This window comes from Bradyrhizobium sp. SZCCHNGR1005 (assembly GCF_032489995.1).
Taxonomy (GTDB): Bacteria; Pseudomonadota; Alphaproteobacteria; order Rhizobiales; family Xanthobacteraceae; genus Bradyrhizobium.
Genome location: NZ_JAUEZC010000003.1, coordinates 230,687 through 449,617 on the forward strand (window position 1 = coordinate 230,687; position 218,931 = coordinate 449,617).

Annotated in this window: 251 protein-coding genes and 3 pseudogenes (2 of these 254 only partly in view); 81 read left to right on the top strand and 173 right to left on the bottom strand. The window is 61.5% G+C overall.

What is annotated here, in order from left to right; all coding sequences use genetic code 11:
• Positions 1-1,507: the start of an acyl-[ACP]--phospholipid O-acyltransferase gene (locus QXZ85_RS13275; protein ID WP_316174292.1), read on the bottom strand. It extends 1,913 nt beyond the left edge of the window; the window shows 1,507 of its 3,420 coding nt (coding positions 1-1,507); its start codon is at positions 1,505-1,507; its stop codon lies beyond the left edge, outside the window.
• 232 nt (positions 1,508-1,739) lie between these two features.
• Here QXZ85_RS13275 and QXZ85_RS13280 point away from each other — a divergent pair, with 232 nt between their 5' ends.
• On the top strand, positions 1,740-2,042 hold the full coding sequence (locus tag QXZ85_RS13280; RefSeq protein WP_315704496.1) for a hypothetical protein: 303 nt from the start codon (positions 1,740-1,742) through the stop codon (positions 2,040-2,042).
• A gap of 167 nt (positions 2,043-2,209) precedes the next feature.
• Here QXZ85_RS13280 and QXZ85_RS13285 read toward each other — a convergent pair whose 3' ends face one another.
• The gene (locus tag QXZ85_RS13285) at positions 2,210-4,297 is read right to left on the bottom strand and encodes a molybdopterin oxidoreductase family protein (protein ID WP_315729620.1); all 2,088 of its coding nucleotides are present in this window, start codon (positions 4,295-4,297) and stop codon (positions 2,210-2,212) included.
• Positions 4,298-4,822: 525 nt separating this feature from the next.
• Here QXZ85_RS13285 and QXZ85_RS13290 point away from each other — a divergent pair.
• The 8 genes from QXZ85_RS13290 to QXZ85_RS13325 all read left to right on the top strand — a co-directional run bounded on the left by QXZ85_RS13290 (position 4,823) and on the right by QXZ85_RS13325 (position 13,477).
• A complete protein-coding gene (locus tag QXZ85_RS13290) occupies positions 4,823-5,509 on the top strand; it encodes a GntR family transcriptional regulator (RefSeq protein ID WP_315704950.1) in 687 nt (228 codons plus the stop codon).
• A gap of 68 nt (positions 5,510-5,577) precedes the next feature.
• Positions 5,578-6,576, top strand: a complete 999-nt coding sequence (dctP, locus tag QXZ85_RS13295; RefSeq protein ID WP_315727712.1) for a TRAP transporter substrate-binding protein DctP — start codon at positions 5,578-5,580, stop codon at positions 6,574-6,576.
• A 48-nt stretch (positions 6,577-6,624) separates the two neighbouring features.
• Entirely contained in the window at positions 6,625-7,137 is a 513-nt protein-coding gene (locus QXZ85_RS13300) for a TRAP transporter small permease (protein ID WP_315729621.1), read from the top strand.
• An 18-nt stretch (positions 7,138-7,155) separates the two neighbouring features.
• Positions 7,156-8,445 carry a TRAP transporter large permease gene (locus QXZ85_RS13305; protein WP_315704500.1) on the top strand — a complete coding sequence of 430 codons (1,290 nt, stop codon included), beginning with the start codon at positions 7,156-7,158 and terminating at the stop codon, positions 8,443-8,445.
• A 402-nt stretch (positions 8,446-8,847) separates the two neighbouring features.
• Complete coding sequence (locus QXZ85_RS13310; RefSeq protein ID WP_315704501.1) at positions 8,848-10,107, top strand: ABC transporter substrate-binding protein; 1,260 nt, start codon at positions 8,848-8,850, stop codon at positions 10,105-10,107.
• A gap of 84 nt (positions 10,108-10,191) precedes the next feature.
• Positions 10,192-11,067, top strand: coding sequence for a branched-chain amino acid ABC transporter permease (locus QXZ85_RS13315; RefSeq protein WP_315768552.1), 876 nt, complete (start codon positions 10,192-10,194; stop codon positions 11,065-11,067).
• Positions 11,068-11,069: 2 nt separating this feature from the next.
• Complete coding sequence (locus tag QXZ85_RS13320; RefSeq protein ID WP_315704503.1) at positions 11,070-11,996, top strand: branched-chain amino acid ABC transporter permease; 927 nt, start codon at positions 11,070-11,072, stop codon at positions 11,994-11,996.
• Positions 11,993-13,477, top strand: a complete 1,485-nt coding sequence (locus QXZ85_RS13325; RefSeq protein ID WP_315729622.1) for an ATP-binding cassette domain-containing protein — start codon at positions 11,993-11,995, stop codon at positions 13,475-13,477. The genes QXZ85_RS13320 and QXZ85_RS13325 overlap by 4 nt, the downstream gene beginning before the upstream one ends.
• Positions 13,478-13,487: 10 nt before the next feature.
• Here QXZ85_RS13325 and QXZ85_RS13330 read toward each other — a convergent pair whose 3' ends face one another.
• The 3 genes from QXZ85_RS13330 to QXZ85_RS13340 all read right to left on the bottom strand — a co-directional run bounded on the left by QXZ85_RS13330 (position 13,488) and on the right by QXZ85_RS13340 (position 15,532).
• On the bottom strand, positions 13,488-14,219 hold the full coding sequence (locus QXZ85_RS13330) for a Crp/Fnr family transcriptional regulator (RefSeq protein WP_315729690.1): 732 nt from the start codon (positions 14,217-14,219) through the stop codon (positions 13,488-13,490).
• 372 nt (positions 14,220-14,591) lie between these two features.
• The gene (locus tag QXZ85_RS13335; protein ID WP_315704505.1) at positions 14,592-14,723 is read right to left on the bottom strand and encodes a hypothetical protein; all 132 of its coding nucleotides are present in this window, start codon (positions 14,721-14,723) and stop codon (positions 14,592-14,594) included.
• 95 nt (positions 14,724-14,818) lie between these two features.
• Entirely contained in the window at positions 14,819-15,532 is a 714-nt protein-coding gene (locus QXZ85_RS13340) for a helix-turn-helix domain-containing protein (protein WP_315704506.1), read from the bottom strand.
• 139 nt (positions 15,533-15,671) lie between these two features.
• Between QXZ85_RS13340 and QXZ85_RS13345 the strand changes: the two genes are divergently transcribed.
• Entirely contained in the window at positions 15,672-15,989 is a 318-nt protein-coding gene (locus tag QXZ85_RS13345; RefSeq protein WP_315729623.1) for a cytochrome c, read from the top strand.
• A gap of 83 nt (positions 15,990-16,072) precedes the next feature.
• On the opposite strand, the gene QXZ85_RS13350 is transcribed toward QXZ85_RS13345, so the two are convergent.
• Genes QXZ85_RS13350 through QXZ85_RS13360 form a run of 3 tightly spaced genes read right to left on the bottom strand, consistent with a single transcriptional unit; the run spans position 16,073 to position 19,098 of the window.
• Complete coding sequence (locus tag QXZ85_RS13350; RefSeq protein WP_315704508.1) at positions 16,073-17,176, bottom strand: ABC-type transport auxiliary lipoprotein family protein; 1,104 nt, start codon at positions 17,174-17,176, stop codon at positions 16,073-16,075.
• A gap of 3 nt (positions 17,177-17,179) precedes the next feature.
• Entirely contained in the window at positions 17,180-17,959 is a 780-nt protein-coding gene (locus QXZ85_RS13355) for an ABC transporter ATP-binding protein (RefSeq protein WP_315704509.1), read from the bottom strand.
• A gap of 2 nt (positions 17,960-17,961) precedes the next feature.
• Positions 17,962-19,098 (bottom strand): ABC transporter permease, encoded by a 1,137-nt coding sequence (locus QXZ85_RS13360; RefSeq protein WP_315704510.1) that lies wholly within the window; start codon positions 19,096-19,098, stop codon positions 17,962-17,964.
• Between the two features lie 173 nt (positions 19,099-19,271).
• Here QXZ85_RS13360 and QXZ85_RS13365 point away from each other — a divergent pair, with 173 nt between their 5' ends.
• Entirely contained in the window at positions 19,272-19,547 is a 276-nt protein-coding gene (locus QXZ85_RS13365; protein WP_315704511.1) for a hypothetical protein, read from the top strand.
• A complete protein-coding gene (locus QXZ85_RS13370) occupies positions 19,548-20,021 on the top strand; it encodes a phage holin family protein (RefSeq protein WP_315704512.1) in 474 nt (157 codons plus the stop codon).
• A 36-nt stretch (positions 20,022-20,057) separates the two neighbouring features.
• Here QXZ85_RS13370 and QXZ85_RS13375 read toward each other — a convergent pair whose 3' ends face one another.
• A complete protein-coding gene (locus QXZ85_RS13375) occupies positions 20,058-22,751 on the bottom strand; it encodes a bifunctional acetate--CoA ligase family protein/GNAT family N-acetyltransferase (RefSeq protein ID WP_316174296.1) in 2,694 nt (897 codons plus the stop codon).
• Positions 22,752-23,018: 267 nt separating this feature from the next.
• On the opposite strand from QXZ85_RS13375, the gene QXZ85_RS13380 reads away from it, so the two are divergent.
• Both QXZ85_RS13380 and QXZ85_RS13385 read left to right on the top strand, forming a co-directional pair.
• Complete coding sequence (locus QXZ85_RS13380; protein ID WP_315704514.1) at positions 23,019-24,008, top strand: zinc-dependent alcohol dehydrogenase family protein; 990 nt, start codon at positions 23,019-23,021, stop codon at positions 24,006-24,008.
• A 4-nt stretch (positions 24,009-24,012) separates the two neighbouring features.
• Positions 24,013-25,545: an AAA family ATPase gene (locus QXZ85_RS13385; protein WP_316168578.1), complete on the top strand. Its 1,533-nt coding sequence runs from the start codon at positions 24,013-24,015 to the stop codon at positions 25,543-25,545.
• Between the two features lie 27 nt (positions 25,546-25,572).
• Here the strand turns inward: QXZ85_RS13385 and QXZ85_RS13390 are convergent, their stop codons facing one another.
• Both QXZ85_RS13390 and QXZ85_RS13395 read right to left on the bottom strand, forming a co-directional pair.
• The gene (locus tag QXZ85_RS13390; RefSeq protein WP_315727974.1) at positions 25,573-27,333 is read right to left on the bottom strand and encodes a PHA/PHB synthase family protein; all 1,761 of its coding nucleotides are present in this window, start codon (positions 27,331-27,333) and stop codon (positions 25,573-25,575) included.
• Positions 27,334-27,468: 135 nt separating this feature from the next.
• Positions 27,469-27,846, bottom strand: coding sequence for a hypothetical protein (locus QXZ85_RS13395; protein WP_315704515.1), 378 nt, complete (start codon positions 27,844-27,846; stop codon positions 27,469-27,471).
• A gap of 164 nt (positions 27,847-28,010) precedes the next feature.
• Between QXZ85_RS13395 and QXZ85_RS13400 the strand changes: the two genes are divergently transcribed.
• Positions 28,011-28,739: a CBS domain-containing protein gene (locus QXZ85_RS13400; RefSeq protein WP_315704516.1), complete on the top strand. Its 729-nt coding sequence runs from the start codon at positions 28,011-28,013 to the stop codon at positions 28,737-28,739.
• 38 nt (positions 28,740-28,777) lie between these two features.
• Here the strand turns inward: QXZ85_RS13400 and QXZ85_RS13405 are convergent, their stop codons facing one another.
• The 14 genes from QXZ85_RS13405 to QXZ85_RS13470 form a co-directional block, all read right to left on the bottom strand.
• Positions 28,778-29,620, bottom strand: a complete 843-nt coding sequence (locus QXZ85_RS13405; RefSeq protein WP_315704517.1) for a phosphodiesterase — start codon at positions 29,618-29,620, stop codon at positions 28,778-28,780.
• A gap of 4 nt (positions 29,621-29,624) precedes the next feature.
• Positions 29,625-30,689, bottom strand: coding sequence for an ABC transporter ATP-binding protein (locus QXZ85_RS13410; protein ID WP_315704518.1), 1,065 nt, complete (start codon positions 30,687-30,689; stop codon positions 29,625-29,627).
• Positions 30,686-31,471, bottom strand: a complete 786-nt coding sequence (locus QXZ85_RS13415) for an ABC transporter permease (RefSeq protein WP_315704954.1) — start codon at positions 31,469-31,471, stop codon at positions 30,686-30,688. The genes QXZ85_RS13410 and QXZ85_RS13415 overlap by 4 nt, the downstream gene beginning before the upstream one ends.
• A 4-nt stretch (positions 31,472-31,475) precedes the next feature.
• Positions 31,476-32,291, bottom strand: coding sequence for an ABC transporter permease (locus tag QXZ85_RS13420; protein WP_315704519.1), 816 nt, complete (start codon positions 32,289-32,291; stop codon positions 31,476-31,478).
• 52 nt (positions 32,292-32,343) lie between these two features.
• Complete coding sequence (locus QXZ85_RS13425; protein ID WP_315704520.1) at positions 32,344-33,351, bottom strand: ABC transporter substrate-binding protein; 1,008 nt, start codon at positions 33,349-33,351, stop codon at positions 32,344-32,346.
• Between the two features lie 173 nt (positions 33,352-33,524).
• On the bottom strand, positions 33,525-34,091 hold the full coding sequence (locus QXZ85_RS13430) for a flavin reductase family protein (RefSeq protein WP_315741919.1): 567 nt from the start codon (positions 34,089-34,091) through the stop codon (positions 33,525-33,527).
• Between the two features lie 9 nt (positions 34,092-34,100).
• Positions 34,101-35,321, bottom strand: a complete 1,221-nt coding sequence (locus tag QXZ85_RS13435) for an acyl-CoA dehydrogenase family protein (RefSeq protein WP_315704522.1) — start codon at positions 35,319-35,321, stop codon at positions 34,101-34,103.
• A gap of 138 nt (positions 35,322-35,459) precedes the next feature.
• Positions 35,460-36,731, bottom strand: coding sequence for a CoA transferase (locus tag QXZ85_RS13440; RefSeq protein WP_315729626.1), 1,272 nt, complete (start codon positions 36,729-36,731; stop codon positions 35,460-35,462).
• Between the two features lie 181 nt (positions 36,732-36,912).
• Positions 36,913-37,362 (bottom strand): GNAT family N-acetyltransferase, encoded by a 450-nt coding sequence (locus QXZ85_RS13445; protein ID WP_315751223.1) that lies wholly within the window; start codon positions 37,360-37,362, stop codon positions 36,913-36,915.
• A gap of 31 nt (positions 37,363-37,393) precedes the next feature.
• A complete protein-coding gene (locus QXZ85_RS13450) occupies positions 37,394-37,693 on the bottom strand; it encodes a hypothetical protein (protein ID WP_315704525.1) in 300 nt (99 codons plus the stop codon).
• Entirely contained in the window at positions 37,690-38,073 is a 384-nt protein-coding gene (locus QXZ85_RS13455; protein WP_315751224.1) for a hypothetical protein, read from the bottom strand. Before QXZ85_RS13455 ends, QXZ85_RS13450 begins: the two co-directional genes overlap by 4 nt.
• A gap of 1 nt (position 38,074) precedes the next feature.
• Positions 38,075-38,317 carry a hypothetical protein gene (locus QXZ85_RS13460; protein ID WP_315704955.1) on the bottom strand — a complete coding sequence of 81 codons (243 nt, stop codon included), beginning with the start codon at positions 38,315-38,317 and terminating at the stop codon, positions 38,075-38,077.
• A gap of 3 nt (positions 38,318-38,320) precedes the next feature.
• Positions 38,321-38,485 (bottom strand): hypothetical protein, encoded by a 165-nt coding sequence (locus QXZ85_RS13465; RefSeq protein ID WP_315704527.1) that lies wholly within the window; start codon positions 38,483-38,485, stop codon positions 38,321-38,323.
• Positions 38,482-39,186 (bottom strand): hypothetical protein, encoded by a 705-nt coding sequence (locus QXZ85_RS13470; protein WP_315751227.1) that lies wholly within the window; start codon positions 39,184-39,186, stop codon positions 38,482-38,484. The genes QXZ85_RS13465 and QXZ85_RS13470 overlap by 4 nt, the downstream gene beginning before the upstream one ends.
• A gap of 302 nt (positions 39,187-39,488) precedes the next feature.
• On the opposite strand from QXZ85_RS13470, the gene QXZ85_RS13475 reads away from it, so the two are divergent.
• On the top strand, positions 39,489-40,454 hold the full coding sequence (locus QXZ85_RS13475) for an aldo/keto reductase (protein WP_315751229.1): 966 nt from the start codon (positions 39,489-39,491) through the stop codon (positions 40,452-40,454).
• Here QXZ85_RS13475 and QXZ85_RS13480 read toward each other — a convergent pair.
• The 28 genes from QXZ85_RS13480 to QXZ85_RS13615 all read right to left on the bottom strand — a co-directional run bounded on the left by QXZ85_RS13480 (position 40,451) and on the right by QXZ85_RS13615 (position 63,414).
• The gene (locus QXZ85_RS13480) at positions 40,451-41,470 is read right to left on the bottom strand and encodes a phage tail protein (protein WP_316174299.1); all 1,020 of its coding nucleotides are present in this window, start codon (positions 41,468-41,470) and stop codon (positions 40,451-40,453) included. The genes QXZ85_RS13475 and QXZ85_RS13480 overlap by 4 nt on opposite strands.
• Positions 41,471-41,599: 129 nt before the next feature.
• Positions 41,600-41,803 carry a hypothetical protein gene (locus QXZ85_RS13485; protein ID WP_315751233.1) on the bottom strand — a complete coding sequence of 68 codons (204 nt, stop codon included), beginning with the start codon at positions 41,801-41,803 and terminating at the stop codon, positions 41,600-41,602.
• Positions 41,772-42,254, bottom strand: coding sequence for a hypothetical protein (locus tag QXZ85_RS13490; protein WP_315704531.1), 483 nt, complete (start codon positions 42,252-42,254; stop codon positions 41,772-41,774). Before QXZ85_RS13490 ends, QXZ85_RS13485 begins: the two co-directional genes overlap by 32 nt.
• 8 nt (positions 42,255-42,262) lie before the next feature.
• Positions 42,263-42,529 carry a hypothetical protein gene (locus QXZ85_RS13495; protein ID WP_315751235.1) on the bottom strand — a complete coding sequence of 89 codons (267 nt, stop codon included), beginning with the start codon at positions 42,527-42,529 and terminating at the stop codon, positions 42,263-42,265.
• Between the two features lie 25 nt (positions 42,530-42,554).
• A complete protein-coding gene (locus QXZ85_RS13500; protein ID WP_316174302.1) occupies positions 42,555-43,160 on the bottom strand; it encodes a hypothetical protein in 606 nt (201 codons plus the stop codon).
• A 364-nt stretch (positions 43,161-43,524) separates the two neighbouring features.
• The gene (locus tag QXZ85_RS13505) at positions 43,525-43,983 is read right to left on the bottom strand and encodes a hypothetical protein (protein ID WP_315704534.1); all 459 of its coding nucleotides are present in this window, start codon (positions 43,981-43,983) and stop codon (positions 43,525-43,527) included.
• Between the two features lie 126 nt (positions 43,984-44,109).
• On the bottom strand, positions 44,110-45,321 hold the full coding sequence (locus tag QXZ85_RS13510; protein ID WP_316174304.1) for a hypothetical protein: 1,212 nt from the start codon (positions 45,319-45,321) through the stop codon (positions 44,110-44,112).
• 69 nt (positions 45,322-45,390) lie between these two features.
• On the bottom strand, positions 45,391-46,248 hold the full coding sequence (locus QXZ85_RS13515) for a tail fiber domain-containing protein (RefSeq protein WP_315806708.1): 858 nt from the start codon (positions 46,246-46,248) through the stop codon (positions 45,391-45,393).
• A gap of 723 nt (positions 46,249-46,971) precedes the next feature.
• Complete coding sequence (locus QXZ85_RS13520; protein ID WP_316174306.1) at positions 46,972-47,793, bottom strand: hypothetical protein; 822 nt, start codon at positions 47,791-47,793, stop codon at positions 46,972-46,974.
• Positions 47,794-48,016: 223 nt separating this feature from the next.
• Entirely contained in the window at positions 48,017-48,472 is a 456-nt protein-coding gene (locus tag QXZ85_RS13525; RefSeq protein ID WP_315806710.1) for a hypothetical protein, read from the bottom strand.
• 1,004 nt (positions 48,473-49,476) lie between these two features.
• Positions 49,477-49,791: a hypothetical protein gene (locus QXZ85_RS13530; protein ID WP_315806711.1), complete on the bottom strand. Its 315-nt coding sequence runs from the start codon at positions 49,789-49,791 to the stop codon at positions 49,477-49,479.
• On the bottom strand, positions 49,788-51,260 hold the full coding sequence (locus tag QXZ85_RS13535) for a hypothetical protein (protein ID WP_315806712.1): 1,473 nt from the start codon (positions 51,258-51,260) through the stop codon (positions 49,788-49,790). Before QXZ85_RS13535 ends, QXZ85_RS13530 begins: the two co-directional genes overlap by 4 nt.
• Before the next feature lie 105 nt (positions 51,261-51,365).
• Positions 51,366-51,971 carry a hypothetical protein gene (locus tag QXZ85_RS13540; RefSeq protein WP_315704543.1) on the bottom strand — a complete coding sequence of 202 codons (606 nt, stop codon included), beginning with the start codon at positions 51,969-51,971 and terminating at the stop codon, positions 51,366-51,368.
• Positions 51,971-53,005 carry a hypothetical protein gene (locus QXZ85_RS13545; RefSeq protein WP_315704544.1) on the bottom strand — a complete coding sequence of 345 codons (1,035 nt, stop codon included), beginning with the start codon at positions 53,003-53,005 and terminating at the stop codon, positions 51,971-51,973. The genes QXZ85_RS13540 and QXZ85_RS13545 overlap by 1 nt, the downstream gene beginning before the upstream one ends.
• Position 53,006: 1 nt before the next feature.
• The gene (locus QXZ85_RS13550; RefSeq protein ID WP_315704545.1) at positions 53,007-53,438 is read right to left on the bottom strand and encodes a hypothetical protein; all 432 of its coding nucleotides are present in this window, start codon (positions 53,436-53,438) and stop codon (positions 53,007-53,009) included.
• Positions 53,439-53,464: 26 nt separating this feature from the next.
• Positions 53,465-54,118, bottom strand: a complete 654-nt coding sequence (locus tag QXZ85_RS13555) for a hypothetical protein (protein WP_315704546.1) — start codon at positions 54,116-54,118, stop codon at positions 53,465-53,467.
• Positions 54,115-54,447 carry a hypothetical protein gene (locus QXZ85_RS13560; protein ID WP_315704547.1) on the bottom strand — a complete coding sequence of 111 codons (333 nt, stop codon included), beginning with the start codon at positions 54,445-54,447 and terminating at the stop codon, positions 54,115-54,117. The genes QXZ85_RS13555 and QXZ85_RS13560 overlap by 4 nt, the downstream gene beginning before the upstream one ends.
• The gene (locus QXZ85_RS13565) at positions 54,447-54,758 is read right to left on the bottom strand and encodes a hypothetical protein (RefSeq protein WP_315704548.1); all 312 of its coding nucleotides are present in this window, start codon (positions 54,756-54,758) and stop codon (positions 54,447-54,449) included. Before QXZ85_RS13565 ends, QXZ85_RS13560 begins: the two co-directional genes overlap by 1 nt.
• A gap of 1 nt (position 54,759) precedes the next feature.
• The gene (locus QXZ85_RS13570) at positions 54,760-55,122 is read right to left on the bottom strand and encodes a hypothetical protein (RefSeq protein ID WP_315704549.1); all 363 of its coding nucleotides are present in this window, start codon (positions 55,120-55,122) and stop codon (positions 54,760-54,762) included.
• Between the two features lie 70 nt (positions 55,123-55,192).
• The gene (locus QXZ85_RS13575; RefSeq protein ID WP_315704550.1) at positions 55,193-56,149 is read right to left on the bottom strand and encodes a DUF5309 domain-containing protein; all 957 of its coding nucleotides are present in this window, start codon (positions 56,147-56,149) and stop codon (positions 55,193-55,195) included.
• A gap of 840 nt (positions 56,150-56,989) precedes the next feature.
• Entirely contained in the window at positions 56,990-57,412 is a 423-nt protein-coding gene (locus tag QXZ85_RS13580; protein WP_315768575.1) for a hypothetical protein, read from the bottom strand.
• A 428-nt stretch (positions 57,413-57,840) separates the two neighbouring features.
• The gene (locus tag QXZ85_RS13585; protein ID WP_315704552.1) at positions 57,841-58,410 is read right to left on the bottom strand and encodes a hypothetical protein; all 570 of its coding nucleotides are present in this window, start codon (positions 58,408-58,410) and stop codon (positions 57,841-57,843) included.
• Between the two features lie 233 nt (positions 58,411-58,643).
• A complete protein-coding gene (locus tag QXZ85_RS13590) occupies positions 58,644-58,943 on the bottom strand; it encodes a hypothetical protein (RefSeq protein WP_315750865.1) in 300 nt (99 codons plus the stop codon).
• Positions 58,933-60,597 carry a hypothetical protein gene (locus QXZ85_RS13595; RefSeq protein WP_315750863.1) on the bottom strand — a complete coding sequence of 555 codons (1,665 nt, stop codon included), beginning with the start codon at positions 60,595-60,597 and terminating at the stop codon, positions 58,933-58,935. The genes QXZ85_RS13590 and QXZ85_RS13595 overlap by 11 nt, the downstream gene beginning before the upstream one ends.
• 48 nt (positions 60,598-60,645) lie before the next feature.
• A complete protein-coding gene (locus QXZ85_RS13600) occupies positions 60,646-61,677 on the bottom strand; it encodes a hypothetical protein (RefSeq protein ID WP_315768577.1) in 1,032 nt (343 codons plus the stop codon).
• On the bottom strand, positions 61,674-62,219 hold the full coding sequence (locus QXZ85_RS13605; protein ID WP_315727698.1) for a hypothetical protein: 546 nt from the start codon (positions 62,217-62,219) through the stop codon (positions 61,674-61,676). The genes QXZ85_RS13600 and QXZ85_RS13605 overlap by 4 nt, the downstream gene beginning before the upstream one ends.
• Positions 62,220-62,283: 64 nt before the next feature.
• The gene (locus QXZ85_RS13610; protein WP_315704557.1) at positions 62,284-62,607 is read right to left on the bottom strand and encodes a hypothetical protein; all 324 of its coding nucleotides are present in this window, start codon (positions 62,605-62,607) and stop codon (positions 62,284-62,286) included.
• Positions 62,608-62,820: 213 nt separating this feature from the next.
• Positions 62,821-63,414, bottom strand: a complete 594-nt coding sequence (locus QXZ85_RS13615; RefSeq protein WP_315704558.1) for a hypothetical protein — start codon at positions 63,412-63,414, stop codon at positions 62,821-62,823.
• A gap of 317 nt (positions 63,415-63,731) precedes the next feature.
• On the opposite strand from QXZ85_RS13615, the gene QXZ85_RS13620 reads away from it, so the two are divergent.
• Positions 63,732-64,037, top strand: coding sequence for a hypothetical protein (locus QXZ85_RS13620; RefSeq protein ID WP_315704559.1), 306 nt, complete (start codon positions 63,732-63,734; stop codon positions 64,035-64,037).
• Positions 64,038-64,800: 763 nt separating this feature from the next.
• Here the strand turns inward: QXZ85_RS13620 and QXZ85_RS13625 are convergent.
• The 5 genes from QXZ85_RS13625 to QXZ85_RS13645 form a co-directional block, all read right to left on the bottom strand.
• Positions 64,801-65,376, bottom strand: a complete 576-nt coding sequence (locus QXZ85_RS13625; RefSeq protein WP_315768579.1) for a hypothetical protein — start codon at positions 65,374-65,376, stop codon at positions 64,801-64,803.
• Positions 65,377-65,690: 314 nt separating this feature from the next.
• On the bottom strand, positions 65,691-66,266 hold the full coding sequence (locus tag QXZ85_RS13630; protein WP_315768581.1) for a hypothetical protein: 576 nt from the start codon (positions 66,264-66,266) through the stop codon (positions 65,691-65,693).
• Positions 66,267-66,310: 44 nt separating this feature from the next.
• Positions 66,311-66,769, bottom strand: a complete 459-nt coding sequence (locus QXZ85_RS13635) for a hypothetical protein (protein ID WP_315704562.1) — start codon at positions 66,767-66,769, stop codon at positions 66,311-66,313.
• A 98-nt stretch (positions 66,770-66,867) separates the two neighbouring features.
• Complete coding sequence (locus QXZ85_RS13640; RefSeq protein ID WP_315704563.1) at positions 66,868-67,302, bottom strand: hypothetical protein; 435 nt, start codon at positions 67,300-67,302, stop codon at positions 66,868-66,870.
• Between the two features lie 278 nt (positions 67,303-67,580).
• Positions 67,581-68,591: a M23 family metallopeptidase gene (locus tag QXZ85_RS13645; protein WP_315768583.1), complete on the bottom strand. Its 1,011-nt coding sequence runs from the start codon at positions 68,589-68,591 to the stop codon at positions 67,581-67,583.
• Between the two features lie 63 nt (positions 68,592-68,654).
• Here QXZ85_RS13645 and QXZ85_RS13650 point away from each other — a divergent pair, with 63 nt between their 5' ends.
• Positions 68,655-69,209, top strand: a complete 555-nt coding sequence (locus QXZ85_RS13650) for a hypothetical protein (protein WP_315704564.1) — start codon at positions 68,655-68,657, stop codon at positions 69,207-69,209.
• Here QXZ85_RS13650 and QXZ85_RS13655 read toward each other — a convergent pair.
• From QXZ85_RS13655 to QXZ85_RS13675, 5 genes are all read right to left on the bottom strand, one after another.
• Positions 69,146-69,886, bottom strand: a complete 741-nt coding sequence (locus QXZ85_RS13655; RefSeq protein ID WP_315768585.1) for a hypothetical protein — start codon at positions 69,884-69,886, stop codon at positions 69,146-69,148. The genes QXZ85_RS13650 and QXZ85_RS13655 overlap by 64 nt on opposite strands.
• 66 nt (positions 69,887-69,952) lie before the next feature.
• A complete protein-coding gene (locus tag QXZ85_RS13660) occupies positions 69,953-71,239 on the bottom strand; it encodes a PBSX family phage terminase large subunit (protein WP_315768588.1) in 1,287 nt (428 codons plus the stop codon).
• 107 nt (positions 71,240-71,346) lie between these two features.
• Positions 71,347-72,396: a hypothetical protein gene (locus tag QXZ85_RS13665; protein WP_315768590.1), complete on the bottom strand. Its 1,050-nt coding sequence runs from the start codon at positions 72,394-72,396 to the stop codon at positions 71,347-71,349.
• A gap of 137 nt (positions 72,397-72,533) precedes the next feature.
• The gene (locus QXZ85_RS13670) at positions 72,534-72,881 is read right to left on the bottom strand and encodes a hypothetical protein (RefSeq protein WP_315704568.1); all 348 of its coding nucleotides are present in this window, start codon (positions 72,879-72,881) and stop codon (positions 72,534-72,536) included.
• Positions 72,882-73,363: 482 nt separating this feature from the next.
• Complete coding sequence (locus QXZ85_RS13675) at positions 73,364-73,636, bottom strand: hypothetical protein (protein ID WP_315704569.1); 273 nt, start codon at positions 73,634-73,636, stop codon at positions 73,364-73,366.
• A gap of 737 nt (positions 73,637-74,373) precedes the next feature.
• Between QXZ85_RS13675 and QXZ85_RS13680 the strand changes: the two genes are divergently transcribed.
• Positions 74,374-74,559: a hypothetical protein gene (locus QXZ85_RS13680; RefSeq protein ID WP_315704570.1), complete on the top strand. Its 186-nt coding sequence runs from the start codon at positions 74,374-74,376 to the stop codon at positions 74,557-74,559.
• 99 nt (positions 74,560-74,658) lie between these two features.
• Here the strand turns inward: QXZ85_RS13680 and QXZ85_RS13685 are convergent, their stop codons facing one another.
• Positions 74,659-78,456 (bottom strand): ATP-binding protein, encoded by a 3,798-nt coding sequence (locus QXZ85_RS13685; protein WP_315729628.1) that lies wholly within the window; start codon positions 78,454-78,456, stop codon positions 74,659-74,661.
• A 233-nt stretch (positions 78,457-78,689) separates the two neighbouring features.
• Here QXZ85_RS13685 and QXZ85_RS13690 point away from each other — a divergent pair, with 233 nt between their 5' ends.
• Together QXZ85_RS13690 and QXZ85_RS13695 are read left to right on the top strand one after the other, a co-directional pair.
• Positions 78,690-79,994 carry a divalent metal cation transporter gene (locus QXZ85_RS13690; RefSeq protein WP_315727695.1) on the top strand — a complete coding sequence of 435 codons (1,305 nt, stop codon included), beginning with the start codon at positions 78,690-78,692 and terminating at the stop codon, positions 79,992-79,994.
• Between the two features lie 199 nt (positions 79,995-80,193).
• Positions 80,194-81,843 (top strand): NAD-dependent malic enzyme, encoded by a 1,650-nt coding sequence (locus tag QXZ85_RS13695; RefSeq protein ID WP_409998222.1) that lies wholly within the window; start codon positions 80,194-80,196, stop codon positions 81,841-81,843.
• Between the two features lie 59 nt (positions 81,844-81,902).
• Here QXZ85_RS13695 and QXZ85_RS13700 read toward each other — a convergent pair whose 3' ends face one another.
• The 3 genes from QXZ85_RS13700 to QXZ85_RS13710 all read right to left on the bottom strand — a co-directional run bounded on the left by QXZ85_RS13700 (position 81,903) and on the right by QXZ85_RS13710 (position 86,636).
• Entirely contained in the window at positions 81,903-83,732 is a 1,830-nt protein-coding gene (locus QXZ85_RS13700; protein WP_315729629.1) for a potassium transporter Kup, read from the bottom strand.
• A 173-nt stretch (positions 83,733-83,905) separates the two neighbouring features.
• Entirely contained in the window at positions 83,906-85,099 is a 1,194-nt protein-coding gene (locus tag QXZ85_RS13705; RefSeq protein WP_315729630.1) for a DUF1501 domain-containing protein, read from the bottom strand.
• Positions 85,100-85,121: 22 nt separating this feature from the next.
• Positions 85,122-86,636, bottom strand: coding sequence for a DUF1800 domain-containing protein (locus QXZ85_RS13710; RefSeq protein WP_315704575.1), 1,515 nt, complete (start codon positions 86,634-86,636; stop codon positions 85,122-85,124).
• 268 nt (positions 86,637-86,904) lie between these two features.
• On the opposite strand from QXZ85_RS13710, the gene QXZ85_RS13715 reads away from it, so the two are divergent.
• Positions 86,905-87,723, top strand: coding sequence for a transporter (locus QXZ85_RS13715; protein ID WP_315704576.1), 819 nt, complete (start codon positions 86,905-86,907; stop codon positions 87,721-87,723).
• Between the two features lie 18 nt (positions 87,724-87,741).
• Here QXZ85_RS13715 and rocF read toward each other — a convergent pair whose 3' ends face one another.
• The gene (rocF, locus tag QXZ85_RS13720; protein WP_315704577.1) at positions 87,742-88,719 is read right to left on the bottom strand and encodes an arginase; all 978 of its coding nucleotides are present in this window, start codon (positions 88,717-88,719) and stop codon (positions 87,742-87,744) included.
• A gap of 232 nt (positions 88,720-88,951) precedes the next feature.
• Here rocF and QXZ85_RS13725 point away from each other — a divergent pair, with 232 nt between their 5' ends.
• Positions 88,952-89,212, top strand: a complete 261-nt coding sequence (locus QXZ85_RS13725) for a hypothetical protein (RefSeq protein ID WP_315704578.1) — start codon at positions 88,952-88,954, stop codon at positions 89,210-89,212.
• 15 nt (positions 89,213-89,227) lie between these two features.
• On the opposite strand, the gene QXZ85_RS13730 is transcribed toward QXZ85_RS13725, so the two are convergent.
• On the bottom strand, positions 89,228-90,379 hold the full coding sequence (locus tag QXZ85_RS13730) for an OpgC domain-containing protein (protein ID WP_315704579.1): 1,152 nt from the start codon (positions 90,377-90,379) through the stop codon (positions 89,228-89,230).
• A 228-nt stretch (positions 90,380-90,607) separates the two neighbouring features.
• On the opposite strand from QXZ85_RS13730, the gene QXZ85_RS13735 reads away from it, so the two are divergent.
• Both QXZ85_RS13735 and QXZ85_RS13740 read left to right on the top strand, forming a co-directional pair.
• Complete coding sequence (locus QXZ85_RS13735) at positions 90,608-90,856, top strand: hypothetical protein (RefSeq protein ID WP_315704580.1); 249 nt, start codon at positions 90,608-90,610, stop codon at positions 90,854-90,856.
• 503 nt (positions 90,857-91,359) lie between these two features.
• Complete coding sequence (locus QXZ85_RS13740; RefSeq protein ID WP_315704958.1) at positions 91,360-91,680, top strand: cytochrome c; 321 nt, start codon at positions 91,360-91,362, stop codon at positions 91,678-91,680.
• Positions 91,681-91,762: 82 nt separating this feature from the next.
• Here the strand turns inward: QXZ85_RS13740 and QXZ85_RS13745 are convergent, their stop codons facing one another.
• Together QXZ85_RS13745 and QXZ85_RS13750 are read right to left on the bottom strand one after the other, a co-directional pair.
• The gene (locus QXZ85_RS13745) at positions 91,763-92,116 is read right to left on the bottom strand and encodes a phasin (RefSeq protein WP_315729631.1); all 354 of its coding nucleotides are present in this window, start codon (positions 92,114-92,116) and stop codon (positions 91,763-91,765) included.
• A gap of 101 nt (positions 92,117-92,217) precedes the next feature.
• Complete coding sequence (locus QXZ85_RS13750; protein WP_315704582.1) at positions 92,218-93,231, bottom strand: GlxA family transcriptional regulator; 1,014 nt, start codon at positions 93,229-93,231, stop codon at positions 92,218-92,220.
• Positions 93,232-93,296: 65 nt separating this feature from the next.
• Between QXZ85_RS13750 and QXZ85_RS13755 the strand changes: the two genes are divergently transcribed.
• The 4 genes from QXZ85_RS13755 to QXZ85_RS13770 all read left to right on the top strand — a co-directional run bounded on the left by QXZ85_RS13755 (position 93,297) and on the right by QXZ85_RS13770 (position 96,390).
• Positions 93,297-94,007 (top strand): hypothetical protein, encoded by a 711-nt coding sequence (locus tag QXZ85_RS13755; protein WP_315704583.1) that lies wholly within the window; start codon positions 93,297-93,299, stop codon positions 94,005-94,007.
• Positions 94,007-95,299 carry an MFS transporter gene (locus QXZ85_RS13760; RefSeq protein ID WP_315704584.1) on the top strand — a complete coding sequence of 431 codons (1,293 nt, stop codon included), beginning with the start codon at positions 94,007-94,009 and terminating at the stop codon, positions 95,297-95,299. Before QXZ85_RS13755 ends, QXZ85_RS13760 begins: the two co-directional genes overlap by 1 nt.
• A 111-nt stretch (positions 95,300-95,410) precedes the next feature.
• Positions 95,411-96,073: a YqcI/YcgG family protein gene (locus QXZ85_RS13765; RefSeq protein WP_315704585.1), complete on the top strand. Its 663-nt coding sequence runs from the start codon at positions 95,411-95,413 to the stop codon at positions 96,071-96,073.
• Positions 96,070-96,390, top strand: coding sequence for a cupin domain-containing protein (locus QXZ85_RS13770; protein WP_315704586.1), 321 nt, complete (start codon positions 96,070-96,072; stop codon positions 96,388-96,390). Before QXZ85_RS13765 ends, QXZ85_RS13770 begins: the two co-directional genes overlap by 4 nt.
• Positions 96,391-96,401: 11 nt before the next feature.
• On the opposite strand, the gene QXZ85_RS13775 is transcribed toward QXZ85_RS13770, so the two are convergent.
• Positions 96,402-96,584 carry a hypothetical protein gene (locus tag QXZ85_RS13775; protein WP_315704587.1) on the bottom strand — a complete coding sequence of 61 codons (183 nt, stop codon included), beginning with the start codon at positions 96,582-96,584 and terminating at the stop codon, positions 96,402-96,404.
• A 25-nt stretch (positions 96,585-96,609) separates the two neighbouring features.
• Here QXZ85_RS13775 and QXZ85_RS13780 point away from each other — a divergent pair, with 25 nt between their 5' ends.
• Complete coding sequence (locus QXZ85_RS13780; RefSeq protein WP_315704588.1) at positions 96,610-96,795, top strand: hypothetical protein; 186 nt, start codon at positions 96,610-96,612, stop codon at positions 96,793-96,795.
• 223 nt (positions 96,796-97,018) lie between these two features.
• Entirely contained in the window at positions 97,019-97,252 is a 234-nt protein-coding gene (locus QXZ85_RS33755; protein ID WP_409977583.1) for a DUF6894 family protein, read from the top strand.
• Between the two features lie 63 nt (positions 97,253-97,315).
• Here QXZ85_RS33755 and QXZ85_RS13790 read toward each other — a convergent pair whose 3' ends face one another.
• Positions 97,316-97,993 (bottom strand): isoprenylcysteine carboxylmethyltransferase family protein, encoded by a 678-nt coding sequence (locus tag QXZ85_RS13790; protein WP_315729633.1) that lies wholly within the window; start codon positions 97,991-97,993, stop codon positions 97,316-97,318.
• 57 nt (positions 97,994-98,050) lie between these two features.
• Positions 98,051-99,103: a hypothetical protein gene (locus QXZ85_RS13795; RefSeq protein ID WP_315704593.1), complete on the bottom strand. Its 1,053-nt coding sequence runs from the start codon at positions 99,101-99,103 to the stop codon at positions 98,051-98,053.
• A gap of 235 nt (positions 99,104-99,338) precedes the next feature.
• On the opposite strand from QXZ85_RS13795, the gene bamA reads away from it, so the two are divergent.
• Positions 99,339-101,666, top strand: coding sequence for an outer membrane protein assembly factor BamA (gene bamA / locus QXZ85_RS13800; RefSeq protein WP_409998223.1), 2,328 nt, complete (start codon positions 99,339-99,341; stop codon positions 101,664-101,666).
• Between the two features lie 67 nt (positions 101,667-101,733).
• Here the strand turns inward: bamA and QXZ85_RS13805 are convergent, their stop codons facing one another.
• From QXZ85_RS13805 to QXZ85_RS13815, 3 genes are all read right to left on the bottom strand, one after another.
• Positions 101,734-102,129 carry a hypothetical protein gene (locus QXZ85_RS13805; RefSeq protein ID WP_315704595.1) on the bottom strand — a complete coding sequence of 132 codons (396 nt, stop codon included), beginning with the start codon at positions 102,127-102,129 and terminating at the stop codon, positions 101,734-101,736.
• Between the two features lie 351 nt (positions 102,130-102,480).
• Positions 102,481-103,080 carry a DUF6456 domain-containing protein gene (locus QXZ85_RS13810; RefSeq protein WP_315704596.1) on the bottom strand — a complete coding sequence of 200 codons (600 nt, stop codon included), beginning with the start codon at positions 103,078-103,080 and terminating at the stop codon, positions 102,481-102,483.
• A 56-nt stretch (positions 103,081-103,136) separates the two neighbouring features.
• Positions 103,137-103,658: a GcrA family cell cycle regulator gene (locus QXZ85_RS13815; protein WP_315704597.1), complete on the bottom strand. Its 522-nt coding sequence runs from the start codon at positions 103,656-103,658 to the stop codon at positions 103,137-103,139.
• A 151-nt stretch (positions 103,659-103,809) separates the two neighbouring features.
• On the opposite strand from QXZ85_RS13815, the gene QXZ85_RS13820 reads away from it, so the two are divergent.
• Together QXZ85_RS13820 and QXZ85_RS13825 are read left to right on the top strand one after the other, a co-directional pair.
• Positions 103,810-104,442, top strand: a complete 633-nt coding sequence (locus QXZ85_RS13820) for an XRE family transcriptional regulator (protein WP_315704598.1) — start codon at positions 103,810-103,812, stop codon at positions 104,440-104,442.
• A 161-nt stretch (positions 104,443-104,603) separates the two neighbouring features.
• Positions 104,604-104,879, top strand: coding sequence for a hypothetical protein (locus QXZ85_RS13825; protein WP_315704599.1), 276 nt, complete (start codon positions 104,604-104,606; stop codon positions 104,877-104,879).
• Between the two features lie 72 nt (positions 104,880-104,951).
• On the opposite strand, the gene QXZ85_RS13830 is transcribed toward QXZ85_RS13825, so the two are convergent.
• Positions 104,952-105,926 carry a quinone oxidoreductase gene (locus QXZ85_RS13830; protein WP_315768350.1) on the bottom strand — a complete coding sequence of 325 codons (975 nt, stop codon included), beginning with the start codon at positions 105,924-105,926 and terminating at the stop codon, positions 104,952-104,954.
• Between the two features lie 221 nt (positions 105,927-106,147).
• On the opposite strand from QXZ85_RS13830, the gene QXZ85_RS13835 reads away from it, so the two are divergent.
• The gene (locus tag QXZ85_RS13835; protein WP_315768352.1) at positions 106,148-106,366 is read left to right on the top strand and encodes a hypothetical protein; all 219 of its coding nucleotides are present in this window, start codon (positions 106,148-106,150) and stop codon (positions 106,364-106,366) included.
• A gap of 87 nt (positions 106,367-106,453) precedes the next feature.
• Here the strand turns inward: QXZ85_RS13835 and QXZ85_RS13840 are convergent, their stop codons facing one another.
• From QXZ85_RS13840 to QXZ85_RS13855, 4 genes are all read right to left on the bottom strand, one after another.
• The gene (locus QXZ85_RS13840) at positions 106,454-106,753 is read right to left on the bottom strand and encodes an NAD(P)H-dependent oxidoreductase (protein ID WP_315768354.1); all 300 of its coding nucleotides are present in this window, start codon (positions 106,751-106,753) and stop codon (positions 106,454-106,456) included.
• Between the two features lie 612 nt (positions 106,754-107,365).
• Positions 107,366-107,554, bottom strand: a complete 189-nt coding sequence (locus QXZ85_RS13845; protein WP_315768356.1) for a hypothetical protein — start codon at positions 107,552-107,554, stop codon at positions 107,366-107,368.
• A gap of 141 nt (positions 107,555-107,695) precedes the next feature.
• Positions 107,696-108,904 (bottom strand): BtaA family protein, encoded by a 1,209-nt coding sequence (locus QXZ85_RS13850; RefSeq protein WP_315729639.1) that lies wholly within the window; start codon positions 108,902-108,904, stop codon positions 107,696-107,698.
• Positions 108,905-109,018: 114 nt separating this feature from the next.
• Complete coding sequence (locus QXZ85_RS13855; protein ID WP_315704959.1) at positions 109,019-109,927, bottom strand: YbhN family protein; 909 nt, start codon at positions 109,925-109,927, stop codon at positions 109,019-109,021.
• Positions 109,928-110,338: 411 nt separating this feature from the next.
• On the opposite strand from QXZ85_RS13855, the gene QXZ85_RS13860 reads away from it, so the two are divergent.
• Positions 110,339-110,560 (top strand): hypothetical protein, encoded by a 222-nt coding sequence (locus QXZ85_RS13860; RefSeq protein WP_315704605.1) that lies wholly within the window; start codon positions 110,339-110,341, stop codon positions 110,558-110,560.
• A gap of 25 nt (positions 110,561-110,585) precedes the next feature.
• Here the strand turns inward: QXZ85_RS13860 and QXZ85_RS13865 are convergent, their stop codons facing one another.
• From QXZ85_RS13865 to phnG, 9 genes are read right to left on the bottom strand one after another with little or no spacing between them, the layout of a single operon-like run.
• The gene (locus QXZ85_RS13865) at positions 110,586-111,197 is read right to left on the bottom strand and encodes a pyridoxamine 5'-phosphate oxidase family protein (protein WP_315704606.1); all 612 of its coding nucleotides are present in this window, start codon (positions 111,195-111,197) and stop codon (positions 110,586-110,588) included.
• 11 nt (positions 111,198-111,208) lie between these two features.
• Positions 111,209-111,757, bottom strand: coding sequence for a phosphonate metabolism protein/1,5-bisphosphokinase (PRPP-forming) PhnN (gene phnN, locus QXZ85_RS13870; RefSeq protein ID WP_409997623.1), 549 nt, complete (start codon positions 111,755-111,757; stop codon positions 111,209-111,211).
• A gap of 56 nt (positions 111,758-111,813) precedes the next feature.
• Positions 111,814-112,971, bottom strand: coding sequence for an alpha-D-ribose 1-methylphosphonate 5-triphosphate diphosphatase (locus QXZ85_RS13875; RefSeq protein WP_315768358.1), 1,158 nt, complete (start codon positions 112,969-112,971; stop codon positions 111,814-111,816).
• 16 nt (positions 112,972-112,987) lie between these two features.
• Positions 112,988-113,686 (bottom strand): phosphonate C-P lyase system protein PhnL, encoded by a 699-nt coding sequence (phnL, locus tag QXZ85_RS13880; protein WP_315727688.1) that lies wholly within the window; start codon positions 113,684-113,686, stop codon positions 112,988-112,990.
• A 10-nt stretch (positions 113,687-113,696) separates the two neighbouring features.
• Positions 113,697-114,491, bottom strand: a complete 795-nt coding sequence (gene phnK, locus QXZ85_RS13885) for a phosphonate C-P lyase system protein PhnK (RefSeq protein ID WP_315704610.1) — start codon at positions 114,489-114,491, stop codon at positions 113,697-113,699.
• Positions 114,484-115,368, bottom strand: a complete 885-nt coding sequence (locus QXZ85_RS13890; RefSeq protein ID WP_315704611.1) for an alpha-D-ribose 1-methylphosphonate 5-phosphate C-P-lyase PhnJ — start codon at positions 115,366-115,368, stop codon at positions 114,484-114,486. The genes phnK and QXZ85_RS13890 overlap by 8 nt, the downstream gene beginning before the upstream one ends.
• A complete protein-coding gene (locus tag QXZ85_RS13895; RefSeq protein ID WP_315704612.1) occupies positions 115,365-116,468 on the bottom strand; it encodes a carbon-phosphorus lyase complex subunit PhnI in 1,104 nt (367 codons plus the stop codon). Before QXZ85_RS13895 ends, QXZ85_RS13890 begins: the two co-directional genes overlap by 4 nt.
• Positions 116,469-116,471: 3 nt before the next feature.
• Entirely contained in the window at positions 116,472-117,080 is a 609-nt protein-coding gene (gene phnH / locus QXZ85_RS13900; RefSeq protein WP_315704960.1) for a phosphonate C-P lyase system protein PhnH, read from the bottom strand.
• Between the two features lie 3 nt (positions 117,081-117,083).
• Positions 117,084-117,536: a phosphonate C-P lyase system protein PhnG gene (gene phnG / locus QXZ85_RS13905; protein WP_315704613.1), complete on the bottom strand. Its 453-nt coding sequence runs from the start codon at positions 117,534-117,536 to the stop codon at positions 117,084-117,086.
• A gap of 133 nt (positions 117,537-117,669) precedes the next feature.
• On the opposite strand from phnG, the gene phnF reads away from it, so the two are divergent.
• Positions 117,670-118,395, top strand: coding sequence for a phosphonate metabolism transcriptional regulator PhnF (gene phnF / locus QXZ85_RS13910; RefSeq protein WP_316174323.1), 726 nt, complete (start codon positions 117,670-117,672; stop codon positions 118,393-118,395).
• A gap of 4 nt (positions 118,396-118,399) precedes the next feature.
• Here phnF and phnE (QXZ85_RS13915) read toward each other — a convergent pair whose 3' ends face one another.
• The 4 genes from phnE (QXZ85_RS13915) to phnC all read right to left on the bottom strand — a co-directional run bounded on the left by phnE (QXZ85_RS13915) (position 118,400) and on the right by phnC (position 122,032).
• Entirely contained in the window at positions 118,400-119,248 is an 849-nt protein-coding gene (gene phnE / locus QXZ85_RS13915) for a phosphonate ABC transporter, permease protein PhnE (RefSeq protein WP_315704615.1), read from the bottom strand.
• Positions 119,245-120,129 (bottom strand): phosphonate ABC transporter, permease protein PhnE, encoded by an 885-nt coding sequence (gene phnE / locus QXZ85_RS13920; RefSeq protein WP_315704616.1) that lies wholly within the window; start codon positions 120,127-120,129, stop codon positions 119,245-119,247. Before phnE (QXZ85_RS13920) ends, phnE (QXZ85_RS13915) begins: the two co-directional genes overlap by 4 nt.
• Before the next feature lie 77 nt (positions 120,130-120,206).
• Positions 120,207-121,139 (bottom strand): phosphonate ABC transporter substrate-binding protein, encoded by a 933-nt coding sequence (gene phnD, locus QXZ85_RS13925; RefSeq protein WP_315704617.1) that lies wholly within the window; start codon positions 121,137-121,139, stop codon positions 120,207-120,209.
• Positions 121,140-121,222: 83 nt separating this feature from the next.
• Positions 121,223-122,032, bottom strand: coding sequence for a phosphonate ABC transporter ATP-binding protein (phnC, locus tag QXZ85_RS13930; RefSeq protein WP_315727683.1), 810 nt, complete (start codon positions 122,030-122,032; stop codon positions 121,223-121,225).
• Positions 122,033-122,215: 183 nt separating this feature from the next.
• Here phnC and QXZ85_RS13935 point away from each other — a divergent pair, with 183 nt between their 5' ends.
• Genes QXZ85_RS13935 through QXZ85_RS13945 form a run of 3 tightly spaced genes read left to right on the top strand, consistent with a single transcriptional unit; the run spans position 122,216 to position 124,782 of the window.
• Positions 122,216-122,881, top strand: a complete 666-nt coding sequence (locus QXZ85_RS13935; RefSeq protein WP_315704618.1) for a chloramphenicol acetyltransferase — start codon at positions 122,216-122,218, stop codon at positions 122,879-122,881.
• Entirely contained in the window at positions 122,874-124,058 is a 1,185-nt protein-coding gene (locus QXZ85_RS13940; protein ID WP_315729642.1) for an alpha-D-ribose 1-methylphosphonate 5-triphosphate diphosphatase, read from the top strand. Before QXZ85_RS13935 ends, QXZ85_RS13940 begins: the two co-directional genes overlap by 8 nt.
• 10 nt (positions 124,059-124,068) lie before the next feature.
• Positions 124,069-124,782, top strand: coding sequence for a DUF1045 domain-containing protein (locus tag QXZ85_RS13945; protein ID WP_315729643.1), 714 nt, complete (start codon positions 124,069-124,071; stop codon positions 124,780-124,782).
• A gap of 5 nt (positions 124,783-124,787) precedes the next feature.
• On the opposite strand, the pseudogene QXZ85_RS13950 reads toward QXZ85_RS13945, so the two are convergent.
• Positions 124,788-125,901 (bottom strand): annotated as a pseudogene (locus QXZ85_RS13950) (mechanosensitive ion channel family protein).
• A gap of 281 nt (positions 125,902-126,182) precedes the next feature.
• Between QXZ85_RS13950 and QXZ85_RS13955 the strand changes: the two are divergent.
• Both QXZ85_RS13955 and QXZ85_RS13960 read left to right on the top strand, forming a co-directional pair.
• Positions 126,183-126,737: a peroxiredoxin gene (locus tag QXZ85_RS13955; protein ID WP_315704622.1), complete on the top strand. Its 555-nt coding sequence runs from the start codon at positions 126,183-126,185 to the stop codon at positions 126,735-126,737.
• 2 nt (positions 126,738-126,739) lie between these two features.
• Positions 126,740-127,285 (top strand): carboxymuconolactone decarboxylase family protein, encoded by a 546-nt coding sequence (locus QXZ85_RS13960; RefSeq protein ID WP_315704623.1) that lies wholly within the window; start codon positions 126,740-126,742, stop codon positions 127,283-127,285.
• Positions 127,286-127,392: 107 nt separating this feature from the next.
• On the opposite strand, the gene modD is transcribed toward QXZ85_RS13960, so the two are convergent.
• Positions 127,393-128,286 (bottom strand): ModD protein, encoded by an 894-nt coding sequence (modD, locus tag QXZ85_RS13965; RefSeq protein ID WP_315704624.1) that lies wholly within the window; start codon positions 128,284-128,286, stop codon positions 127,393-127,395.
• 244 nt (positions 128,287-128,530) lie between these two features.
• Here modD and QXZ85_RS13970 point away from each other — a divergent pair, with 244 nt between their 5' ends.
• On the top strand, positions 128,531-129,073 hold the full coding sequence (locus QXZ85_RS13970) for a DUF2478 domain-containing protein (RefSeq protein ID WP_315704625.1): 543 nt from the start codon (positions 128,531-128,533) through the stop codon (positions 129,071-129,073).
• Here QXZ85_RS13970 and QXZ85_RS13975 read toward each other — a convergent pair.
• The 11 genes from QXZ85_RS13975 to nifH (QXZ85_RS14025) form a co-directional block, all read right to left on the bottom strand.
• Positions 129,064-129,303 carry a transporter gene (locus QXZ85_RS13975; protein ID WP_315729644.1) on the bottom strand — a complete coding sequence of 80 codons (240 nt, stop codon included), beginning with the start codon at positions 129,301-129,303 and terminating at the stop codon, positions 129,064-129,066. The two genes, QXZ85_RS13970 and QXZ85_RS13975, sit on opposite strands and share 10 nt — an antisense overlap.
• A gap of 147 nt (positions 129,304-129,450) precedes the next feature.
• Positions 129,451-129,747: a ferredoxin family protein gene (locus QXZ85_RS13980; protein WP_315704627.1), complete on the bottom strand. Its 297-nt coding sequence runs from the start codon at positions 129,745-129,747 to the stop codon at positions 129,451-129,453.
• 37 nt (positions 129,748-129,784) lie between these two features.
• Complete coding sequence (locus QXZ85_RS13985) at positions 129,785-131,092, bottom strand: FAD-dependent oxidoreductase (RefSeq protein ID WP_315704628.1); 1,308 nt, start codon at positions 131,090-131,092, stop codon at positions 129,785-129,787.
• A 13-nt stretch (positions 131,093-131,105) separates the two neighbouring features.
• The gene (locus QXZ85_RS13990) at positions 131,106-132,209 is read right to left on the bottom strand and encodes an electron transfer flavoprotein subunit alpha/FixB family protein (RefSeq protein WP_315729646.1); all 1,104 of its coding nucleotides are present in this window, start codon (positions 132,207-132,209) and stop codon (positions 131,106-131,108) included.
• A 21-nt stretch (positions 132,210-132,230) separates the two neighbouring features.
• A complete protein-coding gene (locus QXZ85_RS13995) occupies positions 132,231-133,076 on the bottom strand; it encodes an electron transfer flavoprotein subunit beta/FixA family protein (protein ID WP_315704630.1) in 846 nt (281 codons plus the stop codon).
• Positions 133,077-133,326: 250 nt separating this feature from the next.
• Positions 133,327-133,662, bottom strand: coding sequence for a nitrogenase stabilizing/protective protein NifW (nifW, locus tag QXZ85_RS14000; RefSeq protein WP_315704631.1), 336 nt, complete (start codon positions 133,660-133,662; stop codon positions 133,327-133,329).
• A complete protein-coding gene (cysE, locus tag QXZ85_RS14005; RefSeq protein ID WP_315704632.1) occupies positions 133,659-134,450 on the bottom strand; it encodes a serine O-acetyltransferase in 792 nt (263 codons plus the stop codon). Before cysE ends, nifW begins: the two co-directional genes overlap by 4 nt.
• 2 nt (positions 134,451-134,452) lie before the next feature.
• Positions 134,453-135,661, bottom strand: a complete 1,209-nt coding sequence (gene nifV, locus QXZ85_RS14010) for a homocitrate synthase (protein ID WP_315704633.1) — start codon at positions 135,659-135,661, stop codon at positions 134,453-134,455.
• 250 nt (positions 135,662-135,911) lie between these two features.
• Complete coding sequence (gene irrA / locus QXZ85_RS14015) at positions 135,912-136,406, bottom strand: iron response transcriptional regulator IrrA (RefSeq protein WP_315704634.1); 495 nt, start codon at positions 136,404-136,406, stop codon at positions 135,912-135,914.
• An 11-nt stretch (positions 136,407-136,417) separates the two neighbouring features.
• Positions 136,418-137,158, bottom strand: coding sequence for a nitrogen fixation protein NifQ (locus tag QXZ85_RS14020; protein WP_409977574.1), 741 nt, complete (start codon positions 137,156-137,158; stop codon positions 136,418-136,420).
• A 94-nt stretch (positions 137,159-137,252) separates the two neighbouring features.
• Positions 137,253-138,149 carry a nitrogenase iron protein gene (gene nifH, locus QXZ85_RS14025; RefSeq protein WP_315704635.1) on the bottom strand — a complete coding sequence of 299 codons (897 nt, stop codon included), beginning with the start codon at positions 138,147-138,149 and terminating at the stop codon, positions 137,253-137,255.
• Positions 138,150-138,556: 407 nt separating this feature from the next.
• Here nifH (QXZ85_RS14025) and QXZ85_RS14030 point away from each other — a divergent pair, with 407 nt between their 5' ends.
• Together QXZ85_RS14030 and QXZ85_RS14035 are read left to right on the top strand one after the other, a co-directional pair.
• On the top strand, positions 138,557-138,988 hold the full coding sequence (locus QXZ85_RS14030) for a response regulator (RefSeq protein ID WP_315768360.1): 432 nt from the start codon (positions 138,557-138,559) through the stop codon (positions 138,986-138,988).
• 1 nt (position 138,989) lies between these two features.
• Entirely contained in the window at positions 138,990-139,409 is a 420-nt protein-coding gene (locus QXZ85_RS14035; protein ID WP_315704637.1) for an ArsC/Spx/MgsR family protein, read from the top strand.
• Positions 139,410-139,426: 17 nt separating this feature from the next.
• Here the strand turns inward: QXZ85_RS14035 and QXZ85_RS14040 are convergent, their stop codons facing one another.
• Genes QXZ85_RS14040 through QXZ85_RS14050 form a run of 3 tightly spaced genes read right to left on the bottom strand, consistent with a single transcriptional unit; the run spans position 139,427 to position 140,395 of the window.
• Positions 139,427-139,786, bottom strand: coding sequence for a (2Fe-2S) ferredoxin domain-containing protein (locus QXZ85_RS14040; protein WP_315704638.1), 360 nt, complete (start codon positions 139,784-139,786; stop codon positions 139,427-139,429).
• Entirely contained in the window at positions 139,783-140,112 is a 330-nt protein-coding gene (gene grxD, locus QXZ85_RS14045; protein ID WP_315704639.1) for a Grx4 family monothiol glutaredoxin, read from the bottom strand. The genes QXZ85_RS14040 and grxD overlap by 4 nt, the downstream gene beginning before the upstream one ends.
• Positions 140,113-140,161: 49 nt before the next feature.
• The gene (locus tag QXZ85_RS14050; protein WP_315704640.1) at positions 140,162-140,395 is read right to left on the bottom strand and encodes a BolA family transcriptional regulator; all 234 of its coding nucleotides are present in this window, start codon (positions 140,393-140,395) and stop codon (positions 140,162-140,164) included.
• A 269-nt stretch (positions 140,396-140,664) separates the two neighbouring features.
• On the opposite strand from QXZ85_RS14050, the gene QXZ85_RS14055 reads away from it, so the two are divergent.
• The 4 genes from QXZ85_RS14055 (at position 140,665) to QXZ85_RS14070 (ending at position 142,705) form a co-directional block, all read left to right on the top strand.
• Positions 140,665-141,144 (top strand): hypothetical protein, encoded by a 480-nt coding sequence (locus QXZ85_RS14055; RefSeq protein ID WP_315704641.1) that lies wholly within the window; start codon positions 140,665-140,667, stop codon positions 141,142-141,144.
• A 117-nt stretch (positions 141,145-141,261) separates the two neighbouring features.
• Positions 141,262-141,627 (top strand): iron-sulfur cluster assembly protein, encoded by a 366-nt coding sequence (locus QXZ85_RS14060; RefSeq protein WP_315704642.1) that lies wholly within the window; start codon positions 141,262-141,264, stop codon positions 141,625-141,627.
• A 46-nt stretch (positions 141,628-141,673) separates the two neighbouring features.
• Positions 141,674-142,432: a dienelactone hydrolase family protein gene (locus QXZ85_RS14065; RefSeq protein WP_315768362.1), complete on the top strand. Its 759-nt coding sequence runs from the start codon at positions 141,674-141,676 to the stop codon at positions 142,430-142,432.
• A gap of 12 nt (positions 142,433-142,444) precedes the next feature.
• Complete coding sequence (locus QXZ85_RS14070) at positions 142,445-142,705, top strand: hypothetical protein (RefSeq protein ID WP_315741933.1); 261 nt, start codon at positions 142,445-142,447, stop codon at positions 142,703-142,705.
• A 154-nt stretch (positions 142,706-142,859) separates the two neighbouring features.
• Here QXZ85_RS14070 and QXZ85_RS14075 read toward each other — a convergent pair whose 3' ends face one another.
• The 20 genes from QXZ85_RS14075 to QXZ85_RS14170 form a co-directional block, all read right to left on the bottom strand.
• Positions 142,860-143,288 (bottom strand): group II truncated hemoglobin, encoded by a 429-nt coding sequence (locus QXZ85_RS14075; RefSeq protein WP_315704645.1) that lies wholly within the window; start codon positions 143,286-143,288, stop codon positions 142,860-142,862.
• Positions 143,289-143,308: 20 nt separating this feature from the next.
• Positions 143,309-143,476 (bottom strand): hypothetical protein, encoded by a 168-nt coding sequence (locus QXZ85_RS14080; RefSeq protein ID WP_315704646.1) that lies wholly within the window; start codon positions 143,474-143,476, stop codon positions 143,309-143,311.
• A gap of 20 nt (positions 143,477-143,496) precedes the next feature.
• Positions 143,497-143,814 carry a DUF6156 family protein gene (locus QXZ85_RS14085; protein ID WP_315741934.1) on the bottom strand — a complete coding sequence of 106 codons (318 nt, stop codon included), beginning with the start codon at positions 143,812-143,814 and terminating at the stop codon, positions 143,497-143,499.
• Positions 143,815-143,853: 39 nt separating this feature from the next.
• Complete coding sequence (locus tag QXZ85_RS14090) at positions 143,854-144,072, bottom strand: hypothetical protein (protein ID WP_315704648.1); 219 nt, start codon at positions 144,070-144,072, stop codon at positions 143,854-143,856.
• Between the two features lie 17 nt (positions 144,073-144,089).
• The gene (locus QXZ85_RS14095) at positions 144,090-144,398 is read right to left on the bottom strand and encodes a 2Fe-2S iron-sulfur cluster-binding protein (RefSeq protein ID WP_315704649.1); all 309 of its coding nucleotides are present in this window, start codon (positions 144,396-144,398) and stop codon (positions 144,090-144,092) included.
• 29 nt (positions 144,399-144,427) lie between these two features.
• Positions 144,428-145,642 carry a DegT/DnrJ/EryC1/StrS family aminotransferase gene (locus QXZ85_RS14100; RefSeq protein ID WP_315704650.1) on the bottom strand — a complete coding sequence of 405 codons (1,215 nt, stop codon included), beginning with the start codon at positions 145,640-145,642 and terminating at the stop codon, positions 144,428-144,430.
• On the bottom strand, positions 145,639-145,908 hold the full coding sequence (locus QXZ85_RS14105) for a hypothetical protein (RefSeq protein WP_315704651.1): 270 nt from the start codon (positions 145,906-145,908) through the stop codon (positions 145,639-145,641). Before QXZ85_RS14105 ends, QXZ85_RS14100 begins: the two co-directional genes overlap by 4 nt.
• A 16-nt stretch (positions 145,909-145,924) precedes the next feature.
• Positions 145,925-146,281 (bottom strand): DUF3024 domain-containing protein, encoded by a 357-nt coding sequence (locus QXZ85_RS14110; protein WP_315704652.1) that lies wholly within the window; start codon positions 146,279-146,281, stop codon positions 145,925-145,927.
• A gap of 15 nt (positions 146,282-146,296) precedes the next feature.
• Positions 146,297-146,536 (bottom strand): nitrogen fixation protein NifZ, encoded by a 240-nt coding sequence (locus QXZ85_RS14115; protein ID WP_315704653.1) that lies wholly within the window; start codon positions 146,534-146,536, stop codon positions 146,297-146,299.
• The gene (locus QXZ85_RS14120) at positions 146,533-146,856 is read right to left on the bottom strand and encodes a nitrogen fixation protein NifZ (RefSeq protein WP_315704654.1); all 324 of its coding nucleotides are present in this window, start codon (positions 146,854-146,856) and stop codon (positions 146,533-146,535) included. The genes QXZ85_RS14115 and QXZ85_RS14120 overlap by 4 nt, the downstream gene beginning before the upstream one ends.
• Complete coding sequence (locus tag QXZ85_RS14125; protein ID WP_315741936.1) at positions 146,853-147,626, bottom strand: 4Fe4S-binding leucine-rich repeat protein; 774 nt, start codon at positions 147,624-147,626, stop codon at positions 146,853-146,855. Before QXZ85_RS14125 ends, QXZ85_RS14120 begins: the two co-directional genes overlap by 4 nt.
• Positions 147,619-148,152 (bottom strand): hypothetical protein, encoded by a 534-nt coding sequence (locus QXZ85_RS14130; RefSeq protein WP_315704656.1) that lies wholly within the window; start codon positions 148,150-148,152, stop codon positions 147,619-147,621. The genes QXZ85_RS14125 and QXZ85_RS14130 overlap by 8 nt, the downstream gene beginning before the upstream one ends.
• Before the next feature lie 15 nt (positions 148,153-148,167).
• Positions 148,168-148,494, bottom strand: a complete 327-nt coding sequence (locus QXZ85_RS14135; protein ID WP_315704657.1) for an iron-sulfur cluster assembly accessory protein — start codon at positions 148,492-148,494, stop codon at positions 148,168-148,170.
• A 14-nt stretch (positions 148,495-148,508) separates the two neighbouring features.
• Positions 148,509-148,733, bottom strand: a complete 225-nt coding sequence (locus QXZ85_RS14140; RefSeq protein WP_315741937.1) for a 4Fe-4S binding protein — start codon at positions 148,731-148,733, stop codon at positions 148,509-148,511.
• Between the two features lie 55 nt (positions 148,734-148,788).
• Complete coding sequence (gene nifB / locus QXZ85_RS14145) at positions 148,789-150,351, bottom strand: nitrogenase cofactor biosynthesis protein NifB (RefSeq protein WP_315704659.1); 1,563 nt, start codon at positions 150,349-150,351, stop codon at positions 148,789-148,791.
• Between the two features lie 261 nt (positions 150,352-150,612).
• Positions 150,613-151,479, bottom strand: a complete 867-nt coding sequence (locus QXZ85_RS14150) for an SIR2 family protein (RefSeq protein ID WP_315741938.1) — start codon at positions 151,477-151,479, stop codon at positions 150,613-150,615.
• Complete coding sequence (gene nifT / locus QXZ85_RS14155; RefSeq protein WP_315704661.1) at positions 151,479-151,700, bottom strand: putative nitrogen fixation protein NifT; 222 nt, start codon at positions 151,698-151,700, stop codon at positions 151,479-151,481. Before nifT ends, QXZ85_RS14150 begins: the two co-directional genes overlap by 1 nt.
• Entirely contained in the window at positions 151,697-152,911 is a 1,215-nt protein-coding gene (gene nifS, locus QXZ85_RS14160; RefSeq protein WP_316168531.1) for a cysteine desulfurase NifS, read from the bottom strand. The genes nifT and nifS overlap by 4 nt, the downstream gene beginning before the upstream one ends.
• A gap of 9 nt (positions 152,912-152,920) precedes the next feature.
• Entirely contained in the window at positions 152,921-153,211 is a 291-nt protein-coding gene (locus QXZ85_RS14165; RefSeq protein WP_315704663.1) for a NifU family protein, read from the bottom strand.
• A 44-nt stretch (positions 153,212-153,255) separates the two neighbouring features.
• Entirely contained in the window at positions 153,256-153,576 is a 321-nt protein-coding gene (locus QXZ85_RS14170; protein ID WP_315704962.1) for an iron-sulfur cluster assembly accessory protein, read from the bottom strand.
• Positions 153,577-153,904: 328 nt separating this feature from the next.
• On the opposite strand from QXZ85_RS14170, the gene QXZ85_RS14175 reads away from it, so the two are divergent.
• Complete coding sequence (locus QXZ85_RS14175) at positions 153,905-154,513, top strand: hypothetical protein (protein ID WP_316174328.1); 609 nt, start codon at positions 153,905-153,907, stop codon at positions 154,511-154,513.
• A gap of 15 nt (positions 154,514-154,528) precedes the next feature.
• Here the strand turns inward: QXZ85_RS14175 and QXZ85_RS14180 are convergent, their stop codons facing one another.
• Positions 154,529-154,942: a Rieske (2Fe-2S) protein gene (locus QXZ85_RS14180; protein WP_315704665.1), complete on the bottom strand. Its 414-nt coding sequence runs from the start codon at positions 154,940-154,942 to the stop codon at positions 154,529-154,531.
• A gap of 199 nt (positions 154,943-155,141) precedes the next feature.
• On the opposite strand from QXZ85_RS14180, the gene QXZ85_RS14185 reads away from it, so the two are divergent.
• From QXZ85_RS14185 to QXZ85_RS14195, 3 genes are all read left to right on the top strand, one after another.
• Complete coding sequence (locus tag QXZ85_RS14185; protein WP_315704666.1) at positions 155,142-155,600, top strand: hypothetical protein; 459 nt, start codon at positions 155,142-155,144, stop codon at positions 155,598-155,600.
• A 63-nt stretch (positions 155,601-155,663) separates the two neighbouring features.
• A complete protein-coding gene (locus tag QXZ85_RS14190; protein WP_315768369.1) occupies positions 155,664-156,518 on the top strand; it encodes a sulfurtransferase in 855 nt (284 codons plus the stop codon).
• A gap of 26 nt (positions 156,519-156,544) precedes the next feature.
• Positions 156,545-156,862, top strand: a complete 318-nt coding sequence (locus QXZ85_RS14195) for a hypothetical protein (RefSeq protein WP_315704668.1) — start codon at positions 156,545-156,547, stop codon at positions 156,860-156,862.
• A 159-nt stretch (positions 156,863-157,021) separates the two neighbouring features.
• Here QXZ85_RS14195 and hspQ read toward each other — a convergent pair whose 3' ends face one another.
• The 10 genes from hspQ to nifH (QXZ85_RS14245) all read right to left on the bottom strand — a co-directional run bounded on the left by hspQ (position 157,022) and on the right by nifH (QXZ85_RS14245) (position 166,136).
• The gene (gene hspQ / locus QXZ85_RS14200; protein ID WP_315704669.1) at positions 157,022-157,348 is read right to left on the bottom strand and encodes a heat shock protein HspQ; all 327 of its coding nucleotides are present in this window, start codon (positions 157,346-157,348) and stop codon (positions 157,022-157,024) included.
• Positions 157,349-157,364: 16 nt separating this feature from the next.
• The gene (gene fdxB, locus QXZ85_RS14205) at positions 157,365-157,652 is read right to left on the bottom strand and encodes a ferredoxin III, nif-specific (RefSeq protein WP_315704670.1); all 288 of its coding nucleotides are present in this window, start codon (positions 157,650-157,652) and stop codon (positions 157,365-157,367) included.
• Between the two features lie 34 nt (positions 157,653-157,686).
• Positions 157,687-157,887 (bottom strand): CCE_0567 family metalloprotein, encoded by a 201-nt coding sequence (locus QXZ85_RS14210; protein ID WP_315704671.1) that lies wholly within the window; start codon positions 157,885-157,887, stop codon positions 157,687-157,689.
• 18 nt (positions 157,888-157,905) lie between these two features.
• Positions 157,906-158,376 carry a NifX-associated nitrogen fixation protein gene (locus tag QXZ85_RS14215; RefSeq protein WP_315704672.1) on the bottom strand — a complete coding sequence of 157 codons (471 nt, stop codon included), beginning with the start codon at positions 158,374-158,376 and terminating at the stop codon, positions 157,906-157,908.
• A 9-nt stretch (positions 158,377-158,385) separates the two neighbouring features.
• The gene (gene nifX, locus QXZ85_RS14220) at positions 158,386-158,781 is read right to left on the bottom strand and encodes a nitrogen fixation protein NifX (RefSeq protein WP_315704673.1); all 396 of its coding nucleotides are present in this window, start codon (positions 158,779-158,781) and stop codon (positions 158,386-158,388) included.
• 29 nt (positions 158,782-158,810) lie between these two features.
• The gene (gene nifN, locus QXZ85_RS14225) at positions 158,811-160,208 is read right to left on the bottom strand and encodes a nitrogenase iron-molybdenum cofactor biosynthesis protein NifN (protein ID WP_315704674.1); all 1,398 of its coding nucleotides are present in this window, start codon (positions 160,206-160,208) and stop codon (positions 158,811-158,813) included.
• A gap of 10 nt (positions 160,209-160,218) precedes the next feature.
• A complete protein-coding gene (gene nifE, locus QXZ85_RS14230; RefSeq protein ID WP_315704675.1) occupies positions 160,219-161,892 on the bottom strand; it encodes a nitrogenase iron-molybdenum cofactor biosynthesis protein NifE in 1,674 nt (557 codons plus the stop codon).
• 126 nt (positions 161,893-162,018) lie between these two features.
• On the bottom strand, positions 162,019-163,578 hold the full coding sequence (gene nifK / locus QXZ85_RS14235) for a nitrogenase molybdenum-iron protein subunit beta (protein WP_315704676.1): 1,560 nt from the start codon (positions 163,576-163,578) through the stop codon (positions 162,019-162,021).
• Between the two features lie 83 nt (positions 163,579-163,661).
• A complete protein-coding gene (gene nifD / locus QXZ85_RS14240; protein ID WP_315704963.1) occupies positions 163,662-165,164 on the bottom strand; it encodes a nitrogenase molybdenum-iron protein alpha chain in 1,503 nt (500 codons plus the stop codon).
• A gap of 75 nt (positions 165,165-165,239) precedes the next feature.
• On the bottom strand, positions 165,240-166,136 hold the full coding sequence (nifH, locus tag QXZ85_RS14245) for a nitrogenase iron protein (RefSeq protein ID WP_315704635.1): 897 nt from the start codon (positions 166,134-166,136) through the stop codon (positions 165,240-165,242).
• A 437-nt stretch (positions 166,137-166,573) separates the two neighbouring features.
• Here nifH (QXZ85_RS14245) and QXZ85_RS14250 point away from each other — a divergent pair, with 437 nt between their 5' ends.
• Positions 166,574-167,032, top strand: coding sequence for a SufE family protein (locus QXZ85_RS14250; RefSeq protein WP_315727680.1), 459 nt, complete (start codon positions 166,574-166,576; stop codon positions 167,030-167,032).
• A 169-nt stretch (positions 167,033-167,201) separates the two neighbouring features.
• Here the strand turns inward: QXZ85_RS14250 and QXZ85_RS14255 are convergent, their stop codons facing one another.
• The 7 genes from QXZ85_RS14255 to QXZ85_RS14285 form a co-directional block, all read right to left on the bottom strand.
• Complete coding sequence (locus QXZ85_RS14255) at positions 167,202-168,443, bottom strand: cysteine desulfurase (protein WP_315727679.1); 1,242 nt, start codon at positions 168,441-168,443, stop codon at positions 167,202-167,204.
• Between the two features lie 3 nt (positions 168,444-168,446).
• Positions 168,447-169,772, bottom strand: a complete 1,326-nt coding sequence (gene sufD, locus QXZ85_RS14260) for a Fe-S cluster assembly protein SufD (RefSeq protein WP_315704679.1) — start codon at positions 169,770-169,772, stop codon at positions 168,447-168,449.
• Positions 169,773-169,777: 5 nt separating this feature from the next.
• Positions 169,778-170,539 (bottom strand): Fe-S cluster assembly ATPase SufC, encoded by a 762-nt coding sequence (sufC, locus tag QXZ85_RS14265; RefSeq protein WP_315704680.1) that lies wholly within the window; start codon positions 170,537-170,539, stop codon positions 169,778-169,780.
• 36 nt (positions 170,540-170,575) lie between these two features.
• Positions 170,576-172,087, bottom strand: a complete 1,512-nt coding sequence (gene sufB / locus QXZ85_RS14270) for a Fe-S cluster assembly protein SufB (protein WP_315704681.1) — start codon at positions 172,085-172,087, stop codon at positions 170,576-170,578.
• Between the two features lie 39 nt (positions 172,088-172,126).
• On the bottom strand, positions 172,127-172,321 hold the full coding sequence (locus tag QXZ85_RS14275) for a 4Fe-4S dicluster domain-containing protein (RefSeq protein WP_008961670.1): 195 nt from the start codon (positions 172,319-172,321) through the stop codon (positions 172,127-172,129).
• A 314-nt stretch (positions 172,322-172,635) separates the two neighbouring features.
• Entirely contained in the window at positions 172,636-174,375 is a 1,740-nt protein-coding gene (nifA, locus tag QXZ85_RS14280) for a nif-specific transcriptional activator NifA (protein ID WP_315704682.1), read from the bottom strand.
• A gap of 298 nt (positions 174,376-174,673) precedes the next feature.
• Complete coding sequence (locus QXZ85_RS14285) at positions 174,674-175,519, bottom strand: SDR family oxidoreductase (protein WP_315806731.1); 846 nt, start codon at positions 175,517-175,519, stop codon at positions 174,674-174,676.
• A 500-nt stretch (positions 175,520-176,019) separates the two neighbouring features.
• Here QXZ85_RS14285 and QXZ85_RS14290 point away from each other — a divergent pair, with 500 nt between their 5' ends.
• On the top strand, positions 176,020-176,874 hold the full coding sequence (locus QXZ85_RS14290) for a xanthine dehydrogenase (RefSeq protein WP_315704683.1): 855 nt from the start codon (positions 176,020-176,022) through the stop codon (positions 176,872-176,874).
• 588 nt (positions 176,875-177,462) lie between these two features.
• Here the strand turns inward: QXZ85_RS14290 and QXZ85_RS14300 are convergent.
• Positions 177,463-177,846 carry a carboxymuconolactone decarboxylase family protein gene (locus QXZ85_RS14300; RefSeq protein WP_315704685.1) on the bottom strand — a complete coding sequence of 128 codons (384 nt, stop codon included), beginning with the start codon at positions 177,844-177,846 and terminating at the stop codon, positions 177,463-177,465.
• A 179-nt stretch (positions 177,847-178,025) separates the two neighbouring features.
• Here QXZ85_RS14300 and QXZ85_RS14305 point away from each other — a divergent pair, with 179 nt between their 5' ends.
• Positions 178,026-178,949, top strand: coding sequence for an NAD(P)-dependent oxidoreductase (locus tag QXZ85_RS14305; RefSeq protein WP_315704686.1), 924 nt, complete (start codon positions 178,026-178,028; stop codon positions 178,947-178,949).
• Here the strand turns inward: QXZ85_RS14305 and QXZ85_RS33760 are convergent.
• Positions 178,942-179,037: pseudogene (locus QXZ85_RS33760) on the bottom strand (NAD(P)-dependent oxidoreductase); the annotation flags it as partial. The gene QXZ85_RS14305 and the pseudogene QXZ85_RS33760 overlap by 8 nt on opposite strands.
• 9 nt (positions 179,038-179,046) lie before the next feature.
• A complete protein-coding gene (locus QXZ85_RS14310) occupies positions 179,047-179,223 on the bottom strand; it encodes a DUF2934 domain-containing protein (protein ID WP_315704687.1) in 177 nt (58 codons plus the stop codon).
• A 70-nt stretch (positions 179,224-179,293) separates the two neighbouring features.
• Here QXZ85_RS14310 and QXZ85_RS14315 point away from each other — a divergent pair, with 70 nt between their 5' ends.
• Positions 179,294-179,446, top strand: coding sequence for a hypothetical protein (locus tag QXZ85_RS14315; protein ID WP_315704688.1), 153 nt, complete (start codon positions 179,294-179,296; stop codon positions 179,444-179,446).
• Here QXZ85_RS14315 and QXZ85_RS14320 read toward each other — a convergent pair.
• Both QXZ85_RS14320 and QXZ85_RS14325 read right to left on the bottom strand, forming a co-directional pair.
• Positions 179,424-179,780 carry a hypothetical protein gene (locus QXZ85_RS14320; protein WP_315704689.1) on the bottom strand — a complete coding sequence of 119 codons (357 nt, stop codon included), beginning with the start codon at positions 179,778-179,780 and terminating at the stop codon, positions 179,424-179,426. The two genes, QXZ85_RS14315 and QXZ85_RS14320, sit on opposite strands and share 23 nt — an antisense overlap.
• A 180-nt stretch (positions 179,781-179,960) precedes the next feature.
• Positions 179,961-181,319 carry a histidine kinase gene (locus QXZ85_RS14325; RefSeq protein WP_315704690.1) on the bottom strand — a complete coding sequence of 453 codons (1,359 nt, stop codon included), beginning with the start codon at positions 181,317-181,319 and terminating at the stop codon, positions 179,961-179,963.
• A gap of 146 nt (positions 181,320-181,465) precedes the next feature.
• Here QXZ85_RS14325 and QXZ85_RS14330 point away from each other — a divergent pair, with 146 nt between their 5' ends.
• Positions 181,466-182,086, top strand: a complete 621-nt coding sequence (locus tag QXZ85_RS14330) for a response regulator transcription factor (protein ID WP_315704691.1) — start codon at positions 181,466-181,468, stop codon at positions 182,084-182,086.
• 34 nt (positions 182,087-182,120) lie between these two features.
• On the top strand, positions 182,121-182,966 hold the full coding sequence (fghA, locus tag QXZ85_RS14335; protein WP_315704692.1) for an S-formylglutathione hydrolase: 846 nt from the start codon (positions 182,121-182,123) through the stop codon (positions 182,964-182,966).
• Positions 182,967-183,665: 699 nt separating this feature from the next.
• Here fghA and QXZ85_RS14340 read toward each other — a convergent pair.
• Entirely contained in the window at positions 183,666-184,154 is a 489-nt protein-coding gene (locus tag QXZ85_RS14340) for a DUF3280 domain-containing protein (protein WP_409977582.1), read from the bottom strand.
• A 146-nt stretch (positions 184,155-184,300) separates the two neighbouring features.
• Between QXZ85_RS14340 and QXZ85_RS14345 the strand changes: the two genes are divergently transcribed.
• The 5 genes from QXZ85_RS14345 (at position 184,301) to QXZ85_RS14365 (ending at position 188,766) form a co-directional block, all read left to right on the top strand.
• Entirely contained in the window at positions 184,301-185,497 is a 1,197-nt protein-coding gene (locus QXZ85_RS14345) for an ABC transporter substrate-binding protein (protein WP_315806413.1), read from the top strand.
• A 74-nt stretch (positions 185,498-185,571) separates the two neighbouring features.
• Positions 185,572-186,501 (top strand): YVTN family beta-propeller repeat protein, encoded by a 930-nt coding sequence (locus QXZ85_RS14350; protein ID WP_315741945.1) that lies wholly within the window; start codon positions 185,572-185,574, stop codon positions 186,499-186,501.
• Between the two features lie 29 nt (positions 186,502-186,530).
• The gene (locus tag QXZ85_RS14355) at positions 186,531-187,316 is read left to right on the top strand and encodes an ABC transporter ATP-binding protein (RefSeq protein WP_315765380.1); all 786 of its coding nucleotides are present in this window, start codon (positions 186,531-186,533) and stop codon (positions 187,314-187,316) included.
• Positions 187,313-188,158, top strand: coding sequence for an ABC transporter permease (locus QXZ85_RS14360; RefSeq protein ID WP_315704695.1), 846 nt, complete (start codon positions 187,313-187,315; stop codon positions 188,156-188,158). The genes QXZ85_RS14355 and QXZ85_RS14360 overlap by 4 nt, the downstream gene beginning before the upstream one ends.
• The gene (locus QXZ85_RS14365) at positions 188,155-188,766 is read left to right on the top strand and encodes a hypothetical protein (RefSeq protein WP_315741946.1); all 612 of its coding nucleotides are present in this window, start codon (positions 188,155-188,157) and stop codon (positions 188,764-188,766) included. The genes QXZ85_RS14360 and QXZ85_RS14365 overlap by 4 nt, the downstream gene beginning before the upstream one ends.
• Positions 188,767-188,878: 112 nt before the next feature.
• On the opposite strand, the gene QXZ85_RS14370 is transcribed toward QXZ85_RS14365, so the two are convergent.
• Together QXZ85_RS14370 and QXZ85_RS14375 are read right to left on the bottom strand one after the other, a co-directional pair.
• The gene (locus QXZ85_RS14370; RefSeq protein WP_315741947.1) at positions 188,879-189,436 is read right to left on the bottom strand and encodes a PQQ-dependent catabolism-associated CXXCW motif protein; all 558 of its coding nucleotides are present in this window, start codon (positions 189,434-189,436) and stop codon (positions 188,879-188,881) included.
• Positions 189,433-190,281: a substrate-binding domain-containing protein gene (locus QXZ85_RS14375; RefSeq protein WP_409977581.1), complete on the bottom strand. Its 849-nt coding sequence runs from the start codon at positions 190,279-190,281 to the stop codon at positions 189,433-189,435. Before QXZ85_RS14375 ends, QXZ85_RS14370 begins: the two co-directional genes overlap by 4 nt.
• Before the next feature lie 194 nt (positions 190,282-190,475).
• Between QXZ85_RS14375 and QXZ85_RS14380 the strand changes: the two genes are divergently transcribed.
• Entirely contained in the window at positions 190,476-191,399 is a 924-nt protein-coding gene (locus QXZ85_RS14380; RefSeq protein WP_315806412.1) for a quinoprotein relay system zinc metallohydrolase 2, read from the top strand.
• 55 nt (positions 191,400-191,454) lie between these two features.
• On the top strand, positions 191,455-192,282 hold the full coding sequence (locus QXZ85_RS14385; protein WP_315806411.1) for a quinoprotein dehydrogenase-associated SoxYZ-like carrier: 828 nt from the start codon (positions 191,455-191,457) through the stop codon (positions 192,280-192,282).
• Between the two features lie 20 nt (positions 192,283-192,302).
• Here QXZ85_RS14385 and QXZ85_RS14390 read toward each other — a convergent pair whose 3' ends face one another.
• Positions 192,303-192,662: a hypothetical protein gene (locus tag QXZ85_RS14390; protein ID WP_409977572.1), complete on the bottom strand. Its 360-nt coding sequence runs from the start codon at positions 192,660-192,662 to the stop codon at positions 192,303-192,305.
• An 86-nt stretch (positions 192,663-192,748) separates the two neighbouring features.
• Here QXZ85_RS14390 and QXZ85_RS14395 point away from each other — a divergent pair, with 86 nt between their 5' ends.
• The 4 genes from QXZ85_RS14395 to QXZ85_RS14410 are packed head-to-tail and all read left to right on the top strand — an operon-like array spanning position 192,749 to position 195,566.
• On the top strand, positions 192,749-193,729 hold the full coding sequence (locus QXZ85_RS14395) for an ABC transporter substrate-binding protein (RefSeq protein ID WP_316174334.1): 981 nt from the start codon (positions 192,749-192,751) through the stop codon (positions 193,727-193,729).
• A 1-nt stretch (position 193,730) separates the two neighbouring features.
• A complete protein-coding gene (locus QXZ85_RS14400) occupies positions 193,731-194,468 on the top strand; it encodes an ABC transporter permease (protein WP_315704702.1) in 738 nt (245 codons plus the stop codon).
• Positions 194,458-195,168: an ABC transporter ATP-binding protein gene (locus QXZ85_RS14405; protein ID WP_315704703.1), complete on the top strand. Its 711-nt coding sequence runs from the start codon at positions 194,458-194,460 to the stop codon at positions 195,166-195,168. The genes QXZ85_RS14400 and QXZ85_RS14405 overlap by 11 nt, the downstream gene beginning before the upstream one ends.
• A gap of 50 nt (positions 195,169-195,218) precedes the next feature.
• Positions 195,219-195,566, top strand: coding sequence for a hypothetical protein (locus tag QXZ85_RS14410; protein WP_315704704.1), 348 nt, complete (start codon positions 195,219-195,221; stop codon positions 195,564-195,566).
• Between the two features lie 13 nt (positions 195,567-195,579).
• On the opposite strand, the gene QXZ85_RS14415 is transcribed toward QXZ85_RS14410, so the two are convergent.
• Complete coding sequence (locus QXZ85_RS14415; protein WP_315704705.1) at positions 195,580-195,816, bottom strand: hypothetical protein; 237 nt, start codon at positions 195,814-195,816, stop codon at positions 195,580-195,582.
• 366 nt (positions 195,817-196,182) lie between these two features.
• Between QXZ85_RS14415 and QXZ85_RS14420 the strand changes: the two genes are divergently transcribed.
• The gene (locus QXZ85_RS14420; RefSeq protein WP_315704706.1) at positions 196,183-196,491 is read left to right on the top strand and encodes an EthD family reductase; all 309 of its coding nucleotides are present in this window, start codon (positions 196,183-196,185) and stop codon (positions 196,489-196,491) included.
• Positions 196,492-196,613: 122 nt separating this feature from the next.
• Here QXZ85_RS14420 and pqqA read toward each other — a convergent pair whose 3' ends face one another.
• Both pqqA and QXZ85_RS14430 read right to left on the bottom strand, forming a co-directional pair.
• Entirely contained in the window at positions 196,614-196,694 is an 81-nt protein-coding gene (gene pqqA, locus QXZ85_RS14425; RefSeq protein WP_083841505.1) for a pyrroloquinoline quinone precursor peptide PqqA, read from the bottom strand.
• Between the two features lie 118 nt (positions 196,695-196,812).
• Positions 196,813-196,935, bottom strand: a pseudogene (locus QXZ85_RS14430) (calcium-binding protein); the annotation flags it as partial.
• A gap of 556 nt (positions 196,936-197,491) precedes the next feature.
• On the opposite strand from QXZ85_RS14430, the gene QXZ85_RS14435 reads away from it, so the two are divergent.
• From QXZ85_RS14435 to QXZ85_RS14445, 3 genes are read left to right on the top strand one after another with little or no spacing between them, the layout of a single operon-like run.
• On the top strand, positions 197,492-199,156 hold the full coding sequence (locus QXZ85_RS14435) for a methanol/ethanol family PQQ-dependent dehydrogenase (protein WP_315806407.1): 1,665 nt from the start codon (positions 197,492-197,494) through the stop codon (positions 199,154-199,156).
• Positions 199,157-199,163: 7 nt separating this feature from the next.
• Entirely contained in the window at positions 199,164-199,526 is a 363-nt protein-coding gene (locus QXZ85_RS14440) for a cytochrome c (RefSeq protein WP_316174336.1), read from the top strand.
• Positions 199,523-200,461, top strand: a complete 939-nt coding sequence (locus QXZ85_RS14445; RefSeq protein ID WP_316174338.1) for a transporter substrate-binding domain-containing protein — start codon at positions 199,523-199,525, stop codon at positions 200,459-200,461. The genes QXZ85_RS14440 and QXZ85_RS14445 overlap by 4 nt, the downstream gene beginning before the upstream one ends.
• Before the next feature lie 72 nt (positions 200,462-200,533).
• Here the strand turns inward: QXZ85_RS14445 and QXZ85_RS14450 are convergent, their stop codons facing one another.
• Positions 200,534-201,493: a helix-turn-helix domain-containing protein gene (locus tag QXZ85_RS14450; protein WP_315704968.1), complete on the bottom strand. Its 960-nt coding sequence runs from the start codon at positions 201,491-201,493 to the stop codon at positions 200,534-200,536.
• Positions 201,494-201,936: 443 nt separating this feature from the next.
• On the opposite strand from QXZ85_RS14450, the gene xoxF5 reads away from it, so the two are divergent.
• From xoxF5 to gfa, 4 genes are all read left to right on the top strand, one after another.
• Positions 201,937-203,739: a lanthanide-dependent methanol dehydrogenase XoxF5 gene (gene xoxF5, locus QXZ85_RS14455; RefSeq protein ID WP_315704710.1), complete on the top strand. Its 1,803-nt coding sequence runs from the start codon at positions 201,937-201,939 to the stop codon at positions 203,737-203,739.
• A gap of 132 nt (positions 203,740-203,871) precedes the next feature.
• The gene (locus QXZ85_RS14460) at positions 203,872-204,372 is read left to right on the top strand and encodes a c-type cytochrome, methanol metabolism-related (protein ID WP_315704969.1); all 501 of its coding nucleotides are present in this window, start codon (positions 203,872-203,874) and stop codon (positions 204,370-204,372) included.
• 54 nt (positions 204,373-204,426) lie between these two features.
• On the top strand, positions 204,427-205,536 hold the full coding sequence (locus QXZ85_RS14465; protein WP_315704711.1) for an S-(hydroxymethyl)glutathione dehydrogenase/class III alcohol dehydrogenase: 1,110 nt from the start codon (positions 204,427-204,429) through the stop codon (positions 205,534-205,536).
• Between the two features lie 33 nt (positions 205,537-205,569).
• Complete coding sequence (gene gfa / locus QXZ85_RS14470; protein WP_315704712.1) at positions 205,570-206,133, top strand: S-(hydroxymethyl)glutathione synthase; 564 nt, start codon at positions 205,570-205,572, stop codon at positions 206,131-206,133.
• Positions 206,134-206,276: 143 nt separating this feature from the next.
• Here the strand turns inward: gfa and QXZ85_RS14475 are convergent, their stop codons facing one another.
• Positions 206,277-207,068: a fumarylacetoacetate hydrolase family protein gene (locus QXZ85_RS14475; protein WP_315704713.1), complete on the bottom strand. Its 792-nt coding sequence runs from the start codon at positions 207,066-207,068 to the stop codon at positions 206,277-206,279.
• A gap of 30 nt (positions 207,069-207,098) precedes the next feature.
• A complete protein-coding gene (locus QXZ85_RS14480) occupies positions 207,099-209,261 on the bottom strand; it encodes a carboxypeptidase regulatory-like domain-containing protein (protein WP_315704714.1) in 2,163 nt (720 codons plus the stop codon).
• A gap of 1,289 nt (positions 209,262-210,550) precedes the next feature.
• On the opposite strand from QXZ85_RS14480, the gene QXZ85_RS14485 reads away from it, so the two are divergent.
• Complete coding sequence (locus tag QXZ85_RS14485) at positions 210,551-210,883, top strand: hypothetical protein (protein WP_315704715.1); 333 nt, start codon at positions 210,551-210,553, stop codon at positions 210,881-210,883.
• Between the two features lie 32 nt (positions 210,884-210,915).
• Complete coding sequence (locus QXZ85_RS14490; RefSeq protein ID WP_315704716.1) at positions 210,916-211,191, top strand: hypothetical protein; 276 nt, start codon at positions 210,916-210,918, stop codon at positions 211,189-211,191.
• 579 nt (positions 211,192-211,770) lie between these two features.
• Here the strand turns inward: QXZ85_RS14490 and QXZ85_RS14495 are convergent.
• From QXZ85_RS14495 to QXZ85_RS14535, 9 genes are read right to left on the bottom strand one after another with little or no spacing between them, the layout of a single operon-like run.
• Positions 211,771-211,959: a hypothetical protein gene (locus QXZ85_RS14495; RefSeq protein WP_315704717.1), complete on the bottom strand. Its 189-nt coding sequence runs from the start codon at positions 211,957-211,959 to the stop codon at positions 211,771-211,773.
• 27 nt (positions 211,960-211,986) lie between these two features.
• Positions 211,987-212,394 carry a DUF4440 domain-containing protein gene (locus QXZ85_RS14500; protein ID WP_316174340.1) on the bottom strand — a complete coding sequence of 136 codons (408 nt, stop codon included), beginning with the start codon at positions 212,392-212,394 and terminating at the stop codon, positions 211,987-211,989.
• A gap of 39 nt (positions 212,395-212,433) precedes the next feature.
• Entirely contained in the window at positions 212,434-213,000 is a 567-nt protein-coding gene (locus QXZ85_RS14505; protein ID WP_315704719.1) for a nuclear transport factor 2 family protein, read from the bottom strand.
• Position 213,001: 1 nt separating this feature from the next.
• On the bottom strand, positions 213,002-213,538 hold the full coding sequence (locus QXZ85_RS14510) for a flavin reductase (RefSeq protein WP_315704720.1): 537 nt from the start codon (positions 213,536-213,538) through the stop codon (positions 213,002-213,004).
• Between the two features lie 7 nt (positions 213,539-213,545).
• The gene (locus QXZ85_RS14515) at positions 213,546-214,505 is read right to left on the bottom strand and encodes a PDR/VanB family oxidoreductase (RefSeq protein ID WP_315765488.1); all 960 of its coding nucleotides are present in this window, start codon (positions 214,503-214,505) and stop codon (positions 213,546-213,548) included.
• 18 nt (positions 214,506-214,523) lie between these two features.
• On the bottom strand, positions 214,524-215,282 hold the full coding sequence (locus QXZ85_RS14520) for an SDR family NAD(P)-dependent oxidoreductase (protein ID WP_315704722.1): 759 nt from the start codon (positions 215,280-215,282) through the stop codon (positions 214,524-214,526).
• On the bottom strand, positions 215,279-215,761 hold the full coding sequence (locus QXZ85_RS14525) for an aromatic-ring-hydroxylating dioxygenase subunit beta (protein ID WP_315741962.1): 483 nt from the start codon (positions 215,759-215,761) through the stop codon (positions 215,279-215,281). The genes QXZ85_RS14520 and QXZ85_RS14525 overlap by 4 nt, the downstream gene beginning before the upstream one ends.
• Positions 215,762-215,776: 15 nt before the next feature.
• A complete protein-coding gene (locus QXZ85_RS14530) occupies positions 215,777-217,042 on the bottom strand; it encodes an aromatic ring-hydroxylating dioxygenase subunit alpha (RefSeq protein ID WP_315768393.1) in 1,266 nt (421 codons plus the stop codon).
• A gap of 51 nt (positions 217,043-217,093) precedes the next feature.
• On the bottom strand, positions 217,094-218,257 hold the full coding sequence (locus tag QXZ85_RS14535; protein ID WP_316174344.1) for an acyl-CoA dehydrogenase family protein: 1,164 nt from the start codon (positions 218,255-218,257) through the stop codon (positions 217,094-217,096).
• A gap of 324 nt (positions 218,258-218,581) precedes the next feature.
• On the opposite strand from QXZ85_RS14535, the gene QXZ85_RS14540 reads away from it, so the two are divergent.
• A protein-coding gene (locus tag QXZ85_RS14540; RefSeq protein ID WP_315704726.1) for a MarR family winged helix-turn-helix transcriptional regulator crosses the window boundary here: on the top strand, positions 218,582-218,931 show its 5' portion. The gene runs 115 nt beyond the window's last position; only the first 350 of its 465 coding nucleotides appear in the window; its start codon is at positions 218,582-218,584; the stop codon falls past the right edge of the window.

Below are 218,931 nucleotides of genomic sequence, written 5' to 3' on the forward strand. Positions count from 1 at the left end.
TGGTCGGATCGATGGTGATGTGACGGACCATCTTCAGGAAGATCTTCGCCCACCATGCCTGCGCAATGCCCGTGTCCACCGCGAAGGTGGCGTCGATTGGCAGGATGGCGTGCAAGAGCGGCCCGTCGATCAGGCTGACATGATTGGGCGCGATCAGCATGCGCGTTCCCGCGGCCGGCAGGTTTTCCAGGCCTCTCACCTCCGTGCGAAACAGCGTCCGGAACAGCAGCGCGCCGAAATCGCGCACGCCTTCCTTGCCCCATTTATTCAGCACGAACCAGACCGAGCCGAAACTGGCCAGTGCCAATCCGAAAAAGATCCAGGCAATCGAGAGGCCCGCTGCCTGCAGACCCGCGACGAACAGCGAGCCGACCACCATGAACGCCGCCTGCAGGATATTGCCCGCAGCGATCACCCGCGCGCGTTCGGAGGGTGCCGACCAGGCCTGCACGGCCGCGAACGCCGGCACCACGAACAGGCCGCCACCGAAGGCGAACAGCGCGAAGTCGATCACCATGCGCAGGCCGGCCCAGGAGCCGATGAAGGCGAGCGGCGTGATGTCCTTCGCGGTTTCGGTCGTGCCGATGGCCCAGGACAGGTCGAGCCCGAGCGCGCCCATGATGATGGCGCCGATCGGCACCAGCGCCAGGTTCGGCCTGACATGGCTGAGCTGGGCGGCAAACAGCGAGCCGATCGCAATGCCGATCGCGAAGATCGCAAGGCAGAGCGTGACGACGCCCTCCGTGCCGCCGACGACACCCTTGATCAGCGCTGGCAACAGCGACAGCACGACCGCGCCGGCAAGCCAAAACCAGGACACGATCACCATGCCGTCCCACAGCCGCGGCTCGGCATAGAGCGACTTCAGGAGGTGCGAGGTCGACGTCCACGGATTGGCGGTGACCCGCAACTCGGGCGCGGACGGCGCGGTGTGCGGGATCTGCGCGGCAGAGGCCCACGAGATCAGCGCGAGGCCGATGACCGCGAGCGACACCCAGCCCATATGCGAAGATCCGGAGACCAGCTGGCCGCCGGCGATGGTGCCGATCAGGATCGCGAGGAAGGTTGCACCCTCGACCAGCGCGTTGCCGGTCGCCAGTTCGCCGACAGTGAGCTGATCCGGCAACATCGCGTATTTCACTGGCCCGAACAGGGCGGCGATGATGCCGAACATCCCGAGCGCGACGAACAGAAGCGGGACCGAGTGCATGAAGAAGCCGAGCGCCGCGAAGCCGGCAGCAAAGATCTCGGCGAACTTCAAACGGCGGGCCACGACGCCCTTGACGTATTTGTCCGCAAGCTCGCCGCCGAGACCGGACAGGATGAAGAAGGGGAAGATGAAGACCGCACCCGCGACCGTGACCAGCGCATCGCCATGCGCGGCGACCGCGCCATAGAGCAGCATGATGACGAGCGCATTCTTGAGGACGTTATCGTTGAGCGCCGAGCAGAACTGCGCCCAGAACAACGGGGCAAAGCGACGCGACGACATCAGCTGCTTGATCATTGTCATTTCCTGGTGTGCTGCGGGCGACGCCGCGAAACGGGATGCTGTGAACGTTGATGATCAAAGGAACGACTTTCCGGGCTTACAATGCCCGGGCTCGATGACGGACGCGCAAGCAAGCCGGGCTCGACGATGCCACGAAGCGGTGTGCGAAAGCCTTCGCCGCGGCCCGCGAACTGCTCAGCGGGCGCGGGATGTTGGGACATGGTAACCGGTTGTTTGCGCATGAGAGATGGATTTGAAGTTGTCAGGTCAGTTGGCTCAGATAGTGAAAGCAGCCCGACCGAGCGCGGCGGCGGGATCGGTGCCCGTCCCGAGCCGCGGCTCGATACAGCCCTGCGCCAGCCTGCCGGTCGGCGCGCCGCGCGGCCATGAGACCGGCGACATCGCAGGCCTCGGCGACCCGCTCGATCGGAGCCGTCACAATGTGAGACACGATCCGGCTGAAACCGTTCACCAGAGCGAGGGTATCGGCTGCAAAAAGATGCGGGATGCGGACGACACGGGTTTGCATCGTGGGAATCTCCAGATTTGAGCGCTGCTCAAATCTATTTACCGCTAAATTGAGCAACGCTCAAGAGATTTGTTTCTGCAATAGAAGATCGCCTAGCATGAGCGCGGCTCAGCGCGCAGGCGCCGGACGAAGTCGAGCCAAGCCGTTGAATAGAAACTATTTTTTTGAACTAGAAGTGACGAGCCTTGCTAAATCACCGCCTTGCGCAGCCAGACCTTGTTGTCGTGGAACGCCGCACCGCCGATCGGGGCGACCGTATCGGCTCCCGTAAGGCTATTGATGCCGCGGCCGCCGATATGAGCGCGATTGGGGTGAATCGATTCTGCGATCAGCACGCCGCGTCGTACGCCCTCAAACAGGCGCGCTGTCAGCGTGGTCTCACCCCGGGCGTTGCCAAGCGTCACCGCCTCGCCGTCGGCGATGTCGAGCGCGGCCGCGTCCAGCGGATGGATCATCACCGAGGGCGCCCCTTCCCTCGCCTGCGAGGACGGCGTTTCGTTGAAGGTGGTGTTGAGGAAGGAGCGCGACGGGCTGGTCGCTAGCCTAAACGGATGGTCCGCATCGGTCTCCTCGGTCACCGCCCACTGGTCCGGCAACGACGGCATCCGTCCCGGGTTGCCCATGATCCGGCCGAAGGGCGGGCGCGTCCAATCCGCCCTGAAATGGAACTTGCCGTCCTTGTGCGCGAAGCCGTCGAGATAATGCGAGGTGCGAAAATCCGGCTGCAGATCGCGCCAGATGTCGGCTTCGAGCCCGGCGATATCGCCGTGTCCGCTCTTCTTCAGAGTCACGTCGATCAATTCGCGCGGCGTCATCTCAAAACCAGGATGAACGGCCCTGAGCCGCCGCGCCAGCCCCTGTAAGACTTCGTGGTTCGAGCGGCACTCGCCGGGCGGCTCGATCAGCTTCGGACCGACCGAAATGTGCTGATGGCCGCCGCCGTAATAAAGATCGTCGTGCTCCATGAACATCGTCGCCGGCAGCACGATGTCGGCCATCTGCGCGGTCTCGGTCATGAACTGCTCGTGGACCGCAACGAACAAGTCTTCGCGTGCAAAACCCTGCCGCACCAGGTTCTGCTCGGGCGCGACGGTCACCGGATTGGTGTTCTGGATCAGCATCGCCCTGACCGGCGAACCGCCGCACAGCGCCTGGCTGTCGCCGGTCAGAATGCGCCCGACCAGCGACTGATCCAGAATGCGCGTTCCGTGATCGATCGCATCATGGCCTTCGATGATGGATTCGTCGAATCGCCAAAGCGCGGCGTTGTTGAAGAAGGCGCCGCCGCCCTCATATTGCCACGCACCGGTCACCGCGGGGATGCACGACGCCGCATGCATCTGCGTGGCTCCATTGCGGCTGCGGGTGAAGCCATAGCCCAGCCGGAAGAAGGTGCGCTTGGTCTCGCCGACCGCGCGTGCAAACGCCTCGATCTCCGCCACCGGCACACCGCAAATGGAAGAGGCCCATTCCGGCGTGCGCGTCTTCAAATGCGCTTCGAGTTCTGCCGGACAGTCGGTGTAACGGTCCATATAAGCGCGATCGGCATAACCGTCGCGAAATAGTACGTGCATGACGCCGCAGGCAAAGGCGCCATCGGTGCCCGGACGCAGAATGATCTTGATGTCAGCCTGCTTCATCGTGTCGTTGTCGTAGATGTCGACGGCCGCAATCTTCGCACCGCGCTCCTTTCGGGCGCGAGAGGCATGGGTCATGACGTTGACCTGCGTGTTCACGGGATTGGTGCCCCAGATCACGATCAGATCGGAGACACCCATCTCCCGCGGATCGACGCCGGCGATCTTGCCGGTGCCGACGGCAAAGCCGACGCGTGCGACATTGGCGCAGATCGTCGAGTAGAAGCGCGAATACTTCTTCACATGGGTCAGACGGTTGATGCCGAGCCGCATGACCAGGCCCATCGTGCCGGCGTAGTAGTACGGCCATACGGATTCCGCGCCGAAACCGCGCTCAGCTCCGATAAAGCGTGCTGCAATCTCGTCCAACGCCTCGTCCCAGGAGATGCGCGCGAACTGGCCGGAGCCCTTCGGACCAGTGCGCCGCAGCGGATGCATCAGCCGCTCGGGATGGTGGATGCGCTCGGCATATCGCGCAACCTTGGCGCAGACGACACCGGCCGTATAGGTCTGCCGCTTCGAACCGCGCACCCGACCGATCGTGTTCCGATCGAGCACCTCGACGTCGAGTGCACAGGCCGACGGACAATCATGCGGACAGGTCGAATGACGGATCTGAATGCGAGGCTGCTGGTTCATGCCGTGATTGTTAACACCGAATTTCGTCTCGACCGAGTGCATTCGCGAGGCACTCGCATGAACAAAACGCAGGCGTCGTCGCGCCTACGACTCGGAACCTCGAACGAGGACATGTAGCGCGGGAGCGTACATCGATCATTGCGTCGCAGCGTCCAAGTCGGCGAACTGGTCGAGCGCTCTCCGGCCACCTCAACGCCCAACGCGCTGCCGATCACACATTTCGTGGTGCCAGAGGCAAGCTGCACAAGCCTCGGTCGACGCGCAGAGCGGACATCGAGCATGGCCTCCCGTCGAGCAAGGCTTCCCGAGACTGGAGCCGACGGTGCACATAGCGCCAAGCACGACTCGATTCTCCCAGAAATCGAACAGCCCGCAGCCGTCGGCTCCCATTCCCTCCAGCCCGCAAGGGTGGTGATTTTCGTTGCCAAGCGAAATTCATATACTAATATATCAATTGAGGAAACGCACATGATCGCCCGAGCGCCAAGGAAATTGGCCCCTGCCCCACGACCGATATCCGCCCGCGTGCGCCGCAACGAGCGGCCGCGGGGAACGAGGGCATCGTCCCAGATCTACTCCGATCTGAGGGCAGAATTGGTTTCGCTTGCCCGCCGCCCGGGCGAGATCATCTCGGAATCCCAGATCGCGACGGCCTATGGCGTCAGCCGAACCCCCGTTCGCGAGGCGATCCTGAAGCTTGCGGACGAGGGACTCGTCGAAATCTTCCCACAATCCGGCATTTTTGTCTCACGCATTCCGATCGCGGCGCTGCCGGAGGCCATCATCATTCGGAAAGCGCTGGAGGAAACCACTGCGCGGATGGCTGCCGAACGCGTGACCTCGAGTCAGTTGTTGAACCTGCATGCGATCCTCGAGCGACAGCGCGAGGCCGACACAGCGAGAGATCGCGAAGCATTCCACCAGGCAGATGAACTCTTTCATGCGGCCATTGCAGAGATCGCCGGCTACCCCGGAATCTGGACCCTGATCCAGCAGGTCAAAGTCCATGTCGATCGCTATCGCAGGCTTACGCTGCCTCAGGCAGGCCGCATGACCGAGGTGATTGCGGAACATGAGCCGATCCTGACCGCAATAGAAGCTCGCCACCCGAACGCCGCTCAGCTTGCGATGGCGCGCCATCTGGATCGTCTGCTCGGAGATATTTCCGCCATCCAGACGGTCAATCCGGAGTTTTTCGACCGATCGACGTAAGTCTCACGTGCCGAGAACCGCGAATCCAATGATTGCGGCTCAAACACCATAGTCCTGGGAGGGACGCCATGAAACGACGCGACTTCATCAAGCTGAGCGTTGGACTGACCACTGCAGCCACGCTCCCCCCACTTTCATCCGCGCTGGCGCAGTCCAAGGCGATTCTCAAGACCTCCGACGTGCAGCCTCCCGGCTATCCCACCGTCGCCGCAACAGAAAATCTCGGAAAGAAGCTGGCAGCCGCGACCAACGGCCGTCTGTCGATCCAAATGTATCCGTCCGCTCAACTCGGCGGCGAGAAGGAGACCATCGAGCAAACCCAGATCGGCGCGATCCAGATGTTACGCGTCAGTGCGGGCGCGCTCGGCCCCATCGTCGACGAGATCAACGTCGTCAACATGCCCTTCCTGTTCAAGAGCATCGAACATTCCGAGAAGATGATGGACGGCCCGGTCGGACAGGATCTTCTCGACCGGATCAGCGCCAATCCGAGCGCAAATCTCGTGGCGCTGTGCTGGATGAATTCGGGCGCGCGGAGCATCTACAACACCAAGCGGCCGATCAAATCGATCGAGGATATCAAAGGACTGAAGATCCGCGTGATCGGCAATCCGATCTTCATCGACATGATGAATGCCCTCGGCGGCAATGGCATAGCCATGGGATACGATCAGGTCTTCAGCGCATTGCAGACCGGCGTCATCGATGGCGCCGAGAACAACCCGCCCAGCTATGTCTTCTCCAACCACTATACGGCGGCGAAGTATTACTCGCTCACCGAGCATCTCGTCATTCCAGAAGTGCTCGTCTTCTCCAAGAGAGCGTGGACCTCGCTCTCCCCCGACGATCAGACCCTGATCAAAAAATTCGCCCGCGAGGCCCAGATGGAAGAGCGCGAATTATGGAAGGCCTATGAGCGTCAGGCCATGGAGAAGGCCAAGGCCGCCGGCTGCGAGATCAACGAGATCCCGGACAAGGCGCCGTTTCAGGCCGCGGTGAAGCCGGTGTGGGACAAATATGGTCCCAAATATCAGGAGATGATCAAGCGCATCCAGGCGATCGCGTAAGGCAACGCGGGCATTGTTTGCCAAAAAGACAAACAAGGAGAACGAGCTATGGCCGCTCTATATCGGCGGGCAATGGATGCACTTTATCTCGCCTGCGTGATCGTCGGTGCCACGGCATTGGTGCTGATCTCGGCTGTCATCCCGTATGCGGTTTTCACCCGCTACGTTCTGAACAGCGCCGCGTCATGGCCGGAGCCTTTGGCCGTGTTGCTGACGATCCTGTTGACTTTCATCGGCGCGGCGGCGGGCTACAGGCTCAATCTGCATATGAGCCTGTCCTACTTTGCCGATCAGCTGCCGACGCCTTGGCGTCGGGGTCTCGACGTCATCGTGCAACTACTGATGGCCCTCATTGCGATCTTCATGATCGTCTGGGGCGAGCGGCTCGTCGAGGTCACCTGGCAGAACACCATCGCCGACTTCCCGTTCCTCTCGGTCGGCGTGACCTATCTGCCTATCCCGATCGGAGGGCTCTGCCTGCTCTTCTTCATCATCGAGCGGATATTCATCGGCATTCCGCCCGATCCGATCCCCCATAGCGATCGCGCGTCCTTCGATTAGGTCCGCAGAGAGAGATCCATGGATATTTTCATCCTGCTCGCGACGATGCTGGTCTGCTTCTTGATCGGAATGCCCATTGCGTATTCGCTCGCGCTTGCGGCCATCGTCGGCGCGCTCTGGATCGGCATTCCGCTCGAAGCGGTGATGCTGAAGGTCTCCGATGGCGTCAGCAAGGTCGCCATGCTGACAATTCCGTTCTTCGTGCTGGCAGGCGCCATCATGGCGGAAGGCGGCATGGCACGGCGGCTGGTCGCGTTCGCCGACGTGCTGGTCGGATTAACGCGACTTCGCGGCGGATTGTCGATCGTGAACGTGCTTGCGACCACATTCCTGAGCGGCATTTCCGGATCTGCGGTGGCAGATACGTCTGCGATCGGCTCGGTGATGATTCCTCAGATGGAGCGCTCCGGCTATCCGCGGGTGTTTGCCACCAATCTCACCATCAGTTCGTCCGTGCAGGCGCTGCTTGTGCCGCCAAGCCACAACGCCGTGCTCTATTCACTCGCAACCGGCGGCACGATCTCGATTAGCGCGCTGTTCGTGGCAGGCGTCTTTCCGGGGCTGCTGCTCGGCTTCTCGCTGATCCTGCTCTGCCTCGTGATCGCCTACCGCGAGCGTCATCCGACCGGGCATGTGGTGGCCACAAAGGATGCGATCAGGATCACGATCGACGCCGCCTGGGGGTTGATCACTCTGGTCATCATTCTTGGCGGCATCCTCGGGGGCGTCTTCACCGCGATCGAGGCCGGCGCGGTTGCCTGTCTCTGGGCTTTCTTTGTCACGATGTTCATCTATCGCGATTACCGCTGGCGCGATCTACCGGTTCTGCTCCACCGGACCCTACGCACCATCGCGATGGTCATGACCCTGATCGCCTGTGCCTCCGCCGTCGGCTACATCATGGCGCTCACCCAGATGCCGGCGAAGATGACGCAGTTCTTCCTGTCGATTTCGAGCAACAAATATGTGATCCTGTTCCTGATCAACATTCTCCTGCTGCTGCTCGGCACTTTGGTCGACATGGCGCCATCGATCTTGATCGCCACGCCGATTCTGCTTCCGGTGATGCAAAATTTCGGCGTCGATCCGGTTCATTTCGGAATGATCATGCTGCTGAACCTCGGGATTGGCCTGTGTCACCCGCCTGTCGGAGCCATCCTGTTCGTCGGCTGTGCCGTCGGCAAGGTGAGCATCGAGCAGGTCATGCGCCGGATCTGGCCATTTTACGCCGTGATGTTCCTGGTGCTGATGGCGGTGACCTACATCCCTCAGATATCGCTGTGGCTGCCGCGGCAGGTGCTGCACTGACACTGTGGCTCAAGATATCGCGACCATGTTGCGGGCGCCTTGCTGGCAGCATCGTCTCGGCCTTAGTGTCGCTCCCGATACTGCCTGAAACAAAACGCTGACGGCCGGCGCCGAACGCACGCGAGGGGCAGTGGTGCCGATAGAGCTTAGGGCGGTTCGATGGCCCGCAGACCGATCGACACGTCGGGCCGTTGCAGAACGATGTGCGAACCGGCCCGCCCGCCATCCATCCGAAGATCCGACACGTTGATCAGCAGCAGGGCCTCGCGGCCATAGATTATCGGGGGTTAAGTTCTGCTCACGGCCGAGGTCGGTTGCGCTGCGGCAATTTCCGTGACGCTTGCTGATCTCGCAAGCGGCGCTACAATGAAGAAAAACAAGTGAAATTCCAGGGAGAGAAATATGACGAAGGTTTCCCGCATTGCATTATCGTGGTCGGGGTGCGGCTTGCTCGCGCTGAGTGCAGCTGGTTTTCTGGGCGCGGCCTTGAGCCCTGCCAGGGCAGCCGATGCGCTTAAAATCGGCGTGATCGCAGAAGCGCAGGCCATCGCCGGCGCGTCCATCCCGCAGGCGGCGCAGATGGCGGCCGATGAGATCAACGCCAAGGGCGGTGTCGATGGGCGGAAGATCGAGATCGTCACTTATGACAATCACTCCTCCTCCGCCGATTCGGTTCGCGCGTTCCAGCGCGCGGTCAACGAAGACAAGGTCAATATCGTCATCGCAAGCTATATCAGCGAGGTGGTGCTGGCGCTTGAGCCCTGGGCGTCCCGGCTGAAAACGCCGTTCATTACGCCGGGCGCGGCATCGAACGAGATCAGCAAGAGCGTGCATGCGGACTACGAGAAAAACAAATATACCTTTCATGGGTACCTGACGTCTGCGGCACTCGCGCAGTCCGTTTGCGACGCGGCCAAGGAACTCCTGGTCGACGGCAAGCACATGACGTCGGCCGTCATCATGAGCGAGGACGCCGCCTGGACCAAGCCGCTCGACGTTGGCTACGAGGAATGTCTACCGAAGATCGGGCTGAAGGTCCTCGACCACATCCGCTTCTCGCCTGACACCACCGACTTCACGCCGATCTTCAATAAGATCGAAGCGGCCAAGCCGGACGTGATCATCACCGGCATCTCTCACGTCGGCGTCCAACCCACCGTGCAGTGGAAGAATCAGCAGGTGCCGATCCCGATGTTCGGAATCAGCTCGCAGGCGACCAACTCTACCTTCGGCAAGGACACCAATGATGCCGCCAACGGCGTGCTCTATCAGGGTGTTTCCGGCACCGGCGTGGCCGTCACCCCGAAGTCCGTTCCCTTCTCGGAGGGCTTCAAGGCCAAATACGGCAACTACCCTTCTTACGCCGGTTACACGGCCTATGACGAGGTCTACTACATTGCCGACGCGGTCAAGCGGGCGGGCTCGACTGATGCCGACAAAATGGTCGAAGCGCTGGAGAAGACCGACTGGGAGGGGACGATCGGCCGCGTGCAATTCTACGGCAAGGATGATCCGTTCACGCATTCGATCAAATACGGCAAAGGCTTGATCACCGGGCTGATGCTGCAGTGGCAGGACGGACAGCAGGTTGCGGTCTGGCCCAAGGAGATCGCGAAGTCACCCATGAAGTTCCCGAGCTTCATCAAGGTCACCTCGAACTGATATCCAGCGCTATCCCGCTCCGATCGGGGCGGGACATTTTTGCCTCTCCTCTTGAAGACAGCTCTGCTGTCTCAGCCCAGGTCCATGCGTGCACTCCAGATCCTGATCGACGGCTTTGCCGTCAGTGCGCTCTATGCGCTAGGCGCAACCGGATTCACCCTGATCTTCGGTGTATCCGGGGTGCTTAACCTGTCCCACGGCGCCATCATGGTGCTCGCTGCCGTGGCGGCCTGGGCCGCCGCGAGCATTCTTCATACCCGCACCTACGCCGGCGCATTGATCGGCATCTTGGCCGCACTGATCGCGGCCTTCGCCACCTATTTTGCGGTCGTGCAACCAATCCAGCGGTCTCGGCGCATTCCGAATGAAGAGAAGGAGATCTTTGTCCTGACCGGGACCCTGCTCTGGGGCATCATGATCCAGGAGCTGATTGCCTATTTCTTTACGAACAATGCCAAAACCGTGTTGCCGATCGTCGAGGGCGTGGTCGATATCTTGGGCGTACGAACACCCAGCAATGAGATCTTCACCGCCATCGTCTGCTGTCTGGTCATCGCGCTACTCTGGGCGTTGGTGAATCGGACCCGCACGGGAAAGGCTGTGCTCGCGGCGTCCATGAATCCGCGCGGCGTGACGCTGCTCGGTCTCGAACTGACCAACATCTATATCGTGGTCTGGGCGATCTATGGTGTGCTGGCCGGCATCGCCGGCGTGCTGCTGGGGATGTTTCTTGGCGTCAGTTCCTATAGCGTCGGTCCGTTGACGGCGAGCGCCTTTTCGATCGTGGTGCTGGGTGGGCTCGGCAGCGTATCGGGATCCTTGATCGCCGCTTTCGTCGTGGGTTATCTCGAGACCTTGACGGCCTACCTGGTCTCGCCCGCTTACCGCACCATCCCTGCTCTGCTGCTCCTCGTTTTCGTGATGTATATCCGGCCGCAAGGCCTGCTCGGGAGACGATGAGCATGTCGGGATTCTTCACATCACGCCTGTTCGTGATCTCGCTCGTCGTCGTTCTCGTCGCAGCAACCTTGCCGCTCTACGTCTCCGGCTACGTACTTGGCCTGCTGACCGTCGCTTATTACTTCGGTGTTTTCGCGATGGCTTGGGATCTGCTGTTCGGCTTCGCCGGCGAGGTCAATTTCGGCCCGACTTTCCTGATCGGCGTCGGCGCCTATACTGCCGGCATCGTCAACAACCAATATGGCTGGTCGGTTTACGTGTGTATCGTGCTGGGAGCCATCGCATCGGTCATCGCGGGATTTGTCCTGGCGCTGCCGGCGCTGCGAGTCCGCGGTCCCTATTTCGGCCTAACGACCCTGGTTGCCGTGCTGATGCTGCAGAATTTTGTCGTAGTGTTCGCCGACCTTACCGGCGGTGAGATCGGCTTGACGATCCCCGACGTCATTACCATCAGTGCCAATGCCAATTACTGGATCGCTCTCGGATTCATGACGATCAGCGCGGCGATCCTCTATGGACTGTCGCAATCGCCGCTCGGCCTGGTGCTGCAGGCCAGTGGACAAGACCCTGTTCAGGCGGGCGCGCTCGGCTTCAATATCGTGAAGCACAAGCTGTTCGCCTTTATCGTCAGCGCGTTCTTTTCCGGCCTATCAGGTGCGCTTTTGGTGTTCTACTTCGGCACCGCCTCGGTCGGAACCGTGGTCGACGTCGCCGTCGGCGTCAACGTGATTGTCGCCGCAGTGCTTGGCGGCCGACGGACCGTTCTGGGAGCCGCGCTCGGGGCAATCTTCCTGATCGTCGCCGGCGAGTTTCTGCGACCAACAGGAGAGCTCGCAACCTTTATCGTGTCTTTCGTGGCGCTGCTGGTCGTCCTGTTCTTCCCGGGCGGCTTCCTCGGCGCGGCCCTGTCTCGGGAGGCGCGCTCGTGACGGATGCAGGCACAACTTCGACGGCGCCCCTTCAGGTACGCGGCCTCGTGAAGCGCTATGGCGGATTGACCGCGGTGAAGAACCTCAATTTCGATCTGCATGCCGGACAGATCCTGGGGCTGATCGGGCCGAACGGCTCCGGCAAGTCGACGGCAATGAAATCGATCATGGGGATCGAACGGCCGACCGCCGGTGAGGTCATTTTCCAAGGAGAGAACGTCGCGGGTTTGCCGGCGCACAAGATCGCGCGAAAAGGCTTCGGCATGGTGTTCCAGCATTCGCGACCGCTGAACCGACAGACCGTTCTGGAAAACATATTGGTTGCGCTGCTGCCGGACAGCCTCTTGATGCTGTTTCCGGACAAGCAACTGACCGAACGGGCCAAGTGGATCGCGGACCGCGTCGGTCTTGGCGCGGTCATGAACCGGCGCCCGCCGACGTTGCCCTTTGCCGACCTTCGACGTCTTGAACTCGCGAAAGCGATCGCGCGCGAGCCCAAAGTCGTGCTCGTGGATGAGCCGTTCGCTGGCCTCACGATGGCTGAGGTCGGCACCTTCTCGGCTTTGATTCGTAGTTTTCGCGACGAGGGCCGCGCGGTGCTGCTGGTCGACCACAATGTAAAGAGCGTGGCAGCGCTGGTTGACCAAGTGCTCGCGATGTATCTTGGGGAAGAGATCGCCTTCGGGCGCGCCGAGGATGTCATGCGTAACGAAACGGTCCGCCGGGTTTATCTAGGTGGCGCGATCGAAACGTCAGCGCGCCCCGAGGTCAGCTTCAAGGACAAGGTCCCAGCATTGGAGGTGAAGAATCTCAGTGTCGTCTATGGCAAGGCCCAGGCCCTGGACGATGTCTCGATCCACGTCCATCATGGCGAATTCGTTTCCATTGTCGGTCTCAACGGCGCCGGAAAGACCACGCTGTTCAACGCCATCTCTGGCTTCCTGCCCTATAGCGGCGACGTCATTCGTGACGGCGCCCCGTTGCGCGGGATCAGCCCGGCGCGGATCGCGCGCGAGGGCATCGTGCAATGCCCGGAATCGCGCGAGCTGTTCGGCGAAATGACCGTGCGCGAAAATCTCGATCTCGGAGGCCAGCATCTTTCAGATCAAGAGCGGGCTCAGCAGCTGAGTTGGCTATTCGAGCTATTTCCGATTTTGAAGGATCGACAAAGCCAGCTTGCACAGACGCTTTCTGGAGGCGAGCAGCAAATGCTGGCCATCGGCCGCGCACTGATGATGCAGCCCAAGGTCCTGATCCTCGACGAACCGACGCTCGGGCTTGCGCCCGTCATCCTCGAGCAACTCTCCAAGGCTCTGGAAAAGCTGCGACAGACGACCCCGATCACAGTCGTCTTGGGAGAACAGAACGTCACCTTCGCACTTCCGCATGCGGATCGGGTCTATGTATTGGAGCACGCCCGCATCGTCTGGGAGGGCGATCCCGGCCGCTTCGCACTGGAAGCCGGCGCGGGCTATTTGTAATAGTCCGCGCTTACGCTTCGTGCTCTGAACCGGCCTCGGCCAAGGCCCGGAGCGGCTCCGGATTCAAGAGGACGATGGCGCCATGCTCGAGCCGGACCCAGTTGCGGGCTGCCCAAGCGCGCAGCTGCTTGTTGATACTTTCCCGGGTCATGCCGACCATTTCGCTGATTTCCTGCTGGGTGATCGCAATGGTCCGGCTGCCAGGTTCGAGCTTGCGCTTCTCGGTCAGGCCAAGCAGGGCGCTTGCGAGACGACGAGGCAAATCCTGCAGAATGAGCTGCTCGACCTGATCGCTGGTCCAGCGCAATCGATCGCACAAGAGCTCAATGAACTTCATGGCGAGTGCAGGCTGGCTTCTCACGAACGGCAAAAAATCGCGGCGATCAATGACAAAGATCTCGCAATTGGTGTTGGCCGTCGCATCGGCGGTCCGCTCCCCGCCATCGAGCACGGCGACCTCACCGAACAGTTCACCCGCGCTGATCAGGTTCAGGATTGCGTTCCGGCCGTCCGGCGACGACACGCTGATCTTGACGGTGCCGCTGATGACCGCATAGAGGCTGTTGCCCGAATCGCCTTTGGAAAAGATCGCGGCACCGCGCCTCAGCGTGGTGGGCTTGGCGTACCGACAAAGCTGGTCAAGCGCATCGGCCTCCAGGTCACGAAAAATCGGATGCTGGCGGAGCACAGAGAGTTTGCCGCTTGCAGAAGGCCGAGAGACCCCCTTCTTTTCGTCAATCACGCCGTTCCTCCAGCATCGGATCGCCGACCGGAAGATATTACCGTGACGCTGGCGGGGTGCTGACCCAAGGACGCAAGACAGGACGATTTGGTCACGCCAACAGCCATCGAACAAGCGGGAGGAAGCCGAAACTCTCAGGCCAGCAAGAGTGCCTGTTCGTTCCGCCTTTCGTACCGCTTCGGAATACGACAGATCGGCACAGGGAATCCGCCACAGTACAGCCGAGACCAAAGTAGTAAGCAATATGCCAGACACCTATAAGATGTCTTCTCGACAATGTCGATGCTGCTCCGCAGGCTGCGAAGGCCTCCTTAGGCGGCTGATGCCCGGCCAGGGCAGTCCTGCACCATCTCAGATGCGCGCTACGAGCGCCTATTTCCGACCTGAGATATCCTTCTTCAACTTCAGCGGGCTGGTCTGCGAATCGGCCCAGGCCAGCACAGCAGCGAACGCCACGAACACGGCCAATACGGCCAGACTGACCACCAAAGCGTCGAAAGGCATGCCTCTCCCTCCCCTTGAGTTTGGAGCATTGTCCTTTCGACAGCCGCTTAGGTCTTTGATCCGGATCAAACCGGAGCCAGCCGTCCCCCGCCCGATCAGGCCGCGGCGAGCGCTTCGGCGCGGGCAGGATCGCGCAGGCAGACGCCTCCTGGCACGATCTCGATGATCCCTTCTCTCTCGAGCTTGGTGAACGTCCGGCTCACCGTTTCGATCGTCAGGCCGAGGTAATCTGCGATGTCCTGCCGGCTCATTGGCAAGGGAACGATATCCGATATCCCCCTGAGTTCGGCGAGACGATCCCGCCAGCCCACGAGGAAGATGGCGACCTTCTCCTCTGCCGAACGACGTCCAAGCAAAACCATGTGGTCACGGGCTTGATTCAGCTCCTGGACGGTCAGATCGTTCATGCGCCGCAACAAGTTCGGCTTGTCGTCCGCAAAACGCGCGAACGGTGTCTTGGCGAACTGGCAGACTGTTACCGGACCGATTGCATCCGCCGAAAAGCAGTGTCGCTGCTCGGTCGTCATGCCTACGAAGTCGCCGGGAAGGGCGAACCCAACGATCTGCCTTCGCCCGTCGGGCAGAAGCTTGTAAAGTCGTACCACTCCGTCAAGCACATTGTAGAAATATGACGTCGTATCTTCCTGCGTAAATACGGTCTCACAGCTCGCGAACTGAACCCGTCGGCTCAGTTGTTCGAACTCCCGCATCTCCACCTTGTCCAGCGACGCACAGAGGCTGAATTGCCGCACAGCGCAGTCGGTACAGGCCTGCCCATTCGGGTCGACCGCAACCAGGGACATCTTCATGCATTGCTCCGAACGGCCGAGCCACCAACGTTTGCGGCATTCTAACCGATCATCCGCTCGGCAGTTGATGCAAATCAAATCGCCTCGCGTTGGGCCCAATATCTTGAGTTGAGGCGACCCTGCCGCCAACGGATTGCGAATGCTGCGCCTCACCTCGTGTCAGATTCTTCTGACCCTTGCCCTACTGTCTCCGGCTCTGGCTGCCCACACCGCGGAGCAACGCGGACGGACCTATGCGCAAGCCCATTGCGCAAGATGTCACGCGATCGGCAGGACGGGCGACAGCCCCCTCAAACCCGCGCCGCCCTTCCGCACGCTACACCAACGCTACCCTGTCGAATCGCTCAGCGAGGCCTTGGCGGAAGGAATTGTGACCGGTCACCCTGTGATGCCGCAATTTAGGCTCGCACCGGAGCAGATTCACGACTTGCTGTCCTATCTGAAGACCCTCGAATAACAGCGAGGAGTACGAAGCGCCCTCGCTGCCGTCTCATGATGCGGGCTTCGGAAGCAAAGCGCTAGCCCCCGAGCAAGTCCGGTCTAAAGCGCCTGTGTCGTCCACGCGATAACATCCTTGGCGAGACGGCCAAACGCGCCGTCAAAGCCGGAAACGGCCGCCGCCGGATCGAGCTCGCCGACTTTTTGGCTTTGCTCGAACAACCGCGAAGCGATCACCTTTCCATTCTTGTCGACCAGTCGTGCGGATACGCCGATTTCGGCGACGGGCTCGAGCTCGGTCGAGATCCGGAAGCGTCGGACATCAATCAAGAGCTGATAATCCGGCTGGCCGACGTCGGTACTCCGGAGCGGCGCGTGCGCGACGTCGAAGTTCTCAAAACTATCGATCAGCCGTGCCTGCAACAGCTTTGGAATGCTGTCAGCCCAGAGAAACTCGGCAAAGGCCGGATAATCTTTAGCCGGGAAGAACAGCATGCGCTGCGTCTGCAGCATGGCAACGGCCGTGGGTTCCGGGATCGCCAGCTGGCCTTTCCATATCTTGGTAGGACGCCCAAGATCACTCGGCGCCTGCAGATCATAGGTCACCTTCTGGGCTGGTGTGCCACCTCCGGTCAGCTTCTCAAGCCCGGCGACGATACCATCGAGTTTCCCGGTATTGCGCGCCAGCCCATCCGAGAACGTTTTGAAATTCCCGATGGTGTCCTTCAACGGTCCGGCATTTTCAGCGAGCACGGCGTCGACCCGGCGCAACGCATCCCTCGCAGCCTGCGTCATACTCTGGCCAGCTCCTGGCTCTGCGATCAAGGTCGGGATTGGACCGGACACCGTTACGAGCGTACCGCCCTCCAGGGCGATCACCGGAACGCCTGTCAAGCCCTGGAATTCGAGACCGACTTTGGTGTCCGCCCGGACCGGCGTCGCAGAAGCTACAGAGATCGTGGCGTTGACACGGCGTGGGTCCTCCGGTGCGAGCCCCAACTGGGTAACCTCTCCGACGCGGATCCCATTGAAGAGAACGGCGGCACCGACGAGCAATCCTGGGACCGAGCCCTCGAATTGCACATGATAGCTGGTCCGAGGCCCCAGTCCGCCGGTGTTGTTGAGCCAATAGACGAAGCCAAAAACGGCGACAATAGCGGCAAGAACGAAAGCGCCAATCACGGCAAAGGGAGCGCGGGTTTCCATCTCTCAACTCACTTTCGGTTGCAGCATCTGGGAACGCTTGCCGTGAAAATAGGCCTTCACCCAGGGATGCTCTGAAAGCAACAGCTCGCGCATCGGCCCGACCGCAACGATTTTGCCATCCGCAAGCGCCGCGACTCGATCGCAGACGACGTTCAGGCTCGCAAGATCATGGGTGACCATGAAAACCGTCAATCCCAGAGTTTTCTGCAGCGTCTTTATCAGCGCATCAAAATCGCCCGCCGAAATAGGATCGAGGCCCGATGTCGGCTCATCAAGGAACACGATTGCGGGATCGAGGGCGAGCGCGCGCGCCAGTGCAACACGCTTGGTCATACCGCCCGAGAGTTCAGCTGGAAATTTTTCGCCGTCCTCCGGGGTCAGGCCAACCATCTCGAGCTTCGCCGTTGCGATCTCATCCATCAATGACTGCGACATTTGAAGACTTTCCCGCAGCGGGAATTGGATATTTTGCCTGACGGTGAGCGATGAAAACAACGCTCCCTGCTGAAAGAGAATGCCCCAACGTCCCGCAACATCTTCCCTGTTCTGCCGCGCAGCAGCGCCGACAGGGATTCCCATCACTTCGATCGTTCCGCTTCGGCGTGGGATCAGACCGATGATCGTACGCATCAACACCGATTTGCCTCCGCCCGACGCACCGACCAGACCGAGGATTTCCCCCTTACGCACATCGAGTGAAAGATGGTCGAGAACGATCTGCCGTCCGAAGCCGACCACTAGATCGCTGACGTGAATGGCGACGGCTACTGCACTCTGCTCCATGGCTACATCCCGATGGACGCGAAGAAGACCGCAAACAGGCCATCGAGCACGATCACCAAGAAGATCGACTTTACGACCGAGGTCGTAGTCTGCAGACCGAGCGATTCGGCACTGCCCTTGACGCGCAACCCCTCGCTGCATGCAACGATGCCGATGACAAGAGCCATGAACGGCGCCTTGTACATGCCGACCTCGAAATGCGTGAGAGAGATCGCATCATGAAGCCTGGCAATGTAGATAGCCGGCGCCATGCCACCATAGAACTGCGCCACAAGACCTCCACCGTAAAGCGCTGCCATAGATCCGATGAAGGTCAGTATCGGAAGGGTCAGGATCAAAGCGACCACACGAGGCAGGATCAGCACCTCGATAGGGTCAAGGCCCATCGTCAGCAATGCATCGATCTCCTCACGCATCTTCATCGAGCCGAGCTCGGCCGTGTAAGCGCTGCCGGAGCGCCCTGCCACCATGATCGCCACGATTAGAACCCCGAGTTCTCGCAGAACCAGAATCCCCACCATGTCGACGACATAGGACTCGGCACCGAAGCGGCGAAAATGGAAGATTCCCTGCTGGGCGATGATCGCGCCGATCAGAAATGTGATCAGCATGATGATCGGGATCGCCTGCCAGCCGATCCGGTACATTTGATACACAAGCGACGTCAGTCGCAGCGAGCGCGGACGACGCAGCACGTTCGCCGTCGCCAGGAACAGCGATCCCAGCATCTCGAGAAACACAGCAAACTCGCTGACCGCCCCGATGCTGGATCGCCCCAGATCATCAAGCTTGGCCGCTATAGGAGATGCCTTGGGCGGGCTCACAACGGGCTCCCGGTTGACCCGCCGGACCTCCTCGATCAAGCCAACGTAATTGTCGGCAATCCCTACCATCTCGACGCCGCGTCCAACTGAACCGAGCCGCCGCGACAGCTTCTCTAAGAGCCAAGCGCCGAGCGTATCGAGTTCGCTTACGCCTTTCAGGTCCATCTTGACCGCCACAGGACGATCGGTGTCGGCCGCGACCGAATTCGTCAGGCGTTCAAGCACGGAGACATTTGCGGCGGTCCATGCGCCGCTCGGACGAAGCTCGAGCAAGCTTCCTGCGGCCTCAGCCGTCAATACTGGTTGGGTACCCAAAACGATGTCCTTCCCTCGCCTGAGGCCCGCGAGACCTCTTCCTTCCTAAGGTGCCTTCGAACACCAAAATTGACCTAGCTCAAACCGCCTTGCCAGTGACGCTGATTGAGCCAGATCAATCCCTGCACCGCAACACCTCCTAGCATTAGCAGGTGCAATGGGATCGGCGACCAATGTTCGATGCGAGCGCAATCAAAGATGAGCTGCAAGCCCTCAAGAAAGACCTCGCTGACGCCTTGTCAAAAAGGGGAGCATCCCTTCGCGAAAAGTCAGACGAAGAGGTGAGATCGGTGGCCGCCCAGATGAAGTCTACATTCCAAGAGCTGAGCGACGCACTGGAGCAGGAGGAAGCTCAGCTCGAAAAGCTCGTCAGTCAACATCCGATCGCATCACTTGGCTCCGCTCTCGCACTCGGCGTGGTCATTGGCCTGCTATTCAGGAGAAGTTAGGTGAACACGGACAACGTCGTCAATCATTTGCGCGTCCTCTGGCGGACGGACAGGATCATCGCCGATATCCGCCTTCGTCACCTGCTCTGGGGCTTCGGCTTGCGAGCACTTGCCGCTCTCCTTGCGGTATTCGGGCTTCTGATGTTCGAGCTAGCAGCGTATTTCTGGCTGATCCAGATCTGGTCTGCCATCACAGCGGCTGCCGTCTTAGGTGCCATCGACGTCGCTATTGCGGTAATCCTACTTGCGTTCGCCGCCCGCTCGCCTTCGGGACGCGAGCTTGAGCTTGCCAACGAAATTCACGGAGCTTCGATCGAAGCGTTACAATTCGAGGCACGAGCGTTTCAGTCCAACGTCGCTGGCGCCTTGAACAATCCTTTGGACGTCCTTGTACCGCATCTGCTCGTGCCGCTGATCGGCATCATCATAAGAACTTTGAGAGGCCACTCTTCCAGCGGCGCTAGCCACCCCTGATTGCCCGTCCCGTCCAAACGACATGCGAAGATCACGTCACAACCTTAGTCGTACGTTACAGAGATCGTGCTCCATGGGATCCGGCTTCACCTCGAACCCGAGCTGACGGCACATATCGAGCATGATGATGTTTTCCTGCAGCACGTCGCCCGAAATCATCTTGAGCCCTTCCGATTTTGCATACTCGATGATCAGCTGCATCAGGGCCCAGCCGAGCCCTTTCCCCTTCAAATCCGAGCGAAGCAAGATCGCATACTCACCGCTCTCATAGATCGAGTCGGAGTGAATGCGCACAACCCCAACCAATTCGTGGGTGGCTTCGTCGAAGGCAACGAACGCCATCGCTCGGGCATAGTCCAGCTGCGTCAATCTCGCGATGAATTCGTGGGTGAACTCCTTCATCGGGGCGAAGAAACGCAACCGCAGATCTTCACCGGTCACGTGTTTCAGAAATTCGTGGATCAGCGGCTCATCTTCCGGACGAATGGGACGAGCAAAAATCCGCCAGCCGTCCTTGATCTGAAGGTGACGCTCCCACTGGGTCGGATAGGCCCGAACAGCGAAATTCGATGGACCAGATCCCTTGAACTTCGGCTGCACCTTGCCGATCACTACGCGTGCATCGACCGCCAACACACCACTCTCGTCGGCCAACAACGGATTGATGTCGAGTTCGCGGACGTCCGGGAGATCGGCCGCCAGCTGAGCCAGCTTGACCAAGAGCAATGCGACCGCGTCCGGCTTGACCGCGGGAACATCCCGATAGCTGCGCAGCAACCGAGAGACCCGGGTACGCTCGATCAGATCGCGCGCCAAGTGCAGGTCCAGCGGCGGCAAAGCCAACGCCTTGTCGTTGATGATCTCGACCGCGGTTCCACCACGGCCAAACACAACGACCGTGCCGAAGGTGGGATCGTCGGCAAGCCCCATGATCAGCTCACGGGCCTTGGCGCGCACCACCATAGCCTGCACGATCACACCCGAAATCCGCGCATCCGGGCGAAGCTTCTTGGCTCGCTCCATGATGTCGAGCGCAGCCGTGCGGACCGCCTGCGGCGTCGTCAAATTGAGCACCACGCCGCCGACATCGGACTTGTGCACGATATCACGAGAGAGGACCTTCAATACCACTGTCGCGCCTTGACTAAATAACTCCGTCGCATAGTCGACCGCAGCATCAACATCGGCCGCGGCGAACGTTTGGACCATCGGAATGTCGTAGGCACCGAGCAGCCGCTTGATTTCGACCGGATCAAGCCAAGTCCTTCCGTCGGCCAATGCCGCGGAGATAATGCTGCGAGCGGTCTCGATATCCGGGACAAAGGAGTCCGGCATAGCCGGAGGCACCGCCGCGAGCGCCTCCACGACTTCCCGGTGACGAACCAGATGCATGAAGCCACGAACGGCATCGTCTTCCGTCGGGTAATTTGGGATCGACGCGCTGCTCAGGGTTTCCACGATGGCCTGGTCCGCGCCGATCCAGGCAGCGAGAACCGGCTTCGCCCAGCGTCGGTGCTGCTTACGGTATCCGCTCACCAATTCAGTGATCGTCACCGCGATCTGTTCGGCAGACGCGATCGCAGTCTGAACATTCATGACCAGTACAGCGTCATTGTTCTGATCGGCTAACAACACCTCGAGAGCGGCAGTGTAACGGGCAGCATCCGCGTCACCGACGATGTCGACCGGATTCGATCCAGACCAGGTCGGCGGCAGCACGGCATTGAGCTTCCCGAGGCTCTCAGACGAAACGACTGCGGCAATTCCTCCGAGTTCGACAAGGCGATCGACGGCAAGCACCCCGATTCCTCCTCCGTTGGTAAGGATGGCGAGACGCTTTCCCGTCGGCGATTCGACTCGTCCCAACGTCTCCGCGCAATCGAACAATTCGCGCAAGTCGGAAACGCGCAAAATGCCAGCCCGTCGGAAGGCCGCATCATAAACGGCATCCGTCCCCGCAAGCGCACCGGTATGGGTCGCGGCAGCCATCGCCCCCGGCACGCCCCGGCCCGATTTGACGACCACGACCGGCTTGATCCTCGCGGCGGCCCGCGCCGCGGACATGAACTTCCGAGCGTCGTTGATGGATTCGATGTAGAGCAGGATCGCGCGGGTCTTGCCGTCCAATGCGAAATAATCCAGCAAGTCGGCGACATCGACATCGAGTTGATCACCGATCGAGACGATGCCAGAAAAGCCGACATCGCGCTGGGCCGCCCAATCCACCATCCCCGCGGCAATCGCCCCCGATTGTGATATCAGGGCGAGGCTGCCGGCGCAGGGCATGTGCGCCGCGAAACTTGCATTCAGGCCGACGTCCGGCATCATGATGCCCATGCAATTGGGCCCAACAAGACGCATGCCGTGCTTTTGAGCGGCTCGTTCCGCCTGCTCGGCCAAAGAACCCGGACCATGCCCGAGTCCGGAAGTGATGATCAGCGCTCCGGCAGTTCCCAGCCCCCCTGCCTGGTCGATCAACTCTGAAACAAATGCGCGAGGTGCGGTAATGACGATCAATTCCGGAACGAACGCCAATTGATCGAGACTCCGCGCCGCGGTAACGCCCGCGATTTCGCCATAACGCGGATTGACCAGCCCGAGGTTGCCTTTGAACCCGGACTTCCTGATGTTTTCGAGGATAGCTCGCCCGACGGAATTTCGGCGCGGACTTGCACCAATCAACGCGATCGAACGCGGCGACAGCACATTTTTGAGGCGATAGGTCGACATGAGCGAAGCATCCGACAATTAACCAAGCGGGTTTGGTGTTGGCTCTTGAAACGACTCACAACCCGAACCGTTCACCTCCCGGCTCGACATCATAATCCAGCATGGTGTTCGGGCTTGTGAACGATGCATAATGCCGCGAGCCGTTTGGCGGCGCCTTGAGCCATCATGTCATCATCGACATGGTTCCGCCTAGTACCTTGACAGATGTCAAAGGCAGATTGCGGCCGTCATTCTACTGGAGGATCCCAGTCACCTGGAGGTCGATCCATGCGTGCCATGGTGCTACGAAGAGAGGGCGGCCCTCTTCAACTCGAGGATCGAGCAGATCCCACCCCCGCCCCAGGTGAGATCCGCGTGAGGGTCAACGCCTGTGGGGTATGTCGGACCGACTTGCATGTGTTGGATAACGAACTGCCCAACATTAGATATCCGATCGTGCTGGGGCATGAAATCGTCGGACGCGTCGATCTGATCGGGCCAGGCGTGACGACGCATCGGCTCGGCGAGCGAGTTGGCGTCCCCTGGCTGGGACATACGTGCGGGGTTTGCCGTTTCTGCAGGGACGGCATGGAAAACCTCTGTGATCGTCCGTTGTTCACCGGCTATACGCGCGACGGCGGCTTTGCCACTCATACGATTGCAGATGCGCGCTACGCGTTCCCGCTTGGCGAAGGCGACAACGATGTCGCAATCGCTCCGCTTTTATGCGCCGGGCTGATCGGGTGGCGCTCACTCGTGATGGCGGGCAAGGCGGATCGCCTTGGCATCTATGGCTTTGGTGCGGCTGGCCACATCGTCACTCAGGTGGCGCGCTGGCAAGGCCGCCAAATCTACGCCTTCACCCGCAAGGGCGACGAAGCCGCCCAGAATCTCGCCCTTGAGCTTGGCGCCACATGGGCGGGCGCATCGGGTGAACTTCCGGATGAGCCACTGGACGCCGCCATTATCTATGCGCCTGCCGGAGAGCTGGTTCCCCTCGCGCTGCGCGCGGTCCGGAAGGGAGGTCGCGTGGTTTGTGCAGGCATCCACATGAGTGACCTGCCCAGCTTCCCCTATCGGCTGTTGTGGGGAGAACGACAGCTCGTCTCTGTGGCCAACCTGACTCGCCACGACGGTTTGGATTTCCTGAAAGTAGCCTTCCAAGCTCGCGTCCGTACCCACACCACGCCCTATCCGCTCGTGGAAGCAAATGAGGTGCTAGCCAAGTTGAAGCGCGGTGAAATCCTGGGTGCCGCCGTTCTTGTACCGGACGAATAGCATGATGCCGTCGTCATCTCCGAATGCGTTGCAAGAGGCCGTGCTAGCCTTTCTTGGCGATCCAGCACGGCATCCCCATGTCCATCGTATCGACACACATGCGGCTTCGGTGTTCCTGGAAGGTGATCGCGCCCTCAAAATCAAACGCGCCGTTTGGTTTCCATTTCTTGATTATTCCACTTTGGAAAAACGTAAGGCCGCGTGTGAGGACGAACTTCGCATCAACAAGCCCTTTGCTCCGGAGATTTATCGCCGCGTGGTCGGCATCATGCGGGCGGAGAACGGTTCGCTTTCGATCGGTGGGCCCGGAACGCCCGTCGAATATGCCGTGGAAATGACTCGCTTCGACGAAAACTGTACTTTTGACCACCTCGCCGCGCAGGGAGAGGTGAGTTCTGTGCTCGCCGAGCGCACGGCCGAGGCGATCGCGGCGTCGCACGACGTAGCCGTCCCGCGACCCGCCGAACCGTGGATCGCTTCGATTCCAACGATCATCCAAGCGTATGTCGAAGCATTTAAGGCCGTTCCTTGGTTCGCATCGAGCGAGATCGACGAACTGACCGAGATGTCACAGTCGACATTCACTCATCTGAAGCCCATGCTGGAAGATCGCGGCCGGCGGGGCTACGTCCGGCGCTGCCATGGCGACCTTCACTTGGCCAACATCGTCCTGGTCGGAGATAAACCTGTCCTGTTCGACGCAATCGAATTTGACGAGCGGATCGCCTCCATCGATGTTCTCTACGATCTTGCTTTTCCGTTGATGGACCTGGTCCAGTACGATCAGCGGGCCGCCGCCAATCACCTGCTCAATCGTTATCTCGCGGTCACGCCAATCGATCATCTCGACGGCCTCGCCGCGCTCCCGCTGTTCATGTCGATGCGGTCGGCCATCCGAGCTGAGGTTCTGCTCGCGCGGCTCGATCGAGCCGGCTCCGACCACGCCGGCATTCTCGAGGCAGCAACGCGCTATTTCCAACTCGCGCGGCGTCTGATCCATCCGGCCGCCCCGGCTCTCATCGCTGTTGGGGGGCTCTCAGGGACTGGCAAGTCCGTCTTGGCGCGCGCAATTGCTCCCTCCCTTACACCCCCACCAGGTGCTATCGTGTTACGTACTGACGTCCTTCGCAAGCAGCTATTCGGTGCACGCGAGACGGATCGTCTGCCGCCCGAGGCATACTCAGCAGACACGAGTCGGAGAGTCTATGATCTTCTCACAGAGCGCGCCGGCCGCGTCCTGGCACAGGGCTTTTCCGTTGTGGTCGATGCGGTCTTTGCTCGAGAGGACGAACGGACATCGGTGGCCGGTTTGGCCCGGCAAATGAAGATTGCATTTTCCGGATTTTTTCTGGTGGCGGATTTGGCGGTGCGCCAGGCACGCATCGGCGCGCGTCGGGCCGACGCCTCCGATGCGACGCCGAAGATCGCCGAACTGCAGGAACAATACGATGTCGGCCCCCTTGATTGGCCGATCATCGATGCGTCCGGAACAGCGGAGACGACACTTGCGCAGTGTCGAGCTCAGCTTCCACGATAGCAACGCCGCTCCGCTTGCGCGACTTCGTCACGTATGTACGTAATCTCCCGGTGCCTCGGGTAAATCGTCCGATACACCGGCGACGCCCATGGAGGGCGGATCGCAAGGCTGGCCCGATCGGGCATTAAGCCAGCCGATCCACTCGGGCCACCAAGCTCCCTCGACACGAGGCGTCGTCCGCTGCCATTCATCCGGACCGAGATAAGGTGCGTCCGCCAGCTTGGTCCTTACTTGATAGAAGTGGCCGGATTCGCTCGGCGGCGCGACAATACCGGCGTTGTGCCCACCGCTTGTCAATATGAATGTCACGTCCGCATCCACCTCATAGTGGATCTTGTAGGCGGACCTCCACGGCGCCACGTGATCACGGATGGTCCCTACCACGAACATCGGCGTGTGAATGTCGGACAGCGCGATCGGCCGACCATCCACCGCATAACGACCTTCGGCGAGATCGTTGTGCAGGAACAAATTCCGCAGATACTCCGAGTGCATCCGGTATGGCAGCCGGGTCGCGTCTGCATTCCAGGCCATGAGATCGCTCGGATGCACCCGCTCGCCCATCAGATAATCTCGCGACACCCGCGACCAGACCAGATCGTTGGAGCGAAGCAGTTGGAACGCGCCCGCCATTTGTGTAGTGTCCAGATAGCCGCGCTCCCACATCATGTCTTCCAAGAAGGCAACCTGACTTTCATTGATGAACAGCGTGAGCTCGCCGGCTTCGGTAAAGTCCGTTTGTGCAGCCAAGAGCGTGATCGATCTGAGCCGATTGTCACCGTCACGCGCCATCGCGGCACTCGTGATCGCCAGCAAAGTGCCGCCCAAGCAGTAGCCTAGCGCGTGGACGCGTCGTCTGGGCAGGATAAGCCCGATCATGTCAAGCGCCGCCTTGACGCCAAGTGTCCTATAATCATCGAAAGCGATATCACGATCCCCGGCACCGGGATTACGCCAGGAGATCATGAACACCGTGAAACCTTGCCCAGTGAGATATTTCACAAGCGAGTTATGAGGCGACAGGTCGAGGATGTAATATTTCATGATCCACGCCGGCACGATCAGGATCGGCTCTGGCCGCACCTGTTCGGTCGTCGGACTGTATTGAATGAGCTCGATCAGTTCGTTCCGATAGATTACCTTGCCCGGCGAGACTGCGACGGTCTTGCCGACGACGAACTCCGGCTCTCCCGTCCCCGGCGCACTTGAGGCCAACAGCTGCAGCAGGTCACTGCACCAGTTCTGCCAGCCAAAAACGAAATTCTCACCGCCGGTCTGAAACGCTTTCTGCAGGACTTCGGGATTGCTCCATGGGAAGTTAGACGGGGCGAACATGTCAAGGACCTGCCGCACCGAAAACTCGACAACCGCTTCGTTCGCGGCCGCGACACCCCGAACGCCCGTTGTCGCGTTATGCCACCACTGCTCGCCCAGCAAGAAGGCTTGGGCGAGCAAATTGAATGGTTCCGTTTCCCATTCAGGCTTCATGAACCTGTGGTCGGTCGGCTTGGGCCTAACCAAATCCCAGGGTCTCCGCTCGGGAGCGGCATAATGGAGTGCTCGCTGAAGCAGCTTGTTGCTGGAACGCATGGCATCACGAACGTTTTCGATTTGACGCTGGGGCGCTGCGGCGAGATGGGAAGCCCAATCGAGATACGCCATCGATAGCGCGACCGGCGAAATACCGTTCGTCAGGCGCGCAAGTGTCGCACTGAACGCCTTGTCCAATTCGTGGTCTTCATGGCCGGACGCGTTTGAATCAAGATCGCGCGGCTGAGCTTCGGCCAACGCCGGCTCGTTTGGGCTGACGAACTCTGTGGGATGAGGTGAAGGTAAAGCGGCTGCACCGGCTTGGAGCGAGACGACTGGCGGCTGCACGAGCGTCTTTTCCTTCAATTCTGGTTGAATGGGCACACTAGCGGTTCAATTCTGTCCTGCCTGTCCCCGCACGGCCGCTAACTTGAGGCTTGCATCAATCATTCGCTGACCATGTCTGAAAAGTCGCTCGCAATCGCGCCGTAGGAATTCGATCTGATGCTGACCGCACTCTTGCAGCATCGTCTGAATGCCGTTCACGGAGTGTGCGCCGGCAGTCTTTGAAATGAACTCCATAAACAGGTGGGTTTCGGTGCGTGTCCGGTCCAATAGCTCGTTGCCGGCGAAAACAAGTTCTTCCAGCACAATGCGTTGGACGCCAAAGAACACGTCCAACATTTGTCTATTGGAGCTTGCAACGCGTTCTGAAATATCGACCGCCACCGGATCACTGCCGGCGGCACGAGTCTCGGAAAGCTCAGGCATTAGAAACCTCCACCTCCCCGGCTGGGGCCTAATGTCTATCAGGACGCGGGGGAAGCCACATTGCGCTGCGTCAAGCGCGCTTCCGGCCGACGATTGACCTGCATCAAGCGGCATCAACGCGGGCGGGCTACCCTTCAAAAAAGGTTCGAACGTCGGAGCTTTCCATGCGCGCCCATCAGATTATGACCCGCCCCGTCATTACCGTTACACCCGAGACCTCAATCGTAGAAGCTGCAAATGTCATGTTGCAGCGGCACGTCAGCGGCCTGCCCGTGGTCGACGGCGGTGGCAAGCTCGTCGGCGTGGTCTCGGAAGGGGACTTCATCCGCCGCAGTGAAATTGGCACGGGACGCAAGCGCGGCCGGTGGCTTCGATTCATCCTCGGCCCGGGCAAGTCCGCCGCTGACTTTGTTCATGAGCACGGTCGAAAGGTATCGGAAGTCATGACCAAGACGCCTTTGACCATCACGGAGGATACGGCGCTGGCCGAGATCGTGGACATCATGGAAAAGAACCACGTCAAGCGCTTGCCCGTGACGCGGGGAGACTTGGTCGTCGGCATCGTTTCCCGCGCAAACCTGCTTCAGGCAGTTGCCTCATTAGCTCGCCAGGTGCCGGACCCGACCGCCGATGATGATCACATTCGCAACCGAGTAATCGACACTCTAGAGAAGAACGATTGGTGCCCGTTCGGCCTGAGCGTGATCGTCAAGGACGGCATCGTGCATCTCAGTGGTGTCATCACCGAGGAGCGCTCACGCCAAGCAGCGATGGTCGCGGCGGAAAACGTCGACGGCGTCAAGAAGGTTCACGACCACCTCTGCTGGGTCGATACCATGTCCGGCATGTACCTGAATTCACCGGAGGACGACGAGATGGCGAAGGCCAGCTAGCGACGTCAATGAGATCCGGCGTATTAAAATACCGGAGATTAGTCGATCAACTTGCCATCAGGCCCGAAGAATGGATGGGGTCCATCGAACTCCCCGATCGGAACATGATGGGTCACGGTGCCCCCAAAGCCCTCCCCGGGTTGCCAGATATGAAGATGGAAGGCCGGCGGCTCGATCTTGAATGACGGGGCACGAAGCTCTGCCACGTCGAGATCGACTGCATGGTTTGGCGCTGGGCAGATCGTACAGGCAACGCCGGCAAACGTCGTCAGTGTTGACCGATGAACGTGACCGCATCCAATTCGCTGCAGACGTTGTTGACGTCTTACGATGGATGCAAGATCCGCCGGATTGCGCAGATTCTGCCGATCCATATGCCAGATCCCGGTCGCGAACGGAGGATGGTGCAGAAATGCGAGAGCGGGACGCTCCGTCGAAGTCAATAGCATCGCCTCGAGCCAGTCGCAGGTCTGGCTATCGAGTTCGCCGTGTGGATGGCCTGGCACGCTCGAATCCAGCAAAATGATGTCCAAGCCCTCTACGTCATAGCGCTGATTGAGCGGCCCGGAGGGGAATGCATATGAACGATCCGGGAATACGGATCGCATGAGTTCCCGAGAATCGTGGTTACCCGGAACGGCTACGAACGGAATCTCCAGTTTCGCGAGCAAGAGGGCGAGATGCTGATACTCCTGCTCTGTCGGAGTGTCGGCGAGATCGCCAGAAATGACCACGAGATCAATCCTGGGCTCGAAGCGATTAAGCGCCGCGATGCAGCGCACGAGCGCTGCGGACGTATCAACGCGCCGGTAGGCGAGCCGCCCAGGCGACTTGATATGCAGGTCGGAGATCTGGGCAATCAAGACCGGTCGATCTGACATCTGGTCACCGCTGGTCTAAAGGCAGCAAACGTATGGCGTCGGGCGCAACTGCAATCCCGATCCGTTCTCCAACGCTAACCTGGACTGTATTAGGGGCATCGACCACGAGAGGCTTGTCCGTGACATCGCAAACGACGATCCGCTGCCGGTCTCCCGTAAAACGAACGCTCTCGATCATTCCATTCAGGGCCGCAGCTCCCGGCGCCACGATGCCGATGGCTTCCGGACGTACCATCGCAATGGCTACAGCCATATCATCTGCTCCCTTGACCGGCTGCCGACCGCCACGGAGAATCAGTTTTCCACCTTCAATGGGAGCTTCGACAATGTTCGCCGCTCCGACGAATTCGGCAACGAAGCGATCCGCCGGGGTAAAATAGATCTCGCGCGGCGATCCGACCTGGGCAATGGCGCCCTTGCGCATCACCACCACGCGATCGCCGAGCTCCATGGCTTCGGCTTGATCATGTGTGACGTAGATCGCGGTGATGCCAAGGGTCCGGAGCAATCGATTGAGCTCGCTTCGCAGACGCTCGCGCAGCGCCGCATCCAGAGCCGTCAAGGGCTCGTCGAGCAGCAGGACGCTTGGCCGAATCGCGACCGCACGTGCCAATGCGACGCGCTGACGTTGACCGCCGGACAACTGCTCGATCCGGCGATCTTCGAGGCCCGAGATGTTGGTCAATTCCATCAATTCGGCCACACGCGCAGTCCGTTCGGATTTCGCGACACCGCGAATCTTCAAACCGTACCCGATATTTTCGGCGACCGTCATATTCGGGAACAGCGCATAGGATTGAAACACCATGCCGACGTTGCGCCGCTCGATCGGCAGACCTGTCAGGTCCTTGCCGTCGAACAGCACGCGTCCACCGAGGTCCGGAGTTTCCAACCCCGCGATGATGCGCAACAACGTCGTTTTGCCACATCCCGAAGGCCCGAGCAGCACGAGCGTTTCACCACTTGCAATGTCGAGCGACGTCGGCTCGAGCGCGCGAGTTCCGTCCGCGTAGGTCTTCGCGCAGCTCTCGACCCGAAGCGACACGCCATGTCCAACGACGGGATTCACCGCGCCCCTCCTCTTTCAGCGAGCCATTGCATAGCAACCAAGAGGGGTATGATCATGATGAAGAAAACCAATGTATAGGCCGAAGCCACTTCCAGCCGCATGGAGGCGTAACTGTCCGCAAGCCCGATCGGCAGCGTCTTGGTCAAGGGCGTGTGCAGCATCCATGTCAGATTGAACTCGCCGAGGGACAGCGTCACCACCATCAAACTACCGGCCAGAATTCCAGGGGACGCATTTGGGACGATGACATCGCAGAAACGTCGCCACGGCGACGCGCCGAGCGACGCCGCACCTTCGTCGAGCGTCTTGATATCGACGGTTGCGAAGATCGCCATCACCGATCGAACCATGAACGGCATCGTGAAGATGACGTGCCCCACCAGAATGAACAGCCAGGATCGACGAAAGTCGCCGAAGCCGCCATAGGTCAGCAGAAGCGCCAGGGCGAGCGCAAGCCCTGGAATCGCCACGGGAAGCGTAATGACCTCCTCGATCGCTCGCGACAGCCGGCCGCCGCGAACATAGAGCGCATAGGCGGCGGGAACGCCAGCGAGCAGCGTAGCGGCCAATGTTCCGAAGGCGATGACAAACGACAACAGGATGGTGCCCGCATAGAGCTCCCACACTTGGGTAACCCATTGCAGCGTGACGCCGGATCGAATGCCGCGGAAATAATTGTTAGTGACGCCTGCAGTAATCGAGAGACACGCTGGCACAACGAGAAACGCCGCGACGAGCAGTGTAAAGAGAAGCTGAGCAGCAAAGATGGCGCGATTCCGCACGGCATCAACCCGCGGCAGCAACGGCATTGCCGCTGAACGATCGGGCCAGCGCCAGGATCAGCCAAGTAATCACGCCCAATCCGACTGACAGCGCGGCTGAGGTGGCCAGATTTCCGGCCAGTGTGAACTCTGTATAGATCAGCATCGGCAGCACATCGATATTGGTCGCAAGCGTGAAGGCGGTGCCGAATGCACCCATGGCAGTTGCAAACGCGATAGCACCCGAGGCGATCAGCGCCGGCATCAAAGCCGGCAGCACGACGTCACGTTGTACGGCCCACGGCCCTGCCCCGAGCGACCGCGCCGCCTCTTCCAGAGCGGGATCGAGCTTTTGCACGGCCGCCATGATCGTTAGAATCACCCGCGGAATCGAAAAATAGAGATAGCCTAAAAACAGGCCGTAGATCGAATAGGCGAAAACGAGCTTGTCTCCGATCAGGCGGCTCGACAAATCGCCGACTACACCTTGGCGGCCGGCAAGCAGGATGATCATAAAGCCGACGACAACGCCAGGAAACGCCAACGGAAAGGTCAAGAAGGCGACCAACAAGGACCGGCCAGGAAAGCGATGCCGCTGCAGAAATATTCCGGCGATCGTTGCCACCGCCAAGGTTACCATCGTGGTGATCGCAGCAAGTATCAGAGTGTTCACGAGAGTACTGCGATAGCGCGGTTCGGCCAAAATGGAGAAGTATTCTGCCAGCCCGTTTGGACCTTCGGCCCCGGTGACGAGAAGTTGCGCCATCGGCAACAGAAAGAAAGCTGCCGTCAAGACACTCAACGGCAGCAAGCAAAGCCAAACAAAGGATCGATGCGACATGCGACAACGGTGCCCTGATTGAGCTCAAACTAGGGCAGCTGATTCTGCCACCTTACCTGACCTCGTCGAGATATCGCTCAACGAAGCCCTTTTGTGCATTTTCCATTTCGCCCCAATCGACGCTCTTGGCCCGCGCATAATCGGCGTCCGGCAGGAATTTGCTCTTTACCGACTCGGGGAGATCAATCGGGCGCGCCGGGCGCAGATAGGCATTGGTCCAGATCGCCTGCCCCTTATCGGACAAGAGATAGTCCAGAACCTTCTTCGCCTTTTCCTTGTCCGGAGCGTTCTTCACCAGGCCGACAACATAAGGGAACATGACTGATCCCTCACAGGGAATCACAAACTCAAAGTTCCCCTTCTCGGAATATTTGGCGCGATAGGCGTTGAAATCATAATCGAGCAGGATCGGCATTTCGCCCGAGACAACGCGGGCATAGGAAGTCTGCTTGGGCACGATCGGATCGTTCTTACGCAGTTCCTTGAAATAGCTGATTGCCGGGTCGAAATTGGTGGCAGATCCGCCAAGCGCAAGATTGACTGCGACAGCGCCGACATAACCCACAGCTGCGGAGCTCGGATCCAGGTACCCGACCATTCCCTTGTAGTCGGGCTTGAGCAGGTCCTTCCAGCACGCCGGCACCGGCTTCCCGCCAAGCGCATCCTTGTTCACGAACAGGCCCAGCGTGCCGGAGTGGATCGTTGTCCAATATCCGTCCCGATCTTTGAGGCCGGCAGGAACCTGGTCCCAATGCGCCGGCTTATATGGCTCCAACGCATCCTGCGCTTTGGCTTTCATACCGAACGTGACACCGAAATAGCCGATATCTCCGACCGGATTGCTCTTCTCCGCAAGAATCTGAGCCAATGCCTGCCCCGAGTTCTTGTTGTCGTGCGGAATGTCATAGCCGAGGTCGGCCTTGATGGATTTGAGCATGGAAGCCCAATCGGCCCATTCCGGCGGACAATTGTAGCAAATGACGTCTGCCGCCTTGGCCGATTGCCAGGGCGCCAGGACGGCCAGGGCGAACAGAACGACGATGAAGCGGATGACATTCATGAACTAAGGACTCCGTGGCTCCGGCATCTCAGCCAGTGACGGTTTCCCCTAAAGGGCGCACATGAAGGATTTGCGACACAATCCTTTGATGTCTTGGATAAAACAACTATCTGAACGTGCTACACTCCCAAGTCATGCAAAGCGCAGGCGGAGCTCTCCGAGGCAGCGGGCGATCAAGCTTCATCCATGTTGCGTTCGTCGGTAGCCTCGAAGCGGCCGAAGCGGCCGCGCACAAACAAAAGCGGCTCGGTCGGACTGTAGGAATATGCCTCCACCGCGCCGAGAAATATCACGTGGTCTCCACCATAATACCGGCTGACCGATCGACACTGGAAATTCGCGACGCTTTCCTTGAGTACGGGCGCTCTTCCAAGGCCGGGACTCCACTCGACCCCGATGAATTTATCTTCGGATGATTTGGCGAACTTGTTCGCCAGCGCCTGCTGCGATGTCCCCAAGACATTGACGGTAAAATGACTAGCGTTCTGAAACACGTTCAGGCTGGAGGAATAGAGCAGCAGGCTCCAGAGGACCAGGGGCGGATTGAGCGACACCGACGCAAACGAGTTGCAGGTCAATCCGTATGGTCGGCCGGCCGCGTCGGCCGCAGTGATGATCGTGACGCCTGTTCCATAAGCCCCAAGCGCGTTGCGAAAATCCCGTGCGTCGATTGGTGAACTATCGCTAGCGAGTTCTTTCGCTGGATCAGGCACAACTGGACACTTCGGCGTATCGTTCATCCTGCCGTCTCACAGCGTCAGGTTATCGGAGGGCAGACCGAGCACCACCCGACCATAGCTGGTCCCAGCTGCGTCGAAGTTAAATGCAATATGGGAATTGATCGCGTGTGCATCGCGAAACCGCCGCTGCAGCACTCCGCTCGTGAACAACCCTCGCGCGCCGCTCGCCGCAAACAGCAGGGAGACGGCCTCTGTGCATAGATTGACGGCATAAGCTCCGTCACGCCGATACCGCGTCTTGGTCATCATGTCCGGAATGATGCCTCGCCGCGCATCCTCCATGGCACGGGTGCAGCTCGCTCGCATAATCATGCGGGCTGTATCTATCTTAGCGGATGCTTCGGCAATTTTTAGTTGCGTGCTCTGGAGGTCACTGAGCTTTGCCCTATTGTAGGTCGACGCGCGATGCCGCGCACCGTCGATATAGTCCTCAAGACATGCCTGAGCGTTGCCGAGGGCAACGCCCGAAATGGCAAAGGGAAATAGCGAGAACACTGGCAACCGGTACAGCGGGCTGGGATTGAGGCCGCTACCTGGGGATATTCCGCCGGCGAGACTGTTCACCCCGATTGTCATCTCGTCGGCGACAAAGGCATCCCGCACTTCGACATCGTTGGAGCCAGTTCCCCTCAGCCCGGCTGCATTCCAGGTATCAAGGATGTTGTAGTCTGCCCGTGGCAAAAGAAAAATGCGATATTCCACGCCGTCTGCCTCGTCCTCGGAGGAGACTACACTTGCCAGCATATTCCACTGACACGAGGCAACGCCAGACGACAACGGCCAACTTCCGCGCAATTCGTAGCCGCCATTCACTTTCTTGGCCCGGCCCGCTGGGAAGATAAAAGAAGAGGCGATCAACGTATTGGCGTCATCGCCCCAAATCCGATCCTGTGCCCGCGGATCGAACATCGCCAACATCCAGTGGTGGCTCGCCAGGTTGGCGACATTCCAAGCCACCGATGCATCCGCGCGTGCAAGCAAATCCGCACAATCGACCAATGCGACGTAATCCAGCTCACGGCCACCGACCCGCTTTGGCTGCAGGATTCGGAACAACCCGGCTTCCAGGAGATCCTGTTCGGTCTCGGGGGGCACGCGACGCAGCTCTTCGGTTCGTTCGGCACGTTCACGAAGCAATGGCAAGAGTGCCATCGCCCGCGCTTCGACGGGCGCAAAGGCATCCGGTCGCTCATCGCCCTGATACGAGCTTGGCTGCTGCTTGGTCGTCATCCCGAACGTGCTCCGCGAACGGTCCATCATCTCGTTTCAGGCGATACCAATTGCGACCATCGCATTTTGATCCGTTATCACACGGTTGGCAATTCGTGCAGCGGTTCGAATCTGCGATTCCTCAGTCGGATTCTCCAGTCAGAACGCGCTGTCACGCGTCTGGACTCGTCCGAAAGCGCCTGCTCGCTGCAGCGCCGCAATGCAGCAATCATCATAGCCCAAGATCGTCTTTAAGACCTCGGTCGTATGTTGCCCCAAGGTCGGGGCTGCCATGGGTTCGACCGGTGGCGTCAGACTCATACTGATCGCCGGTTCAATATTAGGAACTCTGCCCGCTGTGTGGTGCGGAATCTGGCAAACCCGACCGCGCCCCCGCACTTCCGGTGCCTCGAACGCCTCCGCGATGGTGCGGAGATAGCCGGCGGGAATGTGGGCCTGCTTCAGTTTTGTCATCCATGTTTCAAGATGGTCTATCGCGAAAATCTCGGCGAAAATCGCGCGCAGCTTCTCTTTGTTCAGCGATCGCGACTTGCGCGTGGCAAACTGCGGATCGTCGAGCAGATCAGGGCGGTCAAGCACTTCCGTGACCAGCCTCCGATAGAGGCGGTCGTTGGCGCAGGCGATGTAAAGGGGGCCATCGGAGGCTTCATACACACCGACTGTAGGTGATCCGTTCGGGGAGTTGCCAAAACGCCCCGGATTGAATCCACTGAGCAGGTACGCCATGCCGTAGAAGCTCGTCATGTTCATCGCGACGTCGAAAAGAGCGACATCCACGTGCTGCCCTCGCCCGAGCCGTTCGCGAGCAAGCAGCGCCAATAGAATCGCGTTGCAGGCGGACATGCCCGTCGCGAGGTCAATGACAGGAGGTCCCGTCCGCACTGGCGGACCATCCGCAAACCCATTGAGGGACATGAAGCCACTCTCGGCCTGGGTGATCGGATCAAAACCCGGTCGCGACGCAAATTGTCCCGAACGGCCGTACGCTGAAATCGAGCAATAGACGAGACCTGGATTGTTTGCGGAAACGGTTGCGTAGTCCAGGCCGAACTTGTCCATGATTCCAGTGGAAAAATTCTCGACCACCACGTCGGCCCTCTCGATCAGATCGCGCGCAATGTCCCTGGCCTTCGGCACCGCTAGGTCCAGTGTCATCGCGCGTTTGTTGCGATTGAGGCTGAGGAAAGCCGCGCTCTCGCCTGCAACCTCCGCGTGTTCGTAGGCTCGCGTATCGTCTCCTTCTTCGGGGTGCTCGATCTTGATGACATCAGCACCGAAATCGCCCAACATTTGCGTGCAGGCTGGCCCCGCCACGACCCGCGTGAAGTCGATTACGAGCATCCCGTCCAGGGCCGTCGGCGCGTCCTTTCGGCGAGGTGACCGTTCTGGCAATGGCACTTTGGTGACCATGCGTCTCGCTCCTTCCGTCGAACTCATTGTCGATCATCTTCGTGATCTTCAGCATGGCGCAGCAGAGCCCTATCGATCATTCAGACGGGCCGCTGTAGCGTGTCGTTAGCTCAACCGGGCACACAAAAAAAGGCCCGGCGGCCTTGGCCGCCGGGCATGACCTTTGCTGCACTGCAATCTTTCATCGAACGGAGCACTCAAAGGGCTCGATGAGCTTGCGCCAGTAGAGCGTACTCGACCAACCCCAGGGTGACTGTGGGCGAAACAGTCGATAGCCGCCGCGGATGAAGTTGTTCGCAGAGATGACGTTGTCCGTCGTGTCGGACACGATGCAGGACCACCCGTTCCGCCGCCCGCGCCACTCAGCCGCGCGCATCAGCCTGAGTTGGAGACCACGACCGCAATGCTCTCTTGCTACTCCAACCCGGCAGAAATAGCCGGCTTCCGATCCTATTGATGAGGGAACGAGACCGGCAAACGCAACGGGAACGCCCTGCTCGTATGCGATCCACCAATGCCCGGCATCGAAGTCAGGCAGCGGCGCCCTGTCAAGGAAGGTTTGGCGATGAAGATCAGCGAGACTGTCGGCAACATCTTCATCGCAAGCGTCTACTTCGCGGATATGATACATCTGAAATCCTTGACCTTGCCCGCCTTATCGATCACTTCCCAATGATGACCTTGATGCCGAGCCATACCGCTCCAACAAAGCCCGTTACGATGACGGTGATGACCGCCTTGAACGTGTAGCTCTGGGCTTGCTCGACGCTCTTGCGCCATCGACGAAGATGCTGGAAATCAGCTCGCAACTCTTTGCGGTCCTCCTCCTCGATGCCAAAGGATGTCAGAATCGTCACGATTGCCCGAAGGACGACCGCGTCGATCTCCTCACGTTGCAGCCTGTGCTGTTCGGCCAGGGTCTCGGCGACGATGGCTTTGATATCTTCTTGGATAACGCTCATCGCCGAATGATTCTCGCAACGTTTTCGAAGCCGCGCTTAGCGAAATAGAACGATATGACGAGATTTGCGGTCACCGACGCGAATCCCGCAAGCGGCTCCGTAGTCCCGAACCCAAGCACCTTGTCCCACACCAGGAGTTTTGCGAAATAGATCGCCACGCAATAACCGATCAGCTTGTCCGGCTCATACCAATGACCGATTTCCGCCTCGCGATATCGCAGGATTGCGTTCGACTCGGAGACCTGTGCCGCAATCTCGGAAGCCGCAAGATCGGCCGCGATCTTGGCTTCAGTGTTACCCGCATTCAGCTTGGCTTGATAGGCATCGATCAGCCCCTTGATCACCGGACCGCCGAGAAAGCTCACGATTGTCATCCACATGTCAGCCTCCCTTCTTCAAGGATCGCGCGCGCGCCAAGATCGTGATCAGCGAGATCACGAGGAGAATGCGGCCAGTCGTCCTGGCATCGCCGACTGCAGAATTGATCTGGTCCTTGATGTTGGGATCACCGAGCGCATCGCCGACACTATCGATCAGGGACATGAAGCCGCCGATCAAGGCGAGCGTGTAGCCCCATGCGATGGTCAGAGAATGCAGACAGGCCGCCTTGATTTTTGGCCACATCAATCAGGCCCTTCGGATCAAAGCTGCGAGCGCCTTCGCCGCGCCAGCAAGCCTGGTCGCTAACGCGTTGGCTCCGATCGAGAGCGCCAGGAGTCTGCTCTTGAAGGACCAGACCAGTGCGCCGCCCGCCGCGACACCAAGACAGAATGCAGAGCCAAATTCGATCATGTCGTTCTCCTTCCGAAGATGGATTTCATCAAGGCAACAAAAAAGGCTCCGATGGAGCCTTTGGCCGGGTTCGAAATGGATATCTGAGGCGATATGGGCGGCGGATCCGCCGACGAGTGGGGTCGAACCGAGGCCGTCTCCGAAGGCGGAAACGTGATGCTCGGATCAAGCCCCATCATGGCCATCAGCAGACCTGCGCAACCGAGCTGCCGGTCCACCGCCACCGGATCGTAAACGCCGTCGCGAACGTATTTTCCGGCACGATATTGATTCGTGCCCGCCCATACATACGGCGACGGAACGCCCCGACGGGCATAGCCGAGACCATTATACTGCTCGAGCAGGGTCAGAGCGCCCGCGACTGACCAGTCCTTCCAGCGTGCCGCGTGCGGAGGGCAGTTGACCAGCGCGTCGACAGCTGCCTCTTCCCAGGATCCGAAAGGCCCTCGGCCGGCCGGCACATGGACTGAGACCTTGTTCCAGGGATCCCCTTGGGCCAGGGAGCCTCCCCAGCTTTGTGAGCACTCGCGCTCGTGAATAACGGCGATCACCGGCCAGGGGACAGCGGTGCGCACCGCGACAATCTCATACCGCGCTTTCGCGCCAACGAGACGCCGCGCCGCGGACCTTGCATCTCTTGTGATCTTCGCAGATGCCCACCGTTTGTCGTTAGTCGTGATCAGCGATGTAAGATCAACCATTCTGTATCCCCTAGCTGCCCAAGGCTACTTGCCATTTCTTTGGTTGCCATCGACCGCGCCTATCACTGTAGACCCACCGAACCTCGGCACGAATTCGCCGACAGGTTGTAAAACCATCTCCACCGCCACTCTTCTTTCCTTTTTGAGGACCGGCTGGCACGATCACTATCGCAGGGGCCCACAACTTGACAAAAAGCAGTCAAAATCCGTGCTCCACGTCGTCAAATGCAGTTCTTGATGTTGCAAAAGATGTCCATGTGTGATGAGTTTACCTCCAGCAAATGCAACTAGTGCACCACATCATGAAATATCGGCAACTTGGAACTGCCACAGTTTCAGAGATCGGACTGGGCTGCTCTGCATTTTGGGGAAGCCGTTTTTTTTCCGAACGAACTGCTGTCAGTATCGTTCATCAAGCCTACGAACACGGAATAAATCTTTTCGACACAGGGCATAACTACTCAAATTACAATGCTGAACCACGTCTCGGACGTGCTTTAGCCAGTCTGATCAAAAGCGAGGGGCGCGATCGCTTAGTCATCTCTACAAAGGCAGGAACTTTACGCAGAAAGCCGTTGATTAGAGACGTTCCGCGGACGAATTACAGCCCAGATTACATCGAAGGCGCGTGCTCGAAAGCAATCAAAAACCTTGGCTGTGACTATATCGACGTCTTTCAATTGCACGGTGCGCCTAGAAGCGCGATCACGGACGAACTCCTTACGCGTCTGGATAGGATGCGCCAACGTGGCATGTTCCGAATGCTTGGCATAAACACCCACAGCAAGGAGGTTATGCACTACATCACATCTCTCGGCCGGACTTTCGATGTGGCCTTGATCGACGTTAACGTCATGCAGTTGGACAGGCTTCCGACTATCCACTCAATGCGCGCAGCAGGAATTTCCATTCTTGCGGGAACTGTCCTGGCGCAGGGGCACTTGGTAGCAGGTAAGATCGGGCGGATCAGACGCCCCAGCGATATTTGGTATCTTGCCCGCGCGCTTATGCGCCCCCAATCTCGCTTACTTGCAGGAGCCGCCAGCAAGATGCGGAAAGTCTTGAGTGGAATACCGGACGTAACACCGGCACAGGCCGCAATCGCCTCAATCCTCTCATTTCCCGAAATCAGCAGTTGCATCATTGGGACAACCGATCTTCGCAACCTTCGCGAGATATCAGAAACGCCACACAGAGCGATCTCAAAAGATGCGCTATCGCGCATCATCGCGACCTTTGATCAAGGTACCTTTCCAATCAGCGGTTAGATAATCCGCATTATATAGTTGCAGAGGATCGTCGGCTGAACAACGTTGTGCGCTCCGTTCCCGCCCGCGCTATAGGTCGTATCAAGACCATTGGAGCTATTAACACGCAAACCTGTCGCGGCTGTAGCCGTATTCACCGGAATGTTGCTGTACGAAGCTGGCTGCCCACCTCCGCCCGCGTTCCACTGTCCCGCTACAAAGCTCGATTGATTATAAGAGTGCGCGTGCCCTGGATCGTAAATGCTCGCGCTGTGAAAGTGTGACGGAATCTCAGCCACGGTTAGCGTGTGCGCATCTTCGCCTCCGGCCCCTCCAAGACTGTGGCGAAGTCCCGCCAGACTTCCGTTGACCAGCCGATTTGCGGTCGTTCCCCCCATATTGTCCGGACGCGCCGTGACGCGTCCCCGCAGATCGGGTAAATTGAACGTCGTCGATCCGTCCCCGCCGCCATAGGTCGTCCCGACCAGTGCAAAGAGCGCGGCATAAGTCGCACGGCTGATTGCCTGACCGTAGGGGAACGCAAACGAGCTGTTCGGCGCGGTCGGCCCCCAGAAGTCAAGACCGGCGGCCAACGGGATGTTGTACGGATTGCCGTAGAACCCGTGCAGATAGAACACTCCATCGGTCTGATTATAGACCGCAAGATACGGCGTTCCCTGCAGGATCGTACCGGCCAGCAACTCAGCATTCGGCGCACTCCGCAACGGCTTGGCGCCGAGCGAGTCGACGTTCAATGTCACGGTTGCACCGTTGGTCGTGTGCGGCGTGAACGCGATCATCTGGCCGTTGAGATGTACGAGCGTATCGAATTGCTGATAGCTCACGAGCGTATAGGCGGTGCTTGTGCCCGAGGTGACGGTCGCACCTGAGATATCATCGCGATATTTAGCGGTTGCCGCCATCATCGCCCGGGCCGAGTCGTTGATGCTCGAAGGCACCTGCCCTTCGGACCAGTTGATCGTGGGATCTGCTGTAGCATCTGCGGAGGCCGTCTGTGACCATCTGTAGAGCGTCATGTCATTCCTCAAAGAAAAGCGGCGATCCCACTTGAGGATCGCCGCCGGCGCCATCGCCTGTTGTCACTGGAGCATGCAAGGCGCGCGTCAGGATAGACCGAATGAGCGCCGGAGCGACGTTGCCGTCGCTCATTGCTCCCGGTTGAGTTCGAGATATTGCGCGCACGCGCAGCTCGGCGCACGCGCGGTCAGCAGATTGCGGATCACGCCGCTCGGCACCCCCGGACTGTCCTGGGCGACCGCCGCGACGCGTGTATCGATCACCGCTTCGATTTCGGCGCGGATGGCCTTGATACGCTCTTCAAGGGATGGGCTGTTGCGAGGTGTCTTCATGAGATCCGCTGCTTTCTTCCGATATTGATGCATGTTGGATGGCTGCCAATTTCTGCCTGGCTGCAGCCGCTTGGTTCTGCGCGCGCCGCAAAGCTCTCTCCCGCGCCGCCTCGTGCCCCACGATGAAGGCCTGGAGGTCATATGGCAGCGTTTTGAAGCGCGCTTTGCGATCGGCCGGCCAGGAGCGTGGCGGTGCGATCCCGCTCAGTTCGTTGATTGCGGAGACGACCGGCTCGCTCAACGTCGGATCGGCGAGCCCCTTGGAGGTGTGCAGCCTGGAGATGTCCTGCAACGCCGGCCAAAGCTGTGCAATGCCGAGTCCTGCACAATCCCGCACGAAGCTGGCGACGGTGGCTGGCGCGGCTGGACAAAACATCGCTCCCTCGCGTGCGCACCAGCGGGCGAACAAGGGTGCACACTGCTGACGCGCCCGCGCCAGCGCCTCCAGCACGGGATTGATCATCGGCCCGCGTTGCGAAGCGCCGCGTGGACGCTGCCCATGTTGCGCCGAAGCTCGAGCATTCGCGCATGGCGTCGCAAGTCGCCAGGGTTTGCCTCGATACCCTCACGCAATTCGGCATCGAAACTCTCGAGTGCCGCGACACGCTTCTGCAGACCGTAAAGCGCGAAATTTTCCGCGATCCGCTCAAGCGACATCGGCTGACCATAAAGATTTCCGGTGATAGAGTCTGAGCGCTCGATGAAGTTGCGGCGTTCGTCAGGCATGAGAAATCTCCGAAAGAGAGCGAAATCAACGAGGAGAGAAAAAGATCGGCGGCGGCGTTTTGAACTCTGGCCGGAGCTCTGCCGGCGCAGTATCAGGCCTTTGGAATTGGGAGGGCAGTTGTTTGCTCATGTTCGCAACCGCGTTCATTTCGTCCATTGGATAATCATATTCGAACGGCTTTAGAGGAGGATTCAATTTCATGAAAACATTCGAGTCAACTCCCGACCAGAGACTCCCAGCACCGAGCTCATTGACCGTCGGAAAAATTCCTGTTCCATAGCCTTGCGTAACGACGTACAGATCATCACCCTCCTGGACAATTTTGCGAAATACGTTGCCCGGATGAAGCAAGTGACCCGGCAGAGTCGTATTCACGATCGTGAGCCGGTCCGGATCGACCAGTTGTCGTACTGGTCCAACGCCAGGAATTTCAACGGTACCTCCATCAACACTCTTGACTCTTTGAAACGGCGTCGCATGCCAAGACAACGCTTCAAAGGCCTGCTCTGGTGTGTGTCCTCGGGAGATGCTGCCCACCCAAGTCTTTGTTGAGTACTGATGAGGCCCGCTCGGAATAGTGATCTCAGCTCCGCCGCTGAACGGAATTGTACGGCGGATCGGTGATTGCATTACAGCATCCATATTAGCTCCAAAGAATGATTTCTGGGAAAGCCGACCCAACAGATCGGGACAAATCTGAGCAGCGTGCAACCGCGACTAACTACGATTTTAAGGATGATACGATTGGCCGATGACAATGCGCGCGGCCCGCATCAAGGCACGTGGATACGCGACTTCAGCGCCGTGCGTGATCGGTTCGGCGCGCGCCTATAGAATCGTGAAGAAATCGATTGCGGCGCATCAGATCGGCAATATGCGATCGAGCTGTCCTAACGCGTCGCCCGCAGAACGCCCCCCCGCAAAGGTCCTCAATCTCTCTGCAAGAACTGCACTTAAGCGCATCACCTGCACGTAAGAGCGCGTCAGGTTCAATTCATCCTGCGGGAGCACACCGACATACGAACCTTCTCATGAGCCTTGCCACAAGGCGAAGTGCCAAGACAAAAAACAAGGGAATGAAGTTCGTAATTGCCAAACACGCGATGTACAAAACAACAATTGATATTTTATGATTCAAGTTCCTGGATTGGTACATCAGCGTGATAAAGGTGGCTCCGCACACAACGAAAAGGATGTTTGCGATTGCGATTGTGAGTGCAGCCTTCAGAACAGCTCGAGGCCGCCAATTCACAAGCTCCAGCGAAAGCACTGCGGTCTCCGCCAAGAACAGACAGACCAAATGGAGTATCGAGAATCCCACTCCAACGCTTACGAAGGGGATGATCGGCGCAAGGTATAACGAGATGAGCAGCACGACAAAGATGACCAAAGCCACCTTGATCAGCATATCGAGGACGGCAAACACGAGCCATTCGCCCACGCTGAAATTCATGGTTGCACCGTCGAAACGAACCCCAACTTGGGACTGATGATAACGATCATGATATAGAACAAAAAGAGAACAACGTCAACGGCCGAACGCTGCTGGCTATGGCACGAGCTTCTCTTCCCGCGCACATCACGACCGATTCGCTCTGCGTGCCTGGTAGAGCGCGACGGCATCCTTGAGGTCGCCTGACGACGACAGCCGTGCATTCAATGCTCGCACATCGGCCCGCTCGCGTTCGGCAGAGCTCGCCGCGACGCCGGGACGCACGACAGGCGGGACCGGACGCGCCGCAATCGCATCCTTGGACTTCATCATGAGGCGGTACTTGGCCGCGTCATACATCATCCGCTGGAAGGTGGCGTGGCGCATCAACGGCTCGGTATGAAATAGCCGATTGAGCTCGGCCGGTTCGATTCCGCTCTGCTTAGCGGCAGCCATGATCTCTGCCGCGACCGCCTGCCGCACCCCCTTGGGCTCATCTTTCAGCATGACCTCAAGCCGCGCGTCCTCGCCTTGCGCGAACTTCTGGAAATTTTGCCGCTCCATCTCGGCCTGGTGCTGCTGCGCGTGAGCCTGTTGCGCACGCAACTGTTCGGATGCAGCGACCGCGGACTGGACGCGGGCGAATTTGGCCGGATCTTCGCGAGACATCTTCTCGAGCGCGGCTGGAATATGGTCGGGTGCCATGCCTGAAAATTCCGGAAACTGGCCGAGAAAGTTCGCCTGCGCGAGTTGCATCGCCGCCGCGAGGCCGTCGCGATAACTCTGTCTTGCCTTCTCCGCCTCGCCGATCTTCTCCTCGATGGCCTGCAGCACCTGCGGATGCTGCAGTGCCTTTTCGAGCTCGGTCGCAATCTCATCGGAGGAATGACCATCGCGCGAGGGTCTTCCGGGCCAGCCGCTTTCAGCAGCTTGCGCCGTCGCTCCATCGTCGCCTTGGCCGTCCGGATGCTTGACCCCATAGAAGTCCGCGGCTGTTGCATCGTTGGCTTGGACGGCCTGACGTAGTGCGTCGACGCGTTGCGCGGTTTCCTCAGCCTCCCCTGCTTGAGCAGCGCGCCTGTCCGCCGCCCTGCCCCGCGCATGGTCGCGCGCCGCGCGCGCCAGGGTCACGGCTTCAGTTGGTGCCGCGCGCTCACCTTTGGCATCGACATATTCCCTGACGGTCAAAGGTTGGTGCGCCTCAGTGAGGCGCCCCGCGGCCTCACGCAGCGCCGCGTTGTCGCCGTCGATTGGTGCGTGCTCCTGCCCCTTCTCCGGATCGTGCATCGGCGTGTAGCCTGCATTCGCGAGATCGAAGGCGACACCTGTCAGTTTGGACTCGATTTCGGAAGTCGTCATTGTGCATCCATTGCAATAGAGCTCATTCGCCACATCGGCTTTCGCAGATCTGCCGCTACGCCGGCACCCTCAGCCTTTCGGCTTGAGCGCGCCGATGAGGCTACCGATCCCGCCAGCGATCGTGGCGAATTGATCGACGCCGGACTTTTCCTGGACCGTTGTGCCCGTGCTGTTGCTCTGCTGGCCAAGTCCCGCGATTGGCGTTCCAATCTGCGCGAGCAGCTGCAATGTCTGCAATGGGATGCCGCGGCGTTGCGCTTCTTCGGCGAGCGTGGCATTGGCACCATAGTTCTGCGCGTCCAGCGCTGATTGCGCAGCGATCACTCCCTGCCCTTGGTTTGCGAGATATTGCTGCTGCATGCCAGCCAGCGTATTGGCTGTGGTGTTGCCGGCGCCGTAGAGCGAATTGGCGGCTGCGAGCTGGTTGGTGACATCCTGGTTATATTGCGCGGCGATGACCGGCGCTTCGGCCGCGGCGATCCCCCGACCATAAGCCATCTGGTTCGCACCGCTGAAGTCGCGGCCTGCGGCGGCAAACTGCCCGTTCACGGAGTTGCCCACGTCAGTCTGGATCTGCGCGAGCTGCGCGGTGAGCGCTGGGTTGTTGCCGATCATGCTGCCATTGGCGTAAGGCGTCAGATAGTTCTGCAACGCCGACAGGTTCGCCTGGACGTTCGGCGCCTGCGCCGTAGCGCCGCCGCCATTGAGCAGCGACTGCGCATAATTGCCGATCTGCCCGGCATAGGGATTGCCCTGGGCGGCATTGCCCTGCAGCGTGTTGAGCGCACCCGCCTCGGCGGTGGTCAGGCCGGTGTTGTTCACACCGCTGTTCAATTGTGACAGGATGCCCTGAAGCAACGGCTGGGCCGGCTGCCAGGGCGCGGTCTGCGACTGCTGTGTGGTCGTGCTGGTGGATTGTCCGCCCATTGGCAAGCTCCATGTGTATTGCTTAGCTGATCGCGATTCGAGATGACCGGCACAATGTCAGCCGAACGGAAAGAAGATCGGCGGCTGAACGGGCCTCAATTCCATCGGCAGGCCGCTGGCGAGCCCACGCAGGCCTGCGGTCAGGTAAGCCCCGTTGCTTGAGAGCCGAGGATCGGAAGAGCTCGATGCGTTCGAGCTTCGGCCGGCACGACTGCTCAATGGCGACCGGAATGGTTGCTGCGCAGAGTCATCCTCCATGGACCGTATCGTCTGAAGCAAATGGCTCAGCAGCCATTCATGGCGCTGGCTTTCCGGGACCGGCATCTCATTCGGCTTGGCGGGCGGGACGGGAGGAAAACCTGGATTTTCGGGCAGCGGATATCGGAGCGATGGCGGCAAACCCGGATAGGACGGATCTTCGAGCCAAGACGGGGCGGGTGGCCGGCGCGATCCCGGCAAAGGAATGCCCTTGAAAGGATCGTTCCAATCTCTGCGCGTGCCAGCTCCCCATTCATTAGTCCAGTCAGGGAAAAACGACGGATCAGGAGATACGCCCTCTTGCGCAACGCTTGGGACATCATTGTTTCTCGCCCTAGGATTTCCAACCATCAATTCATCTCCAAGCTCATACAAAAAAGCGCGTCAGATCGGCGCGCCGGTTCAATTCGGATGCAATCATCAAAGCGAACGGGCCAGCTCGTCCCGACGCTATCCACTGACTTACTATGGATCGTAGATAAACCAGGCGCCGAGGCGAAGGCGGACTGCCAGCGCAGTCACTTCCTCTTGGCTTTCCGGGTAAGCTTCGTAGACGATCTTCGTCTTTACGGCACTGGGCTGATAGCGAGGATGCCAGAGCCACATCACGTAACCCATTCGGTGCGCCCTCGCCCAATCAATCCTGTATAATACCTTCCGGACGCTGGCGCTCTGTGGCGGCATTTCGAACGTAGCACTGACGCGCCGCGTCCACATGAATTTCTTTCTAAGCTGATCAATCCGTCCAATCGATCGCAGTAATATGTCTTCGTCTCCGGCGCAGCGCGATATGTCGAGCCGAAGCGGGCCGTCGTCAAGCGCCGGAACAAATCTCAGGCAATCTCCTTTGTCGGCGAAAGGGGTCCAGGCAACGAGGGCATCTTTCAATACGACTGTCCTCGCAGACGCCATGACGAGATAGTCCGCGCAACTGAACAGGCAGTAGCCATAAATCACCACGGTGACGTCAAGCTCTCGCAATAGGTCGGCGAGCTTCATCATAAGGGCGTCGTCTCCGCCGGAGCTGTGAGCAACGAACAACCCGCCTGGCTGCAACCTTTCGACGAGCGACAAATCCTGATCGGCGGGAAGATAGCCGTCGAAACAAAGGATCCGCTGATCCACCGAGAGCGCCAGCGGTCGCGCAACGTCGTCGCGGCAGTACTCTGCGGCGGCCCGATAGGGCCCGAAGTCCAAAAGGCGGGCATCGTCGGCACGCGCGGTCCCAATATTTGAAGGGATCGCCGCGATTACAGCAATCAGACCAACTCCGAAGAACAAGATCATAAGCCCGCGAGCTGCGTCGTATATCCGCCTCCGCTGCTCCGAAGCCCTGCTCCAGTGGAGGATGCGCAATCGTTCTTGACGATCTCCCGACACGGCCATCGTCCGTCCCCAAATGCATGAAAACAATGCTGCTGAGAAATTAGAACAAAACGAGAACTATTGCAATATCCTTTCCACGATGAGTTCAGATGAACGGGTCGTGAGCCCATCCCAGGGCTGTCTATCAGTCGATCGCCTTGTCGATGATCACAAAGCGTTGCCGATAGCCCTCCAGCGCCCAAAGCCAGCCTTTGCGTCCGAAAATGCGTACACACTTGCAGCCTTCGGCTTTCGCATACGCCTCGATGCTGGCGATCAGCGGCAGCCACCGTGTCATGCCCTTGCCTTCACAGGCGGTAATGACGCAGACCTTGCCAGCATCCGTGAGCTGCAAGCTGGTCGTGGCGACCGCGTCGATCGCAATTGCGCTGCTGAGCGCCAGCCACAGCAGCGAGCGCCCGGCCAGAACGTCGCGCTCGATGTCGGCAAAGGCTGAAAGGCCAGTGCGCCGGACGGCGAGCTGCAGACGCGAGGCCACCAGCGGCCAAACACGACGAACATCATCAGGACAGACACAGGTGAGCGCAGGAGAAGCGTACGGGTTCGATGTCGGAAAACTGCCGGTTCGAGAAATCTGCATCTGAAATCTACTTGTGCGTCTCTTTGACCTGGCTACTAATGCTGCCCAAACTGGTTCTCGCACCATTGCTTCTTGTTTACGCTAGATTCAAACGTCTTGGACCAGCACGCTCGTTTAACGGTCTCTGGGCCAACTACATTATTCCAACCTGGCTTCAAGCTTCGGCATAGCTCTTCCCACGCATTTGTATCGCCAGCCGCAGCTCTCAGACATTTCCGATATTCGTCGCTTCCACCTCCGGTACCGTGCCGCATCCTTCCGTAGAATTGAAGAACATTTCTTAACCCCTTCCACAGAGCGGCGACGTCCTCCTCTTTTGGCTGCGGCAGAACGAAGCCCCTGCGGCCGGGCATCGGAGCCGAAAACCCTCCAACGGGAATGATCTCGGCGTTATTTGGGCTTCCTTCCGGCTTGCGCAGCCACTCCTCACTATATTCCCCCATCTGCTGCGGAGGCTGCGCGTCAATGCCAGATCTGCTCACCAGCTCTCGGAAGTTTGGGTCCCGCTGCGGGAAAGCACCTCCATTGTCCGATTGGTCCGAGGAGCCCGACGCGGCCAGCATTCCGCCCAGTTGTTCGAACGACTGTCGGGCTAGCTCTTGTGGCGAAGCCGTCCCCTTGAGGATGTCGTTCGGCGCCTCCCCTTGCTGACGCATCACTTGTTGCAGAAGTCCGGGCAGACCTCCGGTGGCTCGACGGTCTGAGTTCGGCACAGAAGGGGCGTAGGGCACACGAAAAAATCCATTTTGCATTGGTCAACTTCTCTTCTGAAAGGAGTTCAGGAATGCAGACGACCTTCCGCGAGGCAGTAAAGCCCGCCGCGAGCCAAGGCCGAATGTTGTGGAGCGCTTCAGGTCGAAGCCGAAAATGAGATGCCGATCTAATGAGACGGAGCACTGCGAGTGGGACGCAACTTCTGCCAGTCTCCCGAGAAGCTCGGACTATCGAATGGCACTATCTGTGCCATGTGCTTGAAATTGCGCGCTGGTCGGCAATACAATTACTCAGCCGAGCAGCGCATACAGAAACGTCCGGCCTGCGATCGCGCCGTTGGCGTGGACGATGGTGAAAGTCCCGTTCGCTACCGCGCTCACATAGATCGTGCCGTTGCCGAGCTCGGTAGCGGCGGCAGCTGACGCCGGCGTGAGGATCGGGGTCGAGCCTGCAGCGCAGTTCTTGTCGTTGACCACGGTGCTCGACGCACCGGTTGCGAGCGTGACGCTGCCGACCGCGTTGGAGCGTCCGGCGGCGAGCTGCTGCAGCGCCAGCACGATCTTCTTGAGGTCGGTTTCGGTGATGCCCGGGACAAAGGCGGTCATAGCGTGCCACTCGTCGTCAGGTCAGGAACAATGCCGGCGCAGAAGCTCCAGGATGTGGCCGCCGGAATGCGCACCTTGAAGCGCGAATAACGGGTCTCGCGCCGGATGTCACAGCGCCCGGTCCTAGCATTCACCAACACCTCCGCGCCGGCGAGCGCCGGCGCGGACGGCGTATCGCGGAAGGAGACGGATCCGAAAAGCGTCGCCGCGTCGGTGACCGGACGAAAACCTCGGATCATGATCCGGCTCTCGTCGGTCCCCTGCTCCGCGCTCTCGATGATCGCCTCGAGACTGGCGCCTCGAAAGAAACCCAGCACGTGCCCAGACGAGAACTGCGCGATTTCCGGCTGTACCGCCGTGGCGTAAGCATCAAGGCTCAGAGTCATGGCGTCGATTGAGGACGAGATGCTGTCGAGATTTTCCAGCGTCAGTCCTGTCTGCGACATGCCGAGCAGATACTCGCCGCTTGCCTGCACCGCGAAGAAGCGATCCAGTAGGAAATCGTAACCGAGGATCTTGTCGTAGGCGCCGATCGCGCCCGAGATCGACTTGTAGGCCCAATAGACCCGCGTCGAGCGCGGGTCAGCAGCTCCGATGAAAAGCTGCAAATTGCCCTTGTCGAGATCGCCCAGGAAGGTGCGATCCACCTTCTCGCGTCCGACCTGTTCTGGCACACCGCCGGGCTCGATCTTGTGAAAGCCCTGGCCGGCGTAGAAGAAGATGCGCTCGCCGGCGCGGATGATTGAATACGGCGCATAGAGGCCCTTGTCCTGGGTGATGCGGTCGATCTGGAAGATGATCGGCGAACCGGGAACGTAGGACATGCGGCGGATCGCCTGGTCCTGAAAGATGATACCGGACTCGCCGCCGGCAACGCCGCGCACGATGCCACCATCCGGAAAATCCTGATGATCGGAGCCGGCGGTCAGCCCGTCCCACGATGTCGCAGAGTTGAAGTTGTTCAGGCCCGACCATTGGATACGATACGGCGTCGACAATAGCCCTGAGAGCACCAGAAACCGTCCGACGACGCTGATATAAGCTGCTTGGGGCGGCGAGCCCAAAGCATTGTCGAACGAGGTCGAAGCTGTGAGGTCGAAAATTTGCAGCAGCGCATTTGCCTGCGTTGCAAAAACGAAATTCCCGGTTTGCGCGAACTGCCACTGTGCCGAAGACGACAGCTGCGAATAGGCCGCGCCACTTTTCGAAACGTCGGCCCAGGTGAAGTCGGTATTGTTGAGTTTGTAGAGCCTATCTGCCGTGCCAGCAAAGGTCACGACCGTTCCGTCCGACTTCAACGCATAGAAGGCGCCGCGACAGGCCGCCGGCAAGGCCGATGTATAGGGTGTGAACGACGGAAAGGGCCCATAGCCGTCACCGCGCGGTATCACGTTTTGAACGTTGCGCGTGGCCTGCCCTTCATAGTCGCTGACGTCGGGGCGATAGTCGCCGAAAGCAAGAAGCGCCATTGTTTGCTCGCATCATTTAAGGTTGGGTCAGCGGGGCGTCGGCGGCGGCTGATCGCGGACGATGGCCGGCCAAGGTAGAGCGTGGAGCTCGGAACAAGACGGACGCTAGTTTTTCACCCAACTTCCCGGGGGGTCCTGGACTTTGGTCCAGGAGTCTTTCCCTTCCACGGCGATTGACCAGTCACCAGCGGGAGCGACGCCAGATGTCCATCCACTTTCAGGAACGCGGCCTCCGACCCAAGAAGCCCCGTGAGAGGGCAGCGGAAACCAAGCCTCATAGCCACGCGCAAACGCGGCTTCCGCGCCGCTGACGTTCCAATTTCCGCAATTCGCCGTGGTCGCCACGCCCAATGTCGAGACGGGTGCGGCAATCGCATAGTTCGTGCCACTGACCACATATGCGGTGGCAAAGCTGCCAGCATTGCAGATGCTCGCAAAGCTGCCCGTTATCGGCGACAGTGGAATGCCAAAAGCGGCTGCGTTCCCCGTCGCGCGATAGGAAACGCTCAATAGCGAAAACCAAGACGCGAATGCCGCGGCTCTTCCGCCGAGTCCGAAGGATGCCGCGACGGCGGATTGCGCGGTGCTCATGTTCGTCGTAGGCCCGCTGACGGCGTAACTCCCCGACAGCGCAGGAAGCGCAGCCGTTTGCAATGGAGGAAGCTGGCCGAGAGCCAAACGGCCAAGCGCATCCGATCCGAGCAGCGACATCAGTAATACTCGTCGATGACGATGATACCCGAACCACCGCTTGCGCCGCTATTGCCAGACGTTCCCGAAGCGCCGCCGCCGCCGCCCGCACCTACAGCGTAGGAGTAGGAAACCGCAGGAGAGACAATCAGCTTCTCAGTGTAGCCAGCCCCAGCACCGCCACCTCCGCTATAGCCGGTGGCGGCTGCCGGACCGCCGGCCCCTCCCGCGCCGGCACCAGGCATAACGCCTGGAAGGCCGCCGGCATTGGGCCACCCCCCGGGCGAACCAGGGCCGAAAAATGAGCCGCCCCCCTGCCCCCCAATGGCCGCGCCTTGAGGGCCTGCGCCAGCACCAACGCTTGCGGCGCCATAGGAGCCGCTTAACCCCCAATCCCCACCGGAGTAGGCGCCCCCATTGGACGTTGGGCCACCTGAGCCGGATCCACCAGCGCCCCCATTGGCAACCATCGAACCGAACGTCGTGTTGCCACCGGCACCAGCCGAAGACCCATTGCCGGAGCTATTTGAGCTTCCGCCGCTGCCACCACCACCTCCACACATTCGTACGAAGATGGCCTTACATCCCGCCTTGGTCGTATAAGTGCCCGATGCACTGGTAATGACCGTGCGCGTCCAATTTCCAGGTGTCGCCGCGGCCGCGATATTGGATCGTGCCTGGGCCTGCTGCGCAGTCGTGAAGCTGTTCGCGGCCTCGATCGAAATCAGGTCCTCCGCCAGCGCCACCACCGCAATGAGCGCTGGCGCGGCGGCGAAATTGATCTTCGCCCCGGAGCCTCCCTGTTTTGTCCCCGTCCCCGCGGAATTGTACAGCACGGTGGCCCGCGCAAACGTGTTCGTCGCCGAACTGTATGCGCCCGAGGCATACTCCCATTGGGTGAGATCGGCGCTCTGCGCGCGCACGACATAGACCGTCCCATTGACGGCATTTGCCTGAATCGGGCCTTGATAGCCGCCGACGGTCGAAAAGTAGGTCCAGTCGGACGTACCGCCGGTGGTCGGCACGAATCCGCAATTGTTGATGAATGCTGCCATGTCAGGTAATCGTCAGAACGCCGTTGACGAGATCGGTGTTCACCGTAAAGGTATTGCCGTTCGTCAGCGTGAGCGGCGTTCCATAGTCCCACCAACCGATGAGCGGCTGAGTCGCTGATGTGGCGTTGTAGAGCACGGCATATTGGAACGGACCGATCGATCCTCCCGCGGCCGTCCAGGATGGCTGCGTACCGGCGGTGAACTTGAATACGCCGGATGTTTGTCCACCCGTGATCGAGCCGATCGAGGCGCCGCCCGCTGTATAGCCGTTGCCTGCCGTAAGATCGGCCGGCGTATTGTAGATCGTGTTGGTCACCACCGGAGCCGTGCTGGTCAAATAGACCTTGAACACATGAGCGGTGCCGGTCTTCATGTTGTGCAATCCGTTGGCGACGTCCTGCACGAAGCAATTGAACTTGTTGAATGCTGCCATCTTGCGCCCCGTTGGAATATCTGGCGTTAGAATGTCTGGCCGGACACGTGCACTGCCATGGGTCCCGCGTTGAAGGTGGATGCCAAGCCGAGGTTGTTGAGCTCGGCGAGGGCACTGCTCAAGCCGAGCCCCCAGGTTTGGATCCGGGCGTCTTCTTTGATGTAAGGCGCGGATTCCAGCAGAGTCCCATAGAGGTAGAGGTCCGGCGCCAACGCCAGCAGCCAGTTCGTGCCGCTGGATGCAAGCGGTGGCACGGCCTGCCGATACACCATCTCGATCGTGTACGCGGCGTCGGGCGTCGGTGCGAGTTCGAGCTCATTGCCAAGGACCGTGAAGTAGCGCGGCCGCGCGGGGACGTTCGAGATCCCAAAGCGATATTCGTCGATCTGGACCCCGGATTTAAACTCCAGGCACGGCTTGCCGGTCACGCTCGCCAGCCGGATGCGGCGCATCGATTGAAAATCCGACGGCAGCGCAACGAATTCCGGCTCGCTGGATCTCAGATCGATCACAGCGATTGCGCGGCGCTCCATCTGGCGCACGAACAATTGACGATTGAACTTGGCTTCCGCCAGTTGGACGAAGCTCGGAATCCGCGCGATCAATGTCGTATCCTGATCGCGGGCAAGATATTCGGTCACCGCAGATTGCAGCGATGCATAGTCGGAGATGAGGGTCACGGACGTTCCGCCTTCCAGCCCGCCTGTAACGCAGGTCTGTCTGTGCGCAGATAGGCCCAATCCGGATCATTGAGCTTTTTCTGCACGATTTGGTCGAACTCAGGCGTGAACATGCGAAGGGTGGTATTGCCCTTCGCATGCTCTTCATTCAGCCATCTGAGATAGATGACGTTTGGGATGCGCGCGACGTGCCGGCCCCAATCGCTGTACTGCTCGTCGCGTCGCGCTTCCTTGTTCCATCGCAGGATCGGTGCGACGTCCTGAGCATGTTCGATTGCAAGGCCTTTGCCGTCGCTGTCGAGATGAGGTCGGATGAGGACCCCGCTCATCACGACACCTCCGTTACCCAGAGCGTGCCCGCCGTAGCGGTGACCAGGCCGTTGGTCGCCGCCTTGATCGCGGCGATATTCTGACCGGGACTCACTGTGACGAATTCGACGGTATTGGCCGGAAGGAATACGTCCGCTAGCGTCGCAGTCTGCGCGCCATCGCCGATCCGGTAACAGCAGGCGGCATTGGCCGCGAGCCGGAGTTGATAGGTTGCCGAGCCGAGTTTGTTGGTCGCGCCGACACTGCCGTCAAACGCAATCACTTGCGTCGTACCAATGCGCGACGATGGCTGCTTCGGAAAGAATGACATCTCAGGCTCCCTTGACCGAGAGCGAGAAATGCATCGGCACGGACGTTCCGGACGCGCCAGACGGTGTCAGCACGATCACATCGTCCTCGTTGAGATAGGTCGGTGACGGAGGCACAACGTAAAACAGCTGGCCGGCGGCCGAGCCGGACTGCGGGACGGCGAAGCTCGCAACGTTGACCGAGTTGACCGAGACGATAACGGTTCCGTCGGCCGTCGTGATTGCGCCGCCGAGAATTCCGGCCACCTTGACGAGGCGGCAGCGGAACGGTGCGCGCACATAGGCGGCCACAGGCGACGAGCCGCAGGACGGCGTGTAAGCCGTCAGATCGGCCGTGTCCAAGGTTCGATTGCCAGGAAGCGGCATGGCGAGGTCTCTCCAAAAGAATGGGGCGGCCGATGCGGCCGCCCCGGACAGAAATGCTGGATTGCAGGAATCAAGAGGCGGTGTTGTCGAACACGCCGCCGCTCGCCTTTTCATTACGAGCGACCAGCGCATATTCGGCGAGGATCTGCCGGCGCTCGGAGTCGCCGGTTTTGGCCAGCGGGATCGAGATCATATTGCGGCCGTTGAGATAGGCGACCGCCCACTTATCCATCTCGAGCACCAGCACGTCACGGGGGCGCTGAAACCGCGAGGCGACGACCTTGAGCTTGCCGAAATCAGACTCATAGGCATCCACCGAGGCGACGATCTTCTTCGATTTGGCCTCCTCGATCGCGGTGGAGCGGCCGGTAAAGGTCGAAAACACCTGCTTGTTGAAGGCCCCGGTCAGGATCGTGCCGGGCTTGCCGCCATTGATCCAGATCGAGGACAATACGGTCTTGAGCCGAGCCTCGGTAAACGCGACCTGCGTGCCGTCGGTCCTGGTTCCGGTTCCATCCGATGCGGCCGGATCCGCGCCAGAAGCACCCTTTGACGTATTGGAGACGATCCATGACAACGCCGACGCCGTCTTTCGCGGCGTCGTCGTGTTGCCGATGATCTTGGCCTGATTGGTGCCGCATAGAATGGTTTCGAGATCGCGCTTGAGTTCGAGGCCCTTCAGCATCTCCTGATAGGCGAGTTCGTTATCGCGGCCGGCGTGATCGACCGCCTGCTGCGTCCCGGACACGCGCGCGACCTTGTAGGAGATCTGGCACTGGTTTCCGAGACGAACTGTCGGCGTGGTCGCGTTGGTGTTCGGATCATCACCTTCGAGCTGGGCGTTGGTGTTGTCCGGTGCAGCGAGCGCCTGGGTCTGCCACTCGTGATTGACGGCGGTCGCCTTCTCCTTGTCGACACCGCTCATGAAGGGCGTGTCCACCGGATCGATGCGGTAGATGATGTCGCTGAGATCTTCGCGATTGCCAACCGCCTGGTAGGTCACGAAGGTTGAGGTAGGTGTAGTCATGGATGATCCTTTTGATCTCGATCGCCAATCAGGCGCTGCTCGCACGACGTGTCGAGATAACGCCACTTGGCGCCTGAGTTAGCGCTAAGAGAGACACTGAATTGGTGTTTGCCTGGATCTCGACGGCCCGATTGCGCGGCGACAAAGGTCCGGTTCGGCGTGACGAGATATCTTCGCCGTGGCGCCCGGATCGCGATCGGGGGTCGGCGTTGCTGATCGAACCACGTCGCTGCCGTGCTCGCCGCTCCGAGGTGTACAGCGTGCGAGACCGACATGACATTGGACGTCATCTCAACCTCGCGAAAAAGCCCGCGGTCGGGTTCCGACGCGGGCTATCGAAGTCTTGCGATGTTGGAATTATGCAGGTGATTTGCCCGACGTGTCAACGGCATTCATTTTGGCTGGGTGGCGCCGAACAGCGCATTCGGCACGCGACTGCTGATCTGTGCTGTCTTCCGCTCTGGAACGAACGAAGATTATCTCCCGCGAGGGACCGGTCAACTCGCCGAGTGCAGATACTGGGTCGCTTATCGAAGAACAGCACCGTTGCTCTCAGCGAACAAGGCATCGCGACTGATCGCCGCCAACCGAGCTCAGATCAACTAAGACTGCAATCGCGAGCTGAGATATCGGACTGGCTTATTCTGTTGCGGCGGCCATCTCGGTGGTGACGGCTCGTCCGGATTGACGCCGGCAAGAGCGTCGCTGAAGAGCACGATGTCGTCGCCAGCTCCTAGCTGGGCAGGTGCGCCCCCGCGGCTACATTCAAAACGGGCGATTGCAACATTAGTAGCTCAGCCGCGCGCTTAGATAGCGAACCGGGCCAGGCTGACTAGGTGGCTAAGTCGGGGGTGTCGGCTCATCCGGGTTCACACCCGCGATTGTTTCCATTGCTGGAGAGACGCCACCTCCATCGCCAATGACATTCGGATCACTATCCAACTGCCCGCGATAGCCATAGCTGTTGAACGGAGACGGCAGACGGCGCGCGGCCATGCCAGCCGCGTAACCCTGGGCGATATTGGCTTCATTGACCTTCGACAATCCCCATTTTCCGTTTGTATCGACGTCAGACTTGAGGACTCTTTTACTAAAGATGTTATGCATCCCTCCGCCAAACTGAGCGAGTTCTTGCGGCAATCCAGCCGCACCCGTAACGTACCCAAAATGATCGGAAGCTGCACTGATATAAGCGCGCACAAATGAATTATCAGGAATACCCCAACGCGGATTCCGCTGCAGCTCCTCGGGACCACCGGCCAAAAATCCCGCATCATAAGTCCGAGCGTTCCGCCTGGAATACCTAGCCGATGAATGGCATCGAGCCTGGCAGCGGCATCTCGAGCCGCTTGCTACGTATAGTTTTTTTGGCACAACAATATAGTTGTTCTGGTTCGCTATCCTTCCATCTGTTTGATTGCTACCTCCAGCGTCCGAGTACAAATTCGCCCATTGTGAGCCGCCCGGCACGGGATCGATTACATACATTCCATTTCGAACGAGGAATCTTGAAGGAACTTAACCAGTGATCCTACCTGTCCCTCTTTGATCTTCAGCAGCTGAATAAAAGGTTCGATCTGTCACGTCGGCCTCCTGGAATGATACGTTTGAACTGGCCACAGCACAGCACGCGGAAATTCACAAGAATTCCCACGGCAAGCAGTGACGACGACATCAGTTGGATTAGCTACTCAGCCCTTTCCGTCGAGAAGACCGACGACTACGGCGTAGTAGTTTCCGAACAGGTGATAAGCGGTCCGATCGCGCTCCACTGTCGCCTCTTCGGTTTCCGCAGACATCACCTTCTTCCATTCGAGGGTTCTCTTGGAGGGCGGCAAGATGAATTCACCAATCGTATCGTAGACGACGTAGTCAAAATAATCGCCACGATCGAATCCTTCGCAGAAGCCGACAGTCTGGGTCGCGCCATTCTCGACAAAGTCCGAAAGTCGACATTGGGACAGGTAGTTCGCCGCCAGCTTGGTTCTCGCGTAAAACCCCAGGGTCCTGAGCCATTCACGTGTTTGCGGAACGCCCGCGAAGGGAAGGACGAGCAGAAACCATGTCAGCGCGAAAACGGCGCTCCACTTCTTCTTTCTGTAGAAGAGCGCTTCGATTGACAGGCAAGCGAGTGGAATCACGAATAGAAGACTGGCGAAGAACAGCCAGACCAGGAGAGCCGGAACGAAAAAGTAGCAGAACATCCCACCATAAACATCGAGCAAGGGCACGGCGATCGAAATAAGCCTGAACCAGTTCATCTTGCCTTCCTGCATCGCGCGACAATCTCTTCCGGGGTTGCGATCGGCAACAGAGCCCGGCCTTCAGCTGAAGAACTCGGCTGTTCGGATAAGACCCACAGTATAGCCGTCGGCTATGGTTGCGCGGCTTTGTTTCGAGAGAGCTAATAAGATCTGCCCGCCCTCTCGCACTATAGAACAAAGAAAGAACGCGTCAACAATGTCCTCGGTCAGGGGACCGGATACGGTGTCGCTCAAAAAATGCCAAACCGCCTCTTGCGCTCCGCGACATCTGCGAGCTCCTTCAGCTCCGCCTGCGCCAGCTTGCCGTTTGCAATGACCGATGCGAGATGATCGCGCACCTTGCCGACGATGTTGATCGCTAGAAACAGCTTCTCTCGACCGGCGGCATCGTCGATGACTGTGCGGCGCCAGGCAGAGACATAGCCTGTCTCGAGCGCCACGAACGCTTCAGATAGCAACTCGTCGTCCAGCAAGGCTTGTGCACGCGCGGCCTTTGCTGCCGCACGCTGCAATATATTTTCATCTGTCATCGGCCCGTTCCGTCCTGTCGAGGGTCTGCAACTTGGTTTGGCGCGCCTCTGCTGCCGCTCCGAGCGCAGCCTCTGCGAGTCGCATTTCGTTCTCGGCCTGGGCTTGCTGGCGCTTCTGCGCCTCTGCCAGAGACTTCAAATGCGCATCGAGCAGCGCGATCTTGGCGTCCAGGCCTGCCTTGATCTTCGCGAGCTCGATCTCGGCCTGCATCTTGATCTGCTGGTGGACCATGTCGTTCTGGGCCTGCTGCTGCGCAAGCTGCGCCCTTTGGGCAGCGATCGCCTGCTCCGTCTGCAGCTTGGCCTGCGCCGCCATGATCTTCGGATCCGGCGGCGGCTGTGGTGGCGCCGGTGGTGGATTCAAGAGCTGGCCGGTCTGCGGGTTGATCGCGGTGGGATCGTTGAAGAAGCGGCTCGGATTCTTATGTCCCATGATCCGCGTCAATTCAGCCGCGGTGTTATAGAGTTCGCGATCGCTGACGAGGTTGACCTTGCCGGCCATGGCAAGCTCCTTCTGCACATTCGCGATCGCCATGGTTTGTGCGAATTGCTGGGCCTTACCGCCGGAGCCCAGGCCGACATTAATGGTCATGTCGTCGCGTGTCCTCCAGGCGCGCGGATCGACGCTGACCCAACTGTTGCGAAGCCGTACGGTCTGCTGCTGCTGGCCGTGCTTGCGGATCGTGGCATGGAGGAGCGCGAAGATGTCGCGCACCCCCTCGGCCATGATGCGCGCGATCAGCTTGATCCGCATCTGCGAGGCCGAGAACACCTGCGCTACCGCGGTGGCGGACTGGTTTTGCAGCGCATTGGCGTCGATGCCCTGCGCCTGCTTCGACAGGCCGGTGCGGGTCTCGAGCTCGGCATCGATATATTGCAGCATCGGATAGATCGAGGTGGTGATGTCAGGCACCACCTGCCAGTTCAACCCGCCCGAGGTCTTGGTGCGCACCACGCCCCCGGGTCGCGAGACCAGGAGGTCGTCGAGCGTATTCGGCCCTGCATTCGCCTCCGCCACTTCGACGCGAGGATTGTTGTGCAGATACAGATTATCCAGCGCGCCGCGCTTGAGCGCAGTCTTCTCCCGCTGCAGCGGCATCACGAGATCGGCGATCGAGCGGCCGAAGAAGCGGTGGGTCATCGGCACCGGCGTGGTCGCGGCGAACGGAATGGCGTCGAACGGCGTGACGCACTCCTTGCCGCCCTTGCGCAGGATTTCGGCCTGATCGCCCCCGGTGATCACCTGGTACAAGCACGGCCTGCCCTCGCCCTCATAGTCCATCCGCACATAGTGTTCTGTGATGCGCACGAGCCTGGCCGCCGAATTCGTCGCGCTCGATGACAAACGCAGGTGCTCGTCAACCGTGTCGCGGGCCAGCGTCTCGATCTCGGTTGTTCCGGTGTAGTCGCTGAGCGACCTGATCTGCTCGGCATCGAAGCCTTCTCCGATCAGCTGCGACTCGGTCTTGGTGACGACCTCGTGGAAGCAGTAGTTGCAATCGCGGATCGAGCGAGCGCCGCGCTCGATCCCGAATTCCTCCGGCGGCACGCCCATCACCCGGGCCTGCGCGAACTTGCGCGTGGTCACGATGGTTACGTCGTGCGTGATCGGAGCCGGCACCGGCTGCGGCGCCAACGGCAAAGACATTGTCATGATGATGAGCTCGTCAGAAGATGGAGTAAAGAATGCCGCGCTCGGCGATCAACGGCTTCCGCCCTCGCCCGCATTGTTGCGCATGTAGTCCTGGATCATGCCGAGCAGACCACCTGCTGGCGGTTGGAATCCTGTTGGATCTGACGGATCGCCGCCGTTGACCGATGCGACGAGGCCGGGCAGCCCGCCGGCCGACGAATCCAAGGTCGGCGGGTGATAGGGAGTTCGAGCAGGGAACGACAAGTCAAACGGCGCCCCGGCGGGGATAACCGAGGGTTGAAAGGGCGACGGCCAATTTGGACCGGAGGAAGCAGCACCGGCCGACGGAGCGAAACCACCGGCCGGTGTCGGGCCGGCAGCTGGAGCCAGTTGCGCACTCGACCTATTGGCCCGGGGTGCCGCATCCGTCCGCGGCTGACCGGCACCTGGCTCCGGAAAACCATACTCAAAAACATTGTTGCGGCTCGGCACACCGGCTGCCGCTGCGGAGTCCCGCACGGACTCATAGTTCCAGACTCGAGGGGCAGGCAGAGCCGGAGCCTGTGGAGGAACTTTGGGTAGAGGAATATACGCCCAAGGATCCTGCGACTTCCACCACGGAGCGATCGATGATCGTTTCTGAGGAGCAATTTCCAGGTTATTCCACCAATCACCAATAGCGTTTCCGTCGCCGATATGACCCGCAGTACCGCCTTGAAGATGTTCAATACCGGGATTGCCCTCCCGCCAAACCCAAGGCTGATCTGATCCGGGCCAAGACCCGTACGAGCCCGCAAGCCCGTCGTTGAATTGCCTAATAGCGGAACCTGCGCCTCGAGCAGCAACGTTGGGCTTACGGATCGTAAGCCCCAACAGCGCCTGCCCTATTGATCCTACAAAACCAGCCAATTTAAAGCCGTCGACGGCGGGACTATACAAGCCTGCTTTCGAGTCCGCCAACCATGACTTCAACGGTTGGTCACCGTACGAGAGCACTTTCCCATTGAAATCCACAAAACGATAGCTTTGATAGTAGTATCCATCTTTCGGGTTTTTGACCGGCTCTGCAAACTGCAAATATCCGTGAGCAGCTTCACTCATTGCAACCTCTTGCCCGTAAACGTTTCCCACTTGTCCACCTGCGGTCTTGCCAACCCCACAAGCGCAAGCGTGAACAGATCGCGCGCCGCGACCTGCCGATTGAAGACGTAAATGTTCTTGTTGACGCAGTAGCTTGCCATCATTGATCCGTCGGGATCTCGCTTGCACACCGCAATCGAGACAAGATATTGAGCGGCATCGCCATTAAAAGTGACCGCGGGGTCTCCGTCGGACAATATGGATGCAGTCAGGCCCCATCGACACGCCGTATAGTCGGCGTTGATCATAACCTCCTTTATCGACAATCTATTAGCGACCTCCGTCGTCATGCTGTCATCCCAGTATTCTTTTCGATCAAAAACAACTTTGCGGGGATCAATCGACAAGCAGCTAAGTCCGCTAACAGTAAACTCTTTGTAATTCACAGATACGGCCGCAAATAGCTCGTTCGGATTTGATCCCACGCCGAGCGCATACAGCGCTATCGCCAAGCCAACCGCGAGTACGGCGGCAGCGCCCCAGAACCTTTCAATCCCTGCCATCGGAATTGGGTGCTGAATCATGATCTGACTAGAGCCTCCTTGAGCCAGCCGTCGTTGGATGAGTTCAGACGAAAGCCTGCATCAACAAGGTAAGGGCGAAGAACCCGATCAGAAAAATGACAAATCCAATGAAGCCAGCGATCGTCTCTTCAATCTCGATGTGACCGGTCCCGTCGCTGCGGTAGCCAAGCACATTGAAGCTCTTCTGGGCAGAATTGAGCGGCTGCACATGGACTCTGCCGAACGAAACCAGCGGGAGAACGAGCCGCGCGACGGTGTATCCGAGCGCCTCGATCATGGCGTCAAAGATGCCTATAGGACGTCCGGCAAGCACCAAGAGCGCGCCCACGACGACGAACGCAAACCCTGTCACGATCAAGGTGAACAAGAGAACGTCCTTCGAAGCGTTGACTGAGCTAACTACCAATTAGAACAAATCAAGAATTTTGTCAAACGCCTCCAGCCCAGCCATCACGCAAATCCGTGCATTGTGACAATGCTGCGCACCCGCATGATGCGAGCCGGTGGATTGAAGCCAGAAACCAAGGGAGTGACCATTTCGATGAGACCATTGGGTCTAGGTGAGGTTGGCCGGCTCCGATCAGCGCGCTCCGCTCTCGACGGGATTATCGCGCATGTAGTCCTGGATCATGCCGAGCAGGCCACCGGCCCGCGGCTGGAATTGCGCCGGGTCGGACGGATCGCTTCCGGTGACCGACGCGATCAAGCCGGGGAGACCACCAGGCGCGTTTGGGGATACATCCGGTAAATAAGGTACGGGTGTCGCGCGCCCAGCGAAGGACGAACCTGAGCCGGGGCTTGCAGTTGCTGCGCTCGGCGGCCCGAACTGCCCCTTCAGATAGTCGGACGCCCAGGGCGCGACGCCAGCCCCCAGAGGTCCCTGCGACGGCGCTCGCATATAGGGCAACGGCTGTTCGGCGGAAGGCGCCACCCTTGCAATGCCGCTTTGGAGAGTCCGCGCAAAGGGAGAGAGTTCGTCCAGCGGACCCATTGCAGGAGGAAAGATGTATGTATTGATGAGATCGGCGATCTGAGCAGGACTGTACGTCTTCGTGAGGGCAGGAGAGGCGTTTGGCGACCCAATCCCCCACTCCACGGCAATTTCTTTTGCTTTCCCGGGAGAAAACCACCCGTCCGGCGTGGCACCATTGACGCTGACGGAAGGAATTCCCACGGATACATTTCCGGTAATCCCTTTCCCGAGAGTGTCCTTGGACGATAGCCCCGGACGCAAATGAACCCAATGAGCTCCAAATCCTGGTATCCCAAAAGACCTAGTCACCGTGAAAGGCGGCGCGCCTGGGGCGCCCGGATTCCAATAATAAGTCCCACCCAGGCGACCAAACAGCGTTGGAAGCGACACTGAAATCCCGTCCGCGCGCAGGTTTCCATTCTTGTTGACCGACAATTCTTCCTCCATATTTAGACGAGACGACCGAAAGGCACCTTGCAGATCGGCTCACCGCCTCGGAATCTTCTTCGGATCTAACTATGATGAGTCCGTTTCCAGACTTGATCGTGCTCGCCTGGTTGCTTGGGATACTTGCGATTGCCCACAGAGCACGCGCGCTGCTTTATCGCGCCCTGAAACATCCGACTTCCGACGCAGGATCCGCTGATTTTTCCCGATTTGGATTCATCAAATTAGCCATCCATATCGATCCGTCCAAGCTGACCGAAGCAGGTCGCCCACTCCTCTCGAGGGCACAGTGGGCCGAACGAATTCTCTCCCTTTGGGTGATCGATGTCCCGCTGTTTATTTTGATTCCGCTCCTCTCGCCTCCTTTGCATCCGTGATGAAGCAGTCTGACCGGCCGGTCCATCGGCGCCGCAATTGGCTGCCAGGTGATTTTTGAAAACTGCTCTCGTGTGCTATTGGAGCTGGATCGGCAGGCTCGCGAGGTCCCCAATAAGGTTGGTGGTCGCGCATGACATGATGCATCTCTGCTCGTGGCAGACGTGCCCTTCTGCGGGCACCTGTTCCGAACACGCCTTCTTCAGCAGCAGACGACCTCAACGGCCTTGAATCCCGGCTGGATCGGTCCGCATGTACTCCTGGGTCATGCCGAAGAGACCTCCCGCAGGAGGCAGAAAATGCGAGGGATCGGAATGGGCGTTGCCGTTGACCGACGCGATCAGACCAGGAAGACCTTTCGAGGTCGGTTCAAAAGGGCCGGTTGGAGATTGATTTTGTGAGAGCGCCGCCGATATCGAACCAACACGGGCCCCTGAGTTGCTCGCCGCGCCATAAGAAGCTGCAAAACCAGGCCCCCGTTCTCCGGCTCAATTGCGCTACGCTTGCCCGGAGCAGGTGCGCTGGATGGAGCAGAAGATGGGACCCGGTTCACGGTCACAGCGAAATCGGCAAAGCCCGCCGATGGGCCAGTCCAAGGCGCACCGCTCCCCGTTGGCGCAACAAATTTGAGAGGATACCGTTAAACGATGGATCGATCCTTTGACCCTGGCGGGTAACGATCAGCTTTCCTGTCGTCAGCGCATCTAGAACGAGATCTTGAATTTGATCTCTATTCAAATTATCAGTTGATCTTCTCAGAATACTTCACCCGATGGCTTTTGGCTCCGGCTGAAACTGGCTGTTCACGCTGTGCGCGACGATTTTCATCGCGCCATCGGATTCAACGACGGCCTGCGCCAATAGCGCGAACTGATCCTCGCTGAGATCGTAGTAGGTCTCGCGGCTTTCCTCCTCGCGCTCCTCCCACCACACTTTGACAACGCCAACCTTGGACAATAGCGCGTCCTTGATGAAGGAGTAGAGGATCATGAAGCCGGGATTCTGCTGCATGAAGACGTGATTGACGTAGTCCGTCTCCTGGGCAGCCGCGGCCTCATCCTCCGGCCCGACCGGCTCGAAGCGGACCACCTCGTCGGAGCCGGCAAAGATATCCATCAGATGCGGCATCAACCCCTCGACGGTGTCGGCGACGTCGGTCGAAACCGCGCGAGAGCGGCCGTCCTGCACCGGCATGTCCTTGCGCATATCGCCGAGATAATAATCTATGGCATCGGCGCGTTCCTCCGCTAGCCGTGCAGCGGAAATGGCGGCGAGCGCATCGGCCTTTTCCGACGCCAGCATGGCCTTCAGATCGGGGATCGACATTTTCGGCATGTTCATCACCTTTCAAAACTAGATATCGAATTCCGCGCACGAATTCAAAATACGACGGTCGATCCGCAACTTGAAACGCTGCGGCGCGAGGTCGCGATCGACGAGGAGCAGCTCGCGCTCTGCAGGAATGACCGCCTGTTACAGGCGATCAGAAAACAACACTCAATGAATGAAGCAGTCCAGCAGACACCGTATTGATTGTCGCCGGAGTATATGGTGCACCACATGTAGCCACGCGCACGAGACCGGTCGATTCTGTCGGAATATCGATGATCCCCAAGGACCGAATAACCAATTCAAGACGATCTATGGCCGATGCTCTAGCCAGACGGGTTCGGTAGACGTACGGAAGGATAAACCAACCGACTCGAAAGGCGCCGGTACGCGTTCGGATTCTGGCTGTCCAATGCCGGTTCCGGCCTTTCGGCCGAGACGTTCAGATCACTCCTCGGATTTTTCCACGGCACCGGCGGAGCGTACGGACGTCCAAATGGATCAATCTCTATGATATTTTGATCTTGCGTCTTAGGGATACGCTCGGTTGGCAATTCGATCGACTTGTCCCTTTGATCGCTTGGATCGCTCCAGTTCGTCGCTGGAGCGAATGCGTCATTGAATTTCTTTAGCTCCCTCAGCACGTCTCCCATGATGTTGTTGGGATCGTTCAATTGCTTGCTGAAGCTTTCGACGGAACCATACAAACCTTTAAGGTCATCCATTAATGCGTCTGGATTTTTCTTGATTCCCTCTGGATAGTACGAGCTCGGTCCATTGATGATATCGTCAAGCTGCTTTCCGACCATCCCGAAAATCCGTGATCGGTCCCCCTCCCCAATGCTCGGAGCATTTGGCGGTGATAGTGGAGCTTGTTCGATGATGCTTCTGCTGTCGGTCATATCAAATTGATCCTATCAATAATGATAGGCGCTAGACCGCATGCCTAGCGCGGGTGAGAAAACGTGAGATAGATCATTCCAATGCGTTCGTTCCAGGAAAACGGGTTCCGCACGAACTCGTCCCGCTCTCTCATGACACGCCGATAGATCGGCACTCGCAACAAACCGGTTGTGAGTTTCGCATGGAATTGTTCGGCAGCCTCGTTCGTATAACAACAGCCGGGCGGCCCCAGAACATTCATATCCATTGTCGGAAGACCCGTGGTGTCGGGACGGACAACGATTTTGATCATCAGACCGGCCGCGCGGATTTCGCAAACGCGCTCATAGCTGCAGTTCTCTAGTTTTCCTGTGTCCGTCTTTCCAGCCGCGTCGATCGCGTAGTTGAGGACGAAGTCTTCAGCCCAAGCAGCCGCATTCGTCACCGTCAACAGCGCCAGCAGCATGACCATGCGCAAGGCGGCAAGAGAGCAGATAGCGCGCAACCGCGATCCTCTAGTCATGGTTCGATCCGTCTGCACCTGTTACGTATCCAATGCGGCAAGAGCCCCGCTTCACTTCGTAACCGTCGCTGTCGAGCGAACTTTGGATTCGAAGACCCCTAGCCATCTCTCGATACTCCAACAATCCGCTGCGCAACGATGAGCACGAGATTAGTCAGCCGATGCGCCCCCCACAACAGAAACACGATGAGGGAGAAGACGCCGAGGGACGCCCCAAGATCGGCCACGGTGAACTCGGCCAAGGCTCCGCGGCCGTACATCAAGACACGCAAGCTGTCGTCGGTTCGCGACATCAAGATCGTCAGGAGAAGAAGCGCGTAAGAAAGCGTCACCACGGGAGAGCGGCGGAAAACAGCCAAAACAAAGATCGGGGCCAGCCAGATGCAGTGCATGAAGACATCTGGGTGGCCCCATTTCCCCCATCGGAAATCCACGGGATAGCTGACAAGGTCGGTCAGCACCAACCACGTCACCAGGCATGCGCAGGCGACGATGAAAGCCGCGGAGGAGATCCGGTCGCGATCCCATTTCATCAGGTTTTCGCTTGCCTAGTTGAGCTGTCTTCCCGCGGAGGTTGGCAACTCTGTTTAAGGACCTCACGACGAACAAATCAAGAACATCAGAGGACAACAGATTTGTCAACTGCTCGCTTGAACGCCGCCTTAGCCGCACGCGATGCGGAGCGCGAGCCGGCCGATCGAAACCCCAATGACACAACACACGGCGGGGGCATCGTTATGCGCGCATAGCGAGCTCTTCCGACGAGATCACCATCAGTACGGACCGAATCGAGCACGCTCCGGAAGACACCTCACTTATTCCAACTCGCAGGCTTGTGCCGGAGCGCAGCCCAGTCCTCTAGCCCCGGCGTCGCGCCTCCGAAGATCGGCGGCGGGAATGGATAATCGGGCATCGGCTCGCCGGTGACGATGCCGAGCGGTCTGGCGGACTGAGGCGGCGGCGAGAGTTGCTGATAGGGCGACAGCGGCCCGTTCGTTCCGCCTGCAGACGTCCAACTTCCAAAACGGTCATTGAATGAGGGGGCACGATCCATCGGCGGGAGTTGATTGGGCTTGGTCCCGACGACATCCACGTTCAGACCAGAAACAGCCGGCGAGCTCGCCGGGCGCGAGCGCAGAATCCGGACCGCATTTCCTTCCGGCGGAGCAGGGGTTCGTCCCGGAGCCGCGTCGTCTGCCTGATGGGCGTCGACCAATTGCGAGCCATAGCGCGGGCCGGCGTCCGGCGTATCGCCGAAGTCACGATCGGCCGCCGGACCAAGCTCGCGTCGATATTGGAGATAGTCCTGCAGATAGGCTGGAGCGTAAGGAGCGGGGTCGATGGGGCCTTTCCGCTCCCAATAGTCCGCCGGATCAATAACCTTACCGGTAGGATCTTTCAATTGATAGTGAACGTGAAAGTCACCACCTTCAATTCCTCGCCGTCTCACTCCGGTGTTGCCCATCGTTCCGATCAATTGTCCGGCAAGCACAGGGTCCCCAACCGAAACATGCTGACGCTGCGTATGGAGGATTTCGTGGACGTAGCCATCTGCGTCTTGAATTGCGATCGTTCCATAGCCTCCTTCCCCCGCATTGATCACCTTACCCGTAACTGGTGACCGAAGCGCCGGATGGCTCGTGTTGAATCTCGATTGCTGCCCCCCAACATAGTTGAAATCCACGCCACGATGAGGATTCGTCGATCCTGGTGGACGATTGGTCGCTCCGAAGGGGCTCGTCGTATGCGGCGAATACGTTCTTTGCGTCTTTTCATCTTTCATCAATGGCAGCACGCGCCGCATGATATCGTCCCATGACATCTCGGTTTCCTGTGTTTGAGCTGCACCGCTTGAACGAGATCACCTGCGCTCGCCTGATAACGATTGCGCAATTTTGTATTAGAAGTTACCTTCCTACTACTTGATGCACGACAACTGGTGCTGGAGGCGTACTTGCGGATGCATTACATATTCCTAGCTCTCGCTTTGATGACCAGCACGGGCGCTGCAGCTTATGCGCAGGACGGTTCAAAGCCTCCACCGCAGAAATGGCGCCCGAAGGATGGCATATACGCGGTCCCGGGTCCTGACCACGCAGCCCGGTGCGGGGATCAGGCCGAAGCTTACGTCGAGCTTGGCGAGAACTTTATTGGCGGTAGCGAATATGGCTGCGCCATACGGAAGATCACCGACCTGGCGCCTGGGCGCATGAAGCTCGAAGCGTTGTGTGATGACGCCCAGACCGGAAAATCGAAGAATGAGTTGATCCTACTGAAACGAATCGACGATAATATTTTTTCCTGGAGCCAAATCACCCGTGGGGCCAGCGCCGCTGGCGTGAAGTTCGCCTACTGCCCCGAAGACGCACAGCGCACCTATCGAGAAAACTCCGCGCGAGCCAAAGAAGAGCAAACCAAGGAGCCGGCGCAGAGGCGCTGATCGCAACTCCGACGTGGAGCGCCGGAGGCGAGAGCCGCTCCACGGTGGGCTTCATTTTTGAAATTTGCTCTCGTTGAGACGTGCGTAATATCTGTGAACCAGATTGATGTTGCCCCTGTATTTGATCTCAGGCAGAGTGCAAACTCGCTGAGCGTTGAGGGACTCAATCTCCTCGCTTTTTTTCTTTCGCAGACATGCTCCGGTCTAGCTTCGTGCGAGCCACGCGAAGTCTTATCAACGGGCTCTCTGCCGACGTATTTTTTCGTCACCCGATCATAGCCGGAAAAGACCAACAGAACGTCGGCGCGAATTGTCTTGTATTCGTCATATCCCGCGAGCCCATGCCTCTTAGCAACGGTGTCCAGCTTTGCCGTTGTCTCCGGGCCGGTCTTGTAAAATCCGTCCTGACTGTTTTCTCTGATCTCGTCTACCTCGTCTGCGGAATCGAGCAGGCCCAAGATCTGCTTTTCAGTTAGCGGCATCTGCACAAATTCGATACACGACTTTTTCACCTCATCTTGCGTCGCGACCACCTTGCCTTGCGCAGGCGAGGTCTGAGCGTGGACCGCGAAACCAAAATTGAGCGTCAGAACACACACGGACAGTGCGAGGGGCGCTCGCCGGATGAACGATATCATGCGAAAATCGGCATTTGCATCGGTGCTTCTCCAATCCATCTTACGTGATGTCCATTGACCAGCGCAATTCACCCGTGAAGTCGCGTCCGCGAGCTGGTCGGACCGTCACCGCCAGCCTGCGTCCTGATAGCGGATCGGCCGGTTGAAGCTGAGAACCCGGCCCGGCGCCTCATAACAGATTGCCATCAGCCCGAGCGCGTCGGCGGCGTGCGAGGACCAGTCGTGCTCGGGACCTAATCCAATGTTACGCGCCTCGTCCTTGCGCTCGTGGTAGAATCCGAGCGCCTCGCGGCCTGCCTCGGTGGTCGCTTCGTTGAACCAGAGCTGCGGGCCGAGGCGACGCAGAGCCTCGATCCGCATCATCGCAGCGCCCCTGCCCTGGTTCTTCACCGGCGGCTCGACGGCAAATCCTGCCTCGCGCAGATGATCCTCATAGCGCTTGCCGGTGATGCTGTTTGTCGTCACGCCGTCATGCGGCAGATAGAGGATCGCGTCCTGATAGCCCCTTGAGCGCAGCCAATTGACGTGGAAGGCGAGCACCTGACCGACCGCCTCGTAATAGTCCAGCACGCGGATCTCGTTACCAACCCACTGGGTAATCCAGATCGTGAAGGCGTCGGCGGTCGCGCCGGCGCCGCCGATATCGATGAAGCCGCGCAACGGCAGCAGCGGATCGGCCGACACCTTGCCGATCCGCGACTCGCGCTTGGCTTGCGCCAGCAAATCCGCGAAATAGGCTCCTTCGAAGGCCCGCACGTAGTCGCCCTCCCAGATGTGATCGTAGCGGTCGGGATAGAGCGCGAGATCCAGCCGCCGCTCCTCCTCCAACACGGCTGGAAACCACGGATTGTCGCGCCAATTTGCCTTGACCAGGATTGCACCGTCAGGCTCGCGCCCGCGCAGGAAATCATCAATAGCGTCGGACTTGCGACGTGGATTCCACGAAGCCCAGAGCTCTGAGCCGGCGGCACGGATGGTCGGCCGCAGCAGCGACAGCGAGCGTGCGCTCAATGTCTGCGCTTCGTCGATCCAGGCGATGCGGAAGCCTTCCAACGATTTGATCGAATCCGCCGTGTGATCCTGCATCCCGCGGAAGATGATGAGACCATCGCCGGGCGTTGCGATCTTATCGCTGTAGAGCTTGAAGCCGTGGCCGAGACGAAGGCCCGCGATCTTGTTCTCGATCAGCCGTTTCGACGATTGCGCTAGGGTGCGCTGTGCCTCTCGGATGCAAACAGCAAGCGTGCCGCGCTCGGCCTGGCATGTCTCCACCAGCAGCTCACCGAAAAAATGCGATTTGCCCGAGCCGCGGCCCCCGAAGGCGGCCTTGTAGCGCGCCGGCTGCAGCAGCGGCTCGAATACTTTCGCCGTCGGAATACGTAACGTGGACAAGGGCGCCTCGTTCCAAGTGTTCAGCGGAGCGTCTCGAAGGACCCCGACAACGATAGCTCGTCCCCCTATCGGCCTTCACGAACCTGGGGCCATTCCCATCCACGCAATCACCGCCGCATCAGCGGCTTGATCCAACGCGAGAACCAGTCGTCTCCGGACGACGTCGATGGATCGTAGCCCCCGAACATCGGAGGAGCGGGGTAGACCGGCAGCGGCCGGCCGCCAGAGGCCGCCTCCGAGCCGACAGATGAGTTGAGCCCTCGCTGCATCTGCGCCGGAACAACGGGCGCCGCTTGAGGAGGCGCAGCCCAGCCCCCAAAGCGTTGGTCGAACGATGCCGAAGGCGGCGGTGACTGCGCCGAGTCTGGCGCAAACGGAACGGCGGAGGTGCCTGTATCGAAAACGGACGCGCCTGACGGACTGACCTGCCGGCCGCGCAAATAGCGATCCGGAGGCCGACGCTCACCTGATCCAGCTGACTGCCGAAGACTGGATGGCTCAGAGGCTTCCGGCAAATTCGACCATTTCCCATACCGGTCATCGAACGTGGGGGACGCCCCCTGATCGTAAATCGGTCCACTCGGAAGATGACCATTCCGCTCCGACGGCGTATCGTATCCACCGCCGACGAATGCGTAGTCCTGCTGCACGCCGCGAAGCGATTGAGGAATAGCGGCTGGCCTCCCGGCGCCGTCGATCATAAACTTCGATCTTGGATTATCGATCAAGGTCTTTTCAACATCCGAGAGATACTGACTGCTGCGCAATGGAGACAGGTACAAGAGGTCGCTACCTAGACCGGCAGCTTCCATGATCCGGTTGACCATCGCCGTGCAAACATTCGCATCTGCTACGTTATAGTTTCCGCTGGAAGAGCTAATGCGCTGAATTTCGTTCAGAGCTTGTGTCGCCTGCTCCTCGGTTATCGGTACCGTGAACGTCCTATGCGCAGCGCCGGCGACACTGGAAAAATCGGCTGGAGGTGTCTGACCAGGGGCAAGTGAGTGAACGTCGAATTTTCCATAACTCCAAGGCGAGTAGTGGCGCTGGGGACCAAACCCCGCGTAGGTTTGTTTAGAAGGCTCGTTGACGACGACCGCTGCGTGACCTGGAATATTCGGATTGATCTGAATCGTCAAAGAATATCGAGGCGCCATGTTTTTCATCCTCAATTATTGCGCCTGTATTGGGTCCGTGAGGATCCCGAAGATCGCTCCGCGTAAACGTTCTTCGCCGCCCCTTTATGCTCCAATCCAAGTCAAACCGGCAGCGGCAAGCAGCCGAATTACCCTAGCTAACGCTTATGCCAGTCTGGGATGTCCTCGGATTCCCGCTCCTCGCTGGCTCCGCGCAACCGCGATCCAGCGCTGCACGTCCAGCCAACGAAGTACGAGATGACGCAGCTTTCCAAGTAATAAGCCGGAATGCTATTCAGCCAAGAGTCGATCGAAAATGGGAAATCACCCGATCCCAGTAACATTCCTAGCCCGGCCCAAAACAAGGCCGCCGGGAAGACCGCGATGGTGGCCAAGAAGACGCTGGCCTTCAGACCGGAGAAGAAGGCCCAGCCGAAGAATACGGCAAAATGCAGCGTATAGATTGCGCAGGCGATGAGACCACCCTTATTAGATCGTACGGTCATCGTCGGCCCTCGGCTGCAATGAGTCCGTTTCGAGATATGTGATCAAGCTCTCGTCTAGGCGAGCCAATGGGCGCGCCGACCAGTCGTATCAGAATTTGCCAAGACAAGTTGAGCCCCCAACCAAAGAGATACAGGATAATATAGCAAGGCACCATTCATCCAGGAATCGGCCGGGAACGGCGGATCATGAAGACCAAGGCCAGACCAAACAAATCCAAGGAAAACGCCGCCGTGCAGGACTGCAAGCCCAGCCAGCACAATGCTCGACTTGAGGCCCGCGAAACGCCCAAGAGTGCTAAACAGCAGATAATGCACCGTATAGAGGCCAGAGGCGACAAGACCTCTCTTATTCAGCCGCACGCTAAGCTCCCGCACCGGACCTGTTAAAGACAACCTGGAACAAAATAGGAGCATGAACAACTACAATCTTCGATTGACGGGAGCGACGATGACCGCCGCGTGTCGGCGCGGGGCCACTGCGTTCAGTCTACGTCGTCTGGCTCGCTGTCGCTCTCCCCCTGTTCAGGACAAACGATCACCCGTTCGATGCGATGGATCAGTTCGAGCGCCCCATCCTCACCGTTCTGCAGTGCCTGCGGCGGCTTGCCCCAGCCGCGATCGAGGAGTGCGGTTGCTGCCGAGACGCGTGCCGCATGGCTTGCGTCCTTCGATCTCATAACGCCGGCTAGGGCGAGGATTGCGGATCGGGTGTGGCTGCGCGCGAGAGAGCGAATGTCGGTAAGCGTCTTGGCCATATCTTTTCGATGTCAGATGGAGAAGGCGAGCGAGAGATGATCGTCGACGGGCTCACGGCAGCGCGTCGCAGACGGCCAGAAGGACGAGCCCAACCAGCGCGAGAGAGATCAAGTAAGCGGTCATTGAGCCTCACTCTTGCGGAAACAAAGATGCGGCAGACCGCGTCGAACGCGATCGTTTCGGGCGCGAACCCTATCCCCCTGGATCGAGGGACCGCGGCGGCGCCAGCCAGCATCGGCGCGCCGCAGGCCAGCCCGTTCGCGCGGACCGGCCAGTATTGCACGTCACGTCAAGACAGAGACTTGTACGTGGCGGGCTTGAGATTCGGACGACGATGCGCGCGAGCAGCAAAGATCTGTTCAGGCGTCCTGCTATGCGGGCCGCCGTCCGATTGGAAATGTTGGTCAACAAAAAGCCCGCAGCCGGTTTGCCGGTGCGGGCTCTGATCACCTGATCGATGATCGCGTCGATAATGCCATCATGCTGGTGATTTGCCCGACATGTCAAACTTTAACGAAATGCCGCCAATCGATGCAGCGCGCCAAAAACCAGTGCAACAATTTCTCGGCGCGACAAGCAAAAAGCCCGCGGCCGTTTCGCGGCGCGGGCTCTATAATGTTTTCGATGATGTCAAAATGCTCCTGATTTGCCCGACGAGTCAAGCGCCGTTTTCGACATCGCATTGTCCTTAGCCCGACGGGCACCATTAGCGACGAAGCCGGAAGGAGGCCTCGAGATGTATGCCGTTGCGGCCATTCTGGCCACTCTGTCCGCGTTGCTCTATGCAGCCGGCCAGCACCAGCTCGGCTCAGCCAGCTCCGATGTTTGCCAGTATGGCGGCCTGTTCTGTGACAAGCCGCACTACGTGTTCGCCGGCGCAGTGCTTGCTGCGGTGTGGGGCAAGTTCGTCAGCATGCGCTAGCGTCCATCGGGACCGCTCGCGCTCCTCCATTACAGTTCATGCATCCTGCTTCGAATGGCGCTGCAGGACCGCTTGGTTCCTTCAACGCCCGCGGCGCCATCAGGGAGAGGACGGCCTCGCGCGACGGCCCGCGAGCGCGTGGCGCAAGGCACGGGACAGATCATCGATCGAATATGGTTTTTGAATCAGCTCGAAACCATGCTCATTGTTTTGCGCGAGGACATGACTGTAGCCGCTATTGAGCACGACCGGAATGGTCGGAAGCCGCCGGCGAATCTCATTGCCTAGCGTAACACCGTCCATGCCGGGCATGACGATATCAGTCAGAACAACGTCAAAGCCGGTCGGATTCTCATCCAAGAGCCGGAGCGCCTCGGCCGCGTTCCTCGCGAGCACGGTGCGATAGCCGAGTTCCAGGAGCAGCTGCGTCGAGAATTCGCCCACGTCCAGATTGTCCTCGATCACCAGCACATTCCAACTCGTATCGACATCCTCAGCGTCCCGCGCGTTATCCTGGCGCGGCTCGATCGCCTTGATGCTCAACGGCAGATGGAGCGTGAGCGCCGTTCCGTGACCTACTTCGCTCTCGACATGAATCCAGCCACCGGACTGATGAACGAAGCCATAGACCTGCGATAGGCCGAGGCCGGTTCCACGACCCACATCCTTGGTCGTGAAGAAGGGCTCGAATATGCGGTCGATCTGGTCGGCCGGAATGCCGCATCCGGTGTCGCTGATCGTGATCCTGGCGAAGGCCCCCGTTGCCTGCTGGTCCGGTCCACGTTCTTGGTCGGCCCGGATCGTCAGTATGCCCTGCCCGCTCATCGCGTCGCGCGCATTGGCGACCAGATTGACGAGAGTGGTCTCGAACTGATTCATGTCGACATCGATCGGCAATGGCCGGTCTGCGACATTGAGCTCGAGTATCGCGGGCGACCCGAGCACGGTCCTCAGCATGTCGCCAATACCCTCCAGATGCGCGGCCGCATCGAACACCTGCCGCTCTACCGGCTTGCGGCGGGCGAAGGTCAGCAACTGGCCGGTGAGTTTAGCCGCACGATCCGCGGTGTCGGAGATAGCATCGATATAGCGCCTCATCCGCTCCGGCGGCAGGTCGCGTCGACGCAGGAGATCCGCCGACGACCTGATCACGGTGAGAAGGTTGTTGAAGTCATGGGCAACCCCGCCGGTAAGCTGCCCGATCGCTTCCATCTTCTGCGCCTGGCGGAACGCTTCCTCTGCCTTTCGCCGCTCGGTCAGCTCGACTGCTTCCGGGACGAGGACCAAGACATTGCCGCGCTCGTCGCGAACGGGGCGCATCTGAAAATCGAACCAGCGCCAACCACCGACCGGCAGGTTGACATGAAGATCGTGACGAATGGATTGACCTCCGGCAACCGTAGCTACTGCAGTGCGGATGATGTTCGACGCGTGCGGAGTGCCGGCAAACCACGGCGTCTCCCAGAACGGCATCCCCGCAATCTCGTCCAAGCATTTGCCGATCGCCGAGAGCGCGGTGGCATTGGCATCGCGCACGGTACCGTCGGTGGACAGGAGAATCTGGAACGTATAGCTGGTCTCGAAGATCGTCCGTAGCCGCGCCTCCTTCGCCTGCAGCTCCGCCGTGCGCTCGGCGACCTGGATTTCGAGCTGCTCATTCAGACCGCGCAGCGCTTTCTCCGCCTTGCCCCTCACGCGCGCGAGATCGATATTGGCGCGGACGCGGGCCAGCAACTCGCGGGCGCTGAACGGCTTGCTGAGATAATCACTGGCGCCGGCGTCAAGCCCTTCGACTTTGGCCTCCTCGCCCGCGCGCGCCGACAACATGATCACGGGAACGTCGTGCAGCAGGCGGTCGCTTCGTAACGCCTTCAGCAAGCCGAAGCCATCGAGGCCTGGCATCATGACATCGGTCAACACCAGATCCGGACGCCGGCGCCTCGCCGCCTCCAGTGCCGCCCAGCCGTCAGCAACCGCTTCGACCTCGTAGGCTCCGCCAAGCAGCCGCCGAACGTAGCCGCGCATATCCGGATTGTCGTCGGCGAGCAGAATTCGATTCTGCTTCCGCTCAATCGGAAAGCCCAGCCCAAGATCATCCGAAGAGGACGGGTGAGGCGCTTCGAGGCGAGGATCACCTTCCAGCCATCCAAGAGCCTCGTCGATATAAGCCTGGGCGCGCATGTTGGCCGAATTTGGCGCGCTTGATTCCACCAGGCGGTCTGACGGCAAATGCGACGATCCGAATGGAATCGTTACCGTGAATATGGAGCCATGCTCGAGCTCACTTTCGGCCCGGATCGTGCCGCCGTGAAGCTTGACCAGTTCCTGGACCAAGGCGAGGCCGATGCCGCTCCCTTCGTATGACCGCCCGCGCGCTCCCTCAACCCGACGGAAGCGCTCGAACAGATGCGGCAGCTCGGCGCAAGGAATGCCCGTGCCGGTATCGCGAACCTTGATCTCGGCATGGCGCCGGTCCTCTGCGAGCCCGATCGCAACAACGATCTCGCCCTCGAAGGTAAACTTGAACGCGTTCGAGACCAGATTGAGGACGATCTTCTCCCACATGTTGCGGTCAACAAAGACCGGCTCCGGCAGAGGCGCGGCATCGATCCTTAGACGCAAGCCTGCCCGGTCCGTTGCGGAGCGGAAGTTTGAGGCAAGCTCCGCCGTGAATCCCGCCAGATCGACAGGCTCATAATTCGCCAACACCCGCCCCGCCTCGATCCGCGAGAAATCGAGCAGGGTATTGACCAGCTTCAACAGGCGAATGCCGTTGCGGTGAACCACTTCCAGAACCGCCCTTTCGTCCGCACCGAGCTCGGGCCGCTCGCGGGCCAGGATGTCCTCCAGCGGGCTCAGCATGAGCGTCAGCGGGGTTCGGAATTCGTGGCTGACATTGGAGAAGAACGCGGTCTTGGCGCGATCCAATTCGGCAAGAGCCTCCGAGCGGCGACGCTCCGCTTCATAGGCGCCGCCATTGCTGACAGCAGCAGCAATCTGACTGGCGACCAAACCGAGAAAACCGGCATAGGCTTCGTCATACGGCCGGAAAGGATTGAGACCGGCGATTACAAAGCCGCAAGGCGCAGCTTCGCCACTCGACAGGATCGGAAGCAGCACGGCTTGATCCGGCGGCTGACGCCAACCTCCGCTCGGAAAGTCCGAACCGAACCGCCGCGACAAGTCATGGACCGCCACGGGCGAAAGCTGCTGGAGCGCTTCCGCCACCGGCCACATCCCGCAGCCGGCTGTAGGCAACGTCGGTTCGACCGCAGGATGATCCTGATCGATGCCGCTGAGCGCTGCGAGACGAGCGACATCCCCGCTCGGCTCGATTATATAGATCATCGCAAATGGCAGATCACGGAGATCGTAGGTCAACGCCCGCGCGCTGCGCAGGCAGGCCTCATCGACACTGCGGGCTTCTGCCGCTGCACTCGCCAGTTCCCGCAGCAGCGACAACTGGCGCTCGCTGATCACGCGCTGGGTGTCATCGGTATTCGCACAAAAGATCCCTCCCGGAGATCCGTCGTCGTCAGGAATCGGACTGTAGGAAAACGTGTAGTAGGTCTCTTCCGGAAAGCCGTTGCGCTCCATGATCAGGAGCTGGGCCTCACTGTAGGTCCCCTCGTCGCCTCCGCTCGCCTTTGCCCGCAGCGGGCCAATGTCATCCCAGATCTCGCGCCAGACCATCGACGTCTGACGACCGAGTGCCCAAGGGTGCTTGCCGCTGATGATGGCCTTGTAGGGATCGTTGTAAAGATAGACCAGATCCTTGCCCCAGCCGATCCAGATCGGCTGTCGAGACGTGAGCATGATTCGCACTGCGGTCTTAAGACTCTGTGGCCACGTCTCCGGCGGTCCGATTGAGGTGTTCCCCCAATCGAACTCCAGCATCAGGCTCGCCAGTTCGCTTCCGCCCGAAAAAAGCCGCTCGCGTTCGGCAACGCGGCCCGTCTCGTTTTCCGTTTCCAGCTCTTGTCCTGGCAGTCGCGTAACCGGCAAGCAGGACCCCTGTGCTACATACTCCTCGTGAAGCGCAACGCCAAAGCGGCAACCACGGTTCCACGCATGGGAACAAATCGAGAGCGGCCGACTTGGCTCGATGACAGCAGCGGGGGTAACGAGCGGTGACCATCTTTCCGGCAGCGGAAGCGAGCAAACCGAAAACGTCGAGATGGAGTCTGCTGCGCCTGCTGGGGCCCGGCTTAGTGACCGGCGCTGCAGACGACGATCCGTCAGGCATCGCGACCTATTCACAAGCTGGCGCGCAGTTTGGCTACGGCTTGCTGTGGACCGTCTTCCTCACCACCCCCTTCATGATTGCGATCCAACTGGTCAGCGCCCGCATTGGCAGGGTCACCGGCAAAGGCCTTGCGGCAAATGTCATGGAGATCGCGCCGCGCTGGGCCGTCCTGGGACTTGTGTTTCTGCTGGTCGGCGCCAACACCTTCAACATCGCAGCCGACATCGCCGCAATGGCCGAGTCATTGTCGCTGGTGATCGGAGGATTGAATCACGAGCACGCGCTGATCTTCGCGGCGACGTCGACCCTGCTCCAAGTCTTCGTGCCGTATCGGCGCTACGCACCAATCCTGAAGTTTCTGACACTCACCCTCTTCGCATATGTCGCGACCGCGCTTATGGTCGACGTGCCCTGGAGCCAGGCACTGCTTGCCGCGATCTGGCCCCGGCCGTCGATCAATGCGGACTATTTCCTGATGGTCGTTGCCGTCCTCGGTACCACGATCAGCCCATACCTCTTCTTCTGGCAGGCCTCGCAAGAGGTCGAGGAGATGAACCAAGGCAAGATCGATCCGCCGCTTCGCCACCAACACCGGAAGGACCATCCCGAACTGCGACGAATCAGGGTGGACACCACGGTGGGTATGATTTTCTCCAATGCGATTGCCTTTTTCATCATCCTGACGACGGCAACCGTCCTGCACGCGCATGGGGTGACGAACATCAATTCCGCGACCGAGGCCGCCGAAGCCTTGCGTCCACTGGCCGGCGATTTCACCTTCCTGCTGTTCGCGCTCGGCATCGTCGGCACCGGCATGCTCGCGATTCCGGTTCTGGCGGGATCGGCCGCCTACGGCGTGGCAGAGGCCTTCGGCTGGCGCGCGAGTCTGGAAGCCAGGGCGCCGGAAGCGGTGGGCTTCTACGCCATCATTGCAGCTGCGACGGCGATCGGCTTCGGGCTTGGCTTCACCGGCATTGACGCGATTCACATGCTGGTCTGGAGCGCCGTCCTCAACGGAATCGTTGCCGTGCCGATCATGACAATGATGATGATGATCGTTTCCAATCGCGAGCTGATGGGACGTTTCCGAGCCCGCCGATGGCTGATCGGCCTCGGATGGGTCGGTACCGCGATCATGGCCCTCGCCGTGCTGGCCCTGCTCTGGTCCTTTACGTCGGGACAGTCTTAGCTCGCCCTCCCCCTCAATCGCGCCGCTCTCGGTCGCACTGCGCGCCGACGCAGCCGCACAATCACATTGATGCACTGCGGCAACGCTTTTGTGGTAACACGCAGGCTTCGTCGCCCTTCCTGCACCGCAATTGATTTCAGTCAACGCGGAGGCGCTCCGGGAGAACGACGGTCAAAAGAGAACGCTTGCGGAGAGAACCTTGACACAACCACAACGCATCAGCGCACATAGCATCTCAACCTATGTGCCGCGCGGACTTGCGCTGCTGCGCGATCCCCTGCTCAACAAGGGCACCGGCTTCACCGACCAGGAGCGCGATGCGCTAGGCTTGCGCGGCTTTCTTCCCGCTGGCGTGCTGTCGATGCAGGCCCAGGCCGAGCGAATCCTGGTCAATCTGCGCAGCCTGTCGAGCGATCTCGAGAAATACGTCGCGCTGAACGCGCTCCATGATCGTAACGAGGCGCTGTTCTTCCGTGTCGTCTGCGACCACATCGACGAGATTCAGCCGCTGATCTACACGCCGACTGTGGGCCTGGCGTGCCAAAAATACGGGTTGATCTTCCAGCGCCCACGCGGCCTGTTCATCTCCGCAAAAGATCGCGGTCACATTGCCGAGATCCTCGGGAATTGGCCTTATCGCGCCAAGCTGATCGTCGTCACCGACGGAGAACGCATCCTCGGCCTCGGTGATCTCGGCGCCAACGGCATGGGCATTCCTGTCGGCAAATTGTCGCTCTATTCGGCCTGCGCCGGCATCCATCCGGAGCTCTGCCTTCCCGTGATGCTCGACGTCGGCACCAACAACGAAGAGCTGCTGAACGACCCCTACTACATCGGCCTGCGCCAGAAGCGCGTGACCGGTCCGGCCTACGACGAGTTGGTCGAGGAATTCATGACCGCGGCGCGCGCAGCTTTCCCGGGCGTGCTGATCCAGTTCGAGGACTTTGCCAACCACTCTGCGTTCAAACTACTGCACAAATATCGCGACGACGCCTGCGTCTTCAACGACGACATTCAAGGCACTGCGGCGGTTGCGCTGGCCGGCCTGTTCTCTGCGTTGCGTATCACCGGTGGCAAGCTAAGCGACCAGCGCGTCCTGTTTCTGGGTGCCGGTGAAGCCGCGACCGGCATCGCCGATCTCGTGGTTTCCGCCATGAGAGCCGAAGGCCTGTCCGAAGCGGATGCGTTGCGACGCAACTGGCTGGTGGATTCCCGAGGTCTCGTGGTGAAGGGCCGTGAGAATCTCGGTGGGCATAAGTTGCGCTATGCACATGATCATGCGCCGATCACGGATTTCCTGGCTGCAATCAGGGAGCTCAAGCCGACCGTGATCGTCGGGGTCGCGGCGGTCGGCGGCGCCTTCACGCCTGAGGTGTTGCAGACCATGGCCGAGTTGAACGAGCGCCCCATCATATTTGCGCTTTCCAACCCGACCTCGAAAGCCGAATGCTCCGCCGAAACGGCCTATCGGCACACCGGTGGTCGTGCCCTGTTCGCTTGCGGCAGTCCGTATGAGCCAGTCAAGCTCGACGGCCAGACCTTCGTGCCGCGGCAGGGCAATAACTCCTACATCTTCCCCGGCGTCGGCCTTGGCGTGATCGCGAGTGGCGCAAGGCTTGTTACCGACGAGATGTTCATGGCCGCCGCTCACACCCTGGCCAACTGCGTCACGGGCGCCGACCTTGCGCAGGGCAGTTTGTACCCAGCCTTGCCGCGAATTCGCGAGGTCTCCGCGCATATTGCCGCCGCGGTCGTGAACGTGGCCTATCAGAGCAGCCTTGCGCAGGGCCAAGCGCCGAATGATTTGCTCGGATTTGTCGAGTCGCAGATGTACGATCCGCGCTACTGAGCGGGGGATCGGCCCACGGTCAGAATAGTCCGGGCGCAACAGCGCTCGGACTATTCCATTCAGATTGCGACCTGACGGCCGATCTCCACGACGCAGTCGTGAGGCAGGCTGAAGAAGTCGCTGACATGGACCGCATTGCGCTCCATCACCGCGAAGAGCCGCTCCTGCCAGGCGGGCAGGCCCATGCCGTCCTCCCGCCCGATCACCGTTTCATGTCCCACATAATAGGTCACATCGCCTAGATCGACGGTGCACCCGAGCATCTTGCTGGCGACGACCAGTTCGGGAATATGGGGGCGCTCCATGAAGCCGAAACGGGCTTCGGCTCGCCAGAAATTCGGCGCGATTTCAGTGACCGTCAATCGCCGGCTCGATGCGACCCAGGGCACGGACAGGATTTCCACCCGCAGCACGAACAAATGCTCATGCAGCGCGCGGTTGTGTCTGACGTGCCAGAGCATGACGGGCGGCGTGTCTCTCTCGGTCCGCGTCAGAAACACAGCTGTACCTGGAACACGCGGAATTCGCTTTTGCTCGATGTCGGCCATGAATTGCGCGACCGGAATCAGCGCCTCGTGCATGCGCGCCGATACCGCGGCGGCGCCGCGATGCCATATCCACATGATGCCGTAGACGGCAGTCGCAAGCAGCAAGGGTATATATCCGCCTTCCGCGATCTTGGTGAGATTGGCGAGGAAGAATGCGCTGTCGATGGCAAGAAACGCGCCGGCAACCGAACCCGCGGCGAGCAAGCTCCAATGCCAGATCTCCCGCATCGCGATGAACAGCAATGCCGAGGTCATCAGCATGGTCAGCGACACGGCGATGCCGTAGGCTGAAGCCAGGTTGTCGGACTTGCGGAACGTGAGCGTCAGCCCGATCGTCACGATCATGAGGAGCCAATTGACGACCCCGACATAGATCTGGCCGTAACCTTCGGACGAGGTCTGCTTGATCCAGAGCCGCGGCATCCAGCCAAGCTGGATCGCCTGCCGCGTCATCGAGAATGCGCCGGTGATGATCGATTGGCTGGCAATGATGGTCGCCACCGTGGCCAGTACGACGAGCGGCAGCAACAGGGCACCTGGACAGAGCCGATAGAAGATATTGCCATCCATCGGCGTTCCGTCGAGCACCAGCGCAGCCTGCCCCGCATAGTTCAGGATGAGGCTTGGAAAAACGATTGCAAACCAAGCCAGCTTGATCGGGCCCGCACCGAAATGCCCCATATCGGCATAGAGGGCCTCGGCTCCGGTGACGCACAGGAACACGGCGCCTAGCACGAGGAAGCCTGTGGCTCCGCTCGAGAACAGGTAGGAAAGGCCGTAAAGCGGATTGACCGCGGCGAGAACGCCGGGATGCTTCACGATGCCGGCTGCTCCCATGAGCGCAATGGTCGCAAACCAGACCAGCATGACCGGCCCGAAGAACCGACCGATGCTCGCCGTCCCGCGCGACTGGATCGCGAACAGACCAAGCAAGATGACGACCGCTGCCGGCACGATATAGGGCTGCAGCGCGGGCGTCGCCATCTCCACGCCTTCCAGTGCTGAGAGCACCGAGATCGCCGGAGTGATGGCGCCATCACCGTAGATGAGTGCTGCGCCGAACAGGCCGACCGCCACGATGGTGGGGCGACGTTGCCGCTTCACCCCCAGCAAAGCCATCAGGGCCAGGATGCCGCCCTCGCCGTCGTTGTCGACGCGCATCGCGAACATCACATATTTCACCGTCGTGATGACAAACAGCGTCCAGAACACCAGGGACAAGGCGCCCAGCACCGCACCCCGGTCGACAGCATGGCCGGCCGTGCCAAGAATGGTCTTGAACGTATAGAGCGGACTGGTCCCGATGTCGCCGAATACGACACCCAGCGCGGACAGCGCCATCAGACTGAGCCGCCCCTGTGGGGCCTGACGACCCGTGCGATCTGGAGTTTCTGACTGGTTTTCGCTCACTGCCGATCCGAAGCTGATGTGCCGCACTGTGTGGTCGCGTGGGCTTCATATCGCGGGATTGTATCGGGCGCGATACGTCGGCGCAGGAAGTTTGAGCATAACACTCAAACGACGCCCAGTTCTGCCGGACGTACGCCGGGGAAAATTCGCGCCACGGCAGCGGTGTCGAGGCCATAGATGCGCTGGAACAGGTTCGCGAGCATAGCGCGATAATCGGTCAAGACCGGCAAATCGCGATTCTGGAACAGGGCTGCCTGCTCCACCTTGACCTGCTCGCCAACAATGCGACCACCATTGATGCCGCCGCCCAGGACCCAATAGACAGAGCCGTGACCATGGTCGGTGCCTCGGTCCCCATTCTCACGGAAGGTGCGCCCGAACTCGGAAATGACGATGACAACCGTATCACGCCATCCGCCCGAGCCGATTTCTTCAGAAAATCCGGCAAGCCCACGGCCGAGTTCGCCGATCCGATCAGCGAGGTAGCCGGTTGCCGCGCCTTGATTGACATGGGTGTCCCAACCGCCCACGTCGACAAAACCGAGATTGTACTGCTCGCGCATCAAACGGCCGATCCTGCGCGCCGACAGCTCGAAACCACGCGGCGATACTGCGCCGCGATTGGCGGCCGCCATTTCCTCGGAGATGGAGCGGTAGACGTCGTCGCGCACCTTGAAGCCCTCGGCGACGGAGGCCGCAAGATCGGTGTGGAGATACATCTCCCTGATCAATTGCGCCTGGCGATCGTCGACGCCGGGCTTGCCGACGCTGTTCAGCGCGATGTTGGGCACTTGGCCCTGACCGCGGAAAATCAGCGGCAACTGCTCGGTGAAGGATATCGGCCGGGCGCGTGTCAGCTCAGTCGCCAGCCGGCTCATGAAGCCAGAGCGATAATCGCGTGACCCGCCTGCCGATTGACCAAGCTCGATGGTGTCCTGGGTCTCGAAATGGCTTCTGGTCAGATCGTCGCTCGATCCCGCGAACGGAACGAAAGCGATCTCCCGCTTGGCCCACATCGGATGGATGCTCTCTCGCAAGGAGGGATGCAGCCCCCACTCGGAGGACAGCGAGAGTGCCGCATTCGGATTTCCTACGTCCGGCTTTGCGATGTTCAGCGTCGGACGCGAACCGTAATAGAAATCGCTCGAGATCGGAACGACGACATTGGCGGCGTCATAGGCGCCGCGAAGGAAGACGACCAGCAGCCGTGTTTGGCTGGCCGGCGCCGCCCAAACGCGTCCGGCCACCGTGAGGGGTGCCATTGCGGCAAAGCTCTTGATCAGCTCACGACGGTTCATCACGGTCTCCCGCACGATCAATTCAGCGCATGAACTCAGGCGACGACAGAAACAGCGTGTTCCAGTCTTGCGGCGAAATCGCCTGATTCAAAGCCGCTTGAGTCGTCGGTGTAAGCGTCTGCTTCAGGCCCTCGAAATAGAGCGCGTTCTGCAATTGTGGAAAAGCAGGCCGCTCGACAGCATTCGGACCGTCCGGCTTGAACAGCCCAGCCGATCCCGAGCCGATCTGCCGCGCGATCTCGAACCGAACCATCATCTGTCCAGGCCCGTTCCATGACGTCGAGGTGAGCGCATAACCGTCGGGTGTTTCGTGATTGAACAGGCCTTCGCCCAGGCGATTCAGCCAAGCTTGGATTGGCGCGGTGTTGAGCACGACCTTGTCGTCATAAGCGAGCCTCACCGCCGACAAGACATATTCTACGGAGTCCTTGAAGTGCGCGCCGGATTTCAGTGACGCTGCAAATTCCGGCGAATGGACCATGGTGCCGAGAACGGCGGCGATATCCCCGTCGCTCGTCCTGAACGCCTGCGCCATCTTCTGCACCAGCGCTTCGGGCGGGCTGTCCGCGACGAAATAGGTCGCGAGCTGGCGCGACAGATGTGTGGCCGTGGCGGGATGATGCACCAGGATATCCAGCGCCTCGTCGACCTCCGCAAGACCCCGCCCTTTGATCTGATGACCAAGAAAGATCTTGTCGCTGTAATCATGCCGCCCGGGATTGAATTCGAAAGCGCCCTCCCGCACCAGCTGCGGCTGCAACTCAGGCTTCAGCTTCGGATCTTCGGGCTTCAGATCAATGCCGACGCCGGTCAAGATCTTTGCCAGCGCCTCGACATCCGCCTGCGTGTAGCCGGAGCCGACGCCCATCGTATGCAGCTCCATCAGCTCACGCGCGTAGTTCTCGTTGAGATGCCCTGCGGCATTCTCGGCGTTATCGAGATATCGCAGCATTGCGGGGTGATGGAGCGTCGCGGCGAGCAGGTCCCGAAACTTGCCGAGGGCATAGGGACGAATGGCATGATCCTGGTAGTCGCCGAGCAGGACTCTGATGTTGCCCTTGTATTGATGCACGTTGAAATGGTTGAACCAGAACCACGTCATCCGCTCGCGCAACTGGTCGGGCGCATAGAGCGCGCGCAGGATGGTCCGGGCCGCCGCCTGTTTCGCGCGGTCGTTCATCGCCTGCTGATAAACCTGTTGCGCGGCCTTCTTCTGCTCGGGGTCAGCGACCTGGTTGGCGCTCTTCGCTTGCTGTTCGAACGCCACCGCAATGTCGAACGGAAATTTGTGCACGTCCGGCATCGCTTCGATCTGAGCCTTCACGTCCGATGGCAGAGCCGGCTCTGCCGCCGGATGCAGTTGCTCCTGCAACCAATGCTCGGTCCCGACGGCGTGAAGCTGCTCGGCGCCGGAAGCATTCGCGCCCCATGTCAGGCGATCGAGCAAAGCGAGATCGAAAGCCGAAATGTCCCCGGCCTGCGCCGATAGGCCTGCGCTCGACAAGCCGCACAGCGCAAGAGCCGCGGACACAACCATCGGTCGCCATACCCTTGCCCGGACGGTCTTGGATGACGTGCCGCTTGGCCGCATTCTCACCCCCAATCGCAATTCGATCCAATTTTGAACAGAACCGTCTGAATATCGTCTGAATGCAGCATGCAGAGTCCGACTTCTCCGGTCACGAGATTTGGAGGAAGTTCGGCCTGCAGCTTGCTTCGCGTATGATGGAATCAGGCCATGGCCTTGGCGCTTGGGGGCGAGCGTGAGACCGATTTATCCGAGACCTTCGAAATCATTCATCCAGATGAATTTCACGCCATTTCTGGCGGGGTTTCTTCTCCTCGGCATCACCGATGCGCGGGCCGACGCATGCCCGACAACTGCCGACGAGCTCACAACCGACCGCCCGGATGTGACGAATTCCAGCATCGTGGTGCCGACCGGCAGCTTCCAAAGCGAGAACGGCGTGAACATGACCTCCGGGGATGGCGGTCGCACCCTTGACGGCACGAACACCCGCTGGCGGTTTGGCCTAGCGCACTGCCTCGAGGTGTTCGTGGACCTTCCGACCTATGTCGGCAAAGTCCGCGGATCTGCAGCCTCGGGCTTCACCGATGTCGCGCCGGGCCTCAAATGGCAGGTGAGCCCGGTACCGGGAAAGGTCGATCTCTCATTCGTGGTTGGCGCCGGACTTCCGACCGGAACTGCCGAGATCGCCGGCCGCGGCACGCAGCCTTACCTGCAGATGCCCTGGTCGGTTGAGCTGCGTGACGGCTGGGGTATCAGCGGCATGTTCACCGAGTTCTTCCGCCCTTCCGAGACCGATATCAAACGCGTCACCGAGGCCACCTTCGTGCTGGAGAAGAAGCTGAACGAGAGGCTCAGTCTCTTCACCGAATATGTCGGCGACTACCCTGAGCACGCGGGCCCCGTTCAGCTGATCAATTCCGGCGGGCTCTATCATCTCAGTCCGGCCGAGCAGATCGACTTTCACGTTGCGTTTGGCCTCAATCACAACTCTCCGACTTATATCGTCGGGATCGGCTATTCGTTCCGGATCGATGGATTGTTCGGAGGCGCACGCGATCTGCGCCGCGCAAGCCTGGAGTACAACCTTCGTTGACCCGCGATCGCCAAGAGCTCAGTGGTCGGGGACGATCGCATTGCTCGGGGTCGGTCTGTCCGTGATCTGCTGGCCGAACAAACTGCCGATCAGCTCGACGGCGATGCGAGCCGTCTTGCCGCGCTCGTCAAGGAACGGGTTGAGCTCGACGATATCGAGCGATCGCACCAGGCCCGAGTCGTGGAGCATCTCCATGACCAGATGCGCTTCGCGATAGGTCACCCCGCCGGGCACCGTGGTTCCGACCCCAGGCGCCAGCTCCGGATCGAGAAAGTCGACGTCGAAGCTGACGTGCAGGACGCCGTTGCGCGCGCGAACTCTTTCGATGATCCCCCTCATCAAGACGCCGACGCCGAACTCGTCGATCGCCCGCATATCGGCGATGCTGATATTGCGGGAACGCAGCAGCTCCTTCTCCAGCCTGTCGATCGAGCGTGTGCCGAACAGTTCCAGCCGCTCGGGCGCAAGACATGCGCGCGGCGTGTCGCCCAGCAAACCGTCCAGGCCGGGCTCGCCACAGAGAAAAGCGGCCGACATGCCATGCATGTTGGCCGTGATCGTCGTCGCCGGCGTATTGTAGTCGGCATGGGCATCCAGCCAAAGGACGCACAACTCGCGCCCTACCTCCTGCCAATGGCGCGCAACGCCGGCTACGGATCCCATCGACAGCGAATGATCACCGCCAAGGAACACGGGGACCGCACCGGTTTGCGCAAGCTCATAACCGCGGTGCGCCAGGAGGCGCGACCAACGCTGGATCTCGCGATAGTGCTTGGCATTGGGCGGCGGTGGATCGCTGCCGTCAACCAGATCGGCGATGGCGACGTCGCCATAGTCGGTCACATGGAGGTCCAGGCTCTCGAGCAGCGGCACCAAGCCGGCCGTGCGCAGCGCGGCCGGCCCCATCAAGGTGCCGCGAACTGAGGCACCGAGATCGATCGGCGCCCCAAGGACGGCGATGCGATTGGGGAGTGCCGTGTTGCTTGCATTGGTCACCGCGCAATCCTCCGTCCAGTTCGATGAGGATACCAACGCTCATCAAGATTCGTTGGCCCTGCTCGCCCGATAATCACGGATTTCTCCCTGCCTCGAGTTTTGCTGGAACCAAAATCATCAACGGGCATTTTCTCGCCATGGTCGTCGCTGCGGTTGATCCGAGCGGCTGACGTATGGCCGAAGGCGACGGCCTCAGGAGCCGCCCCAAGAGGCAGATGAAAGCATATATCACGTGAGTACCGAACCATTCGAACCCAATCCACAACCGGGCGTGGCCGAACGCGCGCTGGATACCGCGACCGATATGTCCCGCTCGCTGGACGAAATGATCGGAACGTTGCGGGCAGCCGTCGATCGCCTCAATCAGACGATGACAGAGGCACGACGGCCCGGGACGGCGCTGTCGGCGATCAGCACCATCACGCGCGAAGCTCCGCTGGCAAGCCTGTTCGTCGCCTTTCTGTTCGGCATCGCCGTGGCGCGACGCCGTTGATCCCAGGCGGACGACTCAGAACAGGCTGGGCCCGCGGCGGTCGAGCTGAGCTTCCCGGGTGAGCAGCGTAGCTGCCAGAATCATCGTGGCGATCCCGCCCAAGCTGATCGCGACCTGCATCAGGAAGCTGCTGGACACCTCTGCCAACAGAACCTGCCCGAGAAATGCCAACAGAACACCCAGGCAATAGATCGACAGCGAATTTTCACCGCAACGGATCATCGCCGTCGTCAACGGCGTGATCGCGCCGTGCCATTGTGGCGGCGCCAGCCGCGCGACGACAAGCGCCAGAGCCAAGAAGTGCAGCAGCCGTACCGGCGCCAAATGGCTCTTGTAGATCGGATAGATCAGCTTCGCGATCGACGACGGGACCAAGCCTTCCAGGCTCGAAAATTCCCAGCTCAACGCCACGGCGAGGCTGACCAGCAGATAAGCGAAAGCGAACAGAAGCAATAGCCGCGACCGTAGGATCGGCCGCACGCGTGGAGCTCCCTCGAAGGCGAACCAACCACCGATCACGAACAGGAATTGCCAAGCGAACGGGTTGAAATAGAGCTCGCCGCTCGGCCAGGCCGGAAAATGCCATTCGAACAGCTGCACCATCATGTAGACCGCAAAGGACAGGAGCAGCGTTGCCGTTGCGCTCTGGATCATCAACCACAGCAACAGTGGAAACGTCAGGTGCAGCAGCGCAAAGGTCAAGAGAATGTCGGTATTGACGGGGGCGTATTGCAGCATCGCGACATGAACGATGGCCGAACCGGGATCGCGAAAGAAAAAGCCGGTATTAGTATCGTCGAGGTAGCGCGTTCCCCCACCGACGACCCAGACCAGCGCGAAATAGGCAATCAGCAACACCAAGAACGCTGCATAAATTTCCCAAGCCCGGCGCAGCGAACGGATCGCTGTGGTGGCCCAACCTTGCTCGCGCAACGCTCCGCCATAGGCGAGCATGCAGGTATAACCGGAAACGAAAACGAAGATCTCGGATGTATCGCTGAAGCCATAATTGCGCAGGGTCAACCAAGCCAGCGAATTGTCCGGAACATGGTCGATGAAAATGAACCATAGCGCCAGTCCGCGGCAGGCATCGAGCCGCAAATCGCGGTGATGCTTGCCGGCATGAACCGCAGGCCCATCCGCAGTCCATGGACGAAGACCGGTCACGGTCACGCTCCCCTCTGCCCGAGATGCATCTTGCCGAGTCTCGGACGTCGACTGCAATCGATGCTTTCAAATACCAACGACCTCAGCGGCCTCTCTCAACAACACAAGAACAAATCGTGCACCCAGAGAAACGCACCCAAAGATTGTCTATTTACCGTATTTACCCGGATTGATTGCATGTGTACGAGAAGCTGATTTGGAGCCGAAGCGGTCGAGGGGGGTTTTTCCGTGATCCATCGCGGGGTCGAATATACGGTTCTTGCAACGGCGGAACCGGACATTTGGGAATGGCGGTACGAGCTCGGCGGCCAAATCAAAACCGGTCGAACGCAGACGAGGCTCGCAGAGCTTGCCGCACGCCGGGTGCGGTCCAAGATCGATGCGGCTCTCCGCGCCGAGCGGGGGGCACCTTCTTTGTCCACGCCATCGCCATATCGCTCCGATCTCTCCGACGGCCGTTCGCAGTCTCTGCCCTGAGTCCAAGACCCTGGGTCCAAGGCGGCAGCGCAACGCCGTCCGCCGCTGTCGAATAGGAACCGGCGCGAGGCCGGCAGTCGTTGAGACAGATCAAGGTCTTCCGTCCGTGATCTGCAATGATTCCGCTCGAAGATCATACAGTTGCACCGGTGCGTAAAGCCTTGCGCTACCGGCTGGCAAGTCGTCCCCGACGGGCGGAGGAGCCTTGATGCCACATGCGGCCGAACAGCTGAGCTCCGCGTCGAACGAGCCGTCCGTGATCAGACGGCTGTGGTCGCTGGTGCGATCGATCGCGGCGCGGATTGACCTGTCGCATTTTCCACGCTCCTGTTGCGGCTGATAACCACTCGTATCGTATCTCCAACAGCGCTCTCGTCCGCCCCCCTGTCTCCTTTGACGGCTTTGCTATTGCCGGCCTGACCGGACGTACCACGGTTGTCAGGGCGGCCTCCGCCAAGCTCGACGGGCGGCCTTGAGCACCCGCAACCGATAGGACTATGCTGATGCCCGCCCTTCCAACAAAGATCCTGATCATCACCCTTGCTGCCGCCGCATTTGGACTGCGCCCAGGCTATGCCGCCGATGCGGACCATGGAGCAGATTTGGCCAAGCGGTGGTGCGCCTCCTGTCACCTGGTGGATACAGCGCAAAAGCAGGCGAGCGCCGACGTGCCGACATTTGCAGAGATCGCACAACGGTCGGACTTCACCGCGGAGAAGGTTGCGTTCTTTCTGCTCGACCCGCATCCGAAGATGCCGAATTTCCCGTTAAACCGAATCGAAGCCGGCGACATTGCCGCCTATATCGCCTCTCTTCGCAAATAGGACGGCGCAGGGAGCTCCGCGCCCGGCGAAGTGCGTCCGTGACACTTCGCCGCACGCGATGCCGCGGTGATGACATCCCGGCTTAGGGCTGCTTGTCGCCCGGCTTGGTCGCGGCAGACATCATGCTCGACGTGATCGTCCGCATGTGTTCGCCGGCATTGCTGAACTGGGTGCGCAGAAACTCCGATTGGATCCGCATCGCCTCCTCCAGTTCGGTCGCATGGACCAATTTGCGCGCGTGCTCGAAGGCGCTTTTCATGTTCTGCTCGGTGAGCGAGAGCGCTTGCTTCGATATGTCCGCCGCCGGTCCTGGTACCGCTGAGATCGACTTGCCGGCTGCGTCAAAGAACATCTGGAATGCCTTCTCGGCCTGCTCGATCGTCTTCTCGGCAAGGTCACGCAGTTCAGTCGGAACTTCCAGTTTCGGTTGGCTCATGGTCGCTGTCCTCCGCTGAGAAGATCCAATTATCATATCTGCGCGGATATCGTGTCACCAATCCGGAGTTCGGATTCATAGCGAATATCAGGGCCGTCACACTAGCCGGAAAACCGTCTGCGGTATTCCGACGGCGAGACGCCGAGGTGGCGGAGGAAAGCCCGGCGCATGCGTTCGTCATCGCCAAACCCCGCGCGCTTGGCCACCTCGAGCACGTTGCCGATCTGACGGCTTTCCAGCAGAAGTCGCGCAGTTTCGACCCGCAATGCTTCCACGCTGCTGGCCGGGGTCATCCCCGTGCGATTGAGATAAGTGCGGGCGAAGGTTCGGGGCGTCATCCCGGCCTTTGCCGCCAGCGTTTCCACGCGCAGGTCGCTCGCGATATTCTCGATCATCCAGGCGTGGAGCGCGCTGAAGCGGCCCTCTACGTCGGATGCCTGCGCCGCCAGGACGGTCGAGAACTGGCTCTGTCCGCCGGGACGCTTGAGGAATACGACCAGCCGCCGCGCAATATCAAGCGCGATCGTGTGACCGAAATCCTCCTCGATCATCGCCAATGCAAGGTCGATCCCGGCGCTGACGCCAGCTGACGACCACACTCGCCCGTCCTGAACGAAGATCGCGTCCGGTTCGACCGTGATGTTCGGAAAGCTGTCCTGGAGGCGCGGACAATAACGCCAATGCGTCGCGGCACGCTTTCCATCCAAAGCGCCAGCCCAGGCCAGCGCGAAGGCGCCAAGGCAGACCGAGGCGATCCGGCGCGCCCCCGGCAGGGTGCGCGATATCCACTTCATGAGGACATCGTCCTGCCGCAGCTTCCAGATCCCCGGGCCTCCGGGGATCAGCAGGGTGTCGACTTGGTACGGCTTCACGCTCGCGATCGGCACCGTGTCGATCATCATACCGACGTCCGTCGGCACCAGGCCGCCCGATCTCGACACATAATTCAGCGCGTAGTTCGGGCCCGGCAACTCGATCTCGCTGAGCTCGGCAAAGACCTGGGCCGGGCCTGAGATGTCGAGCAGCGTCACCCCGGGAAACGCGACGATCGCCACCTGACGCATCGGCGGCTTCTGAGGCGGGGAGCGCGATGACTTGGCAGGATTCGAGGGCATATTGTCCTTTAAGCCATCGGATGGCGGCCTGTATAGCTCGACGTGAGAGAGCTGGAGTTGCTGCCATGTCGCGCAAACTGGACGGTCGATACCAGACGATCGCCTCGCCCTGGGACGATTACGCCGTTTACAGCTTTCCGAACGCTTCCGAAGTCGAGCCCGCCGATCGACAGCCGATGATGGATGCGATGAATGCAATCATCGCCGTTAACTGGAAAGCAACCGAGCCGCATTGGAGCGCAGCATCCTCGCCGTTCGACCGCGGCTATGGCCTCATTCTGGTCTACGACCATTCCGGGCTCGTCGCGTTTTCAGTCTATCGTACGATGCGCATCGCGAACCGCGTGGCCATTTACCGCAGCGGTACCGAAGTTCTTCCGCCGCACCAAGGGCGCGGCCTGTATGGATTCTTCACCTCGCAGGTCTTGAGGAACGCGGATTCCGCGGATGCGGACGCTCCCATTCTTTATGGATGGCGGACCCGCAACCCGATCGTCTGGGCGGCCAACGCCAAGATCTGTGAAAAGGTCGCCCCCTCCTTGCTCGGCGACGCGCCGGATCCACAATTGCAGGCGGCGTGCATCGAAATGTGCGCGACGCTCTATCCGGGCAAGCAGCTCGAGGTTCCCGGCATGATCATGCGCGGCGCCTACGGCCACATCGAACATCACCGCCAGGACTATCGCGGCGCAGCATCACTGATCGATGCCGCCATGACGCGCCTGATCCCGGACTCCGCCGACGCGCTGTTCTCGGTCGGCTACGCGAGGCTGTGATGGCAACGCCTGGGCAACAAGCGATCCTCGCATCTCCCATCCGGCTCATCGATCGTGCCTATCTTGCGTGGGCCACTGTTGCGGTCGCTTATGCGATCGCATTCCTGCAGCGCGTGTCCCCTCAGACGATCGGTCTGAACTTCATGCGCGACTTCGGCACCGATGCTTCGGGCGTGGCGCTACTCGCGTCCAGCTACTTCTGGGGCTACACCGTGATGCAGATCCCGGCGGGGCTCTTGGTGGACCGCTACGGCGTCAAGCGCGTCGTGCTTTGCAGCATGGCAGCCTCCGCACTCGGCAGCGCCGCCTTCGCCCTGTCGCCCACACTCCTCGACGTCTTCATTGCACGGCTGATCGTCGCCTGCGGTGACGCCCTGGTCTTCACGGCCTTGCTCAAGCTCGTGGCGCAGAGCTTCGCCGACGAGCGGTTCGGGTTCATGTCCGGCATTTCCCAGGTGTCCGGCTATGTCGGCGGCGTGGTCGCAACGACACCGTTGGCCGTTGCGGTCAGCGGCTTCGGATGGCGCGCCTGCTTCATCTTCATCGCCTGCATCGGCGCCGCCAATCTGGCCTGCGCGTCAGTCGCGGTAAAGCCTGCGCCGACGGCGCACACCGGCAAGACGCTGAAGAGTGTGTTGCTCGCGAGCTGGCAGGCGCTCGGCGCCAGCGCCAATTGGGGTTGCGCGATGACCTTCGCCTCCCATTTCGCCGTGGTGACGACACTATCCGGCGTCTGGGGCATCCCCATGGTCGCGCACTATTTCAATATTACGCCGTCGGCCGCGGGAACGCCGCTGCTTGCCTTCATGGTCGGCAATGCGCTCGGCTCGATCTTTCTCGGCCATACAGCGGACAAGACCGAGTCGCTGGACGGTGCGCTCATTTGGATCTGCCTGCTTCGGATGCTGTTCATCGCGATGCTGCTGCCGGCGCTCGCCCACACCTTCGGCCTGATCTACGTCGGGACGGTGTTTGCGGCACTGGGGCTGGTCGCCGGCGGCACCGTTCCGCTGGTGCTGAAATGTACGAAACGTCTCTACACCGCGGAGCTGATCGGGGTCGGGGCATCGGTGAATACGACGTCGGCGGGCATCTTCGCCGGCCTTGCCCAACCGGTGATCGCGCTGGCGATGATGACGGCGAGCGGGCTCGCCCCCGCGGCGATCCATTCAACGCGCATCGCGGCGAATGACGCCGGCTACGTCGCGCTGATCGTAATTCTGTTGCTCATGTCCCTGCCCGGCATCGCGGGGCCGCTGCTGATCCGGCGCAAGTTGATACTTCGTGCGTAGTCAAACAGAGGGGTCGGTATGTCGCGTTTGTATTTGCAAAAAGACGGGGTCCGCTCGAACTACCCGGTTAGCAGCTGGCAGAGCGTATTGTTTTCCGAATTTGAAGCTCAGATGAGCAGCGAAGCGCGTCCATTTCCCTGTGTATTCGGCGTCACCGGATATCGTCAGGATCAGCTCCGCTATCTCTTTCTCGATCCGTTCGACGTCAACGTTCTTGGTGAACAGCTCGCACTGTTCGTCTCCGAAAGTCGCTCACACGGCCCCAATACGTCGCTGCTGCTGTTCACCCGGCCGCGGCCCGTTCAGACCATGGATGCCTATTATCGGAAATTCTGGCTCACGCTGGATCAACTCGCTCGCATCGACAAGAGCCCGTGGCCCGCGGCCATTCCGGAAGCTGTCGATCATCCGATGTGGGAATTCTCGTTCGCAGGTGAGCCGATCTTCGTGGTCTGCAGCACGCCGGCCCATGTGATGCGCCAAAGCCGGCGCTCCAGCGCATTCATGATGACGTTCCAGCCGCGCTGGGTGTTCGACAAGATCCTGGGAACCGACAAGGCGGCAGCAGCGGCTTTCGGTGAGGTCCGCAAGCGGCTGGTTCCGTTCGATACGACGAGCCCCTCGCCGCTGCTCGGCCGCTACGGCCATCAGGAAGGGCGGGAATACAAGCAGTACTTCCTCTACGACGACAATCAGGCGCCGCCCGCCTGTCCGTTCCACAAACTTGCCCAGACCAAGACCTCGACCATCAAAGATACGGAGCAAGCCGCATGACCCAGATCATCGCTGGAACCAGGACTGATTTCTCGATCGATCCGGACATTCTCGCACTGCTTCCCGAGCAGGGCTGCATCGAGCTGCAGCACGATGCGGCCGGCAAGGTTCACGCCTTCCACACCCACCCGGTCGACGAAATTCTCGTCGTGATCAGGGGCCGATTGAACTTCAAATGGAATGGCGGAGAGCGGGTTTGCAATCCCGGCGACAAGATACTGCTACCGGCCGGGACACTGCATGAATCAGAGGCGCTGGAGGATGCGATCTACGCGATCGCGACGCGTCCGCCGGCAAGCCTGACCGTCGGACACTGATGCCGTCCGCGTCAGGAGAAGGGACGATCGGATTCGGGATCGGTCGAGAGCCGCTCGACCATTTCGATCACCTCGAAACGCTGGCTCGGCGCCAGCTTCAGGAACGCCTTCAAAAGCCGAAGGCTTTCCACTGCTTCGCTCGATGGGGCTCCGAGCTTGTTGTGCAGCTCCGCGATGATCGTGGGATTCTTCATCTCGCACCTTTGACGGGGAACGGTAATGGCAGTTCTTAGCAAACGTGAAGGCCTAGCACGCAAAGTCGATACTGCAGCCATTGAAGCTGAACGTCTCGGCTTGACAACGGCGACCTTGATCCTTCGGATGGCGCGTTTGGAAATCGACCGCGCGGAACCCGATGAGGTTGAAAGTATGCCAGCGAACAACTCCAGCAGCAAGCCGAACTGACCGGCAGGTCGGTTCGTGTTGGCAGCTTTTGAGCTATCTGGCAGCTTCTGGTCACCGAAGCCAGCAAAATTGGTCGATTACGGTGCTGATCGACCGGATTTTGGTACCGTTACGCTTGTCCGGCGTGTCCCAGGGCCTTAATCATTTCTGCGGAACGACATTGGGTTGCGGACGCGGCGGCGTCGCAGCTCCGCTGTCGGGATTTACGGCTGCAGGAAATGCCATGCGGACCTACTTTTTTGACATGAAGGACGGCATTCCGACCAGGGATAGGACCGGCCTTACGTTCGCTACCCACGCCGGAGCCATCGAGCACAGCCGGAATCTGGCGCGCAGGTTGCGCCATGATCCTCGAATTACCAACCGGACGCTCTCCGTCGTCGTGGTCGATGAGTCCGGTACCGAGATCCACCGCGAGCCAGTTTACCCGATGGCAGCCGACGCCACCGTCAGCTGACGGCCTTTGGTGATTGGGAGCTTCGCTCCGGGAAATTGGCGAATTCGGTGGCCTGTGCTGGCCCTACCACAGCCACGGCACCAGCCGGTACCTCACCCTGCTCTGATAGGCCCGATAGCCGGGCAGATTCAGCCCCAGAAATCGCTCCTCGTCCAATAGCCGCCAGATCAGAAACGGAACGATGGTGCCGATGGTGAGCAGCCCCCACCACGATCCCAGCGCGATGGGAATTCCGGCCAGCAGAATCAGCGCGGCGGCATACATCGGATGGCGCACGATGGCGTATGGTCCGGTGGAAATGACCCTTTGATCGTTAGCAACCTCGATCGTCGCGGCAGCAAAACTGCTTTCCCGAAAGACCAGAAAAATGCCGGCAAAGCCGAGCAGGACAAGCGCGTCGCCGCCGACAGCGACCGGCGGCGCCATGTGGGACAGATCAAAACGATGATCTAGCCCGGAGACCACGATGAGCCCGATAAACCCCACGGAGATGACCGCCATGATCAGCCGCTGGGCGGGCTCCTTCTCGGCAAAAGGTCCCCCCCTCATGCGACGCTCCAACAGCGCCCTGTCCCTTCTCAACAGGTCCAGCGTCATCGCGAGCGAGGCGGCAAAATAGACCAGAAGAAATAGCCACCCCTGCCAGTAATGCACCGTCCCTGCCGCCGCGAAGATCAAGCTCGCCATCACGACGATCAAAATCGCCAGGCTTGCAAATGCTTTTCGACCAAGGGCGGACATAGCGCAGCATACCATGATCGCTGGCCGGTTCGAGCCCGCTTCGCGCGAGCATCGCGACTATTGCTGCTTCTCCCAAAACGACAGCAGTCCCTGTGACGCAGAACCGCCGATGACGCAGGGAATCCCGACGGCGACTTGCCCGAGCGCAGCAGCCGATACGCAGCCGAGTGCAACCGCACCGACACCGAGTTGGCCCCAAAAATCAAGATTGCGGCGGGCATCGGATCCCTTGGTCTTGAGTTCCTCGACGGCGGCAATGGCATCCTTGCGGACAGCACCAAGCTGGACCGTGTCGGCCGCCTCTACCACCTCGGCCAAAGGCGCCTTGATCGGCTCCGACTGACGCGCAAGCTCGCCCCGCAAATAGTCACGCAGTTCGCCGTCGCGCACGGCATAGCTTGCCAGCGTATACCGCGCCATGCTGCCGATGCTCAACTTGTCCACGGTGTCGCGGCTCTTCGACCACGGTAACAGCTGCATGATGCGCTGGATCGGCACGTGCGACCCGGTCGCGAAATAATAGCCCCACAACGTGTCGAGCAGATCCTGATTGCCGGCAAAGCTCAGCCTGGTGTCGATCTTGCGTTCTTCCTTGGCAAAGGGATTTCGCGTGAACGCGCCACGCAACTTGTCAAGCACGCCCGGCTTCGGCTCCTCCAAGGGAATCTCGAGGAGCGTCGGCTGCGTTCCGTTCAGATAGCCCTCGATCATCACCCGCCGCGCCGGCAGGCGAGGCGCAACCTTGCGCATTAAATTGCGCCAGTCGGGCAGACCGGAATACGCGATCGCACGAACGATGACCCATTCATCCTCCGGCGGCACCGGAAAGAACCCGTTGACGAGCTGCTCGGCCTTCGCAGGATTTGAGCCGATCGCACCGGCGATGAATCCGAGATAGATCCCGGCATTCTCTGGTTCCTTGAACGTCTGGGAGTGAAACAGGACCCGCACGGCGGCCGGCACGTGAGCGTAATCCGGCTTGGTGCGATAGTTGTAGATCCACTGCTGAACGACGGCGAGCGACGCACGCGGATCGATTTCCGGCGTAACTGCAGCACCGGCCGGTTGGACAACAAGGCTCGCAAGGATCGCAAGAACAACGTAGCGCATGTGCTGCTCCGACGAAGGCGCCTCGGGCCTTGTCATGTCGGCGGCCCGGACGAGTAGGCGTTAGCGCAGCGACGCATTGCTCCCGCACTGCGACGATTCTGCGACGGCACGCCTCTCCATCGCGTCGAATTCGTGATGCCGTTCACAATTGCGCAACTTGCCCGTGTTCGACATCCTTTCGCCCCGCGCGGCTCCTTGCATCTACAAGTCGTTCAAGCAGGCACGGGCTGCACGTATGAACCTTCGGAGCTTGCCAAGCTGCGGTTCCAAGCCACGATCGTTGGCTGCGCTGCTTCTGGTCGCGACCATGAGCACATTCGCCGCATCCGGGACAGGAATTGCCGCACAGAGCACGATCGCCGTCGAGGGCAATCGCCGCATCGAGGCGGATACGGTACGCACCTATTTTCATCCCGATAGCAGCGGACACTATGACGCCGCCGCGCTCGACGCCGGCCTGAAGGCTCTGATCGCGACCGGCCTGTTCGACAATGTCACCCTCGAGCACGCAGGCGAACGGATCGTCGTCCATCTCACAGAGGCCAAGGTGCTCGACCGCGTGGCCTTCGAAGGCAATAAGAAGATCAAGGACGCCGATCTCGCTGCCGCCGTTCAGTCCAAACCGCGCGGCGGCCTGCAACGTGCCACCGTGCAAGGCGACGTCAACCGCATCATCGAGACCTATCGCCGCGTCGGGCGTGACGACGTGCGCGTCGTTCCCGAAATCATCGATCGCGGTAACGATCGGGTCGATCTCGTCTACAGCATCACCGAAGGCAAGAAGACGCCGGTGCGGAAGGTCGACTTCGTCGGCAACACGGCATTCGGCGCACGACAGCTCCGAGCCGTGATCAAGACCTCTGCCAGCAACATCCTGAGTTTCCTCACCGGCGGCGACGTATATGACGCGGATCGGCTCAACGAAGACCGCGAATTGCTCCGGCAATATTACCGCAAGCACGGCTATGCCGATGCGGCGGTGACCAAGGCAGACGCCGAGTTCGACCCCGCGAGCAACGGTTTCAACATCACTTTCGTCATTGACGAAGGCACGATCTATCAATTCGGCGACGTCGACCTGAGTTGCAACGTTCACGGGCTCGACTGCAATCGGCTCCGCGACCGACTGCTCGTCCGCCGCGACACGCTGTTCGACGCCAGCAAGCTCGACAAGACCACGGAGGCGCTTACCACCGAAATGGCCAAGCTCGGCTTTCCGTTCGCACAAGCGGAGCCGCGGATCGCACGCGACGTGCCTGCGCAGCGCGCCAATGTCACTTTCGTGATCGACCAGGGACGGCGCGCCTATGTCGAGCGCATCGAGATTCACGGCAACAGCCGCACCCGGGATTACGTGATCCGGCGCGAATTCGATTTCGGTGAAGGCGACGCTTACAACAAGACTCTGATCGATCGCGCAGAACGGCGGCTGAAGAACCTGAACTACTTCAAGACCGTCAATATCTCGACGAGGCCAGGCTCCGCGCCTGACCGGGTCGTGCTTGATGTCGAGACGACCGATCAGTCGACCGGCGACTTCAACATTTCCGGCGGCTATTCGACCACCGACGGGCTACTGGCGGAAGTGAAGGTCGGCGACCGTAACGTGCTGGGCAGCGGCAACGCCGTCCAGGCTTCGGTCACCTACGGCCAATATGCGCGTGGCGCAGACCTCTCGGTGTCGGCCCCCTACAGTCTCGGCCGCGCAACGACAGGCGCAGAGGCCTTCGACCGACAGACGACGGTCAGTCCTTACCAGTCCTACGGTAGCAATACTTACGGCGGCACCTTGACCCTCGGCACGCCCGTAACCGAGCAGACCAACGTGCTCTGGCGCTACTCCCTCTACGATCAGAATGTCACGCTCGCGCCAACCGCCTCGAATGCGACCGTATCCCTCCCGGTGCGGCAAGCCGCTGCGGCTGGGCGACAACTCGTCTCGTCGGTCGGCGACACGGTCGCGTTCAACACGCTGGACGACAATACGATGCCCACCAGCGGCATCCGGTCTCAGCTCAGCCAGGACCTGGCCGGTCTTGGCGGCGACGTGCGCTTCTTGCGGACGACCGAGGACGTCAGCTACTATCATGCGCTCTCCAATGACCTCACTGGCATGGTCCGGGCCCAAGGTGGCTACATCACGGGCTGGGGTGGCCAGCAGGCGCCGCTGCTGAACAGTTTTTTCGGCGGCCCGAATTTGGTGCGGGGCTTTGCGCCGAACGGGTTCGGCCCGCGCGACCTGACGCCTGGCTCGACGATGGATAATGTCGGCGGCAGCCTATACTGGGCGACGACCGCCGAATTGCAGAGTGGCATCCCAGGTCTTCCCCAGGAATATGGCTTGAAGGCCTCGGCCTTTGTCGATGCCGGCAGCGTGTTCGGATATCGCGGCCCGACCCAATCTGTTCAGGTCGCGGACAAGAACGTCGTCCGATCGTCGGTCGGGGTCGGGCTGACCTGGGCCTCCCCCTTTGGGCCCCTCACAGTCGACTATGCGGTGCCCCTGAGTAAAGCGGCCTACGACGTCGTACAGCCGCTCCACTTCGGCGCGGGCGGATTTTAGTCGCCCAGCGCAGACTTCGCACTCCTGCGGGCATACGCTACCGGCCCGCGGGAAGCGCCAAACCTGTTCACCACGGGTAGTAGTAGGGATAAGCGCGCGGCCCGTAATAGTAAGGATACGGCGCGTAGTAAACCGGCGGTCCATAATAGTAGCCAGGTCCATAGTAGTAATAGCCGCCATACCGGTTGGCCGCGGCAATCGCACCGATGGTGCCGATCATTGCGCCCATGACCGCAAGGCCGGCCGCCGGATTGCTCCGATAGTAGTAACGGCGGTAGCGCCGGCGCGCGCTGAAATCCGTCGCGTCACTGCGTGCGCTCACTGCGATGCTTTGCTTGGCTGCTTGACCCGAGTTGCGCGCGAATGCCATCGGCGGCTCGAAAACGGTGAGCGCCATCGTTGCGACGATCGCAATCGTCAGAGGACGGCGTGTCGAAGAGAGTCGTTCTTTGCGGCTGAACATGGCAACTTCCCTTGTCAGACGGACGATAAATCGGCGGTAGCTCTTTGATACGCCAGCCCAAGGACGGCTGCTTGACGTGGGTCAATGCGGACCGCAGGGGGCGAGAGATACTTAATTTGTTCGGCAAGATCGTCGAGTGATGGCTCGCGGCCGTTGTCTATGCCGGTGAATGACGTCGGCCGATGGCGATCTCGCTCCGACGTCCGATCTGTGCGGCCTTCGGCGACGACGAAGGCGGCGCGGCACATAGCTGTTTGCACCGCACCGCACCACCAGGGGCGCCGATCTAAGGTCCCCACGCGCCCCGGGGCAAAATCGAAACCTGCTCGAGCAGCCGAGCGACAACATATGCTAGCGGCTGGTCGGCCCACGGACTGCGCAGGCGGACAGAGGCTTCTTGGGGACACGTTCGGTCGCAAAACCATAGACCAGCGCCAGGCGGTCCAGGCATTCGCGCAATCGCCGCGCGAAATAGTCGTTCCAGCGTTGGCTACACAGATCGCGCTTCTGTCCGACCTGCTCCATGCTCAGGCCCTGCACCAGCACATCGTGGACGATGGCCGCTCCGTCGGCACCGAGCTCCCGCTCGGCGCGGTTCAGCCGCAACACCGCCTGACGCTGGCCTTCGGTGATGGGCTCGCGGCCCTGCGCACCATCGATATGCTCTCGGGACGGATCGATAGCCCGCGGCCCGCGCTCCGCACGCTCCCAGTCATTCTGGAATGCGCGGCCCCCACGGTACTGCGCATCATCGATCTGTCGATGCGAATGCAGCCGCCCGAGAGGATCGTTACGTATCGAGCGGAGCGCCACGATCTTCTCGCCCGCCTCCAGCGCCAAGGGGTCATCGATCTCGACCGTCGCCACCTCGGCGTTGAATGGCAGGTCGCTCGCGCGACGATCATGGACCTTCGAAATACGATGGGATTTATTACGTCTGGCGCGTGCCATCACGAATCTCCGATGAACAGATGAGATTGGACTGATGCGGAAAAGGGGGCGACGTATTACGCAGCCGCAACCAGCCGCAGAACCACCGGCGTCGGCGGCCGCTCAACCTGGCCCTCCGGGTTGCGCGTGAGATGGAAGTGCGGCGTGCAGTAGCAGGACCCCGGCTGCCGCGGATGGCCGCAGAACGTGATCGGCTCGCCATCCCTGTCTCCGCCGTACGGATAACGGCAATCTCCCGGCTGGAGATCATCGAAAGAAATCAGCCGCGGGCTGATCCCCACGCAGCGCAGTTGCGCCGGCTTCCTGCCCTCGCTTGCAGGCCGCGGCCGAACCGAGCCGACCGGCCGGCACTCCGGACGTGGCCGCGCGCAGCGGGGCTTGAGTTGGGGTCCCCTCTCCTTGCCGATCTCGGGCCGCGCCAGCGCCATCCGCTTGGCGCGACCCAATATGGCGCTGCGCGTATAAGTCGTTCCAAATCTTGCGTTAATCTCTTTCGTGATCTCGCCATACGACATGCCCTTGGCATGCAGATCCCGCAGCGCTTCGGAGTGTCGCAGCGGCCAGTCGCTCGATTGCATCCCTCGCCTCTTCTTCTTCGCTCCGACGTTGCATTCAGCAGCATCGCCAAGCACCGCTTGAATTTCCGATATTCCGAAGAAAAAGTCAAGCTTGAATTCTGATAATCGGAAATGTATCCTTCCCGCGGGATTCGCAAGCGAGGACAAGACAATGCTGGACGTCACCATGATCGAGCGTGGGCTGGAAAAGCCGGGGAAGACCAAAGGCGGGCTTGCCCGCGCCATGGGCGTGCGCCCCGGCGCCGTCTCCGAAATCCTTTCGGGACAACGGCTGATCAAGGCGGCCGAGATCGGCCTGATCATCGATTATCTCGAACTGAATGCCGTGCCGATCATGGGACGGGTCGGCGCCGGGGCGGTGATCGAGCCGGAATATGAGCAAGTTCCGGCCGAGGGCCTGGGCGAGGTCGCTGTGCCCTTTCCAATCTCGGAAGAGACGATCGCCTTCGAAGTGACGGGCGATTCGATGCTGCCGAAATATGAGAACGGGGACGTCATCGTCGTCTATCGCGAACAGCGGCACCCGCTGTCGAGTTTCTACGGCGAAGAGGCCGTCGTGCGGCTGAAGACCGGCGAACGCTATCTGAAGACCATCGAGCGGGGGAAGTCGCCCTCCGTGGTGAACCTCATCAGTTTCAACGCCAAGCCGATCATCGGCGTAAAGCTCGAATGGATCGGCGAAATCTGCGTCACGCTGCCGCGCGGCCAGATCGCGCGGATGCGGTCGAAGACCGCGTCCCGAACCCGGCAGGCCAAGTCGGCCGGCAAGGCCTCAAGCAGATAAAGCGCCCTGAAGCAGATGGGGAATAGCTTGCATGCTCGCTTGGGCACAGGTCTCAGCCTGTGCCCCTACTTCCGGACGTCCGAATTTCGCGCTTGACAAAATTCTGATTTTCGGAAATTATGGCAGTTACAGCCGGAAGGTCCGAAGGTGAATTGCTCTGCATGCAATATTTTGTCGTGATGATCGACTACGGGCGGCGCGGACGCGAAGCCGTGGTCGATCCCGAGATGACGCGGCGTGACGTGGTCGCGCGCATCGCGTCCGGGGAATATTCCAATATCAGCTTCATTCACGAGGTCGTCGACCGATCGGTCGAAGATGTGACGACCGACATCCTCTCGGAAGCGGCTCTCCCGGAGATCGAGCAGGACGAGGCCGATCTGCAGGCTGCAAAGTTCGATTATCTGCGCGATCTTCGCAAGCACGAGCGGGCGTGACCCCTGGCGCTCGCCCGGAAGGCTCAGTACCGGCGGCGCCACCGGATGCGCCGCCGCTTACCTGCATTGCAATCAAACCAGAAGCACGGTTGATCCCGTCGTCTTGCGGGCAGCGAGATCAGCGTGGGCCCTGGCCGCATCCTTGAGCGGGTAGGTTTGATGAACTTCGATTTTCACCGCACCGGACTGGACGACGTCGAACAGTTCCTTGGCCATTGCGACCAGATTGTCGCGCTTTGCTGCGTAGGTGAACAAGGTCGGCCTGGTCACGAACAATGAGCCCTTCTGCGCCAGCAAGCCAAGGTTGAGCGGCTCGACCGCGCCGGAGGATTGGCCGAACAGGACCGCAACGCCGAGCGGAGCCAGGCAGTCCAGCGATTTCAGGAAGGTGTCCTTGCCGACGGAATCATAGACGACCGGCACTTTCTTGCCGCCGGTGATCTCATCCACCCGCTTCACGAAGTCCTCGCGGGTGTAGACGATCGTATGCCCACAGCCATGCGCCTGGGCCAGTCTGGCCTTATCATCGCTCGAGACAGTACCGATAACGGTTGCGCCGAGATGTTTGGCCCACTGGCTGAGGATCAAGCCTACCCCACCCGCCGCGGCGTGCAGCAGGATGGTGTCCCCCGCCTTCACGCGATAGGTCTGCCGGATCAAATACTGCACGGTGAGACCCTTGAGCATCATGGCCGCCGCCGTCTTGTCGTCGATCGCATCGGGCAGCTTGAGCAGGCTGGCGGCTGGGATCAGCCGTGCTTCGGCATAGGCCCCGAGCGGAGATGAACCGTAAGCGACACGATCGCCGGCCTTAACGTCAGTGACGCCTTCTCCCACCGCCTCGACCACGCCTGCGGCCTCGCTGCCGAGGCCGCTCGGCAACTGAGCGGGATAAAGGCCGGAGCGGTTGTAGATGTCGACGAAATTGAGCCCGACCGCCGTGTGGCGGATGCGTGCCTCACCCGGACCGGGCTTGCCGACCTCGACCTCCTCCCATTGAAGCACCTCGGGTCCGCCTGCTTGATGAAATCGGATGGCATGCGTCATGCGTTACTCCCTTCGAGTTAATCCTGTATCAGCCGACGTTCGCAGTTGCGGTACGACGCTGCCAGTCGTGCGGATCGGTCCCGATCCGCACGTTTGAGCTTGGCTGTCGATCCGCGGCTTACCTGGAGGAACCGGCCAGAGGGCAGCGCGTTTTCCGCCCGATATTGAGAGGCGAAGCCATGCTTCCGAAGAAACGCCGAACATTGCCGAGGCCAGCCATTTTGCTCGAACTTGTCTGTCATGCCCTGATGGGAACGGCGCTCGGATTGAGCGTCAGGCTTCTGCTGACATTCGTGGACAACTTCGGCATTGCCCGCCTGATCGCGCATAGCTCTACGCCTCATCAGACCTTCGCAATCCTGATCGGCATGGTCACCCTCCCCTTTTCCGTCGGCGCAACTCTGACCGGCTTCGTGTTCACCATGATGGAGGAGCGCTGAGCTTTGCAAGACGTCTTGTGTCTCAGTAGATGCTGATCTCGATCGGCTGCTCCGACGCGATTCGCTTAAGGCGGTCGGCGTAAGACTTCAGCAGTTCAACTCTCTCACTTTGCTCGAGCCGGACCGGAGCGTATACGATCTGCGGCGCGAGCAGGCGAAGCCATGGTTCTCGGACGCGTATAGTTCTTCCGTCTGTTGCTTGTAGTAAGCCGGATCTTTGACGGTAAGAAAGTTATGCCGGCCCGATGCGGCGTCAAACCGCATCGCATAGAGATCCGATGTTCTGACCTCATGTCCTTGGGCGCTCAGCGCCTCCATCGCCGCCCGATACATCGCACCATTGAAGCTCTGATGCTCGGGATGAGCGAGTACGATGAACGCCTTCATTGTCTCTCCCGCACCAATGTCTGCTCCAACCGCGGCGCGCTCCCGGCGCTGATTGGAACCGGCCAACGACCCGGATGTTACCTGAAGGTCACAGCCGCGCACAATCCGCCGCTGTTCCTTATCCGTTCGGAACAGTTGATCAGGAATTTTGCACCCGCTCAGTAGAATGGGCGGGAGTTGGGGCGCGCCACTTTCGAAGGAAGCGAAAATGCCAGCCTATATCAGACATGGCGACGAGCAAGGATTGGCTCCGATTGTCTGCCCCGGTTGTCTCGGAATTTTGCCGATGCTTGTCCGTGAGATCGAACCGCATTGGAATTCGGCCAGGATCGACCTGGTCTACGAATGCGCCGATTGCGGAGCCGAGGTCAGGCACAGCGTGCACCGGCCCGCTTTACGTCACTGACATAAAACTCAAGTCAGGAAGCGCAGCCTTCGCCGGCAGTGCGCGTGCGACAAGCGTTAGTCTTCGTCGCGATGAATACGCGGATCTTTTTGAAGGCACACCATTCGACGCCTCAGTGCTCCGATTCCGAAGTCGGCGTCATGCCGCGGCAATCTCGCTTGCGGGCTTCGGAATCGACGAGCGCCAGTAAGTCAGTTGGATCTCACCTAATGCGTCGGCTGGTGCACGTCGCTCCAGTTCAGATTGCACTCACGGAAGTGAAGCGCGATCTCCTCTAACGCCCGCCTCTCCCACTCCTCCGCTTGCGCCAGCCAAAACATACGCCGCTGAACGTCCAATGCCGCACGCTCGCGGCAGAAATGCTCCTGATTGCGGATTTCCACGAGTCTGTTCATGCCTCACTCCCGAGAGGTACGAAACCAGCGCCATGCATCTTTTAGCAGACCACGCCCCTTTGGTCACGGCATCGTGCTGAGACGGAATCTTCCGGTTCCAAAGCCCATCGCAACGCACCAGAATGCATGATGGATGTCCGCCTATACGCGCCTGACGTAGCAATGAAAGCCGCCATAGATCCCGGAGCGGTCCAGTTCAGCGCCAAGCGCGCTTCGCTCTTCGTCGCGATGCCATCGGTTCCTGAGTGCCGCGGACCCAATGGCATCCAGAGGGGACACGCTGCCCGCGGTGCGAAATACGATGCGCACGCGCTCGCTCCCCGCCCGATCTATAGAGGTCCACAAGGCCTGGATCTCGTCAGCGTCCATCGAGTCCTGCGCATCCAACAGTAAGACAGCGTCGACCTCACGCGCCGGCAAGCTGTCCAGAAGCTGCGCGATATTGCCTTGAACAGGGATGATCACGCCGACACCGTTGCGCATCCGAGCGAAATGGCAACGCTGCAAATATGGCGGCAGGCAGCGGTCGTCGGCGCCAGTGTAGGCGCGGCGTAGCGCCTGCCAGGCAAAGTAGTTAGCCGTCTCTGAGCTACCCTCGAGCAAGCGCCGCAACCGCTGGTAAAGCACGCTATCGAGCGGCGCTTCCGCTTTCAGGAGCGCCCGCTGTCGCGGCGAAATACCGAGACCGAACAGAAAAATCCGGACGTCCATCATGAGCCGCAGCGGCATCGAATGAAACAGGCGATCAAGGCGCGCCATCGCTTCAAGCCGCTCCGGAGAATCCACCGCCCCCCTCAGCAGGGCATCGAGATCAATCCCAAGAACACGTGCAATCAGATGAGCCAAACCGATCGCGCGACCCAACAGTCCGTGGCGGTAGAGACCGTCGGTGAAATAGGTGTATCGCTGCCGCCCGAGAACATTGCGACCGTCCCAATAGCTCCGCGCATGCCCATCGAGGAGCGGACGTAGTTTCCGGATGTAGCGGGCTGCATTCGCGGGCGAGGCTGCGTCACCAAAGAATTCCCAGAACTCGTTGTAGCCGGCGAACGCACGCACGCCCGCAAGCCTCAATTTGAGCAGCGCGAGCTGGGCCTCATTGCGATCGACAGCATAAATCTGCGCCGGCTGCGCGGTGAGATAGGAGAGCACGTTGCAACCGCCAGAGGACATTGCCACGATCGTGGACCCCAGCGGCAATTGCAACGCCGCGAGGTCCGCTTGCGGATCGTCCCAGCTTTGGGTGTGCATCAAACGTTGTAGTGAGAACGCGAGCGCCCTGTTCCAGAGCGTCATCGCATTCTCATGCCTGCTGCCGCGTGCCGTCCCGGCGATCAGTTGCGTCGTCATCCATGCCTCGGCTCACCGATTCGGCAATGGTAGCGCGGACGCAATGCAGTTATGCGACAGACGGACTACATCCTTTCGTACGCACGTCTTGAAAAAGTCGCGCAGAAAACGCGATCAATCGTCCGATCTCAAGACAGTGCGACGACCGCGGCGCAAGGTTCGCCACCCCTCCACACTGCCGAACAATGCCAGTGCGATCACAAACGGCAATAAATGGTAAAGAATCCGGAAGATCAGCAGCACCGCAAGCACGGGATCCTTATCGTCACTTCCGAGGCCGAGCAGAATTGTCGCATCGAACATCCCGATGCCGGCCGGCGCATGACTGGCGAAGCCCAGTAACGTGGCCGCGATGAACACGGCCATCAACCGCGAGACCTCGATATCGAGCTCCGCCGGGATCAAGACGTACATGGCGAGCGCGGCGGTGCTCAAATCAAACAGGCCTATCAGGATCTGCAGCAGGACCAGGGGCCCGGACGGAAGCCTTACCGGCCAGCGCTTGCTGCGCCGTCCAGGCCAGCTCCAAACCACGAAGCCAAACACTCCGGCGAGCAATGCTGCTGCGACCAACCGATTCAACGCCGGCGGCCAATACTCAACCCAGCCGAAGGCATCGGGATCGATCATCAGGCTGAGTCCCAGGGCCGTCAGATTGCCGAGCCAGAAAGTGAGGCCGGTCAGAAAGCTGATATTCGCGATGTCGATCGCACCAAGCTTGTAGCGGGAATAGATTCGATAGCGGATGACGGGAGCGATCAAAGCGACGGCCCCAATACCATGGGCGATCGGATAGCTCGTAAAGCTTGCAAGTGCCGCCATACGGAACGGAATATCACCTCGGCCGATCGTGCGAAGCGCGAGCAGGTCGTAAAGCGTCAGGCTCGCGTAGGACAAGATGATGAGCGCCAGGGCCAGTGCGATCAGCCGGATGTCCGTATTCTCAGCGATCGTCAGCGCGTGGGCTATATCCAGCTTCTTGACGGCGCGGGTGAGCGCATAGATCGCAGCGACGGCAACGATCACACTGACCGCGAGGCCACCAAGACCTCGGAGCCAGGCCTTGCGGCTCAACGCCGCCTCGGGTTGATCGTCGGGCAGGACGGCGAGCCTATGAGGTCCTGGCGGCGCGGATGCACCAGCCGATTCGGGTCGATTCATGGCGCCCTTTGACACGCTGATGTGACAGTTAATTTACCGTTGCAGACGTTTGTCCGCATACCCTCTTCCGTACGCGACCATCGACGCTCCGTGGCGGGACATCGTTCCTCATCCAATGCGACATTGCGGCGCGGTTGATCATTTGAATTTGAACTAAGCACTGCAGCATCAACCCATATTGAACAGACCAGTGCAAATCCCTGTGCATGATGGTCGCATCTTCGTCATGCGGGCTCGGTAAGAGGCCGCACGACAATCGCCATTCGAGGCAACATGAACGCGGAATTCGACCACGACCTGACGCAGGACCAATGGGAGACGCTCAAGACGCTGCGTCTTCCCGCGCGCGAACGCCGCAAGGTCAACAGCTTCATCGTCCATCAGCTCGAAGCTGCGGGGCTCGTCGCGAGCGTCGATGGTACGCCCTTGCTCACGCACGCCGGCCGAAAGGTGCTGATCCGAGGCTCATCGCGGCTCCTCGACGTTGCGGCCTGAGAAGGCTTCGACAACGACCAGGCCGTTACCACAAGCTATGCCGGGCGCGTTCCGGCCACTCCTGGTCATACTGCTCGGCATCGACCTCATTCGCGCTCATGGCAGCCAGAATCTGGCCGGGGGTCGGGAGCTCTCTTGGGTCGACGCGCTTGTTCGGGTTCCACAAATCGGAACGAACGATCGCACGTGCGCACTGAAAATAGACCTCCTCGACAGCCATGACGAGAACGCTGCGCGGCGTTTTGCCATCCATCTCGAAGGAGGCGAGCAGCGCCGTATCTGCCGACAATTGTGCGCGGCCGTTGACACGCAAGGTATTGCCGGATCCCGGGATCAGGAACAGCAAGGCGATCCGCGGATCACGGACGATATTGCGTAGGGAATCGATGCGATTGTTGCCGCGGCGGTCCGGCAGCATCAAAGTCTTTTCATCATGGATACGAACGAATCCCGGCAGGTCACCACGCGGTGAGCAGTCGATCCCTTCCGGACCGCAGGTCGCGAGCGCAACGAAAGGCGACCTCTCGATCAGGATGCGATAATGTGGCGTCACCCGATCGGCAACCTTCACGGTCGATGTCAGGCCGGTCTTGCCGTAGATCGCTTCCAGCTGCTCAATCGTGGTGATGATCGACATACACTTTCTCGCTAGTTCGCTTCAGATCCGCCGCCAAGCTCGCCCTGGATGATCCTCACCAGCGCTCCGGCGTGCTGTTTCGGATCTCCGACATTGATAATCGTGACATCCGCTACGAGCGCGCCTTCGGGAACGGTCCGATGCAGGCGCTCCCCAAGATCGCCGTCGCTTGCGCGATGTCGATGTGCCAATCGTTCGGCCAACACCTCCTCCGGAGCGGTCACGGCAACGACCAGCACATGCTGATAGACACGGCGAACCGCCGAAATCACCCGGCGTGAAACATTGATGACGACCGTTCGGCCGGCGCGGATATCGTCGTCGATAGCACGCCGCACACCGTACGCGTGCCCGTGCGCTTCCCAATGAATGGCGAACTGGTTCTGCACCAAGGCCCGCTGAAATGCGGCGGCGTCCAGTTCGTCATTGTCTTCGAACGCCGACGCCCGCCGCGTCACCACACGACGCGGAAACACGACCCGATCATTACCGGCACATTTCGCACGCGCCAGATTGATCAGCGTATCCTTGCCCGCGCCGCTCGGTCCGACCACCAGCACCAGTCGGCCGGGGCCCAGCCTGGCCGGAACATCGGACGAGAGGACAGGCGTCTCGCTCATGCGACGCGCGTTCCCTCTCGCCAGACGCTACGGACGACCGGAACCGCACCCCGAACATGCACGCGGATCAGATCGGCGCGCTTGCCGGGTGCGATCTCGCCGCGGTCCGCAAGGCCGACGGCCTCTGCCGGCGTTTTGGTGACCGTGCGGACTGCCGCAGCCAAGTCGATCGACGGCACACGCTCTGGCAATTGCAGCGCTCCCAACAACAGGCTCGACGGCACATAGTCGGAGGACAGAATGTCGAGCAGGCCTTCGCGGGCGAGGTCCACGGCGGCAATATTACCGGAATGCGAGCCGCCGCGCACGACGTTCGGCGCGCCCATCAGGATGCAGATGCCGGCCCGGTGCAGGCCCCGCGCAGCCTCGATCGTGGTGGGAAACTCCGCCACCGAAATGCGGTCCTTGATCGCGTCGGCGACGTTCTCTTCCGTCGTATCGTCATGGCTGGCGAGCGGAACATCATGTTTCTGCGCCAGCGCGACGATCTCCCGCAGATTGTCGGCGGCATAGGCCTTCTGATAGGCGAAGCGCCGCTCGAACAGCACATCGAGCTCTGCATCCGTCCTGCCGCCGCCTTTGCCGCGATAATAATCGCGCAGCTTGCCCTCGTCGCGAAACTGGCGCTGCCCCGGCGTGTGGTCCATCAGCGACATCAGCCGTACGTCGGCGCGTCCGGCCAATAGTTTGGCCTCTTCGACGACGGTCGGCATCGGAATTTCGCAGCGCAAGTGCAGGAAGTGATCCGCACGCAGCAGGCCATCCTCGCGGGCCGCCGCGATCGCCTCCGCGAGCACCTCCGATTTTCCATCGACTCCTCCGGCGCCCTCTTCGCTCCAGACGCGAAGGGAATCCAAGACGGTCGTGATGCCCGCGGTGGCCAGCTGGGCATCATAGGAGATCACTGCGGCGATCGGATCCCAATACACCTTCGGCCGCGGCACGAAATGCATTTCGAGATGGTCCGTATGGAGCTCGACCAGCCCGGGCATGATCAAATCGCCGCCGGCGTCCTCACTGCCGGCAGGAGCTGTGCCCTCCCCGACGGCGACAATCCGGCCTTGAGCCGCCGCCACCCAGCCTTGCTCGATGACGCGATCTGCCAGGATCACCCTGGCATTACCGATCACGATCTCGGAATTGGTTGAGGCCATGCTGTGTCTGTCCTGTTCACGCCGCGGCCGCAAATGCGGTCACGTCCACGGTGCCGTCTGCGATTTTCTCACGGATCTCGTCGTCATGAACGATCGCAAGCATCGCGACGCCGTCTTTCTTCTTGGCCGCGATCAGTTCGACCACGACAGCGCGATTTGCCGCATCGAGCGAGGCCGTCGGCTCATCGAGCAGGAGAATCGGCAGATCAGAAATGAAGCCGCGTGCGATATTGACGCGCTGCTGCTCGCCTCCTGAAAAGGTCGACGGCGGCAGGCTCCAGAGACGTTCGGGGATGTTGAGCCGCCGCAGCAACCGGCCAGCCTGTTCGCGGGCGTCGTCACGCGATGCTCCGCTCGCGATCAAGGGCTCGGCCACCACGTCGAGCGCCGGCACGCGTGGCACGGCGCGCAGGAACTGACTGACATAGCCGATGGTCCGGCGGCGCGCGGTCAGGATCGCGCGCGGCTCAGCTGTCGCGAGGTCGAGCATCGCGCCCTCGTGCCGCACGGCGATACGGCCGCCATCGCAGCGGTAGTTGCCGAAGATCATCTTCAGGATCGACGATTTGCCGGCGCCGGACGGCCCGGACAGCACGACACACTCGCCGGCCTCGACTTGGAACGACACGCGGCGCACCACCGGCAGCCGCACGCCGCCCTGCAGGTGCATGGTGAAAGTCTTCTCTGCCTTCTCGATAGCAATCATCACGGTCATGGAAGCAGCCTTATGGAGGCAGGATCGAAGAGACGAGCAATTGGGTGTAAGGCTCGCGCGGATCGTCGAGCACCTGATCGGTCAACCCGGTTTCGATCACCCGCCCCTCCTTCATCACCATCACCCGATGCGACAGCAGACGCGCCACCGCGAGATCGTGGGTCACCACGATTGCCGCAAGGCCCAGCTCATTGACCAGGCTGCGCATCAGGTCAAGCAGGCGCGCCTGCACGGAGACATCGAGCCCGCCGGTCGGCTCGTCCATGAACACGAGCCGTGGCTCGGTGACGAGATTACGCGCGATCTGCAGCCGCTGGCGCATGCCACCCGAATAGGTACGCGGCGCATCGTCGATACGCGCGATATCGATCTCGACGCGCTGCAGCCAGGACGACGCTGTCTGGCGTATGCGGCCGTAATTGTTCCAGCCGACCGCCATCAGCCGTTCGCCGACATTGGCGCCGGCGGACACGGCCATGCGCAGGCCTTGCGCCGGATCCTGGTGGACATAACCCCAGTCGGTCCGGAATAGGAAACGACGTTCAGCTTCGCTCAAGGCTGCAAGGTCGCGCAGCACGCCATCGCGCATCCGGTATGAAACGCGGCCAGCACTCGGCCCAAGCTGCGCTGACAGCATCTGCAGCAGCGTCGACTTGCCGGAGCCTGATTCGCCGACGATCGCCAGCACCTCGCCCGGATACAGCGTGAAGGAGATATCGCGACAAGCGGCGAGCCGCCCATAAGTCTTGGCGAGCCCCTCCGCAACGAGGAGCGGCTGGTCCGAACTGCCGAACGCTTCAACCATGAGCGGTCTCCTTGTGGGGAGCAGCAGTCTGACTGCCGCGATGGCCCGCCGCCTGGCGATGCTCGCAATAGTCCGTATCGGAGCAGACGAACATGCGGCTGCCCTGGTCGTCGGTCACGATCTCGTCGAGATAGGAGTCCTCGGCGCCGCAGAGCGCACAAGGTGCGTCGAACTTGTAGCGCGTGAACGGATGGTCCTCGAAATCGAGCGACACGACAGACGTGTAAGGCGGGATTGCATAGATGCGCTTCTCGCGGCCGGCCCCGAACAGCTGCAGCGCCGGACAATTGTCCATCTTCGGATTGTCGAATTTCGGAGTTGGCGATGGATCCATGACGTAGCGCGCATTGACCTTGACCGGATAGGCGTAAGCCGTCGCGATATGGCCGAAGCGAGCGATATCCTCATAGAGCTTCACATGCATGAGGCCGTATTCCGCGAGCGCATGCATGCGCCTAGTCTCGGTCTCCCGCGGCTCCAGGAAGCGCAAGGGCTCGGGAATCGGCACCTGATAGACCAGCACCTGTCCGGCCCGCAGCGGCGCTTCGGGAATCCGATGCCGGGTCTGGATCACCGTCGCGGCCTCGGTCGAGGTCGTGGTGCCGACACCCGCGGTCTTGGCAAAGAATTTTCGGATCGAGATCGCATTGGTGGTGTCGTCCGATCCCTGGTCGATCACCTTGAGCACGTCATCGGGGCCGAGAATGGAGGCCGTGACCTGCACGCCGCCGGTGCCCCAACCATAGGGCATCGGCATTTCGCGGCTCGCGAACGGCACCTGATAGCCGGGAATGGCGATCGCCTTCAGGATCGCACGACGGATCATCCGCTTGGTCTGTTCGTCCAGATAGGCGAAATTATAAGTCGGCGCGTTCATTCAGCGGCCTCCTTCAAAGACGACGCGGCGTTCGCCTCCTCGAACTCCTTGCGCAGCTTGCGCAAGAGTCCGAGCTCGGACTGGAAGTCGACGTAATGCGGCAGCTTCAGATGTTCGACGAAACCGGTCGCCTGCACATTGTCAGAATGCGACATCACGAACTCCTCGTCCTGCGCCGGCGCAACGACGTCCTCACCGAGTTCGCGCGCCCTCAGAGCACGATCGACCAGTGCCATCGACATCGTCTTCCGCTCGCTCTGCCCGAAAGCAAGCCCATAGCCGCGGGTGAAGCACGGCGCCTCGGTCGCCGACCCCTTGAACTGGTTGACCATCTGACATTCGGTGAGTTCGAGCGAACCGAGCGGCACCGCGAAGCCGACCTCTTCGGCAAAGAGCTCCACCTCGACCTCGCCGAAGCGAATCTCCCCGGCGAACGGATGGTTGCGGCCATAGCCGCGCTGTGTCGAATAACCCAGTGCCAGCAAGAACCCCTCATCGCCGCGCGCGAGATTCTGCAAGCGGAGATCGCGCTCGGCCGGGAAACTGAGCGGCTCACGCGTGAGGTCACCGACCGCTGCATCGGCTTGCCCCCGGGGTGACGCCTCGATCAGTCCGTCGCGCCCGAGAATATCGGTCACGCGCGGAGTGGGCACATCGGGCGCTTCCGCCAGCGCCGGCGGATCCGGCTCGAAACCTTGCGCCAGCTGCGGATCGAGCAAACGATGCGTGTAATCGAAGGTCGGTCCAAGCACCTGCCCCCCTGGAATATCTTTGAAGGTCGAGGATACGCGCCGCTGCACCCGCATCGCGGCGGTGTCGACCGGCTCGGTCGCGCCGAATCGAGGCAAGGTTGCACGAAAGGCCCGCACCAGGAAGATCGCCTCGATCAGGTCGCCGCGCGCCTGCTTGATGGCGAGCGCTGCAAGCTCCCGGTCGTAAAGCGAGCCCTCGCCCATGACCCGGTCGACCGCCAGCCCCAGCTGTTCGGCGATCTGCGCCAACGAGATCTCCGGAACGTCGCGATCGCCACGCCGCTCATGCGCGAGCAGCCGGTGCGCGTTCTCGATGGCGCGTTCGCCGCCTTTGACCGCCACATACATGCATTAACCTCCCGCCGCGACCAGCCGCGTCGTACGTGGGATCGCCACCATGCTATCATCATGGACCAGCACGACATCGATACCGCGCGGAAACAGTGTTTCGTTGATCGCAAGCCGATCGAACAAATCCTCCGGCTCGATCTTGGCACGCAGCCTTGCCGTGCCGTCGATGCCGGGACCGCGCAACGTGTAATGACGCCCCTCGCCCAAATTCTCGGCCTGCAGGACCAGCGTCGTCGAGCGATCCGGATATTCCCCGCTACCGAGTGCAAACGACTCAAAGCCGGGTAGCGATGCGCCGTCCGTGACCAGCGCAAAAGCGGCATTCGCGACTGCGGCAACAACCGGCGCTCCGGCGTGGAATTTGAGCCAAGCCGCAATATCAGGCGCCGCCGCCAATTTCGGATCGAGCCAGACCGGCGTGTCATGATCGAACAAGGTCAGGGCGATCGCAGCAGCGGCGCGCGTCAGGCCGGTCGGCACGCCGACGTCGACGGTGACGCGCTGAATGCTGCCCGGCCGGGCCATCGCCTCCATAACGGCACGGAAGGTCGACTGCGCCGCGATGACCGGATCGGCAAAGCCCGCCGGAAGATCTGAGACCATGCCCATCATTCAACCCTCGCCGCGCACCATCGTGTAGAACTCGACCTTCGTCGCCGCCGCTTCGCGTGCGCTCTGCTGCCGCTCTGCGCGCACGCGTTCGCGCAACGGTGCGACCACCTGGGTTTCGACAGCGTCGGCATAGGCGTCCGCTTGGATCAGCGCATCGCACAGTGCGACCAGGCGCGCCTTCTTACCGTCGCGCCCGAGCACGTAGCCGAACCCGACTTCGCCGCTGGCAAGGCGTACCGCCGCGCGCGACACCGTAGCTTCGCCGAGATTGAAGGGCGCACCATCGCCGCCGGCACGGCCACGCACCATCACCAGCCCGCTCTCAGGCGTGCGCAGCTCCGCATGCGGCGGCAGTGCGATCGGCTGCAGGCGCTCGGCAATCTCAGCTGCCGGCACGTGCGCCAGTACCCGCATCGCGGCTTTGCGTCTGTCCTTCATCGCCTCTGCGCTCATCGTCTTATCAGTCTTGGTCTTCTCGGCCTTGCCGGATCTAAGTTGTCTATGATAGTAGACAACTTGATAACGGCCGGCAATGACCGTTTCATGACATGCCTGTGATTTTCACGACCTCCGGCGGAACCCAGCGATGAGCATGCAGGATGCAGTTTCCGGGGTGGCCCTGTGGCGCCAGGTGGCGGACGGGATCGAACGCGATATCGCCGAAGGGCGCTTTGCCGCCGGCACGCGGCTGCCCGGCGAAACCGAGATCGCGGAGATCTATCGGGTGAACCGCCACACCGTGCGGCGAGCGCTCGCAGCCTTGGCCGAACGCGGCCTGGTGCGGGCGGCGCGTGGCAGCGGCACCTATGTCGAGGCTCCGCGCCTCGCCTACCCGCTCAGCTCGCGCACGCGCTTCTCGGAGAACGTCGGCGCCGGAGGCCGCGAGCCGCTCGGCCAGTTGATCGCAGCCTCGCAGGAGCCAGCCTCACGCGAACTCGCGCGCGAGCTCAAGCTCAGGACCGGCGCGCCCTTGGTGCGAATCGAGGCGCTGCGTTTGGCTGACAAGATCCCGATCTGCCTCAGCACCTCCTGGCTGTCGGCGGAACGCTTTCCCGATGCAGCCCGGATATTCGCCTCGACCCGCTCGATGACTGCCCTGCTCTCTCATTACGGTATCCGCGACTATCGCCGCGGTTCGACGCGGATCACCGCCGCCATCGCTGAGGCCAGCGACGCGGCACGGCTTGACCTCGCGTTGGGGCGTCCGGTGCTGGTCGTCGATAGCACCGATATTGACGCGGACGGCACGCCGCTGATCACCAAGCGCTCGAGGTTTGCCGCCGAACGCGTCACCTTCGAGATCGCGAGCTGACCATCTACGCGATCGCGCGCCGTCCGATGATGGCGAAGCGCAGCTTACCTGAGATCCAGTCGATTGCGGCGACCGCCACCAGGATCATCAAGATCAGGAACGAAACCTTCTGCCATTCCAGCACGCGGATCTGCTCCGCAAGCTGCAAACCGATGCCGCCGGCGCCGACGATGCCGATGATCGTTGCCGAGCGGGTGTTGGATTCGATGAAATAGAGCACCTGCCCCGCAATCACGGGCAGCACTTGCGGTATCAGACCGAAGCGAACCTCGTGCAACGCGCTACCGCCGGCCGCGCGAATGCCCTCCACCTGTTTCCGGTCCGCCGCCTCGATCGCCTCCGAGAACAGCTTGCCGAGCGCGCCGAAGTCGGAGACTGCGATGGCAAGCACGCCGGCAAACGGCCCGAGCCCGACGACATTGATCCAGACCAGCGCCCAGATCAGTTGGTCGACGCCGCGGATCGTGTCGAACAGCCGACGGACCGGAAAGCGGAGGATCGCGGAAGGTATGACATTGCGCGCCGCGAGCAGGCTGATCGGCAACGCCACCAGCGCCGCCAGCGTCGTGCCCAACACTGCTATCGAGAGCGTCTCGCCGAGGGCCTTGAGGTAGAGAGGCAGAGACGCGCCCGGATCGGGCGGGAGCATCATCCTTGCGATCCAGCCGAGCTGGCCGAGCCCGGCCAGCATCCGGCTGGGTGAAAACTCCAGATCGACTAGGCCGAACACGAAGATGGCAAGCGTGAGCACCAACACCAGCGGTGTGGCGAGCCGCGCCGCCGCGGGCCGGTCGAAAACGTGCGGATAACGCCTGCGCAGATCTTGCGGATCCGGCCGTTCCAGAGCTGTCATGTGCGCGCCTCCGCGCCGAACAGCCTGGCACGCAGCCAGCCGGTGCCGATGTCGATCAGAAAGACGGTGAGGATGATCGTCAGCAGGATCGCGCTGACATCGGAATAGTAGAACTTGCGGATCGCGACCACGAGCTCCTGACCGATGCCGCCAGCACCGACGAAACCCATGACAGAGGCCTCGCGGACATTCATCTCGAAACGCAACAGCGTGTAGCTGACGAAGCCGGCGATGACCTGCGGCAGGACCGCGAAGCGCATGCAGGACAGCCAGCTCGCACCGGTCGAGCGAATACCTTCGACCGGCTTCATATCGGCGTTCTCCACCACTTCCGAAAACAGCTTGCCGAGCGCGCCGCTGGAATGAACGGCAATGGCGAGCACGCCGGGAATCGGCCCGAGACCAAAGGCGATGACGAAAATCAGTGCAAACACGATGGCCGGTACGGTGCGGGCGAATTCGAGCAGGCGACGCACGACAAAACGGAGCCAGGGAGCCGGCGACGTGTTTTCAGCGGCCAAGAAGTTGAGGCCGAACGCGAACACCATGCCCACCAAGGTGCCGACATAGCTGATCAACAGCGTCTCGCCGAGCAGCTTGAGCCATTTCTTCCAGCCCCAAAACCACTCTGGGAAATTGGTCCACACACGCTGCCCATCGTCCAGCGTGAAGATGCGATCGAAATAGCTGACGAAATTGCCGAAGTATGTGAAGAGCGTACGCAGATTGACCTCGGCACCGACACCTGCGGCGCCGAGCACGGCAGCAAACACCACAGCAGCCAGCGCAACACGGAGGCGCTTGCGTGCGACGGCCTTGCGGTAGGCCTCGTTGAGCGCGGCCAATTGCTGGCTGGGAAGTGTGGAAACCGCGACCGCCATCGAAGCTCGGACCTTCGCGCTCATGCGCTACGGAAAAAAGCCGGGTCGCATAGACCCGGCTTTTGACGGAGAACAGATCAGGACGCCTTCTTGCGCAGGCTGTCGACGAACTTGATCAGTTCGATGGTGGCATCCCAATCCTTGGTCGTGGCCGGATGGAAGCCCTGCTTCTGGCCATCCGACAGCCGATCGAAGGCTGCCTTGTCCTTGGTCGGCGCATCGAAGAAGGCTTTGGCGATCGCGGCCTTGGCCTCTTCCGGAAGCTCCGAGTTGTAGGCGTACGGCCCGTTGATGATCAGGGCCGACTTATGGATGATGCGGAAATCGTCCTTCTTCATCGGCGAGCCATCGACATTCTTCAGCATGCCCTTGGTGAGCATCTGCGCCAGCGTCGAATCATTGTCGCTGGTCCACTGGTTGGCCGCGACGTCGACCGTGCCCTGAGCCAGCGCCAGCACTGCGTTTTCGTGGCTGCCGGTGAAGACGACCTTGCTGAAATAGCCCTCGGCGCTGCCGATACCCATCTTGTTGAGCTCGAAGCGCGGCACGTTGTTGCCGGAGGTCGAGTTCGGATCGACCAGGCCCAGGTTCTTGCCCTTGAGATCCTCGACCTTCTGATACGGGCTGCCCGCCTTGACGAAGAACACCGAGTAGTAACCGGTGCTGCCGTCCGCATTGATGTCGTTGGCGAAGGCATCGGTCTTGACGCCGGTCAGCCGCGCACGCGCGAACGAGGCGGAGCCGTAGCTGGCAATATGGATGTTGCCGGCGCGCTGTCCTTCGATGACCGCGGCATAGTCATTGGCGATGCGCAGCGTGACTTTCACGCCGAGTTCCTTGGACAGATAGCTGACGAACGGCGCCCAGCGCTCGGTGACGCCGGAGGCGTTCTCGGCCGGAACGACTGCGAAGGTCAGTTCCGGATACTTCGCCTTCCAATCCTCGGCGGAGGCGGAAGCCGTGAACGCCAGCGCGGCAACGCCCGCCAGAACGATACGACGATTGATCATGACGTGTCCTTTTTCTTGCAGTACTTGCAGTGAGACGTCTTGAACGCCGCACAATGCGGCAGCCAAGTTCGCAAAACTCTCGGTCAGGCCACGGCGGCTTGGCCGAGGGCTGGAGCGGTCGCGGCCGCCGCAGGACGCACCGCGTCCATCACTTCGTCGGCCTCGAGATCATACAATTCGCGCGCGATCTGAGGCGTGAGTGCCGCCGGCAGATCATCGAACACGACACGGCCGGTCGCCATGCCGATCAGGCGATCGCAATAGCCGCGCGCGAGATCGAGCGAGTGCAGATTGCAGATCACCGTGATGCCGAAATGCTTGTTGATGCGCAGAAGCGCATCCATCACGATCTTTGTGTTGCGCGGATCGAGCGAGGCGATCGGCTCGTCGGCGAGAATGAGTTCGGGCTCCTGCACCATGGCGCGCGCGATGGCGACGCGTTGCTGCTGGCCACCGGAGAGTTGGTCCGCGCGCTGGGCCGCGAGGCTGGCCATGTCGAACTGTTCGAGCGCCGAGAGCGCCACGGCAACATCTTGTGCCGGCCACTGCTGCGCCAGCGAGCGCCAGAATGGGATGTGCGCCAGCCGCCCCATCAGGACATTGGTCAGCACATCGAGGCGGCCGACCAGATTGAACTGCTGGAAGATCATCGCCGACCGAGCACGCCATTGTCGCAGGTCGCGGCCGCGCAGCGCGGTGACATCGACGTCCTTGAACAGGATGCGCCCGCCGCTGACCGGGTTCAGCCGATTGATCGACCGCAGCAACGTCGATTTACCGGCGCCCGACCGGCCGATGACACCGACGAAGCTGCCCGGCGCGATGGTGAACGAAGCGTTATCGACTGCGGTTTTCGCGCCAAAACGACACGTCAAACCATCTACCACCAGCATTGGGTTCTCCGGACAGCTAGGACCGCACTCTCCGCTAGCGCCCGGATTCTACAGTTATGTGACAGCTCTGCTGCTGCACCGAACCGTCCACACGCCGGCAGCACACGTCACGCGCATGTCACCGCGATGTCATCACACTGATAGAAGACGACGCCCGCCGACGGTAAACGGAGAGTGATCGAGATGGCCGGAAAGATACTCGGGGTGGCTCCCACCATCGATTCCAGCGCCAAGGTTCAGGGCTCGACCTTGGGCGCCTATTGCGAAGTCGGCGCACGCACGATCCTGCTCGACGTCGCGATGGGCGACTACTCCTACGTAGTCAACGACTCCCAGATTACCTACACGAGCATCGGCAAGTTCTGCTCGATCGCAGCGATGACGCGGATCAATCCCGGCAATCATCCGATGCACCGCGCCACCCAGGCGCATTTCACTTATCGCGCCAGCGCTTATTTCTCCGGCGAAAACGACGAGGCCGAGTTCTTCGCCTGGCGGAAGGAGCACCACGTCAATATCGGTCACGATGTCTGGATCGGTCACGGCGCGATCGTGCTGCCCGGCCGCAACATCGGGACCGGCGCGGTGGTCGCGGCAGGGGCCATCGTCACCAAGGACGTTCCGGCCTACACTATCGTGGCCGGCAATCCGGCGCGCCCGGTCAAGCGCCGGTTTCCCGAAGATGTCGCCGAGCGGCTGATCCGGCTGGCATGGTGGGATTGGCACCACGAGGCGCTACGCGCAGCGCTGCCGGACTTCAGAAGGCTGGCGATTGACGAATTCCTGGACACATACGAGTCCGCGCTCGACGCGACCGGCCGGGTGCGGCAAAGTGTCTCTCATGACTGATCTCATCATCTCAGGTGGCCGAACGCTGCTCGGCAGCGACTTCGTCGACACCTTCCTCTCCGTTACCGAAGGTGAAATTGCCGATATCGGTGTGTCTCGTAGCGGCTCTGCGGTCGAACTCGACGCGCGGGAGCTTCTCGTCCTGCCCGGCATTGTCGATGTGCACGGCGATGCGTTCGAGCGTCAGATGGAGCCGCGCGCCGGTGTCGGCTTCCCGGTCGACGTCGCGCTGATCGACAGCGACCGCCAGGCGATTGCGAACGGCATCACCACGGTCTTCCACGCGACCACCTGGTCCTGGGAGCCGGGCCTGCGCAGCGCCGACAATGCGCGCCGCCTGCTCGAATCCATCGAGGACTTGCGACCGCGGCTTTCGGCCGACACGCGCTTCCATCTGCGTCACGAGACCTACAATCTCGGTGCCGAGGAGGAGATCGCGCAGTGGCTGGCGACGGGTCGTGTCGACCTGTTCGCCTTCAACGATCACATGAATTCGACGCTCGCCTCGCTGGAAAAGCCGCAGAAGCGCCAGCGCATGGTCGATCGGACCGGGCTTTCGGGTGAGGCATTCGATCGCCTCGTGGCGGATGTCGTCTCGCGCGCCGATGAAGTGCCGGCGTCGATTGCGCGCCTTGCCAGCATCGCGCGCGACGCCGGGGTGCGGATGCTCTCGCATGACGACGATACGCCGGCGATGCGCAAGGCATTCCGCGCACAGGGCGTGACGATCGCAGAGTTTCCGATCAACGAGGAAACGGCGCGCGAAGCGGCGGAAGGCGGTGACGCCATCGTCTACGGCGCGCCCAACGTCGTTCGCGGCGGCAGCCATACCGGCTGGACCAAAGCGAGCGACATGATCGCGAATGGCCTCTGCTCGGTACTGGCGTCCGATTATTACTATCCGGCGCCACTCCTGGCCCCCTTCCGCCTCGCCGCCGACGGCGTGCTCTCCCTGGCTCGTGCGTGGGATCTCGTCTCGGGCGGACCTGCGCGCGCTGCGGGGCTCACTGATCGCGGCAGCATTGCACCGGGTCAGCGCGCCGACATCATCATGGTCGATGATCAGGTGCCGATGCGGCCGCGGGTGGTCGCGGTCATCGCCAATGGGCAGTTGGTTTATCTGACCGAGCCAGGCCGGCTCACCGCGCCGCTCGCCCGTGCCGCAGCTGCCGAGTAAGCCGATCGAGATGGCCAAATTTCCACGTTACGCGATCTACTACGCACCGCCCGAGGCGAGCCTGCTGGATCGTTTCGGCAACTCTCTGCTCGGCTATGATGCGCGACGCGGAGTGGATACCGCGTTCGCGGACGGGATCACGGAAGCGATTGCCGACTGGCGCGAGCTGACCGAGGACGCCCGCAAATACGGCTTTCACGCCACCTTGAAGGCGCCGTTCGGGCTGGCCGATGGACGAAGCGAAGCGGACCTGGTGACGGCCTGTCGCGATTTCGTGAGCGTGCCGCGCGCGATCCCGCTCATCCGCCCCGTGGTGGATGCGATCAGCGGATTCATCGCGGTGATCCCGGGCGAGCGCTCGGACGCGCGGCAGGGGCTTGCGGCGGACTGCGTCCGCGCCTTCGATCCCTTCCGCGCGCCGACCACGCCGGAGGATCGCGCGCGCAGAAAGCCCGAGGCGCTGACGCCGCGTCAGGTCGAATATCTGGACGTTTGGGGCTATCCCTACGTCATGGAGGAATTCCGCTTCCACATGACGTTGACATGCCGGCTGGAGGCCGCGCGTCGCGAGCCGATCCTTGCGATGCTGCAAGCCCGTTTCGCCGAGATGAAGCTCGCGCAGCTCGCGATCGACCAGATCGTGTTATTTCGCCAATCCGATCCAAGAGCCCGCTTCCGCATTATCGGGTCCTGGCCGCTCACGGGATGCGCGTCGCCCGCTTAGCAGGCTCAGTGTGCTGCGCCGGCGTAGCTCGGCCGCAGCTGATCCGCATGCACGGCGAGCGGCGGCAAGATGTCGGCGCGGTCGCGTGGCAAAGCTTCCCTCATCTCCTTCTGCAGGAAGGCGATGAGCTTCTCCCTCACCTCACAGCGCAAGTCCCAGGCTTGCGGTGCATTGCGGGCGCTGACCAGGGCTCGCAGCTCCATCGTACGGGAGTTGGCATCGACGACCTGCAGATTGACGACCGCGCCGTCCCACAATTTCGATTGCTTGACGACCTCCTCGAGCCGTTTGCGGATCCGCGGCACGTCCGCCGCGTAGTCGACATACAGCATCACCGATGCCGATCAGGGACGCCGCATCACGGGTCCAATTCTGGAACGGACGTTCGATGAAATAAGACAGCGGCACGACCATGCGGCGCCAATCCCACAGACGGATGACCACGTAGGTCGATGCGATATCCTCGACCCAGCCCCATTCGTTTTCGATGATGACCGCATCCTCGATCCGGATCGGCTGTGTCACGGCGATCTGCACACCAGCGATCAGGTTGCTCAGCAGCGGCCGGGCTGCGAGACCGACGATCAGGCCGGCGGCGCCGGCCGACGCAAACAGGCTGACGCCGTATTGCCTGACCGAATCGAACGTCATCAAGGCGGTCGAGATCACGACGATGATGATCAAGGTATCGATCACCCGCTTGAACACGCGGACCTGGGTGACGTGCTTGCGCGCCATGAAATTTTCCGCGATGTCATTGCGGAAGCGCTGGAGATAGCGCGTGGCGGCAAGATCGACGGCGCGGATCGTGATCCAGCCGACCAGCGCGATGGTCGCCACCGCGAACAGATGCGCAAGCGCCCGTCTCCAGGCGTCATCAAGCGGGGCGAGCGGCAGAACGAGAGCGACGGCAATCAGGCAAAGGGCGAGACGGGCAGGTCCGGCAGTCCGCTGCAGGGTCGGCAGCAAGATCGAGCTTCGCGCGCCGATCGTCCGCTTCACCACGGCGCGGATCACCTTGTAGATCAGCAGCGCCCCGACGATCGCGGCGGCGATCAGACCAGGTCCGATCAGCCATTCCGGCGCCAAGCCCGACATCCGCTCGACGAGTTCCTGCATGCCCGATCTCTCCCGCCAGCTGTTGGAAGCGAGACCAACTCATCAGCGCTTCTTCGGATCACGCGTCAGCTGCACCGCAGCATGCGTTCGGCGCATGGCCGGCTTGCCCGGAACCGCTCGCCGGACTAAAGCCCCCGATATGCCAACGATACGCACGTGCAGCATCAAGCTACGCGATGTTGCTTTTCCGACAATCCACTGATGTTGCAAACGAATGGCATATCGCTTGCAATGCACAATCCGCATCGCTATTGCAACGCAGTGATTTCTTGGAGTGCACCATGCTCGGAATTGGAAGTAAGCTGCCATCGTTCGAAATCGTCGGCGTGAAGCCCGGTTTTCACTTCCAGGAGGAGAAGGGCGAAAGCGCCTTCGAGACCCTGACGGAAAACAGCTTCCCAGGTAAGTGGAAGATCATCTTCTTCTATCCCAAGGACTTCACCTTCGTCTGCCCGACCGAGATCGCTGAGTTCGCCCGGCTGTCGAAGGATTTCGCTGATCGCGATGCCGTCGTGCTCGGCGGCTCCACGGACAACGAGTTCTGCAAGCTCGCCTGGCGGCGCGATCACAAGGACCTGCACCAGCTACCGATCTGGCAGTTTGCCGACACCAAGGGCGCGCTGGTCGACGGCCTGGGCGTCCGCTCCCCGGATGGTGTCGCTTACCGCTACACCTTCATCGTCGATCCCGACAACACGATCCAGCACGTCTACGCGACCAATCTGAACGTCGGCCGCGCCCCGAAGGATACGCTGCGTGTGCTCGACGCGCTGCAGACCGACGAGCTCTGCCCGTGCAACCGTGAAGTCGGCGGCGAGACGCTGAAGGTCGCCTGATCATGCCGATCGACCAACTGAAGGACCGGATCCCGGACTTCGCCAAGGACGTCAGGTTGAACCTGTCGTCCATGGCGTCGGACGAGACGTTGTCGCCGCAGGCCAAATACGGCCTATTTGTCGCTTGCGCGATTGCGACGCGAAATCCGACGGTGGTTGCGGCATTGGAGGCCGTGGCGGCCCAGCATCTGTCGCCGGCAGCGCTGGCGGCGGCGAAGTCCGCCGCCTCGATCATGGCCATGAACAACGTGTATTACCGCTTCGTGCACCTTGCCTCGAACAAGGACTACGCCACGATGCCGGCACGGCTGCGCATGAACGTGATCGCCAATCCCGGGGTCGACAAGGTCGATTTCGAGCTGTGGTCGCTCGCGGTCTCCGCGATCAACGGCTGCGGTACGTGTATCGACGCGCATGAGAAGACGCTGAACGAGGCCGGCGTCAATGCCGCCACGATCCAGACCGCGGTCCGGTTCGCCGCGATCATCCAGTCGGTCGCGGTTGCGATCGAAGCTGCCGGGGTCAGCCTCGCGCAGGCGGCGGAATAGCCGTAGGCTTCCGGAGCTCGCGTCCCCGACAAAGAGAGGGGCGCGAGCTTCTTAGATCAGATCCAACATCCTAAGCCGACGACTGCAGCGAAAGCGAAGACGCGGGATCAGGCTGCACTGAACGCCCCGCCATGGCTGCGACCTTCGGTCGCGGGCGAAATCACCACCTGAACATCGCGTGGACGCGCGAGATACGGCGCTGATGTCACCAGCACATCGGCGCCGGCTGCGGCATAAGCGGCGGCATTTTGCGCATTGACGCCACCAGCCGCGGCGATGACCGGACGCGCGCGCGTCGTGGGCGCCGTCTGCGTGCGTGCGACCAACGTCGCAATGTCCTCCGGCGCGAACTTCTCGGCCTGGATCACGTCGAATCCCGCCGCGGCGGCCGCCACCGCCTGCTCCACATTGGTCACTTCCACGACCAGCCGCTTTTCGGGAGCGGCGCGCCGCAATCGTTCGACAATGTCCGCAAGCGAGGCCTCGCCGAGAAACGCGCGGTGTTCAGGAAACAGCAGCACAGTTTCCGAGAGCCCGAGCCGGTGCATGACCGCTCCCCCCGCTCGGACCGCCGCCACCGCAAAGCGCTTCACGCCCGGAACATTCTTTCGGGTGCAGGCCACGCTGATACCGGGAGCCACAGATCTAGCGGCCTTTACGGTCGCTTGCGCTTCGGTCGCAACACCGGACCAGATCTCGATCAAGGTCTGCGCGACCTTCCAGCCGCGCAACAGCGCCGAGGCCGGACCGGACGCGCTCAGGATCGGCGCTCCCTTCTCAAGAACAGCACCGCTGGCAGCGAACAACTCGACCCGAGCTCCCGCGAGCTCGACCAAGGCGGCGGCGTCTTCCGCCAGCGCCAGCGTCATCCGATCGCGGGCGGTAAACCGCATGACGCCGGCCGCCGTTCCGATCCCAAGCGCTTCTGTCGTGAGATCGCCATACGGCACGTCGTCCTGGAGCAAAGCTTCCAATTCTGCCCGCGATGCAGCTGTCGTCATTCAATACCTCTTATTCCCCGCGCTCCCGAGACGTTCGCTTGCCGACGCAGGATGTCGCGTTTCGGACGATCCCATTCCGATCCCTGCACTACCGTCCCACCCGCGTCGACCCAATGCACACTCCGTTCTAGGCGGAGCGGCGGTTGCATGCACGCGATGGGACGCGTAGCGTCTGTAACTCGTCTTGCCGTTCGCGACGATCTGAACCGGCAACCCGTCCGAGGCCAAACGACTCAAGCTCGCCATGAACCAGGATTCTGTCGACCCGGACCTCAATCGCCTCGCAGCCGTGCTCTACGGACCGGCCGACGACGCCGACAGCCTGCTGTCCGATTTTGCGCAAGCTCTGCTGCGCGACGGCGTCCGGGTCGGCGGCGTGGTCCAGCACAACGTCCGCGACGCCGCCGGCAAGAAGACAGGCATGGAAGTGATCGATCTCGCCGACGGTCACGCGATCTCCATCTGCCAGCCGCTTGGCAGCGGCGCCATGGCGTGCAAGCTGGACGCTGGCGGCCTCGCCGAAGCGGCGATGGCAGTCCAGCGGGCGATCAATGCCCAGGTCGACCTGATCGTGGTGAACAAATTCTCCAAGCAGGAAGCCTCCGGCGGTGGGCTGCGGGACGAGCTTGCCCTGGCGATCATGTCGGGGATTCCAGTCCTGACGGCAGTTCCCGAAAAATGTGTCGCGGAGTGGCAGACGTTCACCGGCGACTGCGGGACGACGTTGCAGCCCTCCCGCCCAGCCATCACCGCGTGGTGGCGCGAGGTGTCCTCTCGTCAGCACTGAGCAGCGGGCACACACAGACAGCTTACTTGCCGATTATCACGTCCGACGACTTCGATACCTGCCGAGACGACGTCATCGTCCTTCAGCTCGAGCTCATCGACCGCCTCATTGGTGCTGGCCGAAAACACCGTCAGGCCCGGGACTTTTTCGACCTTCACATGAGCGGTCGTCACGCCTTCCGCGACCGCTGCAATCGTTCTTGGCAGAACATTTCGTGCGCTCAGTTCCACGTGCAACTTCCTCTTTGATGCTGCACGCAGATGAAAGCAGAAAGTCCGCCGGTCCTCAATCAGGTATATTGCCAGGAATACAAGAAATGACCCACGTCATTGTCGCGTCTTCGACAAATCGCCGTCATGACAGCGAAGACGTTCGGCTCAGCCGAACTTGAACAGCACGCCATAACCGCCGCGAGGATAGCTCCACTCGATGTCGCCGCTGGCCTCCCCGATCACCCGACAGGTGCCACATTCGACGCAGCCGTCGGCAGTGATCTCGACCTGTCCTTTGTCGTTGAGTTCATAGCAGCGCGCGGGGCAGGCCTTCAGTAGTGAGAGCAGCTGCGGCGTGGGCGTGGTATGCGGACGCACTTTGATGTGAGCCCGCCCGGAGTCGACCAGATAACGATTGTAGAACAGCTTGTCCTCGACCCGCACAGCGACTTCCGTGGTCATGTCTGATCTCCCTCTCGTTCAGAATCTCGATTGCTGCTCAACGCCACGCCCGCGCGAAGCGGAACGCATCGCCGAACAGGCCGGTCCACGACCGCGCATTCACGAATGAGCGCAGCATGCTGCTCTCTTTTTCCTTCTTCGGCGTGCCGTCAACCCGCACGAAGTTCTGCATCGCCTTGGAGACCAGCTGCGGATAGGTCAGGAAGAAGTTCTGCGACTGGTTGTGCAGAAGCGCCGGCATGTCCTTGTATTTCTTCAGATCCTTGATGACGAAGGAGTCCTCAAGCATCTTCTTGTAGAGCGAGAGGTTCGCTTTGGTCATGGGATCGCGCCGCGACTTCACCTGGAAGATCGCTTCTGCCGCGATCCGACCCGAGGTCATCGCAAGGTTGGAGCCTTCGCGATGGATCGCATTATTGAGCTGGGCAGCATCGCCGACGACGACCCAGCCATCGCCGCAGAGCTGCGGGATCGCGTTGTAGCCGCCTTCCGGAATCAGATGCGCGGCATATTCCTTGACCTCCGAGCCCTCGATCAGCGGCGCGACCGACGGATGCCGCTTGAAGCGTTCCAACAAGCCATAGGGCGTTTCTCCGGTCTTCTGGAAGTCGGAGACCAGACAGCCGATGCCGAGCGAGATGCACTCCTTGTTGGAGTAGATGAAGCCCATCCCGGTCATTCCTTTGGAGATGGTGCCGGCGGCCTCGATGACGGCACCTTCATCCCCTTTGAGGTTGAAGCGAGCCTCGATCGTCTCGCGCGGCAGGAAGTGCATCTCCTTGACCGCAAGCGCGACGTTCTCCGGCTTCGGCCGCTCACGCAGGCCCGCGCGTGTCCCCAGCAGGCCATTGACGCCCTCCGCGAGCACCACGACATCGGCATGGATCTCGCCGTCGCGCCGGTCCGTCTTGACCCCGATGACCTTGCCATAAGCGTCCTGCGCGAGCTCCGTCACTGTGGTTTCGCACAGCACGGTAGCTCCGGCTTCTTTCACCTTGGATGAGAACCATTTATCGAACTGCGCGCGGATGATGGTGTAGCGGTTCGGCCTCTCCTCGTTGAAGTCATCCGAACGGTAATGCAGGCCGACATGCGATTTGTCGTCGAGCATCCAGAAGCGCTGCTCGACCAGATGCCGCTCGAGCGGCGCCTCCTCGCGGAAATCCGGAATCAGCTTCTCCAGCATGTCCGCGTAGAGGATTGCGCCCTGCACATTCTTCGAGCCCGAATATTCGCCGCGCTCGAGCTGCAGCACCTTCATGCCGCGCTTGGCCATGGTCAGCGCAGCGGCATTGCCGGCCATGCCGGCGCCCACGACGATCGCGTCGAACCGTTCCTCGATCATTGCCCTGCTCCTTCTAGCTTGCGATGCGATCGCGCGAGTGCGGCGACAGCCGTGCCCTGAACGCTTCCGTCAGCGCCGGCAACAGCCGGATCGCGTCGGTGACGATGCCGATATGGGCGAAGTCGAAGATCGGGGCGTTCTTGTCGGTATTGATGGCCACGATCAGGTCCGCACCCTCGACGCCGACGCGATGCTGGATCGCTCCGGAAATTCCGGCCGCAATGTATAGCTTGGGCCGGATGGTCTTCCCGGTCTGACCGATCTGGCGATCCGATGTCACCCAGCCCTTCTGCACCAGCGGACGCGAGCAGCCATATTCGGCACCGAGCACGGATGCGAGGCCGCGCACCAGTTGGAAGTTTTCCGGCGAGGCCAAGCCGAGGCCGCCGGCCACCACGATGTCCGCATAAGCGAGGTTCGACTTCGCGGAGTCGCGGTCGGGAATAAACGAGAGAATCTTGGTGACGATGTCATCCTCCACAAGACCGAGCTTGTGCTCGATGATGCGGCCGACCGGCTTCTCGACCCGCTCCGGCATCGGCATCACGCGCGGACGTACGGTTGCCATCTGCGGGCGATAGTTCAGCGTGTAGATGGTACATAGCAGCGAGCCACCGAAGGTCGGACGCGTGGCAGCGAGTGAGCCGTCCGCGTCGACATCGAGTTCGGTGCAATCGGCGGTGAGGCCAGTCAGCAAGGTGGTGGCGACTGAGCCCGCAAGGTCACGTCCCAAGGTGGTGGCGCCGAGCAGCAGGATTTCCGGCTTGAAGGTGTTGACGGTATCGGTCAGCGCCTTGGTGTAGGCCTCGTTACGGTAGTCGGTCAGCACCTGGTCGGCGACGATATAAGCGAGGTCCGCGCCGTAGCAGAATGCTTCGGCGGCCGCGTGCTGAACAGCCTCGCCGGGCGGCCCGATCACGACCGCCGCGAGGTCGACTTTAAGCTTGTCAGCAAGCTTGCGCCCGGCGCCCATCAGCTCCCAGGAGACGGGGTGCACTTGACCGCGCTCCTGTTCGATGAACACCCAGACGTGCTTATACGCCTTGAAATGCTCGGGCAGCTCTTTCTTGGTCGCGGCGCGGCCTGCAGGAGCCGGTGTTTTGGTCGGTTCGCTCATGGTCGTGTTCCCGTCTGTCCGTCAGAAGCCATGTGCCGACGTCACCAACTCGGCTTCGAGCTTCGGCTGTCGCTTGAAGAGCTCTTCGATCAGCGCGTCTGCCGGCGCCCGATTGGAAAAATCGACGAAGGTGGCCTTCTCTGCGCGCGCCGACGGCGCAAAGACGCGTTTGACGATGGTCGGCGATCCCTTCAGGCCGCATTTCGAAATATCTTCCACCCCCGCGTCCTTGGCGCTCCACGTCACGATCTGAGCCCGCGCCGCGCGCAGGGCATCGATCATCGCGCCGCGGCGGATCTCGTTGGTGGCTTCCAACATCGTGACCAGACAGGGCAGCTTGGTCTTCAGCACCTGGACGCCGCCCTCGGAACGGCGCTCTGCCTCGATGGTGCGCGCGACAGGGTCAACCTCGCAGATCTTGGCGACGTAAGTGAGCTGCAACAGGCCAAGGCGCTTGGCGATACCGGGCCCGACCTGAGCGGTGTCGCCGTCGATGGTCTGCTTGCCTGTGAAGACGATATCCGGAGCGCCAAAGGTCTCGCTGATCTTGCGGATGGCGGTGGCGAGCGCATAGGTCGTGGCCAGCGTATCGGCACCGGCGAAAAAGCGATCGGTCAGCAGCACGGCCCGATCGGCGCCGAAGGTCAGCGCCTTGCGCAGCGAATCTTCCGCGGACGGCGGCCCCATGGTCAGCACTGTCACTTCGCCGCCGAACTTGTCGCGCAGCTGCAGCGCGGCCTCGAGCGCGAACAGGTCGTAAGGATTGACGATGGTCGGCACGCCCTGGCGCATGATCGTGTTGGTGACGGGGTGGACCCGGATCTGCGCGGAGTCCGGAACCTGTTTGATGCAAACCACGATATGCATGTGATCACTCCCGAGCGTGGGGCCTGCACGAGAGGACAGCAATTGTCGTACCAGTTTTCGTCATGCCGAATATCGACGCTGATTCAATTACTTCGAGAGCGCCCCTGATCTGTTGCTCAGCTTTTTTGCAGAGGTCCGACAGGTCGGATGCAGCACGCGTCGGGAATGCGACAGAGGTGAGAAAGAACAAAGCCGCCAGCATGAACGACATGCTGGCGGCTCTTTGGAATCGTTCGCGATTGTTGAAGAACTACTTCAGCGTAGTGAGCGGCACGAAAGGCTTGGGCGCCGGCTTCGGCGGCGCCACCGCTTCCTTCAGGACCTTGAACACGCGTTGATCCAACGGCGTCGAGGTGATGAAGTCCTGATAGGCCTGTTCGAGGAATGATTTGCAGCGCGCTGCGGCTTCATCATTGGACGCGCCGGTAAAATCTTCGCTAACGAGATATTGTCCCATGCGGCGCAGAATATGCAGCCGGCAGACGTTCAGGACCTTGGGATCGTAGTCGACGTCCAGGAGCTTGAAGAAGTCCTCGGCAGCCGAGGTCTTGTTCAGCTGCTCCAGCACATCAGGCATTGCGGTCATGAGTTGGCTCCTTGCATCAAAACGGGATCCGCCTCACAGGCGCTTGTGGGCGCCGGCGCAGGCGGGCCATGGCGCAGCCGCTGTTTAACGTGTGCGAGCTGCGCCTCGAGAAATTCGATCCTGTCCAGCATCACCGAAAGCGCCTCCCCTACGGGGTCCGGCATCAGATGATGGTCGAGGTCGATGCGGCCGACGGTGCGGCGATGAGTGAACTCCGGACGCACGACCTTGGCCGGGATGCCGACCACCGTAACATCCGGCGGGGTGCCCTGGATTACGACGGAATTGGCACCGACACGCGTGCGCCGGCCGACCGTGATCGGCCCAAGGATCTTGGCGCCAGCCCCGACGATCACCCCGTCTTCCAAGGTCGGATGCCGCTTGCCCGGTGACCAGGAGGTGCCGCCGAGCGTTACCCCGTGATAGAGCGTCACATCGTCGCCGATCTCGGCGGTCTCGCCGATCACGACGCAGGCGCCATGATCGATGAAGAAGCGGCGCCCGATCTGCGCCCCTGGATGAATGTCGACATTCGACAGGAAACGCCCGAGCCAGGACAACAGCCGCGCCGGGAAACGCCAGCCGCGGCTCCAGAGCCGGTGCGCCAGGCGATGCCAGATCAGGGCATGGATGCCGGGATAGGTCAGCAAGGTCTCGAATTCGCTGCGCGCCGCCGGATCGCGCGAACGGACGCAGCCGATGTCCTCGCGGATCAGTCCGAGCAGCGAGGGCGTCTTGACGACGATCGCGAGGGGTTTGGTGACGTCGGTCTGGCTGAGATCACTCATGACTAGGCAAGGCTCGCAACGGGATGATCACAGACCTCGCGCCAGATCGCCGCGACAGCTTCCTTCGGTACCGGCCCCTTGATGGTGACCGCATGCTTGCGCACATGCGCGAGAATCCGCTGCGCCTCGTCCGCGCTGGCCGGCAGCCGCAGGTCCGACAGCAGCGCGGTGATCGCCGACAGGCCGGAATGCTTGCCGATGACGATCCGGTTGGAGCGACCGAACAGGGTCGGATCGAGCGCCTGATAAGTCCGCTGATCCTTCAGCAGCCCATCGACATGAATGCCGGATTCATGGGTAAAGACATGTTCGCCGACGATGGCCTTGTTCAGCGGGATGGCACGGGCGGCCGCGGCGGCGACCACCTTGGCCACGTTGTCGAGCTCGGCCAGATCGACGCCGGTCTCGCGGCGATAGAGCTGCCGCAGGGCAACCGCAACCTCTTCCAGCGGAGCGTTGCCGGCCCGCTCGCCAAGCCCGATCACGGTGACCGAGGCATGAGTCGCTCCGGCCTTGATGGCTGCGAGCGTGTTGGCGGTCGCCAGGCCCAGATCATCGTGACCATGGAATTCGAGTTCGAGATCGGTGGTCGCACGCAATGCGGCGACCAGAGCATAGGTCGCATCGGGATCGAGCACGCTGAGCGTATCGGCAATGCGAAACCTTCGTGCACCGAGCGAGCGTGCGGTGGCGATGACTTCGGCGAGGAATCCAACCTCGGCACGCGATGAGTCCTCGCCGCCGACCGCCACATCCAGCCCGCGCTCACGGGCATAGCCGACCACCCGCTTCAAGAGCTCCAGCGCGTCCCGGCGTCCACCACCGAGCTTGGCTCCGATCTGCACGTCCGATGTCGGAATGGACACGTTCACCATCGAGACACCTGCGGCGATGGCAGCATCGACATCGGCCTCACGCATCCGGCACCAGCTGATGATGGTGGCCGGCAGGTCGGCCTCGACGATCGCCCTGATCGCTGCGATCTCGTCAGCGCCCATTGCGGGGGTGCCTGCCTCGATCTCCGGAACGCCGGCATGTGCCAGCGCGCGCGCGATCGCAAGCTTCTCGCCGAGCGCAAAGGCGACCCCCGGGGCCTGCTCACCGTCGCGCAAGGTGGTGTCGTTCAAGATCACCGGCGGCGCCGGATGATTGACCGCAGAACCGGCCTCTCGGACGATTTGGTGCCCACGCTGTCCGGGAACATCAGGCATTCACTTGGCTCCTCGCAACCTGCATCCGGGGTATCGGAGCGAGCGCCCGCCAGCCGGCTGCGGGTTTAAGGGAGCAACGGCCATGCCAGCCGCCTAAAATTCACCTAAGAATTTGAAATATAATAAGATTTCTATCTTCTGCTATTTGTCGGTTTCGCGACAGGGTCATGAATGCAACGCGAAGCAAAGCGGCCATCCCGTCGGCCGGAGACTTGCGAGAAACGCGCCTCCCGGCCAGCCCGGCAGCAGCTCAGGCGTGCCGCCTGCGACGCAGATGGATGACGACGTCCACCCGCTCCATGCCGTAGCCCGGTAGCGGCTCCGGCAGATGATCGAAGCCGACATCCTCCGGCACATCGACCAGCACGCCCTCATCCTCATAGAAGAAATGCGGATGGACCGTAGTGTTGGTGTCGAAGAACGACCGCGATCCATCGACGCCGATCTGCCGTAGCAGGCCGAGCTGAGTGAACTGATTGAGCGTGTTGTAGACGGTAGCCTGGGAGATCTTCATGCCACTGGCGACGGCGGCCGCGTAGAGCGCGTCCGCGGTCACATGGCAATCGCCGTTCCCGAACAGGAGCCGGCTGAGCTGACGGCGCTGCTGGGTCGGCCGCAGTCCCGCCTGGCGTAGCGCCTCCTCACAGCGGCGCAACAGCATCTCGCCCGTGGCGCAGAGATCCGGCTCCGCGCACCCGGCCGCATCAACCGCGCAGGAAAAGCCGAATTGCGTCTCCGTGAACATCCCCACATACCTTAAGCCGTCATCGCGGCACCTGCGGCCGCCTCCTGCAGGGCGACCTGACGGCGGCGTTCCGCCATGCGACTTTCGCCGCTTTCTTCCCCGAAGCATTGATCGAAATCATTGCACTGGGTGCAGACCGGCGTCGTACACATGACGAAACCGTCGTCTTCGCAGAGCATCCGGTAGAAGAAGCGCTTCCAGCGCATATTCCTGGTGTTCCGGCTGGCGAGCGGGGCAAAATGCCGCATCAGGAGCCGGGTGAGTTCCGAGCGCTCGCGCAGCCCCAGGTCTTCCCAAAGATGATTCGGTTCCATCGCGCGCCGCGCAACCATCGCGGCGAGCCAGCGGCTGACATCACCTTCGGTCGAACGCTGCGACAGCAACAGATCCCGCACCATTGCGATCTCGTCATCGTCCGGCGCAGCGACGGCTCCGGTGATCGGCAGCCAGGACGAATCGACGGCGGCGGAAGGAAAGCACTGCGCCAACAGCGTGATCAGTTCGACGGTGGACAGGCCGACACGTTCCGCGAGCGAGCCATGCTCCATGGCCGACACCGCAATGATCGAGGCGACGACATGATGATCGAAGCTACGGTCGCCGTCGATCTCGGCATCAGCCGGATCCGATCCTGTAAGCAAGCGGTAGATCTCACGCCCGTAGCGTCGTGCGTCGTCTTGCGTGGCGTGCTCGCCGTGTCCGTCGGGCACAGACGGAGCGAGCGGAGCGGCAGCTTGCATCGATGTTGCCATGGCAGACTCCAGGTGTCCCTCGCGCCCCTTCGTCCAACGCTCTAGCAATGAGGTGCCGGCCTTCCGACGGGTGGAAGGCCGGCACCAAGACTGCTTAAGCCGTTGCGGCGAGGTCGGCGGCAGTCTTTCCGATCTGGGACTCGTCGACCGCTTTCATGATGCCGTGCTCCATCAGCATGTCTTCGAGCTCGTCCATCGTGATCGGGGTCGGGATGATGCCCTTGCCGGCATTGTTGTGAATCCGGGTCGCGAGTTCCCGGTAGTGGCCGGCCTGAACCGAATCCGGCGCATATTCCAGCACGGTCATGCGGCGCAGCTCGGCATGCTGCACGATGTTGTCGCGCGGCACGAAGTAGATCAGCTTGGTGCCGAGCTTCTTGGCCAGGGCTTCCGCCAGCTCCAGCTCCTTGTCGGTCTGGCGCTCGTTGCAGACCAGGCCGCCGAGGCGCACGCCGCCCGAATTGGCGTACTTCAGAATGCCCTTGGAGATGTTGTTGGCGGCATACATCGCCATCATCTCGCCGGACATCACGATGTAGATTTCCTGCGCCTTGTTCTCGCGGATCGGCATCGCAAAGCCGCCGCAGACCACGTCGCCGAGCACGTCGTAGGACACGTAGTCGATGTCCTCATAGGCGCCGTTCTCTTCCAGGAAGTTGATCGAGGTGATCACGCCGCGGCCGGCGCAGCCGACCCCCGGCTCCGGACCGCCGGACTCGACGCAGCGGATGTTCTGATAGCCGACCTTCATCACCTCTTCGATCTCGAGGTCCTCGACGCTGCCCGCCGCAGCCGCCAGGCTCAGGATCGTGTCCTGCGCCTTGGCGTGCAGGATCAGGCGGGTCGAGTCCGCCTTCGGGTCGCAGCCGACGATCAGGATCCGGTGGCCCATCTGGGCCAGCGCCGCCAGCGTGTTTTGCGACGTCGTCGACTTGCCGATGCCGCCCTTGCCGTAAAATGCGATTTGTCGCAGTGACATTCTGCTCTCCATCAACCGATTGCCAATGTCCCGCATGCATCAGGCGATGCGAGACCTCGTCCCTATCTCTTCAGAACCGGCAGACGGGTTATTGGGAAGGAGAGCATCGCTCGTCCGAAGCGTCGGCGTGCACCCAGCCCTCAACCATTGCCTGGCAACCCGTTTTGCAACCGACGTGCCAGAGGGGCTGCTGCGTCAAAACCGACGCGTTTCTAATGAGATGCATAAATTACCGCGGCCTGCGGCTGCTTGTTGCAAACCTGACATCGGAACGCCTTGCAAGAGCGATCGACTGCCTCGGCTGTTGGAAAGAACACAACAGACGCGCCATTCTCGCGCTCCAGCACGCGGAACAGAACTTGCTAGAAAATGGCTGCACGCTTTGCGGACGTGCGCGCGGCCATCTTCAGGAGAATGCGATGCAGATCGGCGTAGAAACAGCGAAAGCAGTCGACCAGCGGCGGGTATTCGTGATCGACGAGGACGAAATCACACGCGCGGCCCTGCAGTTCATGCTTCATGACGAGATCGAAACTCACGAACTTGCAACCCCTGAGGAAGCCTATGAGAAGGGCGTCGAATGGTTGACGCCTCATGTCGTGATGCTCGGCGTCTCATTCCTCCAGCAACGCGGCCCGGAGCTGGTCCGCGAGATCCTCGCGAAATTCCCGGGCGTACGCGTCCTGATCGTCACCACCAAAGCCGAAGAAGCCGTCGCGATCGAGGGCCTGAAGGCCGGCGCGCACGGCGCGGTGGTCAAGCCATTGACGATCGAAGCGGTGCGCAAGAAGGTCGACACCATTCTCGGCCGCGCCGGCGGCGCCACGTTGGTCCAGCTCGGCGGCTTCTGACATGACGTTGGTCGTGTTCTACGAGAAGCCGGGCTGCGGAACCAATGCGCGGCAGAAACTGATGCTGGAGCGCGCCGGCCATACAGTGATCGCTAAAAATCTACTGTCGGAGCCGTGGACAGGAGAGCGACTGCGTATCTTCTTCGCGGACACCCCGGTATCAGCCTGGTTCAATCCGGCCGCTCCGCGGATCAAATCCGGAGAGATCAAACCGGAGGCGATCGGCGCCGTTGCCGCCATCGACCTGATGCTCGAAGATCCGCTGCTGATACGCAGACCCTTGATCGAGGCCGACGGCCAATGCTGCGCCGGCTTCGAGCGCGAGCCGGTGCCATCATTGTTGGGTCATCGCGATCTCGACGATGTCCAGGGCTGCACGCGCCAGGACGCTTCCACGACTCCCTGCCCGGAGCCGCGCTAAGCGGCTCCGGATTGGCTTTATCGCTTCAACACCATCACGAGCCGATCGACACGCTTGCCCTGCTTGAAATGGGACTCGACAATCTCGTCGATGTCCTCAGGGCTGGTCGGCCGATACCAGATGCCGTCAGGATAGACCACCATCATCGGACCGGCGCTGCAGAACCCGAAGCAGCCGGCGGCAGTCACGCCGATATCGGTCAGCCGCTGCGCTTCGATGGTCTTGGTGAGGCGATCCCACAGCGGCTGCACGCCGAGCGCACCGCAGCTGCCGCGCGGATGTTGCGGCGGCCGCTGCGTCAGACAAACAAAGGCGTGATACTTGTAGAGCTGCGGAATCTCGAAATCGTCGTCAGCCTCGATGGTAACCTCGCTCATGACGCCGCTGCCTTGATGCCCTTCTCGGCCAGCAGCGTCCCGAGCTCGCCAGCCTGGAACATCTCGCGTACGATGTCGCAGCCACCGACGAACTCGCCCTTGACATAGAGCTGCGGGATAGTCGGCCAGTTCGAGAATTCCTTGATCCCTTCACGGATGAACGGATCGGCGAGGACGTTGACGCTCTCATACGGCACCTCGAGCTTGGCCAGGATCTGTGCCACGGCCGCGGAGAAGCCGCATTGCGGCGCCGCCGGCACGCCCTTCATGAAGAGAACGATATCATTGCCGTCGATCAGCTTTTGAATGCGTTCGGATGTCGACATTTGTCCGATCCTTTCACCTCTGGATGCAACCGTTCACTTCGGTGGCATTTCACTTCGGCAGCGCCGTCTCGAGCGCCAGCGCGTGCAGAATACCGCCCATCTGTCCCTTCAGCGCCGCATAAACCATCTGATGTTGCTGCACGCGACTCTTGCCGGTGAAGGCGGCTGACGTGATCCGGGCGGAATAGTGGTCGCCGTCGCCCGCCAGATCCTCGATCACGACCACGGCATCCGGAAACGCATCCTTTATCATGCGCTCGATATCAGTTGCGGCCATCGCCATCGCAACACACTCCTGCTGGAACGATGGCGCTCATGCAAGGTCCGAACCAATCGCGAAAACGCTGTTGAAAGCAGCTTCGTAGTCGCACCGAATGGACTCCGCCCTGCGGCTTGCGTCGCATTTGCGACAGGCGCGCGTTTGGGAGCGCAATGCAGCGTACCAAATGCAACATGCGAAAGCGGCTCAGCCGGTTCTCGTCTGCGCAACGCGCGCACCAGGCGGCGCAAGAACGGTCCGCGTCTTGCAACGCATTGATCGAGGTCAATGCAATGCTCGAATTGGTGTCCGAACCCGACACGATCAACTTCGGCGACCTGCCGGACGAGATCGACGCGCTGTTGCAGCAGGGTGTCGCTGCCTATCGGCGCGATCATGCGCGAGCCGACCGCCTGTTCCGGCAGGCGCTCGCGGCGGCGCCGGCAGAGCTTCCGACCTATTTCTGCCTCTACAAGATCCACACCTATCAAGGCAATCTCGACGAGGCCAAAGCGGTTGCCGAGCTCGGGCTGCAAGAGGCGGCGCGTCAAGCCGGCTGGTCTCACGATTGGCGGCAATGGACGCCACAAACGCCAATTCCCGACGGCGCCGGCCGCTTCGCGCTCTACACCCTGAAAGCCCTCGCCTTCATTCACCTGCGCAAGGATGAACGCGACCACGCGCGGCAGATGCTCAACGCGCTACGACAGCTCGATCCCGCCGGCGCCGTCGGGTGGCCGGTCGTCGCGGCGCTCGCCGATGGCATCGGTTAAGGGAGGGGGCGGCATGGCACTTCGTTTGCACAATCAGGACGAGGACCTTCCTAACACCATTGTGCCTGTCGGGAGCTTCAATCCCGACCAGGGCACGGATCAGAGAGGAGAACTCGCATGAACGACATGCAAGCCGTCACCGCTCCAGCCAATATGTCGACAACCATGGCCACGGGATCACGGGACGCAGCCGAAAGCGTCATCGCAGCGCTCCGCACGGTTTACGATCCCGAGATCCCCGTCAACATCTATGACCTCGGCCTGGTCTATCGCATTTCCCACCAGGGCGGCGGTGCCGTCGAGATCGACATGACGCTGACCGCGCCCGGCTGCCCGGTGGCCAGCGAAATCGTGCGCATGGTCGAAGAAGCCGTTTCAAGCGTCGATGGCGTTCAATCGGTCAAGGTGACCTTGGTGTTCGAGCCGCCGTGGGACAAGTCGCGGATGTCCGAAGACGTCGCGTTGGAGCTTGGATTGTTATAGCGCGCCGCGCGCGCTGCTTGGGCCGTATCGGATAAGGGAGCTTCGCATGGCTACAGAAAGCACGATCAAGCTGACCGCCAATGATGGACACACGTTCTCGGCCTATCGCGCCGATCCGGCAGACACGCCCAAAGGGGCGATTATCGTACTGCCCGATGCCGCGAACGACGAGGGCAAGATCCGCAAGGTGGCCGAAGGCTTCGCCGCGAGCGGCTATCTTGTGATCGCCCCTGCTCTCTCGGAGCCTGCCACGCCGGCTCAGGCAGATGGTGACGGTGAGGCGACTGCTCCTTCCGATCCCACAGCGCCCCTCTTCGCCGAGCTTCAATCCACGGTCGACAGTATCAGCGACTGCGGCAAGATCGCAGTGATCGGCTATGGCGTCGGCGGAGGTCTAGCCTACACCGCGGCAAATCGCGTTACGGGACTCGCCTGCGCCGTCTCCTATTACGGCACCGGGATCATCGAGAACGCCGGCGCGAAGCGGAAAATTCCAACTCTTCTCCACTTCGGTGAAGCCGATGCCGTCGTTCCCTTCGCCGAAGTCGGCCAGTTCAGGGCCTACCATCCCGAGGTAAGCGCATTTTCCTATCCCGGGGTAGCGCATGATTTCGATGACGACGGCACGAGCTATGATGAGACCGCAAGCAAGCTTGCGCACGACCGGACCATGACCTGGATCTCCCAATATGTCGTCGGCCAGCCGCCGGTCGCCTTGAAAAACGCGGGCGCCTACGCCCTCGCCAAGACCGACAAGAAAAAGAAGAAGAAGGCAGACGACGACATGGGTCCGCCGATGGACTGAGGGAGGAGCGCGATGCTGCCGACCACGATCCTGATCGACGAGCGGCCGCGCTGCGTGGTGCGGCCCAACGACACCAAGGATCTCAACCGGTTCATCCGGAACGGCAAGCCGTATCTGCTCGCCGACAAGCCGGACGGCAAAATCACCCATCGCAATGCCAGCGACGCCGAACTGTCGCAATGGCAGAACGCGCTGGCGCTGCATCGCGCCTGGGGCGGCGACGATGAGAGCTTTTTCGGTGTGCCGTTGTGTGCACCGGTCATAGATCCATAGGGGGAAGGCGGCACCGGCCGCATTTGGTCGCGTCGATCGAAGTGCGCCGTGCCCGCCAGTCCATCGATGTCATCGGCGACACAGTCGGTGGGTAAGCTTCGCCTTGCCGGCCCTAACAGCCGTTGCTCATCCTGCCGTCCCGTGAAATCTCAACTCAAGGCCGTGCTGCGCGCGCATCGTGCGGATTGCCGGCCTGGTTGCGCATCCAGTCCGCGAGCTTGGTCATGGCGGCATCGACATCCTGCCGCGCTTGCGCGTCGGCCACGGTCTCCTCGAGCGCGCCACGCATGCAGAGCAACCAGGCGTCGCGCTCGGAAGCTCCGATGCTGAAGCCCATATGGCGCTGGCGGAGCCGCGGATGACCCTTCTCCGGCGAGTAGAGTTTTGGGCCGCCCAGCCATTCCGAAAGATATCGCTTCAAGGTCCGCTTGGTCGGTCCGAGATCGTTCGGGTGCATGTCGCGGATCACCTTGGCTTCCGGCAGGCTGTCCATGCGCCGATAGAAGGCTTCGACCAGCCGGTCGACGATGATGGCACCGCCGATCCGCTGATAGGGTGTTACGACCGTTTCCGTCTCGGACATCAGTGCTTTCCGCTCTCTTGCTACTCGTCCATGCTGGGCTGCAGGATCACCTCGGCCGGCGCGCCCGGCCCCTGCTCGTCGATGAGCTGAAGCGCGTCAACCCGGGAGAGTCCTGCGCCGCTGTCCATCAGGACGATAGCGTCCCTCGGCATGCTCGCAAGGGCCTCGATCAACTTGGCAACCGTCACGGATCCGGCTCCTCCACACGTTACGCGCTGGCGACCCCGGCAATCTGCGTTCCAGTATCGTCGAAACGCAACGTCACCGGGTCCTCATCCAGCATCACGATCTCTGCGCGGCTCAACGCACCGTTGGCGTGATAATGATACCGATGGATGAGCTCGATCTCGCCATAGACCACCTTCTCGAAGCCCATCAAGGCGCCGGCGCGATCGAAGTAGCCCCGGATGAAGGTGTTGCGGTTCGACAGCTGGTCCGGCGCGATCGCGTTGACGAGCCGTAGCGGCAGCCTGACTCCGGTATAGGACACAAAGAAACGCGTGTCCTGCTCCACACCGCTTTTCATGCTGGCCGCCCAGACTTCATAGCTTCGCCGGCCGCCCTATCAGGACGCCACAGCGGTCTTCAGGGCGTCGACCTGCTCGCGTGCAACCTTGAACACGCCACGCCCCCCCGCGAAGGTCTGATACGCTTTCATGCCGATAGCATCGCTCAGCCGGTCGAACCATTGCTGTGGCGTAAGTCCGGACGGACGCTCGCCGATCTCAGCGACGGTGCCGTCCGAGGCGAACCTGACATGAACCACGACGTTCTGCTGTTCCATCTGATCCTCCTTACGCGTCACAGACCCGAGGCAAAGCCCAGAAGTTCGATCTTGACGTTCTCGGTGCCGAGGATCGTCGCCTGGCAAGCCAAGCGGGACTTCGAGCCGACGCCGACGATGGTGTCGAGCTTCTCGTTCTCGAGCTTTGCGACCTTGGAGACGCCCTTGCGGCCTTCATGCACGAAGATGTGGCAGGAGCCGCATTTCGCCTGTCCCTCGCATTTATGCTGGATTTCGATATTGGCCCCGAGCAGCGCAGCGAGGATGGTCGTTCCCTCGCCGACTTCGATGGTCTGGCCCGCGGGCATCACCGTCAAGGTTGTCATTGGATTCTCCTTCTCCAGTTTGACTTGCTCTAATAGATTGCCGATCCTGCACCGACATTGACCGATGCGTCCTTCATCGTCGCAACGATAAAGGCGATCTGGTCGGCGGTGAGGTGGACGTGGAACGGCAACGCCACGACGCGATCTGCGACCTTTTCCGTCACCAGATAATCGCCGCGGCGATAGCCGAGATCGAAATAATGCCGCTGCAGATGCAGCGGATTCGAATAAGCAACCGCTTCGACCCGCTCCACCCGCAGATCCTCGACGATCGAATCACGGCTCGACCGCGAAAAGCGCGTGCCGAGGTGCACCTGATAAAGAAACCAGTTCACATCCGTGACATCGGGTCCGACATAGGGGTCCTTGATGCCTTCAAACGATTGCACCTGGCTGTAATAAATCTGCTCGATCAGCTTGCGGCGCTCGAGGATCTCCTCGATCCGCTTCAGCTGCGCCAGACCGAGCGCTGCCGTCACGTCGCTCATGACCGCATGGTGAGATGCCGCGCTGCTGACAACGACCGAGGCACGCTCGTCCAGACGATGCGATCGATGCCGCCGCATCGCGACCGCGAGATCAACGTCATCCGTGACGACCATGCCGCCCTCGCCGCAGGTCATTGCGAAGGGCTGGCCGAAGTCGAAAATGGCGACCTCGCCGAAGCTCCCGACCAGCGCTCCCTTATATTTCGAGCCGATCGCCTCGGTGGAATCTTCGAGCAGCGGCAGCCGGTGCTTCTTCGCCATTTCGCGCAAGTCAGTCCACTGCGCCGGATGGCCATTGGTGTTTCCGACCACGATCGCCTTGGTCTTCTCGGTGATCCGTGTCTCGACCTTGGCCGGCGCGAGCGTGCCGGAATAATAGTCGATGTCGGCAAACACGGGGCGTGCGCCCACGATGCTGATCGCATGCGCGATCTCGCGAAAGGAATAGGACGAAGCAATCACCTCGTCGCCGGGACCGATATCGTAGGCCTTCAACGCGATCAGGAGCCCAAGCGTGCCGCTCGGAACCGCGATCGCATATTTGCGGCCGAGATAGGCGGCAAACGCGGCCTCGAACTCTTCGACCAACGGACCGTTCGACAGCCGCGGCGAACGCAAGCTCGCCTCGACCGCTTCGATTTCGGCCACCGTGATGTCGGGATCCGACAGCGGAATGAACCCGGAACTCACGGGGGTGAGGACCGTCTCCTCGTCGTCGATCCTGTCGGCATCGTGAACCAAGACCGGCTTGCTCATGATCGCTCGCTCCGTTTGGCCAGGATCAGCCCCGTCGCTCGCGCCGGATCGGCGGTCACCTGGGCGCAGTGGTCGCTGGCATCGAGCAGATGCAGATCAAAGGCGGGATAGCTGCGGAACGGCGCTTCCGTCACGTCGGAGGCATCGCATCTGGTCAACGCGAGATGCGGAAACCGCTTCCGGAGTTCACCAAAGGCAAGGCCGCTCGCGTCGGGCCCGGTGAGGACCTGCTCGATCTCGCTCAATTCCTGCTCGGCAAGTGCCATCGCCCGTCCCTTCGCTCTACTGCCAGAATATCCGTTCCGGATCGAGGTTCAGCTCGTGCAGAGCCGCGGTCAGCCGCTGATGCACGCTGTGCAAGTCCCACGCGCCTTTGCCGTGGTCTTTCCAGAGCAGCCGCCACATCCCGTTCACCCGATCGTGGCAGAGCAGTGCGACATCGACGATGCCGCCGGCCTTGTCGATATTGCGCGAGCAGCACGGGCTTTTGATATGATAGCCGTCGGTCGCCGGCTCGACGAAAGGTTCGACATAGCGATACCGCTTGCGCGATTTCAACGCGCGCTCGATCCGCTTGCGATCCAGTTCGTTCGGATGCGCAGGAATGATCGGCAAAGATTTGATCGCGATGGCAGCCATGGCGCATTGATCTCCCTAGAGCGGGACGATCTCCTCTTCCAGGCAGCCGACAACCAGCCGTTCGCCGAACTCCACCAGATAGATCGGCATGTTGGCCTCGGTGTGCGTCCCGACCTGCACGATCTCGCCCGTATCGCCGATGCCGACCAGAAGACCTTCCGGCGGCGCATCGGGGAACGATCCATCGTTGCGCAGATCGATCAACGCCTTCACGCGCTGCCCCCACTGATATTTCGGCTGGCGTGGTTCGATCATGACTTGGTTGCTCCCGGCAGCGGCAGTTCGTCATCGAGCTCCTCGCGTGGAACCGCGAGTTCGAGCTCCTTGCGCTTCATTCCGACGCGGTTGCCGCTTTCAAGGAACTCGACGCCGTAGATATAAAATTGCTGCAGGAATGTGCCGATGCTGACGACGTAGCCAATCTCACCCTTCTTCGCGAGGATCTCGCCAATTTCCTTGCCGGCGTAGGTACCGTCGTTGCGGATCGTCCGTTTCGCCTTCACCTTCTCGCCGAAGCCGAAGAAGGGCGGCGCGGACAACTCGACGACATCGCTGTCTCTGACGATATTGCTCATGCCGGTTTCTCCATCGGCAATCCCGATCGATTCTGCAGCCTGTTGCGGACCATCTCCTGCACCAGCGGATCCTCGTCGTCCGCCAGTCCCGACACTTCGCGCAATGGAATGCGGCTCGCGACCTCGTAGCGAACCCGCCAGTCGGGATCGTTGCGCATGACAGTCAAAAGATCAGACGACAGGCGCTCCGCCACCTCCAGCCTGACCCGTGGATCCGGATCACTCGCCGCACCGAGCAGCCAGTCGGAAGGAATACGCCGCGCCACGACGCGGCGCACCTCGGCTTCCGGATCCCCCATCATGCGTCCGAGCACGGACGGAACGATCCGGCGGGCGACGACGAGCCGGACGTAATAGTCCTCGTCCATCATCATCGGCATCAGATCTTCGGGGTCGATGACGGTGGCAATGCGGATTCGCACTTCACGATGCGGATCGTTGCGCAGCCGCAGGACCAGGCGCTTCGGCAGCCGTCGCGCCGCGTTCCAGCGGACCGTCTCCTCGGGGTCGTCGAGCAGCGGCGGCAGATGAAACAGGCTGGCATGCTTGGCCGCGATCGCGCGCACCTCGAAATGCGGGTGCTTGACGTAATCGTTGGCCAGTGCCGGATTCCAGTTGAAGAAGCGATCGATCCGGCGGGCGTAGCGGTCGTGGACACACGCATGCTTGAGCTTGCAGCCGCCGAAGGCGCGCATCGCGTCATGAGTGCAGCCGGCACAACTGATCTCGTTGCCCTGCCAGTCGATGGCTTCGTCGATGTCGTCAGTCATCGTCCAGCCCCACACGGTCGACGACGTCGAGCAACACGCGCGCACCGACCTTGTCGCTTGGATCAAGCTCGAGCAGCTTCTGCACGGCCAGCCGGCCTTCCACCAGATTGCCGAGCCGCATCTGCAGATAGGCATAGCCCTTCAGAGTGAAGAGAAAGAAGCGGGGCAGGATGTTCCCATAATCGCCGAAGTCCGCATGGGTGGCGCGAACGTCACGCCAATGCGGCGGGAGCCGGTTTTCCACAGCGGCCTTGGCGAGGCACTGCTTCGCGATCTGCAGTGCCTCGGCCAGCCGTCCCTTGTAGAAGTAGAACCGGTAAAAGCCGATCAGGACGGCGGCATGATCCGGCGCCAGCGACCTGGCCTGCTTCAGATGGTCCTCCGCCACGTCGTCGAGATGGTAGCTCAGGCCCGCCTGCCACAGATGATACTCGGCCTCCTCCGGCAGGCCGCCACCGAGCAAGGCGTCGGCAAGCAACGCATCCTCGATGGCAGACTGCGAATTGGCCCGGGCATCCGTGGTCATTTGAGCCTTCCCCTGCTACTGCAGCGCCTTTTCGGCGTGGCTTGAACACGACACCTGCTTGGGATCGTGGAACACGAGGCCGGTCTGGGCCGCGGTATCCACGAAATCGATCGTTACGCCGTCCAGCAGCAGCCGGCTCTCCGCGGGCAGGAACAGGCGCACGCCGTCGCGTTCGACCACGGCATCGCCAGTGAGCGGCGTGCCGACCACACTGATGTCGGCCGCGAGCCCGGAGCAACCACCGGGCGACACCGCCAGCCTGAAGCCGCTTCCCGCCGCTCCGTCGATGCGCAGCATCATCCGCATGAATTTCTGCGCCGCGGGCGTGATCGTAAAGTTCATCGATCTCTCCCTCTTTAGGCCGGCGGCTGATAGCGCGGAAAGGACGTGTCGATCACACAGGTGTTGTCGACCGGGCAGACCGCGGCGCATTGCGGCTCATCGAAATGACCGATGCATTCGGTGCACTTCTTGGGGTCGATCACGAACGTGCCGTTCTTCTCCGAGATCGCCACGTTCGGACATTCGGGCTCGCAGGCCGAGCAGCTCGTGCACTGCGAGGCAATGATCTTCAAAGTCATCGATTGCTCCTGTCGAAAGGCTCGGCGGCGCCCCTGGCGCCGCCGAGATCCAGATTTACGCCGCCGAGATGAGTGCGCCCTGGCGGATTTCGGCGTCACCGCGCACGACGTGCGCCATCTCTCCACTATTGACCTTTTCGAGGTATCCCTTGAACCAGGCGATCGCGGACTTCTCGATGAACTCATGCGCATACTCGTCGACCGGCTCGATGCCTGCCGCGATCAGATCGCTCTTCGGGCAACCGCCGATCTTGGCCACGAATACCGCGTGACAGTCGTTGATGGCGCGGATCACGGTCTCGAGACTGTCCTCGTCGCCATAGCCGCCCTGGCAGTACAGATCGACGCGGCGATGACCGACGAACTTCGCGCCAGCGGTGGAGAGCTCGTAGACCTGGAACTCCTTGGCGTGACCGAAATGCTCGTTGATCAAGCCAGAGCCCTTGGTCGCGACCGCAACCAGCAGCTTGATGTCGCTGGACTGACCTGCGAGCGAGGCCAGCTCCTCCTGCTTTGCGACGACCTTGGCGACGCGCTCCTCCTCGACCGCAGCCTGGTAGGCTTTGCGCGAATCGATGTCGTAGTTCACCTCCATCGCCATGATCTTGTCGGTGGTGAACTCGGCCGAGCGGTCTTCGCCAAGCAGGCCGACGGCGTCGGCACGGCACTGGCGGCAGTGCCGCATCATGTTCATCTCGCCTTCGCATTCGTCCTGCAGCGCTTTCAGCTCCTGCGCCGTCGGACCACGTTGGCCGGTGAGGCCAAATACGGTGCCGTGCTCGGGCGAAGAGATCAGCGGCATGATGTTGTGCAGGAAGGCGCCGCGCGACTTCACCGCCTTGTTCACCTCGACCAGGTGCTTGTCGTTGACCCCCGGGATCATCACCGAGTTGACCTTGCAGAGGATGCCGCGCTCGGTCAGCATCTCCAGCCCCTGCAGCTGGCGATCAGTGAGCAGCTTGGCCGCCTCGACGCCGGTGTAGCGCTTGTGCTTCCAGAACACCCAGGGATAGATCCTCGCGCCGATCTCGGGATCGACCATGTTGATGGTGATGGTGACGTGGTCGACGTTGAAGCCCGCGATGGTATCGACATGGTCGGGCAGCGCGAGGCCGTTGGTCGACAGACACAGCTTGATGTCGGGCGCAGTCTTCGCGATCAGCTCGAAGGTCTTGAAGGTCTTCTCGGGATTGGCGAGCGGATCGCCCGGGCCGGCGATGCCGAGCACCGTCATCTGCGGGATGGTCGAGGCGACGGCGAGCACCTTCTTGGCGGCCTGCTCAGGTGACAGCTTCTCGCTGACGACGCCCGGACGCGACTCATTGGCGCAGTCATATTTGCGGTTGCAGTAATTGCACTGGATGTTGCAGGCAGGCGCCACGGCCACATGCATACGGGCGTAGTGGTGGTGCGCTTCCTCGCTGTAGCAGGGATGGTTCTTGACCTTCTCCCAGATTTCCGGCGGCAGGTCGCCCTCTCCCGCCCCCGATCCGCAGCTCGCTTTGCCGCTACCGCCCGAGGTGCCGCAGCCCTTGTGTTCTGCGATGGTCTGCATGACGGCGCTAAGCTTCTCGCCGTCCGGTATCGTCGCCTGTTCGTGCTGAACTGATGCGTCCATGTCCGCTCCTTACGTTGCTGGCGAGCCGCAAACCGCCTTACGGGATGTTGAGCAACTCGCGTGCCACGCCGCGGACACCATCATTTTGTCGGACTATCAACGTGTTAGCAAAACCACGGCGCCTGTCGCCTTGCCAACATGCGAAGGCCTCGCGCTCGCGTCCATGTTAGAAACGTTACAGACTGCCCAGCGCGACCTTGGCCGACAGCAAAACAGCGCGGCCTGCGGCCGCGCTGTTCGAGGTTCCAATAACAGCAGCGCTCAGGCGCCGATGATGATCTCGGTGGCACGCGCCAGCGGAATGGCAATCGGTGTCAACCGCTCGGCGATGAAGAATTTCAGCTCGTTCTTCGAGAGTGTGTCCGGCTCGACCAGGACATAGTGCTCGGAGCCCGAGCGCTTGATGACTTGGCGGCCGTAGGTCCGCAGCAGCTGGTCGTTGAAGCGGCAGCCGATGAACAGAAAGCTGCGATCGGCCCGCCGATCCTTCACCGCGTCCGGAATCGGCGTCTGGATGTCGATGTCGGTCAGCACTTCGACATAATCGGCATCGGTGATCAGAAAGTTTTTCGCGGGCGTGATGCCGCCATGCGGCTTGTAAAGCAGCGTGGTCCAGCTCGGCGCCTTGTCGCGGTCCGCTTCGGTCCCCGATGCATCATAGAAGCGATACCAGCGGTCCTCGCCGATGCCGGCCCGGGTGATGCCCTGCACCTCGCCCCAATTGGCGCGAGCAGCGAGCGCCTCGCGCATGGCACCGTCATACCAGCTGTCGACGATCATCGGCAGTGGCAGCGATGCCAGATGCTGATGCAACGGCGTCGGCGGCACCGGCGTCGCAAACGCCTCCGCCATCAGCGAGGTGACGGTCGAACGATGACGCGTGCTCTCGATATGCTGCGCGGAGGCCCAGGCATTGCCCTTGGCCCGCCGCGGCAGCGCGACCTTGGTGCCGAAGAAGGCGGCCAGCGCCTCCGGGCTCATCGGCACCGGGGCACCCGACTGCTCGGACACCGCCGGCCCCAGATACGGCACGACGTGGCCGACCCTGAGCCGCTGGACCACGTCCTTGAGCAGCGCTTCAGCGTCGGCCTGCTTGATGATGTCGATATGAGGGAGCGGCGCGTTCATCACTCGTCCCCCTCGTCACCGCGCTTGCGCGCATTGATCGTGATCGGAAGCCTCGTGTCCTTTGCCATCTCGGGTAGGTCGAGCACCCAGCCGTTGGCGATGCGGATCCAGCCGCCCCAGAGGGTCTCGTGCTCGACCTCGACGATCGGCTCCTCCAGATCCTTTTTCGGCACGTAGATCGAGAGGCCCGTTTCCGGCGAGCGGCGGATCATGACTTTCATTGCGTGAACTCCGTGGGTCGTAATGCGTCCGCCGATTGCGAGGACCGATGCTGCTGCCAGGATGGCGAGGTCTCGCGCAGCCTGCCGATGATCTCGGGCAGGACGTGCAGGACACGCTCGACATCGTCGATCGTATTGTCGCGCGACAGCGAGAAGCGAACGGCGCCGCGCAACAGGTCGGGCGGCACGTTCATGGCGCGCAGCACATGCGACGGCTCCATCGAGCCGGATGCGCAGGCCGAGCCGAGCGAGGCCGCGATGCCAGCCTGGTTCAGGCGCATCACGATCGGCTCGCCCTCCAGATGCTGGAACGCGATGTTGGACGTGTTCGGCAGGCGATGATCGAGATCGCCGAGCACCGCGCAATGCCCGATCGTCTCGATGATCCCCTGCTCCAGATGGTCGCGCAGCGCGCGGACTCGGGTCTGCTCATCGGCAAGATGGGTGGCGGCGAGCTCGGCTGCCTTGCCGAGCCCGACGATCGCGGGAACGTTCTCGGTGCCGCCGCGCCGCCGGCGCTCTTGTGGGCCGCCTCGCACCAGTGGCGCGAACGGCGTTCCTTTCCTCACATACAGCGCACCGATGCCCTTGGGCCCGTGCAGCTTGTGTCCGGACAGCGACAGCATGTCGACCCCTGCAGCCTTCAGATCGATCGGCTGCTTGCCGACCGCCTGCACCGCATCGGTGTGGAACAGCGCGCCGCACGCGTGCGCCAGCTGCGCCAGCTCCGAAATCGGAAACAGCGTGCCGGTCTCGTTGTTGGCCCACATCACGGATGCGATCGCGGTGCGTGGGCTCAGCGCATGTTTGTAGGCTTCCAGATCGAGGCTGCCAGCAGTATCGACCCCGATCAGATGAACTGTGATGCCGCGACGATCTCGCAGATATTCGACCAGCGACAGGATTGCGGGATGTTCCACCGCGGTGGTGACGATCTCGTCACGCCCGCTCTGGGTCTCCAGCGCGGACAGGATCGCCGCATTATCGGATTCGGTACCTCCGGAGGTAAAGACGATCTCGTGATCGAAGGCGGCTCCGAGCAGGGCCTGGAGGTGCTTTCGCGCCTGCCGGAGCGCGCCCGCGACCTCGCTCCCGAAGGCATGCGAGGACGAGGCATTGCCGAACTGGTCCGAAAAAAACGGCAACATCGCCGCCACGACCGCAGGATCGGCGCGGGTCGTGGCATTGTTGTCGAGATAGACCGGACGCACGAGCGCTCCTTAATGCCGCGCCTTCGGTGCGCCGGCCACTGGAACCAGCCGGACGAATTCGCCGAGCTTCTCGATCATTCGCGCCTGGATCCCCTCCAGCGTCGCGCTGGCAAGCTTGCAGAAGATGCAGGCGCCGGCGAGCTTCACGAGGATCTTGTTGCCGTCGATCTCGACGAGCTCACAGTCGCCGCCGTCGCGCTTCAGATTCGGGCGGACCTCCTCGATGACGGCCCGAATGATGCGCTCGCGCTCGCTCATCGCCGCCGGCGCTTCGGTAATGCCCTGGGATTCGACCAGCATGATTTACTTCTTTCGATGTCTGTCAGGATCAGGCGAAGGCCACTTCAGGCGAAAGACTTGCCGCAGCCGCAGCTCGATTTCGCGTTGGGATTTTCGAAGGTGAAGCCGGAGCCTTCCAGCGCCACGACGAAATCGATCGTGGTGCCTTCGAGATATTCGAGGCTCTTGTGATCGACGAGGACACGCACGCCTTCGCGCTCGATCACGGTGTCTTCCGGCTCGGTGCCGCTGACCAGGCCCATATTGTATTTCAGCCCGGCGCAGCCGCCCGCTTCCACCATGATCCGCAAGCCGTCGACCGGCTTGTCCGAGGTCGTGATCGCGTTACGCACCGCATTGATTGCGCTGTCGGTCAGATTGATCATCATCGCATAGCCCTTGTTGCTTTCGGCCGTTGGCTAAGCGGTTGGCAAGTCTCGTGCCACGCAGCAATTAATTGATCTACCTCAATTTTCCGGTTCGGCGCTGTGACGTTTCCGACGCGTGTCGGGTTTCCGACAGGACAGGTTCATGCCCGCCGGGCCCTGCTGTCGGCGGTCGTTCGGCACAAATCCGACAACGCCGCACGACGAGGGCCAAAACCATAGTCAAAACAGGGCTCAACCGGCTGCGGCAGACAATTTGCATCGCGCCCCTTCGACCGCGCCGTGCGGCGAGACGGCTCATGACACAGGGACATGCGAGGGATTGTTGATGACGACGATGGAGAAGATGGTCGCAATCGAAACCACGGCGCTGGCGCGCCTCGACCAGGAAGGCCGCTTGCTCAACGCGGTGCTGAAGGGGCCGACGACGAAGCCCGGGCGATTTGGCTTCCGCGGTGACATCGCGCTCAAATTCCAGGCTCAGGTCGCCGACGAGAAGCGGCCGCCGGACTTCTCGGTCGAGCAGGTCCTGACGGTGGTCCAGGACGGCGAGAGCACCATTCCGGTGCTGGCCGGCTACATCCATTCCCTCGCCTATCTCGAAGCTGCGGCTGAGGTTTTGAACGACCTGCTGCGCCCCGACGGCAGCTACTTCATGTTCTGCAACAACATCGACCTCTTGGTGAAATACCGCATCAAGATGGGCGACATCACCTTCTATGTGCTGCCCTGTGACGAATCCACAGTGTGGAAGGAGATGCTCGATCTGCTCTCGATCGACAAGAACGACATCAAGAAGCTCGATACCGCGGGCAAGCTCGATTACGTTCTGGACGCGGCCAAAGGCTACAGCGAGCCGTTCGAACTCGTCGCCTATGCCGACGCCCTGGCCAAGATGGAGCCGGTCAAGAACCGCAACGAGAACCGCCCGGTGTAGGCCGGGCTGATCCGTTCAATTCTCCTCGTGCTCCTCGTCGGGGAGGACCTCGTCGTCCTCGACGAGCGTCACGCCGGTGACGCAGATATCGTCATCCAGCAAGGCCAGTGCCACCGGCGTCAGGCTCTCGCCCTTGCAAGGCCCGTCCACACAGGTGCCGGTGCCGATCTCGAACAGCGATCCATGCTTGCCGCACAAGATGCGCAGCCCGTTCGGATCGAGGAACTGATTGCGCTCCCAGTCGAGATTGACCTTGTCATGCGGGCATTGGTTGACGTAGCCGAACACCTGCTTGCCCCAGCGCACGACGACGATCGGCCACGGCCGCTTGGTGCCGTCCTCCTCGACGATCATCAAATTGAAACCCATGGCGCGGCGGCTCGGGATGTCATTAATGCTGCAGATCGCGTAAGCGACGTTGGTGGTCATGTCGGTCCTCGTCCTTCAATGGTGTTCCCGAGATCGGCCGGCACGAACCATCGCACCGCCCCGATCGGCTCCACTCGCGATCGGCGCTGCAAGATTCGCGCAACTCCGCAGCCGAGCCACAGTCTGCCAGTGCGGCCATGACGAACTGGCACAAAACTTGAAAATTTCGATCTCAACACCTTTGTGTAAGGAGATCGACATGAACGTTGCGCTGGATTTCGTCGAAAGCTCGCTGGATGACATCAAGACCGCCCTGGATGGCGGGACACTGACGGTCTATTCGGTGGCGCGCCCCATCACGGCCGACAAGGCGGTCGATCGCAGCGGCGTACTCGCGACGTTCACCTTCGGCTCGCCGGCGTTCGGTCCGTCCAAGGATGGGCTGGAAGAACCTAATTTCGTTGCGGCCTCGGTGCCCGCCTCGACGGTCGGCACGCCCGGCTTCGCTCGCGCCCGCAAGGCGGACGGCAGCACCGTGGCGGATTTCTCCGCCGGCCCGGGCGAGCGCGAGATCAAATTTGCCGAAGTGTCGTGCTCGCCGGGCGCGCCGGTCAAGATTGCGAGCTTCAAGATCATCGCCGAGGGTGGCTGGCCGGAGCGGCCGGAATACTACGATGCACATCCGCGCCCCGGCTATGCGATGCCGAAAACGCTCTGAGCACGGTCCAAGACCCGTGCCGCCTGTCCCCTTTCATGTTCGCGACATCACGAGCCAACACCCATGAGCACGGAAGCCTGTGACGCCCTGGTCAGCACGGAATGGCTGGCGGCGCATCTGACGGATCCCGAGGTCAAGGTCCTCGATTGCACCTGGCATCATCCGAGCACCAATCTGGATGGCCGCACCCAATATCGCGGCCGGCATCTGCCGGGCTCCGTGCATTTCGACATCGATCAGGTCGCCGACAAGTCGACCGCGTTGCCGCACATGCTACCGAGCGCAGAGGATTTTGCGCACAAGGTCGGGCTGCTCGGCATCGGCAATGCGGATCGCGTGATCGTCTATGATCGCCTTTATGGCGGCGCGGCCGCCGCGCGGGTATGGTGGATGTTCCGCGTATTCGGGCACGACAACGTTGCGATGCTCGACGGAGGCTTCGGAAAGTGGACCAAGGAAAAGCTGCCGGCGGAGATGACACCGGTGCGTCCCGCGCCGAACAGCTTCAAGGCAAGCTTCAATGGCAACCTGGTCGCCACCGTCGCCGACGTCACGGCCAACCTGCAGACCGGTGCAGCGCAACTGATCGACGCGCGAGGTCCCGGCAAGTTCGACGGCAGTCAGGCCGATGTGTTCGCCTTCCGGCGGCAGGGACATATTCCAGGGGCGACCAATGTGCCCTGGGCCGATCTGGTCGATGCGGATACCGGCGTGCTGCTCGGGCCGGACGCGCTTGCGGCGCGCTTTGCCGCGGCCGGCATCGATTTGAACAAGCCGATCCTGACGAGCTGCGCCTCCGGCATCACGTCGTGCATGGTCGCACTGGCGCTGTATCGGCTCGGGATTCCGAGCGCGGCCGTCTACGACGGTTCGTGGGCGGAATGGAGCCTGACCGACGACACGCCGGCGGCGGCGTGACAATCATACCAGACGGGAGCTGAAGCATGGCAAGGACCCTGGTCAAGACCACTGAAGACGGCCGCAAGCTCGAGGTGGTCGGGCTCGCGATCTGTCTCGATGGCGAGCTCGAAGCCTTCGAGCTGGTCGAAGTGAAGATGCATCCGAACCGGCGGAAGATCTGGCAGGCGGCGCCCGATGCTGCCTACATGGCCGGACGCGTCACCCTGACCAAGGAACAGGCCGAGATCGTCGAGAAGGCGTTCGCGGCCGCCCAGGCGGAGATCCTGGCTAATCCCACCGCGATCAACGAACGGTTCCGGATCGCTGCGATGTGGAAAGCCCGCGAGCAGGGGATCGAGTGACGGGCCTTTACGCGCGTTGAATTCGTCATCGCGAGCGAAACAATCCAGGCTGCTTCGGCGGAACGCCCCCTGGATTGCTTCGGCGCTTACGCGCCTCGCAATGACGGCATGGCGAACTCACGCCTTACGCGGCCAATGCCGTCTGCCCTCGCGGCGGATTCACTGAAAAATCCGGCCGCGATAGCGATAGGCACCGTCGTCATCCATGTCGAACAGCGCCCCGATGTCGGGATGCTGCACCGGCTCACCCGAGACATCCGCGACCAGGTTCTGCTCCGGCACGTAGGCGATATAGCTGCTGTCACCGCACTCGGCGAGCAGATAGTAGAACGGTTGCTCCCTGGTGAGACGCGCATCCATCGTGATGGCGCGCCATCCCTCGTCGTCGGAGAACGCCGGATCGATGTCGAACACCACTCCACGCAGGTCATAGACGCGGTGCCGGGTCACCTGTCCGATCGTGAACTTGGCTTCGATGGCGCTCATGCCGAACTCGCTGATCTCAAGGCGCAGGCGTATGGGTCTGGCAGTTGGTCGGACAGACACGGGCGCAGGCGCCGCAGCCGATGCAGGCACCAGTGTCATTCATGACCATGATCTTCTTCTCGACCTCGTCGTCTTCATCGTCGTCGAGTTCGACGAACTCGCCTTCATCGTTGATCCCTTTCAAGGTCATGACCTCGCGGCCACAGACCTTGTAACAGCGGCCGCAGCCGATACACTTTTGGGCATCGATCGCGACCAGATAATCTGGCCGCCAGTCGCGGCCGTCGCGAGTTGCATTCGACATGACGCTCTGTCCTTCTTGAACCACGTGGAGCGGATCAGGCAGCCTCGAGCTTCTTCAGCTCGGCACGCTTCTTCTCCAGTTCGGAAAACGCCTCGTGCGCCTTCTGCGCGGTCGGGAGAATCTGATCCCAGTTGATCGGGAGCTCCTCCGACAGATCATGAAGGTTCATCTTGGCCTGCATCGCACGTGCGGAAAGCTTCTTGATTTCTGCTTTCAGCGTTTCCAGGTCGCTCATCGCTTCTCCTCGCCGTTCTCAGTAGTTTGCGACGTCTTTGAACTTTTCGATCATCTCGACGCCGGACTTGACGAACTTGTCCCCCTCGTCGGCGAGCTTGCCGAGATTGTCGAAGCCGAAACGATGCACGTCACGGAGCTGCTTGTTGACGACGATCAGGCGGCCCCCGATCAGCACCATGCGACCAAAACCTTCATGGCTCATCTTGAGCATCGGCGAGATCATCACGCCCGTCGCCCTCTCGATCGAGAGTGCAACCGCGTTGTAGAACAGCTCCATCCGCCAGATCGTTTCGGGATCTGGATCTCCGATGATCGGCAGCGCCCGCCGCTTCTCCTTGTCCAGGATGTAGGGATCGAGCAGATCGACGTCGCTCTTACCCTCCCAGGCGCCGTGGGTGTCCTGCGCCCGCCAGATCTTGATCAGTTCCTTGACGAAAGGCCGCTCCAGATCAGGCACGGCTTCGATTACGACCGCTGTATCAGACATGATTGATCCTCATTCCTCGAAATCGAGTACGCGCTCCTGGCCCTTGGCCAGCGCCTTGCGCAGCCAAGGCGGCGGGTTGCCCTTCAATACATCCTGCAACTTGCCGAGCAGATCGGTGATCTCTTCGGGCTGATTGACTTTCATCGGATGGATGTTGTTGGCGACGACACGCGCAGCCCCCGAGCCGCCGATCGCGGCGACGTAGAGGATGGCGCAATCCTTGATCGCGTCGATCTTCGGCGCGAGCTTATCCTCGTTGCCATCCTCCTTCAGGTCGCCGTCGAACTCGACAGCTTCAACGAAGCGATGTCCTTCCGGGTTCACATCGTAGATCGCGATGTTCTTGGCCCAGCCGAAATGCGCGTCGACCCTCTTCAAGTCCTGGGTAGCGAATGCGACCTTCATGCAAGCGTCCTTTCTCTTGAAGTGGGCGATCAGTGCAGCGGCGCGACGACTGGGGAGTCCGGCTGCGCTCCAGCCGTCTCGTGCCAGGCATCCCGCCAGGTATCCGGGGTCGGCTGACGATTGTCCTCGCGATCGGCGATCACGAGGTTGGCCAAGGTGAAGATCAGGTCGCGGGTGCCGCGATAGCCGATCGACATCAAATGGCCGGCGCCGAGCCGATCGAACATCGGAAAGCCGACGCGATAGAATGGGATTTTCAGGCGCGCTGCCGCCTGGCGCCCATGCGAATGCGTCATCATCAGCTCGCACGCGCGGTCCTTGGCCTGGTTCTCGAGATCCTCAAGGTCGCCGATCAGGACCTCCTCGCACGGCATGCGCTCGAGTACCGGCGATTGGGTCGTCGTGATCGCCACCGCGATCTTGGCGCCCATCTCGTGCAGCATGCTGGAGACATCGAACAACAGATCCGGCTCGGCGCCGATCGCGAGCTTGCGGCCGCCGATGTGGAAATGCGCATCGAGCATCGCATCGGCCAGCTGGCCGCGCTGCCTTCGATATTTCGCCGGCACCGGGCGTCCCGAGATCTCGCTCAGGAACGTCATGAACTCGTCGTTCGGCAGCAACCCGCAGAGACGCTCGAACAGCCGGTACGGCACGCCGGTCTTGGCCTGCATGGCTTCGGCCGCCCGCTTCATCTGCGCGCCGATCGCGATCGTCCAGGCCGACCGGCCCATGGTCGCAATCTCGTCGATGCCGATACCGCCGATCGTGGTCGGCACGAAATCGTCCGGGATATGACCGTCAAGGGAGCCGCCGAGATCGGGGAGGAAGGACGGCTCCAGCCCGAAATCCTCGAAGATAGTCCGCAGCTCCTCGATGTCGCCGGGCGTCAGATGGCAGCCCGGCAGCACGTTGACGCGCGCCGGATCGCGGCGGGTCGAGGTCGGAGTCTCGACCAGCACCTCGATCATCTTGGCCACGGTCTTGTCCCAGCCGTCCTGGAACGCATCCTTGAAATCCGGAGTCGAGACATAGACCAGCGGATAGTCGGCCAGCTGCGGATGCTTCTCGCGGATCAGCTTGATGTAGCCGTCGACGTCATCGCCCTTGGTCTCGGTGACGCCGGTGGAGCAGATGCCGATAATCTCGGGCTTCTGCCGCTTATGGATGTTCAAGATCGCCTGCTCGACGTTCTCATAGCCGCCGAGCACGGTCGCAACCTCGCTCATCGCTGTGGTCTGCATCGGCACCGCTTCCTTGAAATGGCGCACGAACAGCGTCAGCCCGAACGAGGTGCAGCCCTGCGAGCCGTGCAACAACGGCATCGCGCCGCGCAGCCCGAGAAAGGCGAAGGCGCCGCCGATCGGCTGGCTCATCTTGAGCGGATTGACCGCGCAGGCCTTCTTTCCGATGGTGACCTTGGCCATGGCGAGCGCCCTACTCCGCTGCCTGCAGCAGGTTTGTGGGCGCGTTCATCGCGGCCAGAATATCCTCGACCCGGACCGCGCAGGCGCCGCAGCCCCCCGAAGCGTTGGTATGCTGCTTGACGCCGGCGACGTCGGTCAGGCCATGGGCCTTGATCGCATCCTCGATCGTGCCGAGATCGACCGTCTTGCAGAAGCAGATCTTTTTGGCCCGCCGTGCGGCTTCGGCCGCGACCGGGTCGGCCGCGAGTGCGGCTGCTTCGGCATTGGCCTGGGCGATTGCCCTGGCCTGCCAGTTGCTATCCGCTTTCTCCCAGGGCGCCGGCTTGCGCAGCTGCTCCCACATCGGGTTATAGATCGCCTTGTCGATTTCCTCGACCAGCTTCACCATGCCGATATAGCCCATATAGGCATGGGAACGCTCCTGGTTGATGTCGAGCCAGGGCATCGCCGCCTTCAGCGCCACGAATTGCGATTTGCCGCCGGACAGCATGATGTCGGCCTTGGCGTCCTTGAGCATCTTGTACATTTCGCGGGGCGCCATATCGTCGATCATATGCGCATCCTGGCCCATCAGCTCCTTGATGCGCTCCTTGTCCTCCTTGGTCGACTTTTTGACCGATGTGCCGACCAGCTCCATGCCGGCCTCCTGCAGCGCCGCCACCACCGACCATGACTTCACGCCGCCGGTGATCAGCAGCACCTTCTTGCCGGTGAGCCGCTTCTTGAAGGGCTCGATCGCAGCCCACGCCTTGGCCTCTTCGCGCGCGATCACGGCTTCGGTCCGATCGAGCAGATCGGACGGTGCGCCGCGCTCGACCAGGAGCCGCGCGATCTCGCGCAGCGAGTCCGAGGAATCCTGGATGCCGTAGAACGAGCCTTCGAAGAACGGAATGCCGTAGCGCTCCTCCATCTTGCGGGCGACGTTGATCATCGCCTTGGAGCAGACCATCATCGCCGCACGCGCACGATGCGAGGACGCCACCTCCTTGTAGCGGCCGTCGCCCGAGATGCAGGCCGAGATGCGGATGCCGAGTTCGTCGAACAGCGGCTTCACCTGCCAGAGTTCACCCGACAGGTTGTATTCGCCGATGATGTTGAGGTCGTAGGGCGTGGTGATTTCCGGCTCGACCGTGCCGATCACGTGCTCCAGCAGCGCTTCGCCGGCGAGCTTGTTGCCGAGGTTCTTCGGTCCGACGAAGCCGGGCGAATTGACGGGAATGCACGGCTTGCCGAACTTGGCCGACGCCGCCTTGCACACGGCGTTGATGTCGTCGCCGGTCATCGCCGGCACGCAGGTCTGATAGACGAAGACGGCCGGCGGATCGTATTTCTCGATAATCTCCTTGATCGCCTTGTAGAGGCGCTTCTCGCCGCCGAACACCACGTCCGTCTCATTGATGTCGGTGGTGAATCCGGTGCGCCAGATCGAGGAACCGGATGATGCCGCGCCACGGTTGTCCCAGGAATTGCCCTCGCAGGCGATCGGACCATGCACCAGATGGGCAACGTCGGTGAGCGGCTGGAGCGCGATCTTGGCGCCGTCGAAGGCGCAGCCACCGGCCGCGCCGCCCGGCTGCAGCTGCTTGGTGCAGCCCTTCTTGCGCTCGGCTTCGGACTTGTTGGCGTTCTTACCGCAACCAGGCTCGTTGAAGACGTTCTGGATGGTGGCCGAAAGCGAGCTCATTGGCTTCTCCTGTTGACGGACCGTAGCGCCTTCGAGCACGGCTCAGACAATCAGCTGTCTTCCCCAAGAGCCCTGCCCTGGTCAGAGCCGGAGCGCGGCGGCCATGCCACCGCGCTCCGTCGCGTCTTAGCGGATGATGTCGAAGCTGTAGTCCGACTTCGCCGGCACGTTGGTGTTGCGATCGATCTCGTCGAAGATCTTGTCGAGGATCGTAACCAGCACGTTGAGGCCGCCCTGATAGCCCCACACCGGATAGCGATGCTTATGGTGGCGATCGAAGATCGGGAAGCCGATGCGGATCAGCGGCGTTCCGGTATCGCGCTCCAGATACTTGCCGTAGGTGTTGCCGATCAGAAAATCGACCGGCTCGGTGAACAGCAGCGAGCGCATGTGCCAGAGATCCTTGCCGGGATACACGTGGCAGTTCTTGCCGAACGGCGAGCTGTCGAAGACCGCCTGCACCTTCTCGGCCCAGTCCCTGTTGCCATTTGTGGCAAGCACGTGGGTCGGCTCGGCACCGAGTTCGAGCAGGAACGAGGCCAGCCCGAGGCAGAGATCGGGATCGCCGTAGATCGCGAACTTCTTGCCGTGGATGTGCGCGCTGGAGTCAGCGATCGCATCGACCAGGCGGCCGCGTTCGAGCGCGAGCTCTTCCGGGATTTCCTTGCCGGTAATGCGCGACAGCGCCATCACGAACGCATCGGTGCCGGTGACGCCGACCGGGTGGTTGAACGCAACGACCTCCTGGCCGTGCGCCTTGATGAGCGGCAGGGTCTTCTCGGTGCAATATTCCTGCATCGAGATGGTCGCCTTGGCGTGGATCGCGTTGGCGGCGTCTTCCAGCGTCGTGCCGCCGGCATACATGCGGAACTCGCCGTCGGTCGGGGTGTCGAACACATTCTCGTTGTCGCCGAGGATCGTGTAGTCGATACCCATCACCTTGAAGATGCGCTTGATCTCCCGGAGGTTGCCGACGGTGTAGCCGTCGAAGCCGCCGATGAAGTTGATCTTCTCGTTCGGCTGGCGCTCGAGCTTCGGCGCGGTGCCAGCCTTGCCGTCCCAGAAATGCTCGATGATGCCCTTGAGCGCATTGTCGTAGCCGGTGACATGGCTGCCGACGAAGGCGGGCGTGTGCGCGAACGGCACGTCGTATTCGGCCGGCACCGAGCCCTTCTCCTTGGAAGTCTTGATGAACGCGTTCAGGTCGTCGCCGATCACTTCCGCCATGCAGGTGGTGGAAACCGCGATCATCTTCGGCTTGTACATGTTGTAGGTGTTGGCAAGACCGTCGATCATGTTGTTGAGGCCGCCGAACACCGCCGCGTCCTCGGTCATCGACGACGACACGCAGGAGCTCGGCTCCTTGAAGTGGCGCGACAGATGGCTGCGGTAATAGGCCACGCATCCCTGCGAGCCATGGACGAACGGCATCGTGCCTTCGAAACCGACGGCGACGAACACGGCGCCGAGCGGTTGGCAGGCCTTGGCCGGGTTGACGGTCAGCGCCTCACGGGCGAAATTCTTCTCGCGATATTCGGGCGTCTTGGCCCATTCGCGCACCCGCTCGACCTCCGCAGGATCGCGCGGATTTTCGAACATCTTCTTCTTGTTGGCCAGCATCTGCTGGTATTCGGGACCACGGAAAAGCTCGAAGTGATCGAGCACATGTTCGGCACTTTGTGTCATGGGACAACCCTCTCAATTTCCTGTGTCGATCGGGAGCACCGGCCCTCCGCCGATGGAGGGCCGGGCCGTGGAGCTAGTTGCGGTTACTCGGCTGCCTGCAGGAACGGCTTCGGCGCCTGCTTCCAGGGAGCCTTGGCCATCTTCCAGATCGGCGAGTTGATGGCCATGTCCATGTCGCGGGCGAAGATCGCGAACCCGTCATAGCCGTGATAGGGACCCGAGTAGTCCCAGGAGTGCATCTGGCGGAACGGTACGCCCATCTTCTGGAATACGTACTTTTCCTTGATGCCCGAACCGACCAGATCCGGTTGGATCTTCTCGACGAACTTCTCGAACTCATAGCCGGTGACGTCGTCATAGATCAGCGTGCCGTCCTTGACGTAGTGCTGGGCGGTGCGCTGATAGTCGTCATTGTGCGCGAACTCGTAGCCGGTTCCGACGACCTCCATGCCGAGGTCCTCATAGGCCCCGATCACGTGACGCGGACGCAGGCCGCCGACGAACAGCATGACGGTCTTGCCTTCCAGGCGCGGCCGGTACTTCGCGATCACGGCGTCCATCAGCGGCTGATACTTGGCGATGACGCGCTCTGCACCTTCCTTGATCTTGTCGTCGAAATAGCTGGCGATCTTGCGCAGCGACTCCGCGATCTTGCTCGGCCCGAAGAAGTTGTACTCGCACCACGGAATACCGTACTTCTCTTCCATATGGCGCGAGATGTAGTTCATCGAGCGGTAGCAGTGCAGCACGTTGAGCTTCGCCTTCGGCGTCGCTTCCAGCTCGGCGAGCGAACCGTCGCCAGACCACTGGGCGATCACGCGCAGGCCCATCTCCTCGAGCAGGATGCGCGACGACCAGGCATCGCCGCCGATGTTGTAGTCGCCGATAATCGCGACGTCATAGGGCGACGGCTCGAAGCGCGCCGGGGCATCCGGGGCGATCTTGTCGAACACCCAGTCCCGGATCGCGTCGTTGGCGATATGGTGACCGAGCGACTGCGACACGCCGCGGAAGCCTTCGCAGCGGACCGGCACGATGGTCTTGCCGTCATACTCTTTCGACTTGCTCTTGGAGACCGCCTCGATGTCGTCGCCGATCAGGCCGATCGGACACTCAGACTGCACGGTGATGCCGTTGTTGAGCGGGAACAGCTCCTGGATCTCGTCCATGATCTTGGCAAGCTTCTTGTCGCCGCCGAAGACGATGTCCTTTTCCTGGAAATCGGAGGTGAACTGCATCGTCACGAAGGTGTCAATACCGGTCGTGCCAATATAGTAGTTGCGGCGGGCCGCCCAGGAGTACTGGCCGCAGCCGACCGGACCGTGGCTGATGTGGATCATGTCCTTGATCGGACCCCACACCACCCCCTTCGAACCGGCGTAAGCGCAGCCGCGGATGGTCATGACGCCGGGGATCGACTTGATGTTCGACTTGACGCCGCAGTCGGACTTGCCGGACTCATGCACGTTCAGGTGCTTGGCACGACGCTTGGCGGTCTTTTCCGGATAGACCTTCAAGACCTCTGCGATCAATTCCTTGTTGCGTGCCTTGATCTCGGCAACGCTTTGTTTCTCGATGACGCTCATCTGGCTTTCCTCGATGATACGATTTGCGGACATCCACCCGGCCCTCTCGCGAAGGGCCGGGCGGCCTGTTTGGATTTAAGCCGTTGCGGCGAGGTCGGCGGCAGTCTTTCCGATCTGGGACTCGTCGACCGCTTTCATGATGCCGTGCTCCATCAGCATGTCTTCGAGCTCGTCCATCGTGATCGGGGTCGGGATGATGCCCTTGCCGGCATTGTTGTGAATCCGGGTCGCGAGTTCCCGGTAGTGGCCGGCCTGAACCGAATCCGGCGCATATTCCAGCACGGTCATGCGGCGCAGCTCGGCATGCTGCACGATGTTGTCGCGCGGCACGAAGTAGATCAGCTTGGTGCCGAGCTTCTTGGCCAGGGCTTCCGCCAGCTCCAGCTCCTTGTCGGTCTGGCGCTCGTTGCAGACCAGGCCGCCGAGGCGCACGCCGCCCGAATTGGCGTACTTCAGAATGCCCTTGGAGATGTTGTTGGCGGCATACATCGCCATCATCTCGCCGGACATCACGATGTAGATTTCCTGCGCCTTGTTCTCGCGGATCGGCATCGCAAAGCCGCCGCAGACCACGTCGCCGAGCACGTCGTAGGACACGTAGTCGATGTCCTCATAGGCGCCGTTCTCTTCCAGGAAGTTGATCGAGGTGATCACGCCGCGGCCGGCGCAGCCGACCCCCGGCTCCGGACCGCCGGACTCGACGCAGCGGATGTTCTGATAGCCGACCTTCATCACCTCTTCGATCTCGAGGTCCTCGACGCTGCCCGCCGCAGCCGCCAGGCTCAGGATCGTGTCCTGCGCCTTGGCGTGCAGGATCAGGCGGGTCGAGTCCGCCTTCGGGTCGCAGCCGACGATCAGGATCCGGTGGCCCATCTGGGCCAGCGCCGCCAGCGTGTTTTGCGACGTCGTCGACTTGCCGATGCCGCCCTTGCCGTAAAATGCGATTTGTCGCAGTGACATTCTGCTCTCCATCAACCGATTGCCAATGTCCCGCATGCGCCTGGCATGACGAGACCGCGTCCTCTCTCTTCGAACCGGCAGACGGGTTATTGGGAAGGAGAGCATCGCTCGTCCGAAGCGTCGGCGTGCACTCAGCCCTCAACCTTTGCCTGGCAACCCGTTTTGCAACCGACGTGCCAGAGCGACTAAATCGTTAAAACACCCGCAGTTATAAGGAGATGCGAAATTACTTCGGGTGCGAAACAGGTTGTTGCAAACCCGACATCGAAGGCCCTCACCCGACGCGCCGGAAGCGCGCTGTCCGAAACGACACAACAGCGTCTGGCGGTGCGTTTGAGCCGTTTCGGCACCGGCCCGTCGAGAGCGGCCGCGCATCCAACCCGGTCTCGGCTCCGCACACGGTATGGAGTTTGCTTGCCTCGGCATGAAGCGATGACGAGGAGATTGCGATGCTCAAGATGGCCCAAACTGCCGCCGCCGGCCTGCCCGATATCGAGGACATCATCGAAAACTTCTCGCTCCTGGACGATTGGGACGATCGCTACCGCTACGTGATCGAGCTCGGCCGCGGGCTCATTCCGCTATCCGATGCCGAGCGCAGCGATGCCAACAAGGTGCAAGGCTGCACCAGCCAGGTGTGGCTTGCGACCGCCGTGCAGCGCAGCCCGGACGGGCCGGTGCTCGATTTCGTCGGCGACAGCGATGCCCATATCGTCCGCGGGCTGGTCGCGATCCTGCTCGCGATGGTCTCGGGACGCTCGGCCTCGGAGATCCTGAGCGCCGATCCGGTCGCGCTGTTCGAGAAGCTCGGCCTGCGCGAGCATCTGACCCCGCAGCGTTCCAACGGCTTCCGCTCGATGGTCTCCCGCATCAAGACCGACGCACAGGCGGCGCTGGCGGGGGCTTAGATCATACGAGAGTTCCGTCATTGCGAGGCGCTCTTGCGCCGAAGCAATCCAGGCATTTCCGGGTGGATAGACCGGATTGCTTCGCTCGCAATGAGCCGCGGCGACTATCTCAGCTTGTCAAAGGATGCGTGCGTCGATCACGCAAGTCGAAAGCGTCAGCCTTCGTCATTCAGGAAAAGAATTCCTGCGCCTTCTTCAGCGCGCGCACCAGCGCGTCGACCTCGTCGCGGGTGTTGTACATCGCGAAGGACGCCCGGCACGTCGCGGTCACGCCGAACCGTTCCAGGAGCGGCATCGCGCAATGGGTGCCGGCGCGGACGGCCACACCCGAGCGATCGATCACGGTCGCAAAATCATGCGCATGCGCGCCCTGCATCTCGAATGAGACGATCGCGCCCTTATCGGCTGCATTGCCGATGATGCGCAGCGAATTGATCTCGCGCAGCTGCTCGGTCGCGTAAGTGACGAGATCGCGCTCATGCGCTGCTATCCGCTGCTTGCCGATCGAGGCGACGTAGTCGATGGCGGCGCCGAGGCCCGCGGCCTCGACGATCGGCGGCGTGCCGGCCTCGAAGCGATGCGGTGGGTCGCCATAGGTCACCCAGTCCCGGCTGACCTCACGGATCATCTCGCCACCGCCGTTGAACGGCTGCATTGCCGCCAAAAGCTCGCGTTTGCCGTAGAGCGCGCCGATTCCGGTCGGCCCGTAGATCTTGTGGCCGGTGATGCAGTAGAAATCCGCATCAAGATCGCGGACGTCGACCTCGAGATGCACGGCGCCCTGCGAGCCGTCGACCAGCACCGGGATGCCGCGCGCATGCGCGATCTGGATCACCTGCTTGACCGGCACCACCGTCCCCAGCACGTTCGACATCTGGGTGATCGCCACCATCTTGGTGCGCGGGGTCAACAGCTTCTCGAATTCATCGATCAGGAAGTTGCCGTCATCGTCGACGGGCGCCCATTTCAGCACCGCGCCCTGCCGTTCCCGCAGGAAATGCCAAGGGATGATGTTGGCATGGTGCTCCATGATCGAGAGCACGATCTCGTCGCCCGGGCCGATCCGCTCGCGTCCGAACGTCTGCGCGACCAGGTTCACCGCTTCGGTCGCCCCCCGGGTGAAGATGATCTCCTCGGGACTTGCGGCATTCAGAAACGCGGCGACCTTGGCACGCGCGCCTTCATAAGCCTCGGTCGCGGCGTTGGCGAGGTAATGCAGCCCGCGATGCACGTTGGCGTATTCTGACGTGTAGACCTGGTTCATCCGCTCAAGCACCGCCTTCGGCTTCTGCGCCGAAGCGGCATTGTCGAGATAGACGAGCGGCTTGCCGTGCACCTGCAGGCCTAAAATCGGAAAATCCTCGCGGATGCGGCTGATGTCGTAGCTGTCTCCGTTCACCGCCGCATGCATCGCCTACTCCCGTCGCCCAAGCCAGCCCAACATCACGTCGGTCAGGGCGTTCCGCACCTGCTCGTCGGCCGCCCCCTCGATGATTTCGCCGACGAAGGCCTGGATCAGCAGCGCCTCCGCCTCCTTCTCGGGGATGCCGCGCGCCATCAGATAGAAGCGCAGCTCCTCGTCGATGGCACCGGTCGTGGTGCCGTGGCCGCACTGCACGTCATCGGCGAAGATCTCGAGCTCCGGCTTGCTGTCGGCCTCGGCCTCATCGGACAGCAGCAACGCGCGCGACATCATCTTGGCATCGGTCTTCTGCGCACCCGGGCTGACCGTGATCTTGCCTTGGAACACGGCCCGCGCACGGTCGCCGACGACCGCCTTGAAAGTCTCACGGCTCTGGCACTCCGCCGCGGCATGGTCGATCGCCAAGGTCGTATCGGCGTGCTGCGTGCCTTTGAGCAGGCTCGCGCCCTTGATGTCGACGATCGTGCCCTCGCCCGCCAGCCGCAGGAACAGCTGATTGCGGACAACCGCGCCACCGAGCACGAAGCCGAGCTGGTTGAAGCATGCCCGCGCCCCGACATTCGCCAGCAGCGAAGCGACATGCAACGCGCCATCCCCCTCGCGCGTCACCTTGATATGGTCGACACGTGCCTCATCGCCGACGACGAGTTGCATCGCGGTGTTGACCTGGTAGTCCGAGCCATCCGGCCCCTGATGTGTCTCGACGATGGTCGCGCTGGCCCCGCTGCCGACATTGACCAGCGAGCGGGTAAACATCGAGGTCGCCACCCAATTGGTCGTCACGAACGCCACATGGATCGGCCGCGCCAGCGCAGCTCCGGGAGCAACACAGATCACGACGCCGTTGCCGGCCAGCGCCGCGTTCAACGCCAGCGCCGGATCGTCCTCGGGAACGACGGCGCCGAGCCGCTGCGACAGCAGCGGCTGGTCGGATGCCAAGGCATCCGCCATCGCGTGAATGGTGAGACCGGTTTCGAGATCGGCAAGATCGGATAGTTCCGGAACGAATGCGCCATCGACGATCATCAGGCGGCGGAAGCCCACACCGGCGAACAGGTCCTGCACCTCGCGAGCCTTGGCCTTGGCCGCGTCATCCGGGAGCGAGGCGAGCCGCTTGGCTTCCTTCATCTGCCCGCGCAGATCGGTATATTTCCAGGCCTCGATTCGCCGATGCGGCAGGCCGACGGCATTGAAGCGGTCGAAGGCGGCGGAGCGGACCGCGGTGATCTCCTCGCCACCCGGCAAAAACTTGCGCGCGGTCTGGTAGAGGTCGGCCAGTCCCAACTCGGCCTTGGTCTTGCGGATGGCAATGCCCATGGTCGTTATGCCGCTTCGCTCTGATATTGCGCATAGCCGGTCGCCTCGAGCTCCCGGGCCAGTTCCTTGTCACCGGTGCGGACGATGCGACCGGCTGCGAAAACGTGCACGATATCGGGCACGATGTAGTCGAGCAGCCGCTGATAATGGGTGATCACGATCATGCCGCGCTCGGCCGAGCGCAGCGCATTGACGCCGTTCGCCACCACCTTCAGCGCGTCGATGTCGAGGCCGGAATCGGTCTCGTCGAGCACGCAGAGCTGCGGCTGCAGCAGTGCCATCTGCAGCGTCTCGTTGCGCTTCTTCTCACCGCCGGAGAAGCCGACATTGAGCGGCCGCTTCAGCATATCGGCATCGATGTTGAGCGTCTTGGCGACCTCGCGCACCCGCTTGAGCAGATCGGGCGACGATAGCTCCTCCTCGCCGCGCGCCTTGCGCTGGGCATTGAAGGCCGCGCGCAGGAAGGTCAGCGTCGCCACACCGGGAATTTCCAGCGGATATTGGAATGCGAGGAAGACGCCCTTGGCGGCCCGCTCATCCGGCGCCATCGCCAGCAGGTCCTCGCCGTTGAGATATACCTCGCCCGCGGTCACCTCGTAGCCGGGCTTGCCGGCGAGCACATAAGAGAGCGTCGACTTGCCAGCGCCGTTCGGCCCCATGATGGCGTGGATCTCGCCCTTGTTCACGGTGAGATCCAGCCCCTGGATGATCTTCCGCCCACCGGCGATCTCGGCGTGGAGTCCCTTGATTTCGAGCAGGGCCGTCATCGAACACTCCTTCTTTTCACCTTGCCGCGTGGCGGCCTATCCGACCGAGCCTTCGAGCGAGATCGAGATCAGCTTCTGCGCTTCGACCGCGAACTCCATCGGGAGCTGCTGCAGCACGTCCTTGACGAAGCCGTTGACGACCAGCCCGACCGCCTCTTCCTGGCTCAAGCCGCGCTGGACGCAGTAGAACAGCACGTCCTCGGAGATCTTCGAGGTCGTCGCCTCGTGCTCGAACACGGCAGAGGAGTTCTTGGCTTCGATATAGGGAACGGTGTGCGCGCCGCATTTGTCGCCGATCAGCAGCGAATCGCAGGCGGTGAAGTTGCGCGCGCCGCTAGCCTTGCGATGGGCCGTCACCAGGCCGCGATAGGTGTTCTGCGACTTGCCCGCCGCGATGCCCTTGGAGATGATCCGGCTCGACGTGTTCTTGCCGAGATGGATCATCTTGGTGCCGCTATCGACCTGCTGGAAGCCGTTGGAGATCGCGATCGAGTAGAACTCGCCGCGCGAATTGTCGCCGCGCAAAATGCAGCTCGGATATTTCCAGGTGATCGCCGATCCGGTCTCGACCTGCGTCCAGGAAATCTTGGAATTCGGGCCACGGCAATCGCCGCGCTTGGTGACGAAATTATAGATGCCGCCGACGCCTTCGGCATTGCCCGGATACCAGTTCTGCACCGTCGAATATTTGATCTCGGCGTCGTCGAGCGCGACCAGCTCGACCACCGCCGCATGCAGCTGGTTCTCGTCGCGCTGCGGCGCAGTGCAGCCTTCGAGATAACTCACATACGCGCCCTTGTCGGCGATGATCAGCGTACGCTCGAACTGCCCGGTGTTGCGTTCGTTGATGCGGAAATAGGTCGAAAGCTCCATCGGGCAACGCACGCCCTCGGGCACGTAGACGAACGAGCCATCCGAAAACACCGCCGAATTGAGCGTGGCAAAATAATTGTCCGAGGTCGGCACCACGCTGCCGAGATACTTCTGCACCAGCTCGGGGTATTCGCGGATCGCTTCCGAGATCGGCATGAAGATCACGCCCGCCTTCTTCAGCTCTTCCTTGAAGGTCGTGGCCACGGAAACCGAATCGAAAACGGCATCGACCGCGATCTTGCTGCGCGGCGCCGCCGGCTCACTCTCACCATCGCCGGCGGCCGACGGCTGCACACCTTCGAGAATCTCGACCTCGCGCAAGGGAATGCCGAGCTTCTCATAGGTCTTCAGGATCTCCGGATCGATCTCGTCGAGGGAGGCGACCTGCTTCTTCGGCTTCGGCGCGGCGTAGTAATAGAGATCCTGATAGTCGATCTTGGGATAGCCGACGCGCGCCCAGGTCGGCTCCTCCATGGTCAGCCAGCGCCGATAGGCGTCCAGCCGCCATTGCAGCATCCACGCCGGCTCATTCTTCTTGCCCGAAATGAAGCGGATGGTGTCTTCCGAAAGCCCCTTGGGGGCCTTCTCCGACTCGATGACGGTCTCAAATCCGTACCGATACTGATCGACATCGATGTCCTTGACCCGATCGATCGTCTCCTGAACGGCTGCCATGCGTCACTCCGCCTCTTTTCCCTCGTCACTCCGCTTGCGTCAGGCCGGCACGCAGGTATCTGGGACCGGACAGACCGCGGCGCATTGCGGCGCGTCGAAGTGACCTTCGCATTCGGTGCACTTCTTGGGATCGATGATGTACATGTCGTTCTTCAGCCGGATGGCTGCGTTCGGACATTCGAACTCGCAGGCACCGCAGACCGTGCATTGCGACGCGATGATCTTGTAGGCCATGAACCGCTCTCCGCGATTTTGCGACATCGGACGACGTCATTCGCGAAGAGGTCTTTCAAGCCGCATGCCAGACGCCAGACGTCTGATATCGCAAGGTTATTCCTGATTACTTCGGAGCCGCCAAGCTGTCGCGCTCCCGACATGTCGCAAGTCCGACAGCGCAGTCATTCGCGGCCAACAACTCTGGTACAATGTCGGATCTGCGTAACTTGGTGCGCAAAAAAATCACGCGCCAACGCAAGCTGGCGCGTGAATCTCTGGAGCAAGTCGGGAACGCCGACGACGCGCGTGGCACGCGCTCGTGCCAGCGCGGATCAGAACCGCTTGACCTCGATGTTGTGCTTCTTCAGCGCGTAGCCGATTTGGCGCGGCGTCAGGCCGAGCAACCGCGCGGCCTTCGCCTGCACCCAGCCCGAACGCTCCATCGCCTGGACGATGCGGTCGCGCTCGAGCCCCGCTCCTTCGCCCACCATCTCGATGGTCTCGCCATCGATGCCGTCCATGGGCACTGTCGGCGCCGTGACTTCGACCGGCGCGGTCGCACGCGGCAGAATCGGCAACGGCACCATCGGCTGCGCACGGGGCGGTGGCGGGGTCACGGTGTTGCCCTTCCACAGGATCGCCGACATGCATTCGTTTCGGCTGCAGGCGAAATCATCCATCACGATCGAAGGGCCTGCCGCCATGGTCGCGGTCCGCTGCACGCAGTTCTCGAGCTCGCGAACATTGCCGGGGAAGCCGCAATGCATCAGCACATCGATAGCGCTGACGTCGAAGTTCAGGTCGCGCTCGTTCTCGCAATTGAAGCGTCGCAGGAACTCGCGCGCCAGCTGGGGAATGTCGCTGCGCCGCTCGCGCAGGGGCGGCAGCTTGATCGGCACGACGCTGATCCGGTAATAGAGGTCGGCGCGAAATTCGTTGCGCGACACGGCCTCTTCCAGATTGCGGTTGGTCGCGGTGACGATGCGCACATCGACCTTGATGGTCTGGTTGCCGCCGACCCGCTCGAACTCCTGCTCCTGCAGCACGCGCAACAGCTTGGCCTGGAACGCCGGCGAGATCTCGCCGATTTCGTCGAGGAACAAGGTGCCCTTGTCGGCCAGCTCGAAGCGGCCTTTGCGTGAGTTGATCGCGCCGGTGAACGCGCCCTTCTCATGTCCGAACAATTCGGATTCCAGCACGGTCTCCGGCAGCGCCGCGCAATTGATCTTGATGAAGGGGCGCTTGGCTCGGCTCGACAGCTCATGAATGGCCTTCGCGACCAATTCCTTGCCGGTACCGGACTCGCCGCGCAGCAAGACCGGCGCGTTCGACTTGGCCACCACGTTGATCTTCTCGAGCAGGGCACGCAGCGCCGGACTGTCTCCGACGATCCCATCGACCAGGACCTTCTTGCGGTCCTTCGGCGCAGGCTTCAGTTCCGACAGCTCTTTCTGCAGCCGGTGGCTTTCAGCCATCAGCCGCTCGCGGTCGCGCGCCACCACGCAATGCAGCTTGATGGTCTGGCCGATCAGGTTCGCAACCATTGTCAGGAAGCGCACGTCGGCGTCGAGACGAAAGATCGATCGGCCGTCCCAGACCCGGTCGATGGTCAGCGTACCCACCACCTTCTGGTCGATCCGGATCGGAACACCGAGAAACGACACGCGCACGTCGGAGCCGGCCCCGAGGATGGTCACGTCGGCTTCGCCGAAGGCCGGATGGTCGGCGACGTTCTCGGCGATCAGCGGCACCGCCGTAGCGACGATTTGATCGAGGGCTTTCTGCGGCAGGCGTTCGCGGTAGCGCTGATCGCTGCCTTCGCTCCAGCCTGCCCCCACCGCGATGTCGGGGATACCGTCATCAGCCAGCAGCGACACCACACCGTGACGCATCTGCATGAACGACTGCAGCAGGTTGACGACATTGGCGAGGGTGATTTCAAGCCGGGTCGGCGCGGCCAGGATTTTCGAGATCTCGAAGATGCCGGTCAGCGCGATCTCGCTCAGCGGGATGGGAGCTGCATTGGACCGCGCGTCTTGAGCTTCGACCTTAAGTGCTTCCGATTGGATCATGGTCGCATCTCTATCGTCACGGACGCTTCCTTCGGATCGCCCGATTTTGTAGATGTTCTAACATCCTCTCTCATCCGCAACTGATTGTCGTGCCTAACTTTGCTGCACTGCCGTAGAATGAGTGGGCAGATACCGACCAGAAAAGTCGCAAAGCTATCAGGGCATTAATAGTTCGAGCGGGCGCAGGGCTGCAGCCTCGGCCGCAGCGCATCATTGCCGAGCAATAAAGGCGGCCGATGGTATCGATCGGATTGTCGTGCCGGTCCTTCGCGGAATTCAGAATGGTTCGCAGCTGCGACTAAAGATGCTGCCCCCCGTTGATCTGAATTTCCTCGCCGGTCACGTAGCTGGCGGCATCGGAACAGAGAAAGAAGATCACCTTGGCGACTTCGTCCGGCAGGCCGATCCGGCGCATCGGGATCAGCGGCGAAAACCGCGCCTCGGTCTCCGGCGACACCATCTCGGTCTTGATTTCTCCCGGCGCGATCGCGTTGACGCGAATGCCATGCGGCGCAAAGTCGTGAGCCATTTCGCGGGTGAGACAGGCGAGCGCCGCCTTCGAAGTGGCGTAGGCCGTGCCGGCGAAGGGGTGGACACGAGAGCCGACGATCGAGGTCACGTTGACCACCGCGCCCTGCCCGAGCTTGAGTTCCTCGAACAGCCCGCGGGCGAGCAAAATCGGCCCGAGAAAATTCACGTGAAAGACGGTCATCCAAGCCTCGACCGAGGTCGAAAGCGAATCGAGACGGGAGCCGTCCGTCGCCTTGGGCGAGATCGCGGCATTGTTGATCAATGCATGCAGCGGGGCACCCGCCAAGCGCGCCTTGATATCAGCGATGGCACGCGGCACCGCCTGGCGGTCACTCAGGTCGACCTGGACGTGATTGTCAGGGCCTGCATCCCACGGACAGCGCCCGCCGTCGAACGGCTGTCGCGAGCAGGTGATGATCCGCCAGCCGGCGTCCGAAAACAATTTCGCGGTGGCGTGCCCGATCCCGCGTGAGCCGCCGGTCAGCACCATCGTCTTCTGCTCTTGCCGCGCTCCCGTGCCGACAGACGCGGCGCCATGGAACGGACATAGCAAAGCAGCCGAACCAGACTCGGCTTCGGCTTGTCGTTCGCCTTGTTCGAGATCGAGACTCACACGCGCTCCCGGTGTTGCGCTCCAGGCGACCGATCCTCGCCCCTGAGAGGCTGCTCGGTGGTCTTGTGGTAGTGCTGCAGGATTTGGGCCAGCAAAAGACGACGCTGGTGCGGTGAGCTTGAGTTTCGCGAACTGCCGCTGGAACTTCGAAAACGAACATCCAATCCTCAACAGCTACTCATAACAGTCGCTTAGCTCCTGCGCTTTCGCGCCACCGAAGCGCAGCTCTGAGCACGAGTGAATGTCGGCGCCGGAACACGCGCGAGCAGCCATCGCTGTCGGATTCACGACAGCTTGGCCGGTTTCAGACATCAAGAGCGACGCCGTCGTGGCGGCAATTCGCATAACCCATTGACGTAAGGCACATTCTCCGAGCTCCACGGAGCTGGTCCAACTCTTGCTCTCATTCTGACAATCAAGTTCTCACAACCAACTTTCCAACAACACTGCCGCCGTCTGTCCGGCCGGCCAGACGCTGAACGCTGCAGGGCCTTTTTTCGATGGGATTGAGCGCCGTCAGGCTCGCCGTCATTCTCGGCACGAACGAAATTGCATCGGCGATCGCCGTCCATCTGCATCGCGCAGGCTACTGCGTGGTGCTCTCGCACGATCCCAATCCGCCCGTCATGCGCCGCAAGATGGCGTTCCACGATGCGCTGTTTGCGGATTTCGCGCGGGTCGAAAATGTGATCGGCGAGCGCATCGAGGGCAGCATGGATGTCTTCAAGGCACTGCGCGCGCCGCGGCACGTCCTCGTCACTTGGCTTGGTCTCCTCGACTTGCTCCCAGTGGGCGAGATCAACCTGCTCGTGGATGCGCGCATGCAGCGGCGCAACATCACTCCGGACCTCAGGGGGATCACCCGTTTCTCGATCGGATTGGGACCGGGGTTCTCGCCCTCGGCCAACTGCGATGTCGCGATTGAAACCAAGCCCGGGCAAAGCGGCCTGATCGTGCGTGAGGGCTGGACGGCCGCGGCCGACGGCGTGCCGCCGCGGTTGGGTGGCGTGGGCGCCGAGCGTTTCGTCTACTCGCCTTATGAAGGCCGCTGGCACACGCCGGTCGAAATCGGCACGCGCATCTACAAGGGTTTCGTCGTCGGCCACTTGTCCGGTACCGCCCTTGTCGCGCCGTATGACGGCGTTCTGCGCGGCATCGTCCGCGACGGCAGCGACGTGCCCGCAGGCATCAAGCTTCTGGAGATTGATCCGCGCGGCCGACATGCGCAATGGACCGGGATCGACGATCGCGGACAGGCGATCGCGGCAGCGACGCTCGCCGTCGCCCAGCAGCATGCGGCGGAGCACGCCGTCGACACAGCGCACGATCTCGCCGCGCCGGCCAAGACGGACTGATGCGGATCGCGCAGAGAACCACGTGGCGCTGAGGCGCGTCGCGATGAGGCCGGCAGAAGGTAACGCATCATTCTGGACTGCTCTCCGTTCGCTGCCAGGCAGTCGAAGACGAGGGCTTGGTTTGGGGCAAAAATGACAGCCCCTCATGGTGAGGAACGCCGCTTGCGGCACGTCTCGAACCATGAGGCCCGGTCCAGTTTGGGCCATAGGCGATCGTTCTGCCTGTCACTGCAAGGCACCTGATTGCATCGGAGCGAGACGTCTTCCTCCTGGCCACTGTTCCACCGCTTCTCCGATTGGCACCGTTGTTGCTTATGGCTTGCAGAAGCGAGCCAAGACACCATGATCATCTGCTCTTGCAATGTCATCAGCGACCGCGCGATCCGCGACATCGTGACCACGGCCGATGTCGCGTTCGGCTCACCGGCTCAGGTCTATGACTGTCTGGGATGCGTCGTCCAATGCGGACTCTGCTCGCGCTCGGTCAAGAGCATCCTTGAAGAAAGACAGGCGAAAACTGCACGCAGGACACCGAGTGGACAGCCGAACATGGTCGTTCCGCCGGCCCCTTGCACACAGCTTGCGATCTCATGAACCTTCAAGTTCCTTGAAGGCCTCGCGGGCATTGCGGAACGCGTCGATGCCGGCCGGCACCCCGCAATAGACTGCGACCTGCAGCAGCACTTCCTTGATTTCGTCCTTGGTCAGGCCGTTCTTGATTGCGCCCTTGACGTGAAGCTTGAGTTCGTGCGGACGGCCGAGCGCGCCAAGCATGGCCAGATTGATGATGCTGCGGGTGCGCCGGTCCAGTCCCGGGCGGGTCCACAATGCGCCCCAGCAGAACTCGGTCGACCATTCCGCCATGGTACGGGTGAACTCGTCCGCGCCGGCGATGGATTTGTTGACGTAGTCCTCTCCGAGCACCTCCTTGCGCACCTTGAGACCTTCTTCGAACAGCGGGCTCTTGCTCATGATGTATCCTTGTCATGGTTGAACGGAGATGACGCGCCTGCGCAGCGCGTAAGACATGGCGCATGTGCGAAATCCCACACTTGCAGGTTAGCCGACAATCTGGCCACTTCGCTACCTGCGCCAAACCAACAAGAACGCTCCCGCCGAACGACGCGGGGCAAAATAACGGGGAGTGAACGATGGCAGGCGATGCCGCGAGCCAGGTGATCGGATTTGTCGGAACCGGCCGCATGGGCGGCCCGATGGCGGGCAGACTGCTCGACGCCGGTTATAAGCTTTGCGTCTACGACACCCGGCCTGAGGCGATGGCGCCGCTGCTTGCGCGTGGCGCGCAAGGCGCAGCCTCTCCGGCAGAGGTCGCCTCCTCGGCGGATATCGTGCTGACCAGCCTGCCCACGCCCGACATCGTCAGGGCCGTCGCGCTGGGCCCGGACGGAGTAGTCGCGGGTACGCGGTCCCGCATCATGATCGATCTGTCGACCACCGGTCCCAGTGCGGCCAGGCAGATCGCCGAAGGGCTGCGGGCGAAGGCGATCACGCTCGTCGATGCACCCGTCAGCGGCGGCATCAAGGGCGCCGTGAACGGCACGCTCGCCGTCATGGTGTCCTGCCCGCGGCCCACCTACGATGTCATCGAACCGATCTTAGCGAATTTCGGCCGGCTGTTTCATGCCGGCGAGACGGCGGGACTCGGACAGACCGCGAAGCTCGCCAACAATCTGATGGCGGCGGCCGCGCTCGTGATCACGTCTGAAGCTGTGGCGATGGGCGTGAAGGGCGGGCTCGATGCCAAGGTGCTGATCGACATCATCAATGCCAGCACCGGCCGCAACAGCGCCTCCCAAGACAAGTTTCCGCGGTCGGTCCTGCCCGGCACGTTCGATTTCGGCTTCGCCACCGGACTGTCCTACAAGGACGTGCGGCTGTGCCTGGACGAAGCGGAAGCCATGGGCGTGCCGATGGTGTGCGGCGCGGTGGTCCGCCAGATGCTGGCGATCACCAACGCCAAATACGGCCCGACCTCCGACTTCACCTCGATCGCGCGCGTGGTCGAGGAATGGGCCGGCGTCGAGATGCGAGACAAGAGCGCGGCACTCAAATGAACGGCTTGCCGCCGGTCACCGCGACCGTCGTCCCCGAGGTGTAGCTGGAGAGCGGATCGGCGAGCATCACACAGGCGGTGGCGACCTCACCTCCGCCTTAGCCGGGCAGAATGGTCGGCGGCGGCGCCTCGGCCTGCTCGCGCAACTGCTCGGTCTCGCGCAATTCCTGCTCGGCCAGGTACCAGAACTCATCCTGTCGCCCCTCGGGCCGGCCGGCTTGTTCCCACAGCTGATGCGCGCGCTCGCGGATTCTCTCGTCTGTCGGCTGGTCCATGAGCACGATCTCACGCGAAACGAGGCGCACGGCCCCGCCCCTCCGGGGGCTGGCACAGCGAGGCAAGGCCGTGCAGGCACGTCCCTTGGACGCGACCTACGACGGCAATGCGCAACGTCCGATGAAGTTCCAGCACGTCGGCGGCGGGCAGCGGCTCGCTGTTGTGATCGAGATCGGTCATTCGTCCCTATTGTCGTTCTTCAACCGAGAGTTCCCGGCATGAAGCAGCGGATCGAGGTGCCGAGCGATCCCTTGATCGGCCACACCATGGTGCGCCCCGAGCGGTTGGGCTCCGTGATCACGGCATCGTCGGGCACGACGACCCACTCGCCATCGAGGCGAACGCGATAATGTGTGCCTTCCATATCCCAGTCGGGATCCGAGACGGCCAAGCCGTCGGCATCGGAGCAACACGGGCCGCGTCCGCTTTTCAAGCTGTCAAACCAGGCCTTCAGCGGCGAGTTGGCATAGCGGCCGTCATCGCGCGCCAGCGCAAGGTGCAGCGGCCACGCCGTCGACAGGAGGGCGAAGCTCAAAGCGATCAACCTCTTGGTCATTCGAGCACCGCAAGCATAGCAGTCACGGTCCCGTGAATACGGGTCACGTCTGCCGCATCGTGCTCATCAAATGCGCTGATCCCAAGATGGTTCCTGTCGGGATGATGCCTTCGGAATCAGCAAACGCCGTCGAACGCGATCATGAGCGAGAAATGCTCCCGATTTCAGAGGCAGGCTATGTCAGGCCGCGTCCGCAGGCACCATGGCTTCGACGACGACGCCGCTCCCGGCCGAGACCACCGTGAGACTGCCGCCCAGCGCGAGCAACCGCTCGCGCATGCCGGTCAAGCCAAAACCGAGTCTGTGGTCCGGCTGCAAGCCGCGGCCATCGTCACTGATCAGGACGCGCGTGTAGCTGCGGCCGCTGCGCGATTGCATCTCCTGCGCGGCCGGCTCGATGGTGACATCGACCAGGCTCGCCTCGGCGTGGCGAAACACGTTGGTGAGCGATTCCTGCACCACGCGGTAGATGGTGAGGTCGGCGGCCTCGCCATGCGCACCGAGCGCATCCGATATCCGGGTCTTGATCGCGATATCCGGGCGCGCCTCGCGCCACAGTCGCACCAAGGCGCCGACAGCTTCGCGCAAGCCAAGCTCGGCCAGGCCGACCGGGCGCAGCCGCTCCAGGATGCGGCGGTTGAACTGCTGCACGGCATTGACCTGATCGAGGATCGCCTGGCCATGCTTGCGCAGCGCGGCGACATCGATCGCGCCGGTGTCGGCGAGCCGCATCAAGGCGCTGGCATGTGCACGCAGCGCGAACAGGTGCGGACCGAACTCGTCATGCAGATCGCGGGCGATCTCCTTGCGTTCATGGTCCTGCAGCGACACCGTGCGCTCGGCGAGGCGCCGTTTTTCCTCCACGGCGTCCCCGAGCACTGCAGCGAGGTGGTTGAGCTTCTGGCAGATCGCAGCGAGCTCAGGCGAGCCGCCCGGCTTCACCCGCGCGTCGTAGGCGCCGCCTTCGATCTGCGCCATCGCGCGCGACAGGTCGCCCAGCGGCGAAAGCGCCCGGTCCACCACCAGCATGGTGATCAGGAACGAGGCGGCGGCGATCGCCGTGCCGACGATGAGCTGGGTCAGTATGCCATCCCAGATCTCGGCAATCTCGTCGTCCGGATGCGACGTGATCACCAGCGTGTCCGGCCGCCCCGCAACCATAACGGGAACCACGACCGATCGCTTCTCCGGATGCACCAGCGCGACGAACCAATCCGGCGCTGACCGCGTGCTGGCTCCGCCGGGCCGATCGGAGGTCTGCAAGACGGATGCGTTCCGACTCATGACGCTGACATGACGAAGCTGGCTCAGATCGCCCACGATCCGCCTCAGCTGCGCATCGGGGTCCGGCGCCTCGTTCAACCCGGCGACGATGGTCTCGACAAAGCCGCGCGCGAGCCGGATCACGCTCTGATCCTCGGCGCGCACGCGCGGACCGGCTTCCCAGACCAGCCGGCCGATATTGATGCCAAGTCCCAGCGCCAGCACCAACGCGAGCAGCAGGTTGATCCGGGCGCGTAGCGACAAATTCTGCCACATCTTATTGATCCGTGGTGCGTCTCATTCACATGTCCGCCGACATTGACAGGCAAATTGGCGGGCGATCTAATCCAACCATGAGATCGCGCGCGATGCATCTTTGATGCACTGCAACAAGCGATACGAGAATTGCGGGAACCCAGGGCATGCGCGTTCTGATCGTCGATGATCATCCCATTGTCGCATCGGGCTGCCGCGCCGTGCTCTCCGGCGAGGCGGATGTCGTGCTGCTCGAAGCCTCGGATGCCGAGAGTGGCGAGCAAACCTTTCTTGCCGAGCGCCCGGATGTCTCGGTCATCGACATCAACCTGCCGACCGTGTCGGGCTTCGAACTCGCGCGCCGCATCCTCGCCCATGAGGCAGGCGCCCGCCTGATCATGTTCAGCATGAACGACGACCCGGCCTTCGCGGCGCGTGCCATCGATATCGGGGCCAAGGGGTACGTCTCGAAAAGCGGCGACCCGAACGATCTGGTGGAGGCGATCCGTCAGGTCCGTCGCGGAGATACCTATCTGCCGCCGGCCATCGCCCGCAGCATCGCCTTTGCCGGCCCGGCCTTCGCCCAAAGCCCGCTGGCGAAGCTGAACCCGCGGGAGATGGAGATCTTGCGTCTGCTCAGCGCCGGCAAGAGCCTGTCGGAAATCGCCTGGCTCATTCAATCCTCCTACAAGACGGTCGCCAACACCGCCTCGATCATCCGTCACAAGCTTGGGGTGAAGACCTCCGGCGAACTGGTCCGTCTCGCCATTGCGCATGGCGTGAGCTGAAACACCCGGGCCGCACTCAACAGGATACGACATCATGACGCTCACCACCGTTTCGACCAACAAATCCCATGGCGGCACGCAGGGCGTCTATCGGCACGCCAGCGCCGAGACCAAGACCGACATGACCTTCTCGGTGTTCGTGCCGCCGCATGCGGAGGGCGCGAAATTGCCGGTGGTCTGGTATCTGTCCGGCCTGACCTGCACCCACGCCAATGTCACCGAGAAGGGCGAATTCCGCGCCGCCTGCGCCGAGCTTGGCCTGGTGTTCGTCGCGCCCGATACCAGCCCGCGCGGCGAGGGCGTTCCGGGTGATGCCAACAATGCCTATGATTTCGGCCTTGGCGCCGGCTTCTACGTCGATGCCAGCAAGGAGCCGTATGCGCGCAATTATCGCATGTGGAGCTATGTCACCGAGGAACTGCCGAGCGTGCTCGCCGCCAATTTTCCGATCGACCCGCGACGGCAATCGGTGATGGGCCATTCGATGGGCGGGCACGGCGCGCTGACGGTCGCCTTGCGCAATCCCGATCGCTATCGCGCGGCCAGCGCATTTTCGCCCATCGTTGCGCCGTCGCAGGTGCCCTGGGGCATCAAGGCGCTCGGCGGCTATCTCGGCGATGACAAGGCGGCATGGCGCAAGCACGATGCGGTGGCGCTGATCGAGGACGGCGCACACTTCTCCGACCTCCTGGTCGATTATGGCGATGCCGACCAGTTCCTCACCGAGCAGCTTCGCCCGCAGCTGTTGCAGGCCGCCTGCGAGAAGGCCAACATCCGTTTGCTGTTGCGTCGGCAGGAGGGGTACGACCACAGCTACTACTTCATCTCCACGTTCATGGCGGATCATCTGCGCTGGCACGCCGCGCGGCTCGGGAGCTGAGGAATAAGCCCGGAAACGGAAGCAGCCGTCGTCACCCGGACCGGTGTCGACAAGCTCGGCGTCATTGCGAGGAGCGTAAGCTCCGAAGCAATCCAGAATCCCCGTGCAGGCTGGATTGCTTAGCTGACGTACGCAATGACGTGGCAGGTCGCCATGGACGGAGGCCAGCCATTTTGCCCGTCGTGCCAATCTGTCGCAGGCATCAAACCTTGCCGTGTCGGGCAAATCAGAACGATCATTCCGCCCGTCTCGCGCTCACAAGAGGGGCGGATCGCGATCGTCACGGACGTCGAGTGCGGGATGCGATGGACGCGTGGGGGCCGCAGCATGATCGCTCATGCAGACGAACGGCACCGATGCGGACGGCGAAATCGCGTGGTCCTGGCGCCCCGACGCTGGCGCTAAATCGGCAGGCGATGATTCCTGCCGGTGACGGTGGCTAACAAGCCCGGCACACCGAGGAGAGCGCGACATAAGCGTTAAAACCATCGCGCAGGGAAGGCCGGCGTGTCCGGCTCGTACCTGTGGTGACTGCCGCCTGCTTTTTTCTTGCAGGCGGGCCATGGGTGCGACCAGCACCCGGCCTTCCCGGCGCCCTCTCCTTCAGAGGGCCGCGCAGACGCAAAGCTCGGACGCGAATCGCGCCGCGAGAACGTGTTGTTGCGTTCGATCGTTGTCACGTGTCGATTTCAGATCACTTCATTGCTTCTGCGGCAGACCGTAGTTCGCCGCGAGCATGCGGTTGCGGATCAGCCAGGCCATGGTGCGCGACCAGGATTCGTCGGTATTGCCGCGCATGTCGGCGCTCATCGCCGCAACGGGCTGGCCGCTGCGCACGTCGCGCAGATAGAGGTTCATGTTGAGGATGAGGTTGGAGACCTTCTGCACGACGCCGGTGATCTCGAGATCGGCCCCGAGCTGCGCCGCCAGCTTGATGTCGCAGCCGCCGCAGGCCTGCAGATTGCTATTGTGCGCCGCACTCTTCACCGGTTCGATATCGAGAACGCGATATTGGCCCGACTCCTGCAATGCTTTGCGCAACTGTTCCGCAGCCCGCGCCAGCCGCGCCGCTTCGTCCTGCCGCGGTCCCTGCATCTCGCCCTGCAGGCTGGTATCGATCAGTTCGAAGTCGAACACCGCGACCTTCGGCGGTTCGGCACGCAACGGGGCTGCAACAAACAGCATCATCGCGGTCAGCAGAAGAACAGATTTCACGGTCGTGATCCGAAATGGCGTAGTGCGAACAAAAGTGGGGTTGCAAGCTAGGCCAATTCGGTCATGTTGCAAGGGCAAACGCTCAGTGAGAAGCGGAGGCAGGACCATTGGGAGGACATATGATCCGGTCGCTGATCGGTGCGATCAGCCTTGTCGCCTTCGCTGCAGTTGCCTTCGCCGTAGGCGCGGCAGCGGCGGAGCCGGTCAACATTGCCATTGGTTATCTCGGCCGCGCAACCGTGCCGCAGACCTTGTCGCCGGTCGACCAGCCGGCCGCCGATGATGGCATTGCCGGCGCAAGGCTCGCGATCGAGGACAACAACACCACCGGCAAGTTCCTCAACCAGCGCTTCACCCTGCTCGAGCATCGCGTGAAGGACGAGGAGGATCCGACGCAGGCCGCGAACGATCTCGCCGCCAAGACCGGCTTCATTCTCGCCGATCTGCCGGCCGACGCGCTGTTGAAGGTCGCGGCCGCGCTGCGTCCGCGCGGCGTCACGCTTCTCAACGTCGGCGCCACCGACGATCGCCTGCGTGAGCAGGACTGCCGCGCCAATGTGATCCATGTCGCGCCGACCCGCTCCATGCTGGCCGACGGCCTCGCGCAATATCTGGTCTGGAAGCAGTGGAAGCGCTGGCTGCTGGTGACCGGCTCGCACGACAATGACAAGCTGTTTGCCGATGCGTTGCGCCGCGCCGCCACCCGCTTCGGCGCCAAGATCGTCGAGGAGCGCACCTTCGAGGACACCGGCGGCGCCCGCCGCACCGATTCCGGCGTGACGTTGATCCAGCGCCAGATGCCGGTCTTCACCCAGCGCGCGCCGGCCTACGACGTGCTGGTCGCCGCCGACGAGAGCGAGGTTTTCGCGTCCTATTTGCCGTATCGCACCTGGGATCCGCGCCCCGTGGCCGGCTCGGCCGGCTTAAAGCCCACGAGCTGGGATCCCGCGCAGGATCAATGGGGCGCAACCCAGCTGCAGAACCGGTTCGTGAAATTGGCCTCGCGGCGCATGAGTGCGCTGGACATGCAAGCCTGGACCGCGGTGCGGATGATCGGCGAAGCCGCCTCGCGCGTGAATTCCGGGGATCCCAAGGCGCTCGTCGACTTCATGAAGGGACCGAACTTCTCGATCGCCGCCTTCAAGGGCACGCGCCTGACGTTGCGCGACTGGAACCTGCAGCTTCGCCAACCCATTCTTTTGAGCGACGGACGCATGATCGTCTCGGTCTCGCCGCAGGAAGGTTTCCTGCACCAGGTCTCCGAGCTCGACACGCTCGGGGGCGACCGCCCCGAAACCAAATGCAAATTGCAGTGAGGCGTGATCCGGACATGTCGGCCGATAAAGTTGTTGCAAGAATTTGGATCTCATTGGCCGGTGCGCTGTGGCTCATGACGGTCGCTCCCGCGTCCGCCTTCGTCGCCTACATCTCCAATGAAAAGGGAAACACGGTCTCGGTGATCGACACCGACTCCTGGACGGTGACCAAGACCATCAAGGTCGGGCAGCGGCCGCGGGGCATCGAGTTCACTCGTGACGGCAAGTTCGTCATGGTCGCCGTCGGCGACGACGATACCATTCAGGTGATCGACACCAAGACGCAGGAAGTGACGGACACCCTGCCCTCCGGTCCCGATCCCGAACTGTTCACCCAGGATGCCGCCGGCAAGACGCTCTATGTCGCCAATGAGAACGACAACACGGTCACCGTGATCGACCTTGCGAAGCGGGCGCGCATCGGCGACGTCCAGGTGGGAGTCGAGCCCGAGGGCATGACCGTCAGCCCCGACGGCAAGACCCTGATCTGCACGTCCGAAACCACCAACATGGCGCATTTCATCGACACCGGAACGCGCCAGATCGTCGCCAATGTGCTGGTCGACGCCCGGCCGCGCTTTGCCGAATTCAAGCGGGACGGCTCCGAGCTCTGGGTTTCCGCTGAGATCGGCGGCGCAGTCTCGATCATCGATCCGGCCAAGCACGAGGTCATCGGCAAGATCAAATTCGCCATTCCCGGCCTACGCAACGAAGCGATCCAGCCGGTCGGCATCGGCATCACCAAGGACGGCAAAACTGCCTTCGTCGCGCTTGGCCCTGCCAACCGCGTGGCCGTCGTCGATACCGCCAGTCGCGAGGTGAAGAAATATCTGCTGGTCGGCCAGCGCGTCTGGCACATGGCGTTCACGCCGGACGAGAAATATCTGCTCGTGACCAACGGCGTCTCGAACGATGTCTCGGTGATCGACGTCGCCGCACAGAAGGTGATCAAGACCATCCAGGTCGGCGAACTGCCCTGGGGCATTACGATTGCACAGCCATGATGACGCGCGACGCCTCCGCCATCGACCAGATGTCAACCGCGGCGCAGCAGCCCGCGCCAGGTGCCGTGTCCGCGCTGTCGATTGCCGGCGTCAGTCACTCCTACGGCGCGCGCAAGGCGCTGGACGATGTCAGTTTCGACGTGCAGCCAGCGAGCTTCACCGCTCTGCTCGGCCTCAACGGCGCCGGCAAGAGCACGCTGTTTTCGCTGATCACGCGGCTGTTCGGGGTTCAAAGCGGACAGATCGGCATCTTCGGTCATGACATTGGGAAAGCACCCAGCGAGGCCTTGCGCCTGCTCGGGGTCGTGTTCCAGCCGCGCACGCTCGATCTCGATCTGTCGCTGATGCAGAACCTGCTCTATCACGCGGCCCTGCACGGCATCTCGCGCCGCGAGGCACGCGCGCGCGCCGACGAACTGCTGGCGCGGATCGGGCTTGCCGACCGGTCCGGCAACAAGGCGCGCGATCTCTCCGGCGGCCAGATGCGTCGGCTGGAGATCGCCCGCGCGCTGCTGCACCGGCCACGCCTGCTGCTGCTCGACGAGCCGACGGTCGGGCTCGACGTCAAGGCACGCTCCGACATCGTCAGTCACGTCCGGCAGCTGGTGGCCGAGCAAGGCATCGGCGTGCTCTGGGCCACGCATCTGTTCGACGAGATTGCGCCTGGCGACGATCTGGTGGTCTTGCATCAGGGCCGCGTGCTCGCGCAAGGGCCGGTGCAGCGCGTGGTGGCGGAAGCCGGCGCCTCCGACCTCAATGCCGCCTTCGCGCGCCTCACCACGCAGCCGAGCCCGCTGCGGAGTTCTGAACCATGAGCGTGACCACACTCAATTCGCCGCGCCGCGGCTTCTCGGCCGGCGAGTACATCACCTGCCTGACCGGCATCGTCTGGCGCGAGGGCCTGCGCTTCCTGCATCAGCGCGAGCGCTTCGTCTCTGCGCTGGTGCGGCCGCTGGTCTGGTTGTTCATCTTTGCCGCCGGTTTCCGGCAGGTGCTCGGCATCTCGATCATCCCGCCTTACGAGACCTACATTCTCTACGAGGTCTATATCGCGCCCGGCCTGATGGCGATGATCCAGCTCTTCAACGGCATGCAATCCTCGCTGTCGATGGTCTACGACCGCGAGATGGGCAATATGCGCACGCTGCTCGTGAGCCCGCTGCCGCGCTGGTATCTTCTGTTCTGCAAACTGCTTGCGGGCACTGCGGTCTCGGTGCTGCAGGTCTACGCCTTCCTGCTGATCGCCTGGTTCTGGGATATCACGCCGCCGCCGATCGGCTATCTCACCGTACTGCCGGCGCTGATCCTCTCCGGCCTGATGCTCGGCGCGCTCGGCATGCTGATCTCCTCCGGGATCAAGCAGCTCGAGAATTTCGCCGGCGTCATGAACTTCGTGATCTTCCCGATGTTCTTCGCCTCCTCCGCGCTCTACCCGCTGTGGCGGGTCGAGGAAGGCAGCCCATGGCTCGCCTATCTCTGCGAGGCCAATCCCTTCACCCACGCGGTCGAGCTCATCCGCTTTGCGCTCTACGGCAAGATCAACTGGATCTCGCTCGCGGTGGTCGCCGGCTGCACCGCCGCCTTCATGATCGGCGCGATCCTGGCCTATGATCCGTCGCGCGGCTTCGTCCGGCGCGCTCCCGGAGGCGAAACATGAGACGGCAGATTTTGATGGCGGCCATTGCCGTGTTGGCTTCGGCGCGGGCGGGGCTTGCTGCCGACCCGCGCTATCCCGACTGGCCCTGCCCGCAGGCCAAGGTTCCGGAGATTTCGATCGCCGCGGTCTGGTCCGGACCGCCGCTCGACGATGTCGGCACCAGCTGGAAAGACGACGCCAAGGTCTCCGCACTGGTCAGCAAGCTGGCGGCGCGGCGCACGCCACTGGAGGAGGCGCAAAAGGACCTCGCAGATTTCCTCACCGGCACGCCCGAGGAGAAGACCCGCAAAGCCAAGCTGTTGTTCGTCGGGCTGTTCGATACGCTCAATGCGCAGCGGACCACGGTGATGAACGGGCTCGAGCGCACCATGCGCAAACAGCGCGAGGCGGTCGAGAAGGTCAGGGCCGATACGACCACGCTCCAGCAGTTGCAGAGCGCCCCTTCGCCTGACCAGGCCAAGGTCGACGAGCTCAGCAATCAGCTGACCTGGGAGACCCGCATCTTCGAGGACCGCAGGCGGGTCTTGAAATTCGTCTGCGAGGTGCCGACCACGATCGACCAGCGCCTGTTCGCGCTCGCGCGCGAGATCCAGCAGGACATGGAGTAGCCGACCGATGCCAGCCGATCGCACAGGTCGAGTTGAGCTCGTTCCCATAGCGGCACCGATGCGACCTCGCCCCGCTGCCGGGGAGAGGTCGCGCACCGTATTCTTTGCCAGCTCACTCCTCCGACCGCGGCTCCGGTTGCACCTCGGCCAACGGCAGATCCGCAGCCGCCCAGCCGTCGGTGCCTTCGGGATACCAGGCGACGTTCGCGTAGCCATAGGACAAAGCGCGCTTGGCGGCATTCCACGACATCCAGCAATTGGCCAGACAGTAGAACACCAGAAGTCTCGCCCGATCGTCGCCGGAGGCCAGCTCAAGCCCTCGCTTCAGGTAGGCTTCGGTCGCCGGCGCGATAACACCGTAGCCGGTATCGGGCAGCCAGGTGCTGCCGGGAATGTCTTGCCGCGGCTGGTCGCGCCAGACGGTGCCCGCCGGCAGGTTCTTCGGCTTGGGCGCCCGCGGCAGCACGTCGATGAAGGCGCCCGACTTCGCGCGCCAGATCGCCTCGGCCTGTTCAGTCGAGAGTACGCGCGCCCCGGCCAGCGTCGCCGGCACCGGCGCACGATAGTTCTCGGTGCGATAGTCGCCGGGCTCGCGAACGCCATCATCCGCATGCGCGGCAGCGATCAGCAGCACAGCGGCCACGCCGACGCGGAGCGGTCGCCGGCTCATGGCGACTTCGCCGCCGCCTCCGCGGTGATCAGATGATTGCTCTCGTCCAGAAGCGGCACGCCGAACTCCAGCAGGATCTTGTTGATGTCCGGCTGGCTCTCCTGGATCAGCCGATTGAGCTGGCGTCTCCAGTTCACGTCCGTGGCGCGGACGCCCATGGCGATGCGATAGACCAGCTTCGGTCCGGTCGTCTCGTTGATCAGCGGCGTCACGTGCAACGGCGGGTTCGCCTGCTTCGCATAATAACCGGCCATCGGTCCCCACAACACGCCGGCGTCGATCTCGCCGGATTTCAGGTCCTTGATCATGGCTTCGGCCGACGAATCGACGCGGGTGTCGATCATCAGCGGATAGGGCTTTGCGGTCGTCATCAGGCCGGCAGCAGCCATATTGGTTGCCGGCGGCGTGCCGGCGACGATGCCGATATGCTTGCCCTTCAGTCGCGGATCTTCCAGGGTCGCGACGTCGCCGAGATCGGACCCCTGCCGGGTGACGATCGCATAGGACGTCCGGTAATAGGGGGTGGTGCTCTGCACCAGCTCGTCGCCTTGGGGGAAGCCCATGATGACGTCGCAGCGATGCGAGCCCAGCGTCATCCGCACGAAGCCGGTGGCCTGCGGATAAAACGCGTAGTCCAGCTTCTTCTGCAGCTTCGCCGCAAACAGCTCGGCGATCTTGTTCTCGAAACCCTGGCCCTTCTCGTCGGAGAATGGCAAGTTGCGCGGATCGGCACAGACGCGCAGCACATTGGGATCGACGAGCTCGATCGAGAGATCGGCGTGGTCGCTACTCTGCGCAAACGCTGCCCAAGAGCCGAGCAAGGCAAGGCCCGCGGCGACAGCCATCAAAGAGCGGACATAGGTCTGACATTCCATCATTATTCTTTCCGTCCCCGTTGCGCGCAAAGCGTGTTTTTTGAAAATGCTAAGCTGCAGCATCGGCGCGCGCAACAGGCGAAATCATCGCGAAGGCGTGAGTATCTGCTGCAGTGCAAACAGCGCCATTCGTCACGTTCGTGTCACGGCATCGGAGCGAAACCATGACTCGCCTCCGCGTTTGTCTCGTCGCACTCCTCGCAATCATCGCAGCCACCCGTGCCAGCGGTCAGCAGCGGGAGCTCGATGTCAGCGAGATCGCGCCGGGCGTCTACGTTCATATCGGCCAGATCGCGCTGATGACGGCGGAGAATGAAGGCGCGATCGCCAATCTCGGCTTTATCGTCGGGAACGAAGCGGTTGCCGTGATCGATACCGGCGGCAGCGTCCGCGAGGGACGGCAACTGCTCGCCGCGGTCCGGGCGCGGACCGACAAGCCGATCCGCTATGTCATCAACACCCATGCCCACCCGGATCATATGTTCGGCAATGCGGCGTTCCAGCAGGCAGGCACGACATTCGTCGGGGCCAAGAACCTGCCGCGCGCGCTGGCGGTGCGCGGCCCCCACTACATCGATGCCTTCCGGCAGATCATGGGCGCGAAACTGGTCGACGAGGTCCGTCTCGTTTCCCCTTCCGTACTCGTGGATGACAGCAAGTCCCTTGATCTCGGGGGCAGAACCATCGTCCTGAAAGCCTGGAATACGGCGCATAGCGACTGCGATCTGACCGTTTATGACGAGCAAAGCCGGATCTTGTTTTCCGGCGATCTGGTATTCTTGCGCCATATTCCGGTCGTCGATGGCAGCCTGCGCGGATGGCTCGGTGATATGGCGGGGCTGTCCGCAGTTCAGGCCGAGCGTGTCGTGCCAGGCCATGGCCCCGTGAGCCCATGGCCTGGAGCATTGGCGGATGAGCGCCGTTACCTCGACATATTGGCCGGTGACATCAGAGGACTGATCGCGCGCGGCCGGCCGATCGCCGACGCCGCCACGGCGGGCGCCTCGGAGCGTCCGAATTGGGAGCTGTTCGACGATTATCACGCCCGCAACGCCACTGCGGCGTTTTCGGAACTTGAATGGGAATGACGATGACCCCACGCTATGGTGGGAGTTGACCTCACGAGATCAGGAGGAACGCGACATGACACGGTTGTGCTTCGGCCCCTTTTCCGCTGCGCTTCTCGGCACCCTGCTCGCAGTTGCCTTCGCACCTGCGAAGGCCGCCGAGAGCTATGACCCCTGGCCGGGCCTGGTGCAGGACATCTTCAACGATCGCCCGATGCAAGATGGCAGTGACGTGATCGCCATCGACATGCCGGCGCGCGCGGAAGATGCCTCGGTCGTGCCCGTCACCCTGCAGAGCAAGCTTGGTCCGACCGATAGCCGCCGCATCAAGACGATCACGCTGGTGATCGACCAGAACCCGGCGCCGATGGCCGCGAAATTCACCCTCGGCCCGGACGCCAACGTGACGGCGATCTCGACGCGCGTGCGGGTCAACAACTACACGAACGTGCATGCGGTCGCCGAACTCAGCGACGGCCAGCTTTACGTGACCAAGATCTATGTGAAGGCCTCCGGCGGCTGCTCGGCGCCCGCAGCGAAGAACCCCGAGGAGGCCAAGGCACATATCGGCCAGATGCGCTACCGGCAGTTTACGCAGGCGTCGGACGGCGCCACGAGCGGCACGCGCGAGGCGCAGGTGATGATCGGCCATCCCAACAATTCCGGGCTGCAGATGGACCAGCTCACCCAGCTCTATATCCCGGCCTTCTTCATCGACCAGTTGCGCCTGTCTCAGGACGACAGTCTGGTGCTCGCGATGGAGGGCGGCATCTCGATCTCGGAAGATCCGAACATCCGCTTCACTTATGTGTCGAATGGCGCCAAGCGATTCCGCGCCGAGGCCAAGGACACCCAGGGCCACGTCTTCGAGCATGAATGGCCGGTCGACGGCTCAGGCACGTAATGGGGAAGCGCGGAACGAGCTCAGAAACACCTCACCTCGCCCTCCGCCTGGGCGCGCCGGAGATCGTTGAGAGCGTTGGTCGCCTGCTCGGACGTGCGGAACTGCGCGCCGAGAGTGCTATGCACTTGCGACATGCTGAGCACCGTCTCGGCGGTGACGTAGCGGTCATAGGGAAGGATCGAGGCGATCACGTCGATCGAGCAGGAGCACTGCTCGATCGCCTGGCGCGTTTCGCCATTGGCCTTCATACAGCCGAAGACATATTCGGCCCGCGCCGAGGTCGGATAGTCGTTGATATCCTCGGCATGCGCCGCCACAACCATGCCGGTCAGGATAACCCATGCAGCGACGATCGGTCGTAGTGAAGCAGCAGACGTCATACTGGTCCTCCCGCGGTACACGTGGGAAGCTATGCTATGATTGACGGTCTGAAAAGACGATACCGACGGAAACGGCGTACCGCCTGATGAAGCAGCTCCTTGGTTTGTTGTTTGGTTTTTTTATCTGCGCCGCCGCCCCCATCTCGGCATGTGGCGCCGCCGACACGATTCGCGTTGCAGTGCAAAAGACGGGGACCTTTGCCTGGGAATTGGCGGTGATCCGGGCGCACGGTCTCGACAAGAAGGCCGACCTCGCCATCGAGGCGATCGAACTGGCAAGTCCGGAAGCCGGCAAGGTCGCATTGCGCGCGGGCAACGCCGACCTGATGGTCTCCGACTGGCTGTGGGTGTCGCGGGAACGAGCTCTCGGCGCCAGGCTGCAGTTCTATCCCTATTCGAGCGCGCTCGGCGCCGTGATGATCCCGCCGTCCTCGCAGATCCGGCAGCTTGCAGATCTGAAGGGCCACAAGCTCGCAGTGGCCGGAGGGCCGCTCGACAAGAGCTGGCTGTTGCTGCAGGCGGCAGCCAAGCGCGGCGGCCTCGATCTCAAATCGCAGGCGACCGTGACTTATGGGGCGCCGCCTCTGCTCGCGGCGAAGATGGCTGATGGCGAAATGGACGCCGGCCTCAACTTTTGGAATTTCTGTGCCGCGCTCGAAGCCAAGGGCTTTCGCCGCCTGATCGGCATCGAAGACCTGCTGCCGCAATTCGGCGCCAAGGGACGCGTTGCAATGGTCGGCTATGTCTTTGACGAGGATTGGGCCAAGGCACATCGCGACCTGATGGCACGCTTCCTGGACGTGACCGCAAAGGCCAAGAACATTCTCGCCAGCTCCGACGCCGAATGGGACACGATCGCACCGCTCACCGGCGCATCGGATGCTGCGACCCTGCGCGCCTATCGCGACCGCTACCGAGACGGTATCCCGCGCCGGGCGATAACCGACGAAGAAGCGGATGCCCACCTGCTCTATCGCGTGCTGGCGGAGACCGGCGGACGCGACCTGGTGGGCCCCGCTGAGCAGCTCAGCCCCGGCACCTACTACAATCCCGATCCGAGGGACTGAGGTGCTGCGGCTCGTATCCTCTGTGCTGTTTTTAGCGACGTGGTGGATCGCAGCCGCGCTCGCCGGCAGCGCCAAACTGCCGCCCCCCGCCGCGGTGCTCCGCGTCGTGCGGCAGGAAGCGGAGTCCGGCGCATTATTCCTGCATCTTGGCGCGACGCTGGCGCGCGTCGTGCTCGCCTTCACGCTGGCGATGGCCGTCGGCTCCGTGCTCGGCTACCTGATGGGGCGCCATCGATTGGCCGATCGGCTCGGCGATCCCTGGCTGATCCTGCTGCTCAACCTGCCGGCGCTGGTGGTGATAGTGCTGGCCTATATTTGGGCGGGGTTGACCGAGGTCGCAGCGATCAGCGCCATCGCGATCAACAAGCTGCCGACCGCGGTCGTTACCTTGCGCGAAGGCGCCCGCGCGCTCGACCCGACGCTCGACGAAATGGCGAACGTATTCGCCTTCTCGCGCTGGCGCAGCTTCCGGCACGTGCTGCTGCCGCAGCTTGCGCCCTACATTGCAGCCGCGGCGCGGTCCGGGCTGTCGCTGGTCTGGAAGATCGTGCTGGTCGCAGAACTGCTGGGGCGGCCGAACGGCGTCGGCTTCGAGATCGGCGTAGCCTTTCAGCTGTTCGACATTCCGCTGCTGCTCACCTATTCCTTGAGCTTCGCGGCGGTCGTGCTTGTGATCGAGACCTCATTCGTACAGCCGTTCGAGCGGCGCGCATCGCGGTGGCGGCTTCGTGCGGCTTGACGTCGACATCACCGGCAAGAGCTTCACGAACGCCGCGGGCAAGCGGCAAGAGGTGCTCGCGCGCATCGAGTTCTCGCTCTATTCCGGCGAAGTCGGCGTCGTTGTCGGCCCCTCCGGTTGCGGCAAGAGCACGATGCTGCGGATTCTTGCCGGTCTCGATTCCGATTTCGAAGGTCACGTCGTGCGCCCCGAGACCGCCCGGCTAGCAATGGTATTCCAGGAGCCGCGGCTGTTGCCGTGGCGCTCCGTCGAGCAAAATGTCCGCCTGGCGGCGCCCGATATCGATGCGGCCAAGCTCGATGCGATCTTTGCGGTGCTCGAGTTGAGCGGCCACCGCGAGCATTATCCGGGCGAGTTGTCGCTCGGTCTTGCCCGCCGGGTGGCAATTGCTCGGGCAGTTGCGGTCGAACCTGACTTTCTGATCCTGGACGAGCCGTTGGCCTCGCTCGATGAAGCCTTGGCCTCGCGACTGCGCGAGGAGATCGCGACACTGGTCGGCAGCCGGCCGATGATCACGTTGCTGGTGACGCACAGTCTGGAAGACGCGGTGCGGCTCGGGGACCGGCTGTTCTTTCTGTCCGCCCGCCCAGCCCGTCTCCTCCACGCCGTTCCGATCCAGACGCCACGCGCGGCAAGGACGGATGAGGTGATCACCGCGACCAAGGCCGATCTGGCACGATTGGACCTTGCAGGACAATGACGCACGTCGATAACAGCTGGTGGACAAGAACCTCGTTTCGGGAGGACGTGATGCCAAGAATACTGGCGCTCACCGCAGCCTTGTGTCTGACCATGCCGGCTGCCCTGCTGGCGCAAGGCAAGGGCATCCGTCTTTGGAATTTGACGACGGCGACCATCACCGGTTTTCAACTGTCCCCGACGGGCCAGAACAATTGGGGCCCGAATCAGACCCTCAATGACAAGGACAAGGAGGTCGACCACGACGAGCGGCTGCGACTCACCGGCGTCGAGCCAGGGCGCTATGACGCCAAGATCAGCTATGCCGGCTCAAAGCAGTGCTTCGTGCGCGACATCGAGATCAAGGCCGACGCCATCGTCTCGATCGCCGACAAGGATTTGATGGACTGCACGAACTGAGATCGAATGCAGCTCAACCCGCCGGATTTGCGCTCGCGCCTTCGGCCTTATCGTCGCTGTGCGGATATTCGCAGCGCCACTTCACGGCCGTCCATTTCGGATGCTCGCCGACCCACTGCGCAATATAGGGAGGTGCCTGCATCGCGCACTGGCGCAGCGAGCCGCCATCGGTGAACACGAGATGGGTCTCTTCGCAAGTGGTCGGCGAAAGGACCGCACAGATGGTGATGACGAGGTCGATTGGGCTCATGCCTGCAATCCTTCGAAGCTAGTGAGTACTCCGATTCCGAAGTTCGTATCCTATCGGGGCAAGCTCATGTGCCAACTTCGGAATTGAAGAGCATGAGCAAACCCTTGATTTCAGTGCTGCTTTGAATTCGATGCTCCGATCAGCGTACGCGGAGTCGGCTGATCGGAACTCAAGTTTCCGCCGCACCCGTTCAGTAAGTATACCAAATACGATTTTGGGACGATGGGGTTTCTAACGCCCGACGGAATAAACGCCGCCTATCACAGATCCGCGATCCGCTGCCGGCGAGCGGGCGCTTGATCCGCGAACCGAGGACTGCGATGGTAACAGTCATCATAACTTGAAGAAAACGGGGAGGATGACGCAATGGCCAAAGTTCTGGTGCTGTACAAGACGCCGAAGAGCGCCGAAGCATTCGACAAGCACTACACGAATATTCATATCCCGCTGGCAAAGAAGATTCCGGGTCTGACGGCCTATGATATCAGCCGTGGTCCGGTCGCCGGGCCCGCGGGTCCGAGCAATATCCATCTGGTCGCGACGCTGACATTCGACACGATGGACGCGTTGAAGGCTGGAATGGGATCGTCCGAAGGGAAGGCCGCAGCAGCAGATCTTCCGAATTTCGCCGATGGCGGCGTCGATCTCTACTTGTTCGACACACAAAACGTCTGAGCACAGAGCGTCTGAATACTAAAGCGCGAGATCGCGATACCAAACAAAACTGCCAAGCCCTCGTGAGCACAATCCGGCTCAGTCGGGCTTGGCAGATCGTTCATTTTTGATTTGCGAGCCGCTTACTTGCGGGCCGCGCAGGCATACATGTTGATTTCCATGCCCACCGGCACTTCGACGATCTTCGGGGTTCTCCAGGCCATTTCAAGCTCCCAAGTTCTGACACTTTCATTTCTGGCGCGCTCATCGCACCGATGTTGAAGCTAGGACCGCATCAAGTCAAACGCAAGACCCGCGGCTAAGCCACGGAAAGCTCAGCGTCTATCGTCGCAACGGAGGCACCAGCCTATGCCCGGACGGCCGCGCCAACTCCCTGGCGTCGAGGGTTCCGTCGCTGTCCGCGTTCGCTGCATTAAACCGTGCCGTGACGACGTACTCGTCCAGCAGCTTCAAGGCACGGCGGCCTGACATCCGTCAAGATCGGGTCAGCGCTTGGGACTTGCCGTCAAGGCTCGTCGCGCGTTCGCGCCTTCGCAAGTGCGAGTCGCGAAGGGTGCCGACAGGATTCCAGGCAAATCCGAAGTAGCCGGCTGCAATCACGCCGATCTGACCGGAGCAGGCCGGTCATCCGTAACGACCGCATAGGTCTTGCCCTCGCTCACATGAATCTCGTCCGCGAAATAGGCGTCGGCCTCGCCACAACATGACGCGGGACATCGGGCTGCATCAACGCCTGATCCCATTCGCGCAACGCCAGATTCGAGGAATCAAGCTTCATGTCGCATCGCAACACAGAGGCGGTGCGATCATGCCAATTCCGTTTTCCCAGGAGCGGAATGAGTTAGAGCTAATGGAATAAGTACATCTGGCTCAGCGTCGTCACTGCCCTGCCTCGAATTGCGCTGCTTACGTTTTCGTATTGACGCTTTTTCGTTTCGAGCAGAGTGTTGTGCGTGCAGCGTCAGAATAGGCGCGCGAGAAAAGACTCGGGAGGAAATGAATGAAACGGATTGCGCTGGCCGCTGGCCTCGCGATGTTTGCATCGTTTGGCGCAAACGCACAAACCGCCGATCAGTTGGTGAAGGGTGCGACAGATACGTCGAACGTGCTGAATTATGGGATGGGCTATAATCTGCAGCGGTTTAGCCCGCTGACACAGATCTCCAAGGACAACATCAAGAATCTCGTCCCAGTTTGGAATTACAGCCTTGCCGACGACCGCAGCGAGGAATCGCAGCCGCTGGTGTACCAGGGCGTCATCTATCTCACGACGCACAACGCCACGATGGCAATCGATGCAAAGACCGGCAAGCAGATCTGGAAAAGCAAGATAGAATATCCGGCCGAGACCCCGCGTATCGTCTGCTGCGGCATCATCAATCGCGGCGCCGCACTGTTCGACGGCAAGGTCTTTCGGACCACGCTCGATGCCAATGTGATCGCGCTCGACGCGAAGACCGGCAAGGAGCTATGGCGGCAGAAGGCCGCCGACATCAAGGAAGGCTATTCGATGACCGTCGCGCCGCTGGTTGCGGACGGCATCGTGCTGACCGGTGTTTCCGGAGCGGAGTTCGGCACGCGCGGCTTCATCGACGGCTGGGATCCGGCGACGGGCAAGCATTTGTGGCGGACACATACGGTGCCGAGCCCGGACGAGCCCGGCGGCGACACCTGGAAGGGCGACACCTGGAAACTTGGTGGCGGCTCGACCTGGATCACCGGCTCTTATGATCCGGAGCTCAACACGGTCTATTGGGGTGTCGGCAACCCGGGCCCGTTCAACGCAGCGGTGCGTCCTGGCGACAACCTCTACACTTGCTCGGTGCTGGCGCTCGATCCGAAGACCGGCAAGATCAAGTGGCACTACCAGTTCTCGCCGAACAACCCGTTCGACTATGATTCGGTCGCGGAAATGGTGCTCGCCGACATCAAGGTCGAAGGCAAGCCGACCAAGGTGCTGATGGACGCCAACCGCAACGGCTTCTTCTATGTGCTCGATCGCACCGACGGCAAGCTGCTGGCCGCCAATCCATACGTGAAGGTGAACTGGGCTTCCGGCATCGACATGAAGACCGGCAAGCCGATCGAGACCGACGTCACGCGAGACGCGCGGGAAGGCAAGAAAGTCGTCGTCTTCCCGTCGATTCTCGGCGGCAAGAACTGGGAGCCGATGTCGTATAATCCGCAGACAGGCTTGGCTTATGCCAATACGCTGGTGTTCGGCGGTCACTACAAGACGGAGCCCGCGACCTACAAGGCTGGCGAATGGTATCTCGGCATGGACCTGACCGACCTCTGGGAATGGGGTAATGGTCCGCGCGGTCAGCTCAAGGCGATCGATCCCATGACGGGGAAGAGTAAATGGGAGCAGCCGAGCGATATTCCGCGCTTCTCAGGCGTGCTGTCGACCGCCAGCGGCATCGTCTTCTCAGGTCAGTTGACCGGCGAATTCGAAGCCTTCGACGCCGACAGCGGCAAGAAGCTCTGGCAGTTCCAGACCGGCTCGGGGATCGAGGGGCAACCCGTGACCTGGCAGCAGGACGGCGTGCAGTATGTCGCGGTGACGTCAGGCTACGGTGGCGTCTACTCGCTATTCTCCGGTGACGAGCGCCTGGCCAACGTTCCGGCCGGCGGTTCTCTCTGGGTCTTCGCGGTCAAGAACTAAGTATGGAATGCCCGTGAAGATAGATGCATTGATGTCGACGGCGGCGCATTTCGCCGCCGTCGGGGCGATTGCCGTCGTGCTTTGCACGACCGCGGTTGCCCAGCAGCAACAGGACGAAGGCGAAGCGCACGACAAAATCGACCAGGGCAAGATGACGTTCGCGCAGAAGTGCTCGCACTGTCACGGTCCCAACATGGTCAATTCTGGCACCATCACGCCTGACCTCCGGCGGTTTCCCGATGACCCGCCGCGCTTTGTCACGACGGTGAAGCAAGGCAAGAACGGCCGTATGCCGCCGTGGGGCGACATTCTCACGGACGACGACATCGCGGCGCTCTGGGCCTATGTGTCCAGTCGGAGGGCGCAATGAGCAGCGCGTTGAAAGCAGTCTGTTCCGCCGCCCTCCTGCTGACGACGCTCCTGCCGGTACAGGCCGCCGACAAGCCGCTGCGGGTCTGCCTGGATGAGAACCTGCCACCGCTCTCGGCACACCACCGGGGCAAGCCCGGCGCGGGCTTCGATGTCGCACTCGCGCAAGCCGTGGCCGATCGCCTCGGCCGCCAGCTCGAAATCCAATGGTTCGAGAGCAAGCTCGACGAGGACTCGAGCCCTTCGCTCGAAGCCAATGCGCTGCTATCCGACGGCCGTTGCGAACTGCTCGGCGGCTATGCCTTCACCCAGGACGCGCTGGTCGTGCCGGGGGCCAAGACCGCGAAGTTGCCCGACTTCGACGGCGCGACGCGGGAGGATCGGCGCCGACGTGTCCCGCTCGGCGTCCTGACGCCGAGCAAGCCTTACATGTTCTCGACGCTCACCGTGGTGCTGGGTCCGGACGCGAAGCAGCGGCACGTCGCAGGAATCGGCGATCTCGCCGGGCTGCGCATCGCAATCGAGAGCGGTACGCTTGCCGATGCGATCCTGATGACCTTCGACAAGGGGCGCCTGATCGACGACATCACCCATGTCGTGCCCGGGCGCGACGATCTGCTCGGTGCGCTGGAGCAAGGCAAATTCGACGCGACCCTGCTCGACCTCAGACGTTTCGATGCCTATCGCGCCGCCCATTCCGGCACCAAGCTGACGGGCTCCGGCTATCTTTATCCGATTGGGGTCAACCGCGGCTATGTCGCCCTGGCCGGCAATCCGGATCTGCTGACTTCGGTGGATCGTGCGATTTCGGAACTGCAGGATGCGGGCACCCTGCCCGAACTCGGCCGCGCGGCCGGCCTCACCTATCTGCCGCCGCGCGAGCCGATGATCCTGGGCGATGCATTCCAGAAGGTGCTGCACAGCGGCGCCCGATAGCGCCGCCCTCGGCATGCAAGAGCGGCAAGGGCGGTTGGGCCTGCGCCAAGAGCGTGAGTTACTTCAAGAGAGTCAGCCAGCCGTCGCCGCGCGGCCGCCCTTGTGGACGGATGACGGGACCACGCCGAAATACTTCCGGAACACACGGCTGAAATGGGACGAGCTGGAAAAGCCCCAAGAGAACGCTACGTCCGTGATTGTCTTGCCGGACTGGGTTTCGAGTTCCTGACGACAGTGCTGTAACCGAGCGCGCCAGATATAATCGCTCACGGTCATGCCACGGTCGCTGAACACCATGTGCAGATAGCGCTTGGTACAGCCAAGAGCCGCTGAAATCTCATCGATGCACAGATCGGGATCGCGCAGGTGCTCGCGGATGAACGCCTGGGCGCGGATATAGATGGCCTCCGGGCCGCCGCGATCGAACATCGCATCGGCTTCCCGCAGCGGCAGCAGCAGCAAGTCGATCAGCGATTCCGCCACGCCGACCGCGCTGTGCGGAGACAGCTTTGTGGCTTCGTCAAACGCGGCGTGCGCGACGTCATGCGCAATCCGTCCGGTTCCACTGCGGGCAGACAGCTTGCAGGCGACCATCTTGTCCAAACGAAAGCCGCGCTCGTGAAGCAGTTCCTTCGGCACGATGACGACCTCATGGCGCGTCAATCCGGGGCTGACGATCGTGTGCGGGCTGGATACGTCATAGGCCAGACAATCACCGGGCCCGATTTCGATGCGCCGCTCATCCTGCTCGAAATAGGAGATGCCATAGGTCTGGAACAGGATCTTGATATAGGGATGCTCGGTGGATCGGGCTCGTGCCAGCGTATGAGCGATGCGATGTTGGCTCGCTTCGATCTGGCAAAGCTTCAGTCGAGACATCGTCGTGTAGTTAATCCGGCCGTTGAATGACGATCCCTCCAGCGGATCAACGTCAAATCGGCCACACAGATCGGTCAGTGCGTCTGACCATCGCTGGAGCTGGGTTCTGGGCGTCAAGCCCGTCGTGTTGAGCGAGCGGATCGTATCGGGCATGTCCATCCACCGATTTCGAGATCGAACGCAACGGCCCGCCGCATAAAGGCGGGTGGCGAAAGTGAAGCTAAATTACTCCCTTTTTTGGGCAGCCGATTTGCTTTGTCCACCGGCCGCTTTGCCCACTCGCCGCTGCTCGTGCCGCACCACGAGCCCGAGAACGATCCTCGGACTTCATTTCAAAGCCGTCAAGAAGAACATCAACCTTCAGTCGAAGGTCGGGGGCATCCGGACCGTTGGTGCTCTGCAACATTCACATGCAGCCGTATGTTGCGGGCCAGCAAAGCAAAACTGTTTCGAAAAACTTCACTTCGGTTCACTCTAGAGCAAACGAGTTTCACTCTTGGGCAAGTTTCCCGATTTCGAACTGGATATGGATGAGTGCTGAAGAATGAGACTGGGCCGCGTCCCGCGGACCTGTGTTCAAAATGGGAGGATGGACGATGCGAAATGTACTGCTCGCAACCTGTCTGACGTCGGTCGCGGCGCTTGCCGCGGGTGGCGCATTGGCCAGCGATGAGCTGGTCAAGATGTCACAGAACCCCAAAGACTGGGTGATGCCTGCGGGCGATTATGCCAACACCCGCTACTCGAAACTCAACCAGATCAACGCCCAGAACGTTGGGAAGCTGCAGGTCGCATGGACCTTCTCGACTGGCGTGCTCCGCGGTCACGAGGGCGGCCCGCTGATCATCGGCAACATGATGTACGTGCATACGCCGTTCCCCAACAAGGTGTATGCACTCGACCTGTCGCAGGACAACAAGATCGTCTGGCGGTATGAGCCCAAGCAGGACCCGAACGTCATTCCGGTGATGTGCTGCGATACGGTCAATCGCGGCCTCTCCTATGGTGACGGCAAGATCTTCCTGCATCAGGCCGACGACAAGCTGATTGCTCTCGACGCCAAGACCGGAAATCTGGTCTGGAGCATCGTCAATGGCGATCCGTCCAAGGGACAGACCGGCACTTCGGCGCCTTACGTGATCAAGGACAAGGTCCTCGTCGGAACCTCCGGCGGCGAATTCGGCGTGCAGTGCAGCATGACCGCCTACGACATCAAGTCGGGCAAGCAGGTGTGGAAGGCCTATTCCGAGGGGCCGGACGACCAGATCCTGTTCGATGCCAGCACGACCTCGCTCGGCAAGCCGGTCGGCAAGGACTCCAGCGTGAAGACCTGGCAGGGCGATCAGTGGAAGATCGGCGGCGGCTGCACCTGGGGCTGGGTGTCGTATGATCCGCAGCTCGACCTCGTCTATTACGGCTCCGGAAATCCGTCGACTTGGAATCCGAAGCAGCGCCCCGGAGACAACAAATGGTCGATGACGATCTTCGCGCGCAACCCGGATACGGGCGTGGCGAAGTGGGTCTATCAGATGACGCCGCACGACGAATGGGACTATGACGGCATCAATGAGATGATCCTCACTGACCAGCAAGTCGGCGGACAACCCCGCAAGCTGCTGACGCATTTCGATCGCAACGGTCTCGGCTATACGCTCGATCGCGCAACCGGCGAGCTCCTGGTCGCCGAGAAGTTCGACCCGAAGGTGAACTGGACCACCGGCGTCGACATGGACAAGAACTCGCCGACCTATGGCCGTCCGAAGGTGGTCGCTCAATATTCGACCGACCATAACGGCGAGGATGTCAACACCAAGGGGGTCTGTCCGGCAGCGCTCGGCTCCAAGGACGAACAGCCGGCAGCGTATTCTCCCGACACCCAGCTGTTCTACGTGCCGACCAACCATGTCTGCATGGACTACGAGCCGTTCAAGGTGAGCTACACCGCGGGTCAGCCCTATGTCGGCGCCACCCTGTCGATGTATCCGCCTCAGGGCGACACCAACATGGGCAACTTCATCGCCTGGGACGGCAAGACCGGCAAGATCGTCTGGTCGAACAAGGAGCCCTTCTCGGTGTGGTCGGGCGCACTCGCAACCGCTGGCGGCGTGGTGTTCTACGGCACGCTCGAAGGCTATCTCAAGGCGGTCGACGCCAAGACCGGCAAGGAGCTCTACAAGTTCAAGACTCCGTCCGGGATCATCGGCAACGTGACGACCTATGAGAACAACGGCAAGCAGTATATCGCAATCTTGTCGGGTGTCGGCGGTTGGGCCGGCATCGGTCTCGCGGCGGGCTTGACCGATCCGACGGCCGGTCTCGGTGCGGTCGGCGGTTACGCGGCGCTCTCCAACTACACTGCGCTGGGCGGCACGCTCACCGTGTTCTCCCTGCCGCAGTAACCCGGGATTGCCAGCTTCCGGCGCATGAACTTGTTTCATGCGCCGGTTTGCCTGCCACCGAAATCAAGGATCAAGCTCTTGCGTAAAATCTGCTTTGCGGTCGCTGCGGTTTTCTGCGTGGCAGCCGGAGGAATGGGTGCGACGGGAACGGGAAATGTCTTTGTGGGAATTGCCATGGCGGACGGATCCGGCGATCCGACTGCGGTGAAGTCCGAAGATGGCAAATATTTCGATAAGGACGGAAACCCGACCTACAAGGTTGCCGCCGACGGCACCGTCGACTGGTACACCTACTCGGGATACCGCCGCTACCATTCGGAATGTCACGTCTGCCACGGCCCGGACGGAATGGGATCGACGTACGCACCGGCACTGAAGGATTCGCTGAAGACGATGAGCTATGGTGATTTCCTCGGCGTCGTCGCCAGCGGTCGCAAGAACGTCAGCACCGCCCAGGAGAACGTCATGCCAGCCTTCGGCGACAATCCAAATGTCGCCTGCTACATGGATGACATCTATGTCTATTTGCGCGCTCGCGCTAATGATGCGTGGGGACGTGCACGTCCTGCCAAGCACGAGGATAAGCCGCCAGCCTACACGGAAGCGGAAAATTCCTGCATGGGCAAACACTGATGGGGGATCGCGGCGTTTCAGCTGCCGGTCCTGGGAAAGAATAGGAGTTTAGAGATGAAAACGCGCGCCGCGGTCGCCTTCGAAGCCAAGAAGCCGCTCGAGATCGTCGAGGTCGACCTCGAAGGTCCGAAGGCCGGCGAAGTGCTGGTCGAGATCAAGGCGACCGGCATCTGCCACACTGATGCCTACACCCTGGACGGCTTGGACAGCGAGGGCATATTCCCTTCGATCCTCGGCCATGAAGGCGCCGGTATCGTGCGCGAGGTCGGCGCCGGCGTGCTGTCGGTGAAACCGGGTGACCACGTGATCCCGCTCTACACGCCGGAATGTCGCCAGTGCAAAAGCTGCCTCAGCCAGAAGACCAATCTGTGCACCGCAATCCGCGCGACCCAGGGCAAGGGCGTGATGCCGGACGGCACCTCGCGCTTTTCCTACAAGGGTCAGACCATCTACCATTACATGGGCTGCTCGACGTTCTCCAACTTCACCGTGCTGCCGGAGATCGCGGTGGCGAAAATCCGTGAGGACGCGCCCTTCGACAAGAGCTGCTACATCGGCTGCGGCGTGACCACCGGCGTCGGCGCGGTCGTGAACACCGCAAAGGTCACCCCCGGCTCCAATGTGGTGGTGTTCGGCCTTGGCGGCATCGGGCTCAACGTGATCCAGGGCGCCAAGATGGTCGGCGCCGACAAGATCGTCGGGGTCGACCTCAACGACAGCAAGGAGGAATGGGGCCGCCGTTTCGGCATGACCCATTTCGTCAATCCGAAGAAGATCTCGGGCGACATCGTCCAGCACCTCACCGCACTGACCGACGGCGGCGCCGACTACACCTTCGATTGCACCGGCAACACCGCGGTGATGCGACAGGCTCTGGAAGCCTGTCATCGCGGCTGGGGCGTCTCGATCATCATCGGCGTCGCCGAGGCCGGAAAGGAGATTTCTACCCGTCCGTTCCAGCTCGTCACCGGCCGCGTCTGGAAGGGCACCGCGTTCGGCGGCGCGCGCGGCCGCACCGACGTGCCCAAGATCGTCGACTGGTACATGAACGGAAAAATCGAGATCGATCCGATGATCACCCACACGCTGAAGCTCGAAGAGATCAACAAGGGCTTCGACCTGATGCATGAGGGCAAGTCGATCCGCTCCGTCGTCGTCTACTAACTCACCAACGGCAAGCACTAGGAGGATTGCGCCATGACTGTTCACATTCACCCCTCGGTCGACAACGGTGTCAAGCAGGGCTCGGGCCACTTCGCGGGTGGGACCTTGGTCTGCAAGTGCAAGGACAGGCCGGTCAAGGTCGGCGTCAAGGGTGACGTCGCCCACAATCACGCCTGTGGCTGCACGAAGTGCTGGAAACCCCAAGGCGCGATCTTCTCCGTCGTCGCGGTGGTACCGCGGCAGAACGTGACCGTGCTGGAGAACGGCGACAAGCTGCAGATCGTCGATCCCTCCGCGGTGATCCAGCGCTATGCCTGCCGGGAATGCGGCACGCATATGTACGGCCGAATCGAGAACACGGGCCACCCGTTCTATGGCCTGGACTTCATCCATCCCGAGCTGTTCCAAGAACAAGGCTCGGCTGCCCCCGGGTTCGCTGCCTTCGTCTCCTCAGTCATCGAATCCGGCGTCAAGCCGGAGCAGATGGGCGCGATCAGAGCGCGGCTCAAGGAGCTCGGGCTTGAGCCCTATGACTGCCTGTCGCCGGCCCTGATGGATGCAATCGCCACCCACGTGGCGAAAGCGAAAGCAGCGTAAGCCACGACGCTGCTGAACTAGGGGAACGCCGACGGGCGTCCCTTTTGGAAGCGTTCCTTCCTGACGACTTGGTGCCCCGCTTGTGCTTCTTGCGAGCGGGGCATTTTCTTGTCAGCGCACACGCATACGCCGGGTTGGCACGCCTATACGATCTTGATCGACATGTCCGGCAGGCCCTCGAGCTTGCACAACAATACGTCGCCCTTCACCACCGGACCGACATTCTCCGGCGTGCCGGAATAGATGATGTCGCCGGCCTTCAGCTCGAAGGCCTCGGACAATTTCGAAATCTGCTCGGCAACGCTCCAGATCATCTTGTCGAGGTTCGAGTTCTGCCGCACCACGCCGTTCACGGCGAGCGAGATTGCTCCCATTTTCAGATGCCCGACCTTCGCGACCGGATGAATCGGCCCGAGCACCGCGGCATGATCAAAGCTCTTGCCGATCTCCCAGGGCTTCTTCTCCGCGGCCATGCCGTTCTGCAGGTCGCGCCGGGTCATGTCGAGACCGACCGCGTAGCCATAGACGTGGTCGAGCGCCGCATCGGATGGAATATTGGTGCCGCCGGACTTCAGCGCGGCAACCAGTTCGACCTCGTGATGATAGTTCTTGGTCAGTGACGGATAGGGGTGATCGGCCACCTCGCCGATCGCGACGTTCTGGATCGCATCGGTCGGCTTCTGGAAGAAGAATGGCGGCTCGCGATTCGGGTCGGAGCCGCGCTCGATCGCATGCGCCGCATAGTTGCGGCCGATGCAATAGATCCGGCGGACCGGAAACACCCCGTCCTCGCCCGCGATCGGGATCGTCGTTGCCGGCACCATAAAGATCGGCTTAGGGCCGCCCTGGGCCGCAGCAGGGAGCGCTTCCGAGGCGACAGCCGCAGCCGCGCCCGCAGCCGCCGTGAGAAGATTGCGTCGAGAGGTGATGGTCATGACAAACTCCATTTTGAATGATCACGGACATCAATGCGCGAGCGGATCAGGCCGCATCTGGACCTTGAACACCTTGGGATAAGCCTCCTTCCCGCCCTCGCCATGGAAATTGGCACGGGTGCCGGACGTGGTCCAAAGGCCGCGCCCCTTCCAGCCTGCTGTGGGATCGTCGATCCGACCATCGACGTTCTTGGTGAAGAAGCCGAGCGGATACGGCACGCGTAAGGTGACGAATTCGCCGTTCACCAGGGCAAGCAGCGACTCGCCGCCGTTAGCGGAAGCGATCGGCACGTTGGCGCCGAGGCCGAGAATGTTGAAGCGATCGACCCAGAGATAATAGGCGTGATTGGCGCTGCCCTTTGGATCCAGCCCTTTGAACTGCGGACCCGGCATCCGGTACACTTTCCAGCCTTCCGGACATTGCTTGCCCTCGGCAGTGCCTGGCCCGTTCAGCGGACCCTTGCACAGGCTGCGGTCGAAGCTCGCGAGATGCCCGCTGGAGAGTGCAGTCCATACCACACCATCCAGCCCGATATCGATACCGCGTGGTCCAAACGTGCCCTCCGGCGGCTGATAGATCTCAGCGAGCGCCGTGTTGGCCGGATCGGCTCCGGGCACGACGCGGATGATGTAGCCGGGCTGATCCATGCGCGAGAAGCCGCGGTCCATCGATTGCCCCCAGATCGAATCATCGACCGGACTCGGCATGATGCCGTAGAAGGAGGCGACGACACGCTTGTCCTTGGCCGGGTCGAGCGGATCCTTCGGCCCGACGTAAACATCGCGCTTGCCGTTGCCATCGGTGTCGATCACAAGCGGTGTCCAGCCTTGCGCGGCGACACCATCGCGCGTCTCGCGGAACTGTTTCACATTCAGCCAGCCGACGAGACCACCGCCGAGGCCGGGACCACCCGCGCTCATCCACAGCGTATCGTTCGGATCGTGCCCGAAGTAGAGATGGTGGGTCGAGAAACAGGTGTTGATCAGATCCCATTGTCCGGTCGCGGGATCGAAGCGCGACAGCTGGCGCACCGAGGTGGCCTGCGGGTCGACCTGCGCGGACGGATGGCTGGAGCCCTGCTTGCAATAGTCGGGATTCTGCGGCGGCCGCAGGCGCGCGGTAAACCAGACCTTGCCCTGCTCGTCCATGATGACGTTATGAATGCTGGTGTGGCCGTCCCAGATCGGATCGTCACCCCAATAGGCCGAGGTGCCACGTGGCGCATCCGTCGACGACGGCGTGTTGGGATCGAGATAGGGCTCGGTGATGGTCGAAGCCACGTTCTTGACCGGATCGAGTGTCGGGATCAGGTCGGTGCTCTCCTCCGGCGAGCCGTAGATGAGACCATTGGCATTGACGCTCGGATTGCGCTTGTCGGTCGAGATCGCATCATGCTGATAGTGCGTCGGCGACGCCCAATCCCACATGGTGTAGACGACGTTGCGCTCGACGCCCCTCGGCCGCTCCGGCTTGTCGAACGGCAGCTCGCCGGCCGCGATGCGGTCGGTCCATTGTGAGAATAGCGCATAGACCTTGTCCGGTCCCATGCTGCCAACCACCGTGGCCATGTATTCCATCGCCTGGCCGGCCTGGGTTCGAATCGCCCAGGCCTCCTGCGAGTTGTGCCCTTCTAGGAAGACCTTCGGCACTTCGCGGATACCGCGCGATCCCAACGCATGACAGGACTGGCAGGCATTCTTGACCGTATCCACCCACTGCGCCTGCGACTTCATCGTCTCAGGCATCTTGTTGCCCTTGTCGCCCGTGCCGGGAAATTCCTCGGGCGCGGGAATGTCGAGCATCGAATACCAGTACATACCGGGATAGAGCTGCGCAGCAGCGGCTGGCGATGCTGACGGCACCGCATTGAAATCGACCGCCCTGCCCGGCCGCACCTCGATCTGCGCGGTGTCCTGCAGTCCGTAGCCGCGGACCCAAACTTTGTAGGTCGCATCGGGGAGTTCGGGGATCACGTAGCGACCTTGGTCATCGGTGACGACGACCTTGGCGTATTTGGTCGGCAGATCGCTGGTCTCGGCAATCACCCAGACGCCGGCTTCTGGACCGTTGGTCCCACTCACCTGGCCGCCGATGTCGTGGGCAGAAATCTCGATCTCGGCTGCGGCGGCGACATCGCTTGACATGAGCGGCATCGTCGCCATGCAGCCCATCAAGATGGCCTTGAGCTTCATGTTTCTCCCCTTTGTCGCCGTTGCCGCCATTTGTCTGGCGGCTCTTTTTTTCTAGCCGGAGCGCCCTTCGGACCTCGCGTGGCCGGCTGCTAGGCGGAAACAGACTTCTTCGCGATCTCCGTGGCGCTCGGCAGATTCTCGCTCGTCCAACGGGCGACCATTACGCCTGGCCGGCATCCCCGTTTCATTCGCATGGGTTGCGGAGCGGGATCAACCTGGTCTCGACTCATGCCGCATTGCAACGCCGATGAACTCCGCGTGAGGAGGTTAAGACTGGACGACCAATTCGCCGATCTGAAGCGCGACAAACTACGCGGCGACAAGCTCGCGACGCCAGGCGAGATCGCCCCCATGAATCGCTTCGTGTGCGCCGCTCCCGTCTCGCCGCAGGGCTATCGCCGGGATTGCCCCATAACGCCGCTGTGCCATTCTGCGCGCTCGACGCATCCCGCGGCGGAGCCATGGACGCGCGGTACACTTGATAGAGCATCAGCCGTCGAACTCGTCCACAAAGACCAAGGACTACGTGATGCCCGTCGACAGATCAGCCGCGTTCTGGGCGGACTTCGGAGAGCTCCACGCCAAATCATCAAGATTCTCACGTCCGGCTTGGCAGTGATGTATCAGCGCGGCTGACGAGCTCTTCATTGGTGTAGAGAGGCGTTATCACATGCGCCCCAAACACGCGGGCGCGCGCGACCATTCAACTCATTATCGGGATCGATCGCCGTGATGGCTTGTCGGCCGGGCCGGAGATGCAATCGTCGCTGCGGCTCGCGATCGCTAGCTAAACGGCCGAAGCATCGGCCCGCACTAACACGAATCGACATTTGCCGATTGCTCGCTAGCCGACGAATTCCATCGCCCGGATTTGACGTAGATCAATTTGATGCAGATCAAAAAGAGAGGCCGCCTGCACGATTATGCAGGCGGCCCAAGTCCAGGGAGGAAACGCCCAAGAGGGCTACGCTATGTCTAGCGCAGAGTGGCCGTCATGGGTATCCGGAGGATACCGGAGGTTGTCAACAACCACAAGTTACATTTTACAGCTAAACACCCCAAAAATCGCGCGACGGCCAGCTCGCAGGCCGTTGGTCGCCTCAAGCCTAAGTCAGAGCACTGGTCTTCGGTTCCTGATCCTTCCGTTCGCGTTGTGCGGCGCTGGCGGGGGGCGCCAGCCCGAATCGGTCGCCCCGGGGCTCGAAGCCCTCCACACATGGTAAATTGTCCCTTTCAATCGGCGGATCGCCCCTGGCAGTAGGAATCCGAAGGCGTCCCGCTCCGGTCCCATGAACATGTCGGCCAATTCGCTCGCCTCCTTGCTACGGTCGGAGCCGTTCGGAATTGGAACTGATGAGGACCTGATCCTCGACAATCGCAAGCCACGTCTGCCGCGACTGCGGACAGATACGGATTTCACCTTCCGCATCGCGAAGCTCAAGATTCAACTTAAAGGCGAATATCGGGATCTGAGCTTTCGACCGCGACTGATCATGGCCGCCGTTGTCGAAGTGGGACATGCGATGGTCTGCCGTCGAGATAACTCGCGCTATGACGTTTGCGAACGGCATCGAGTTGCTGTCGTCGCCACTGTGCAAATTCGTCGGGTGACGCGGCTTTGACGTGCGGTTTCGGAATCAAATGTTGTCGCAATATGACTCCCGCTCAATCGAACTGGATCGCGACCGCCAAGCTCGGGCAGGAATGGCACGGCCTCAGCGATCCCAGGCTGCGCGTCATGGCGCATGCGATCCGCCACGAGCAGCAGGGCGAGATCGCGCTGACGGACGGCGAACGGGTCTACCTCGCCTTGGACATTGGTCCCTTGAGCATCCGACCCGACGGGCAAACCATCAGTACGACGTTGTGCGGCCGGCACTTGCTATGCCTGCCCGTCGGCGATATGTCGCCGCCGAATGGCGCGCCCTGAAACATTCATTTCGTGAAGCCGTTCAAATAGATCGGCCGATCCGCCCCCCATCGGCGCAAAATTTTTCTTTCGCTTTTTCAGAATTCATGTTTCTATTCTGCCATCCCGCCTCGTTGAGGGACGTATCGCGATCGTCACGGACGTTGAGTGCGGGATGCGGTAGGCGCACCGGCGTTGCAGCATGGTTCATCCATGCCGACGAACAGCATCGGTGCGCATGGCCAAATCGTGTGGTTCTGGCGCCTCGGTGCTGGCGCTAAGTTGGCGAGGATGCGGATGATGCATCGCGCCGATGACGGGGACAAGAAAGCCGATCCCCGGGGAGATCACGTATACGCCGTCAAACTATCGCGCAGGGAATGCCGGTTGATCCGGCTAAACCTGTGGTGACTGCCGCCTGCTTTCTTTTCTGCAGGCGGGCCATGGGTGAGGCCTTCACCCGGCATTCCCGGCGCCCTCTTCGTGGTGAGAGGGTGAAACGAAGTTGATAGCTCGGACGCAGACGCGCCGCGAGACGGTGAAATCGTGCGCGGAGATCGCGTCGGCCTGCGTCGCGGAACGGCGCCTCCATGCGTCAGGCTACTCGGCAATAAGGCTGGCGTCCTTCATGAACACAGTCTCCGGCATGCCCTCCGCCATCGCGCCGTTATCGTCCGCGGTCTCGATGCGGACATGGGACACGCCGAACGGATCGCGCCATTGCTGGACGACGCGAACCTTGTAGCCGCGGAACGCATAGAGCCGCCACATCTCCGCCCGATCGGCCATGACGCTGCCTCCCTCTCCCGCTCGCGCCTACGCGATCCAAGTTTCCTGCAGATGGCGCCACACCGGCGTCGGACGATCGGGGCGGCTGAGCAGCAGTGCAGTCGAGACCCGCTCGGTGGTGCCGGAGTCCTGGATCTGCCGCTCGTGATAGGTGACGAGCGCAGTCGTGTCGCTGACATGCCGCACGACGACCTCGCTGATCTCCATGATCAGCGTCGGCCGCGAGCCGCGCATGGACGGCAGCCCGCCCGCAAACTGCGCGTAAGTCACCAGCTTGCCGGCGGGCGAGACCATCGTGAACCCCTCATCGAAGCGGGCGAGGATCGGCGCCGGATCGTTGCTGCCTTCGGCACGAAACCAGGCCTGCAGCAGCCGATGCAGGGCATCGGCCTCGGCGGCCGCGGCGGCGGTGAATGGACTGGCTGAAACGGACATGATGGCTCCTGATCTCGTGACAAATGAGGTTGATGCGGCTCAGGCGCGCATCAACACCGATTTTTCCGGAATGCTTTCCGCCCAGCCGGATGTCAGCGGCGCGACGAAGACGTTCTCGGTCCGCGTCCGCGCCAGTTTCCAGACGCCGTTCTCCTTGCGGAAGGCGTTGTTGAGCCGGCTCGACCGCAACAGCGACGAGCCGTCGCTGAAGATCCAGGGCTGGCAATGCACCCATTGACCATCCGCCTCGTCGCCGCGGACATGGATCTGCTCCGAGGTCAGGTAATGCACGTTGAGCACCAGCGCGGGATCGCGCTTGGTGCCCCAGAAGCCCTCGAAATGCTTGCGGATCGCGGCCTTGCCGACCATACGGCCGAACTGGTTGTCATAATAGGAGCCGACGCCTTCCCAGATCGCGTCTTCGGTGTAGAGCTCCATGATGCGGTTGATCCGCTCGGCATCGTCGTCCGCGCCGGCCTCCGGGCATGGGGTATCGCACAGGAACATGTAGCGGGCCTGAACCCGGCGAATGTCGGCTTCCGCGCGCAGCACTTCAACCTGTTTCTCAAGCGCCTCCAGCTTGGCCGCCAGATCTTCCAGCTTCATCTCAGGTGGTCTCCTGCTCCTTGGCCGGCAGCGCCGGCGCGGCCGCATTCAGGTGATGATAGGCACGGTTGAAATAGATGAGACCTTCCGGATCGGTCGCGATCGCAACATCGACCACCTCGCAGAAGAACACGGTGTGGGTGCCGACCTCCTCGTTGCGCACGATCCTGCAATCCAGGCTGACGGACGCATCGCTCAGCACCGGCGCGCCTGTGGTCAGCGCCCGCCACGACGCCCGCGCAAAACGCTCGGTGATCTCCAGCCCCTTGCCGCCGAATGCGCCGGACAGCGCCTCGTGCCGGCCGGTCAGGACGTTGACGCACAGCACGCCATTTTCGACGAGATGGGCATGCGCGCCGGCCTGCCGGTTGACGCAGACGAGCAAGGTCGGTGGGGTATCCGTCACGCTGCAGACGGCCGAGGCCGTCAACCCATGCCGGCCGGCGGGACCGTCGGTCGTCACCACATTCACGGCGGCTCCCAACCGGCTCATCGCGTCGCGGAATTCGTTTTGGCCGATCGGGCTCATCACAGTCATTCCGCCCTCAGAGATCGAGCACGAGCGTCGGCGTCTTCGAGCGAGAACAGCACACCAGGATCTGGTCGTTGGCTGCCTTCTCCTCGTCGGTCAGATAGTTGTCGCGGTGGTCGGGCACCCCCTCCAGCACCGTGCACATGCAGGTGCCGCAGATGCCCTGCTCGCACGACACTTCAACTTTGACCCCGATCTCCGCGAGCGCCTTGACGATCGGGACGCCGGCCGGAACCATGACGCTCTTGCCGGACTTGGCGAGTTTCACCTCGAAGGCATCACCCGAGGTATCCACATCGGCTTCGAAATATTCGCGATGGATCTGCGCCTCGGGGTGGCCCAGCCGATGCGCCTCGCCGATCACCCATTCCATGAATCCAGCGGGACCGCAGACATAAAGGTGAGTGCCCGCTGCGGGCGCCGGCAAGTCGCGCTCCGGCAGGAAGCGCTGGGCTTCGGGGCCGTCGTCCAAATGCAAACAGCTGTGCGCGGCGAGCGGTGCTGCCTCGAGCACATCCAGGAACGCGGCCTTGGCTCGGCTGCGCGCGCAATAATGCAGCGTGAAATCCTTGGCGTGGGCGGCACAATGCCGCGCCATTGCCAGCAGCGGCGTCACGCCGATACCGCCGCCGATCAGGATCGTCTTGCTGGCCGCGGCTTGCAGCGGAAACAGGTTGCGCGGCACGCCGATCCGCAAGTGATCGCCGGCGTGCACGTCCCGGTGGATCGCGGCGGAGCCGCCGCGCGAGCCTGCGGCCAGCAGGATGCCGAGCTGATAGCGCGAACGATCGGCCGGATCGCCGCACAGCGAATATTGCCGGATCAGATCGGGCCCCAGATGGACATCGACATGCGCGCCCGGCTCGAACCGCGGCAGGCTGGCTCCGGCCGCGGCCGCGAGATCGAGCACGACGATGTCCTCCGCCGGCTCGCTGCGGCTGACGACGACGACATCCAGCGTCTGTTCACTCATGCTCACTTTAATCTTTGCTCAACGCAGATAGATGCCGCCGTTGACGTCCCAGGTCGCGCCCGTCGCAAATGCCGCCTCGGGCGAGGCCAATTGCAACACCAGCTTGCCGATGAAGCTGGCGTCCCCGATCTGGCCGACCGGGATCGTCGCCTTCACGGCTTCCAGCCGCTCGGGCGACAGCGTGCGATGGACCATCGGCGAATCGATCGGGCCTGGTGCGATCGCGTTCACGGTCACCCCCGATGGCCCGAGGTCGCGCGCGAACACTTTGGTCAGCGTGATGATGCCGCCCTTGGATGCAGCGTAGTGCGCGCCGGTCGCTGTGCCGCCGTTCTGGCCGGCGAGCGAGGCCATATTGATGATGCGGCCGTGGCCGCGCGTCTTGAAATAGCTGCCGAACACCTGGCAGCCGAGAAAGGTGCCGCGCAGGTTGACCGCGATGACGGCGTCGAACTCCTCCGGCGAGATCTCCATCACCGGACGCGCCACCGTGACGGCGGCATTGTTCACCAGGGCGTGCACCGTCCCCCATTGCGCGAGCACTGCTTGCAGCGCCGCCGCGAATTGCGGCTTCTCGCGCACGTCGAGCCGCTGCGCCAGCGCAGTCGTGCCGGACGGATCGAGTTCGGCGACGACACGCTGTGCCGCCGCTTCATCGATATCGGCGACCATGACGCGATAGCCGCCGCCATGCAGCACGCGCGCGATCGCCTCGCCGACACCGCTGCCGGCGCCGGTGACGACGGCAGCCCGCTTCTCTTCACCGATCGCCGTCACAGGATGTACCCGATGCCGGTCAGCGCGTCCGTCGAGTTGATCAGGCGCACCACCTTGCGCGAGATCTTCAGCTTGCCGTCGCCGCCGCGCACCAGGCTGAACTCGATGTCGGCGGTGTAGTTGCGTTCGCGACCGCGGCGGAATTCGGTCAGGATCTGCGCACAGCGCAGCTCGCAGGCCGTCGGATCGGTTTTCAGGATCCGGAAGCGCGACTGCACCCGCACGGTGCGCGCCACCGGCGAGGTCGAGATCGACTGGCCGTTGCGCAGGCGGTCGACACGCTTCTGGCGCATGGAGTGGTCGTCATAGGCGTAGTTCAGCGTGTTCTCGAAATCGGTTTCTCCCGGCTCGATCGGAACCACATAATGGGCATCGGACGTCCACAACGACAGCCATTCGTCGTATTCGGCATTGTCGAGCAGGTCGGCCTCATACCAAGTGAAGGTCATGGCCTCGTCAAGGGTGATCGCCTGGGTCATGTTGTTCGTCCTCTCTCAGGCCGCCATCATCTTGGTCCATTGCGCATAGGCCGCGCGCATGCCGGTTTCTGCGCTGACGTCGCCGCGGCGATGGCCGTCCGGCATCGCGGTTTCCTGCGGCAGGCCGCGATTGAGCATCAGCCACAGATCGTGGTCGCCCTGCGCGCCATGCTGCACGCGATCCCACACCTCGGCGTCATCCGGGCTGCCGAATCCCATCGGCCCCTGGAAGAACTCGTGCAGCCGCATGCGCGCGCGGTTCGCCGCGGCCGGTCCGCCCTTCATGCCGATCGCGATGTGACGGATTTCGGTTTCTTCCACGGATACCGGTTGCAGCACCCGGAAGAACGCCATCGAGCAGGCGACATTCGGGAACAGATTGAGGTTGAAGCCGGAGCCGCCGACCGCACGGACGATGCGGCGGACTTCCAGATCGCTGTAATCCCTGGCGAGCTCGGCGGCGAGATCTTTGAACTTCTCCGGGATCGGCGCCTCCAGATTGTCTTCCAGATCGATCAGTTCGGGGATCATCACCATGACACTGTGGCCGTTGCCGAGATCTTCGACGAAGCCGCCATTGTTCATCATGTCGAGCGTGGTCTGCGTCTCGCTGTCGACCGCGGTCAGGAAGGATTTGTGCACCAGCGGGAAGTGATAGGCATCCGTGGTGTTCTCGAGCTGGATCTTCCAGTTGCCGGGAAAGCGGAATTTGTGCTCGCCGAGGGTCGTGACCGGATAGCCCGCGCCCTGCTTCATGAACAGGTCCATCCACTTCTTGGCCGGGCCGAGGAAATCGACCAGCGGCTCGATGTCGTCGCGGAAGGTCGCGAAGATCATGCCGGCATAGGATTCCACCCGCAGCGAGCGCAGCGGAAACTTCGCCCGATCCAGCACGCCCTCATAGCCCTTTTCATAGGGAACGCCGCGCAGCGAGCCGTCGAGCCCGTAGCTCCAGCCATGATACGGACAGACGAAGCTGTTGGTCTTGCCCTTTGCCACTTCGCACACCGTGGCCGCACGATGCCGGCAGCGATTGACATGCACGTGAATGGCGCCCTTGCGGTCGCGCACGACGATCACCGGATGCAAACCGACCTGCGCGGTCTTGAAGTCGCCGGGATTGGCGATCTCGCTCTCATGCGCGACCCAGACCCAGGTGTTCTCGAAGACCTTGCGCATCTCCGTCTTGAATATCTCGGGGTCGGTATAGAGCGTGGTCTTGGCACGGTCGGGCTGGATCAGCGGGCGAATGTCGACGTTGGCTTCGGCGGTTGTGGTCATCAGCTGATATCCTTGAGGACGCCTCGGATCGAATTGGAGTTTAAAGACAGTTTATGGGAAGCCCGGCTGCGTCGGCAGCCCGAGCAGCACCCGGCCCGCGCTCTGCATCGTGCCCTCGCTCAAAAAGGCGTGCTGCGCGACGACGAGGCTATCGCACATTGCTCGCGCCAGATTGTGCGAGGTGTAGATCGAAGCCGTGCCGGCGAGACCGCAGGCGATACGGGCGACGTCCGCGCCCGACCGCGCCGCATGAGTTGCCGCCAGCCGCATCAGGGTGACAGTCTTCTGGTTCGGCGCGCCGTTCACCACTTCGCTCCACAACTCTTCCGTCGCCTCATAGAAGAAGGCGCGGGCCGAGCGCAACAGCGCCTCGGCGCGCGCGATTTCGAGCTGGACGTAGCCACGATCGGCCATGACGGGCGCGCCGGTGATCGAACCGCGCGTCCCGGCCATCGCACTGACATCGTCCAGCGCCGAACGCGCGACGCCGATCGCGACGATCGCCAGCACCTGCGCCGCGAAGGCCAGCGACGGATAACGATAGATCGGCAGATCGAGCGTGGCCTTGCCGCCGCGGATCAAGGTCCATTCTTCCGGCACCACGACGTCGTTGACGATCAGATCATGGCTGCCGGTGCTTTGCAGACCAATGACGTCCCAGTTCTGACGGATCATCACCTTCTCAGCGGGCATGACAGCCACGCGCGGCAGGCCGCCGGTGGAATCGCCATCCACGGTGATGCCGACGCCGATCAGCTCCGCACCCGGCGAGCCGCTGCCGAATTTCCAGACACCGTTGACCAGGAAACCGCCGGACGTGCGCTTGGCGGGCTGCAGCGGAAACAATCCGCCGGCGAACACGACATCGGGCCCCTTCGCATAGACCTTGCGCAGCGTTTCCTCTGGCAAGGCGGCGAGATAGCCGGCGGCACTACCAAAGCTCGCCACCCAGCCGGCCGAACCGTCCGCCTCCGAAATCGCCTCGATCAGGCGGCAGAACTCCGCCGGCGAACGCTCCTCGCCGCCGAACCGCTTGGCGACCATGGCGCGATAGACGCCGATCCGCTTGAACCCTTCGATGATGTCGTCCGGAATCTTCTGTGCGGCGACGAACTCGGAGCGGCGCGCCTTGATCTCGGCGAGCAGCGCCGGCAGGCTCTGCGCTGCAGCGGCTGCCTCCGTCTCTCTGGCGATCGTCGCAAGCGGTGGCGTCATCGGTCGAGCCTCATTGTCCAGACATCGATAGGATAAGAATGCCAATTAGTGGAAATTTCCAGCGAAAAATCTAGCTTCATTGCACAAAGATTATTCCGTGAGTGCCTGCTTAACGACCTTGCAGCGCACGCGCGCGGCAGCAGCAGACGACCAACTCGCGGCCCTCCCTGCCGAACGCAAACTAAGCGCCAGCCCGTTCGCACACGCACAGGACGGCGAGGGTGGCGCAGCACAGCTGCCTTGCTTTATGCAATCTGGTGTTGCTAAGGACGGCAGCCGGATGAGGAACGTCCGACGGAACCGAGACAAATGCGAAAGACCGAATTGGACGAGATCAAGCGCCATGTGAGGGCCGAGGACAGCCGCTTCCTCGCCAGCCGCTCCCCCTTCTACCATACCGTTCGCATGCTCGCCCGGTACTACGCGCGTATGAACGCGGTGCTGAAGCCATCCGGCATCGATATGGCGCGCTGGCGCGTGTTGAGCCTCCTTGCTGAGCGCGAACCTATTACCGTGTCCGAAATCGCAGAGGACTGCGTGGCGCATATTTCCACGATGGCAAAGACCATCACGCGCATGGTCAGCGAGGGCCTGGTGACGGTCCGCACGTCGAGCGCCGATGCGCGCTCGACCGAGGTCATGATCACTCCAGAGGGCCTCGCCCTCCTCGAACA

Coding starts and splice junctions, on each gene's coding strand:
- QXZ85_RS13990 (WP_315729646.1), bottom strand. CDS start 132,209: ATGAGCGAACCGACCAAAACACCGGCTCCTGCAGGCCGCGCCGCGACC.
- QXZ85_RS14465 (WP_315704711.1), top strand. CDS start 204,427: ATGAAAACGCGCGCCGCGGTCGCCTTCGAAGCCAAGAAGCCGCTCGAG.
- QXZ85_RS13510 (WP_316174304.1), bottom strand. CDS start 45,321: ATGACGACTTCCGAAATCGAGTCCAAACTGACAGGTGTCGCCTTCGAT.
- QXZ85_RS14510 (WP_315704720.1), bottom strand. CDS start 213,538: ATGACTGTGATGAGCCCGATCGGCCAAAACGAATTCCGCGACGCGATG.
- QXZ85_RS13335 (WP_315704505.1), bottom strand. CDS start 14,723: ATGCCTTTCGACGCTTTGGTGGTCAGTCTGGCCGTATTGGCCGTGTTC.
- QXZ85_RS13600 (WP_315768577.1), bottom strand. CDS start 61,677: ATGAGTGAAGCTGCTCACGGATATTTGCAGTTTGCAGAGCCGGTCAAA.
- QXZ85_RS13655 (WP_315768585.1), bottom strand. CDS start 69,886: ATGGATTGGAGAAGCACCGATGCAAATGCCGATTTTCGCATGATATCG.
- fghA (WP_315704692.1), top strand. CDS start 182,121: ATGACGCTCACCACCGTTTCGACCAACAAATCCCATGGCGGCACGCAG.
- nifA (WP_315704682.1), bottom strand. CDS start 174,375: ATGATCCAATCGGAAGCACTTAAGGTCGAAGCTCAAGACGCGCGGTCC.
- QXZ85_RS14385 (WP_315806411.1), top strand. CDS start 191,455: ATGACACGGTTGTGCTTCGGCCCCTTTTCCGCTGCGCTTCTCGGCACC.
- QXZ85_RS13840 (WP_315768354.1), bottom strand. CDS start 106,753: ATGAAGGCGTTCATCGTACTCGCTCATCCCGAGCATCAGAGCTTCAAT.
- QXZ85_RS13755 (WP_315704583.1), top strand. CDS start 93,297: ATGTCGCGCAAACTGGACGGTCGATACCAGACGATCGCCTCGCCCTGG.
- nifV (WP_315704633.1), bottom strand. CDS start 135,661: ATGCCTGATGTTCCCGGACAGCGTGGGCACCAAATCGTCCGAGAGGCC.
- QXZ85_RS13470 (WP_315751227.1), bottom strand. CDS start 39,186: ATGGTTGATCTTACATCGCTGATCACGACTAACGACAAACGGTGGGCA.
- nifH (WP_315704635.1), bottom strand. CDS start 166,136: ATGGAGAGCAGAATGTCACTGCGACAAATCGCATTTTACGGCAAGGGC.
- QXZ85_RS14060 (WP_315704642.1), top strand. CDS start 141,262: ATGAACGACATGCAAGCCGTCACCGCTCCAGCCAATATGTCGACAACC.
- QXZ85_RS14140 (WP_315741937.1), bottom strand. CDS start 148,733: ATGACTTTGAAGATCATTGCCTCGCAGTGCACGAGCTGCTCGGCCTGC.
- QXZ85_RS14420 (WP_315704706.1), top strand. CDS start 196,183: ATGGCCAAAGTTCTGGTGCTGTACAAGACGCCGAAGAGCGCCGAAGCA.
- QXZ85_RS13940 (WP_315729642.1), top strand. CDS start 122,874: ATGACTGATCTCATCATCTCAGGTGGCCGAACGCTGCTCGGCAGCGAC.
- QXZ85_RS14090 (WP_315704648.1), bottom strand. CDS start 144,072: ATGGAACAGCAGAACGTCGTGGTTCATGTCAGGTTCGCCTCGGACGGC.
- QXZ85_RS13300 (WP_315729621.1), top strand. CDS start 6,625: ATGGCCGCTCTATATCGGCGGGCAATGGATGCACTTTATCTCGCCTGC.
- QXZ85_RS14075 (WP_315704645.1), bottom strand. CDS start 143,288: ATGTCCGAGACGGAAACGGTCGTAACACCCTATCAGCGGATCGGCGGT.
- QXZ85_RS13475 (WP_315751229.1), top strand. CDS start 39,489: ATGAAATATCGGCAACTTGGAACTGCCACAGTTTCAGAGATCGGACTG.
- QXZ85_RS13280 (WP_315704496.1), top strand. CDS start 1,740: ATGGATTTGAAGTTGTCAGGTCAGTTGGCTCAGATAGTGAAAGCAGCC.
- QXZ85_RS13530 (WP_315806711.1), bottom strand. CDS start 49,791: ATGACCGCCTTTGTCCCGGGCATCACCGAAACCGACCTCAAGAAGATC.
- QXZ85_RS14515 (WP_315765488.1), bottom strand. CDS start 214,505: ATGAGTGAACAGACGCTGGATGTCGTCGTCGTCAGCCGCAGCGAGCCG.
- QXZ85_RS13505 (WP_315704534.1), bottom strand. CDS start 43,983: ATGAATTTCAGCGTGGGCGAATGGCTCGTGTTTGCCGTCCTCGATATG.
- QXZ85_RS13430 (WP_315741919.1), bottom strand. CDS start 34,091: ATGAACGATACGCCGAAGTGTCCAGTTGTGCCTGATCCAGCGAAAGAA.
- nifN (WP_315704674.1), bottom strand. CDS start 160,208: ATGGCCAAGGTCACCATCGGAAAGAAGGCCTGCGCGGTCAATCCGCTC.
- QXZ85_RS13545 (WP_315704544.1), bottom strand. CDS start 53,005: ATGGCAGCATTCATCAACAATTGCGGATTCGTGCCGACCACCGGCGGT.
- QXZ85_RS13385 (WP_316168578.1), top strand. CDS start 24,013: ATGCCGTCGTCATCTCCGAATGCGTTGCAAGAGGCCGTGCTAGCCTTT.
- QXZ85_RS13710 (WP_315704575.1), bottom strand. CDS start 86,636: ATGGTTGTGTCCGCGGCTCTTGCGCTGTGCGGCTTGTCGAGCGCAGGC.
- QXZ85_RS13345 (WP_315729623.1), top strand. CDS start 15,672: ATGCTGCGCCTCACCTCGTGTCAGATTCTTCTGACCCTTGCCCTACTG.
- QXZ85_RS13685 (WP_315729628.1), bottom strand. CDS start 78,456: ATGCTGGAGTTCGATTGGGGGAACACCTCAATCGGACCGCCGGAGACG.
- QXZ85_RS13895 (WP_315704612.1), bottom strand. CDS start 116,468: ATGTATGTGGCGGTCAAAGGCGGCGAACGCGCCATCGAGAACGCGCAC.
- QXZ85_RS14450 (WP_315704968.1), bottom strand. CDS start 201,493: ATGCCCGATACGATCCGCTCGCTCAACACGACGGGCTTGACGCCCAGA.
- phnD (WP_315704617.1), bottom strand. CDS start 121,139: ATGATCAATCGTCGTATCGTTCTGGCGGGCGTTGCCGCGCTGGCGTTC.
- QXZ85_RS14175 (WP_316174328.1), top strand. CDS start 153,905: ATGACGACGATGGAGAAGATGGTCGCAATCGAAACCACGGCGCTGGCG.
- QXZ85_RS13820 (WP_315704598.1), top strand. CDS start 103,810: ATGCTGGACGTCACCATGATCGAGCGTGGGCTGGAAAAGCCGGGGAAG.
- QXZ85_RS14365 (WP_315741946.1), top strand. CDS start 188,155: ATGAGACGGCAGATTTTGATGGCGGCCATTGCCGTGTTGGCTTCGGCG.
- nifH (WP_315704635.1), bottom strand. CDS start 138,149: ATGGAGAGCAGAATGTCACTGCGACAAATCGCATTTTACGGCAAGGGC.
- QXZ85_RS13745 (WP_315729631.1), bottom strand. CDS start 92,116: ATGAGCCAACCGAAACTGGAAGTTCCGACTGAACTGCGTGACCTTGCC.
- QXZ85_RS14095 (WP_315704649.1), bottom strand. CDS start 144,398: ATGACAACCTTGACGGTGATGCCCGCGGGCCAGACCATCGAAGTCGGC.
- QXZ85_RS13775 (WP_315704587.1), bottom strand. CDS start 96,584: ATGAAGAATCCCACGATCATCGCGGAGCTGCACAACAAGCTCGGAGCC.
- QXZ85_RS13395 (WP_315704515.1), bottom strand. CDS start 27,846: ATGCCTGAGCTTTCCGAGACTCGTGCCGCCGGCAGTGATCCGGTGGCG.
- QXZ85_RS13625 (WP_315768579.1), bottom strand. CDS start 65,376: ATGAACATGCCGAAAATGTCGATCCCCGATCTGAAGGCCATGCTGGCG.
- QXZ85_RS13565 (WP_315704548.1), bottom strand. CDS start 54,758: ATGTCATTCTTTCCGAAGCAGCCATCGTCGCGCATTGGTACGACGCAA.
- QXZ85_RS14210 (WP_315704671.1), bottom strand. CDS start 157,887: ATGAGCGACCTGGAAACGCTGAAAGCAGAAATCAAGAAGCTTTCCGCA.
- QXZ85_RS14320 (WP_315704689.1), bottom strand. CDS start 179,780: ATGACCAAGAGGTTGATCGCTTTGAGCTTCGCCCTCCTGTCGACGGCG.
- QXZ85_RS14130 (WP_315704656.1), bottom strand. CDS start 148,152: ATGACCACGGATGCCCGGGCCAATTCGCAGTCTGCCATCGAGGATGCG.
- QXZ85_RS13590 (WP_315750865.1), bottom strand. CDS start 58,943: ATGACAGATGAAAATATATTGCAGCGTGCGGCAGCAAAGGCCGCGCGT.
- QXZ85_RS13985 (WP_315704628.1), bottom strand. CDS start 131,092: ATGATCGAGGAACGGTTCGACGCGATCGTCGTGGGCGCCGGCATGGCC.
- QXZ85_RS14355 (WP_315765380.1), top strand. CDS start 186,531: ATGTCAACCGCGGCGCAGCAGCCCGCGCCAGGTGCCGTGTCCGCGCTG.
- QXZ85_RS13405 (WP_315704517.1), bottom strand. CDS start 29,620: ATGTCAGATCGACCGGTCTTGATTGCCCAGATCTCCGACCTGCATATC.
- QXZ85_RS13380 (WP_315704514.1), top strand. CDS start 23,019: ATGCGTGCCATGGTGCTACGAAGAGAGGGCGGCCCTCTTCAACTCGAG.
- QXZ85_RS13575 (WP_315704550.1), bottom strand. CDS start 56,149: ATGACTACACCTACCTCAACCTTCGTGACCTACCAGGCGGTTGGCAAT.
- QXZ85_RS13495 (WP_315751235.1), bottom strand. CDS start 42,529: ATGCCTGACGAACGCCGCAACTTCATCGAGCGCTCAGACTCTATCACC.
- QXZ85_RS13995 (WP_315704630.1), bottom strand. CDS start 133,076: ATGCATATCGTGGTTTGCATCAAACAGGTTCCGGACTCCGCGCAGATC.
- QXZ85_RS14185 (WP_315704666.1), top strand. CDS start 155,142: ATGAACGTTGCGCTGGATTTCGTCGAAAGCTCGCTGGATGACATCAAG.
- QXZ85_RS14440 (WP_316174336.1), top strand. CDS start 199,164: ATGCCCGTGAAGATAGATGCATTGATGTCGACGGCGGCGCATTTCGCC.
- QXZ85_RS14350 (WP_315741945.1), top strand. CDS start 185,572: ATGACGGTCGCTCCCGCGTCCGCCTTCGTCGCCTACATCTCCAATGAA.
- QXZ85_RS13890 (WP_315704611.1), bottom strand. CDS start 115,368: ATGAACGCGCCGACTTATAATTTCGCCTATCTGGACGAACAGACCAAG.
- grxD (WP_315704639.1), bottom strand. CDS start 140,112: ATGTCGACATCCGAACGCATTCAAAAGCTGATCGACGGCAATGATATC.
- QXZ85_RS14275 (WP_008961670.1), bottom strand. CDS start 172,321: ATGGCCTACAAGATCATCGCGTCGCAATGCACGGTCTGCGGTGCCTGC.
- cysE (WP_315704632.1), bottom strand. CDS start 134,450: ATGAGTGATCTCAGCCAGACCGACGTCACCAAACCCCTCGCGATCGTC.
- QXZ85_RS33755 (WP_409977583.1), top strand. CDS start 97,019: ATGCGGACCTACTTTTTTGACATGAAGGACGGCATTCCGACCAGGGAT.
- QXZ85_RS13465 (WP_315704527.1), bottom strand. CDS start 38,485: ATGATCGAATTTGGCTCTGCATTCTGTCTTGGTGTCGCGGCGGGCGGC.
- QXZ85_RS13980 (WP_315704627.1), bottom strand. CDS start 129,747: ATGACCACGGAAGTCGCTGTGCGGGTCGAGGACAAGCTGTTCTACAAT.
- phnG (WP_315704613.1), bottom strand. CDS start 117,536: ATGAGCGCAGAGGCGATGAAGGACAGACGCAAAGCCGCGATGCGGGTA.
- QXZ85_RS13815 (WP_315704597.1), bottom strand. CDS start 103,658: ATGCAATCGAGCGACTGGCCGCTGCGACACTCCGAAGCGCTGCGGGAT.
- QXZ85_RS13805 (WP_315704595.1), bottom strand. CDS start 102,129: ATGTTCAGCCGCAAAGAACGACTCTCTTCGACACGCCGTCCTCTGACG.
- QXZ85_RS13865 (WP_315704606.1), bottom strand. CDS start 111,197: ATGTCGATCATCACCACGATTGAGCAGCTGGAAGCGATCTACGGCAAG.
- nifE (WP_315704675.1), bottom strand. CDS start 161,892: ATGAGCTCGCTTTCGGCCACCATCCAGAACGTCTTCAACGAGCCTGGT.
- QXZ85_RS13305 (WP_315704500.1), top strand. CDS start 7,156: ATGGATATTTTCATCCTGCTCGCGACGATGCTGGTCTGCTTCTTGATC.
- sufD (WP_315704679.1), bottom strand. CDS start 169,772: ATGGGCATTGCCATCCGCAAGACCAAGGCCGAGTTGGGACTGGCCGAC.
- QXZ85_RS13520 (WP_316174306.1), bottom strand. CDS start 47,793: ATGATCTTGTTCTTCGGAGTTGGTCTGATTGCTGTAATCGCGGCGATC.
- dctP (WP_315727712.1), top strand. CDS start 5,578: ATGAAACGACGCGACTTCATCAAGCTGAGCGTTGGACTGACCACTGCA.
- QXZ85_RS13825 (WP_315704599.1), top strand. CDS start 104,604: ATGCAATATTTTGTCGTGATGATCGACTACGGGCGGCGCGGACGCGAA.
- QXZ85_RS13740 (WP_315704958.1), top strand. CDS start 91,360: ATGCCCGCCCTTCCAACAAAGATCCTGATCATCACCCTTGCTGCCGCC.
- QXZ85_RS13850 (WP_315729639.1), bottom strand. CDS start 108,904: ATGACGACGCAACTGATCGCCGGGACGGCACGCGGCAGCAGGCATGAG.
- QXZ85_RS14300 (WP_315704685.1), bottom strand. CDS start 177,846: ATGAGCAAGAGCCCGCTGTTCGAAGAAGGTCTCAAGGTGCGCAAGGAG.
- nifB (WP_315704659.1), bottom strand. CDS start 150,351: ATGGACGCATCAGTTCAGCACGAACAGGCGACGATACCGGACGGCGAG.
- QXZ85_RS13375 (WP_316174296.1), bottom strand. CDS start 22,751: ATGTCGACCTATCGCCTCAAAAATGTGCTGTCGCCGCGTTCGATCGCG.
- QXZ85_RS14415 (WP_315704705.1), bottom strand. CDS start 195,816: ATGAGCCCAATCGACCTCGTCATCACCATCTGTGCGGTCCTTTCGCCG.
- QXZ85_RS14375 (WP_409977581.1), bottom strand. CDS start 190,281: ATGGCTGTCGCCGCGGGCCTTGCCTTGCTCGGCTCTTGGGCAGCGTTT.
- QXZ85_RS14035 (WP_315704637.1), top strand. CDS start 138,990: ATGACGTTGGTCGTGTTCTACGAGAAGCCGGGCTGCGGAACCAATGCG.
- QXZ85_RS14135 (WP_315704657.1), bottom strand. CDS start 148,494: ATGAACTTTACGATCACGCCCGCGGCGCAGAAATTCATGCGGATGATG.
- QXZ85_RS14165 (WP_315704663.1), bottom strand. CDS start 153,211: ATGCTGGTCGAATCCCAGGGCATTACCGAAGCGCCGGCGGCGATGAGC.
- QXZ85_RS14105 (WP_315704651.1), bottom strand. CDS start 145,908: ATGGCACTTGCCGAGCAGGAATTGAGCGAGATCGAGCAGGTCCTCACC.
- QXZ85_RS13485 (WP_315751233.1), bottom strand. CDS start 41,803: ATGAAGACACCTCGCAACAGCCCATCCCTTGAAGAGCGTATCAAGGCC.
- QXZ85_RS13630 (WP_315768581.1), bottom strand. CDS start 66,266: ATGACCGACAGCAGAAGCATCATCGAACAAGCTCCACTATCACCGCCA.
- QXZ85_RS14505 (WP_315704719.1), bottom strand. CDS start 213,000: ATGAAGCTGGAAGATCTGGCGGCCAAGCTGGAGGCGCTTGAGAAACAG.
- QXZ85_RS14050 (WP_315704640.1), bottom strand. CDS start 140,395: ATGGCGATGGCCGCAACTGATATCGAGCGCATGATAAAGGATGCGTTT.
- QXZ85_RS13310 (WP_315704501.1), top strand. CDS start 8,848: ATGACGAAGGTTTCCCGCATTGCATTATCGTGGTCGGGGTGCGGCTTG.
- phnE (WP_315704616.1), bottom strand. CDS start 120,129: ATGGCGGTCGCGGTTTCCACACTTCCCAGCCAGCAATTGGCCGCGCTC.
- QXZ85_RS13665 (WP_315768590.1), bottom strand. CDS start 72,396: ATGGCGCCTCGATATTCTTTGACGATTCAGATCAATCCGAATATTCCA.
- QXZ85_RS13830 (WP_315768350.1), bottom strand. CDS start 105,926: ATGACGCATGCCATCCGATTTCATCAAGCAGGCGGACCCGAGGTGCTT.
- QXZ85_RS14485 (WP_315704715.1), top strand. CDS start 210,551: ATGAACATGTCGGCCAATTCGCTCGCCTCCTTGCTACGGTCGGAGCCG.
- QXZ85_RS14490 (WP_315704716.1), top strand. CDS start 210,916: ATGACTCCCGCTCAATCGAACTGGATCGCGACCGCCAAGCTCGGGCAG.
- QXZ85_RS14120 (WP_315704654.1), bottom strand. CDS start 146,856: ATGAGCAATATCGTCAGAGACAGCGATGTCGTCGAGTTGTCCGCGCCG.
- QXZ85_RS13585 (WP_315704552.1), bottom strand. CDS start 58,410: ATGAACTGGTTCAGGCTTATTTCGATCGCCGTGCCCTTGCTCGATGTT.
- QXZ85_RS14070 (WP_315741933.1), top strand. CDS start 142,445: ATGCTGCCGACCACGATCCTGATCGACGAGCGGCCGCGCTGCGTGGTG.
- QXZ85_RS13445 (WP_315751223.1), bottom strand. CDS start 37,362: ATGTATCATATCCGCGAAGTAGACGCTTGCGATGAAGATGTTGCCGAC.
- QXZ85_RS13455 (WP_315751224.1), bottom strand. CDS start 38,073: ATGTGGATGACAATCGTGAGCTTTCTCGGCGGTCCGGTGATCAAGGGG.
- QXZ85_RS13550 (WP_315704545.1), bottom strand. CDS start 53,438: ATGGCAGCATTCAACAAGTTCAATTGCTTCGTGCAGGACGTCGCCAAC.
- QXZ85_RS13700 (WP_315729629.1), bottom strand. CDS start 83,732: ATGGCGCTGTCCGCGCTGGGTGTCGTATTCGGCGACATCGGGACCAGT.
- QXZ85_RS13680 (WP_315704570.1), top strand. CDS start 74,374: ATGTATGCCGTTGCGGCCATTCTGGCCACTCTGTCCGCGTTGCTCTAT.
- QXZ85_RS14390 (WP_409977572.1), bottom strand. CDS start 192,662: ATGACGTCTGCTGCTTCACTACGACCGATCGTCGCTGCATGGGTTATC.
- nifD (WP_315704963.1), bottom strand. CDS start 165,164: ATGAGCGTCATCGAGAAACAAAGCGTTGCCGAGATCAAGGCACGCAAC.
- phnK (WP_315704610.1), bottom strand. CDS start 114,491: ATGGTTGAAGCGTTCGGCAGTTCGGACCAGCCGCTCCTCGTTGCGGAG.
- QXZ85_RS13810 (WP_315704596.1), bottom strand. CDS start 103,080: ATGGCACGCGCCAGACGTAATAAATCCCATCGTATTTCGAAGGTCCAT.
- QXZ85_RS13705 (WP_315729630.1), bottom strand. CDS start 85,099: ATGAACCGTCGTGAGCTGATCAAGAGCTTTGCCGCAATGGCACCCCTC.
- QXZ85_RS13640 (WP_315704563.1), bottom strand. CDS start 67,302: ATGAAATGGGATCGCGACCGGATCTCCTCCGCGGCTTTCATCGTCGCC.
- QXZ85_RS14475 (WP_315704713.1), bottom strand. CDS start 207,068: ATGACCATCACCTCTCGACGCAATCTTCTCACGGCGGCTGCGGGCGCG.
- nifW (WP_315704631.1), bottom strand. CDS start 133,662: ATGACCGCAATGCCTGATGTGCTGGAGCAGCTGAACAAGACCTCGGCT.
- QXZ85_RS13645 (WP_315768583.1), bottom strand. CDS start 68,591: ATGTCATGGGACGATATCATGCGGCGCGTGCTGCCATTGATGAAAGAT.
- QXZ85_RS13355 (WP_315704509.1), bottom strand. CDS start 17,959: ATGGAGCAGAGTGCAGTAGCCGTCGCCATTCACGTCAGCGATCTAGTG.
- QXZ85_RS13875 (WP_315768358.1), bottom strand. CDS start 112,971: ATGGCCTCAACCAATTCCGAGATCGTGATCGGTAATGCCAGGGTGATC.
- QXZ85_RS13955 (WP_315704622.1), top strand. CDS start 126,183: ATGCTCGGAATTGGAAGTAAGCTGCCATCGTTCGAAATCGTCGGCGTG.
- QXZ85_RS13540 (WP_315704543.1), bottom strand. CDS start 51,971: ATGTCGCTGCTCGGATCGGATGCGCTTGGCCGTTTGGCTCTCGGCCAG.
- hspQ (WP_315704669.1), bottom strand. CDS start 157,348: ATGAGCGCCATCGAAGCCAAGTTCACGATCGGACAGGTGACCCGGCAC.
- QXZ85_RS14065 (WP_315768362.1), top strand. CDS start 141,674: ATGGCTACAGAAAGCACGATCAAGCTGACCGCCAATGATGGACACACG.
- QXZ85_RS14340 (WP_409977582.1), bottom strand. CDS start 184,154: ATGATGCTGTTTGTTGCAGCCCCGTTGCGTGCCGAACCGCCGAAGGTC.
- QXZ85_RS13400 (WP_315704516.1), top strand. CDS start 28,011: ATGCGCGCCCATCAGATTATGACCCGCCCCGTCATTACCGTTACACCC.
- QXZ85_RS14180 (WP_315704665.1), bottom strand. CDS start 154,942: ATGACCACCAACGTCGCTTACGCGATCTGCAGCATTAATGACATCCCG.
- modD (WP_315704624.1), bottom strand. CDS start 128,286: ATGACGACAGCTGCATCGCGGGCAGAATTGGAAGCTTTGCTCCAGGAC.
- QXZ85_RS14380 (WP_315806412.1), top strand. CDS start 190,476: ATGACTCGCCTCCGCGTTTGTCTCGTCGCACTCCTCGCAATCATCGCA.
- phnL (WP_315727688.1), bottom strand. CDS start 113,686: ATGACCGTGATGATTGCTATCGAGAAGGCAGAGAAGACTTTCACCATG.
- QXZ85_RS13620 (WP_315704559.1), top strand. CDS start 63,732: ATGATGAGTCCGTTTCCAGACTTGATCGTGCTCGCCTGGTTGCTTGGG.
- QXZ85_RS13945 (WP_315729643.1), top strand. CDS start 124,069: ATGGCCAAATTTCCACGTTACGCGATCTACTACGCACCGCCCGAGGCG.
- QXZ85_RS13365 (WP_315704511.1), top strand. CDS start 19,272: ATGTTCGATGCGAGCGCAATCAAAGATGAGCTGCAAGCCCTCAAGAAA.
- QXZ85_RS13560 (WP_315704547.1), bottom strand. CDS start 54,447: ATGAGCGGGGTCCTCATCCGACCTCATCTCGACAGCGACGGCAAAGGC.
- QXZ85_RS13960 (WP_315704623.1), top strand. CDS start 126,740: ATGCCGATCGACCAACTGAAGGACCGGATCCCGGACTTCGCCAAGGAC.
- QXZ85_RS13780 (WP_315704588.1), top strand. CDS start 96,610: ATGGCAGTTCTTAGCAAACGTGAAGGCCTAGCACGCAAAGTCGATACT.
- QXZ85_RS14525 (WP_315741962.1), bottom strand. CDS start 215,761: ATGACCCAGGCGATCACCCTTGACGAGGCCATGACCTTCACTTGGTAT.
- QXZ85_RS13570 (WP_315704549.1), bottom strand. CDS start 55,122: ATGCCGCTTCCTGGCAATCGAACCTTGGACACGGCCGATCTGACGGCT.
- QXZ85_RS13535 (WP_315806712.1), bottom strand. CDS start 51,260: ATGGCGCTTCTTGCTTTCGGCGACTATCGCCCCGACGTCAGCGACTAT.
- sufC (WP_315704680.1), bottom strand. CDS start 170,539: ATGACGGCCCTGCTCGAAATCAAGGGACTCCACGCCGAGATCGCCGGT.
- QXZ85_RS13845 (WP_315768356.1), bottom strand. CDS start 107,554: ATGAACAGACTCGTGGAAATCCGCAATCAGGAGCATTTCTGCCGCGAG.
- QXZ85_RS14480 (WP_315704714.1), bottom strand. CDS start 209,261: ATGAAGCTCAAGGCCATCTTGATGGGCTGCATGGCGACGATGCCGCTC.
- QXZ85_RS14170 (WP_315704962.1), bottom strand. CDS start 153,576: ATGATCAATCTGACCGACAGCGCAATCAATGCGGTGCGTAACGCGATC.
- QXZ85_RS14055 (WP_315704641.1), top strand. CDS start 140,665: ATGCTCGAATTGGTGTCCGAACCCGACACGATCAACTTCGGCGACCTG.
- QXZ85_RS13935 (WP_315704618.1), top strand. CDS start 122,216: ATGGCCGGAAAGATACTCGGGGTGGCTCCCACCATCGATTCCAGCGCC.
- QXZ85_RS14150 (WP_315741938.1), bottom strand. CDS start 151,479: ATGAACGCGCCGCTCCCTCATATCGACATCATCAAGCAGGCCGACGCT.
- phnC (WP_315727683.1), bottom strand. CDS start 122,032: ATGCTGGTGGTAGATGGTTTGACGTGTCGTTTTGGCGCGAAAACCGCA.
- phnH (WP_315704960.1), bottom strand. CDS start 117,080: ATGGGCATGGTCTCAGATCTTCCGGCGGGCTTTGCCGATCCGGTCATC.
- QXZ85_RS13515 (WP_315806708.1), bottom strand. CDS start 46,248: ATGGGCGGACAATCCACCAGCACGACCACACAGCAGTCGCAGACCGCG.
- QXZ85_RS14030 (WP_315768360.1), top strand. CDS start 138,557: ATGCAGATCGGCGTAGAAACAGCGAAAGCAGTCGACCAGCGGCGGGTA.
- QXZ85_RS14255 (WP_315727679.1), bottom strand. CDS start 168,443: ATGCATGCGGCGGTGAACGGAGACAGCTACGACATCAGCCGCATCCGC.
- QXZ85_RS14100 (WP_315704650.1), bottom strand. CDS start 145,642: ATGAGCAAGCCGGTCTTGGTTCACGATGCCGACAGGATCGACGACGAG.
- QXZ85_RS13480 (WP_316174299.1), bottom strand. CDS start 41,470: ATGACGCTCTACAGATGGTCACAGACGGCCTCCGCAGATGCTACAGCA.
- QXZ85_RS14115 (WP_315704653.1), bottom strand. CDS start 146,536: ATGATCGAACCACGCCAGCCGAAATATCAGTGGGGGCAGCGCGTGAAG.
- fdxB (WP_315704670.1), bottom strand. CDS start 157,652: ATGTCGAATGCAACTCGCGACGGCCGCGACTGGCGGCCAGATTATCTG.
- QXZ85_RS13435 (WP_315704522.1), bottom strand. CDS start 35,321: ATGACGACCAAGCAGCAGCCAAGCTCGTATCAGGGCGATGAGCGACCG.
- nifK (WP_315704676.1), bottom strand. CDS start 163,578: ATGACACAAAGTGCCGAACATGTGCTCGATCACTTCGAGCTTTTCCGT.
- QXZ85_RS13795 (WP_315704593.1), bottom strand. CDS start 99,103: ATGCGCTACGTTGTTCTTGCGATCCTTGCGAGCCTTGTTGTCCAACCG.
- QXZ85_RS14310 (WP_315704687.1), bottom strand. CDS start 179,223: ATGGACCAGCCGACAGACGAGAGAATCCGCGAGCGCGCGCATCAGCTG.
- QXZ85_RS14370 (WP_315741947.1), bottom strand. CDS start 189,436: ATGAGCCGGCGACCGCTCCGCGTCGGCGTGGCCGCTGTGCTGCTGATC.
- QXZ85_RS14345 (WP_315806413.1), top strand. CDS start 184,301: ATGATCCGGTCGCTGATCGGTGCGATCAGCCTTGTCGCCTTCGCTGCA.
- QXZ85_RS14395 (WP_316174334.1), top strand. CDS start 192,749: ATGAAGCAGCTCCTTGGTTTGTTGTTTGGTTTTTTTATCTGCGCCGCC.
- QXZ85_RS13670 (WP_315704568.1), bottom strand. CDS start 72,881: ATGACCGTACGATCTAATAAGGGTGGTCTCATCGCCTGCGCAATCTAT.
- phnF (WP_316174323.1), top strand. CDS start 117,670: ATGAGCATGCAGGATGCAGTTTCCGGGGTGGCCCTGTGGCGCCAGGTG.
- QXZ85_RS13450 (WP_315704525.1), bottom strand. CDS start 37,693: ATGAGCGTTATCCAAGAAGATATCAAAGCCATCGTCGCCGAGACCCTG.
- QXZ85_RS14460 (WP_315704969.1), top strand. CDS start 203,872: ATGGGTGCGACGGGAACGGGAAATGTCTTTGTGGGAATTGCCATGGCG.
- QXZ85_RS13460 (WP_315704955.1), bottom strand. CDS start 38,317: ATGTGGCCAAAAATCAAGGCGGCCTGTCTGCATTCTCTGACCATCGCA.
- QXZ85_RS14215 (WP_315704672.1), bottom strand. CDS start 158,376: ATGTCTGATACAGCGGTCGTAATCGAAGCCGTGCCTGATCTGGAGCGG.
- irrA (WP_315704634.1), bottom strand. CDS start 136,406: ATGTTCACGGAGACGCAATTCGGCTTTTCCTGCGCGGTTGATGCGGCC.
- QXZ85_RS14085 (WP_315741934.1), bottom strand. CDS start 143,814: ATGAAAAGCGGTGTGGAGCAGGACACGCGTTTCTTTGTGTCCTATACC.
- QXZ85_RS13675 (WP_315704569.1), bottom strand. CDS start 73,636: ATGGCCAAGACGCTTACCGACATTCGCTCTCTCGCGCGCAGCCACACC.
- QXZ85_RS14110 (WP_315704652.1), bottom strand. CDS start 146,281: ATGGCTGCCATCGCGATCAAATCTTTGCCGATCATTCCTGCGCATCCG.
- QXZ85_RS14330 (WP_315704691.1), top strand. CDS start 181,466: ATGCGCGTTCTGATCGTCGATGATCATCCCATTGTCGCATCGGGCTGC.
- QXZ85_RS14040 (WP_315704638.1), bottom strand. CDS start 139,786: ATGAGCGAGGTTACCATCGAGGCTGACGACGATTTCGAGATTCCGCAG.
- QXZ85_RS14495 (WP_315704717.1), bottom strand. CDS start 211,959: ATGGCCGATCGGGCGGAGATGTGGCGGCTCTATGCGTTCCGCGGCTAC.
- QXZ85_RS13425 (WP_315704520.1), bottom strand. CDS start 33,351: ATGAATGTCATCCGCTTCATCGTCGTTCTGTTCGCCCTGGCCGTCCTG.
- QXZ85_RS14500 (WP_316174340.1), bottom strand. CDS start 212,394: ATGTCCGTTTCAGCCAGTCCATTCACCGCCGCCGCGGCCGCCGAGGCC.
- pqqA (WP_083841505.1), bottom strand. CDS start 196,694: ATGGCCTGGAGAACCCCGAAGATCGTCGAAGTGCCGGTGGGCATGGAA.
- QXZ85_RS14530 (WP_315768393.1), bottom strand. CDS start 217,042: ATGACCACAACCGCCGAAGCCAACGTCGACATTCGCCCGCTGATCCAG.
- QXZ85_RS14020 (WP_409977574.1), bottom strand. CDS start 137,158: ATGGCAACATCGATGCAAGCTGCCGCTCCGCTCGCTCCGTCTGTGCCC.
- QXZ85_RS14190 (WP_315768369.1), top strand. CDS start 155,664: ATGAGCACGGAAGCCTGTGACGCCCTGGTCAGCACGGAATGGCTGGCG.
- QXZ85_RS13790 (WP_315729633.1), bottom strand. CDS start 97,993: ATGTCCGCCCTTGGTCGAAAAGCATTTGCAAGCCTGGCGATTTTGATC.
- QXZ85_RS13635 (WP_315704562.1), bottom strand. CDS start 66,769: ATGACTAGAGGATCGCGGTTGCGCGCTATCTGCTCTCTTGCCGCCTTG.
- nifT (WP_315704661.1), bottom strand. CDS start 151,700: ATGAAAGTCATGATCCGCCGCTCGCCGGAAACGGGCCTCTCGATCTAC.
- QXZ85_RS14360 (WP_315704695.1), top strand. CDS start 187,313: ATGAGCGTGACCACACTCAATTCGCCGCGCCGCGGCTTCTCGGCCGGC.
- QXZ85_RS14410 (WP_315704704.1), top strand. CDS start 195,219: ATGCCAAGAATACTGGCGCTCACCGCAGCCTTGTGTCTGACCATGCCG.
- QXZ85_RS14325 (WP_315704690.1), bottom strand. CDS start 181,319: ATGTGGCAGAATTTGTCGCTACGCGCCCGGATCAACCTGCTGCTCGCG.
- QXZ85_RS14305 (WP_315704686.1), top strand. CDS start 178,026: ATGGCAGGCGATGCCGCGAGCCAGGTGATCGGATTTGTCGGAACCGGC.
- QXZ85_RS14125 (WP_315741936.1), bottom strand. CDS start 147,626: ATGACTGACGACATCGACGAAGCCATCGACTGGCAGGGCAACGAGATC.
- phnE (WP_315704615.1), bottom strand. CDS start 119,248: ATGACAGCTCTGGAACGGCCGGATCCGCAAGATCTGCGCAGGCGTTAT.
- gfa (WP_315704712.1), top strand. CDS start 205,570: ATGACTGTTCACATTCACCCCTCGGTCGACAACGGTGTCAAGCAGGGC.
- QXZ85_RS13595 (WP_315750863.1), bottom strand. CDS start 60,597: ATGACAATGTCTTTGCCGTTGGCGCCGCAGCCGGTGCCGGCTCCGATC.
- QXZ85_RS13285 (WP_315729620.1), bottom strand. CDS start 4,297: ATGAACCAGCAGCCTCGCATTCAGATCCGTCATTCGACCTGTCCGCAT.
- QXZ85_RS13440 (WP_315729626.1), bottom strand. CDS start 36,731: ATGGTCACCAAAGTGCCATTGCCAGAACGGTCACCTCGCCGAAAGGAC.
- QXZ85_RS13860 (WP_315704605.1), top strand. CDS start 110,339: ATGAACGCGGAATTCGACCACGACCTGACGCAGGACCAATGGGAGACG.
- QXZ85_RS13340 (WP_315704506.1), bottom strand. CDS start 15,532: ATGAAGATGTCCCTGGTTGCGGTCGACCCGAATGGGCAGGCCTGTACC.
- QXZ85_RS13765 (WP_315704585.1), top strand. CDS start 95,411: ATGAGCAGCGAAGCGCGTCCATTTCCCTGTGTATTCGGCGTCACCGGA.
- QXZ85_RS13750 (WP_315704582.1), bottom strand. CDS start 93,231: ATGCCCTCGAATCCTGCCAAGTCATCGCGCTCCCCGCCTCAGAAGCCG.
- QXZ85_RS14250 (WP_315727680.1), top strand. CDS start 166,574: ATGCTCAAGATGGCCCAAACTGCCGCCGCCGGCCTGCCCGATATCGAG.
- QXZ85_RS13320 (WP_315704503.1), top strand. CDS start 11,070: ATGTCGGGATTCTTCACATCACGCCTGTTCGTGATCTCGCTCGTCGTC.
- QXZ85_RS13350 (WP_315704508.1), bottom strand. CDS start 17,176: ATGGAAACCCGCGCTCCCTTTGCCGTGATTGGCGCTTTCGTTCTTGCC.
- QXZ85_RS14435 (WP_315806407.1), top strand. CDS start 197,492: ATGAAACGGATTGCGCTGGCCGCTGGCCTCGCGATGTTTGCATCGTTT.
- xoxF5 (WP_315704710.1), top strand. CDS start 201,937: ATGCGAAATGTACTGCTCGCAACCTGTCTGACGTCGGTCGCGGCGCTT.
- QXZ85_RS13420 (WP_315704519.1), bottom strand. CDS start 32,291: ATGTCGCATCGATCCTTTGTTTGGCTTTGCTTGCTGCCGTTGAGTGTC.
- QXZ85_RS14535 (WP_316174344.1), bottom strand. CDS start 218,257: ATGACGCCACCGCTTGCGACGATCGCCAGAGAGACGGAGGCAGCCGCT.
- QXZ85_RS13500 (WP_316174302.1), bottom strand. CDS start 43,160: ATGCAATCACCGATCCGCCGTACAATTCCGTTCAGCGGCGGAGCTGAG.
- sufB (WP_315704681.1), bottom strand. CDS start 172,087: ATGGCAGCCGTTCAGGAGACGATCGATCGGGTCAAGGACATCGATGTC.
- QXZ85_RS14195 (WP_315704668.1), top strand. CDS start 156,545: ATGGCAAGGACCCTGGTCAAGACCACTGAAGACGGCCGCAAGCTCGAG.
- QXZ85_RS13605 (WP_315727698.1), bottom strand. CDS start 62,219: ATGGCAGGGATTGAAAGGTTCTGGGGCGCTGCCGCCGTACTCGCGGTT.
- QXZ85_RS14290 (WP_315704683.1), top strand. CDS start 176,020: ATGGGATTGAGCGCCGTCAGGCTCGCCGTCATTCTCGGCACGAACGAA.
- QXZ85_RS13715 (WP_315704576.1), top strand. CDS start 86,905: ATGAATTTCACGCCATTTCTGGCGGGGTTTCTTCTCCTCGGCATCACC.
- QXZ85_RS13970 (WP_315704625.1), top strand. CDS start 128,531: ATGAACCAGGATTCTGTCGACCCGGACCTCAATCGCCTCGCAGCCGTG.
- QXZ85_RS13770 (WP_315704586.1), top strand. CDS start 96,070: ATGACCCAGATCATCGCTGGAACCAGGACTGATTTCTCGATCGATCCG.
- nifX (WP_315704673.1), bottom strand. CDS start 158,781: ATGAAGGTCGCATTCGCTACCCAGGACTTGAAGAGGGTCGACGCGCAT.
- bamA (WP_409998223.1), top strand. CDS start 99,339: ATGAACCTTCGGAGCTTGCCAAGCTGCGGTTCCAAGCCACGATCGTTG.
- QXZ85_RS13525 (WP_315806710.1), bottom strand. CDS start 48,472: ATGCAGATTTCTCGAACCGGCAGTTTTCCGACATCGAACCCGTACGCT.
- QXZ85_RS13760 (WP_315704584.1), top strand. CDS start 94,007: ATGGCAACGCCTGGGCAACAAGCGATCCTCGCATCTCCCATCCGGCTC.
- QXZ85_RS13315 (WP_315768552.1), top strand. CDS start 10,192: ATGCGTGCACTCCAGATCCTGATCGACGGCTTTGCCGTCAGTGCGCTC.
- QXZ85_RS14445 (WP_316174338.1), top strand. CDS start 199,523: ATGAGCAGCGCGTTGAAAGCAGTCTGTTCCGCCGCCCTCCTGCTGACG.